We start from the raw sequence: 230,686 nt of genomic DNA on the forward strand, positions 1-230,686 counted from the left end.
TATAGATGAACTTTTTGTAGCAGGAAAGGATACACATGTTCTAGGTACTGGTACCGGAGAGCTGTATTTAGGCAGTGACAACGTAAAAGAATTGATTGCAGGGGATTGGGAATACTGGGGTGATGTAAATATAGATTGGCAAAATGCACATATTTCTGTTGAAGGTAATGTGGCTTGGTTTGCAACTAATGGCTCAGTAAAATATACTTTTGAAGATGCACCGGAAAAGTATGATCGACATGTTAAGTATATAAAAGAGAAGGTCCAAGAGAGTGGACTTACACCAAAGCAAAAGATTTCTTTTATTAATTGGTTTTTGACTCTAGTATATCATCAACGTGAGGACAATATGAGGGAATACTTATGGCCATTGGATTTAAGTGGAGTTATTTTAAAGGATGCTGGCAAGTGGAAAATTGCTCATCTTCAATTTTCTATACCAAAACCTATTTTCCCAGATGAACGTTTTGAAAGCTCAGAAGAATATATAATGAGTTACAATGAGCAAAATGATATGGTTAATAAGTATAAAAATAACCAGATGACTAAAGAACTAAAAACTTTGGTTAAAAGTTTAGAAAAAGAATTCTTTGGGCAAAAATATATTTCAAAGGAAATTGTGAACAAGTATTTTGCAGTAGATAATCTCCCATATGTAATTGGTCCAGAAAATCAGTGGTATTGTGGTGCTGAAGAAATAAGGAAATTTTTTAATGATAATGATGATTCCACACTCTCTCTAGATTTAGAACATGCAATTGCATCAAAATCTGGTGAGATTTCTTGGATAACAGTTACAGGAGTATTAAAGCAAAGATTGACAGAAGATGAGCTGGCTCAACGTACTCTTGAAGAATTGGATAATTTAGTTAATGCTGATCTTACTTCAAAAGAAAAGATATTTGGTATTCAAAGAAATATCTCATATGTATTAAAGGAAAGTGCTATAGGGCCAAACTATACTTGTCCAATCAGGCTAACTGCAGTAATTTTAAATCAGAACGAAGACCCTGTATTTGAGCACATACATTTTTCATTTCCATTCTATTGGATAATGGAAGGAAAATTAGATGATGTTGTATAGAATTTATGTGTTCATTTTGAAAATTTGTAAAAGCGAAATATAACTTAAACTGCCTATAACTAAAGAAGGAGATAAGGTAAATATTAGATATGTAGATACAAAACAAGACATCATTAATGTAGCTAGTTTTGATAATATGCAATTTAATCAACAAGTACTAAATAAAAAAATAAGTAAATAGATAATATAATAAAGAATACACTAAATACCGCTAATTAAGAAGTTTTTCTTAGTTAGCGGTATTTTATATTTTAAAAGTTATATTTAACTGATAAAGAAAAATTTGAATAATAGTATAATGATTAAACCCAAAAAATGTACAATGTGGAGAAGTTCGATAATTAAGGTAATTTAGTATTTTTTGTCACACAGGCCCTGTAATAAAAAATATTAAAAGATATTAACACATAACAATAATTTTGTATGGTACGGTTTGAGCTGGGATACTTTTTGTGGTAGCTCCATATACAACAATAAGGTATCGGTTTGAAGGATTTTGGGTAAAGGTTTGATCATTTTCAAGTATTATTTCAGTAGAAGGAGCAATATTTAATTTTAATGTATTATCACTGCTTACTAATTCATTATTAAAATAGTCTACCTTTACATTTTCATATGGTATATCTTCTGCCACTACAATGGCATTATATTGTGGTGGAAAAATCAATGGAACAGGCACATTGTCATAATGGAAAACATTTACAATATCACCTGGTATCACTGTTATATGATCTACAAAGTAAGTAGTTGGTGCTATAACGAAATTTACTAAATTGCCATATTCATTTTCTAAAGACATTAATTTATAACATCCAGTATTCTCAGCATTTCCTCCTGTAAAAAAATCTCTAATCATGGTAATCGTACCTTTAAAAGATATAAACTTTTTCATTTTTTATCAATTCCTATAGATTTATATTCTATATAGCTTATGTATTTCTAATACTTTCTGTTACATTCACTTGCTTTAATCAATTGCTATGGTTTTAGGTCTCAATACTAAGTTGGAATCTACTAAGCTATTTATTCATCATGTTTCATTTCCTTTTAAAATATCTTGGGTAATTTAATAAAAATATTTTTTAAAAATCAAATGGATTTAAAATGGGGATTATGTTAATTACAGGAACTTCATAAGGATGAACTTTTCTTATGGTATTAATTGCAGTTTTCAATATACTTTTGATGCAACAGAATTCTACTTTACATTCTTCGGATTCACAAATTTCCCCTATGTTACCTTTAAAGGGTTTAGAGCCATCTAATGCTCTCCATGAGCCTTTGACTTTTGAAATGGCCATGCAGTTGTCATAGTTTCCTCCTATGGAAAGAGCATTTACTTGGTTTAAAGCTTCTCTTAAAAGTTCTACATATTCTTCTGGGATAAAGGTCTCTATTTTAAAAATTTCAAAATTCATTTCATAATCATCCTTTCTAAACATAGCGTTTACTATATTTAATTGTACCCTAAAGTTTAAGTATTTAATTCATATCATGAGATTTTTTATTAAGGCACATTCAAATAAATAACAAGTCAGTATGCTAGTCTATTTTGCGTCATACTGCGTCAGCAGAACCCACCGATAGTTCTACTAGCGGCGGAACCTGCTTCCTTGTCTGACACAAAATATACCATCATCTTTGACTTGTTATTTATTTTCATGTACCTAATTATAGTTAGAGAGCCATTAAATAAATTTAAAATGAAAAATAAATATAGAAAGTCAATTGGGAATAGGAACGAAAATGCAAATAATTATTTAATACATAATATTAAACAATTTGGCTAAAAATATCCTAGGAGGTGAATTATTATGCAAATACAACTTAGTCAAAAAGAAAGAATGTTTTTAGAGGATGGAAAAATTCAAGAGGAAATTTGCGTCCAAAAATACGAAAATTATGCTCAGCAGGCTCAAGATGCAGAATTAAAGCAACTTTTCAATAAACTTGCGGGAGAAGAACAGCATCACTATGATATTATCAATCAATTGCTTCAAGGGCAGCAGCCAAATTTAAGCCATGGTCAGCAGGCTCAGCAAGCTACAATTCCAAATAATTTTCAAGGTACTATGAATAATAAAAGTGATAAAATACTTTGTAATGATTTATTATCTACAGAAAAATATGTTGCAGGTACATATGGTATTGATGTTTTTGAATCTGCTAATCCTATAGTTAGGCAAGCAATACAGCATATACAGCAAGATGAACAAAGACATGGTGAAGAGCTTTTTAATTATATGAATAGCCATCAAATGTATAATGTGAAATAGAATTTTATTATAAATGAAAAATTATAGATAAGTTCAAATAGTGGACTTATCTTTTTCTAAATTTTATATAAAAGGTGGTATTATGGAGATAAAAAATATTTTTTTAGATGCAGAGAAATTAAATATACTAGAATTGTTTATTAGAACATCAATATTATATTTTATTTTGTTTATTTCTACTAAAGTAATGAAATTTCGTCAGCCTGGCATAATAACTCCATATAATTTCTTAATGGCAGCTGGAATCAGTCATATTGCTGCTTCTCGTATGGTGAGTCCTAAATCAAGACCAATTGATGCAGTTACAATAATAACAGTATACACTTTAATATATTTAGTAATTTCCTATTTGTATTTTAAGGCTCCGTCAATAGTTACGCAAAAGCCTAGGATATTGATTAAAAAGGGTAAAATAATCAGAGAAAATCTTTCAAAATCAAAATTAACTATTGATAATTTATTTTCTATATTGAGACAAAAAAATGCCCATAACCTTCAAAATGTCGAATATTTAATAGCAGAAGCAACAGGAGACTTTAGTGTAGCTGTCAATGGGAATAGCCTTCCTGTGACTAAGTTTGATATGTCAATAAGTACTTCCCAGGATATTTTATCAGAAAATCTTATTTATAAAGGAATAATTGATGAGCATATTCTTGAAAAAAACGGCTTAAATTGCGATTGGGTACAAGAGCAGCTTAAGGCAAATAATGTAGATGATATAAATAGTATTTATTTGGGGATTTTAACTCCAGATAAAAAATTATTTTTAAATTAATGGGAGGAGTTTTATTTGAAAGTTTTTGGTGTTGTAAAAGATATTTCCTTATTAGGATATTTTATAAGAACTTTTGTAGTAGGTATAATATCTTTTATAGTAGGAAGATATATGATGAAAAGAACTATAAATCAACTCACCGCATATGATTTTGCAGTAGTTTGGATATTAGGAGCTCTTACAGTTGCACCGCTATTGGATGGTGAGATTTCCTTTACATATACAATTATCCCACTAATAACTTTATTTATTTGGCATTATATAATAAGTATTATATCTTTAAGAAATAGAAAATTATCATTTTTTTTTAATGGTAAACCTATAATTCTTATAGATAATGGAAAAATTATTAGAAAAAATTTAAAAAAACAATTTATAAATATTGATTTACTATTAAGTGAATTAAGACTTAAGAATATCTTTGATATTTCAGAGGTGAAATATGTGATTTTGGAACCTAATGGTCATTTCAGTATTATAAAAAAAGAGAGCAATAGACCAGTTACACCAACAGATTTTAAGATATATGCTAAACCTGTGAATTTACCCTTGGTAATAATTAATGATGGAAAATTATTCGAAGAAAATTTAAAAAAGTTAGGTGTAGATAAAGAGTGGCTCATGAATAAGCTAAGTATGTATAATGTACATGATATTAGAAAAATTTATCTAGCTACTATGGATAAAACTAAAAAGTTGTATGTTTCTAAAAAAGATATATGATATACCTTTTTATCTATTTGATAAAAGTGTATTGATGAAAATTTCATATGATAATTTCGGTGAAATTTTGCTTTAAATATATTATAAATATATTATAATAAAAAAATTCAGAAGAAAAGACAGAAAAAGTGCTAAAATGAAATAAATCTTGCAAAATATGTTGCATTTAGTAATTGAAAGTAATATAATGAAAAATGAAAGAAAAAATTCATAAAATATTTATTTGTAATTACATAAAGAAATTTTACATTCATTTAGGGGGTCATTGTATGGAACAATTAGTTAGTGAAGAAAAGTGTTTTAGAATAGAAGGTGATTCTATAGGAACTAGAGAGTTACCAAAAAATGCGTATTATGGTGTTCAAACTTTAAGAGCTGTGGAAAATTTCAAGATAACAGGATTAAAAACTCATAAGGAATTTGTAAGAAGTCTTGCACAAATAAAAAAAGCAACTGCAATAACTAATGCAGAGGTTGGACTTATGGATAAAAGCATTCAGAATTCTATAAAAAAAGCTTGTGATGAAATAATAGATGGAAAATTGTATGATCAATTTATAACAGATCCTATTCAAGGCGGTGCAGGGACTTCAATGAATATGAATGCAAATGAAGTTATTGCCAATAGAGCTATTGAGATTTTAGGTGGAGAAAAGGGAGACTACAGTATAGTTCATCCTAATGATCATGTAAATATGGGACAATCTACTAATGATGTTATTCCTACTGCAGGTAAAATTACTGCTTTGAAACTTATTCCAAAAGCAATAAAACAGCTTATAAAGCTTCATGAAGTGTTAGTAAAAAAGAGTGAAGAATTTGATGAAGTAATAAAAATGGGAAGAACTCAGATGCAGGATGCAGTGCCTATAAGATTGGGACAAGAGTTTGCAGCTTATAGTGCAGTGGTAGCTAGAGATATTAAAAGACTTGAAAATGCAATGGAAAGTTTAAAGACTGTAAATATGGGAGCTACAGCTATAGGTACAGGTATAAATGCAGATAAACAGTATGAAAATAAAATAGTACCTAATCTTGCAAAAGTTACTGGCATGTCATTAAAGCAAGCAGAGAATTTAGTAGATGGAACTCAAAATGTGGACTGCTTCGTAGAGGTATCTTCAATTATTAAAACTTGTGCTGTGAGTTTATCAAAAATGGCAAATGATTTAAGACTTATGTCTTCAGGACCAAGAACAGGATTTGGTGAAATAAATCTTCCACCAAAGCAAAATGGTTCTTCCATAATGCCAGGAAAAGTGAATCCTGTAATACCAGAAGTAGTGAGTCAAATAGCATTTAATATTGTAGGTAATGATATGACAATTACTATGGCTGCAGAAGCTGGCCAATTAGAATTAAATGCTTTTGAACCAGTTATATTCTATAATTTGTTTGAATCTATAGAAACTTTAGCTAATGGGGTGGACACTTTTATTAATAATTGTATAATAGGAATAACAGCTAACAAAAAAAGATGTCAAAACTTGGTCGAAAATAGTATAGGTATAGTTACAGTTCTTTGTCCATACATAGGTTATAAGGAAGCTGCTAAAATTGCAAAAACTGCTATGAAAACAGAAGAGCCCATAAGAGAAATAATATTAAAGTCAGGACTTTTAAATGAAGAAAAGATAGATGAAGTGCTTGATGCTATGGCTATGACAGAACCAGGTATAACTACAAAATGTCTTATAGCAAACTAGAGTATAGTATAGGAGGGTTTTATAATGGCAAATTTAAAAGAAAGAGCACTAAAATTCCATAAAGATTATAGAGGTAAAATTGAACTTAAATGTAAGGTACCTGTTAAATGTAATGAAGATTTAACTATGGCATATACACCAGGAGTAGCTGAACCTTGTTTGGAAATCAATAAAAATCCAGAAGACATTTATGAATACACAGCTAAAGGAAATATGGTAGCTGTAGTAACTAATGGTACAGCAGTATTAGGACTTGGAGATATAGGAGCAGGAGCAGGACTTCCAGTCATGGAAGGAAAAGCAGTTTTATTTAAGGCTTTCGGAGGAGTAGATGCTTTCCCAATATGTTTAGATACAAAAGATGTAAATAAAATTGTTGAAACTGTAAAACTTATGGAACCTGGTTTTGGAGGAGTAAATCTAGAAGATATTAAAGCTCCAGAATGCTTTGAAATAGAGAAAAGACTTAAGAAAATATCAAATATTCCTATATTTCATGATGATCAGCACGGTACTGCAGTGGTTTCAACTGCATGCATTATAAATGCCTTAAAGGTTGTAAATAAGAAATTTGAGGATATAACTGTAGTAGTAAATGGAGCAGGTGCTGCGGGAACAGCTATCACAAAATTAATTTTAAAAATGGGAGCAAAAGATGTTATATTATGCGATTCAAAGGGCGCAATATATAAGGGAAGACCAGAAGGAATGAATAAATATAAAGAAGAAATGGCTAATATAACAAATAAGAATTCAATAAAGGGAAATTTAGCTGAAGTGTTAAAGGGAGCAGATGTGTTCTTAGGAGTATCTGTTGCAAATTGCGTAACTAAAGAAATGGTTAAGTCTATGAATAGAGATGCTATCATCATGGCTATGGCAAATCCTAACCCAGAGATACTACCAAAAGATGCTATAGAAGCAGGAGCTAAAGTAGTGTGTACAGGAAGATCAGATTTCCCTAATCAGGTTAATAATGTAGTAGCATTTCCAGGAATATTTAGAGGAGCTCTTGATGTACGAGCTTCTGAGATAAATGATGAAATGAAAATGGCAGCAGCTTATGCTATAGCAGGACTAGTAGAAGAAGATAAGTTAAATTCAGAGTATGTTATTCCAGAAGCTTTTGATTTAAGAATAGCACCAAAGGTGGCAGCTGGTGTTGCAAAGGCAGCCATAGATACAGGTGTTGCAAGAAGAAAAGATGTTACTCCTGAAATGGTAGAAGAACATACAAAAAAGATACTAGGTATTTAACACTGTTAGAATATAGAAATAAATAAAAAGACGTTTGTTTAAACATCTAACCTTTTAAAATATAAAAAAATAAAAATACGTCTGTATAAAATTTAATAAGAGTACTTGTAATTAATAGCTAGTACAAAGAAAAACTCTGTCAAAACAATAAAGTTTGATAGGGTTTTTTTTGTAAACTTTAATACAGAATTATCTTAGATATTTAATGTGAATAGAGCAGATAGTATAATTTTTATAAAAAATACTTGTTCAAGAATGCAAAAATGAAATTATCAGAAAATATTGTGATTTACAAAGGTATATGATAAAATTAATTTCATAAAGAAGTCGAAAAATGTATAAAAATGACATTCGGTTAAGGGGGAACAATAATGGGAAAGAATGATATTCACTTATCCAAAATTCAGTTAAAGGATGTTTTGGATATAGAACTGCTTCAAAAATTTCAAGATAATTTTGCTGAAAGTATGGATTTGGCAAGTGTTACGGTAGATATGGAAGGAAACCCCGTTACAAGGCCAAGCTCCTATACTAGTTTCTGTATGGATTATACTCATTCAACAAAAGCAGGAGATGATAGATGTGCTCAATCTCATAGAAAGGGAGGGGAAGAAGCTGCAAGGACTGGAAGACCATATGTATATACATGTCATGCGGGACTTATAGATTTTGCAGCCCCTATTATTGTAGACGGAACACAAATTGGAACAATACTTGGAGGACAAATACTTACATCAAAACCCCAAGAGGATGGTTTTAGAAAAACCGCAAGGGAAATTGGCGTAGATGAAGATGGTTACATACAAGCTGTTAATAAAGTAAAAATATCAACAGAAAGAAATATTAGAGCTGCTGCCGAAGTGCTTTTTATAGTAGCAAATGCTCTGTCCAAAGTTGGATATCAACAGCTTAAATTAAAGACTACAAGTAACGATTTAGTAGAAAGCTTTTCTCAAATTTCAGCCACAATGGAAGAACTTGCTTCTTCTTCAGTAACTATTACCAATAATCAAGAAACACTTAATAAGGAAATTGTAAATGTTAAAAATATATCAGAAAAAATTAATGAAATATTAGATTCAATTAAGAGTATTGCCGATGCCACTAAAATGCTTGGATTAAATGCAGCTATAGAAGCCGCAAGGGCTGGAGAAGCTGGAAGAGGCTTTGGGGTTGTTGCTACAGAAATCAGAACGCTTTCAGAAAGTTCAAAGGAAACAGCCATGCAAATAGTAAAGTTGACAGATGATATTGAAAGTTCGGTTCAAAAAACTTTAGAAGCTTCAGAATCCACAATGATTAATACTGAACAACAGTCAGCTGCAATACAGCAAACAACTGCAAGTATTGAAGAGCTTCTAGCATTAACTAATGAACTTAATGATATGGCGAAACAAAAATAATGATATGCTTAAAAATTAAGTTTTTCAGTGGGGATTGATAAAAGGCTATAGAAGAAGTCACAACTAAATTTATAAAAGACAATAATTTAGTAAAATGACAATTTAAGATAACTTCCTAAATAAGTAGATATGACAATAATCTCTTTATTTAGGAAGTATTTTTTTGATAATCTATTTTCACATTGTTATGTTCAAGCGAAGATAAATGATTCTTAAAAAAGTTTACTAGATAATTACAGGCAAGTGGAAGTACAAACAATTATATGTCATTGATTGTAATGTACATATAGTATATAATTATGAAAGCAAAAATATTAATTTTGTTTAAAGGGATGATAATATGATATCAAATGAAATAGATATGCTAGTAAAGCAGCGTCAGTCACAAGTAAAAAAGGAAAAGAATCAGATTCCTTATGGGATTATGCTCATTTTAATTGCATTTATTCTTTGCATTATATTTTGGCAAAAGCAGCCTAGGTATGTGACATTTTTAAGTGTTGGAATTATAATCGGTATAATTTTAAGGTATTCACGATTTTGTTTCACTGCAGCATTTAGAGATCCTTTTATTACGGGTAGCACTAGGGTGTTAAGAGGTATGATATTGTCTATGATGGTAAGTACAGTAGGTTTTGCTGTAATACAATCTAGATATATTCATATCAAAGGTGCTAATTATGAAATGATTCCAGGGGCTGTTAGTTCTGTAGGAATTCATGTAATGATTGGTGCATTTATATTTGGTATAGGAATGGTTTTAGCAGGAGGATGTGCTTCAGGTGTGCTTATGAGAATTGGTGAAGGACATGCCCTTCATTGGGTTGTTCTTGTAGGCTTTATAATTGGAACCTTACTGGGAGCAAAAGATTATTCTTTCTGGTATGAGCATTTTATTAAAAATGCAAAGACAATTTATTTTTCTGAATACTTAGATTTAAAAATTGTTGTTTTATTGCAGATGATAGTATTGATAACTTTATATAAATTAGCAGTATGGTATGAAAATAGACGCTTTAAAGAATTATAATGGAGGAATTTCATATGACCGTAAGAAAACTAGATTGTTTAAGTGAATTATGTCCAATTCCTTTGCTTCGAGCTATGAAGGAACTTAAGACAATGGAACCAGGAGATATCTTGATTCTTAATTCTGATCATAGTTGTGTGGCCATTGATGTAGAAAAGTGGGCATCGGAAAAAAAATATCCTGTAAAGCTTCTTGAGCTGGGTGCAGGAGAATGGGAAGTGTATATTCAAAAGCCAAAAGAAAAATAGGAGCGATATATGATGAAATCTATAAATAAATATCTTAAAAAACCTTGGCCTCATTGGGTAGGAGGAATATTATTAGGAATAATGAATGTGATTTTACTAGCGTTAACTGGAGTAAGCTGGCAAATAACCAGCGGTTTTTTACTATGGGGAGTTGGTATATTGCAATGGTTTGGACTAAATCCATTGAGTTGGGAGTATTTTAGTCATTTTAAGTCCTATTATTCTCCTGTGATTTCACATGAAAATGTATTTATTAACCAATATACAATTTTAAATATTGGTGTAGTTATAGGATCTTTAGTTGCAACATTATTAGCTTCGCAATTCAAATGGAAGAAAATAAAGAGTAAAAAGCAGTTTATATTTGCACTTCTGGGAGGAATTATGATGGGATATGGGACTAGGCTTGCTGTTGGTTGCAACATTGGAGCTTTTTTTAGTGGAATACCATCATTTTCACTACATGCTTGGGTTTTTGGAAATTTTGTCATATTAGGGACATGGGTAGGGGTTAAAATATTAGTTAGATTTTTTATTAATTCCTAATTTCCAGAGGCTAATCTATAAGAATATATTATTTTATAGTGAGATTTATTTAGTAATTTTATCTAGATACTAGGTGCTAGTGTAAATACGGACTTGTAAGTTTTTTTATAGTACCCAGCACCTAGAACTATTATATATAACTTAGAACTTGAATATATTCTTCACCTAAATTATTAAGTACGTAAACATTAAAGTAAGAAATAGATTTTAACAAAAACCTCGCTTATTAGAAATAATAAAATCAACAAACATTTGTTCATATTCAGTAAAGGTATATTTTTTTCTTGAAGCTATATAGTAGCTAAAAGAAATTTTAAAATCATCTACCTGAACTGTTTCAATGGTATGTTTTTTCAACTCTTGAGCAACTGCTAATTTTGGTAAAAAAGAAAAACCTTTTCCCGAAAGTATAGAAGATTTAATGGCTTCTGGAGAATTTAAATCGTAAATTACATTTAACTCTTCTACATTTATTCCCTTTTCTTTTAATGATTTTTCAATCACATATCTAGTGCCAGAAGTATTTTCACGTAGAATTAAAGGAATCTCTTTCAAATCTTCTTTAGAAATTTTTTTAGGTGAATTATTACTATTTCCAACCAAAAGAAGTTCATCTGAAATAATAGGCTCAGTAACGATACCATCTATTTTGGGATCATGTTGGATGATTCCAATGTTAATTGTATGTTCTTGCAGCTTTTGAATAACTTCAGTTGAATTGATTACTTCCATACGGATATCTACCTCTTCGTGTAGGTGTTTAAAAGTAAAAATGCTACAAGGAAGAGCATACTCACCTACACTTTTACAAGCGCCAATCATTAATTTTGGTCGGTCTTGATGCAAATTTATCAAATCTCTCTTAATATTTCCCTGAATAGAAAGTAGAGTGTCTGCATAGTTAAATACCACTTTCCCTTCCTCTGTTAATTCAACACCTTTATTACTACGGTTTAGAAGACTTACTCCTAGTTCATTTTCTAAGCTTTTAAGCTGCCCACTGAGTCCAGGTTGCGTAAGGTGAAGAATTTGAGCTGCTTTTGAAATACTATTATGTTTTACTGTCATGTAAAATGATTGAAGGTATTCAAGATTCACAAAATCACATCCTAAAAATAGTTATACATCTACCCTATTATTGTACAAAAATAAATATATTTATTCAAGTTAGTATATTTTGTAGTTTGTGTCAAGTTCTAGTGGGCAATTTTATTTTCTAAAATTTTATCCATTATAATATAGTTTTTGAATTTACTTTTACACTTTTTTAAATTTAATATTTCTAGCCTATATAAGGGGCTACGCCCCAGCCCGAAAGGGCGCACTTCACCTACATAATTTTATACTTTTATTAAATAAATCCTAAGTCATTAAACCCTTTATTTTCAACTAAGGCTCTTATTGCCTTGCGACCATTTGTATTGGCGCAGCCTGTAAATGGCATCTTCCCTTGGTGTATTGGGTATACTTTGCCTTTACCAACTTTCTTATTTACATCAGCTGCTGTTAATGTAATCATTTCTGTTATTTTTTCTAGCTCATCATCTGAAATAACACTAGAACACATTTCATTTACTACATTGTATATTCTTTTACTTGCCTTTTCAGCTAGTATTTTAGCTAAATTATTAGCACCTCTAATTGACCAACTCATTTTTCTTCCTTTCATTCTTTGAGCTAATACATCACAGATATTATGCTCCATTGTGCCTAAATTTCTGTATTCTAATCCTTCCGGCGCCTTCGGCATTTTAATTTCTTTCCTTAGCTTATATGGCTTTAATCCTATCTTGTTATCAAAAAANGTGTACATGGGAGATACTTTTTGTATCTCCTTTATTTTTTTTAAACAGTAATTACTACTACCTTCGCCTACTAAAATTATACTCTAAGTATTTTGTACTCAGCTCAAAGAAAGTGTTATGGTATATAACATTTACTTTCTATGAAAAAAGAATAATGTGTAATATAATTTTGATAGATAATTAACAAACGAAATTGGGCAATTTAAAATTATAAAAGTATACAGGAACTCATTTATTATTCAAATATTATGAGAAGTGATTAACTGAATTAGTAAATATATTTGTAACATCTTTTAGGATAAGTGAACCAAGCAAATGATGTTATATCAATATCAGTTAAAAAAATCACACAGCATAAACAATTTAAAGGATGAGGAGGAAAAAAATGAAGAAGACTGAACAAGCTTTAGGATTTATAGGAATTTTATTAGTACTAATTCTAGGTAAGACACTGTTAAAAACAGATATGTTATTTTTTAGACTTTTAATGGGTGCAGGACTTGGTTATGCTTTATCAAGAGCTTACACAGGATTTGCAGGTAGTGTGAATCGTGCATTTAACACTGGGTCAACGAAATTAATGAGAACACTTATGTTTCTTTTCTTTATCACATCTTTATTAACTACTGCATTTTTGTTTAAAGCCGACCCTACTAAATATGACCTTTGGGTAAATCCAATTAATTTTGGTTTGATTTTAGGTGGAGTGCTATTTGGATTTGGTATGTCATTTTCATCTTGTTGTGCTTCAGGTGTGCTTACAGACCTTGTAACTGGTTTACCTAGAGCACTTATTACATTAATATTCTTTGGATTAGGTGTATTTTTAGGATTTCCTGTACAGAATACTGCAGGATGGGTTAAGAATTCTTGGTTTTCAACAACAGTAGGTAAAAAATTATATGGTGGTGTATTCTTACCAGACTTATTCAAATGGGATGGTCTTGAAGGTTATCTAGGTGCATTGATATTAACAGCTATATTCTGTGGAATTGTTGTATTTATTGCTTATGCTTATGAAAAAAGTCGTAAGGAGAAAAATACTTATACTGGTCACTCTATGGAAAAAGTACAAGATAAGAATGAAACTTTTGACACTAAAGAATATAAGCTCTTAAGTGAGGAAAACTATAATAGAATATTTGCTAAACCTTGGACTTTAGTACAAGGAGCCGTTGTTATTAGTATATTATTTGCGTTACTTATGGGTGTTACTAAAGCTGGATGGGGCGCATCTACTCCTTATGGATTGTGGTTTGGTAAATTCTTAATGATATTTGGAGTTTCACCAGAGACATTAGCAGATTTCACAAAAATGCCAGCAAAAGCATATGCCCTACCATTCTTTGAACACGGTGTTTCAGTTCAGAACTTTGGTATATTACTTGGAACAGCTATTTACTTGTTGACAGCTGGTAAGTTTGTGAAGACATTTATGTCAGAGATGCATATTACAGTAAGAGAATTATTACTGTTTGCTCTAGGTGGAATTACCATGGGAGTAGGTACTAGATTTGCAAACGGATGTAATGTAGGTGCATTATATACACCTATTGCAAACTTCTCACTTTCCGGTTGGATCTTCTTAATTTTCATGGTTCTAGGCGGTATTGTAGGAAATAAATGTGCAAGAAAGTGGGCAAAGTAATATTAATATTTAAATAGTTTGTAAAAATATAAAACTTAGCAGTCTGTGACTGCTAGGTTTCTATACATATAAATGAAAATTTATAATTAAAGGTCAAGGAAAAAATATTTATGACTTTTATAGGTATACATTTACATTGGCTAGATTAATTAGAATTATAGGAGGCGTTATATTATGAGTAACAGAATTTTAATTGTTGGGGGAGTAGCTGGAGGTGCTTCAGTTGCAGCAAGAGCAAGAAGAATTGATGAAATGGCAGAAATAATAATGTTTGAAAGAGGTCCTCACGTATCTTTTTCTAACTGTGCTTTACCATTTCATTTAAGTGGTATGGTAGAAAATGGCGATGACTTGGTTTTAATGTGTCCGAAACAGTTTAAAAAGCAATATAACATTGAAGCTAGAGTTAACAGTGAAGTTGTAAAAATAAAAAGAGAAGAAAAGAAAATAGTAGTTAAAAATCTTATTACTGGAGAAGAATATGAAGAGTCTTATGACAAATTGGTTTTGTCTCCAGGAGCTAATCCAATTCTTCCAAGAAGCATTGAAGGAATAACTGGACCAAATGTGTTCACTGTAAGAAATGTAGTTGATATAAAGAAACTTAATGAAAGTATTATTGAAAACAATATTCAGGATATAGCTGTTGTTGGTGGAGGATTTATAGGGGTAGAAGTAGCAGAAAATCTACGTCTAGCTGGTAAAAATGTAAGCCTTATAGAAGCACTTGATCAGATAATGAATCCTTTTGATTATGATATGGCTCAAATACTTCATAAAGAGATGATAGATAAGGGAGTTAATCTTATATTAAGTGATGGAGTAAAGAAAATAAATGAAAACTCTGTAGAGTTACAATCAGGTAAAATGGTTCCTGCAAAGGCTGTAGTAATGGCAATTGGTGTTTCACCTGAAACTAGTTTAGCTAGAGAAGCTGGCCTTGAAATCGGTGTAACTGGAGGTATAAAGGTTGATCATAACTATGTAACTAACGATAAGGATATTTATGCGGTAGGTGATGCTATAGAGGTTTACAATCGTATGAGCCATAAACCTTCAAGATTAGCACTAGCAGGACCTGCTCAAAGACAAGCCAGAGCAGCTGCTGATCATATATATAATATTCCTCACAATAACAAAGGTGTAATAGGATCCTCTGTAGTTCAAATTTTTGATTTAGGAGCTGCATGTACAGGATTTAATGAGAAAACTGCAAAGATGGCTGGAATTTCCTATGATTTTGCATATGTAATTCCAGGAGATAAAGTTGGTTTGATGCCAAACAGCAATCCAATGCACTTCAAACTTATATATGAGTATCCAAATGGAAGAATACTTGGGGCTCAAGCTATAGGAAAGGGAAATGTAGATAAGAGAATAGATGTAATTGCTACAATGATAACAATGGGCGGGACCCTAGAAGATTTAAAAGAATTAGAGTTATGTTATGCTCCTTTATTTGGAACTGCCAAGGATGTAGTGAATTATGCAGCATTAGTAGGACTAAACCTATTATATGGTAGATTTAAGCAAGTTCCAGTAACAAAAGTGAGAGAGCTAGTAGAAAATAATGCATTTATCGTAGATGTAAGAGAAAAACATGAATATGCAGAAGGTCACCTTAAAAATGCAGTGAATATTCCATTAAGTGAAATCAGAGAAAGATTAGATGAAATTCCAAAAGATAAAATGGTATATTTACATTGTCGTTCAAGTCAAAGAAGCTATAATGCAGTAATGGCACTACAAAATATTGGATATGATAATGTGATTAATATATCTGGTTCTTATTTAGGAATTTGTTGCTATGAGTATTATCAGGATAAAGTAACAGGAAGAGAAAAGATAGTTACAGAATATAACTTCAAGTAAAGGTTGATTATATGAGAAAAAAATTGAACAGAATAGATATATTAGCCTTAGCATTAGGATCTATTATTGGATGGGGCTCATTTACCCTCCCTGGTTCAAAGTTTCTTCATGAAAGTGGTATTGTTAGTACGGCCATCGGGTTTATACTGGGTGGCCTTGCTATTCTTTTTATACAAAAGGGTTATCACATCATGATGGAGAATCATCATGAAGATGGAGGAGAATTCTCTTATACCTATAAAAATATGGGTAAAGTTAATGGTTTTGTAGTAGGTTGGTCTTTGACTTTGTGCTATATAAGCATGGTTCCATTGAATGCTACAGCATTCGTACTAGTAATCAAGAAGTTGTTTGGTGCAGCAATGGAGTTTGGATATTTATATAAGATAGCTGGTTATCCTGTATATTTGTCAGAGATTATTATTGCGAGTTTAATAATTTTAGTATTTGCTTATGTGAATATTAAGGGTCTAAAGTTCAGTTCTAGGGTACAGAACATCATGATCTTATTAATGGTGATAAATGTAATTGTAGTATTTATTTTCATGTTCATGAAGACAGAGCATAGCTTAATTATGAATAACTATATTGTTAACTATAAATTTAACATTACTGAGGTTGCGAAGATTTTTGCTATAGTTCCTTTCTTATTTGTGGGTTTTGATGTAATACCACAAGTGTCTACAGAGTTGAGTTTTGAAGCTACAAAAGCTACAAGAATGGCAATATTAGCTATATTAGCTGGAGTGCTTTTTTATAATCTTTTAAATATTACAACTGGTTTGGTATATACTCCGGAGCAAGCGCTTTTGGAACAATGGGCTCTGGGAACTGCTGTACTTAATAATATGGGATATACAGGGTTTATATTACTTATAATATCATTGGTCGGTGCAGTAGCAGGCGGAATAAATGGATTTATGCTAGGTAGCAGCAAGCTCATAGGGTCTTTAGCTAGGTATAGGCTTATTCCATCAAAATACAAAAAAGAAAATCGTAATGGAGTATTTGAAAGTGGGGTTAAATTTGTAGCTTTAGCCAGTTTAATAGCACCTTGGTTGGGCAGAGAGGTTATTATCTATATTGTAGATATGTCTTCTTTATTAGCGGCGGTAGCATATTTTTACGTATGTTACATTGGATTCAAACATTCAAAAGGAATAGACAGAGGTTTTTCAGCAATAGGGACATTCATAAGCCTTTTATTCATAGGATTACTTATCATACCAGGTTCACCTGCAAGATTGAGCAGTCCATCTATAATACTGATGATTTTATGGGCAATATTAGGGTATTTTTATTATAAAAGGTATTCAGGAAGCATGAAATAATTTGCAAAATAGTGTGTCTAAAGACGTATTATAAAATTAACATATGAAGTATAAAAAGACCATGAAGAAGAAAGCTAGTTTAGCTTAAAACTTCATGGTCTTTTTGTGTCTTTTATAATATGTTTATTTTTTACATAGAACTTTTATGGTAAATATTTCATAAATGTTTTATATTGACTTTCTTCGACAAATGAAATAAAATATCATAAGGAAATGATAATTATTTTCAATAGTTAATTAATATCATTTAAATTAAGGAGGTTCATATATGAACAAAAAATCAATATTAGCATTATTAGGAACTGTATTAATAACATCATCAGCACTTATAGGCTGCGGTAAAGGTGCAAATAAGGAAGGGACAACTACAGAAAAAAAGCAAGTCGTAAATGTTTATTCTGATAGACATTATGATACGGATAAGCAGATCTTTGAGGATTTTACTAATAAAACAGGTATAAAGGTTAATATAGTAGAGGGAAAATCTGATGAGCTTATTGAAGGATTGGTAAGAGAAGGGAAAGATACAAAGGCAGATTTGCTTATAACTGCAGATGCAGGCAGACTACATAGAGCAAAAGAACAGGGACTTTTGCAACCAGTTACATCAAATATTTTATCTAAAAATATTCCTGAGAATTTCAGAGACAAGGACAACCAGTGGTACGGATTAACAAAGAGAGGTAGAGTTATAGTTTATTCTAAAGATAGAGTAAATCCTTCGGAATTGTCCACTTATGAGGCATTAACAGAATCTAAGTGGAAAGGTAAAGTATTAGTAAGATCTTCATCAGCTGTATATAATCAGTCTTTACTAGCATCTTTTATTGACATAAATGGTGAAGAAAAGGCTATGAATTGGGCTAAAGGTATAGTTAGCAATTTAGCGAGAGAACCAAAGGGAAATGATAGAGATCAAGCGAAGGCTATTGTAGCTGGAGTGGGAGATGTAGCTATAATGAATACTTATTATGTAGGTAAAATGCTAAATTCTTCAGATCCAGAAGAAGTTAAAGTAGCAAAAAAAGTAGGCGTATTTTTCCCAAACGGTGAAACTACAGGTACTCATATTAATGTAAGTGGTGCAGGTGTTACCAAAAATGCTAATAATAAAGAGAATGCTTTAAAATTAGTACAACATTTATCTAGCCAAGAGGCACAAAGAGAGTTTGCTGACGGAAACTTTGAATATCCAGTTAATTCAAGAGTAGAACCATCTGAATTATTAAAGTCTTGGGGAAACTTTAAAGCACAAGATATTAATCTATCAAAGCTAGGTGAGAACAATAAAAAAGCTGTAGAGATATTTAATAAAGTAGGCTGGAAATAAGAATATTTATATAGTTCAAATATTAAAAAGTAGCCTTAAACTTAAAGGCTGCTTTTTAAATTAAACGTAGGGAAGTGAGATTAAAGAATGAGACTAGGAAAAAAGGAATCTTATATAAACATTTGGAGCGTTTTAAGTACTATTTTTGCATTAATGATAATTGTGACCAATGTAGATATCATTATGAAGTTATTTAGTAAGGGAAATGAAAATTGGATTCATATTAAAACGTATTTATTAAAAGATTATTTTATAAATACGTTAAATATAATGGTATTTACAGGTATCTTAACCATGGTAATTGGTACTTTATTAGCATGGTTAATTTCTGCATATGAGTTTCCTTTAAGAAAATTTTTTAAATGGTCACTTATATTACCATTGACTATTCCACCATATATAGGAGCTTATACATATAACGGAATATTAAGCTATACAGGAGTTGTACAAAGGTTTTTAAGAGAAATCTTTAGAATTAATGTATCTCCTGGCACTTTGGATATAATGTCTATAAGGGGATCAATATTCATATTTACAGTTTTCTTATTTCCCTATGTTTATATGATTACTAGAGCTTTTTTAGAAAAACAATCTGCAGAAATTATAGAAAGTGGAAGAGTTCTAGGAAAAAATTCTTTAGAAATATTTATAAAAATAATCATTCCAATATCAAGAGGAGCTATTATTGGAGGGGTTTCTTTAGTACTAATGGAAGTTCTAAATGACTATGGTGTAGTATCTTATTTTGGAGTGTCTACAATAAGTAAAGCTATATTTACTTCATGGTTTTCCATGGGAGATTTACATTCAGCTACTAAGCTTTCCTCAATACTGATGTTTATGGTATTTATTCTAATTATTTTAGAAAGACAACTTAGAGGAAGAAAAAAATATAGTTTTGTTAATAGTAAGATAAGACCTATTAGAAGGAAAAAGTTAGAAGGGGCTTGGGCGTTTATAGCTTTTATTTTATGTTCAGTTGTACTAGCTATAAGTTTTATTATTCCGGTACTTCAATTGATAAGTTGGAGCATACTTACTTATAAAAAGGTACTTAGTGTTAAATTTTTAATTCTTATATTTAATTCCACTTGGACAGCAGTAATTACTTCTTTAATTATAGTATTTATGACTATTATAATAGGCAATTTTTCTAGAATAAAAGATGATAATTTATCAAAATTAGTATCAAAAATAACACTTCTAGGGTATTCCATACCAGCATCAGTTATTTCTATAGGTGTGATACTGTTCTTTGTAAAGCTTGATAAACTATTTTATCCTTTATATAAGGTAATAAATTCAAATTCCCCCAAATTAGTTTTAAGTACAAGTATTATTATGCTTATATTTGCATATGTTATTCGTTTTCTAGCTATAGGATATCAATCTATAGAAGCAGGTTTTGAGAAAATAGGGAAGAGATTTTTTGAAGCTTCAAGAAGTTTGGGATACAGTGATATAAAAACTTTTTTTAAAGTGGATTTACCTATGATAAAACCTGCAGTTATAAGTGCATTTGCATTGGTTTTCCTAGAGATTATAAAAGAGCTTACATTGACTCTTATTTTGAGACCTTTTAATTTTAATACATTAGCTACAAAAACCTTTGAATATGCCAATGATGAAATGATACAGGAAGCTTCAGTAGCTTCTATAATAATAATTTTTGTAAGTATATATTCAATATATTTGATGTACAAAAGGGATAGGGAGGAAAATAATGTTTGTAGAAATAAGTAATGTGAGTTTTAAGTATAAAAACTCTAAAAAAGAAACTATTAAAAATTTAAATGTAAAAATAGAAAAAGGTGAAATAGTTAGTATTTTAGGTGAAAGCGGTAGTGGAAAAAGTACAATTTTAAGAATATTAGCAGGGTTAGAGGAAAATGTTACTGGAAAAATTATTGTAAATAGAAAAATTATTGTAGGTAAAAATGTCTTTTTACCGCCAGAAAAAAGAGGAATGGGAATGGTGTTTCAAGATTATGCATTGTTTCCTCATATGAGTGTAGAACAAAATATAGGATTTGGACTTAAAAAAATGAATAAGGAAGAAAAAAGGGAAAGAGTACAAGAAATGCTTGAACTTATAGATTTAAAAGGATTTGAAAAAAGATATCCTCATGAACTAAGTGGTGGGCAACAACAGAGAGTAGCTATAGGTAGAGCAGTAGCACCTAATCCATCAATTCTTCTTTTAGACGAGCCATTTAGTAATTTGGACGCTAATCTTCAAAGTAGAATAAGGAGAGAACTTAAAAACATAATAAATAAAATAGGAATAACATCCATATTTGTAACTCACGATAAAGAAGATGCATTAGCTATAGCAGATAAAGTAATTATACTAAGAGATGGAGAAATTACAGCATCAGGTAATTCCAAAGAGGTCTTAGAGAACGGTAATATTTAATGTAATTGAATATAATGTTTTAATAGTATGTGAGGCTAAATGCATAAATATGAAAATACCATAAAATGCAAATAAGTTATAAATTATATTACAGTTCATATAAGGGGATAGTAGAAAAAGAATTGTGGATCTTGAAATGAAAGGGATATAGATAAGGAAAGAGCTATTGAGTTTTTATTAAATAAGAATTAGGAAATGTACTAAGTGTGGTAAATTGAGCAATCTATGGGTTTATGTTATTAGATTGCTCAATTTATTATGGAAAAATATTTGATTTTTTTATAGTGAAGATGAGTTTTTAAAAATGGTAATGAAAGAAAAGTATTTGTAAAAGTATAATGTAATACTAGTATTCTATATAAAATTATTATAAATTTAAGTATAAGTATAATTAAATTATATAAATTTTACTTGAAAGTATAATTTAATTATACTATACTAAATAGTATAGTATATATACTTAAAAGGAGAGAGAAAATTGAATTTAAGTATTGGAAAAAAAATAAAAAGATTAAGGAAAGCTCTCAGTATGACTCAAGCAGAACTTGCAGAGCCAGAAATGACAAAAGGTATGTTAAGTCATATAGAAAATGGGCATGCCAATCCTTCTATGAAAAATTTGCAATATATTGCTAAAAAGCTAAATAAGCCAATAGCTTATTTTCTGCAAAATGAAGAAGGAGAAGGACAATATATAGACAACAATTGTCTACCAATTAATGAAATTTTAAAGGAACTGGAAGAGATAGATGATTTCATAAGAATCAATAAAATTGAAGTTGCTAAGGAAAAAGCAAGTAATCTATTAGATATATATAAATTTCAAGAAAAAAGTAAATTATATGCAGACATACTATATAGATTGGGGTCATGTCATGTGGCTTTAAGTGAATTTAAAGAAGGAACAAAGATTATTAATTTATGTTGTGAAATATATAAATATAATAGATTGTACATTGATGCATCAAGGGCATATATGAAGTTATGTAGAGAAACTTTAGAAAAGTATGATTATGATAAATGTACAGATATTTTAGAAGAAGCACAGAGTTTATATGATAAATCTAGCAGTAGGGATGCTTTTTTAGAAATTAAGTTATTAATTACACAGCCAGCTATTTTATTTGCAAAAGGTGAATTTCAAAAGGCAATTGAGATGTGTGAGAAATCTATTATTTTGTCTAATGAAAATAACATTTATTACTATATAGATGATGCTTATAGAATTGAAGCAATAATATATCTTATGAGGGGAGAATACGAAAAATTTCTTGTAAATGCCAATAAGGCAAAGCAATATGGAGAGTTTACTGATAATAAATTAAATTTAGCAAAGATATATCATAATTATGCTAAATATGAAAATAAGATAAATGAGCCAGCTGAAGCTTTGAAGTATTTAGAGTTACTAGAAATTAACTCAAGAGAAAAATCCTTTTATTATTATGTGGAACATGGTAAGGCAAATTATTTATTGGGAAACTATAATGATGCTATTGAAGATTTTGAAAAAATAGATTATAAACATAAAATTTCGCATATAATTGATTGTGTTTATATATTAACAGGAAAGATATATGAAGGATTAGCTTATGGAAAACTAAAGGAATATGATAAAGCCATTAAGAAAATAGAAAGTTTTATAAGAGAAGTAGAAATCTATATAACTGTAGAATATAAAGGTATTGTTCAATATGCATATATGAATTTAGGGTTTGCCTACGAGAGTTTAAGTGAAATATATTCACAAAAAGGAGAGTATGAAACAGCATATACATTATTAAAAAAGGCAAATGGATTAAAAATTTTATCAATAAAATAAAAAACTTATTGAAAGGAGATGAAAAAACAATTTAGTAAAACGTTAATAATATGAAAAATAATAATTATTGGGGGGAAAATTATGTTAAAGAGAGAGGAAATATTAAACTGCATAGTTGATTCCATAGAACCACTAGATTATGTTTATGCAGCATGGCAATGTGGTTCAGCAGCCTTTGGAAGAGTGGATGAATGGTCAGATATTGATATTGCAGTTGATGTGGAAGATGACAAAGTAAGAGAAATATTTAAAGTAACGGATAAGGCATTAGAAACTTTATCACCAATTGAAAATACATATGAATGTCCTCAGCCTATGAGTGAAGGAGCATATCAAAAGGTGTATAAGTTAAAAGATGCAAGTAAATTCCTTATAGTAGAAATTTGTGCTGTAAGGCATAGTGCACCAGATAAATTCTTGCAAAAGGAAATACATGGAGAGGTCTTTGTTCACTTTGATAAACAAAATGTAGCTAAATACAAGAGCATTGACAAAAAAGAATTTGCAAAAAAACTAGAGCAGAGATTAGAGAAAATTAAAAACTTATTTAATATATATCAGATTTTGATATATAAAGAACTTAATAGAAAGAATTATATTGAAGCAGTGGCATTTTATAATAATTTTTCTTTAAGCCTTTTATTAGAAGCTATAAGAATAAGGTATAGTCCATATAGATTTGATTTTAGGACACGATATGTATATTATGATTTACCTGATGAAGTAGTAAAAAGACTTAATGATTTTTACTTTATTAAAGATGGAGAAGATTTAAAACATAAACATGAAGAAACAATTAAATGGTTTAATGAATTAGTTGAGGAATTAGAAGGTATGCATTTAGAAAAGCTATTGTAGTAAATTCAGCACAATAATAGTAGTATTTATTCTTAGTGCAGCAGCCCCTCTATTAAAGGTAGGGGATTTTAAAAAAGTTTAAATGTATTTTTATGATTATTCCACAAAAAGTATTACATTACTAGAATTATGAAATTTCTCTGGAATGACTTTCATAAGAAGCGAAGGAACTGTTTAAATTTAATTTTAGAAATTCTTCTTTTAAACAGATAAAATTATCGTAAGCCTGGCAAGGACGCCAGGCTAGCGAACCTGGGCAGGACGCTGAATGTGAGCGTTAGATAATTTTATATGGATAAAAGATTAGAATTTCTTAAATTAAATTTATTGTTGAGCCCCCCATATAGCTACATTTTGATTGTCCAAAATAAATCTATTGTATTTCCATTTTAACGTATTCAAAAAATAGCCTAGAGAATCTGCGTTATATCTTCCAGCTATTTTTTGATAAGCTAATAATTCATACATTCCATCAGAATTAAAATCAACAGGATATAATCCACTTAGGGGATTTACAAATCCGCTAATTGGATTTTTTAGTTTCCCATTCTCATAGTATATTTCATCTAAGTAATCATTTCCCTTAAGAGATATATCTATAATGTATTTTTCATTATTTTTATTGCTTGTTACTTCAACTTTATAGTTGTCTTTAAAAATAACATCATATTTATATTCTTCGTTATATACATTAAAATCAAAAATTAGTTGAGGTGTATTATAAATAAAAGAATAAATATAATGATACATTATTGCACCGCTTCCGCCAGAATCTATACTAATTAATATATCTTTTGTACCATTTCCAGTAAAGTCTCCCAAAAATAATCTGGGATTATATCCAGCATTTTCTTTTAGAGGTATTTTCATAATGTTCCCTGTTCTCCCATCTTGAATTATAAGATTGATATTCTTAATAAAATTACTTGATGGGGTTCTTGTTCCAATTAGATATAAGTTATCAGGTATCTTATCACCGTTTACATCTCCTCTTGCAATAAATATAATACTTGGATTTATCATATCAGGTTTAAAACAATGATTATACATAAAAACTCCTTCGGATTATAGCATTATAAAATATCTTATGAAGCAATAAAAAAACTTGTTACAGTAGTTTATATGGGGAATACATTTCAATAGAAAAAATCTTTCTAATAATGTATAATTTTAATATAAGAGCTTTTACTAGCTCTAATTTTTTATTATGTCATGGGGGATGCTATTTAATATGTTAAAATTAAAGATTGAGTCTATGAAGCAGCCGGACAAAATTATTAATTACTGGAAAAAAGAAAAATTTGTAGTGAGTTGTATTATTATATTCGGATTGCTATGCAATACTACGGTTATTTTAGGACCTATATATCAAGGAAAACTCATAGACTCTATTGTTCATGGAGCTACCTTATCTTCTGTAACAATACTTGTAGTTACCTACGTTACTCTTATTGGAACTATTCAACTTTTTCGATATTTTAAGCGTTTTTATATAAGACGTTTTGCCAACAGTACTAGCGCTACTATGAGGTTTATGATATACAATAATATAATGCATAAAAGCACTTCTGAACTGAATAATGAAAATACTGGGAACCTAATGACAAGAGTTATTTCTGATGTGGATTTATGTGTGGAGGGTATGCGAAAGTTTACCACTGAGGTATTTGATACAGGTGTTCTCATGGTATCCTACTTAGTATCAATGGTTGTTTATGATGTAAAAATAACTATGTTATCTATTCTTTTTATTCCTATTGCAATGGTACTTGCTGAAAAATTGAAAATTGTTATTTATAAGTATTCCACTGCCTTTCGCGAGAAAAGCAGTGAAGTAGCCCAGATTACCTACGATGCTATTGAAAATTCTATGCTATATCGTGTAACTGGCATGGAGCCACAAAATACAGCAAAGTATAATGAGAACTTGGAAGATTTGCAAAACAAAGCTATTAAAGCCAGTATACTAGAAAATTCCATGCAGCCTATATACCATGTGATAGCAATGCTTGGAATAATTATAGTAATCTACCTAGGAGGTAAAAAGGTGATTGATGGCAGATGGAGTGTGGGGACTTTTTCCACTTACATAACTATGTTTACTGCCATGGCAATTAAGGCAAGTAAAGCAGCTAAATTATTTAATTCTGTACAAAAATCACAAGTGTCATGGAAGCGTATAAAATCATATCTTACGGAATATGAAAGTAAAGACATCACTGTTAAAATAAATAAGGATAACACAGTATTATCAGTAGAAAATCTTAGCTTTTCCTATGAAGAGGGAAAAGAAGATATCATTAAAAATATCAGTTTTGCAGGAAAGCAAGGGGAAATTATAGGTGTCACAGGTCCTATTGCTTCTGGTAAATCTACCCTTGCACTATCTTTACTTGGATTATATCCCTATGTAGGCAGCATAAAAATAGATGGTAAGGAATTAAGGAATTACTCGGAGTATGAGCGAAGCCAGATGATTTCTTATTTGGGTCATAACCCACAGCTATTTTCAGATACTATTTATAACAACATAACATTAGGTAGTAAAAAGGATATTACTGCTGTTTTAAAGGATGTTTGCTTTGATACAGATTTGGCAACAATGCCTCAGGGACAAAACACTTTAGTTGGAAATAGTGGAATTAAATTAAGTGGTGGTCAACAGGCAAGGATAGCACTGGCAAGGGCTCTTATTAATAAAAACAAAATTATAATATTAGATGATCCCTTTTCAGCAGTGGATATGAAGACAGAAGAAAAAATTATTAAAAATATAAAAAATAATTATAAGGATAGTTTAATTATTTTAGTTTCTCACCGTTTATCTATTTTCACTAGAATTAATAGGATTGTATTACTAAATAACCATAAGACAGTAGAGTATGGTACTCATAATGAACTTATGAAAAAATCTCAAGTTTATAGTAAAATATTCAATTTGCAGTATACGGAGGTGAGAAACAATGATGGAGAATAGTTTAATAAAAAAGTCTACTATTAAAGTAATTAAAAACAATATAGGTATAAGTTTATTATTGATATTTTCCGTTTGTGGAGTTGTTTTTACAAGTTTAATTCCTCCTCAAATATTGAAGCATATAATTGATTATAATATAGTGCCCAAAAACTCTGAGAGATTACTGTTTTTAGCGGTTATATATATTGCTGTATTATTGTTTATTGCAATATTTGATTTTGTTAAAGAGGTTTTGCTTACGGTTTTGGGACAAAAAATTACAAAGGAAATAAGAATTAAAATGATGGAAAAGCTTGAAAAAATAAATGCAAGGTTTTTCTCCTCTAATGGTTCGGGAACAGTTGTTTCACTGTTTACTAATGATGTGGACGCAATCAACTCTCTGTTTACAAGTGGCATCATCGGAATGATAGTTGATTGTTTTAAGATTATAGGTATTTTAATTTCTATTTGGATGTTTAGTGCAAAGCTTGGAGTGTTAACTTTAATATTGCTACCTATTATTTACGGTATTACACGAATTTTTCAAAAAAGAATGCTTAAGGCACACATTGAAAATCGAATATTGGTAGGCAAGGTAAACAATCATATTTCCGAAAGCTTAAAAAATATACAGATGATTAAATCCTATAGCAAAGAAAATTACATGGAAAAGAACTATACTAAACATTTACTTGATAATTACAAAACAGTTGAGAAGGTAAATTTTTATGATTCTGTATTCTCTCCAATTATTCAGATTATTCGTGCTACAGTTATTGGACTTATTGTAATATTGTCATCGAAACAATTAAATTATCTAGGTATATCTTTAGGTATGGTTGCAGCATCCATTGAATTAATATCTAACTTATTTACACCTATTGAGAACTTGGGTGTGGAACTACAAAGTATTCAAAAGGCTTTATCTGGCATCCACAGAGTGGATAATTTTTACGATGAAAACGAGGATGACTCTAAGAAAAATGAATTAAAGATAGAGGATATCATTAATATAGGTGGAGACGATAGATTATCATTTAATGATGTCACTTTTCAATATGAAGGGGGCAATGATGTTCTTAAGAATATTAATCTTAATTTAAAATCAAATGAGAAGGTTACTTTTGTAGGCAGAACAGGGGTTGGAAAATCTACATTATTCAAGTTGATTATGGGGATTCTTAAACCATCAAAGGGGAGCATCACAATAAACGGCATTGATGTTTACCAAATCCCCAATTCGCAAAAACGTAAAATATTTGGATATGTGGATCAAGACTTTCATATTATAAAGGGAACAGTAGCAGATCAAATTAGTCTTAAGGACGAGAATATTACAAGGAGACAAATTGAAGATGCCTTGTATTTTGTAGGTATGACAGATTATATAGTAACTTTGGAAAATGGTATAGACACTCAAATAACGAGTCATACACTTTTTTCACAGGGACAAAAGCAGCTTTTGGCAATAGCAAGAGCCATTGTGACAGAACCTCCTATACTTCTTTTGGACGAGATTACAGCTAATCTTGATTCTATTACAGAAGAGAAAATAGTATCTGTACTGCAAAAGGCAAGTGAAGCCCATACAATATTGTCCATATCGCACCGTTTATCATCTATAATTGCCAGTGATATAGTGGTAATTTTAGAGGATGGGAGAGTTAAAAGTTCAGGTTCTCCTGAAGAACTTTTACAAAATGATGATTGGTATCGCAGCCATATTGAACTAGAGAAAATGACTTGGAGCTAAAATTATAAATCTTGCATTTTATAGAACCAATTGCTATAATTACAATTGCGTTAAAAATTTAATATGTTGTTTTAGGTATCAGATGATGATTTAATAGGGAAAGTGGTTAAAATCCACTGCAGCCCCCGCTACTGTATACGGAGACGAAACCAAATCCACTGGAGTAATCTGGGAAGGATGGTAGAGAGTGACCCGTAAGCCAGGAGACCTGCCTAAATCAGTATATGAAGCTTCGGAGGGAAGTAAAACATATTTAACAACGACTTTAAGTATTTTTGTAAAATATTTAAGGTACTATTCATTATAGATATATAAACCTTCGCTTTGCGGAGGTTTTGTTTTTTACATAATAAAAATACTTTATTCACAAAAAACATTATGAAATTTTTAAAATCAACAAGCTTTAGATGTTCCTATTATGATAGTATTTTCGAACTTTGATATTTGCGGTTTGAATATAGGGACAAGTTATAACTTATAAGTTAGAAGAATGAGAGGAGTTTTTCAAATGAAAAATATAATGAGTGTTTATCCATTTACAGCAATTGTTGGACAGGAAAATATGAAGAAGGCGTTGATACTTAATGTTATAAATCCATCTCTTGGAGGAGTTTTAATTAGAGGAGAGAAGGGAACGGCTAAATCTACAGCAGTTCGCGCTTTAGCAGAGCTTTTACCAGAAAAAACACAGGTTGAAGGATGTATTTTTGGATGTAATCCTCAGGATAAAAGTACTATGTGTGCGAAATGTTGTGAAAAAGCATCGGCAGGTAAAAAATTAAGTGAAGTTAAGGAAAAAATGAAAGTGGTAGATTTACCTGTTAGTGCTACAGAGGATAGGGTAGTAGGTACTTTAGATATTGAATATGCAATTAAAAAGGGGGAAAAGAAATTTGAGCCAGGAATTTTAGCTGAGGCAAACAGAAATATTCTTTATGTTGACGAAGTAAATCTTCTGGATGATCATGTAGTGGATGTTTTATTAGATTCTGCAGCTATGGGTGTAAATACCATAGAAAGAGAAGGGGTATCTTTTTCTCATCCAGCAAAATTTATTCTTGTAGGTACTATGAATCCAGAGGAAGGAGATTTAAGACCTCAACTTTTAGATAGATTTGGCATGGTGGTTGATGTAATAGGAGAAAGGGATAATGACAAAAGAGTTCAAGTAATAAAAAGAAGACTTGAATATGAAAAGGATAAAGAAGCTTTTATATCAAGCTATAATGAAGAACAGCAGAAGTTAAGAGATAAAATTTTAAAAGCGAAAGAAGTTCTTAAAGAAGTAATTTTTGATGATAAAATACTGGAAATGGCTGCATCCATAAGTATAGAAATGGATGTAGATGGTCACAGAGCAGATATAAGTATGATTAAAACTGCAATAACAATAGCTGCCTTTAATGGTAGATATAAAGTTAATAGCAAAGATATGATAGAAGCAGCAGAACTTACACTTCCACATAGAATGAGAAGAAAACCATTTGAAGAAGGTGTTATAAACTTTTCCAGAGTGGAAGAAATAATAAATGAAATAGCAATGGCTTAATAGAAACATACAATTGATAGAATACAGATTATAATTGAAGGATTATGAAGGAGAAAGGAGTGGTTTTAGGGTGATGAAAAGAAATTGTGTATATCCTTTTTCGGCAATTATAGGACAGGAAAAAGTTAAAAAAGCTCTTATGCTCAATGTAATTAATCCATCTATAGGAGGGGTTTTAATAAGTGGAGAAAAAGGCACAGCAAAATCTACACTAGTAAGAGGGCTGGCTCAGTTGATGAAAGATATGCAAGTTATTGAATTACCTTTAAATGTAACAGAGGATAGACTACTTGGAACAATTGATATTGAAAAGGCAATTGCTAAAGGAGAAAAAAGTTTTGAATCAGGAATACTAAAAAAAGCTCATGGAAATATGTTGTATGTAGATGAAGTTAATCTTTTAAGTGAACATATTGTAAATTGTCTCCTTGAAGTATCTGCCTCAGGAATAAATCACGTGGAGAGGGAAGGTATATCCTTTCAGCATCATTCACGTTTTGTTTTAGTTGGAACTATGAATCCGGAAGAAGGAAATTTAAGATCTCAGTTTTTAGATAGATTTGGATTATATGTAGATGTTAAAGGAAGTAAAGATATAGTAGAAAGAAAAGAGATAATAAAGAGAAGGCTAAAATACGAAGAAAATCCATTGGATTACATAAATATATGGAAAGTTCAGTCAGAGCCTCTTTTAAATAAAATTTTAGAAGCAAAAGATTATCTTATAAAAGTTGAAGTTTCAGATAGCATAATGAATCTTGCAGCAGGAATTTCTAAAGAAGCAAATTGCTGTGGACATAGGGCAGAACTTGTAATAATTGAAACTGCAAAAGCCATAGCAGCTTTTGAAAATAGAAAGAATATAACTGTTAATGATATTAAGGAGGCAGCGGAGTTAGCACTTCCTCATAGAATGAGAGAAATTCCTTCCAAAATCAATGAAACACAGGAAAATCAAGATAAGAATGAAGAAAAAGATGAAAATAAAAATAATCTAGAAGATAGTATGGAGCATAATTCTAAGCAAAATAACAATGCAATGGAAAGTAATTATGAGACTAATGAAAAAGCTAATGAAAAATCTCAAGAGCAATATGATAAAAAGGAAGGAAACGAAAAAAAAGAAGAAAATATAAATAGTAATTTACATGACAAAGAAGAGCATGAAAACGAAAACAATAAAGATGAGAGTAATGAAGTTATAGATGAAATAGGTAGAACATTTACAGTTAAGTCTTTAAATATCCAAGCCATAGATAGAAAAGAACGTAAAGGTAGTGGAAAAAGAAGTAGAACTAAAACAGATTTAATTCAAGGAAGATATATAAGATATTCATTTCCTAAAGAAAAGGTAAAGGATATAGCTTTTGATGCCACTTTTAGGGCAGCAGCTCCCTATCAGAAATTAAGAAAAAAGAATGGACTTGCTATAGCCATAGAAAAAAAAGATTTTAGAGAAAAAGTAAGAGAAAAGAGAACAGGAAGTACTATATTATTTATTGTAGATGCCAGTGGATCTATGGGAGCTAAAAAGAGAATGGCTGCAGTTAAGGGCGCTGTAGTTTCACTTCTTACAGATGCATATCAGAAAAGAGATAAGGTAGGTATGGTAGCTTTTAGAAAAAAAGAAGCAGAAGTTTTGCTTGGTATTACTCGAAGTGTGGAGCTTGCTCAAAAGAGCCTTACAACTATGACGACAGGAGGGAGAACTCCACTGGCAGCAGGGCTTTTCAAAGGATGTGAAATTTTGAAAGCCGCTAAAAAGAAAGATCCGGATATGGTGCCAGTTATAGTTCTTGTATCAGATGGAAGATCTAATTCATCACTAAATGGAGGAGATGCCCTTCAGGAGGCTATAAATATGGCAAATATAATTTCGGAGGAAGGAATACAAACAATAGTCATAGATACAGAGCAGGACTTTATAAAACTTGGACTTGCCAAAAAAATGGCACAGGTTATGAAGGCTCAATACTATAAGTTAGAAGAACTTGAAGCCGGAGAAATTGCTGGGGTCGTAAGAAGTTGTGTTTAGATTTTTTTGTTCTCATATTTAATTCTGTAATAAAAAATAAATAGATGTTCTAAACACCAGTAATTAAGTACTCAACTTTCGCAGGACAAAAAGACTAACTTCTCCTTGATATAACAAGGTAAAGCAGCAATAAAACTATCTATTATTGAGTCAATAATGTCTTTTGAAAGAAGAAGTTTTTCAGTTAATACATTTTTTAAAATATCTATAATAAGATTCATTACTTCACAAAACTTAACATCTTGAAGTTCATCACAACATTGATAAAAAAATCCACCGATAGTTCTGACATCATTATTCTTACGACTTTCTAAAGTAAGCATAATATACCTAGTAAAAACTATAGAAGTATGTGAAACCATGGAATCATAAGAACGCCCTTGAAACTCTTTAGCGAGTTTTAGAAAGGACTTGTTCATTTTAAAGAAAACCTCTATATCCCAACGTTTTCCATAAATTCTTACTATCTCGTTATCATCTAAGGATATATTGGTTGAAATTAAAGCAAGCCATTTTCTACTTCTGTTTCTGTCCCTTACAAATACAATTTTTGCTTTTACTTCATTACCATTTTTGTCAGAGCCAATACCTACAATAGCAGAAGAGAGAATTTTGGCCTTACCACGCCTTTTTCTTAAAGCAGCGTAAAGATCTTTAAGGTTCAATAATTTACCATTGTAATTGTAGTAAACCCTTGGCATTGCTTTAACCATGGCAATAGTATTAAGTTTGAGTTCTAAAATCTGTATAAGAGTTTTTGGGTACGTAAACCAGCTGTCAAAAAGAACATATGAAGCAGGAATAGCATATTTTGAAACTTGTTTAAGTAAACTAATCATAACTTCGGGTGACTTTAAAATAGCCTCCTTACGGAGTTTAGATCCATTAGTTCTTTTATCAATATTGTGATTTTCTGAGCAAAGTCTGTTTTTCTCCTTTTCGGAAGAAAGTAGAGTGAACGCAAGTGGTAAAAAAGTGTTGCCATCTGACCAGCCAAGAGTAAGAAGGCGAAAGCCCTTGATATATTTATGATCAACATGATCACGAACTCTTGCAAGAAGTTCAACAGATTTACTTCTAGATCTACTGTATAAAGAATCATCAACTACAAGTACATTAACTCTATCTTCAGAAGTAAGAGGCACAATAATGTTTTTTATGATTGATGAAGAAAGTAAAAACAGAAATTTTCTCCAATTGAAGTTTGGTGAGTTAAGGAATCTATATATAGTATCCTTTGAAAATTGATTATTTTTTCCAAATTCCAAGTTTCTAAATAAGTTTTTTCCAGTAAAAACAAGCATAAAGATATATTTAAATATTTTTATACAGGAAAATCCTTTTTCTTTAGAAAAATTACATTGTTTAAGTATGTATCCAATTTTGTTATCCTTAAAAAATCTATTTATAGTAAAATTAAGTTGTTTATCAGTAGTATCATTTGATATAATAGTATTCATAAGAAACATTCCTTTCCTTGGTGTGATGTTTGTCATGATTCTATTATACCAAAAGGAATGTTTCTTTGCTTTATATGTTTATTTTAAAGGCTTCCGCCTTAAATTTTATGTGCGAAAGTTGAGTTAAGTATATTTAATGATTAAGGAGCTGTCGCAATAAGAATAAATCCTACGATATATTGTGTTAACTTTAAATTTGCAAAACAATATATTGTATGTGAATTCTTTAATTCCACAGCTTCTTTTTTAGTTATTGGCATTTGACAACAAATCCAAAAAGAAGTAATATATAATTGGCAAATGCCAATATACATTTTAATAAACTTGGTTAATAAATTTGGATTTAATATTTAATTTTTCAGTAAAAAAATATAATAAGAAGATTTGGAGGAATAATAATGAAAATAGCAATTTCAGCAACAGGGAAAACTGTTGAAAATTTACTTGATATGAGATTTGGCAGATGTGAATATTTTCAAATTCACGATATTGAAAATGGTGAAGTTAAAGTTTTGGAAAATGAAGGACAAAATGCAAGCGGAGGAGCAGGTATTGCTGCATCTAATCAGCTTATAGAAGAAAAAATAGATGTTATTATCACAGGAAACCTTGGACCTAATGCATTTGAAATTATTGAAAAAGAGGGAGTTAAGGCATATAAGTGTAGTAATATAGCTATAAGTTCAGTACTTAAAAAATATAAAAATGGAGAACTTGAAGAAATAAAAATATCCGGTCCTGCACATCATGGAGGAAGCAATTAGATTGGAGATGATTATGTAGTGAATATAGCAGTTTTAAGTGGTAAAGGAGGAACAGGTAAAACCACAGTTTCAACTAATCTTGCTCTTGCTCTAAATGCAAATTATATAGATTGCGATGTAGAAGAACCAAATGGTTTCTTATTTTTAAAGCCTAAGGTAGAACGAATGGAAAAAGTTATGGTGGAATATCCTATAATAGATGACAATAAGTGTATAAATTGCGGAGTATGTGTAAATGTATGTCAATTCAATGCACTTGCAAAAGTAAAGGATGACATTATGCTTTTTCAAAAGTTATGTCACGGTTGTGGTGCTTGTGAAATTGCATGTAAAAATAACGCTATAACTTATAGTAAAAGAGAAATAGGTAAAATAGAAAAAGGTACTATTAGAAATTTAAATTGTAGTAGAGGCGTTTTAAATATAAGTGAGCCTATGGCGGTACCAGTTATTAGAGAATTACTTAAAGATTTATCAGAATCAGATGGGATTAATTTAATTGATTGTCCTCCAGGTACTTCTTGTAATGTAGTAAATGCTTTGAAATTTGCTCAGGGGGCAATACTTGTTACAGAACCTTCTGAATTCGGACTTCATGATTTAAAAATGGCTGTAAAGCTTGTGAAAATGTATAATATACCTTTTGGAATAGTTATAAATAAGGATGATGGAAAAGATAACACAGTAAAAAAATATTGTAGAGAAGAAAAAATATCATTAATAGGTACTATTCCCTATAACAAAGATACAGCGGTGCTTTATTCTAGGGGAGAAGTATTGTATGATTATTTAATTCATAAAAAGGTATTTGATAAGCTTTCAGAAGAAGTAAGGGAGGTGCTATCTTGGAATTAGCAGTTTTAAGTGGAAAAGGTGGCACAGGAAAAACTACTATTGCAACAGCTTTATCTGAACTTGCAAATGAAGTTGTGAGAATAGATTGTGATGTAGATGCACCAAATCTTTATCTTTTTTACAGAGGTAAGGATATTGAAAAAAATAAATTTATAGGAGGTAAAAAGGCAAGTATAGATGAATCACTTTGCATTAAATGTGGCAAATGTGGGAGTGTATGTAGATTTCATGCTATAGAGAAATTTCATATAAATCCATTTGTTTGTGAAGGCTGTGGAGCATGTACATTAATATGCCCCCAGAATGCTATAAAATTAATTGATGAAAAGACTGCAGATACATTTATTACTGAGCTAGATAAAGGAATAATTTCAAGGGCAGAAATGGAAGTAGGCAGTGATGGCTCAGGAAAGTTAATAACTAATTTAAGGAAAAATGCAAAACGATTTAGCCGAAATGAAAAATTGACCATAATTGACGGTTCACCAGGTATTGGTTGTGCTGTTATAGCTTCAATAACAGGAGTGGATGCGGTTTTAGTTGTTACGGAACCTACAAAATCAGGGCTTGAAGACTTAATGAGGGTAGTAGATTTATGTAAGCATTTTGGAGTTTTTACTATGGTTTGTATAAATAAATATGATATTAATGAAGATATGAGCAAGGAAATAGAAAAATTCATTGTTGAAAATCAGTTAGCTTTAGTAGGTAAAATTCCTTATGATGATACTGTCATGAAATCAATAAATCAATTAAAGCCTATAACCTTTTACAAAGATAGTATAGCAGAAAAAGCTATTGAAAGCATGTGGAATAATATGAAAAAATGCTTAATAAATTTTGACGTTTAGACTTAAAGAAAAGGTGTATTCTGTAAAAAATAATAAATATGTCTATGATATTTTTGAAATATGTATAAGTATTAAAAAAATAGTGTAAAGAATTTTACACTAACATTAAAATATAAGGAGGAGTTTTGAATGAAAATAGCAGTTGCAAGTGATGGAAAATATGTAAGTGGGCATTTTGGACATTGTGAAGGATTTACAATATATGAAATAGGAGAGGATAAATCACTAAACAAAAATTTTACTCCAAATCCAGGACATAGACCTGGATATCTTCCAGTATTTTTAAAGGAATTAGATGTAAATGTTATTATTGCAGGTGGTATGGGAGAAACAGCACAGCAGCTATTTAATGAAAATAATATTCAAGTAGTAGTTGGTGCACAAGGCTTAAGCGATGATACAGTAGAAAAATATATAAATGGTCAATTAAAATCTACAGGCAGTGTTTGTAGAGAACATGAACATGAAGGACATTGTAATGAATAATTAAACGGATGATTTTATAATATATAATTCAAACATTGTGTTTATAGGATTATGCAGTAAATACTGAAAAAATTAAAATCCCTTAATTGTGGAAACTTATATAAAATAGACTACGAACAGGACAAATACAATTGTCCTGTTTGTGGTTCCAATAAAGTTACTTACAGTGAAGAGACAAATTTTTGTACTAAACGGTATAACAATGATAAAAATCATCGAAGTACTGTATAATTTTATAGGCACATTAAGTGCTTTGGATAGATATTATTTAATAAAATATATAAAAAATGGGGGATTATTATGGAAAAAGTACAAGGAAATATGAAATCATGTCTTCAACCAACACCTAAAATATTAGTTTCTTGTAGAGGTGTTGATGGAAAAAATAATGCATTAGCTGTGGCATATTGCTGTAATTGTAGTTATGATCCACCAATGGTTATGGTGGGTATTGTTCCTTCACGTTACTCTTATAATATTGTAAAGGAAACGGGAGTTTTTGTGGTGAATATTGTTACAAAAGAGCAAAAGGAAATGTTTGATTATTTAGGTAGTCATAGTGGTAGAGATGAAGATAAATTTTCAAAACTTAATATTAAAGTTGAAGAAGGTGTAAAGGTCAATGCACCTTTATTGGCTGAGTGTCCAGTAAATATAGAATGTAAGGTAGTGGATTCTATATCTACTGGTTCACATGAAATGTTTGTAGGTAAAATTGAATATGTGCATTGTGATACAAAAATAGTAGATGATAAAGGTAATATTGATTTTTCTAAAATTGATATTTTATAATATTACCATAAAAAGTTATTGACATATACCCAAAACAAAGGTATTATAATGGTAACGGGTAAATACCCAAAATAAAAATAAAAGGAGATGGGTTTATGCCAAGAAGAGATGGTACGGGTCCAACAGGAATGGGATCCATGACAGGAAGAGGACTAGGACTTTGCAATGTAGCTAAAGTAGCAGGTGCAATTGGTGGATTAGGTCTTGGATTAGGTTTAGGCTGTAGAAGAGGTTTTAGAAGGAATAGCTTTAACAATTCAATCAATATTGAGAATCAAAGAGATTTACTTATGGAAGAAAAAGCTATTCTTGAAAACAAACTTAAGCTACTTAATGAGCAATTAAATACATTTCAAGATGAAAAGTAGGTAAGAGGTGGTTTTCCACCTTTTATTTACTATATATTAAAATATGTAGTTTAAATTAAAGAGAAAAAGATATTTGGTAGTGTAAATTAAGCTATGAAAAAAAGTATTAGAAAGATATATGCCAATTAATGCATAGTAATAGTTAAACATTTATATAATTTACTGTAATAGTATTTATATAAGAAAGGATAATGTTATGTCAGAAGTAAAATGCCCCATGACAGGAAGAATAAGCAAAGCAGTAGCAGGAGAAGGAACCACTAATGAGTATTGGTGGCCAAATCAGCTTAAGCTTAATGTTCTTCGCCAAAACTGTGAGAAAAGCAATCCTATGTCTAATGATTTTAACTATGCTGAAGAATTTAAGAAATTAGATTATTATGAACTAAAGAATGATTTATATAAGTTGATGACAGACTCACAAGAATGGTGGCCAGCTGACTATGGTCACTATGGACCATTCTTTGTTCGTATGGCTTGGCATAGTGCAGGGACTTATAGGATTGGTGATGGTAGAGGCGGTGGAGGACAAGGGCTTCAACGTTTCCCACCACTTAATAGCTGGCCAGATAATATAAACCTAGATAAAGCACGTCGTTTACTTTGGCCAATTAAAAAGAAGTATGGAAACAAGATATCATGGGCTGACCTTATGATATTAACAGGTAATTGTGCATTTGAATCTATGGGACTAAAGACAATTGGCTTTGGTGGTGGAAGAGAGGATGTTTGGGAACCACAGGAGGATATTTACTGGGGTAGTGAAAAAGAATGGCTTGGAGATGAGCGTAATAAAGAGGATGAAGAGCTTGAAAATCCTCTAGCAGCTGTACAAATGGGCTTAATTTATGTAAACCCAGAGGGGCCAAATGGAAATCCAGACCCTAAGGCATCAGTGAAAGAAGTAAGGGAAACATTCACTCGTATGGCAATGAATGATCAAGAAACTGTTGCGCTTATAGCAGGTGGACATACTTTTGGTAAATGTCATGGTGCTGCATCACCTAACTATGTTGGACCAGAGCCAGAAGCTGCACCTATAGAACAGCAAGGTTTGGGGTGGAAAAATAGCTATAAAACTGGTAAAGGTCCAGATACAATAAGTAGTGGGCTTGAAGGTGCATGGAAGGCAGAGCCAACAAAGTGGACAATGGGTTACTTAAAAACATTATTTAAGTATCAGTGGGAATTAGTTAAAAGTCCAGCAGGAGCATACCAGTGGTTAGCTAAGGACGTGGATGAAGAGGATATGGTAGTTGATGCCTATGATCCATTAAAAAAGCATAGACCTATGATGACCACAGCAGATTTAGCCCTTATTTATGATCCTATTTATAGAGCAATAGCAAAACATTATCTAGAAAATCCGAAAATGTTTGAGGAGGATTTTGCTAGGGCTTGGTTCAAATTAACCCATAGAGACATGGGACCAATATCAAGATATCTTGGACCAGAAGTTCCAAAAGAAAGCTTTATTTGGCAAGACCCAGTGCCAAAAGCTAATTATAAATTGATTAACAAAAAGAATATTTCAGAGCTTAAGAAAAAGATTTTAGATTCAGGCTTATCAATATCAGACATTGTAACAACAGCTTGGGAATCTGCATCAACATTTCGTGGATCAGATAAGCGTGGAGGAGCAAATGGGGCAAGAATACGCCTAAAGCCACAAAGAGAATGGAAAGTTAATGAGCCGGAAAGACTTAACAAGGTGTTAAAAGTACTAGAAAAAATTCAAAGTAGTTTTAATAGTTCACACTCAAAGGATAAGAAGGTTTCTTTAGCGGATATTATTGTATTAGGTGGATGTGCTGGCATAGAGCAAGCTGCAAAAAATGCAGGGTACAACATAACTGTTCCTTTTACTCCAGGACGTACAGATGCAACTCAAGAGGAAACGGATATAAAGTCATTTAATGCACTTGAACATAAGGGGGATGGATTTAGAAATTATATGAAAGACAACTATGAAGTAACATCAGATGAAATGTTAATAGATAGAGCACAACTATTATCACTAACTATTCCAGAAATGACAGTATTAATTGGTGGTATGCGTGTGTTAAATACTAATTATAAGCAGTCACAAGAGGGGGTATTTACCGATAGAGAAGAATGTCTCACAAATGATTTCTTTGTAAATCTTCTTGATATTAATACTGTGTGGAAGGCTTTACCTGATATTAAGGAAATGTTTGTAGGTTATGATAGGCAAACAGGAAGTGTGAAGTGGACAGCAACAAGAGTTGACCTTATATTCGGTTCAAATTCACAACTTCGTGCAGTTGCAGAGGTTTATGCATCTAAGGGCAATGAAGAAAAGTTTATACAAGATTTTGTAGCAGCATGGAATAAGGTAATGAATGCAGATCGCTTTGATATTAAAGAATAAGTATTGATTAAATTTTAGCTAGTAAATTGATGAAAATTTTACTAGCTATTTTTGACTAATATTTGAGAAAAAAATTATTAGAAAAAAATAATTGAAAATAAATAATATTAGATTTTGAAAGAGCAACTGAATTTATTTCAAGTGTTTTTATTATATATAGAAAAAATATGTTTTCAACTTTCAATATAATAGTAACTATTCAGTTGTAGTAATATAAATAATTTTTCATATAATTTTAGGTAGCACAAATAGGAGGATTACAAAGGGTATATCAAAATCATATATAAAAGCAAGTATTTGATTTTGATATCCAAAACAGATATTTCATGGAGAGTATGTTATGAAAGAATTAAGTGAGGCTGATATTGTTTTATAGTCATTAGATTATGATGAAGATACTTTTAAAAAAATAAATAGACCTTATGGTAGATTAAACTTTAAAGAATGTTATAATGGATTTGTTGAGTTTTCAAATAAATATAAAGGGCAATTGTGGCTTGAAATAATGTTAGTAGTGACAGTATGAATAAAGCAATTGAAATACTTTGAGGTATATTTATAGATAGTTTAGTTTCAATTGGATTTAAAAGTGAAATTAAAGATTATTACAAGGTATCCAATGAATCAATTGGAAATTATAAGTTTTTTAGATTCGAGAAAATGCACAGATGTTAACGGTATTATTACTTAATGAAGATAGCGTTGTAGAACATATAAATTATAAGGGATTCATTACCTATAGATTAAAATAAAATTAATTGAGGAAAGGAGTTAATCAATGGTAAGACCAAGAAAATGGAGGAGGGTTTGTAATTTACCACAAGTGGATAAATTTGGACCTGTAGATAAATTGCAGGATGTAAGTGAATTAATAATAATGACAGTAGAAGAATATGAAACTATAAGGCTTATGGATTTAGTAGGATTAAATCAAGAACAATGTGCAGGTACCATGGGGGTTGCACGTTCTACGGTGCAAAGAATATATGATGATGCTCGCAAAAAAATAGCTGATAGTTTAGTAAATGGTAAGATGCTAAAAATTGAAGGAGGAGATTACAAGCTTTGTAGTGATTTTGGAGATAAAGAAAATTGTGATGTATGTATTTGTGGTAGACATAGACATGGAAGGAATAATTAAAGTAATTTCTTATTATTAATGGCTAAGCCAACAATGGCTTAGTCATTTTTACATGTATCAAAAAAATGTGTTACTTTCTTTGAAAATAGCATTTCAGCAGTTATGAAAGAAGTTATAGGAATTACTAAAATTACACCTATTCCGCTGCAGAGGGAATGGAATATTTCTGTACAGAATACTTTTGCATTTAATATTGTTAATGGTGAATAGTGTAATTCTTTAAAAAAAATTATTAGGGTCATAAATCCAGCTATATAGGCAAAAAATAGAGTATTTACCATGGAGCCTAGAACATCTCTACCTATATTCATTCCTGAAAGAAATAAATTTTGTTTTTGTGTATTAGGATTATTTTTATATATCTCATATAGAGAAGATGATATAGAGATGGACACATCAATTATAGCTCCTAATAACCCTATTAAAATTTCACAAAAAACTATTTTGTTAAAATTAATTTGGATGTACAGTGAAAGGGAAGCTAAAGTTTCTGCATGTTCATTCCCAAAACCTTGTATTTTTGCATTATTGCCTATTTTATAAGTTATAAGTAAAGTTAATATTACTACAACTATTACAGAAATTAGAGATGCAGTGGTTTTTAAATTCATACCATTTATATAAAATAAGGTTATGATGCTAATCAATGTACAGAAAATTAGAGTAGTTTTTATAGGGTCAAAACCAATGCTTATTGATATAATCATCATAAATAAAGCTAAGAAATTAAAGATTAAAGTAAAAAAAGATTTTAGTCCCCTAAGACCACCTACAACACACATTAAAATAAAAAGAATAATTAATAGTACTAAAATTGTATTCATTTTCTAAGCTTCTCCAATCTAAAATTTTTTATAAAAAATACAGATATATAAATAGAAATGGGAATACATAAAACAACTCCTATGCTTCCAGTAATTGCTCTTATAAATTCTAAAGATAGATTAATGTTAACAATATACGAAATAGAATATCTATTTCTTAGTAACAATAGAATAATAGGAATACTACCACTAATATAAGCAAATAATAGAGTGTTAGTCATGGTACCCATCATATCTTTTCCAATTTCTATTCCAGATTGAATAAGTTTTTTAGTTTCTATATCTGGATATGTGTCATATATTTCTTTTATAGATGCTGATACAGATATGGAAATGTCCATTATAGCTCCTAAAGTGCCTATTAAAATTTCTACAAGAAATATTTTTACTGGTGGGTGAGTTAAAAATTCCATGCTTTCAAAGTGAATACCATTCCAATCATTTAATGTAATTACTAATAAAGATATTAGTATAGTGATTAAAGTAGATATCAAAGTACTAATAATGGAAGCTAGAGTTTTTTTATTTACTCCACATACTATGGTAATAGATAAAATAACAAATAAAATGCTTATAATAATAGAAAGTATTGTTAAATTATAACCATGTAAAAACATTTCAATTAATAAAGAAAAAATTAATATGTTAATTGATAAACTAATTAAAGAGCGCAATCCTTTATATCTACCAATCAAGAGAATAAAAAAAATAAAAAGTATAGTTATATAACCCATATACTTATCTCTTTTAAAACCAATTATTTTAGCAGATATTAAGTTTTTATTAGAATCCTCTTTAGTAGTGATAAAAACTTCATCGTTTATTTTAAGGTCTAAATCGTTAACTTGAGAAAATGAAGTTTTATTTAAAAGTTGTATTTTTTTGCCCTTATGTTTACCATTCTTAATGATTGCCTGTATATTTTGTTCCTTTATATTTTCTTTTTTCCCATTTATAGCTTCAATTTTAGAAAGTTTTTCATCTACAGAGGTTATTTTGGCTATGGTCTTACTATAAAAACGTTGATTATTTTCCATAAAAAAGTGGATTGATACAAAAATAATTGTAATTGATAATAATGTAATTAGAAATTTTTTACTAATTTTTAATTTTGAATTTTGCATATATAATATCTCCCTAATATTTTAATGAAAACTTCATGTTAACAATAACATATTAAGATAATGTTGTAAACGCAATGGAAAGTGTACACATTGTATACAAATATTGACAATTATAAAATGATGATATAGTATATATACAGTACATATAAGAAGGGTGTGATTTTATGAAAAAAATATCTTATTTTAGAATAGTATTTACTATACTTATGTTTTTTCTGATTTTTTGGTTATCACCATTTCATAATAAAAATAAAACTAATTCTCAGCATAATGAGGAATTTAGTAAGGCTACAGTGTTAGAAGTTTTAGAATCACATTCTTTAAATATCCAGAAGGTTAAAGTAATGGTAAAAGAAGGCGTTTATAAGGGGAAAGAGTTTACTGTTGAAAATACTCTACAATTAGGTGAGGATTTATTGCGTTTAAAAGAACATGACGATGTTGTATTGTTGATTACAGGAGAGGATAAAGAAAAATTAGATGTTACAATATATGAATATGTTAGAGAAAAAAATCTACTATATTTAATTATATTTTTTATATTATTAGTAATAATTGTAGGTGGAATAAAGGGTGTACATGCTATTTCATCTGTAGCTTTTACTATATGTGTAATTTCAATAGTACTCTTACCTGGACTTGTTAAAGGATATAATCCTATAAAATTAACCATTATATGTAGTTTGATTATAGCTTTTTTTTCACTTATTATTCAACAAGGGTTTAGTAAAAAAACTTTTTCTTCTCTTATTGGAACATTAGGTGGAGTAACTACGGCAGGAATAGTCACTGCTATAATGAGTAATACTTTACGAATAACTATTAATTCTGAGGAAATAATTAAGTTATTAAAAATATCACAAAACACAAAATTTGATTTTCAAGCTATTTTATTTTCAAGCATTGTAATTGGGGCTTTGGGAGCAAATATAGATATGAGTATGTCCGTTGCTACGGCTATGAATGAGGTAAAGGAGAGCAATAAAAATATATCTCGAGGTGAACTGATAAGTTGTGGAATGAATGTAGGAAGAGATGTAATAGGAACTATGACAAATACACTTGTATTAGCATATGTAGGTAGTTCTTTGGTTATTTTTATGATTTTTATGGCTTATAATGTTGATTTAGGGTATATAACTAATTTAGAAGATATATCAATAGAAATTTTGCGTTCACTTGCTGGTAGCATAGGAATTATATTATCAGTACCATTAACAGTTTTTGCTAGAGCTTTTATGGAATAAGTAAATAGGAAGTTTAAAAGAGTTTTACTTTCCTTAAAGTTATTTAGGGCAAGTTGTCTTGTATTATGAGATTTATTGCCATGAATAGCTTGAGACTCTATGCCTGCTTCTGTATAGAAGTAGGCATAGAGTCTTTTAAGTTTTTAAATAACATTTTTTATCTCCTTTAAAAGTGACTATCGTAAAATTCTTTTAGGGATTTTTAATTGAATTTCCTTTTCTATTGCATTTAAAGTAGTTTCATCTTTGGGTGCTGCAAACAAGAAAGCATAGCCCTCTTCACCAGCTCTTCCAGTTCTGCCTATACGGTGTATATAACTCTCAACGTTTTCAGGAATATCATAGTTAAAAACATGGGTAACCCCAGTTATATCAAGTCCTCTAGCTGCTACATCAGTAGTTATTAAATATTGAATCTCTAAATTTTTAAAGGCTTTCATTACTTTTTCACGCTTTGCTTGAGATATACCACCATGGAGTTTTTTACAGTTATAGCCCTTTTGATAAAGATCTTCCTCAAGATTATCAACTCTTCTTTTGGTTCTACAAAAGATAATAGCCATAAATGGATTTTCCTCATCTAAAATTTTACACAAGTCTTCTTGTTTCCTTCTATCAGTGGTCTCTATTAGAAATTGTTTGATATTTTCAAGAGTTACTTCCTTTTTTTCTACCATAACTAGTTTTGGATCATGCATATTTTTATAGGCAAGTTTTTTAACTTCAGAGTTCATTGTGGCTGAAAAACATAGGGTCTGACGGTTATTTGGTGTATGACTTATAATGGAGCGGACTTCATTTTTAAATCCCATAAGGAGCATTTGGTCAGCCTCATCCAATACTAATGTTTTCAAATGGTCAAGATTAATTGTGTTTCTGTTAAGGTGATCTAAAAGTCTACCAGGAGTTGCGATTACCAAGTGAATATTACCTTTAAGCTTTTTTAGTTGAGAGCCTATATCTTTACCACCATATACAGCTAATATATTTAAATCCTTAGCTTCTTTTAATTTCATAGCTTCTTGAGTTATTTGTATGGCAAGTTCCCTTGTTGGTGTTACTATTAAACCTTGAATTGTGTCTATGTTAGGAGACATATTTTCAAACATTGGCAGTAGAAATGCAAGGGTTTTTCCAGTTCCAGTTTGAGCTTCCGCTATAACATCATGACCATTATTTATTAGCAAGATACTTTGTTCTTGAATTGGTGTTGGTTCACTAATTCTTTGAGCTTTAAGTATGCTTAGTACATCATCACTAAGACCTAGTTTTTTAAAATTTATCATAATAATCTACCTTTCAACTTTCAAGTGTATTTTGTATTTATATAAATATTTATCCAATGAATAATAGCTGTAATATTATTTTTAGTTGATATGTGACGTGAGATTCATATTTCAGCAGAATAAAAATTCTATTTTAGCTGAGCTTTGTTTTATATAAACTAGCTAAGTATATCATACTTTTAGTATAATAAAAAGTGAGATAAAGTATACTTGATTGATATCTGTATACTTATTATGAAGTATACACTGGGATGATTTCTTGGGAAAAATTATCAAGCGATAACTTATATATGTAAAGTTATCAATTAAAAAATAAAAAAAGTATATTGACAGAATATTAAGTATAGTATATATTATATATAATTTAATAATTAGTCTTTTATCAAGAATGGTGGAGGGACTGGCCCTATGAAACCTGGCAACAGCTGGCCTAAATGGCTGGAATTGTGCTAAATCCTGCAGGAAATCCTGATAGATAAGAGATAGCTGAAAATATTGTTATTGTGCTATTTTCTATCTTTTATGGAAAATAGCTTTTTTATTTCCATAAAAGGTTTTAAATCATTAATGTTGCTACTTGTTAGAAGACTTCCTTAATTATTTTAAAGGGGGTTTTTTTATGTCAAAAAAATTGTCATTTGAAACATTATGTATTCAGGAAGGCTATAAGCCTAAAGTAGGAGAGCCAAGGATATTACCTATTGTTCAAAATACCACCTATTACTACAATAATCCAGATTATGTAGGTGAGTTATTTGACTTAAGTAAAGAAGGTCATATGTACTCTAGGATAAGCAATCCGACAGTAGCAGCCTTGGAAGAAAAGTTTTCATTACTTGAAGGAGGTGTTGGTGCAGTTGCCACATCTTCGGGCCAATCAGCTACGTTACTAGCTGTATTAAATATATGTAAAGCAGGAGATCATATATTAGCAGCATCTACTTTATATGGTGGAACCTTCAATCTTTTAAATGTTACCTTAAGGGAATTAGGAATCCATACTACTTTTGTAAATCCAGAGGCTTCAGGGGAAGAAATTTTATGTTCTATAAAGAACAATACTAAATTAATTTTTGGAGAAACCATTGGAAATCCAGGTCTTAATATTCTTGATTTTGAGAAGTTTTCATCTATAGCTAGAAAATCAAATATACCTTTTATAGTAGACAATACTATTGCAACACCGTATCATTGCAATCCTTTGAAGCTTGGAGCAAATATAGTAATACATTCCACCACTAAATATGCTGATGGGCACGCTACATCAGTTGGAGGAATAATTATTGATGGAGGAAATTTTAATTGGGATAATGGCAAATTTCTATCAATGGTAGAAAAAGATTTAAGTTATCATGGGTTAAAGTACGTAGAAGCTTTTAAAGAAAAGGCGTATATAACAAAGCTTAGAGTTAAATTATTAAGAGATATAGGAAATATTATGTCTCCTTTTAACGCTTTTTTAACCAATTTGGGTTTAGAGACTCTTCATTTAAGGATGAAGGCCCATAGCGAAAATGCATTGAAATTAGCAAAATGGCTTCAAAAGCATCCTAAAATTTCATGGGTAAACTATCCTAGGTTGGAGGATAATATAAACTTTCAAAGGAGCAACAAATACTTGAGAAATGGAGCTTCAGGTATGTTGACTTTTGGAATTAAAGGGTCTAAAGAAGATATAAAGGAGTTTATTAAAAAATTAAAATTAGTAGCTTTAGTAATTCATATAGGTGATGTTAGATCTTCTGTGCTTCACCCTGCAAGTACAACTCATAGGCAATTATCTGTAGAGGAACAGATTAATGCAGGAGTATCCCCTGAAATGATAAGAGTTTCTGTGGGCATTGAAAATATAGAGGATATAATTAAGGACTTTAGACAAGCTCTTAATTATATAAGTTAATATGACAATATACTTAAATAAGCCTTTTGAAGGATTAAAGCTTTTAGAAAAGGGCAGTATAGACTACTCACTAGGGTTGAAGAGAACTGAGAATTTAAAAAGCATAGGAATTTTAAATTTAATGCCAAATAAACAGGAAACGGAAGCACAGTTTTTAAAATTATTTAATTCTATAAATAAATCAGTACATTTGAGGTTTTTAAGAATTATAAATCATAGTTGTAAGAATAGTTCAATGTCATATTTAAAAAATAATTATGAAACGCTTGAGGATATTAAGAATAAAAAGTTAGATGGAACAATTATAACTGGAGCACCTCTAGAAAAATTGCCTTTTGAACATGTAAGTTACTGGAGGGAGCTTCAAGATATATTTAATTTTATTGAGGAAAATGTAAAAACCTCTTTCTTTATATGCTGGGCAGCTCAAGCTGCAATGTATCATTATTATGGTATTAGAAATTATGTTATGAATAAAAAGACTTTTGGCATATACAAACATTATAAGCTTAGGGAAGAGAGAATTTTAGAAAATCTAAATTTTCCTGTAAACTGCCCTCATTCCAGATATAGTAGGATTTTAAAGGAGGATTTAAAAAATAATCATAATCTTAAAATACTTTTGTACTCTCAAGAAGTAGGTGAGCTTTTATTATTTAATGAGAAGAAGTTTTTTATGTTAGGACATATTGAGTATGACAGAGATGTTTTAAAAAAAGAGTATCTTAGAGATTTATCAAAAGGAATAGATGTTTCAATGCCTAAAAATTATTTTCCAATAGACAATGTTAAAAAAGAACCGTTTTATAGTTGGAAAAATGAGGGTAATGTTTTATTTAGTAATTGGGTTAAATATTATGTTTAATTAAATGGAGGTAAAAATTTATGAATTATGGATTATTGGGTTATGGGGTAGTTGGGACAGGAGTTGTGGAATTGATTGAAAAAGCAAAAAGGAATGTAGAGTTATATAATCAAATTACTTTAAAAGGTATTTTGGTAAGGGATAAAAATAAGCATGTAAATAAAAGATATTTTTCATTAGTAACAGAAAGTATAGAAGATATTTTTAAAGAAGATATTGATGTTATTATTGAGGTAATAGGTGGCATTAATCCTGCCTATGAATATATAAAAATGGCACTAAAAAAAGGTATACATGTAATAACCGCCAATAAAGATTTGATTGCAGAATACGGAAACGAACTTTCTCAAATAGCTAAAGAGAATAATGTAACAATAAAATTAGAGGCAGCTGTAGCTGGGGGAATTCCTATAATAAAGCCATTAGTAGAATCACTAAATGGCAATAATATACTATCAATTAAAGGTATACTTAATGGTACAACAAACTTTATATTAACAAAAATGTATCATGAAGGAGTAAATTATCAAGATGCATTAAAGGAAGCTCAAAGATTGGGATTTGCTGAAGCAAATCCAGAATCCGATGTTATGGGTTATGATACTGCAAGAAAGTTAGCAATATTAGCTTCTATAGCATTTAATGGGAAAGTATATTGGAAAGATATAGTAATTGAAGGAATATCAGATTTAGATAAAGAGGATTTTTTATATGCTAAAAAGCAAAATTGCTGTATAAAGCTAATAGGTTACAGTAGTAAAAAAGGTGATAAGGTATATGGAGTAGTTAAACCTATGTTAGTGGACTCTAGGCTTGAGTTTTTCCATATAAACAATGAAGTTAATTCTGTTATTTTAGAAGGGGATGCTGTGGGGCAACTTACCTTTACAGGTAAGGGAGCAGGAATGTTTCCAACAGCGTCTGCAGTTTGTAGTGACTTATCAGATATAATCAATAAAAATTTTATTCGAAGCATAAATTATTCATATAATAACTATTCAATTGAGAAATATTTTTCTAATGAATGTGAAGTTTTATTAAGAATATTTACTAGTGATATTGATAGAACAAGAGAGTTATTAAAATCAAACTTTCATGAAATACTAGATGTGTATTCAAAAAAGGATGAAGAAATAGCAGCTGTAGTTAGAGTATCTTCAGAAGCGGATATGGAGAAGAGCGTAGAAAATATTAAGAGGTATCCATATATTTATAACGTGAAAAGACTAATGAAATTTAATGCTATGGCTAGTTAATAATATTTTATGGGAAGCAGTGAAAGAACTTTATTCTTTCACTGTTTTATCATAAGTATCAGTTACTTTATGGCTACAAAAATAAATTTAATTAATATAGTTTCATACATATACAAACAATTATTAATTTGCGTAATTAGTATAGTTATATGATATAATTTATTAAATAAGCAATATGTATCTAATTAGGAGCATAGGAATAAATCTCAATAGACTAAATCACTAAAGAGGCTAATATTAAGGGGATTTTATGTGAGAAAACTATAAAATTTATACCTATGGGTGTTTGTAAAGAAAGTGAGGGGTAATATGTATACTTGCGCTATGTGCAGTGAACATCATTGTAAAATAGGAGAACTTCAGAAACTACCTATTAATTGTCCATGTAATGAAAAAGAAGAACAAGAACAGATAAGAAAATTATATCTTGAAGATGAAAATAATAAATTAGCATATAATTCTGCATTAGTTGAAGCAGAAGGATATTGTAAAAAAACAAGACTTGAAGAAATAATGGATTTTGCAAATAAGTGTAATTTTAAAAAACTGGGAGTTGCCTTTTGTGTAGGTTTAAGTAATGAAGCAAAAATGCTGTGCAAGATCTTAAAGCATAATGGATTTGAGGTTATTTCCGTAGTGTGTAAAAATGGAAGTATACCTAAGGAATTTTTAAATATTAAGGATAATGAAAAGGTAAGACCGGGTACTTATGAGCCAATGTGTAATCCTATTGGACAGGCTATTTTACTAAATAAAGCTCAAACAGATTTAAATATTATTATGGGATTATGTGTAGGCCATGATTCGCTGTTTATAAAACATTCTAATGCACCTATAACTGTTTTTGCAGTTAAGGATAGAGTGCTTGCTCATAACCCTCTAGGAGCATTGTATCTATCAGATGGTTATTACAAAAATAAATTGTATAAATAATGGTAAGGTATTGGTTATTTAAAATAAAGAGGAAATAAAAAACTTATGTATAATATAATATATAGGAATTTTATTATATGATAGTTCAACTTAAGGGAGTGATTTTTTATGAAAATTATGAGAAGTTATAATTTATTTTACTCGGTAGTAAACAAAATGCTTCAAGCAAAGACCGTAATGACTCAGTCAGCTATGCTTTGCTTGGAGCCTAATGTAGTTTATTAGCTGAAATAAAACTAGGTTCCTATGTAATACATAGGTTTACTTTTTCATAGGTCTTTGCCTTAATTTTAATTTAAAAAAATTAAGGAGGAGCAAAGGCATGAAATATGTTAAAGCACATAATGTGTTACCAGAGGAGATAATAGAGTTAGTTCAAGAATATATAGATGGGGAATATTTATATATACCTAGAAAAAGTGAAAATCAAAAATCATGGGGTGAAAAAAACGGAACTAGAAATAGCCTCAAAAGAAGAAATAATGAAATTTTTAAGAAATATGCTAGAGGATATAAAGTTTCAAAGTTATCTGAAGAATATTTCCTATCAGAACAAAGTATCAGAAAAATTATAAGTAAAGAGAGAAAATTATGTTCCTGATAAAGGAATGTTTAATAAAGATATAAAATATTTTTTTGAATATCATAAGAAAGAATGTATTATTATTAGACTATATCTGATAATAATGCGTTCTTTTTTTGTTCTACTTTAATACAGAACTGTTTTGTACATATAAGGTTAATTTCATGGATGATATAATTTTCGTAAATAGTAAGAGGCCTTCTCATTCTGGTTTATCATGATTTAGGAATTTCGAAAGGGGTTGAATTAACTGATATGAAATTGTGATTACTATGTAAAATGAGAAAACACTCATAGTCATAGAGTTGGTAGCAATATTGGACTAATGTAATATGAAGTTTCATATGTTTATTGATAAGTAAACTATAGAAATAGCATTGTGTAAATTTAATACAAAAGTAATAGAATTTATTAGAAAGTAGGGGATATATTGAAATTTAAATTTGTTCCAATGAACTTGGAATATGCAAAGGAAATGATTGATAATTGGAAATATAATGGGGAATATCATATATATGACTATATAAATGAAGAGGAATTTTTGTTGTGTAAAGAAACTTGGGGAGTAGGAAGATTTGCAGTTTTAAATGAGCAAGACAAGCTTTTAGGAGAGTTAACAATAGAATTTTTTACAGAAGAAGATGAATCATCTGAAGATGACAGATACGTTGAATATAGCATAGTTAGAAATAATTGTGAAAATATATATGAAATGTGGATTGGATGGGGATTGAAACCAGAATTGTGCGGCAAAGGATTAGGAGTAGAATTTGTCTCAGAATGTATTAATTTTGCGGTAAGGGAGTATGACTACAAAGGAGAATATGTTAGATGTGGTGTTGCTGCATTTAATAAAAGAGCAATAAAGGTGTATGAAAAATTAAACTTTAAAACGTTTCATATATGTGAAGGAGAAATAGCAAATAAAAAATATAAAATTTTACAAATGCAAAAAAGCATTAAATAGAATTATTATGTTTATAAAAAGGAGTGCATGAATTATAATTGTTTTTAAGGTTTGATTTAAACGCAGTGTCTTTGAACATAAAGAGTAGAGAGTTGATGAAAAATAGTCTAACTTCAATTATTAAAATGAAGTTAGACTATATAAAAGAATTTAGATTTTACGGGTAATTTTATAAGCCCAGTTTCTATTAACTATTAGAGATTCAAGTTGTAATAGTGAAGATAAACCATTGGATAATTTGTCTATAACAGCATTTGCAGCAGGGTGATAGTACATTCCTTTTTTCTCTGCTTCTTTACCTGCCTTAATAGCTGAATTAATTATTTCTAAATTTTTTAATCGTTTATTAACTGGTATTTGTCTAAGAAGAAGAGTTTTGCCACGAAGAAAATCTCCATTATAAACTCCATTATAAACTCCAGAAAGTTTAACTTTTTCTCCATTAAACATAAATCCATTGCATGAGTCACTTTTGTATCCAAGCACTGTAACATTCCTTGACATCAACCATTCAATAGTAGCTTTTATATTCAGCATATCCTTAGGAGATGTGGCAATTAAAGCAACAGGCAAGTTATAGATAGCTGGCAAATCAGGACATAATTCTTCACCCTTAATATCTCCAATTCCGCCCATGCCACAGGTTACGGCTAAGGATATATTATATTTTTCGCAAATTGCCATAGTACCAGAGGCAGTTAGAGCACCTGAAAGTTTTTCCTTTAAGGCATTTTCCAGTAAAAAACAATCTATACGTATTAACGAATCTGCTCTAGTTCTAAAGTTTAAAAATTCATTAATATTCCCTATAATTATATTCCCAGATTCTATCCATACAAGGTTAGAATCTGTATTATCCCAGGATTTTACTAGCTGCTCATTACTTATAGAAGAAAGACCATGAGTAAGTAATGCTGTTTCAACTAAAAAATTAGGTTTATTTCCAGTTTTCATAGTCTTTTATGTTATCTTGTGTAACAAGAGTTAATGGAGAATATACCGCTTTAGAAAGTTTATGACCTTGGGCAGCTTTCATGGCCATTAAAAGAGCAGCTTTTGTATATACTTGGCTAGAGTAAGTGACACTTGCCATCATAGTACCTTCTTTTATAGAAGCTTTAGCATCTTTTGTAAAATCTACACCATAAACAAGGACATCGTTTCTACCTATAGACTTTAATGCTTCAGTAGCTGCAAGAGCCATAACATCATTACAAGCAAATATTCCTTTTAATTTAGGATTAGCTTGTATAATAGCTTTTGTTGCATCAAAAGCAAGATTAGCATCCCAATTACATGGTTGAGTAGCTACTAATTTTACATCCTTTTTGCTTTGAAAGTATTCTTTAGCTCCTAGTGTTCTGCCTTCACTTTGGCCAGCACCTGCTAAACCTTGAAGAATAGCAACTTCGCCACTACCACCCATGCGAGAAACCATATCTTTTGCGACCATTTCTCCTTGTTCTTTAAAATCAACTGTTATTTTACCATCAAGTTTACCGCCAAGCTTTTTTAAGGCTTCTGTGTCAACACCGGGGCCTAAATTAATAACTGGAATACCATTTTGATTGCATTTTACAATTCCAGGATTAAGATTTGTTCCTTCAATAGGGGATACAATAATAGCATCATAGTCCTTGGTTGCCATAGTCATTAAGGTTTCAAGTTGAGAAGCTTTATCACCTTCTGTAGTTCCAGTTAAAACTTCTACAGTAATACCAAGGTTTTTACCAGCATTTTCATAACACTCTTTCATATTAACCCAAAATGGATTTGTTAAAGAAATTATAAGCACTCCAATTTTTTCATTTTTACCTTTGGTAGGTAGAGAACCTAACTGTTTAGTAAGATCTTCTTCCATTTGTTTGAGAATTGCATTGTCTTTTGTTGAAGAGTTCTTATTGCTTGAATTATTGTTTTGAACAGTACTTTTTTTCTCTGAACTAGTATTTTTTTTAGATTCATTATTATTGCCACAGCCAACTACGCTTAATGACATAAAAATAGCTAAAAATAATGTAATAAGTTTTTTCATTTTTTAATTCTCCTTTGTTATTATATTTGAATCTTTTTTCTTTTACGAAATTCTGCAAAAACAACAGAAAAAAATAAAAGAATACCTATGAAAAATTGTTGATAGTAAGATGAAACACTAAGAATTGTTAAACCATTTCGAATAATGCCTAATAATAAAACGGAAATAGCTGTGCCAAAAAGTTTTGCATTTCCACCACTCATTAAAGTTCCGCCCATAATAACAGCAGTTATAGAATCTAGTTCCATTCCTAGACCCGCATTTGCTTCAGCACAATTAAGCCTAGCTGTTATAATTAATCCAACTAATGAGGCAAGTATGCCTAAAGCCATATGACATGTAATTCTATAAATCCCACACTTAACACCAACACGCTGAAGAGCAGATTTATTTCCACCCAATGCTTTTATGTATTGACCCCATTTAACCTTATGCATTAATATCATTGAAACTATAAATACAATAATTGCAATTATAATAGAAGGGTTGATTTTATCAACCTCACTTTTGCCGAAAAATAAAAAGTTATTAGGAAATTTTGTTATAGGAATTCCTTTTGTAAGAATTAAAGCTAACCCCCTATAAATAGAAGCTGTGGCTAAGGTAATAACAAAAGCATTAATAGATGTAAAGTGTATGGCAGCACCATTAAAAAATCCCATAGCAGCACCACAAAGTATACCAATAATAATTGATAATCCTACAGAAATACCCATATGCATGGAAAGTGCCATAGCTACTCCGCATAATGAAACCATAGAACCAGCAGATAAATCGATTGCACCAGAGGCAATAACAAAGTTCATGCCAATTGCTAAGATTAAGTAAATAGATACGGATTCTAGAATATTATAAATATTCTTAAAAGTAAGGAAGAATTCAGAACTAACATTTAAAAAAATACATAATATAAAAAGCACACATAAAAGTAATATCTGAGAAGAGTGTTTTCCTAAAAATTTAAAAAACCTATTCATCACAACCTCCAATAATTAGCTTATTAATGTGTTCAGGGGTACTTTCCTTAGTTAAAATAGGATTTCCACATTCCCCAGACTTCATAACACAAACATAATCTGCTATATCAAAAACTTGAAAAAGATTATGACTGATAATTATGATAGTTTTACCCATAGCTTTTAAAGAGTGTATAATATTCATCACCGCATGAGTTTCCTTAAGTCCCATAGCGGAAGTGGGTTCATCTAAAACTATAATATCCGTATTTTGATGAATAGCACGAGCTATGGCAAGAGCTTGGCGTTGTCCACCAGAAAGATATCCCACAGGTAATGTTATATCCTGAATATTTATATTAAGATCATCAAGCAAAAGTTTAGTCTCTTTTTCCATGCATTTTTTATCTAGCCAAAATCCAAACTTTGTTTTTTCTCTGCCAAGAAAAATATTACCGGAACAATCTCTTTCATTATCAAGAGCTAAGTCCTGATATACAGAAGATATACCATTTTCTATGGCTTTATTAGGTGTAAGATACTTAAAACTTTTATTATTAATGTTTATAGTACCTTTGTCAGGGTATAAAATACCGCAAAGAATTTTAATAAGTGTGCTTTTACCGGAGCCATTGTCTCCAACTAAAGCAGTAACTTTGCCTTTATGAACATAGAAATTGGCACCTCTCAATGCTTGAACATGTCCAAAATTCTTAACTACATTTTCCATAGAAATCATTAAATTTCCATACATTGCCTCACCTCCTACAAATAGTAACATTTTTCGACTTATAAATCAAAGAGATATTTTCAATAAATCAAGGGTAATCTACTTGTTATATTAATAGTTGTTTTTTACTTAAACAAAGGTTATTAATGAAAAGGTGACAAATGTCATGCTATATTTGTTATTCTTATCACTATAAAGAAATCGATAATTTTAGTACTATAATATTATAGAAACAGTAGTGCAGACTTCATTTATGGGTTATGTACCATTTGAGCTATTAGATGGCAGTTAAAGATTATAGAAAGAGGGGGATATTATGATATTAGAAATAAAAAATTTAGTAAAGAGATATGGAGAATTTCTAGCAGTGGATAATGCCAGTTTAGCTATAAGGAAAGGACAAATATTTGGGCTTTTAGGACCTAATGGTGCTGGGAAAACTACAACTATAAATACTATAATAGGTCTTTCAAAAATAGACTCAGGTGAAATAAAAGTTTTTGGTAAAGAATTATGGGCAAATGAAATGGATATAAAAGCTCAGATAGGCATTGTACCTCAAGATATTGCTTTATTTGAGGATTTAAAGGCTTATGAGAATGTCACTTTTTTTGGTAGATTGTATGGACTTAAGGGTGAAAAATTAAAGAATGGTGTAAAAGAAGCTTTAGAGTTTACTGGGCTTTGGGACAGAAGAAAAGATTATCCCAATGAGTATTCTGGTGGAATGAGGAGGCGACTTAACATTGCTTGTGCTATAGTGCATAAGCCTAAATTAATAATTATGGATGAACCTACAGTAGGAATAGATCCGCAATCCAGAAAGCATATATTAAATTCTGTAAAAAAATTAAACCAAATGGGGTCAACGGTAATATATACTTCTCATTACATGGAAGAAATAGAAGAGATATGTGATGAAATAGTAATAATGGATAAAGGGAAGATAATTGCAAGAGGTACAAATGAAGAATTGAAGGCACTTATTTCTACAGAAGATAAAATAACTATGGAACTTTCTGGAATGAATTACACTATAGTGGACAATGTAAAAAATATACCCGGTGTAAAGGAGTGCATTGTAAATGAAAGTTCTATGGAAGTAATATCAAAGAAGGATAGTAGAAATCTAGGTTCAATAATAGATGTTATTGTAAATAATGGCGCAGATATAAATAAAATAAATGTGGATAAGCCAACTTTAGAAGGTGTGTTTCTAACTCTTACAGGTAGAAAGTTAAGAAATTAGGGGGTAGCTATGAAGATTTTATATATAATATTTTATAATTTGAAAAGAAATTTTAGAGATAGAAAAAGTTTAGCTAATATGCTGCTTCTTCCTGTAATCCTTATACTAATCCTTGGTACTGCTTTAAAAAGTGAATATGCGCCTGGGGATATAGGAAAAGCAAGGGTATACTATTATAGTGAAGATACAAGTGTTGCTTCTGAAAATTTTGAAAAATATATCACATCCCATGAATTAAAGGATATGGTAGAAGCGAAAAAGGTGAAAAGTAAAAAAGAGGGAATAGAAAGTATAAAAGCTGATGATAAAAGTTCTTTTATATATATAGATAAAGATTCTACGGAAAATATAAAAAGTGGTAAAAAGGTGGGTATACATTTATATAATGAAAGAACTAATATACAAACGGAAGTTGTAAAAAATGTTTTAAAAGGATTTGTAAATGGAGCAAATTCAGTTTATGCTTCTTACACTATAGGGGGAAAGGGAAACTATGTAGTGGATAAAAGCACCATAGTTGATTCATCTATTGATATTAGTGGTAAAATCCCAGAAGCTATAGACTATTATGCTGTAACCATGCTGGTTATGACACTTATGTATGGTTCGCTTTATGGAAGGTATGCTACAGGAGAAATATATAATGAAGAGGGAAAAAGAGTTAAGAATACTCCAACAAAAAAAATAGAAATTTTACTTGGATATATTTGTGCATCGGTATTAACAATATTTCTTGAAGGATTAATATTAATGCTCATTGCAAAATATGCTTTTAAAGCTAACTATGGCAGTAATATAGGATTGATAGTATTTATTATATTTAGCATGGCAGTACTATCTAATTTTATAGGAATGACAGTAGGCACATTGGTTAGAAAAGATGAAAAAGCCAATGGAATTTTAAATATGCTCATTGTAATTTTTACATTTGTATCTGGAGGGTATACAAAAATTGCTAGTAATAGTGAGGTTTACCATAAGATAGTACAGTTTGTACCAAATGGCATGGCTCATAATGCAATGTTCAATTTAATATACGGTTCAAATATAAAATCAGTCAATTTTAGTATTTTAACCATGTGGATTGGAATAGCATTATGTATGGTTATATCTATAGCAGCAGAAAGAAGGAGGCCTTTGCAATGACTATATTTAGAAATAATTTAAAGAGGATATTTAAATCAAAAACTAACCTTTTATTTATGGTTATTTTTCCAATAATTCTTATACTTTTTATTATGAAGTTTAATAATGGTGGAGGTAAATTTTATATTGGAGTTATTGATCAGGATAGGACTAAACTTACAAAAATTCTTATAGAACAATTAAGTAAGGAAAATAAAATAAATTATTTAAAGGAATCTGAAGCAAAGGAAGCTTTAATTAATTTTAAAAGTGACTATGTAATCCAAATTCCTAAGGGGTTTACCAAAAACTTAATAGAGGGAAAAGATGTAAATATAAAAGGATTTACAATAAATGGTAAAAACTGGTCTATGGCGCCCAAATTAAGTATAGAAAGTTTTATTGGGACGGCAAAAACTATAGGAAGATCCTCTAAAGGAAATGAAAAACTTTTCTATAAAGCTATGGATAAATATGAAGAAGGATTGTTTGAATTAAAATATCATATGGGTAATGATTCAGTAGGCAAAAAGAATACTTTATTTTCTTTAGGATTTTTAGCGTTTAATATGTTAATGTTAGGAGCTAATATTACTCCAATTATATTAAAGGATAAACAAACAAAAGTATATTATAGAATATTTACAGGTCCAATTAAGCCCCAAAACTATACTTTGCAAAATCTCTTGAGTTTTTTAGTGGTGCTTATAATACAAGTAACAGCAATATTCATATTTATGATGTGGGTAATGAATATGAAATTTCCATCTGTAATAAATATGTTTTCCTTGTTTATAATTTTTTCAATATTAGTTGTAGCTTTTGCGTTATTTATTTCTAGTAATGCTAAGGATATGAGAACAGCTTCAACTATTTCAAATCTCACAGTCACGCCAATGGCTATGCTTGGAGGATGTTTTTGGCCTAGAGATATTATGCCACAGATATTGCAAAATATATCTAAATTTATACCTATAACATGGGTGCTAGAGGCAGCAGAAAAACTTATGTACGGAGATAGTTTATATGATATATTGCCAGAGATATCAATATTAATGCTTTTTACTGTTGTATTTTTGCTTTTAGCTTCCTGGCGAAAGAAGGATGTGGTTATTTAAAATAGTTGTAAAATAAATTGGCAGGAAACTAGATTTCCTGCCTTATTAGTTAAAAATCTTAAAAAATTATACTAATATTTAAAACTTATATAAAGTATTTAATTCAACTTTCGCAGTTATAAAATAAAAATATAAAATTTGCAAATAAGTAGTGGGTAATAGCTAAGAAGTAAGAGTTAAGGATAAAACTCAAAGAGTTTTTTATAATTAATTTGTGAATAAATAAGACCATCTAGTAATAGTTGTGCTGAAAATTCAGCCTTGCTGAATTTTTTCAAGAACTCTTACTTTTTACTTCTTACCTATTCTAAAAATTCCTATTTTACATTCTAAATTTTAAATTAAAAACCCTTATTAATCTAATGTAGAGCTTGAACTTTAATGTGTGAAAGTTCAGTATTTAACTAAAGCAGACATAATAAGTTAAAGTGTATAATACTTAAGCTACTGGATAACTTTTCAAATATCCTGTAATATAGATATTATGATATAGCTTTTCATAAAAATAATTAGAACCTATTATTAAAGGTGGGTATATTATGAAATATATATTTAAGTTAAGCTTTTATAGTTTTATAATCATTACTAGCATAATAAAAATGAATGTATCCTATTTTTTTATTACATCTATTTTAATAGTGACTATTATGGATATTTTAATAGATAGATATCTTAAGTCCAAAATGTTTATATTTTTAGAAGCAATAATAATTATTATTATAAGCTTTTATATAAAAGATTTTATTATTTTCCTAGCTCCTTGTTCTTATGAATTAATAAAAAGGGAAAACTACTTTGGATTACTATTTATTGTACTTATAGCCATAGATTCTAATCCTCATCAAATACCTATAAATATCTTGTTGTTTTTTATGGTTAATCTTTATGGGTATATTTATACTAAATATATAAAAGAGCAGAAAAAACATAGGGAATTATATGATTCTGAAAGAAGGATAAGATATGAACTGGAGGGTACCAAAAATAGGCTTATTACATCTTATATAGAAATAGAGCATTTAGCGGAAATTAGAGAGAGAAATAGAATAGCAAGAGAGATACATGATACAGTGGGACACAATATTGCAGGCATTTATATGCAATTACAAGCAGCAGCTAAAATAAAAAATAGAGACAGAGAAAAATCTGACAAGCTACTGGATAAATCTATTAATGAACTTTCTGAAGCTTTATCACTTTTAAGAGAAACGGTACACAATATAAAACCAGTAGAATCTATAGGTATAAATTATATAAATAAAATAATACAAAGCTTCAATTATTGTAAAATTAACTTTAACTATAGAGGAAATTTTAATAACATACCATCTAATGTAATGGAGATTATAGCCACAAATATAAGAGAGGCATTAACTAATGCTTCTAAACATTCCAAGGCAGATACTATTAATATAAATTTAGAAACTAATGAAAAGTATATAAGGCTTTATATAAAAGATAATGGTATAGGATGCGAGCGTATAAAAGAAGGTTTAGGCATAAGTGGTATGAGAGAAAGAATAAAAAATTTAGGGGGAAGTATATCTATAGATACTAATGATGGATTTTTAATAGTTTGTGTTATTCCTATGGAAAGTTTGGGGGTGAATATTTTTGAAGATTATAATAGCCGATGACGATGGATTAATAAGGGATAGCCTTAAATTAATTCTAGATATAGAAGATGATATTCAAGTTATAAGCACTGCTTCAAATGGCAGAGAGGCAATAGAACTTTGTAGAAAGAGAAATCCTGATATAGTGCTTATGGATGTTAGAATGCCTATTTTAGATGGGGTTCTAGCTACAAAAGAAATTAAGAGTGAAAATCCTAATGTTAAAGTTATTATTTTAACTACTTTTAAAGATGATGAGTATATAGCAGAGGCTATAAAAAATGGAGCAGAAGGTTATATATTAAAAAATCAGTCAGCAGATAGTATTATAGAAAGTATTAGAACAGTTTATAATGGTAATGGTGTATTTCAAAGTGAAATTTTAAATTCCATAATGTTTATGATTGAGAGTAATAAAAAATGTGAAAATAAAATTCCCTTAAGCGAAAGAGAATTTCAAATTCTAAAACTTATAGGAGAGGGATTATCAAATAAAGAAATTTCAAAAAAAATTTATTTAAGTGAAGGTACTGTAAGAAATTATGTGACCAATTTGCTTGAAAAATTACAATTAAGAGATAGAACTCAACTTGCCATATACTATTTGAAAAATTACTAAATAGAAAGCAAAAATTTTTAAGGCTAGAGGTTTTTATATGGAATAGAATATATTCCAATTAAAAGAATCCCCAAAAATAGGAAATGATTCTATCTTTGGGGATTCCTAATATATTAGCAGTTTATATTATATTTTATCTTGGGTAGTTTACATTTAATGAATAAGCTCCAGTTTGGCTATATGCACCACCGTAACCTACAATTTTCACATAGAACTTACCTGTTGTTCGAGCATTGTAGTATATAGTCTCATTGGAAGTGCCTGATTTTGTTGATCTAGCAACTATTTTTCCAGATGAATTTAATAGATATACATCATAATCCTTTGGAAGGTTCGTTAAACTAACAGTTATAGTTCCAGTTCTTGAAGTATTGAAGTAGAAATAATCAATATCTGTTGGTGAATATATATATGAGTTATAGGAAGTTCCACTAGTTAATGGACCATAAGCTGTAGAAAGTGTGTTGTTTGATTCATATGTGTCATCGGATGAGGTACCTTGTCCTATACCAACTTGTGCAAAAGCATCAGATATTTTTTGTGATATTGTTGTTCCAGGATATAAATCATTGGCAGCTTGTACTAATGCGTTTTTAGCATCGATGAATTGTGAATACTGTGTTAAATATAAAGTTAAAGCTCTGTAGTAAATTTGTTGAAGTTTAGTATTATCGTTAATTGATGTTGCTGCAATGTAGAAAGCTTTGTTTGGAATACCACTGTTAATATGAACACCGCCCCAATCACCTTGTTGAGTGTTTGGAAGATTTCTATAATTATCCATGTGGGCAGGTTGTCCATATAAAGTAGGATCTGCTAAACTTCTTAAAGCATCTCCAGGTGTATTTGGAGTATAACAATCTTCTCCCATTAACCAGTCGTTATTTTCTCCCTCAATAAAATATCCGAATACGTCTGAAAAAGATTCATTTAAAGCACCAGATTGATACTCATACTCTAAATTAGCAGTTCTATCTGTAATTGCATGGGTAAATTCATGGCCAACTACATCAAGAGCTGAACCTATGTGTGAGAAGTATGTGCCGCTGCAATCTCCATATACCATTTGACTTCCATTCCAAAATGCATTATCAAAAGGTTCGTTAGGATATCTTGGGTCTCTATATAAAACTGTAGATTTAATAGTAGTACCTCTATCATCAAAGCTGTTCCTGTTAAAGTTATTTTTGTAGAAGTCATAAACAGCACCTGAATTATAGTGAACATCTACTGCATCAAATTGTGACGATGAATCAAAATTATTGTCCGTATCGTTTACTACTGTTCCTGGTAAATATGAACCATAATTAGCCGTGTAAGTTTCTATTTTTGTATCTTTTGTTAAATCTCTCATATAGTATTGATTATTTATTAAGTCAAGATTAAGATTTCTTGTTCCATATAGTCCTACGCCTGTACCAGCAGTAGCGGATGTTTTTATTAAATTTTTTGATTCTACTATATTACCATTTGAAGCATTTACGAAAACTTTCATATTCGCAGGGAATGGACTTAAGAATTGCATTGTAACATAGTATACTGGAACCCAGTTACCATTTTTGTTATATATATAAGCTTCTGCTTTTGGATTAGCAGTATATTCTATAGTTTTTCCTTTAAGGTCTAAGGAATTTTCAGCTGTTTTAATAGCTTTTTTAGCATCTAGTTTAAATTCTTTACTCCAATTTTTATCGGTAACGTCACTTTTTACATTACTATTTATCGCATATACGTTACCATTATCATCTGTATGAATTATAACTTCAGAACCATATACAGGAATTCCATCTACAACTAGTTTGTTTTTATAGTGTTTCATACCAAGTTTATCTGATTCTGTACTTTGATTTATAAAATTACCAGCTTCTAGCTCAAAAACATCTTTATTTTTTGTTATAAAATTCTCAGCTTCTTTAGAATTTTTTACTGAATATTCTGACAAATCTCCAAAAATAAAGTTGGGAGTTCCATTAATTTCATTTAAATAGATTTTAAATTCTTTTCCTGATTTTTTAGATTTTTTATTGAACTTTTCAATTATTTTTACTTTTTTTGCTTCCTTGTCTGATGACTTAATTAAGTCGGTTTTAGCTGGAACAGCACTAACTATTACAGAGTTTAGCAAAAATACAGAAGTAAGTGAAAAAATAAACAATTTTTTCATTAAAATAACCTCCTAAAAATAATTTTTTGTTTTTTCGTTTATATAAGCTATGTGGTACATGGGTAAACACCACCTTTCCATTTAAATTTAATGTTATGTTAAAAAATTAAAGTACCAGCATATGATTTTTAAGAGACTAGTAAATTAAAAATACAGAAAAAGCATTTATATAAGTGAGAAAGTTATGACTTATAAGACTAGTTATTAATATTTAAAGGTAATTGAGGGAATTTATTACATTAATTATTCTACGTATCTTTTAATATTCCTTCTAAAAAAATAAAAACTTTAAATTTTTATTTAATTACATTAAAAAAATAATGGAATATATTAAGAAAGAAAAAATATCAAAAATCATCGTTAACTATTTCTTCTAAATTTTAATTTTTCACTTACTTATTAATAGCACTAGTACTATGGAAAGAAGTTCAATAGTATGAATGATTACACTAGAAGCATAATTTCCTAAAATTTTAGATAAAGTTCACTTCCTTTCATGTCCTAGTAATATTTATTTTACTTTACCATAAAATAATTTTAAGTAGTTACGACAAATGTTCCACTATGTATTAATTTAAATTTTCTTATGTATTTTTATAGAATTTATGATATAATCAATTAGTCTATAAAAATATAAAAATATAAAAATATATAAATCCATAAATCCACTTAAATTAATTTAAAGTGGGACTGGTTCGGGAACTCCCAGTATAAAAAACTAAGGATTTATCATACTGCGGTATAGCTGTATCCTTAGGTGCGGCTTTTTTTGTTTTACAATGAAAATGAATAAAGTCGTATATTCCGTTCTCAAAAATCACTTGAAAAACATATGTGTAAAGGAGAAGGAAGATGGATAAAAAAAGAAAGGTAATAATTGATTGTGATCCAGGAATAGATGATTCCTTGGCATTAGTTTTGGCTTTAAAATCACAAAAACTGGATGTGGTTGGCATTACCATTGTTTGTGGAAATGTTCCAGCTAAACAAGGAGTAGAAAATGCTTTAAAGGCCTTAGAAATTTGTAATGCACTTCATTTGCCAGTTTATTTGGGAGAAGAAAATCCCCTAAAGAGAAATCTAGTAACGGCTCAAGATACTCATGGAGAAGATGGGGTAGGGGAATGTTTCTTTAAAAAAGTAAAAGGTGGAATAGTTAAGTTTGGTGCGGTGGATTTTATAATTGATACCTTGAAAAATAATAAGGATGTATCAATTATAACATTGGGACCGCTAACTAATATTGCAAAGGCTTTAATTAAGGATAAAAGAGCATTTGCAAACTTAGATGAATTTATATCCATGGGAGGGTCATTTAAAAGTCATGGAAACTGTTCTCCAGTAGCTGAGTTTAATTATTGGGTTGACCCTCATGGTGCGGATTATGTGTATAAGAATTTAGAAAAGTCTATACAAATGGTAGGGTTGGATGTGACTAGGAAAATAGTACTTACACCAAATATACTCCAGTTAATTAAGAGATTAGGTGGAGAAATAGCTGAATACATTGTAGATATTACAAAATTTTACGTGGATTTTCATTGGAAACAAGAGGGCATAATAGGATGTGTAATTAATGATCCTTTAGCAGTTGCTTATTTTATGGATAGATCCATATGTAGTGGTTTTTCTTCTTATGTTCAAGTAGTTGAAGAGGGAATCGCCATGGGACAATCTATAGTAGATGTGGAGGATTTTTGGAATAAACCGCATAATGCAGTAGTTTTAAATCAAGTGGATTCTACTAAATTTATGCAGATGTTTTTGGAAACATTATTTCCACAAAGTAAAAAAATTATAAGCAAAGTGAAAGGAGTAATATAGATGAAAAAGGTATCAGCTTTAAATTTAAGCATAGTGGGATTTGGAATTGCATTGAATATCATAGGAGCTTTCATAGCTTTAAATTTAAGATTGCCAATTTATTTAGATTCAATAGGAACTATTCTAGTGGCATTTGTTTTAGGGCCTGCATATGGAGTTGCCACTGGATTATGTGGAAGTATAGTTAGTGGAATAACTTTTGATATTTATTCTTTATACTTTGCTCCGGTGCAAATATTAGTAGGACTTTTAAGTGGATTAATGTTTAAGAAAGGTTTTATGAAGGGAATTAAGATGCCTTTAGGAGTATTGGCGGTTTCTATATTTTCATCACTAATGGGTGCTGTAATAGCTGCTTTTGTCTTTGACGGTATAACTTCTTCTGGCTCAACTTATATAGTTCAATTATTATCAGCACTAGGAGTAAACAAGGTTATTAGTGTATTTATAGTACAATTTTTAACAGATTATTGCGATAAATTTGTAGCAGTATCTTTAGTAATGCCAGTAGCCTTAGGATTACCAATAAGTATTAAACAAAAATGTATAAGGAGATAACAGTGGATAGATATAGTATTATTGAAAATAAAAATAAAAGAGAAATTGTATTATTAAAAGGATTTCCTTGTATATGGGGTAAGTGTACCTTTTGTGATTATATACTAGATAATTCAGAATCAGAAGGGGAAATAAATAAATTAAATTTAGAAGTACTTGAAAAAGTTACAGGAAAGTACAAGGTTTTAGAGATAATAAATTCAGGAAGCTGTTTTGAGATACCAAAGGAAACTTTACAGAGAATATTACAAATTATTAAAGAAAAAAATATAGAAAAATTATTTTTGGAAAGTCATTGGTGTTATAGAAATAGATTAGATGAAATGAGAGAATTTTTTAAAATACCAATAGTTTTTAAAATAGGAGTGGAAACTTTTGATTATAATTTTAGAAATATAGTGTTAAATAAAAATGCTAAGTTTGTATCTCCAGAAGAGGTTAAAAAATATTTTCAATCACCTTGTTTAATGGTAGGAATAAAAGGTCAGACTAAGGAAATGATTGAAAAAGATATAGAAATTGCTTTAAAGTATTTTTCTCATGCTACAATAAATATTTTTACTCCTAATTCATCTAGAATAGAAAGAGATGAACAACTTGTTAAGTGGTTTAAAGATAAGTATTCATTTTTAGAGGAAAATCCTAATATAGAGGTTCTATATAATAATACTGATTTTGGAGTGGGAGAATAAAGGTTTTACATATCTTTTATATATTGAAACTAACTATCTTCGTATATGTGCAAAGTCAACATATTTTCTCATTTTTTGATACTAAAGGTTTTATTATCATGGCATTTATGATAACTGCTGGTATTTCTTTAAAAAGAGCTAATATTATACCATCACTGTACTTAGGAACTTTTTATATTACATTGGGAATTTCTCTTTTTTCAGCAGCGATAAGTTTTGCATCTGCTGGAATTAAATATGAAAATACAAAGATTAAATATTTTAATTAATAGGATTTACTATAAAAGTATCATTAATAATAAAAATTTTATAAATAATTATATAACTCTAGAATGCATTAAGTTAATTTTTGTGTGCTAGAGTTATTTGCTTTAAATATTTATGGATAAAAAAATAATAATATATTGATGTATAAGTAATCTTTAAATACATAGAATAAAATTGAAAATATATTGTAGATATATTGTAGATATAATTAATAAAGTTTTGTTTTATGAGGGAGGTGACAACGCACCATTGGCTGATGGTATAGCATTGTATATGCTATTATGTACACTAATCATAGTTAAATGTAATCTTTGTTTAAGGGATTATGTGTATGAATAAAATCTATAGTTTTAATATGTATATGTTATTTATATTTTTATAGATTTTATAAAGCTATAATAAATTATGAATAAAGATATATTAGAAAAAACAGAAGGTCGTGTAAGTTATCATGATTCAGTTGAAGAAATGTTAAAACGTATAAGAGAAGATGGGATGTCCAATGTATTTGATAGATGGACACTACAGGAAAAGATTCGTTGTAAATTTTGTCTACAGGGATTAAGTTGTCAGTTATGTTCTCAAGGACCATGTAGAATAAGTGAAAAAAGCGGACAGGATAAAGGTGTATGTGGCATTGGGCCAGATGCTATGGCTATGAGAAATTTCTTATTAAAAAACATAATGGGTGCAGGTACATATAGTCATCATGCTTATGAAGCTTTTCGTACATTGAAGGCTACAGGAGAAGGAAAGACACCATTTACAATTAAAGATACGGATAAATTAAAATGGATGTGTGAAAAACTAGGAATTGAAGTAAGTGGAGACATAAACAAAATGGCTATACAATTAGCAGAATTACTAGAAGACCAGCAGAAAGTAGATACAGAGCAAAAAAACCTTATGGTAGAAGCATTTGCTCCAAAAAAAAGAAAAGAGGTTTGGAGAAAATTAAATATATATCCTGCTGGGACAGTTCACGAGGAGCAAAACTGTGTGGCTAGTTGTTTAACCAATGTAGATGGAAGTTACAAATCCTTAGCAGCGAAAGCTTTGCGTTTAGGAATAGCTACTATATATAATTCACAAATTGGGCTTGAAATGGTGCAAGATATTTTATTCGGAACACCTATGCCACATGAGGTAAATGTAGACTTAGGTATTATGGAGCCAGAGTATGTAAATATAGTATTTAATGGACACCAACCTTGGGGTGGAGCGGCTACAATACAAAAAGCTAAAATGACTGAAGTTCAAGAAAAGGCTCGAGCAGCGGGGGCAAAAGGGCTTAGAGTAGTAGGTTCTATTGAAACAGGGCAAGAATTACTACAGAGATTTGAAGTAGACGATGTTTTTGTAGGGTTGATGGGTAACTGGTTAACTATAGAGCCACTTTTAGCTACAGGCACAGTGGATGTTCTTGCTATGGAAGAAAACTGTTCACCACCAGCTATAGACCACTATGCTGAAAAATACCAGGCAACGCTAGTGAGCATAAGCACTATTATAGATTTACCAGGTTTACAGCATAAGATTCCATATGATCCTGAAAAAGTGGATGCTATGGCAGATAAACTTATTGATTTAGCAATAGAAAATTTTAAAAAGCGTAAAGATAAAGTTAAACCAATGGTTCCTAAAATTACTCAAAAGGCTATTGCAGGATTCTCTACTGAAGCGGTCTTAAAAGCCCTTGGAAATAAACTTGATCCATTAGTAGACGTAATTGCTGCTGGTAAAATTAAAGGGGTAGTAGCGTTAGCGAATTGTTCAACATTGAGAAATGGGCCTCAGGATTGGAATACAGTGAATCTTACAAAGGAATTAATTAAAAAAGATATATTAGTAGTTGCTGGAGGCTGCGGAAATCACGCATTAGAGGTGGCTGGGCTTTGCACTTTAGAAGCAGCTAATAATATAGCTGGAGAAGGATTAAAAGAAGTTTGCAACCTTTTGAAAATTCCTCCAGTATTAAGCTTTGGAACTTGTACAGATACTGGAAGAATATCAATGCTTGTAACTGCGCTTGCAGACCATATGGATTTAGATATATCAGAGCTTCCAATAGCAGTGACTGCTCCAGAATGGATGGAGCAAAAGGCTACTATAGATGGAATATTTGCAGTGGCTTATGGTGCATATACTCATTTATCACCAGTGCCATTTATGACAGGAGCTCCTAAACTTGTGAAACTATTGACTGAAGATGTGGAGGAAATAACTGGAGGTAAGGTTGCTCTTGGAGATAATCCTATAGAAGTAGCAAATAATATAGAGGAACATATTGTGAATAAGAGAAGAAAATTAGGATTAAGCTAAATATCTGTATAAGCAATTTCTAAGTAAACACTTAAAAATTTAAACACTATTATGAAGAATATGTAAAAATCTCAAAATTACAGAATAAATTTATGCTAATTTTGGATATCTATTAATAAAAAGAGAGACTATATGGTGAATTGAGTTTAATTCAAAATTATAGTCTCTTTTTTAAGAGTTTAACAAGTTAACATACTAGTAATTAATGTATGAAGAGATTTAGTATGTTAAAAAATTTAATACATTAATAAGTATTATTTGATATGACATATAGATCAAATGATTAGATTTTATTGCAGATAGTATCACAGATGCTACAATTAAATGATGAACTTTGTTATTTTGTGTAGAAAATTTATATAAAATATTATAGAATTGAGAAAAGAAAGGATGTGAAATTATGAATCCAGTTGCATTTTCAATTTTAGGTTTTGATATAAGGTGGTATGGAATACTAATATCCATTGGAATTATAATAGGGCTGTTAGTGGCAAAGGTTAATTGTAAATGGAGAAATATAGATTATGATAACTTGCTAGATATGGTTCTTATTACTTTTCCATTAGCTATTATAGGGGCCAGGCTATATTATGTATTATTTGAATTTGAAAGCTACAAAAATAATCTTATGGATGCATTTAATATAAGGCAAGGTGGACTTGCTATCCATGGAGGAATTATTTTTTCAGTAGTTGCTGCATTAATATACACAAAAAGAAAAAAAATTAGTTTTATTAAATTTGCGGATGTAGCGTTTCCATCTGTTATATTGGCTCAATCTATAGGTAGATGGGGAAATTTTTTTAATGGAGAAGCACATGGCGGACCTGTTAGCTATGATTTTATAAAGCAATTTCCTGAGTTTATCCAAAAAGGTATGAATATAGAGAGGATATATTATCATCCTACATTTTTGTATGAATCTATATGGGATTTACTAATATTTTTAATATTGATGATTTTATTAAGAAAAAGCAAAAAAAATGGAGTAGTATTTTTCACATACATTGGTTTATATTCTATAGGAAGATTTTTAATTGAAGGGTTAAGGACGGACAGTCTTATGATAGGAAATATAAGAGTTGCTCAATTTATTAGTTTAATTGGTATTATGATTTGGATAATTTTTATTATTTCACAGAGGTCTTTATCAAATACGAAAAAATAAAAAGAAAAAATATAATAGTACATTATTATAAGACTTTTATAATGTAAAACTTTTAATAATTGAAAAAAGCGTATCCATACATTTTCCTTTGCCAATTATTTATTATATTATGTAAGTATATAGAAAGCTTATAGTTAAAATATAGTATTGGGGGGAACTGTAATGAAACAAAATATTGTAAGAAATGAAACCAGTAGTTCAAAGGCAATTGAACTTACACAAATGGCTCTTATGACTGCAATAATATGTGTAGCAACTATGTCTATAAAAATTCCAACAGTAATGGGTATTGGATATGACCATTTAGGAGATAGTATGATATTCTTTGCAGCTATTTTATTCGGAAGAAAAAAAGGAGCTATAACATCTGCTATAGGAATGAGTTTGGCGGATTTATTATCTGGCTATGCATATTATGTACCTTTTACGTTTGTAATAAAAGGCATAATGGCATTGATTGCTACAACAATTGCATATAGGGGAAATTACGAAGGTAAAAATATGATCAATAATATATTTGCCTTTGTAGTAGCAGGTGCATGGATGGTATTTGGATATTTTGTAGCAAAGATAATTTTAGTTAAATTTGTATTGTTTAAGGTTGATACTTATAGTGAAGCTTTAGCTTTAGGACTTGCAAGTATTCCAAATAATATAGGACAGGTTACTGTAGGGATATTAATTGCAGTACCATTGATTAAATTACTACAAGGAAAGTTAAATATCAAAAGAAAATAGTTCTAACGTTAATTTGTAAATTTGATTTTGAGCATATTTGTATTATGACTATAGATGGTGTATAATTAAATCGAAATTTGAATAGAGTGCTAGGGGTGCTTAAAAGCTGAGATGGATTTTGCTAATCCTATCCCTTATACCTGATCTGGATAATGCCAGCGTAGGAAAGCAGCATATGATATTGTTAGTAAATACTGTTTTTCAGCAGTATTTATTTTTTTATGTTATATATGAAGTTATTAGTATTTAATCTAAAATTATAATAATAAATGAATTTTATTTAAATAATACTTATTAGGTTAAAATAAAATATAGAAGGAGGAATTATTAATGAATTGGTTTAATTTTAAATTTAAATCTCCAAAGTTTGGGGAAGCTTTGAGTACAGTTTCTTCAGATCCAGTTATATACATAAGCATAATAGCCATAATAATTTTAATTGCAGTAATTATACATATGAATAAAGCTAAATTAACTACAAAAATTATGCTTCATGTATCTATGGCTGTGGCTATAGCCACTGTACTAAAAATGTTTAGGATAATGAAAATGCCTATGGGAGGTTCTGTAACTTTAGGTTCCATGATTCCTATTATATTCATAGCTTATATTTATGGTACTAAAGTGGGATGTTTAGCAGGAGTGATATTTGGCGTAATTGATTTAATTTTAGGACCATATGTGGTACATCCAGTACAGCTTATACTAGACTATGTTTTAGCTTTTGGAGTTTTAGGCTTTGCAGGATATTTTAAAAATAATATTTTTATTGGTGGATTAGTGGGCATAGGGTTAAGATTCATATGTCACGTGTTATCAGGAGTTGTTTTCTTTTCTTCGGCTGCAGAAGGTCAAAATGTATGGGTTTACTCCATATTATATAATGGAACGTATTTACTTCCAGAGGCTATAATAGCTGTTGTAATTTTAGCTATAATTCCTGTGAAAAGAATAAAAACACAAATTGCAAGTTCGTTGTATTAATAGAAAGCTTTTAATGAGTTTCTTTTATCAAATAGGTTAATAAGAGTAGATAAGTCTATTTATAACAAGTTCTAAGTTTCAGATGAAGTTAAAATTTCATTTGAACTTAGAACTTTGTTTATGTTTTGGAACTATAATTTTATAAGTTTACTATTAAAGCATAATTAACTATATGCTATAATTTTTATACGAAGTAATGTTCTTTATGAAAACTATCAATAGAAAATTGGTGAATAAAGTATATTTTTTAGTTGTTTTCATAATTCAAGTAATTTAATATTTTTTGTAGGATAATCACAAAATAAATAAAAAATAATAGGTAGGTGAGTGTTCAGTGAAAAAGATATTATTAACTGGAGGACATGGATTTTTTTGTACAAGATTTTATGAAAGATATAAAAATGAATATAAAATATTGTCTACAGGAAGAGAGGATTTAGATATAACAGATGATATAAAAGTAATGCAGGTTTTTAAAGAGTTTAAACCAGATTATGTTATACATGCTGCAGCTATAGCAGTTACGGACTTTTGTAATGAGCATCCAGAAATAGCTCAAAAAATAAATGTAGATGGAGCTGTTAATGTGGCTAAGGCGTGTAAAGAGGTAGGAGCAAAACTTGTATTTATAAGTTCTGAACAAGTATTTAATGGAAATATAGAAAATGGGCCTTATGATGAAGGACATAGACCAGTGCCAAATACTGTGTATGGTAAAAATAAATTAGAAGCAGAAAGGTTGTTAAAGGATATAATAGATGAATTGTGGATAGTAAGATTTACATGGTTGTTTGGTATGCCAGAAAAAAATTTAAGCATTTCATCAAACATACTTTGGGAAACAGTGGTTTCTTTACTAAAAGGAGAAAAAATATATGCATCTGCAAATGAATTCAGAGGTATGACTTATGTTTTTGAAATGGTAGAAAATTTTAAAAGAGTATTCCAATTACCGTATGATACCTACCATATGGGAAGCTATAATTCTATGAGCAGATATGAAGTAGTAAAATATATATTAACGGAAATGGGATTGAGTAATAGAGTGAATGAGATACTTATAAAAGATGAAGAAAAATATAAAGATTTTCCTAGAGATATACGATTAAATACAAAAAAAATAGAGAAATATGGTATAAAATTTACTTCTACTAGAGATGGGCTAACTAAATGTCTAAAAGACTATAGATTAAGTCTCTTGTAATTAAAATAAATTCTATTGATTTATAGATATATGGCTTAAACTGTAAATAAGAGGACATATAATTATGACTAAAAATAAAACAATATAAGAGAATTTTATAGATGAATGAATATAAACATAAATATGCAGAGATACACAAATATATATTTTAATAGACTTAAAATAGTATTATATTCATAACTGTTTTTTAAAACAGTTTATTAATAATAAGAAATATAAGTACGAAAAAGATGTATTGAAAGGAGTTTTTTTTAATGTTAAATAAGAAATTTGGGAAATATATAGTAGCTACATTAATCTGTGCTATTGCTATTTTGGCTGCAGGTTGTTCTAAAGCTAATAAAAACATAGAGAAACAAGGGGAGAAAAAAGAAGAGAGTAAACAAATCAATACAGAAAAGAAGCCAGGGGATAAAAATCCATTGGTAACTATAGAAATGGACAATGGAAATAAAATAAAAATAGAATTATATCCAGAAATAGCACCTAATACTGTAAGAAACTTTATTTCTTTAGTTAATAAGGGATTTTATGATGGGGTGATTTTCCACAGAGTAATTCCAGAATTTATGATATAAGGAGGAGATCCAGAAGGTGTTGGAACCGGTGGCCCAGGTTATGCAATAAAGGGTGAATTTAGTTCCAATGGCTATAAAAATGATTTAAAGCATGAAAGAGGAATAATATCTATGGCTAGATCCAGCAGACCAGATTCAGCAGGTTCACAATTCTTTATAATGGTAAAAGAAGCTCCTCATTTAGATGGAGAGTATGCAGCTTTTGGCAAAGTAATAGAAGGTATGGAAGAAGTAGATAGAATAGTTTCAGTTGAGAGAGATGGCAAAGATAAGCCTATTAAAGAGGAAAAAATGAAAAAAGTAACTGTCGATACTTTTGGAGTTGAATATAATGAACCAGAAAAACAATAACATTGTCTAAAATGGTGCCTGGCACCACCCGAATTATGTAGAATACATATGTTTTTTAATTAATATAAAAGGAAGATATAGCTAAATTTTTTTATAAGCCTACTAAATTTGTGCTATAGGTGCTATAATATCATTGTGATAGTAAAATTACGTACATTTAATAATATTATACTGTGAATGTTTGTATACTACTTTGAGAAAGTAGTTATTCCACAGGTGATATGTGGTTTCAGATGTACGATATTTTAAAAAAGGGAGATGTTTATATGACAAGAGCAGTAGGCACTACAGTGAGAGGGGTAAGAGCTCCTATAGTAAAACAAGGTGATGATTTAGTTAATATTGTAGTAGAATCAATTATAAGAGCTATGGAGACTGAAAAATTTAGCATTAATGATAGAGATATAATAGGAGTTACAGAATCCTTAGTTGCAAGGGCACAAGGAAACTATGCTTCTGTTGAAGATATTGCTGAGGATATAAATAAAAAATTTAAAGGGGATTTTGCAGTTGTTTTCCCAATACTTAGTAGAAATAGATTTTCTTTGATATTAAAAGGTCTAGCAGCTAGCGGCAAGAAAATATATTTATTTTTAAACTATCCATCTGATGAAGTTGGAAATCATTTAATGGATGTAGATAAAATGGACGAGTTGGGAGTTAATCCATATACTGATGTTTTAACAGAAGAGAAGTATAGAAAATTATTTGGGGACAAGGTTACTCATCCATTTACAGGAATTGATTATGTGGAAATGTATAAAAATATTGCTGTAAATAATAATATAGAAATAATCCTTGCTAATGACCCGAGGGTAGCATTAAAATACACTAAAGAAGTTTTAGTTGCTAATATACACGAGAGAAATAGGACTAAAAGATTATTAAAGCAGGCTGGAGCTAAAAATGTATATGGAATAGATGAAATATTAAATAGTTCTATCAATGGAAGTGGATTTAATCCAGATTATGGCTTATTAGGTTCTAATTTAGCTACTGATACTACAGTAAAGTTATTTCCTAAGGATTGCAGAAAAACTGTAGAAGATATTCAAAGAGGAATAAAAGAAAAAACAGGTAAAAATGTAGAGGTAATGGTCTATGGTGATGGAGCTTTTAAAGATCCAGTAGGCAAAATATGGGAGTTGGCAGACCCAGTGGTATCTCCTGGATATACAAATGGGCTTAAAGGTACACCAAATGAGATAAAGTTAAAGTATATTGCAGACAATGAGCTTAAAAATTTAAATTCTAAAGACATGGCGGAAGCAATGAAAAAGAAAATTATGGAGAAGACAAAAAATGAAAGTTCTGAAGGAGAAAAATTAGGAACAACTCCAAGACAGCTTACAGACCTTTTGGGAAGTTTATGTGACTTAACCAGTGGTAGTGGAGATAAGGGAACTCCAATAGTATTAATTCAAGGATATTTTGATAGTTATGCAGTAGAGTAGCGGATAGCTACTCTTTTTGTTTAAATATTAAAATATTGATAATTTAAATAGGTATTGTTGAATACAAATAATATATAGGATATTATATAAATGAAATATAATGTGCTGTATATATATGGCAAGCAGTGGCACTTTTTCATGTATAGTAATAAATTTAAAGATTATAGAGGGAGGTGAACTTTAGAGGAGAGGGATATTTATAATAGACTTTCTCCCTAAAGATGAAAATGAAAGTTAAGAGAATTATAAGTAGATTATTAGTAGCATTAATGATTATGTCTGTAGCAACAGCTTTCCCAGCAAAAAATGCTTATGCAGATTCTTTTAAAGTTGTTACGTTGGGAGCTGATTTAAGCGCAAAACAAAAAGAAGACATGCTTAAATATTTTGGCGTTAATAAAGGAGATGCAAATGTAATAGAAGTTACCAATGAAGAAGAGGTTAAATATTTAGGACAGGTAGCTTCTAAGGAGCAAATAGGTACAAAGGCCATATCATGTTCTTATGTAGAGCCCACAAGCAAAGATGGCTTGAATATTTCAGTAAATAATATATCTTGGGTTACAGAAAGTATGATAAAAAATGCATTAATAACAGCAGGTATAAAAAATGCCAATGTTAAAGTAGGAGCCCCATTTAAGGTGTCAGGTACAGCGGCACTTACAGGTATATTAAAAGGATTTGAAAATAGTAGTGGCGGTAAAAAAATTGATGAAAATAAAAAGAAAGTGGCTAATGAAGAATTAGTTGAAACTGGTAAACTAGGTGACAAAATTGGAAAAGATGAAGCTGCTAAATTAATGAATGAAGTTAAGAAAGATGTTATTAAGAAAAAACCTAAAACAGAAGAAGAAATAAAAAAAATAGTAGTAAACATAACTAATAACTATGGTCAAAAATTAAGCGATGAGGATATAGAGAGTATAACTGCTTTGATGAAGAAGATAAATGGCTTAAATTTAGATTTTAGTCAATTGAAAGATCAATTAAATGGAGTAAGCAAATCATTAAAGGATAAATTGAACAGTGAAGAAGCTCAAGGTTTTTTTAGCAAAATAGGATCGGCTATTAAAGGATTTTTTACAGCTATTAAAGATTTCTTTGTGGATCTTTTTTCTTACAATGTAGGAGAAGAAATATATGCTGAAAAAATTTCAATGTATTATGTATCTTAAAATGTGGTTTAAGCTAATTATATAAATATGATTAAATCAAAAAAGGTACAATGTGGTGGAATTATGAAATTTATCCTTCAAAGAGCTCGGAACAATAAATTTAATATAAGAAATTCTAATGTTTTAGCCATATAAAATTATCTAACGCTCATATTGGGCGTACTGCTTCAGGTTCGCTAGCCTGGCGTTGACAGGCTTACGATAATTTTATCTGTCTAAAAGAAGAATTTCTAAAATTAAATTTTAATAGTTCCTTTGCTTCTTATGCAAGTCATTCCGAAGAAATTTTATAATTCAAGTAATGTAATACTTTTGTGGGATAATCATAAATATAATTTAAATGAAAAGTATCTGCAATGATGTGAATTGCAGATACTTTTTATTTTAAAATATTAACTTAGGATGTAAGAGTGATTAAGAAATAATATTGCTAATAATATTTCTTAAATGTATTAACAATGTTAAAATATATTAAAAATAGGCAAAGATATAGTATAAAATTAAAGATAATACACTAAAAAGCAAATATAAAAGATTGATATTGTTAATAATTTAACCAGACGTGTTTTTGTTTAGCTTTTACAACGAAGAGTTGAATAAAATGTTATTTTAAAATAAATTTTTTTTCTTGATGTTAAATAAATACTAGGCTTTGCAGTATGTTAGAAGATTTATATAAGTAAAGGTTTTCAATATCAATGTGATTGAATTTAAAAATATTTACTTATGAAAATATTAAAAAAAGCATAAAAAATACAAAAAAATTATCAAACTATGATTGACATTTAACAAACAATGTTGGATAATTAGATTGTAAAAAATAATATGTCTAGAGAAAATATTTTAAATTAATATAATTTAAAGAATGTTTTGAAAGAGGTGTTTTTAATGAAGGTAACTAATGTTGAAGAATTAATGCAAAGAATGTTAGAAGTGAAAAAGGCTCAAAAGGAATTTGCAAAATTAAGTCAGGAACAAGTAGATGAAATATTTAGAAGTGCAGCTATGGCGGCAAATATCAATAGAATTAAGCTTGCTAAAATGGCAGTAGAAGAAACAGGTATGGGTATTGTTGAAGATAAGGTAATTAAAAATCATTTTGCTTCAGAATATATATATAACAAATATAAAGATGAAAAAACTTGTGGAGTTATAGAAAAGGATAATGCTTTTGGAATAACTAAAATTGCAGAACCTATAGGTGTGATTGCAGCAGTAGTTCCAACAACTAATCCTACATCTACTGCAATATTCAAGGCATTAATAGCTTTAAAAACAAGAAATGGAATAATCTTCTCACCACACCCAAGAGCGAAAAAATCAACTATAGCAGCTGCTAAAATTGTATTAGATGCAGCAGTTAAAGCGGGAGCACCAGAAGGAATAATTGGATGGATAGATGAACCTTCAATTGAACTTTCACAGGTTATAATGAGGGAAGCGGATATAACACTAGCTACAGGTGGCCCAGGAATGGTTAAAGCTGCTTATTCTTCTGGAAAACCAGCAATAGGAGTTGGAGCAGGTAATACTCCAGCGATAATAGATGAAACTGCAGATATAAAAATGGCAGTAAATTCAATACTTCTTTCAAAAACATTCGATAATGGAGTAATATGTGCTTCTGAGCAATCAGTAATAGTACTTAGTTCAATATATGATAAGGTAAGAAAAGAGTTTTTGGATAGAGGAGCGTACATACTTAAAGGTGATGAAGTAGAAAAGGTAAGAAAAGTAATATTAATAAACGGAAATTTAAATGCTAATATAGTTGGTCAGCCAGCATATAAAATAGCTGAGATGGCTGGAGTTAATGTGCCAGAAACTGCTAAGGTACTTATAGGGGAAGTAAAATCTGTAGAACTTGAAGAAGCATTTTCACATGAAAAACTATCACCGGTACTTGGAATGTATAAAGCTAAAAACTTTGATGATGCTTTGGTAAAGGCTGAAAGACTAGTAGAATTAGGTGGATTTGGACATACTTCATCATTATATGTAGACGCCATGAAAGGAAAAGAAAAGATTGAAAAATTTAGTACAGTAATGAAAACTGGTAGAACTATAGTTAATATGCCTTCATCACAAGGTGCTATAGGAGATATATATAACTTTAAATTAGCACCATCTTTAACTTTAGGCTGCGGATCTTGGGGTGGAAACTCTGTATCAGAAAATGTAGGTCCTAAACATTTATTGAATATAAAGAACGTAGCTGAAAGGAGAGAAAATATGCTTTGGTTTAGAGTTCCAGAAAAAGTTTATTTTAAATATGGTAGTCTTGGAGTTGCACTAAAAGAATTAAAAGATTTAAATAAAAAGAAGGCATTTATAGTAACAGATAAAGTGCTTTACCAATTAGGATATGTAGATAAAATAACGTCAGTACTTGATGAAGTAGGTGTTGATTATAAAATATTTACGGATGTAGAACCAGATCCAACGCTTGCAGTAGCTAAAAAGGGTGCACAGGAAATGTTAAGCTATAATCCAGATACTATAATAGCTCTTGGTGGTGGTTCAGCAATGGATGCTGCTAAGATTATGTGGGTATTATATGAGCATCCAGAAGTAAAATTCGAAGATTTAGCTATGAGATTTATGGATATAAGAAAGAGAATTTACAAATTCCCTACTATGGGTGAAAAAGCAACTCTTATATGTGCTGCTACATCTGCAGGAACTGGTTCAGAGGTTACTCCATTTGCAGTTATAACTGATGAAAAAACAGGAATTAAATATCCTCTTGCGGATTACGAATTAACTCCAGATATGGCAATAGTTGATGCGGAACTTATGATGGGCATGCCAAAAGGATTGACAGCAGCATCAGGTATAGATGCATTAACTCACGCTTTAGAAGGTTATGTATCAGTGCTTGCTTCAGATTATACTAATGGAATGGCATTAGAAGCTATAAGATTAATATTTGAATACTTACCACTTGCTTATAATGAAGGAACAACTAATGTAGAAGCTAGAGAAAAAATGGCTCATGCTTCAACAATTGCGGGCATGGCATTTGCAAATGCATTCTTAGGTGTATGTCACTCTATGGCACATAAATTAGGAGCAGCACACCATGTGCCACACGGAATTGCCAATGCATTACTTATAAATGAAGTTATAAAATTCAATGCTGTAGATGATCCAAGAAAACAAGCTGCATTTCCACAATATAAATATCCAAATGCCAAGGATAGATATGCAAGAATTGCTGATTATTTAGGATTAGGTGGAAAAACAGCAGATGAAAAAGTTATATTATTAATAAAAGCTATAGATGAATTAAAAGCAAAGATTAATATACCAATGTCTATAAAAGAAGCGGGAGTTTCAGAAGAAAAGTTCTATTTTACATTAGATGATATGTCAGAGCAGGCTTTTGATGATCAATGTACAGGAGCTAACCCTAGGTATCCATTAATAAGTGAAATAAAACAAATGTATATAAATGCTTTTGGAGCATTAGAAAAATAGATTTTGTATGTAATTAAATATCAATAAAAAGCACTATTCATACTTTGAATAAATTGTCCCAAATTAAGGGCACATTCAAATGTGAAAGTGCTTTTTATAATTTTATTGATTTTAAAGATTTAGGATAAAATTAGTAATTTAAACTATAACTTGTGAAAAAAATTATAATGTAACCAAATTTTAACCAAATTATAGACTTTTGTAACAAATTCAAGCATAAAGTATTATAATATATATATCAAGAGGACAAGTTGTAGGAGGCATATACAATGGTAAATAGAAGAATACGAAAAAATAATAGTAAAAAATTTAAGAGAAGAAGGATACTATTAGCAGTAGGTGTACTTATGATAGTTACTACGGGAGTTTATTTAACTAAATCCGTTTTAAATAAAAAATCCAAGAAATCAAATGTACAGGTTTTATCTGAAAAAAGCAATAATAAAAAAAGTTCTAAGGATAAAAATGCAAATAAACAATATCCAACAGAAGAAGAGATTAAAAATAAAGAAATTAAAAAAAATAATCCAGAAGATATATTAAAAGGAGCAAATGTCACAGTAGAGGGAAATGAATATGCATATGATGCAAAAAAAGTAGAGTATGCTCTCAAAGAGGGTAAACCACATATAGACGGAAAGAAAATAGCATTTTTAACTTTTGATGATGGACCATCTACAACAGTGACACCTAAAATATTGGATATATTAAAAGAAAATAATTTAAAAGCAACATTTTTTATAGTAGGAAGTTCGTTAGAAACTTCTGATAGAGCTAAAGAAATACTAAAAAGGACTGTACAGGAAGGACATGCTATTGGAAATCACACATATTCCCATAATTATAAATATTTGTACCCAAGAAGAATTGTAAATACTAATAATTTTATGAATGAAGTAGATAAAAATGAAAGGATGATGAAATCAATTTTAGGAGAGGACTTTCATACTAGAATAATAAGATTTCCAGGTGGACACATGTCATGGAAGGGTACAGAAGGTATAGACAAAATAATGAATGATAAGAATTATGCCTATATAGACTGGAATACCTTGTCAGGTGATGCAGAAGGGAGAAGAAGAACTCCAGAACAATTGGCAGCACGTGTAAGAGGTGAAATTACAGAAAATTATAAGCCAGACAGAGTGGTTGTATTAATGCACGATACCTACGGAAAAGAAACTACTGCTAGTTCACTGCAACAAATAATTAATCATTTAAAATCATTAGGATATGATTTTAAAACATTAAAATAGGGTGCCAGGCACCTACCGAAGTAACGCGAAAAAAGTCAGACACTAATATAAGGGGTGTTTGGCTTTTTTTATCCGTATGATATAATACATTTATAAATTTTGTATGTAAAATATATTTTATAAATTAAGTATTGAAGGAAGAGTTTGTTTGGGGGAAAAATCATGGATTTTTTTAAAAAATATACAAAAAAATATTGGAAATCATTTTTTACAGCAGTAGTATTTTTAACCTTTGAAGCAGTATGTGATCTACTACAGCCAACAATTATGTCAAAAATAGTTGATATAGGGGTAGCGGAAAGAAGAATGGATTATGTTATAAAGGGAGGGCTAATAATGTTGGCAGTGACATTATTAGGAGCTGTAGCAGCGGTAAGCAGAAATATAATATCTAGTAATGTATCTCAAAAATTTGGAGCTGAACTAAGAGGTGATCTTTTTAAAAAAATACATAGTTTTTCCTTTAGTAGCATTGATAAATTTGAAACAGCCTCTCTTGTGACTAGATTGACCAATGATGTAACTCAAGTACAAAATTTTGTACATGGTATGATGAGAATTTTTGTTAAGGCACCATTACTTTGTATAGGGAGCATTATAATGGCTGTAATTATTAATCCTAGGATGTCAGTGGTATTATTCTTAATAGTGCCTTTTATAGTGGTAATCATATTTGCAAATATGAAAATAGGATATCCTTTTTTTAGAAAGGTTCAAAAGGCTTTAGATAAGTTAAATAGTGTTATAAGAGAATATTTATCAGGAGTAAGAGTTGTTAAGGCTTTTAATAGATTTCAATATGAAAGAAAAAGGTTTGAAATAACCAATGAGGAATTTACAGATGTATCTACTAGTGCTATGAGGGTTATGGCTATATTTATGCCTATGATTACATTTATTGTAAATGTGGGCATAGTAGCAGTACTTTGGTTTGGAGGGATTAAAGTCAATAGGGGAAATATGTATGTAGGACAGATAATAGCTTTTACTAATTATATGACACAAATACTATTTTCTCTGATGATGATATCCTTTGTTTTTGTAATGTTTGTCAGGGCTAAAGCTTCTGCAGAACGTATAGAGGAAATATTTAAAGAAAAAAATTTGAATGAAGAGTTACATGATGTGGAATTAAAAAATTTTCAAGGTAACATTGAATTTAAACATGTGTGTTTCTCTTATAATGATAAATTAAAAGAGCCTGTACTAGATAATATTACATTTAAATGCATGTCAGGAGAAACAGTTGGAATAATAGGATCTACAGGAGCAGGTAAGAGCACACTTATAAACTTACTGGATGCTTTCTATGAAGCTACATCTGGAGAAATTACTATAGATGAAGTGGATATAAGAAAATTAAATATTAAAAAACTAAGAGAAAGAATAGGAATAGTACCTCAAAGTACGATGTTATTTTCGGGTACTATTATAGATAATATAAGTTGGGGAAAAGAAGATGCTAGTATACAAGAGGTAGAAAAGGCAGCTGTAGTAGCTCAGGCTCACGAGTTTATTTCATCTTTCCCTAAAAAATATAACACTGTATTAGGACAAGGTGGAGTTAATCTTTCTGGGGGACAAAAGCAGCGTATTGCAATTGCAAGGGCATTAATAAAAAAGCCTAGAATACTGATATTAGATGATTGTACTAGTGCGGTAGACATGAATACGGAGAAAAAAATAAAAGAAGCTTTAAGGGAGTATTCAAAAGAATTGACATGCATAATAATCGCTCAAAGAATTACATCTGTAATGGGTGCTGATAAAATAATTGTTATGGATAATGGAAAAATAGTAGGTATAGGTAAACATAAGGAACTTATGGAGAATTGTAATGTATATAAAGAGATATTAAGGTGCCAGGCACCACCCGAAAAATGTAGAAATAATGGAGAAGAATAATGTTATAATTTTGTAATGTAGTGAGTGTTAACGAAATAGGGGGTACTTTGAATGGCGGAAGAAAAAGGTGAAAATAGCTATAAGGAGTCAAATGAAAATTTAGCAGGGCTTGGTAGTACTAGAGGAGGTATTGGGAGGCCAAGGTTTAGGGGGGCTAATAGAGGTGTACCTGTGAAAAAGCCTAAGAATTTTAAGGGGACCTTGAGGAGACTGTGGCAATATTTTGGAAAAGAAAAAAAATTACTTATAATAATATTTATTTTTATATTAATTAGCTCAGCGTTAACATTGGCAGTACCATATCTTATAGGAAAATCAATAGATTCTATGTCTAAAGGAAAAGGTGCAGTAGAGTTTGGAATGCTTAAAATAATTATAGGTACGCTTTTATTAGCATATATTATAGATGGATTTATGAATTTTTTTCAGAGATGGCTTATGGCAGGAGTATCACAGAGAATAGTATTTAGTTTACGAAAAGGTCTTTTTAATAAGCTACAAAAGTTACCAGTAACATTTTTTGATGTCCATACTCATGGAGAAATTATGAGTAGATTATCTAATGATATTGATAATGTAAGTACAACTATATCCCAAGCTACTACTCAACTTATGGCAAGTGGAATAGCTATTTTAGGATCTTTTATAATGATGATTTATCTAAGTCCAATATTGACATTAGCCAGTATTATAACTATACCACTGGTATTTTTAGTTACCAAAAGCATAGCTAAAAGGACTAAAGTGCTATTTAAAGAGCAACAGAATATACTGGGAAAACTTAACGGTGAAATAGAAGAAACTATATCAGGAATTCAAGTAGTTAAAGGGTTTAATAGAGAAGATAAGATAATAGAAGAATTTGATGAAATAAATAGTAATTTATGCCAAGTTGGGATAAAGGCTCAAGTTTGGTCTGGATTTATTATGCCTATGATGAATGTTATAAACAATTTAGGTTTTGCAGTAGTAGCTAGCGTGGGAGGAATGTTAGCAGTAAAAAATATAATAACAGTGGGTATTATAGCGAGTTTTTTAAGTTATTCAAGACAGTTTGCAAGACCTTTAAATGAAGTCGCTAACATATTTAATACACTTCAATCTTCTGTTGCCAGTGCAGAGAGAGTTTTTGAAATTTTAGATGAAAAAGAGGAAATAGAAGACATAAAAGGAGCCGAAGAATTAAGAGAATCTAAAGGCAATGTAGTATTTGAAAATGTAACTTTTGGATACAAAACTAATGAAAATATACTTAAAAATGTGAGTTTTAAAGCTGAAAAAGGAACTACAGTAGCATTAGTAGGGCCTACAGGTGCTGGAAAAACTACTATTATAAATTTACTCACAAGATTTTATGATGTAAATAGGGGAAGGATTTTAATTGATGGTAAGGATATAAGAAATTATACTAGGGATAGTTTAAGGAAAATATTTGGTATAGTACTTCAAGACACATATTTATTTTCAGGTACTATAAAAGAAAATATAAGATATGGAAGGCTAGATGCTACAGATGAGGAAATAGAAGCTGCTGCCAAGATGGCTAATGCCCATGTATTTATAAACAAGCTTCCAGAAGGGTATGAAACCATATTATCAGAAAGTGGAGGAAATTTAAGTGTAGGGCAAAGGCAACTACTAGCAATAGCTAGAGCTATTTTAGCTAAACCTTCTATACTCATATTGGATGAAGCTACTAGTAATGTAGACACACGAACAGAGCTGCATATACAAGAAGCTATGTTAAAACTTATGAATGGAAGAACCAGTTTTATAATTGCACATAGACTCAGCACTATTCGTGATGCTGATATTATAATGGTAGTTAAGGACGGACAAATAGTTGAAAAGGGAAATCATCAAAGTCTTATTGAAAAACAAGGATATTACTATAATTTATATGTAAGCCAATTTGAAAATTCACAAGAGATTTAGAAAAATTTTTAATAATAAAGAAATTTTATACCATGTCTAGCTACTGTTATATACGTTCTCGTATTTTATAAGATTTGATATAATGTAGCTAGACCTATGGATAATAATTTTTAGGTTCCTGTATATAGCGAAGTTTTACAAATAAATATTACAATTCTATAGTTATTGGGCAGTGATCTGATCCTATAACTTCATTTAATATTTCTGCATTTTTTATATTGTTTATAAAATTATTTGAAACAAAGTGATAGTCAATTCTCCAACCAGTGTTTCTTTCTCTTGCTTTGAATCTATAGCTCCACCAGGAGTATTTCACTTCTTTAGGATTTAAATATCTAAAGGTATCTGTGTAGCCATTGGATATAAATTTATCTATCCAAGCTCTTTCTATAGGTAAGAATCCCGAAGTTTTTTCATTAGCTTTGGCATTTTTTATATCCATAGGGGTATGAGCTGTATTGTAGTCCCCACATACAATAAGCTTTTTGCCACTGGATACTTCTTCATTACAATAATCCAAAATAGCATCATAAAATCTCATTTTGTAATCTAATCTTTCTTCATTCATTTGACCATTAGGAAAATATATGTTTAGAAGAGTGAATTCTTGAAATTCAGTAATTAAAATTCTTCCTTCACTGTCGAATTCCTCTATACCTATGCCATGTTTAACGGAAATAGGTTTAACTTTAGTGTAAGTAGCTACTCCGCTATAACCTTTTTTTTCTGCAAAAGAAAAATATGAGTGGTATCCTTCTATATTTTTAAGGTTTTCGTTTAAATCTTTTTCTTGAAGTTTAGTTTCTTGAATGCATAGTATATCAGGATTATATCCTTGTATAAATTCTAAGAAATTTTTTTTCATAATAGCCCTTAAGCCATTTACATTCCATGAATATATTTTCATAAGTATCACTCCTTGTATAATTAAGTTTATAGTCAGTTAAATAACTGTTATAGACTTATTTATTTTTTATATTTAAATTTATAATTAACTCAACTTTAGCACATAAAATTCAATCTATACATTATATGAATAAAGGAAATTCAAATATAGTTTTTAATTTAAAATTTAGAATGTAAAATAGGAATTTGTAGAGCTATTACCTATTACTTACCTGTAAATTTCAAATTATAGTTAGTTTCTAAAAGAGCGTTATTCTTCACTTTAAATTTTATATTTTTATTTTTTAACTGGGAAAGTTGAATATATTAAAAAAACACTTATATTTTTCTAGTTAGGATTTTCTCAATTCAATATTACTGATTTTTTTGATTTTTAATCTATACAGTTTCTATTTGCTATTTGTAAAAAGATTTCCTAAGGTTTAACGTTTATAATTATATATTGTATTACTTCTTAATTAATAGACTAATAGATTAATAAAAAAAATTCAATAACAAATTAAATTATTCTTACAAACAGATATCTGTAGTGAATAGTTAATAAATTATAGTAAACAATCAACAAATTAGTATATTACTTTTAATATAAATATATTTTTATAAAAATAGTCGTTTTATAATATGCTAGAGTTGATAATAGCTATTTAATGTGATAGAATTTCAATATGGAGAATATGTAAGCGAAACTTAGGGTTCCCTACTGGAGCAAACTAGGTTTTATTTTTTTGTAAATGAAATTTTGAAATTTATGTAGGAGAAGGTGATAGTTATGGATACAGATCCTGGACAGGGACGGATTGTAAAAAATAAAATAAGAAGAGCCATAACTATTAAAGGCATGGCTCTAAAAAGGAGCTGATACCTGTGAATAATAATGTAGAAAAAATATTAGAACTTATGAAAGAAAAGAAATATGCTGATGTAAGAGAGAAGATGGTAAATCTTAACTCAGTTCACATTGGAGAAATAATGGAACAACTGGATATAGCAGAAGCTATAATTTTATTTAGGACTCTTCCAAAAAATTTAGCAATAGATGTATTTAATTATACTAGCAGTGATTTTCAAGAAAAGTTAATATCTTCTATTACAGATAAGGAATTAGAGTATATAATGCATGAAATTTATTTTGACGACATGATTGACCTTTTAGAAGAGATGCCAGCAAAAGTGGTAAAAAAGATTTTAAAATATTCTAATGTGGAAGAAAGAAAGCTTATAAATGAATTTTTAAATTACCCAGATAATTCAGCAGGAAGCTTAATGACTATAGAATATGTAGATTTAAAAAAAGATATGACAGTTAGAAAGGCTATAGAGCATATAAAAGCTACAGGGGTAAATAAGGAAACTATATATACCTGTTATGTAATAGGAGAGGAGAGAAAACTAGAAGGTATAATATCTTTAAGAAATTTAATTTTAAGTGATGATAGTTTAGAAATTAAAGATATTATGAAAAAAGATATAGTATATGTGCATACTAATGACGACCAAGAGGAAGTAGCACATGTATTTAAAAAATACGATTTAATAGCAGTGCCAGTAGTTGATTCTGAAGGTAGGCTTACGGGTATTATTACAGTAGATGACATAGTGGATGTCATTGAACAGGAAAATACGGAAGACTTTCAGAAAATGGCAGCTATGGCTCCTTCAGAAGAGGAATACTTAAACACTGGAGTTTGGAAACTTGCTAAAAATAGGCTTATGTGGCTTATTATACTTATGGTATCCGCTACTTTTACTGGGGGAATAATAAAACGATTTGAGGATGTACTTCAATCTGTTGTTATTTTAACTGCATTTATACCTATGCTTATGGATACTGGTGGAAATGCAGGTTCTCAATCTGCAACTTTAGTTATAAGAAGTATTGCATTAGGAGAAATAAAAGGTAAGGATACATTAAAGGTAATTTGGAAGGAATTTAGAGTAAGTTTGATAGTTGGGGTAATTTTATCATTTATAAATTTCCTAAGACTATATTTTATAGAAAAAGTGTCCTTAAATATATCTGTTACTGTTTGTTTAACACTTGTGTTTACAGTAGTTTTAGCTAAAATAGTAGGAGCTGTTTTACCAATATTAGCTAAAAAACTTAAATTAGATCCTGCTATTATGGCAAGTCCTTTGATAACAACTATAGTGGATGCAGCATCACTTATAGTATATTTTTCTGTTGCAAAAGTAATGCTTGGTATATAGTTTTTTATTATAAGTAATAGATGATTTTATAGAAGAACTTAAAATATCTTATGGTTATCTTAGTGGATTAAAAGGATTAATTTATAGCCTTAACATGAACCTAATTAAAGATAGTTAATTTGGAAATAATAAAAGTAATAATTGATGTGGAATATACCAAAAATAGATAGTATAATGTTAAAATGAACGGTATTTATAAAGCTTAGTTATACAAAGGAGAATAAGATGAAAAATAAAGTGGAAAATAAAAATATTGAAATGATGAAAAAATTAATAGAGGAGAAAAAGAAAAAAGGATCTCAAGGCATAAATGGCTTAAGACCACAAAAAAATATAGGTGGAGCTAGAAAAGCCATAAGAAACAAGAAAACAGGAGGCTTATTTGATAAGTAGAGAGGGAGAATTTAATATGGAAGCGAATAAAATACTTTATCCCATACAAATAGGACGTAAATATGGATTTATGGATAATAAAGGACAAATATGTATAGAAACCAAATTTGATTATGCAGAAGATTTTCAGGAAAATTTGGCTATAGTAGCTATGGGAGATTATTACGGTTTTATAAATAGAGAAGGAAAATATGTGGTTAAACCTGAATATGATGAAGTTTATGAGTTTAGCGAAGGCTTAGCTACAGTGGAATCACAAGGTAAAAAAGGATACGTAGATATTAAAGGTAATGTGGTTATAGAGCCTAAATATAAAGAAGCTATGGATTTTTCTGAAGGATTAGCAGCGGTACAATTAGGATATAAATGGGGATATATAAATAAAAATGGTGAAATGGTAGTAGAACCAGAGTTTTTAGATGCTTTTGATTTTAGTGAGGGATTAGCCCTAGTTCAATCTGGTGGTAAACTAGGATATATAAATAATGAAGGAAATATGATAATACAAGCTGAATATAATTGTGCTCATGGATTTAGCGAAGGTTTAGCTTTAGCTCAAATAGGAAATGATTTTGGTTACATTGATAAAACAGGAAAAGTAATAATCCAGCCTAAGTATTATACAGCAAATGACTTCAGTGAAGGCTTGGCTGCGGTTGAATATAATAATAAATATGGATTTGTTAACAAAAGTGGAGAAATGGTAATATCTTCAAAGTATCATTGGTCAGATGACTTCTATGAGGGCTTTGCTGCAGTAGCTATTGGAGATAAATATGGTTTTATAAATAAAGAAGGAGAAGAAGTAGTTGAAGTAAAATATGACAATGTAGGAGCTGTTGGTGAAGGACTAATATCCGTAGAGGTACAAGGAAAATGGGGATATATAGACATGAAAGGAAATTTTGCAATAGAACCTAAATTTCAAGAAGCGGGAGTATTTGAACAAGGTGTTGCCAAAGTTCAATTTGGCAAGAGAATAAATTATATAGATAAAAATGGAGAACTAATTCTAAAATAAAATACAATTAGTATAATTATTATTTATATTATAAAAGATACATCTTGAAATGTGAGTATTTTCTATTTCAAGATGTATCTTTTTAATGCATTAAATTATAGAATTTGATTATTTAAATTAGAGATTAACTGATACATAAATTTTTGTTCATGAGTTATGTGTTCTAATAAAGTTTGCCATACTTTATCTTCTTTTCCATAAGAACGTATCCTTGAAAGTAATTCTATAAAATGCATGTCGTGTAAAAGGAATTCATTTAAAAGTTCCTTAAGTTTAAAATATGTGTTGTAATTAAATGGGGTTTTCATAAGCATAGCAGCTTTTTGCTTTAGCATAGAAAATACCTTATTTACATGCATTAAATCATCTATTATTTCTTTAGGTAAATTCTTTTTTGTGAGTTCTCCTACAGTTTTTATGAATATTGGATGTTCACTAGAGATGTTGCTCCATAGTAAAATTTCGTTAAAGATGCAGTTTAAATTATTAGCATAGGTATAACAGTACATAGAAGATTGTTGCTAAAACCTCATAAAATTCTATAATATATGTTTAATTGTTTTAATATATTCAGTTTTATATAAGACTACTACAGTTTGCTTTAATATTCCTAATACATAAATTTGCATACAACGCGTCATGTATATGAGTTTTTTTAATTATTGATATTTTTAAACATATTTTTATAGAATTTATTAATGTTTATGCAACAGTCCACCTCCCTATTAAATATTTTACAATAATATTCTATGAGTATTGAGTAGATTTTGATATTAATAATCTAGGTGAAATCATAAATATATAAGTTATATAGAAAAATATATAAAAATAGGTTAAACTATAAAAGTACATAAATTTATATACAGAAAGATAAGGAGCACTTATTATGATTAAAATACTTTGGTATACGTATTTTGTAATATATCTTTTATTTATTAGTATAATTGGAAAACTAAAATTATTTGTTTTGAGAAGAAAATCGCAGAAGTTAGCAGATGAATATGCTTATTTAGCGATTAAAAAGGCATCCAAGCATATTTTAAAAATGTCTAAGACAGAAACACAGGTAATGGGATTGGATAATATACCATCGGAAACTTGTGTGTTTATGTGCAATCATCAAGCAATTTTTGATGGATTTCTTTTAATGGCAAATATAAATAGAGTCACAGGTTTTATAGCTAAAAAGGAAATAACTAAGTTGCCGCTTATAAGAAGTTGGTTAAGGTCAATTCATTCAGTTTTTATTGATAGAAGTAATGCTCGAGAAGGATTAAAAGCTTTAAACGAAGGAGTAGAAAATTTAAAAAAAGGATATTCATTAATTATTTTTCCAGAAGGCACTAGGAGCTTAAGCTCTAAAATGGGAGAATTTAAAAAAGGAAGCATGAAACTGCCTATTAAGGCAGGTGTACCTATTGTACCTATTACTATTGATGGTACATATAATGTTTTAGAAGTGGGAAATAAGGTGAGAGGCAATAAAGTGAAAATGATTATTCATGAACCTATATATTTAGAAAATTTATCTTCACAAGATAAAAAGGATTTATCACAAAGAATTCACGATATAATAGAAAAAGCACTTTAGGTACATGAAAATAAATAACAAGTCAAAGATGCTGGTATATTTTGTGTCAGACAAGGAAGCAGGTTCCGCCGCTAGTAAACCTATCGGTGGGTTCTGCTGACGCAGTATGACGCAAAATAGACTAGCATACTGACTTGTTATTTATTTGAATGTGCCTTAGGATATAAATATCATTAAAGGCTGTTGGTAAATACCAACAGCCTTTAAATTATTCGTTAGTTTTTTCTTCTTCAAAATTTTCAGTTTCAGTACTTTCTTCCTCATTTTTATTTTCTTCTTCTGTAGATTCTAGGGTATCTTCACATTCTTCGCATCCCGGACATTCTTCACAAGATTCTGATTGAGAATTATTATTTTTATTAACTAATTTAGCAATAGCGAATGCACCAGCTGAAAGAATAGCTAGAGCACCTAATGTTTTGGCGATACCACTTCTTTTTTTAGCCATATAAAGACCTCCTTTTAAAACAAACTATGTATTAAATTTAATTATACTATATTTTGAAAATGTTTTGAATATATATTACAAATTAAATGATAATATTTATTAATTGTACATATATTTTTTTAATAAAGTAATATTTAAACATAGATATTTTTAAATATTACGTTTACACTGATGAAAAATAGTTTACTTAAGCAGACTTTATTTTTCAGCTATTGCTAAAGAACTTTTTTAAGATTTTCATCAAATGGAGGATAGATAATGCCTTTTTCAGTAACTATGGCGGTAATGTTTTGATGAGGTGTTACATCAAAAGAAGGATTATATATTTTAACATCTTTTGGGGCTGTCCACACACCAAATCTACAGGTTACCTCTTCAGGGTCTCTTTCTTCAATTGGAATATCTTCTCCACAAGGAGTGTTTAAATCTATACTAGGGGTAGGTGCGGCTATATACATAGGAATATCAAAATATTTAGCTAAAATAGATACTCCGAAGGTACCTATTTTGTTGGCGGTATCTCCGTTTGCAGCTATTCTGTCGCAGCCAACGATAACTGCATCTATTTTTCCTTGACTCATAACCACAGCAGCCATATTGTCTGTTATGGTTGTCACATCTATACCAGCCATTTGAAGCTCTAAAGCAGTTAAAGTGGAGCCTTGAAGTCGTGGTCTAGTTTCATCTGAATATACTTTGAAATTCCACCCCTTTTCTTTTGCTAAATACATAGGAGCTGTTGCAGTACCATATTTAGACGTGGCAAGTTGACCAGCATTGCAGTGAGTTAAAATACCATCTCCATTTTTTAAAAGAGTCAATAGATTTTCACCTATTTTTCTGCAAATTTCTATATCTTCTTTGTGTATATTTTTTGCTTCATCTTTTAGGATGGATTTTATTTTACTAACAGGTTTATCTTTAGATTCCATAGCTTTATCTAACATCCTATTTAAAGCCCAGGATAAGTTTACAGCAGTAGGTCTACTAGAATTTATATATTTGCACTTTTCTTTCATAATATTAAAAAAAACTTTAAAATTGTTTTCAGGTATATCTTTTATAGAGAGATATATACCATAAGCTGCCGTAACACCTATAGCAGGAGCACCTCTAACTACCATATCTTTTATGGCATCATATATACCATCTCCACTTTTATATACTATGTAGTTAATGGTGTTTGGAAGAGTTCTTTGGTCTAAAAGACAAAGTTCATCCTTTTCGTCGTCCCATGTTAGGGAAATTAGTTCTGACATATAAAAATACCCCTTTCCTTATATAAATACTATATATAGAAATTCAACAAAGGAAGGTTTAATCCTTTAATCATAAAAATGTATTTAAATTATATTGATATAATGGATATTATCTATAAGTTAAATTGCAAAGAAATACATAGAGGTGAGAATTACGATACGTTAATTGTATTAGGCACATTCAAATAAATAATAAGTTAGTATATATTTAATTATATTATCATAAAATAGCATAAGGACCAATTAAAAGAGAGGAATATATGAGGAAATTAATAGATTACTACATAGATATGGATGAGAAGGCAGAAGCGATTTTAAAAAAAGGGCAGTACTTAGGAAAGGGGCATAATGGCATAGTTTATTTGCTACCTGATAATAAAATTATGAAGATTTTTATGGAAAATAAGGTGTGTTTAGAGGAGTACGATATATTTAAGAATGTAGCTACTAGTAAATACTTTCCAAAGACATATAAGCATGGGGACTACTATATAATAAGAGATTATATAGGTGGAGAGAGGCTAGATTATTATATAATAAGAGAAGGTATTGATAAAAAAATATCTATTAATTTAGTAAAATTAATAAAAGAATTTAAGAGACTTAATTTTAAAAGACTTGATATAAGGTGTAAGGATATTTATGTTCAAGAGAATAAGTCTTTAATGGTGATAGACCCTAAAAATAGTTATAGCAAAGAGGTTATTTACCCCAGACATTTAATGAAAGGATTAAATAAAATAGGTGCTTTAGAGGAATTCTTAAAAGTGGTAAAGGAAGAGGAAAGAGAATATTATAACTTATGGAATTTTAGAATTAAAAGATATTTAGATAAGAATATTAAGTAATTATTTAATTAAATAACAGGCTCCCAGTGTCCAATGTAATATTAGCTCTGGGAGCCTTAGGATTTAAATTAGTTATTTTTATAAATCATGTTTTGGCAATAATTTATTATATCACTTCTCTTTATAATGCCAATGAATATTCCTTGATCATCTACCACTGGAACAAAATTTTGATCTTTAGCTAGACTTATTAAACTACTTATGTCTGAGTTTATTGATACTGCTTTGTTCTTTACACGTCTTGAAATGTCTTTTACAAAAATATCATTTGTTTTGTTAAAATCCAAGGTGTTTAAGCTTTTTATTTTCCATAGGAGATCACCTTCAGTTAAAGTTCCTACATACCTTCCATTATCATCTATAAGAGGAACTGCAGTGTAACGGTGAAACTCCATTTTTTCTAAAGCTTGCCTCATGGTAGAATTTATATTTAAAAAAACAACATCCGTCTTTGGTGTAAGAAAAAAAGCTACATTCATATGAATAACCGTCCTTTGATATATATTTTATAAATAACTTATAACTCTATTATAATATTAACTTACTTTTTTATCATTAATATTTTGTTAATAAAATATAAAACTTGCGGAAAAAAACATAAATTAATAAAATAGTGTTATTTCTTTGACAGCTTTTAATTTAAAGTTTATACTATAGTATATGAAAATAAATGTAAATTATAGGGAAAAACTAGACATATGTGCCTAGAAGGTGAGCTTGTGTGGGATGTGATATATAAAATACTTGCATTTATGGTGTAAACTAAGTTAATATAAATATATAGTTCGATTAAGAACGCATGTTTGTGAAACGCTTTTAGATTGGAGGCAGCATAGTGTGATTAGTAATAAAATAGATAATAAAATAAATTATGATGTTACAGATTTAACCTCATTAGAAAAACTAGAACCTGTTAGGATTAGACCAGGTATGTATATAGGTTCTACGGGATCTAGAGGACTTCATCATTGTCTTTGGGAGATATTAGATAATGCTATAGATGAAATAACTAATGGCTTTGGAGATACGGCAGAAGTAATTTTAAATAAAGATGGTAGTATTACTGTAAGAGATAACGGTAGAGGAATTCCTACAGGTATTCATCCAATTAAGAAAAAATCTGGTGTGGAAATGGTTTTTACAGAACTACATACTGGTGGAAAATTTAATAATAAGAATTATAAAACATCAGGAGGACTTCATGGAGTTGGTTCATCTGTGGTGAATGCACTTTCAAAATGGATGGAGGTAGAGGTTTTTCAGGGTGGAAAAATACATAGACAAAGGTTCGAATATGCTTATGATAAAGAATTAAAAAAGGATATGCCAGGAACAGCAGTAACTCCACTTATGGAGGTAGGAGAAACTAAGGAAACTGGAACGAAAGTTACTTTTTTACCGGATAAAAAGGTGTTTTCTACCACTGAATTTAAGTCAGAAATAATAGATGAAAGACTTCAAGAACTAGCTTTTCAAAATAAGGGAATAAGGCTTGTTTTAAAAGATAGAAGAGGAGAAAATGAGACTTCAAAAGAATATCATTCTGAAAGAGGTCTTTTAGATTTTATGGATTATTTAAATGAAAGCAAAACTATAATCCATAAAGAACCTATATTGTTTGAAGATGAAAAAAAAATAGGGGAAAATAATGTGTATGCAGAGGTATGTATACAATTTACAGACTCTACTACAGAATATATAGCAAGCTATGTAAATAATATACCTACTACGGAGGCAGGTACTCATGAAACTGGATTTAAGACAGGCATGACTCGTGCTTTTAAAGATATGGCTAAAAAATTAAATCTTATGAAGGAAAAAGATGATTTTGAGGGAAATGATTTAAGAGAAGGGCTTACAGCCATATTAAAGGTAAAAATAACCAATCCTATATTTGAAGGACAGACTAAAACTAAACTGGGCAATAATGAAGCTTATACTGCGCTAAATGATTTAAGCTATAATTGTTTATGTACTTGGATAGAAGATAATAAAGAAATGGCAGCAAGTATAATAAATAATGCTGTGGCTGCTGCAACTAGAAGGGAAAAAATCAAGAAGATAAATGAAGCAGAAAAGAAAAAGGTAGGAAAGGGCACAGCTCCTTTAGCTGGAAAGGTAGCTGTTTGTACTATGAGAAACATTGACTCTAGAGAATTCATAATTGTGGAGGGAGATTCAGCTGGTGGCAGTGCCAAGATGGCTAGAGACAGAAGATTTCAAACCATAATGCCTTCTAAAGGTAAGATTATGAACACAGAAAAGCAAAAATTAGAAAATGTACTTGCCAGTGAGGAACTTAAAATTTTTAATACAGCTATAGGAACTGGTGTTTTAGATAATTATCAAGAGAAAGATCTTAAATACGATAAAATTATAATATTAAGTGATGCAGATGTGGATGGATATCATATAAGAACTCTTTGGATGACTTATATTTATAGATATATGAGGCCTCTTATAGCCAATGGACATTTATATATAGCTCTTCCACCTCTTTACAAGGTATATAAAAATGGCAAAGGTGGCGGCTTGGAAAAATATGCTTACAGCGATGAAAATTTAGAAGAGGCAAAGAAAATTATAGGTAGAGGAGCAAATATTCAAAGATATAAGGGACTTGGAGAAATGAATCCTGATCAGCTTTGGGACACTACATTAAATCCTGAAACTAGAATTCTTCAAAGGGTCACTATTGATGATGCAGCAAAGGCAGAAAGAATGGTTTCTCTTTTAATGGGTGAAGTGGTAGAACCACGAAGAAATTATATGTATAAGCACGGAAAATTTTAAAATTTTAATAAGATATTGTTATGGAATTTAGAAAGGAATGAGAAAATGGCTAAAAAAGTTGACATACCTAAGGATAATAATATTATAGAAATACCTCTAGAAGATGCCATGCCTGAAAACTATTTGCCCTACGCAGTAGAAGTAGCTAAAGACAGGGCTCTTCCTGATGTAAGAGATGGATTTAAGCCAGTTCACAGAAGAATACTTTATGGTGCATATATGCTTAAGGCTTTTCCAGATAAGCCCTACTTTAAATCTGCAAGAATTGTAGGAGATATTCTCGGAAAATTTCATCCCCATGGAGATACTTCTGTATATGATGCTTTAGTTATATTAGCTCAAAGCTTTTCCACTAGATATCCTTTAATAGATGGACACGGTAACTGGGGAAGTATAGATGGTGATAGTGCCGCAGCTATGCGTTATACAGAGGCAAGGCTTACACCTATTGCTCTAGAAGCTTTAAGAGATATAGATAAAGATGTAGTAGATATGACTTACAACTATTCAGAAACAGAAAAGGAACCAAGGGTACTGCCAAGTAGATATCCAAACTTACTGGTAAATGGAACCTTTGGCATAGCAGTAGGACTATCTACAAATATACCACCTCATAATTTAAGTGAAGTAATAGATGGAACCATAGCATACATAGAAAATAATGATATATCAGTAAAGGAACTTTTAAATTATATAAAGGGACCAGATTTGCCTACAGGTGGGGTTTTGATAGGTAAAAATTCCATATTGTCTAGCTATGAAACTGGTGAGGGAAAAGTTACTTTACGTGCTAAAACATCTATAGAAAAATTGGAAAATGGAAGATGGGGCATAGTGATAAAAGAGTTCCCTTACAGGAAAAATAAAGCCAAAATACTTCAAACTATTTCAGAGATGACAGCAGACAAAAAACACTCTAAGACATTAGAATCCATAACTGATATAAGAGATGAATCTGATAGAAATGGTATAAGAGCGGTTATTGAATTTAGAAAGTCTGTGGAAAAAGATATTGTAGAGAAAGTTTTAAAGTATTTATTTAAAAAGACAGATCTTCAATGTAATATAAACTTCAATATGGTAGCTTTAGCTAATGGTAAGCCTGAAACCATGGGACTTAAAACTATCCTTAAATATTATGTAGACCACCAAAAGGAAGTTGTTACAAGAAGGACACTTAAAGAGTTAGAAGTAACAAAGAAGAGATTCCATATAGTAGAGGGATTTATAAAAGCTATAGATATAATGGATGAAATATTAAAGGTGATAAGAGCATCTAAGTCTAAAAAAGACTCTGAAAATAACCTTGTAAGCAAGCTTGGATTTACTCCAGAACAAGCGCAGGCTATAGTGGAACTTATGCTTTATAAACTCACAGGTCTAGAAATAAAGGTATTTCAAAAGGAGTACAGAGAATTAGAAAAGAAAATTAAAGCTTTGGAAAAAATACTATCCAGTGAAAAAGAGCTTTATAAAGTAATAAAAAAAGAACTTTTAGATGTAAAAAATATGTATGGTGATGAAAGAAGAACGGAAATAGTAAAAGATGATGATGAAGCTAAAATAGAAATTGAAGAAATAATAATAGAAGAAGATAATATGATAACTATGTCTAATGAAGGATTTATAAAGAGAATTTCATCTAAATCCTATGTTAGAACTAATTTGGGTGTAGAGGATATTGAGTATAGAGAAGGAGATTTTAATAAGTATTTTATAGAGTCTAATACGAAACATAGTTTGGTTGTGTTTACGGATAAAGGAAACATGTATCAAACAAAAGTTATAGAGCTTCCTGAGCTTAAATGGAAAGAAAAAGGTGAAAGATTAGATTCCATAATTAAAGGTTTAAATTTAGAAGAAGAAAGAATAGTAAATGTATACTCTATAGATGATTTTAATAGTGAAAAAGTTTTTATATTTTTAACAGACGAAGGAACTATGAAAAAGTCTTCTTTGGAAAGATTTAATACTAATTATTCAAAAATTTCAGCTCTTAAACTTAAGAATAGTGAAAAATTAGTAGATGTAAATTTAATGAATAGTGGAAGAAAAGAAGCATATATTGAAATTTTAACGGAAAATGATTTGAAGTTTACATTAAAGGAGCCTAAACTAGAGGAAGGCGACAGAAATATAAAAGGAATCACTTTAGTAAATTTAGGTTCAAAGAATAGAATTAAATCTGTGAAATTTATAGAAGAGTATTCTCCTAAGAAATTATTTATTAAAATAAGTAAAACAGGAAATATTAAAGTTAGTGATAAAGAAGTATCAGGAAGTGTTAGCTATAAATGGGATGATACTATTCTTGTGTTTGATAGTAAGGGATTTGTTCATCAGATACCTGGATATTTGCTAGAAAATATAAGCAGTGACAAATTTAATTTAAGTAATATATTAGATGAATTCAATAAAGAAAACATAGTGTTAAGTACATTGTCTATAAGAGATTTTAATGAAGAATTGGATTTGTATTTCTTTAGTAAAAATGGATATGTTAAGAAAACAGCTTTAAGTGAATTTAAAGGTAATTATATATCCACTGTATGTTATAAATTTAGAAATGAGGATGATTTACTCATAGATGTAGAAGCTTATAATTCATCAGATAAAAAAGATATAATTATAATAACAAAAAAGGCCATGAGTATAAGATTTTCAGCAGATTCTGTAAATTATATGGGTAAAATAGCCTCAGGGGTTACAGGTATAAGTTTAAGAGAAGATGATGAAGTAATATTTGGAGCACTTGTAGCCACAGATGTATCTAAGGAAAGTAGCAAATTTAATGAAATTGCTGTTTCATATACAAGCAATACGGAAAAAATTATATTAACTACTAATAAGAAAAATGTAGAGGAAGTATCTTTAGATGAAATAAAGCTTCAAAATAGAGCTGGCAGAGGAAAGAGTATTATGATGGTAGTTATGGATGAAATTTTAAGTGGTATTAAGATGAAGTAATTAAGGCACATTCAAATAAATAACAAGTCAGTATGCTAGTGTATTTTGCGTCATACTGCGTCAGCAGAACCCACCGATAGTTCTACTAGCGGCGGAACCTGCTTCCTTGTCTGACACAAAATATACCAGCATCTTTGACTTGTTATTTCTTTTCATGTACCTTATATAAAATTAAAAGCTTTGTAGAAAAACTTGTTTTTTTACAAGGCTTCTTATTTTAATAAAGTAAAGTTAATTACTCAACTTTGGCACATAAAGTTCAAGCTCTGCATTAGATTAATAAGGGTTTTTAATTTGAAATTTAGAATGTAAAATAGGAATTTGTAGAGTAGCTCTTACCTATTACCTACTACTTACCTGCAAATTTCAATTATATAAATTATTATTAATTGCATTTATTATAATGTTTTAGTTTTAAAAACAAAAAATTTATTAACTAAAAAAGTTATAACGCCTACAGTCATGGAGGCAATTATTTTTGACATATTAAGCCAAAGCGAATTTGATAAATTAAACATATTGTTTGAATTTAAAATTATAAATAAAAGTGTATTAAATATGGCTGAAGTACCAAGAACACTGGCGTATTTAAAATAAGAACTTTTCTTAGCTTTAAAAGTAAATTTTTTATTTAGAAAGTAACCATTTATGGAATAAGCTATAAAAGATATTAATTCAAATATAAGAAGTATGAACTTATTAGAGTATATACCTGTTATGTAGGTTAGAAAATTTAATATTGCCAAATTAATAAGTTCGTTGCTTCCTCCTATTAGTGCATAAGTTATGAATTGTAATAAATTATTAAACGTTTTTTTAGTGTCCATATAAAAGGCTCCTTTAATATATCAAACTAAAAACTACAAAAATTTATTATCTAGATCCCATTAGTTATTTAAATATATATGATTTAGATATTAGTCATTACCAAGATAATATCTGAATGATAATGGTAATTTGAAAATAAATAATATAGTTAGTATTTAATGATAAAAATAAGTATATTATATCTATAACTTTAATTATACTACGTTTTGTAAAAAAAGGATAAAATTAACCAAATATTAAAAGATATATAATAATATATCCATAAGTTTTACTAAATTTGTTATTATATATATATATCACTATGGAAGTAGTATTAGCAAATGTTATATAATAATACTATTGGATATTTATAATTATAAGTAGGTGATTTGATGGAAGAGTTAATTATGAAAAATGGAATAAAAATTGTTTATGAAAAGGCAGCAAGTGATATAACATCTTTTTCTATGGCATTTAATGCAGGTGCTATAGTTGAAGAAAAAAATCAATTGGGACTTGCTCATGTGGTTGAACATATGGTATTCAAAGGTACAAAAACTAGAGATGAAGAAGAAATAAATGAATTATGTGATGAATATTTTGGATTCAATAATGCTATGACCAATTATCCATATGTAGTGTACTATGCTACATGCTTATCTGAAGATTTTCATAAAGCCTTTCAATTATACACTGATATAGTGCTAAATCCAATCTTTCCAGAGGAGGGCTTTAAAGAAGAAATAGATGTTATATGTCAAGAACTTAGAGAGTGGAAAGATGATTTGGCCCAGTATTGTGAAGATGAGCTTTTCTATAATTCTTTTAGTAGCAGAAGAATTAAAAATTTAATAATAGGTACTGAGGAGAGTGTGAGAAGTTTTAAAAGAGAGGATGTAGTTGAGTTTTATAATGAACACTATATTCCAGAGAACTGTGTAATAAGTGTGGTATCCTCACTAGGTTTCAAAGATATAGTGAATGAAATAGAAAATATATTTGAAAAATGGAAACAGGAAAATTTAGAAAGTAAAGAATTTATTCCATTGTATGAGAATAATAATCTAGGTACTTTTGTAAAGTTAAAAAAGGATATGGAAACAGCTAAAATACAATATATATTTCCAATACATAATTTAAATGATAAGGAAGTAAAAGCATTAAGGGTGTTTAATGCTTATTTTGGAGAAGGAACTAGCAGTCTTTTATATCAAAAGATAAGAACAGAGAATGGACTTGCCTATGATATAACTAGTAGTATAAAAAATGAAACAGGAATAAAACTTTTTACAATTTACGTAGGTACTTCAAAAGATAAAATAAACCAAACTATAAATTTAATAAATCAGCAAATACAAGAGGTAAAAAGCTGTAAAGAAATTTTTACACAAGATAGAGTCAATAAATTATGTAAAAGTATAAAGTTAAAGCGTTCTTTAGGACTTGAACAGTCTATAAGATTAAGCTTGAATTTAGCGGTTTATGGAATTATGTATGGTGAGCCTTTAAGTTTATATGAGCAAATAAAAGACTTAGATAAGGTAGATGAAAATCTTATACTTAGCACAATTAATAAAGTTTTAAATTCTCCTTCTATTCAGGTGATAGAACCAATTAAGTAGACTACAACCGAAATCAATTATATATTTTTTACAAAAATGATATAAAATTTAAAATAATCGTTAATTAGCAGTACTAAATTTTAAACCTTTAGTGTATAATGGACAAGTTTTACTCTACAGGTTCCAATGTTTAATTATTAGTTTAGAATTAGTGCTAAGGATAGAGATAGGGGTATTGGGGTGCTAGGTTTTAGGGGTACTTAAGATTTTATTAAATGGCTAGTGGTTCAGAACCACTAGCCATTTAATAAATTTGACTAAATTTTAGCGAGATTTTTGTTTACTTGAATTAGAGCTTTTTTTATCTGAAATAAATTTACTAAATGAAGATGGTTTTGAGTATTTATTATTACGTGGTTTCACTATAGAACCTTTTAATATTTCTTTTTCTTGAATTTTTATATTGAAGTTTTTTGAAATTTTTTTAATTATAGAAACTTCTCCTTTTGTAACTATGGAAAGGGCGGTGCCGGATTTACCTGCTCTTCCAGTTCTACCTACTCTATGAAGATATTCCTTAGGGTCTCTAGGTAAATCTAAATTAAATATATGAGTTATATCATTTACATCTAATCCTCTGGCAGCTAAATCAGAGGCTACTAAAATATTAAACTTTCCACTTCTGAAGCCTTCTAAGGCTTTTTTACGTTCTTCCTTTGAAGCAGTTCCATATATGCCATAGGCTTTCATGTGATGATATTGAAGTTTTAAGGTGGTTAATTTAATTTCTTCACTTCTATTTATAAATACAATAGCTTTTTCTGGCTTAGTAGAAGCTATTAATTTTCTTAGAGTTTCTATTTTATCTCTATGCTCTGTTACAAAATACATATGAGTTATATTTGGATTAGCTATATTTTTCCCCTCTACTTTTATAACTTCAGGGTCTTTCATTAAGGCTTTGGCTGTGTTTAAGGTTTTTTCATTTATAGTAGCTGAAAAAACCATTAATTGTCTGTCTCTCATAGTTGTCTTTATAACTTCTTTCACTGAATTTAAGTTATTTTCATCTAAAAGTTTATCTCCCTCGTCTATAACTATAGTTTTAATAGTATGGGCAGAAATTTTTCTCTTTTTTATAAGCTCAAGTATTCTTCCAGAAGAACCTACTATTATGTGAGGTTTTTCCTTTAGTTTTTCTATTTGTCTTTTTATATTAACTTCACCTATTATAGTAGTAGAGGTTACGCCCATCATGGAGTTTTCTGATAAAAGTTTTATTTGTTTATCTATTTGCATAGCTAGCTCATGAGTTGGAGCTAATATTATTGCTTGCATTTCTTTTCTATCACTATGTATCTTTTGAAATATAGGAAGTAAATAAGCAAGTGTCTTTCCGCTGCCGGTTTGAGATTCACCTATTATATCTTTATTTTCTAGGGAAACGGGTATTGCTTTCATTTGAATATCCGTTGGATCTTTTATACCTTGTTTTTTTAACGCTTCTATTAAATTTTGGTTTAAATTTAATGTATTGAATGAATTTGTCATAAGTTATCCTTGACTCCTTTATAATTTATTTAGTCATAATGTATTTTATCACAATAATGTATTTTATATAAGCCAGTGTACATAGAAAAAGGTATTATTAAATATATTTTCACTTGCTACTAGAACTCAAGTACATCTTATCACCTAAACAGATATTTTAAATACAATTGAATTTATAACGAAATAAAGGTAATATAGAATATATATTTATAAAATTCACAATAAAAACAATTTTCTATTAGTGATTAAACACAAAAGGATACAATGTGCTGAATTATGAAATTTCTCCTCCATGACTTACATAAGAGCTCTGAACAATAAATTTAAACAGTTCCTTCGCTTCTTATGAAAGTCATTCCAGAGAAATTTCATAATTAAAATAATGTAATGATTTTTGTGGGATAATCATCTTAGTGTTATTTCATTAAAATATATTAGAAATAATAAAATGGAGGGAAGAACATGAAAATTTACATATCAGCAGATATAGAGGGGATAAGTGGTGTAGTTAAAGGAAGTCAAACTACAGAAACAGGTCATGATTACGAAAGAGCAAGAAGACTCATGACTGAAGAAGTTAACGCAGTAATAAGGGGAGCAAAGGCTGCAGGAGCTTGTGATATATTAGTAAATGATTCTCACGGTCCTATGACAAACATAATTATTGAGGATTTAGATGAAGATGCAAGACTTATATCTGGAAATAAGAAACTTTATGGAATGATGGAAGGATTAGATGAAAGCTTTGATGCTGTAATGCTTATAGGATATCATGCTAGGCATAATACACCTGGTGTGCTTTCACACACATACTATGGAATTGTAATTTCAGAAGTAAAAATAAATGGAAAAGTATTTGGAGAATCTGAGTTTAATTCTCTTTTAGCGGGACATTTTGGAGTGCCTGTGGTTATGGTATCTGGTGATAATGTGCTTTCAGACCAGGTGAATGCATTTAATGAAAAAATAGAAACAGTAGTAGTTAAAAAAGCACACAGCAGATATACTGCAGAATGTGTACAACCTAAAAAGGTACACAAAATGCTAGAGGAGGCTACTAAAAAAGTACTTTCTTCAAATTATAAAGATATAATAGAGCCTTGCAAAATTAAAGGGCCAGTGGAACTAGAAATGACATTCCTAAATAGCGGCATGGCTGAAGCTACCTTATTTATTCCAGGAGTAGAACTTATTGAGGCAAATAAGATTAGATATAAAGCAAAAGATATAGTTGAAGCTTATAAGATGAGAGCTGGACTTACTACTCTTGCAGCTAGCACGTTGAAATAAAAATAAGTAATGGAATTTTAGTAATAAAGATTAAGAACAACATCAATTGTGTTGTCTTTGATAGCACAGCTTTTTATTTTCAATAGTATATGTTTAATGATTTTATTTTTGATTAAAATCGTACATATATGATGTTGAATAGGAAAAGGATGTAAATGAATGTATGTTCATGTACATCCTTAATTTTTTTAAGAGATGGTTATCAAATATTTAAAATACACATAAAGGGAAAAAAATAATTTTATTATGGGATTAAAATAGGGGGTTACTATGATAAAAGATGTAAGGGAGATTAAGGAAATAATAAGCAGAGGATATAATGATGAAAGAAATTTATATAAATAGAGATGGGATTAAAGCAAGAATTAATGAGTGGGGAAATGACCAAAATCCAGTAATTATATGTTTTCATGGTTTGGGTAGTACAAGCCTCAGCTTTATTGAATTAGGTTATTTATTGAAGAATAAATATCATATTATATCTATAGATTTACCAGGACACGGAAAAACACCTGGATTTTTAAAAGAAGAAGACTATGAAATGCCTAACATGATTAAATGGATTGATAAAATTGTTTCGAGCATAACAAAAAATAGTTTTTTTATATTGGCACATTCATGGGGTGCGGATATTGCACTTCATTATATAGCTGCATCTCCATCAAAAGTTAAGAAGGTTATGTTGTTAGATGGGGGATATTATATAAAGAATGAGATCTATGCCTATGAGGCTTCAAGGTCAGGAATGATTGATTCTTTACAAAAAGAGATAGATTATTATATTAAAGATTTTGATGAATACTGTTTTCATACCTTAGAAGAACATATTAAATTGGAAAAGAGTAACTATAATAGATGGTCTCTTCTGTTAGAGGAAGCTGCAACGGATTTAATAAGAGTGGAACAAGGTAAATATAAATATCATGCAAATGGTTTTACTGCAGCAGGTGCTATAAAGTCAATGTATTATTACCCTATAGATTCCATTTATGATAGGCTTATTACTCCAATTTGTTTGCTTCAAAGTACACTGCCTGAGTCTATGAATGAGATTAGAGAAATTTTAGCTTGGAAATTTAAAATTAAAACAGGTTCCAAGGTGAAAAAAATTGAGGAAGCAGGACATATGATCCATTGGGATAAACCCCATGAAGTAGCTAATGAAGTATTTACTTGGTTTAAGTAAAAATAATGATTATAGTAATTAAAAGTTTAAAGTCATATTTACTTAAGAATTAATGAAGAACTAACAAGATATGGGGGTTACGTTTATGTTAAAAATAAGAAATATTAAAATTGGAGAATTAGAAAAAGTATCAGAGTTTATAGCATATATGAATTCTGATAAAAAACACCATATAGGATATTGCGGTGTTTTAAAGGAGGAAATTTTAAAATCTCTTCAAGAGGAATACACAAAAGAAGCATTAGAAAAGTGCTTTGTTGCTGCTTATGAATATGATAAGATTGTTGGAATATTGGGAGTAGATATAGATGAAGAAAGTAAATTTGGAGAATTGTGGGGACCATTTGTAAGAGATGGTTTTAATAAATCAGAGGTCTTTTCAATGCTTTGGGATAAACTTACGAAATCTATTTCAAATATGTGTGAAGAATTTGGTGTATTTTGTAATGCAAAAAACATTAAATGTATTAAATTTGCTGAAAGGTATAATTTCCAAAGAAACGGTGAATTTATAATTATGGAATTAAACAGCAAAGAATTACAGAGGGCTTTAGAATTTAAACTTTTCGAAATAACGTCAGAGTATTATAACCAATTTGAAATGCTTCATAATAGAATTTTCCCAAAAGCATATTATAATGGAAAAACTATATTAAGCAGGATTAACGAACATAGAAAGGTATTTATTATTAAAGAAAATAATGAATTGCTGGGTCAAATTTATGTTGAAGTGGAGCCAGAGTTTGTAGAAAGCAATATTGAATTTATTGCAGTAAGAGAAGACAAGCAGGGTAAGGGCTTAGGTAGTAAGCTCATTAATATAGCAATTAATTGGATTTTTTCTTTTGAGAAAATAGAAAGTATTACGCTTTGTGTTAATAAAGAAAATAAAAAAGCACTAAAACTATATAGAAAATGTGGATTTAAAGAAAAAAATAATATGATATTCTTAAAGAAAGGATGTTTTAAAAGGGAAGGTAAATTGGTTTATATAAAAAAGCCCCAGTTTTATGAATTAACTTATGTGAAAAAACTTTGGGCCGATGAGGAAACTATGAAAGATGTAGGCGGAGCTTTAGATTTTCCTAAAGAAAAATGGGATAGTTGGTATAAGAAAATGATAGAACCGGGAGATGGAAGAAACTTTTATTGTCTTATTTACAATAATGAACACCAAAGTGTTGGGGAAGTTAGTTTTCATAGATATGATGAAATAAATAAAACTGCCGAGTTTAACATAAAAATAGAAAGTAAATATAGGGGCAGAGGCTATGCCAATGAGGCCATGAAACTTATGTTAAAATACTACTTTTATGAATTTGGTGGAGAAGTTATGTTGGACGAAGTGATAAATGTAAATGGGCAGCAGGCTTTAAAGAAATTTGGATTTGAAGTGATTTCTAGTGCAGAAGAAAGCATTAGTTTTAGAATGACTAAAGAAAGATTTGAAGAAATTTTATAAAAGAAGTGAAGATTTATCAAAAAAATGTAGGTATTGTGAGGGATAAACAAAATGGACTTTTATAGAGCAACAGAAAGTGATACTAAATATATAAAGCATGAAAAAAGTTTAATTCACAACACTGCATTAATTGCCAGTGAAGATGCAGAGGTAATTGGAGTATTGGAATATGAAATAAAGAATTTAGAAGAAGCAGAAATTATAAATTTTAATATATTTAAGTTCCATGATGAAAGAGTGGTTTTTAAGGGATTTATAGATGAAATAAAATATTGGAACTCATATTTAAAAAGAATTCTATGTAAAGATGGAAGCATTATTAAAGAAGATATTTTAAAAGATGCGGGGTTTAAGAAAGAATCTACATGGATACTACATATAAGAGATTATGTTGAAGTATTCAAAATTGATATAAATAAAATAACACCTGAGCAGTTAACTGCTGATAAAGTAAAAATTAATAAGGTGAGTTCTTGGATAGAAAGCTCAGAAGATATTGTAATTACTTGTGTAAAAATAAAAGACAAAATAGTTTGCATAGATGGTTATTCTAGATTACTTGTGGCTTATAATAAAGGATTTAAATATGTTTATGCTTATTTTGAAGAGGAGAATGTAGATATAAAATTTTTTGAAACATGTTTAAAATGGTGTGAAAAGGAAAAGATTTTTACAATTAAGGATTTAACTAATAGAATAGTAACACCAGAGGAACATGAAAGACTTTGGGTTAGTAGATGTCAAGCATATTTTAGAGAACAAAAATAAGAGCAGATGGCAAGCATGAAAGGATTGGAAAAGCAGATTATGTGCAATTTTAATGAATATAAAATTATAAAAGCAGATATAAGACAATGGGCAACATATCATGCTATATATAGATTAAGTCAATTAAATGAGTGGATGCCTTTAACGTTTAAGGGAGAAATAGAACGATATATTAAATCAGACTTTGCATACTGGGTAGTTAAAAATAATAGAAAAATAGGTGGTGCGCTTATAAAGCCGAATATGCTTAAATGTGTTTTTACCATAGAACCTTTTGAAGACAAAGAAGAGTTAAGTAGAGCTTTAATATATCATACACAAAAAATATCGGATATGAATAAGGAAATTGTAGTACCTAATGTAGATTTATCATTAGTTAATCTTTATAAAAGTCATGGATTTTTAAAGGAAAGAGGAGAAAAATTAATGATATGTCCTACAGGAAAATATAATGTAGATTTTGGTGATGAGTTTAGCTATAGTATACCGGAAACTAAACATAAAAAAGAAATGACTCAGTTATATTATGATACCTATAGTAAAAGTAATGTGCCACTTATAGCAGCTCAAAGCTACCAGTTTCAGATGAATAGTGTGGATATATTCTTTAATCATGTTAAAGCTATGAATGTTCCCAAAAGGTGGTCGTCACTTATATATCATAAGGCTGATAATAAGCTTGTTTCTGCATGTACAGTGGGGCTTATTAATGGATTCCCATATATACTTGATTTAGTAGTACATCCCCATTTTCAAAGAAATGGACTAGCTAGGAAAATGATTATGAGATTATTAAATCTAGCTAATTATGAGTATGAAGCTGTAAGATTATGTGTAGACACAAGTAATGATGCACAACTTTTCTATAAGGAAATGGGATTTATAGGTTTAGGAGAAACTGCATATATGGTAAAAAGAGCATCTGATAATATCTAGCAAGAGAAATTGTTAATAAGTTAGGGAAGTGGAGGTAAAAATAATTGTTTAAGGAACATGATTATGTAATTTGGGGAGACTATTGTAGCTGCGGCAGTGAGTGCTATATATTGCAAAATAAGTTTCATCCTTGGGATGAAGTGGATTTTAGCATAAAGATTCAGTGTAAGAATTGTGGTAAAACAATAGAGGTAGATAAAAATAAAGCTGAAAAATTTTATAATAAAAAAATCTTTTCATATTTTGAAGACGTTAAAGGAACAGTTATAGATTTAGGATGTGGTGGGGGACTATTAAGTAAGCTTCTACTTAATAATAAAAAGGTTACAAAAATATATGCTATTGACAATGATATGGTATGTAAGAAATATATAGATGAATTAAATGGTGAAGATAAGATAACATTTTTACATATGGATATTAGTGATTTAGGCGAATATTTTAAAGAAGGACAAGTAGATTATATAGTAAGCAGAGATGTTTTCATGTTTATCCGTGATACAGAAAAGTACTTTAATGATGTAAATAAAATTGTATCAAAAGGAATTAAACAAATGGGATGGTATATTTCTGATAATAAAAGAATGAAAAATAAGTTGTTTCCTGAACAGATAGTAAAAGAGCTTACAGCGAAAAATTGGCAGGTAGATTTAGAATGCTTAGAATGGTATAAAAGCGGATATTTTATAAGAGGGTTTAAAAAATTATAAGGTATGCGAGAAGCAATGCTTACTGTCAATGCAGAAAATGAGAATTTAAAAAAAGTACTGTGACAACCTGTTATGAATACTATTTAAAAAAGCTGCCTTACACAATAAAGAATATAAATTATAATAGGTGTTTTAAAATTGGAGGAAAAATAAATGAATAAGAAAATAAATTTATATTTTTTTGGAGATCCAGGGATATATGATGAATACAATCCCGCATATGTATGTAATAGAAATTTCGCTGCTGAAATTCTGTATTTAATCGCGTACAATGAGCCTTTTTCAATATCTAAGAGCGAAATAATTAAAGAATTAAAAATTCATAGCGATGAATTTAATGAAATAATTGGGAGTCTAGATAAAATAAATGCTATAGATATAAAAGATGATAAGTATAAAATAAATTTTCCAGTATTTTTAGAAAATGACATGCCTTTATTAGATAAGTATTTTATGAATATAGGTGAAGTTATTGGAAATAAAATTATTGAAAGTAGTGGATTAATTTATAAAAAAATATCTAAATTAACAAGTTATCATAATTTTAGCAAAGAAAGATTACTATATCATATAATTTGCGATGATATCTTTGATGGAACTGCCTTTGAATTTTTTACAGAAAAAGATATTTTTCGCCCATCTAAAATGCAACCTGGAAATAGGGATTATATTATTGTTGGTTATGAAAATTCTATGGATACAGAGGAACATAGTAATGGTATATTATGTAGTAGTAATAATTATAGAAGTAAAAGTTTTGTTTTTAATAGTTTTGGAGATTCAGAAGGTACAAGAAAGGATATGTTTAGATTTTTTAGGAGAGTACAGAAGATACTTGAAAGTGCCACACCCTTTAAAGATTTGAATCTAGCTTATATAAGAATTATTGATGATAACAATAAAGAAATTGCAGAGAAATGCGGTGAGTTAGTATGGAAAAGTTTTAAAGGCGAAATAAATTATAGTGAATTATCTCATATAGAAATAAATTTGATAAATTTTCTCAGTGAACTTGGTTATTTGATTGTTAATGAGAAAAACAGTTCAATATCTTGTAATGTTCCTATATTTGAAAGTGAGGATAGAAAAGTTATCAATGATGTATCAGATATTATTCTTAAAAAAATATGTGGTTTAGTTAAAGAAACATTTGAGAGGTTTGAAGAAGATGCCAAAGGTTTAACCCCAATAAAACATAAAGTCAGTATAAAGGAAATAGCCATTGAATTATGGCATCAAGTCTTTGGATTTACCAATGAATATTTAGTTAAAAAAGGATTTGTAGAGTCACCAGAGTACAGAGATGGACAAGGGAGATACTTAAGAAGTTTTTCTACTAAGATTTAAGATTTTGCATATAGTTAAATATTATAGGCTTATTTAATATCCATATAAAAGATAATGTATTTAATAATTACTATTCTTCTTCATTTAGTAGAAAATATTAGAAAAATAAGTTTGCTAAGTAATTTTATTTAATTACTTAAAATATTGGAGCAAAGTAATAAATGTTATGAAATAAAAATTAATATTAATATTAATATATAGGAGGGAGATAAATATGTATAAGGACTTAACAAGTATACTTATGTGTCCAGAATGCGGGGAAAAATTAAATTTATTTATTGGTAAAGAGGAAAATGACGAAATAGTAGAAGGAAAATTAAGCTGTCACAATAATCATAATTGGATAATTAAAGATGGAGTTATCTATTTTGGTTCAAAAGAACAAGAAATGGGTAATAATTGGGAAGAAGTTTATAAGTATAATGATTATGAAGAAGTAGATAAAAAAATATTAGAAGGAACTCCTGAAAATACAAAAAAGATAAATAATAAAACAATAGATTTCATTATAGATAAAATTAATAGTGATAAAGAAAATAAAGTAATATTAGATATAGCTACGGGAAGAGGCATGTTGTTAACTGAATTAGCAAAGAAGCTATCTATAGATGCACAGATAATATGCGTAGATTTAAGTTTTAATGTATTAAAATATGATAGACTGAAACTTAAGAAAATTAATCCAAATTTAAAAATTAATTATATAGCTTGTGATGCTACAAAGCTTCCTTTAAAGGAAAATGTTATTGATATTGCGATGTCGTTTTATGGAATTCATAATATGCTTAATAAGATACCAGAAGGAGTAATGGAAGCGAAGAGAGTTTTAAAAGAAAGTAAAAATTTATTAAATACTGCAATATGTGTTAAAGAAGATTCGGATGGGTATAAAGAAGCAAAAGAATGGTTAGACTCTCAAGAAATTTACGGTGCAGAGAAATTTTTTACTGAAAAGGGTTTTGAAAATGCACATAAATATGCTCAGTTTAAAAGGACTAATATGATAACAATTGCTGAAGACATTGGACAGAAATGTAAAAATGATATTTTACCTTTTGAGGGAGAATGGTTTTCTGTTGTTATTGCAGAATGTGAAAAATAAACCGAATTTTAATCTTTAGCTTATGAGTTGACTCTAACCTAACAGATGAGTTTAAAATTATTATTAGGAGGTGGTAAATCTTGAAAATCAGTGAGTTTGCTAGTAAAGCAGGAGTAACTGTAAAAACATTGCTTCATTATGATAAAATTGGATTGTTAAAACCGTCGCAAAAATTAGATTCAGGATATAGAATTTATAATGAAGAAGATTTCTTAAGACTTCAACAGATAATTACTTTAAAATTCATAGGTTTATCGTTAAATGAAATAAAAGAAATTTTAAGCGAAAAAGAAGAAAATTTAGAAAAGATAATTAGCATTCAAAAAAAGGCCTTGGAAGAAAAGAAAAGGCACATAGAAGAGGTTATAACTGTTTTTAATAAGGCCGAAAATCAAATAAGGAAAGAAGGATTTTTGGGGACGCAAGAACTTATTGATATTATCAAGATAACTAATATGGAAGTAAAAGTAAAAGAACAGTATATAACAGATGAAAAACTTAATTTAAGATTCAATCTTCACAGTTACAATACAAATAAGACGGGTTGGGATAGATGGTTCTTTAATGAGATACGTCTTCCAAGTAGGGGAAAGGTATTAGAATTAGGCTGTGGAACAGGCAACTTGTGGTATAAGAATAGACATAATATAAATTCTAATTTAGATATTACTCTATCTGATTTTTCAAAAGGAATGCTTCAAAATACAAAAGAAAAACTACATGAAGTAAATCATAATTTTATATATAGGCAGATTGATGCACAAGATATTCCTTATGAAGATGAAAGCTTTGATGTGATAATAGCAAGACATATGTTATATCTGGTTCCAGATATAGAAAAGGCATTATCAGAAATAAAAAGGGTTCTGAAAAAGGATGGTACTTGCTATATAAGTACTAATTCTTGTGAAGCTATGAAAGAGTTAAATGAACTTGTAGAAAAATTTGATCCTAAACTAGGACTTCATGATAATGGCATGTGTTATAGATTTGATTTGGAAAATGGGAAGCCTTTATTAAAGAAATATTTTAGACGAATTAATATGAACATTTTACAAGGAAAAATTATAGTAGATAGAGCTGAACCAGTTGTTCAGTATAAAGCTTCTACTATAAAGGGTAGCTCTTTACTTGTAGGTAATAAAAAGGGAGAATTTAAAAAATATATAGAAGATTATATTAAAGGTAATGGAAGTATTTCAATAACTACAAAAGCTGGAATATTTAAAGTAAAGAAATAATTAATAACAAGTATTAAAGAAGCTTATATAGATTTTATTTAAACAAATTTATATAAGCTTCTTTAATATTAAAAAATATAAAGTTCAAATTCCGATATAATAACAAATGTTAATGACTATTTAGTGAGTTTATAATTATTGTTGTTATATTATACTATAAATGTTAAAATATACGAGAAATGTTTAGACACAGGGGGATAAAAAGTTGAGAATTTTAGGAATTATATTTAGTTCTAGAAAAAACGGAAATTGCTCAAGATGTGCACAATATTGTTTAGATAAATTTAAAATAGCTGGAAATACTGTTGAGCTTATAAATATATTTGATTTTAATATTCAAGGCTGTGGATTGTGCAATTATGATTGTTTTCATGGTAATGGTTGCTCCATAAAGGATGATACCTTGAAAGTATATGAAAAATGTTTTAATGCAGATAAAATAATTTTTGCTATACCTACCTATTGTGGTCATTTGTCTTCAGCGTATTTTAAATTTTGGGAAAGATCCCAAGGAGTTTTTAATGATAATCATAAGTATGAAAAGGACTTTCTTAGTAAAATTAATTTTATTGTAATAGGTAATCTTACATCTGGAGGAGATATGGCAGCTCATGAAGCACTATATAGTTTTGTAAACCGTAATTTTTACCCGGAGATAATAATACTATCTTCAAGGGAATATAATAAGAAATCTATAAATGGAGATTTATTGGATTCATTGGAAGTAGTGTATAAATTAGATAATTTTACTCAAAGGCTATTAAAAAATTAAAAAATCAATAAAAACATAATATAAATTCATAAATACAAATTAATAATTACCAATTAGAATCATATCTTAATGAATCTCTATGTTATGATCTTAATAGTTAAGGGTAAAATATAAGTTAAATGAAGGTAAAGAATAGAAGGAAAAAATGTAAATTTATAGAATGATTACGATATAGTGTATTTTCAAATTAAATGAACATTTTTATGATTTTATAATAATATAATATTGAATGGGAGTTATAATTATGAAAGAAAGGACTAGGGTAATTATTCAAGTAATTGGTTTTTCATTAATTCCTTCTATATTACAATTTTTGGCGACATCCGATAGCTGCTTAGATGATTTACAGAAAAGTAACATTATAGGTTCAAGTGTTAATATAGTATTAATGAAAAATGTTCTTCTTATATTGAGTATAATTCTATCTGCTATATTGCTTAGCATTAATTTAGCTTATGAAAAAATAGAAAATATAAAAGTTAGAAAACAAAGAGACTTGCTTATTAAATCAAATAAAGACATCTTTATAAAAGCTTTGTGTTCTCAGTTAGAGCTAGATTATTTAGATATGAATATAAGGATTTTTGTACCTTATAATGATAGATGTTATATTATAAAATCATTTTTTGCAAAATTGTTTAAAACAGATATTAAAAAGATATTTGTTATAAAGAATATTGAATATTTGTCAGAATCAAATGATATGAATGACTTGAAGTTTGAAGTATACCCTAATGCTCAAGGGTTGGTAGGTCAATGCTATAAAAATAAATCTATTATCTATGATGAGAATTTAAAGCATAAAAGTAAAACTAATTATAATTTGACACAGTATCAAAAAAATAAAATTTGTGATTTAGAATTTTCCCTATGTTCACCTATATTTAACTCTAATGATGATATTATTGCTATTGTGGAATTTGATAGCAATGAAAGAATTCCTATAACAAAAGCAAATAAAGACATATGGAAAATTTTTGTAACAAATTATTGTCAATTTATATATGATTATATTCCTGACTTGTTTAAATAAAGGAGTAGTTGAAATGAAAGTATTGGTAAAAAGAGCAAATAAAAGGATTAGTTCACAATCCAGAAAGAATTATATGGCGTGTTTAGGGAATATAGCTTTTCGTTTAGCACCTGTCCATAAAAATACCCAAATGTATAAAGTTGATGAGAAACTTATTGATGAAAAGGTTGCTTGTTCAAAATAGTATATTTTAGTAGTTAAATAATTAGTTTTAAAAAGCTAGTTTAGGTGTAAATAACCTTTACTAGCTTTTTTAGATTAATAAGTATTCTTCCTTGTTTGACACAAAATATACCAGCATCTTTGACTTGTTATTTATTTTCATGTACCTTAGTAAAGGAAAGAATAAAAAGATTTTTTGTATGTGGCAAAATTATGTAAGGGACTTGAAAATACTCAATTTTTCATTATATATTTTATTTAGAGGTTACAATATATAAATTAAATAAAGGAGTAACTTTTAATTGGTTAATTATGTTAAAATATCATAAAATAAGATATGAATATAGTACTTTGCAATTTTATAAAAAGGAATAGTAAAGTTTTAAAATAAGTACCTTTATATCATATAGAGTTTTTTTAGAAGAAATTATTACGATAACATAGCCAGTGAGGGGGTATAAAATGAGAAAGGCAGTTTTTTTAGATTTACAAGGGACTCTTGGGGGAGACGGTCTAGGTGATGTTGTGGATTTTTCTTTTTTCCCATTCTCAGTAAAAGCAATTAAAATGCTAAATGACTTTAATATGTTAGCTATTGTAGTAACTAATCAAAGTCATATTTCAAAAGGATATTTTACTTATGAAGAATTTAATAGGAAAATTAATGAATTAAAAGACGAATTGAAGCAAAAGGATGCTTATTTGGATGCTGTTTATTGTTGTCCTCATACAAAAGAAGATAAATGTAAATGTAAGAAGCCTTTACCAGGTATGATTTTAAAGGCACAAGAGGATTTTAATATAAATATTAAGGAGAGTTATGTTATAGGTGATATGGGCGCAGACGATATGCTATTAGCAGATTCTGTAGGAGCTAAGGGAATATTAGTTAGAACTGGAGTTGGAGAAGGTAGTTTAACTAATTTTAGAAATACATGGAAAGATGTTAAAGCAGAGTATATTGCAGATGATGTATTTGAAGCTGTTAAGTGGATTTTAGAAAAGGAAATTAAATAAAATAACTAAATAGGACACTGTCATTGTATTTAATGGCAGTGTTTTATTTTGTCATGGATAAATTTATTTAGAAACATTTGGACAAATAATTTTAAAATGTTTCAAAAAATGATATAGTAGATATAAATAATAATTTTTAAAGCATATAAAAGCATTCAAATTTAGCATTTAAATTTGTAATAAAAAATTTTCATATATTCGGAGGGTTAAATAGATATGGATATAAGATATAATTCTCCATCAGTAGAGGAATATATTTCTTTGAGGCTAAGAACTGGAATGGGAATTAAGGATTTATCAAAAACAGATATTGCTTTAAAAAACTCATTGTTTATTGTTTCTTTATGGGATGAGTGTAAATTAATTGGTTTTGGAAGAATTGTTGGTGATAAAGGCATAACTTATATTATTTCAGATGTTATGGTAGATCCAGATTACCAACGCAATGGTTTGGGAAAAGTAATTATGGGAGAAATCGATTCTTACTTAGATAAACATACAGATGAACATGCATATGTATGTTTAATTGCTAATAAACCTGCAGATAAACTATATTATCAATTTGGTTTTGATTACGTATCTCCAAATTCGTGTGGCATGAAAAGAAGGCAAAATGGAAAGTAGTATAAATAGAAAGGAAGTGAATATTTAGTGGATTGTGTATTTAAAATACACTGTTTCACTAAAAGTATATGAGAGATTTTGTTATTGTTACTGATTCCTGTTGTGATTTACCAGAAGAATATATAAAGAATAATAATATACCATATGTGCCATTAACCTATAGATTTAAAGGAAGAGAATACCTAGATGATTTTGGTGCAAGTCTAAATTACAAAGAATTTTATCAGGGAATGAAAAGTGGTGAAATTCCTCAAACTTCACAGGCAAATCCAGATGCTTTTTATAAAGTTTTTGAAGAGATATTAAGGGAAGGTAAGGATATAATATATGTGGGTGTATCTTCAGGACTTAGTGGCACCCACAATAGTTCTAATATAGCAAAGGAAATGTTAGAGGATGAATATAAGGATGCTAAAATTGCTATTATAGATGTGTTAACCGCATCTTTAGGGCAAGGTCTTATGGTTATAAAAGCTATGGAGATGAGGAAAAAAGGAGATAGCTTTGAACAAATTGTTAACTATTTAGAAGAGAATAAAATGAATTTAAATACTTACATAACTGTTAATGATTTAAACCATTTAAAAAGAGGGGGTAGAATTTCTTCAGCAGCAGCACTCTTTGGCACTGTGCTTCATATTAAACCTGTGCTTACATTAAATAATGAAGGAAGGGTTATTCCGGTTATAAAGGTAAAGGGAAGAAAAAATGCTATTGGGAAGCTAGCGGAGTTTGTTCACAATAAGCTGGAAAATTCAGAAGAACAGATTATAACTATTTGTCATGGTGATGCTCAGTCTGAAGCTGAAAGGCTAAAGGAACTTATTTTAAAAGAATTTAAAGTTAAAGAAGTTATTATAAATCACATAGGACCAGTAGTTGGTACTTTTGGAGGTCCGGGAGCTCTCGCGGTATTTTTCATAGGAAAGCATAGACAAAATCATGTTATTGATATAGATATATAGTATAAAAAATTATGTATAAATAAGATTTAATTTAAAGCTAGATGAATCTTCTAATTTTTATTGGTAATAAGTTATCTTCTTAATAAAGTTCTTCAGAAGATAAAAAATATTTGATCCTTATTAAATGAGAAAGCAAATGGAGTATAGTTAATATAAATCCACTTGCTTTTTATGCTATAAGTTCTATTTATTTTCTAAAGACTTTTTAAGTTCAAAAATTCTTTTGTTAAGTAGTGGATGAAGTGCATAAGGAGCTATTTCATTTAGGGGTTCTAATACAAACATCCTATCCTGCATTAAAGGATGAGGAATTATAATTTCTTCTCTTGAACAAATTAAGTTGTCATATAATAAAATGTCTAAATCAATAGTTCTAGGTCCCCATTTTATTACACGCTCTCTTTTTAATTCCCTTTCAATGCTTAGTAGGACTTTCATAAGCTTTTCTGGTGTAAGAAGGGTTTCAACAGAAATAGCACAGTTTAAAAAGTCATCCTGTTCTAGATATCCAAAAGGCTTGGTAGTGTAAAAATTTGAAGTTTTAATTACTTTTGTAAAAGGAGAATTATTTATCATATTTATAGCATCATTTAAATTCTTATTTTTATCTCCCATATTTGAACCAAGACCAATATAGGATATATGCTTACATCTATCCACTTCTACTGCAACATATTTAATAGGCTTTCCTATAGGAGCCCAGGGTTTTTTTATTTTTAATTTGATTCTATGAATAGTAGAATATTTTAAAAGAATATGCCCAGTCACTTCTTCGGCGGCCTTTTCTATTAAATTGAAAGTATTCTTTTTTAATATATCCTCAATTTCATTGCACAAAAGTCCATAATTTATAGTTTGGTTTAAATCATCATTTAAACCAGCTTCTTGTAAATTTAAAGATATTTCCGCTGAAATTAGAAATTTTTGACCTAGTTTTTTTTCTTCTGGATATACGCCATGATTAGAGAATACTTCTAAATCTTCAATATAAATTTTGTCCATATTATCACCACTTCTAAAATATTATTTACTGCATTTAATAATTGCATCTGTCATAATAGCTGCTCTTGAGTTTTCTTTAACATCATGAACTCTTATAAAACTACAACCCCTCATTATACCTATAACTGTTGTTGCAATGGTTCCTTCAACTCTTTCATTTACGGGTAAATCTAACACTAAACCTATAGTGGATTTTCTTGAGGTTCCTAAAAGTATAGGGTAGCCGAGAGTCTGCAGTTTTTCAAGTTCATTCATGATTTGTAGATTGTGTTCTGGAGTTTTGGCAAAACCGAAACCAGGGTCTAATATTATATTTTCTTTCTTAACACCTGCATTTAAAGCTATATTTACACTTTCTCTTAGATCATTTAAGACATCTTCAATAAAGTTATTGTAGTTTTTGTTATTTCTATTATGCATTAAGCAACAAGCTACATTGTATTTGGCAGCTACCTTAGCCATATTTTTATCTTCTTTAAATCCCCAAACGTCATTTATAAGAGAAGCACCTGCTTTAATAGCAAGTTCAGCTACTTTGCTTTTATATGTATCTATAGATATAGGTATATCTATTTCCTTAGATAGTGCCTCAATTATAGGAATTACTCTATGAATTTCTTTTTCTTCGCTTACAGGAGTGTGGTTTGGCCTTGTAGACTCTCCACCTATGTCTATAATGTGAGCGCCATCTTTTATCATTTCTTTAGCGTGTTTAATAGCTTTTTCCACATTATTAAAATTGCCACCATCAGAGAAAGAATCAGGAGTTACATTTAATATACCCATTATATAAGTTTGTTTTCCTAATTCAAAAATTTTATTTCCTATTTCCATAAATTCTACCCCCAGTAATTAAGCTATTTTTCAATATTAGCTTAATAGATTTTTAAAATTATATAAATTAATTTTAATATTTTATATTTAAATTTTTCTTTTCATCTGACCAATTACATTGTTTTTGTGCAGAACACTTGAAGCATGCTCTAGATAATTTATCACTTCTATAAAGAAGTTCACTTAAGGAATTCTTTTCATTTTCTTTATTTCTATGATTTTTAATAGCTTCTAAAATTTCTTCTATCTCTTTTTCATTAAAATAACAGTGTTTTAAAATTTCTTGTGATAAATTTGCAGAAGCAATTTCATGTGGTATATTAGATTCGTATTGTTGCCATCTTCCGATATCATGGAGCAAACCACAGGCATAAATTATTTCTTTATCAAAAGAAAATTTATTTTCAAGGTTAATTATGTACATAATGCGAGAGACATCCATAAAATGCTGCATATCATGATGACACAACTCTCTATTTATTTCTAATTCATTAATCTTGTCTATATATTCTATGTATTTTCCATTATTTATAATTCTATTTATTCTATTCATAATTCATATACCTTCTACAGACTAATCATATTTAAAACTTGTTGTTGCAGAAAAGAGTCATCTTTAAAAATTCCTCTAGTAACCAAGGTAGTTGTTTTAGAACCCCATTTTTTAACGCCTCTCATGCTCATGCATAAATGTTCAGCTTCTATTACTACCATAGAACCCTTACAATTCAAATGTTCCATTAAAGAATCTGCTATTTGGGATGTCAATCTTTCTTGAAGCTGAGGTCTTTTAGCGAAAACTTCAACTGTTCTAGCAAGCTTGCTAAGTCCTACTACTTTGCCATCTGGAATATAGGCTATATGAGCCTTACCAAAGAAAGGAAGAAAATGGTGTTCACACATGGAATAGAATTGGATATCTTTTTCTATAACAATATCGTCATTTTTTACTTTAAATACTTTGCTTAAATGTTTTTCAGGTGTCTCTATAAGGCCAGAGAATATTTCACTGTACATTCTAGCTATTCTATCAGGTGTTTCTATAAGTCCTTCTCTATTAGGATCTTCACCTATAGCTTCAATTATCATACTGATTGCATTTCTTATTTTCTCTTGATCTATCATTTTGAAGCTCCTTCCATAAATGGTATATATTAAATCAAAATTTAAGAAATAAATGCAAAATTCAAATTATTTCAATTTATTCTATCATATTATACAACGTTTCACATTTTAATACTAGGGTTATTATCTCTATTAAATGTATATTAGCTAGAAAACTTAATTCTAAATGTATTATTTTTATTGAATTCATTTAAAAACAATGATATACTTAATTATATAATTTTGGAAAGGAGTGGCTTGAATGTTTAATATATATAGTATTTTTAATTATAAAAATTATATATATGCTACTCCAAATAGGCATTATAATAGTTGATAAAAAGTAATATTATACAGTATTAGTAATGCGCCATGATTATAAAATTGTATTTTGATGGGAATTCCATGCCTTGAAGTAGCAAAATTTTGTTACCTCAAGGCATTTTAATTTTATTCTGTAATTAGTTAATGTAATATGCTCATAATTTTAGGCACATTGAAATAAATAACAAGTCAGTATGCTAGTCTATTTTGCGTCATACTGCGTCAGCAGAACCCACCGATAGTTCTTTCTACTAGCGGCGGAACTTGCTTCCTTGTCTGACACAAAATATACCAGCATCTTTGACTTGTTATTTATTTTCATGTACCTTATGAAATTTGTACATAAAGGTAGCTATGAGGAGAGATAATGATGAATTTTACTGTTTAATAATATGGAGGGGATAATATGGAAAAGAATTGGATTACAAGAGAAACAGAAAATTATATTTTTCACTACAATAAGGAGTCGGTTGCAGAGAGGAATATAGAAAATATAATTAATACCCAAGAAAGCTGTAATAAATATATTACTAAAGTTTTAGGTACAAAATTGGATAAAAAAATAAAGTATTATTTATGTGCTTCAAGAGAAGAGATAGGGGAATTATATGGAGATAATGACCCTTGTAATGGTTTCGCTAGAATGCCTAATGAAATTTATGCTGTTTATAATGAAAATATTAAGTGCATAGGGTGTCATGAGGATGCACATATAATATCATATACAATAGCAAGACCAAAGCAAGCTTTTATCAGAGAGGGATTAGCCATGTATTTTGATAAAATGTGGTGGGGTATATGGAATGAAGCTTGGGTAAAGTACTATATAGATAATAATAAACTTCCAGATATTTGCCATATGATGGATGATAATAATTTTTTTCAGTATTCCTGTGAATTTACATATCCTCTGGCAGGGGCATTTATTCAGTATTTAATAGACACTTATGGAATAGAAAGATTTAAAAAACTTTATAAGAACTTAGAAGAAGATGCTTTTGGACCTTTTAATAAATTTTACGGTATAAATTTAGGGGATATTGAAAAAGAATTTATAGATTATATAAGTCATATGAAAATTAATGAAAAAGTCATAGAGGCAATAGAAAAAGAGCTTATGTAGTGAGATACGCTGCATACAAAAAGGAGAAGATAAGGTATGAGTAATAATATTAAATTGAGTAAAGAGAAAAGGGAGAAAATGATTTCTTCAATTAAAGAATATTTCTTTAATGAAAGAGATGAACAGCTAGGGGATCTAGCAGCAGGATTAATTTTAGATTTTTTTATAGAAGAACTATCAACGGAGTTTTATAATCAAGGGGTTTACGATTCGTATAAATATATGAATGATAGAATTGATGATTTACTGGAGATTCAAAAATATTAAAATATAGTAATAATAGGAAGGGCAAAAAAGCAATTGAATGAATAGGGGAAAGATATAAGTAAAGTATGAAATAAAACTGGGTGTTAAGTATTCTATACCCAGTTTTATAATGTATATATAGAAGAGATTTTATTACATTGTATATATTGTAATTTCCATTTATAATAGTATGTAATAAGCATTTAATTTTTACAGATATGAAATTATAATTTTAAATTATATGATTAACCCACAATAAGCATTACATTACCTCAATTATGAAATTTCTCTGGAGTGACTTGCATAAGAAGCGAAGGAACTGTTTAAATTTATTGTTCCAAGCTCTTATGCAAGGTATGGAGGAGAAATTTCATAATTCCATCGCATTGTACCTTTTTGTGGTTTAATCATTATATATCTTTATTCATATAATATAGAGTTTAAAAATTATGTGCAAAGTTGAATTAAATATAAATTCATATTAGTGATTATATTGAAACATAATGATACTATGGGGGTAAGAAAAATGAATAAAAAAGTTTTAGCGCATATTTTAGCTATTGTACTTATGATAATATGGGGCCTTTCATACTTAAGTATAAAGGTAATAGTAGGAGAGATTGAACCTACACTATCTGCTTTTTACAGATTTTTTATTGCATTTATATTTTTAGCTATAGTTTATAAAAGTAAATATTCCCATGAAAAAGTTTTGAAAGAAGATAAAATTAGATTAGCTATGGGTGGATTATTTGGAATAACTCTTTATTTTTTCTTTGAGAATTATTCCGTTTATTTTACATCAGCATCTAATGTAGCTATACTCATATCTACTATACCTGTATTTACTCTTTTAGTACAAGCAGTAATTTATAAGGAAAACATGACAATTTCAAAGGTTTTGGGAGTGATTTTAAGTCTAGTTGGAATTATAATTGTGGTGGCAACTAAGGATAGGGTAAATTTGTTTTCTAAAGGTAGTTTAGGTGATATTATGGTATTGGGAGCGGTTATATCTTGGGTTATATATAATGTGTTTTCTAGTAAGTTTAAAGGAAACTATAGTAGTGCCACTATATCTACTTACCAGACCTTTTGGGGATGTTTGTTTTTAAGTCCTTCCTTGTTTTTTTCTAAAGTTGCAATACCGTCCTCTACAGTTATATTAAATATAATATTTTTATCTTTAATATGCTCCTGTATAGGAAGTATTTTATACATATATTGTCTGAAAAATTTAGGTGCTACGGTTATAAGTACATATATTAATTTGCAGCCTATAGTTAGTTTAATATCTGCAAGCATTTTATTAAAAGAAGCAGTTACAAAATGGCAAGTTATTGGATGTATAGTTATAATTTTAGGAGTATTCTTGGTAAGTTTTGGGGATAAAATAGTTGCTGAAAAAATAAAAAATTTATAATATTGTATTGTAATTTGGCAACATATTTGATAAAATGTATACGAACGAAAAACAAATACGTAATTTGTGATACTTTAGCATTTTTATATAAAAGCCACTGGAGAGTTTTAACCAGTGGCTTCTTTTTAACCAATTTTATAGTGATATATTTTTGATATTTTTATATAAATAGATTTACATTTGAATCTTCAGCTTCCCCTAAATAGTAGCCAACGCCACCTATTTTAACTCCGTCTATAAGTTCTTCTTTTTTCAAACCTAAAAGATCCATAGACATTTGACATGCTACTATTTCTACACCATTCTTTATGGCAGATTGTATAAGTTCTTCTAGAGAAGAAACATTATGTTTTTTCATTATACCTCTTATCATCCTAGGTCCCATACCTGCCATATTCATGTTAGAAAGTTTTAGTCTTTTACTTCCTCTAGGCATCATATTTCCAAACATTTTTTCAATAAAGTTTTTGTTAACATTTATTTTTTCATCTTTTCTTAAAATATTTATCCCCCAGAAAGTAAAGAACATAGTGACTTTTTTACCCATGGAAGCGGCACCATTAGCTATTATAAATGAGGCTATAGCTTTATCCAAATCACCGCTGAAAACCACCATAGTTTTATTATCTTTAACAGTTACATTTTCACATTTATCATTAGTAGGTTCAGTACTAGTTGAAGCTTTATTGCCACCATTTTTTTTAATTGTAGCAGTTATCATTCCTTTTGATTTTTCAAGATTTAGAAGCTGGTTATTTGTCTTTTTGCACCATGCTTTTATGTCCTCATAAAAACCAGGGTCTGAAGCAGTTATTTTTAATGTAGAACCTTCTCTTATGGCATCAATAGATTCTTTAACTTTCATTAAAGGACCTGGACAGCAAAGGCCACAGGCATCAACGTTTGTTACAATATCAGAAGAGATTTCTTCCTTAGAGGAATTTTTTTCTTCTCTATTTATTTTAGAAGGCTTAAATTTACCTAAAGAGTAAACTTTATATCCTCCAGTTATATTTTTAGCTTTAAATCCATTGGACTTTAGTATTCTTTCACCAATATATCCTCTTAATCCTATTTGACAACAAACCCAAATTTCTTTATCTTTAGGGAGTTCATTTAATCTACCTCTAAGCTCATCTACCGGAATGTGTATAGAATTCTTAATTGACCCATTTTCTCTTTCTATATCAGTTCTTACATCTAATACTATGGTAGTTTCTTCGTTTATATTATCCACATTCCTTGGAAGAACCACTTCTGATTTTTTAGTTAGCACATTTTCCGCTATATATGCGGCTATATTAACGGGGTCTTTTGCAGAAGAATAAGGTGGTGCATAGGATAATTCTAACTGTGTCAAATCTTTTACAGTTCCATTCAATCTTATAAGGGTAGCTATATCATCGATTCTTTTATCTACTCCCTCATATCCTATAGCTTGAGCACCTAATATTTTTCCTTCATTGTTGAATATTAATTTGATAGTTATAGGACTAGCTCCAGGATAGTATGAAGCGTGAGATTGAGGAAGAGCGTATATAATCTTGTATTCTATATTTTTAGAGTCTAATATTCTTTCGTTATTTCCAGTGCCAGCACAGGTTAGATCAAATACTTTTATAATTGAAGTACCTTGTGTACCTTTGTAGGTACTTTTAATACCTGATATATTATCAGCTACAATTCTTCCTTGTTTATTTGCAGGACCAGCTAGAGGAATAGCTGATTTACTTCCATTTATAAAGTCTATAATTTCTACCGCATCGCCAAGGGCATATACATTTTCCATATTAGTTTGAAGATTTTCATTTACTACAATATGTCTTTTAGGTCCCAATTCTATAGGAGTTTCTTTTAAGAATTCTGTGTCAGGAGTAACTCCTATGGCTGATATTACTATATCTGCTTTAATTTCAGCACCGCTATTTAAAGATACGGTTATACTGTTTGCATCTTCAGTGAAGGCCTTTACTCCATCACCAAGTATTAAAGCTATTCCGTTATCTTCTAATTCTTTTTCAGCTATAGTTACCATATCTGAGTCAAAGGGTGCTAATATATGAGGGGCAGCTTCTACTAGAGTTACATTTATATTTCTATGTCTTAAGTTCTCGGCCATTTCTACACCTATATATCCGCCACCTACAACTACTGCATTTGTGCATCCAGAATTATCTACAAAAGATTTTATTTTATCTGTATCATTTACATTTCTTAAAGTGAATATTTTATTGCTTTCTATTCCAGGTATAGGTGGTTTCATTGGTTTAGCGCCAGGAGCTAATACTAAGTAATCAAATGACTCTTCATATTTGCCCTTATCCTTACTATTGACTTTTACTGTTTTATTGTCAAAGTCTATATTGTAAACTTCACTATTTATTCGTACATCTATATTGAATCTATTATGCATAGCCTCTGGAGTTTGAACTAAAAGATTATTTCTATCTTTTATAACTTCACCTATATAGTAAGGCAGTCCACAGTTAGCAAAAGATATATGTTCTCCTTTTTCAAACATTATTATTTGTGCTTCTTCATCTAGTCTTCTAAGTCTTGCAGCGGTAGAAGCTCCACCAGCTACTCCACCTACAATTAAAACTTTTTTACTCATAGGAATACCTCCATAATAATTAAATTTTTAATATATTTTAGTCTTAAACATCTTCTGGGAAAAGAACTTTAATTAATTCTAAAGCTTTTTTATTACAGACTCTATATTTTACTTCCAATCCATTGCGCGTACCTTCTATTATGGCAGCTGATTTTAACTTGTTAAGATGCTGTGATACGGTAGATTGGGGTAATTGAAGACAATCTTGCATACAAGTTACATTGGCACAACCTTTTTTACATAAATTTTTAACTATGCATAATCTAACAGGATGTGCTAAGGCTTTTAAAAATTCAGCGTTTTCATTTAATATTTTTTCAGTTTCTTTTGACACACTCATGAGTTTTCTCCTTTTATAAATTTTAAATTAAATCCTCAATATTCTTACATTAGTAAGTTTAATTAGGGTGATTCACTAAAATATTATTATATTTTAGTTTCTGTAAATAAAGCATAAATTATTTAATATCATTATATCCATATATTACGATAATACGATATAGTTGTCAATAAATTAACCAACATTTTTAAAAATTAAAATAACATAAAAAAAAGAGGCCAAATTTGCCTCTTTTTTAATATTAACTCCAGTATCTAGGTCTTCTTTTTTTGTTTATTAAGTTTTTTATAAAAAATATTAAGCTAATTATTAGCACTAGTACAGCTATTACTACAGCAGCTGCAATTAAATATAAAAATAGATTACTTTTAATTATCTCTGTTTTGGATATATTTGTGTACAAATTAAATGACTTAGTAGCTTCCCTTTGAGATATAACAAGTTTTGCTACAGGTTTATCTCCAGTTAAAGTTTTTAGAGATAAATTTTTTGCATCAATTTTTTTAGATATTTCTTTTGAATTTACTTCATTGTCGTAATAATTAACATCTTCTTTTAATATAAGAGGTACCTTTACAGACTTTTCAGGACCAAAAAATTTTAATGGTTTATATTTAAGAGTTTCTGTGCCTATTACTGAATCTTTTTTTAAATAGTTAACTCTTTTTGCATTGTAACTCCAATTAATTATTTTTTTCATGTCTTCGAATACAAAAGTATCTTTTGCATCGTATATAGAGTTCATAACAACACCTAGAATTTTTCTTCCGTCTTTTTCGAAGATAGCTAGTAAGCATCTTCCAGCGTTAGAAGTGTAGCCTGTCTTACCTCCGATACAAATAGCTCCATTAACGGTTTCACCTACTAATTTATTTCTATTCTCTAAGGGTATAGTAACACCGTTTATAGACATGCTAGATTTTTTAGATTTCATTGTTTCAGCAATCCAATTGTTTTTTAAGGCAGCTCTACCAAGAAGAGATAAATCGTAAGGAGTAGTATAATGTTCAGCATCATGAAGTCCGTTAGCTGTAACAAAGTGAGTATTTTTCATATGAAGTTTACTAGCTTCTTTGTTCATCATATTTATGAAATTATCTACTGCTTTCTTAGAGTTCTCATCATTGTTTGTGGTTTTTCCTACATTCCCAGCAATGACATATGCCATATCATTGGCAGAGAATAAAAGAAGGGAATTCATAACATCTTTAGCAGGTATAGAATCTCCTTTTTTTAATTTTGATGTAGGAAAGTTAATTCTTAATGAATATTCAGGTTGTTCCTCTGCCGACTTATTGTATTTTAAAGTGTTAAGTCCTAATTTATCTTTATTTTCTGCAAAGATTAGTGCAGTCATAAGTTTTGTAACACTAGCAGGATACATTCCCTTAGTATTCTTTGATTTTGAGTATTTAGTTCCATCAACATCCTTAGCGTAGATTATTTCTCCTGTTTCCATATCCAAAGTTACTGCTGCAGAACCGTGTATGGTTGGAGGAACTTCAGTATTTGTTTTTGCAAATACACTACTGCATGAAGAGATTAAAATAGTTAATACTAAAACTAGAGAAAATCTTTTAAGTTTCAATTTCCATCGCTCCCATTAGTCTAATTTATCCTATAGCTACCTACCGTAATACTCCTATTTTTTAGTAAAGCAGATATACAGTAGCTACGTCTTCGGATAACAATTTCTAAATTTAATTTAAAATAAAAAATTCCATTTCAAATTTAGAAGTTTGTTTATTTAAGATTTACATCCTATAATATATCATTTTATAGTGTATAGTACAAGTTAATTATGGTAACATAAGTGTATAGTTTTACTATAATCATAGATAGATATGAATAAATAATTAATTATATAGAAAATATTTACAAAATGTTAATTAAATAATTATATTTGTTAGTGTTTAATGCTGGGAAAGGATGAAAAGATATGATAAAAAGGATTTATGATATATTTCAAAAAAGAGAAGCTAAATTATTAGGTAATTATAGAAAAACTGCTGTTACTATATTAATAGATGATAAAGGGAAAGAGGAAAATATTATTTTCGAGGTTAGATCGTACACATTAAAACATCAACCTGGAGATGTAGCTTTACCAGGTGGAAAAGTGGAAAAGGGAGAGTCACCAAAGGAAGCAGCCATAAGGGAAACTGAAGAGGAATTGAACTTAAAAAGTGAAGATTTTAAAATTATAGGAAATATGGATTATTTTATAACACCCTACGGCACTATAATATATCCATTTATAGGAAGATTAACTGGAGAATTAAAAGAACCAAATAGGGCTGAAGTTGAAAAAATATTTAAGGTACCTGTAGAATTTTTCTTGAATGCAGAGCCTTTATTATATAGGATGGAAATAGGACCGACTAATAGAGAAGGATTTCCATATCACTTAATAGAAGGTGGGGAGAAATATAAATTTTCTAAAGGTAATATAGATGAATATTTTTATAAATATAAAGAATATGTAATATGGGGATTTACAGCTATGATTATAAAGGGGTTTGCAGATATAATTAAAAAGAATAAACATTAGTAAAAATAAAGAACAATGCAGTAGAATTAATATATAAAGAACTGTGTCCTATATAGAGTACCTCTAGCATTTAATATTTGTATAAGATTTATATGAGGGATATTGCAGTTTTGAATAAGTTCTTTATGTATTTTACTACTGCATTTTAGAAAAAATCTATTTTACTTTTTCTTTTACTGTTAAAACCATGAATAAAGTAAGTGCTATAAAAGCTATATAAACAAACAAGTATACTATAGATAATAAAGATGCAGTATAATAAAATTTTAAATATATAAATATGGTTATAGAAAGTATAGCCCAAAAAAGACATATATAGCTTAAAATATTATTTTTAGTTTCCCAGTTTTTTTGATTTTTCATATTACCAATAATTTTTTTACTGTTATCACTATTTTTATGTGAGTTTACAAGTATGAATTTAAAGTAAGAAAAAAATAAGAGAGAAATTATTCCCATTGCTAAAAAAACATAAGATAATGATATTGTTGTTATATACATATAAACATTCTCCTTTAATAAAAATTTTCAAATTAGTATTATTTTAACCAAAACTTATAATTATATAACTACTAATATGAATATAAATTTTTAACCAAATGGAATTATGAAATAAATTTAAATATTCTTAAAATTATGTAAAAATACTTTAAAAGTTATTAGATTTACTATATAATGGTACTATAATTTACTTGAAGGGAGCGGGGTGGATGTGATGCTTTGTCCTTTTTTAACCACGGACAAGGAAAAAGTTGAGTGTTTTAGCGAGTGTGTTTTTTATGAACATGATATGAAACAAGGTAAATGTCCATTTAGAAATAGTACCGAATTAAAAAAATATAAAATTTTTTATTATAAAAATTTTGTAGATGATGAGTTTAACGAGCATGAAAAATATATTAAGGAAATGTATTCTGAAAATTATTAATTAGTTAAGAGCTATATTAAAATATAAAAAGTCGCTATTATTATATAAAATAGCGACTTTTTACTAATTAAAACTATTCTTCAAATGAAGCATTGTACTGATTTAGAAGATTATGTTTTAGCTGCCAAAGGTTCTTAGAAAGATCCACATAATAGTGATGAGGATTTTCCAATCTTAAAACCTCTGGCCATAAAGTGTCTAATTGCTCTTCAGCAAATTTTTTAATGTCCATTACATTAGGACTATGGTAAACTGGCTTACCTTCATGGAATATCTTAATTAATAATTCTTTTACATAAAAGTTTTTAATTTTACGCCTTTTCCAAGTATAAACTGGGTGAAATATTTCCAAAGGTTTAGTCTCGTCTATAGTTTCATGATTTAAAGTTATTAAATCAGCAATTGCCTTATTAGACTTCTTATCGAATATTCTATATATTTTTTTAAAGCCTGGATTAGTTATTTTTTCAGCATTTTCGCTTATCTTAATTTTAGGTGCTATTTCACCGCTACTTTCTTCTACTGCTACTAATTTATAAACTCCACCGAATACTGGCTCAGATTTTGCAGTTATAAGCCTTTCACCAACCCCAAAACTGTCAATTTGAGCTCCCTGACGTAAAACGTCTTTTATTATGTATTCATCTAAAGAATTAGAGGCAACTATTTTAACATCTGCATAACCAGATTCGTCTAATATTCGTCTAACTTCCTTGGAGAGATAAGTTATATCACCACTGTCAATTCTAACCCCTTTAGGTCTATATCCCATAGGAGTTAATACTTCATCAAAAACTTTTATAGCATTAGGAAGTCCAGATTTAAGTACATTGTAAGTGTCAATTAAAAGTACGCAGTTGTCAGGAAAAGTTCTTGCCCAAGCCTCGAAGGATTCATATTCACTTTGGAAAAGTTGAATCCAACTGTGAGCCATAGTTCCTACAGCAGGTATGCCAAACATTTCTTCAGCTATTGTACAAGCAGTTGCACTACAACCACCGATTACTGCTGCTCTAGCACCATATATAGCACCATCATAACCTTGAGCTCTTCTAGAGCCAAACTCCATTACTGGTCTATTTTCAGCGCTTCTACAAATTCTGTTAGACTTAGTAGCTATAAGCGTTTGATGATTTACAGTAAGTAAAATCATAGTTTCTACAAATTGAGCTTGTATAATAGGTCCTTTAACTATAACTAAAGGTTCTCCAGGGAATACAGGGTTTCCTTCTGGAATAGCCCATACATCACAAGAAAATTTGAAATCTTTTAGGTAATTTATAAAATCTTTAGAAAAGCAATTTTTACTTTCTAAATATCTAATATCTTCTTCAGTAAACTTTATGCAAGATAAATAATCAATTAATTGTTGTACTCCAGCCATTATACAGTAGCCGCCTTTATCAGGGACTCTTCTGAAAAACATATCAAAGTATGCTATTTTATCACCTACACCATTATTCAAATAACCATTAGCCATAGTTAGTTCATAGAAATCCACAAGCATAGTAAGATTTCTATCATTTTTAATATCAAATTTATTTTCTTTTATCATAATACTCCCCTTCTTATAAATAGTAAGTATATTAAATATATAACTGGACATATAGATTAAAAGTATACTATTATTTATTTTGTCATAGAATGACATATTTATTTTAATACTAATATAAGTTTATTACAACTCTTTATTCAAATTTTGAATAAGTGCTAATTTTAAATCTATAAAGGAGAGACATAATATATGAAAGTAAAATTAGATAAATATCAAAAGCAAGCTGTATATTCAGAAGATAATAATGTTCTTGTAGTAGCAGCACCAGGTAGTGGTAAAACTACAGTTATACTAAATAGAGTATTTTATTTAGTAAATATTAAAAAGATTAATCCTAATAATATTATAGTAATAACCTTTACTAAAGCAGCAGCTAAAAGTATGAAGAATAGATATTTGAAATTATTAGAAAATATGCATGAAGTAAATAAAAAAGTTCCGTTTTTTGGGACGCTTCATGGTCTTTTTTATAAAATATTAAAAAATCATTATGGGAAAATAAATATTGTAGAGGAAAATATAGCTTATAGGATTATAGGAAATACATTAAAAAATTATTTGGATTCGGTTTCTGATGAGAAAATTAAGGAAGTTATAAATCTTATATCTAAGTTTAAAACTAGTGGTGAAGATTTAGAGGAGTGTCACATTAATATAGATAAAAAGATATTTATGAATTGTTATAATGTGTACGAAGAATACAAGAAGGAAAATGGAGTAATAGATTTTGATGATTTGGAAATAAAGTGTAAGGAACTATTAATGGAACATAGGAATATATTAAATATGTATAGACAATTGTTTAAATACATGTTAGTGGATGAGTTTCAAGATTGTGACAATATTCAAATATACATATTGAAATTATTAGGTAGGGGTAATCATATATTTGCAGTGGGAGATGAAGATCAATGTATTTACGGTTTTAGAGGGGCTAGACCTGAGTATATGGTTAACTTTCAAAAACATTTTTTCAATGGAAATAAAAAATATCTAAAAACTAATTATCGAAGCCCAGTAAATGTGGTGGAGATGGCAAATAAATTAATTTCTAATAATAAAATAAGAAATGGCAAAAGTGTAGTGGGAGTTAAAAGTAAACACAATAACATAAATTTAATAAATACTTTTGATGAAAATGAGCAAGCATCTGAAATAAACAATATAATGCAAAAGCTTGTAAACATACATAAATATAAATATGAAGATATAGCTATACTTTATAGAACTAATATGGAGAGTAGAAGTTTAATTGATGAATTTATAAGAAAAGGTGTGCCTTTTAAACTTTTAGATAAAAGCTATAATTTTTTCCAACATTTCATATGTAAAGATATACTAGCTTATCTAAAATTGAGTATTAATAATAAAGACAAAAGCAGTTTTATAAAAATTATAAATAAACCTTTTAGATATATAAGTAAGGTAAATATAAATAAAGTTAAGGATAACAGCAAAAAAGTGGATTTATTTGAATGTTTGAAGTCCATAGCTGAAATACCTATATTTCAGCTTAAAGTAATAGATAGATTAAAGCGTGATGTAAACTATTTAAATAAGATATCATTAGAAAGTGCTATTAATTATATAATGGTAGCTATAGGATATAATGAATATTTAAGAGAATATAGCAGTAAATTTAAAATACCTATGGAAGAATTAGAGGAAATAGTAGAGGAGTTTAAACTAGCGTGTAAAGATTATAAAAACATAAATGAATTCTTATGTCACGTGGAAAGTGTTGAGGAAAATATTAAGAATTCTAATGAAAAGGAGAAGAAAGGTGTAATATTAAGTACCATACATGGAGTTAAAGGAATGGAATTTAAGAATATTTTTTTAATTAACTGTAATGAAGGAATAATGCCGCATAATAATAGCAATAGTGATGCTTTAAGCTTGGAAGAGGAAAGAAGGCTTTTTTATGTAGCCATAACCAGGACAATAGATAATATATGGCTGTGTATAACAGAAAATATAAAAGGAAATAGGAGGGGGGTTTCTAGATTTATAGATGAATGTAGTTTACAGGATAAAAAAAATAAAAAATATATTAGAGAAGGAACGGAAGTAATGCATAAAGTTTTTGGAAAAGGTAAAGTTATAGAGGTAGGGGATAATCATCTGTCTATAATGTTCAATGATGAAACCAAAAGAAAATTTGATACTATATTAACCTTAAATAGTGGATTATTGAAGGTTCAATAAATACAAATCATTCCATACATGCAAACAGCTAAAATATGTATGGAGGTATGGAACGAAAATGGCTAAATTAAGATTGAAAAACTTGAATAAAACAACACAAAAAACTATAGGAGAAATTTACGATGACTATTTAAATTACTCTACAAGCATAGGACAGAGGGAGAATACAATTAAATCTAAAGAGAATTTTGGGAGATATGTATTAATTAAAGTTGTTAATATGGAAGACAATATACAAACACTTACAAAAAACAAGATACAAAACTATATAAATTTTATGAGAAAAGAAGGTTACAAAGGAAATACGTATAAAACTTTTGTTATTAAATTAAGAGCTTTTTTAACTTATTGTTTTGATAATAATTATTTAACAAAATTTAATATAAAAATACCAAATACTTTATTAGAAAAGAAAAAAATATATACAGAAGAAGAAGTATTGAAATTGTTAAAGAAACCTAATACAAATACTTGTTTAGTGGGAGATTTTAGAAGTTGGGCAATTTGTTCATTTCTTTTAGGGACAGGCTGTAGAGCAGAAACTCTTTTAAATGTACATGTGGAAGATATAGATTTTAACATAGATAGCATTCTATTTAGACACATGAAAACTAAAAAACAGGTAACAGTACCTTTATCACACACACTTAAAACTACATTATTAGAATATATACAAAGAATGGGATTAAAGCAAGAGGACTACTTATTTCCTTTGTTAAATGGGGAAAAAATGAATTATGATACTTGTCACCAAAATTTAAAAAATTATTTTAAACATAGAAAAGTTAGATTTCATGGGATTAACACCTTTAGAAATACATTCGCAACCATGTTTGTTAAAAATGGCGGTGATATATACCGTTTAAAAGCTATTTTAGCCCATTCTAACATCAAGACGACAGAAAGGTATGTTAACCTATTACCACTGGATTTAAGCGAAGATATACAACAATTTAACCCTTTAGACGTATTATCTAAGAAGAGCAGAAAGATGAGAATGCAAAGAGGAGGTAGAAAATAATGACCAACTATACAATTACCTCCAACTTAGATATAACAAATTTATCTCTTTCAGACGGTGGTTACCGTTGCTACATGTTATTACAAAGTCTAGCCTATGCTAATAAAACTAAGGTTTTTCCAAGTCAGAAATACCTCGCTCATGCACTAGGACGATGCGTTAGAACTATACAGAGATACCTAGATGAATTAGTGGGTTTAGGGCTTATTATAAAGCGTAGACGTGGAAGTATTAGCAATCTATACACACTTGTGCAAAAGACCGTAAATAACGCTGTAGACCGCCTAAAAAGGGCGGTACAAAATAAACGTGAAGCTGATAGCAACACGAAGGATGCCCCAAAACAGGGCGATAGAAATTCGGATGTAGTAAATCACGACTTCACGAAAAACAAGAAATCTAAAAACTACTACAAAAAGAAAACTAGCACTTTTAACGACTACACCCAAAGACAATATGATTTTGATAAGTTGGAAAATGCTTTACTGAAAACTGGGTCTTCTAAAATGACCGAGTTTAATGACTTACTAATGGAGTAGTCGACTAGCTTGTCGAATCGAGGGAAAACAAAATAACTTAAGTCCCGCTAGAACCTAAGTTATTACAATTTAATATCTCAACAAGATATATAACATCTATATATTATTATATCACATTTTCAAAAAAATAATAGCAAATAGGTGTATTTGTCATGTTCAAAATTAATTTAATTTCGCTATCCCTCAAATGGATAACGACTTTAAATAGTATTATAGACTATATAATATAATTATTTGTATAGTGTATAATATTATTTATTATTATGTGCGGAAGTTATCCACAGAGTTCCTATAAGAAACTTAGTTGTTTTAGCTTGTTCCAAACTGGAACTTGCTAGGTTCTTAGTAGACTTTACAAAAATGTCGTATTAGATTGGACAAAGATTTTACAAGATATGCGACATGGCTGCTATACAAATAAATAAAAGCTAAAGAAATAAAAATTAACAATATATTATATATACTTATAGTCTTTAAAATCCATATGTCTAGGAAAATAAAAAACGCCTTGGTAAACACCGTAAGCAACCACGTAAACGGCATAGACCAAAGCATTAACAACCTTTTCTAAGGACTTTTTTAAGTCCTTAGTTTCTAATACTATTATACATTTGTTATTGTAAGAATTCAACACTAGCAAGGAAAAGTTTACGCTGAATATGAAAAATTGTGTGGGGTTTATCATGGTAATCATCAAAAAGTGAACCCACAAAATGTGGATTCACTTACGCAAGAGCAAATTGCTCAAGAATTAGGAGTATCAACAGAAACTATAAGACGTCTTAAAAAACTTCAAACCCTTTCACCTGACCTTCAGCAACTTATAGAGAATGGTTCAGTTAAATTAGTTAAGCACCTTGATGAAGGACAAAGAGGTGTTGGTAACGTTAATCCTATGAAAATGGCTAAATGTATTAAAGAGTTAGAAAGAATTTATGGAATTTATAATGGAAATCATAAAATTAAGGAGTTGAATAATTCTACACCTAAAAATCAAACAGATTTAGCAAATCAATTCGATATTGATAGAACACAATATTTAAACTATAAAAAGCTAAATGAACTTATTCCAGAACTTCAGGAATTAGTTGAAAATAATCAATTAAAAGCCACTACCGCATATAAAATATGGGCTAAAATGCCACAGGAAGAACAAGAAAAAAACCTTAATAATACCTATTATATTTTAGGATTATTAAGGTTTTTCACATTATAGTCCATACATTAAATCCATGCCTAAATAAAAAGACACTACTGCTAAAGTAACACCAAAAGTAACTGTCATTCAAAATCACCCTTTCTCAATCAATTATTTTTAGTATATGCTTTTTAGAATAAAATTATTTAATTGTATAATTGGAATTAGTTATAGTAATAATAAAAATATGGAAGATATGAAGTATGTAAATAAAAATAAGTATAATGATTATCTTAAACTATAATTTTAATAGGATGTGAGTACATGGATTATATATATATAAGTTTAGAAGAAACTCCTAGTTATGCTAAAATAAATGAAATATTTGAAAAGGTTAAATATATAAATGTTTTGAAGTATAAATATGATTCAATAATATTAGAGGAGTTTGATAAATCTGTTTTAGAACATATAAAGTATTTAGAAGAAAAAATATTTAGATGCTATAAAGATGAATCAAGAGAGATTATAGAATTATTACCAATACTGAATTTAAAAAAAATAAAAGAAATAGAACCTGTTTTTTACCAGATTAGTGAGGAATCTAAAAAAGAAATTTTTAGTTATATATATTGGAAATATAAACACGAGTCTAGCAAGGACAAGGCAAATATGCAAAATTTAAAAAAGGTAATGGGATTGAAAGGTTCAAAAGAAGAACATATTATACCTGTAGAAGTGAAAATAAAATGCCCTAAATGTACTGAAAAAGCAATTATATATTTTTATAATTATGAACACAACTATGAAAGATATGAATGTTTTAATTGTGGACATAGAGAAGATAATAGAGGTGGTACGAGGGGTGGAAATTTTTATACGTTGTTAAAATGTAACTGTAATAATTGCTTGAACATAAAAAAAGAACTTCAATATACTATAAAAAATAATCTAAAAACATTGATTAGTGATGTTAATTCTAAATTATTAAGCGATTATTTGGAGATAGAAGATATTTTGCCACCAACGGAATACACAATGAAAAAAGATTTTAAATTATACTTAAGTAATTTAAGTAAAGATGAGAGAGAAATTTTGTCTTTTAAGCCTAAAAATAAAGAAGAATTATTAAAGATTATTCATGATATTGAATCTAGAGACTCTATATATTCAAAAAAACATAATAATATTATAGAAAAACTTCAAGAGCACAAGGTAATATATTATACAAAAAATAAAATTAATAATGATATAATTAAAAATAAATTGTATGAATCAGTTATAAAACATATTGTAAATATAAAAGCAGATAATTGTGAAGTTAAAGATATTACTAAAAAAGCGGAGTACTTAAATAAATTGTATAATTATTTAGATAGAGCAACATTACATGAATTTCTTGAAATATATAGAGGACATTTACAATTTAAGAGTGAACATTCATATATATACTATAATACATACTATAATACAAGTTTTAACATAGAATTTGATGAAATAGATTTTTTTACAGAAGATTTTGTAATAAATAACAATTATATAGATAATGGAAATAGTATTATGAGTTCTAATGAAAAATTAGTAGAGAAAGGATTAATACGAAAGTTATTTAAATCGAATGCTGAAATTAATTATTATGAAATTTTAAAAAATAAATATCATGATTGTATAATAGTTCCAAATTATGATTTTTCAAAAATATGTAATTTAAATCCTTTAGTACCATTTTTTATGGATGATGAAATAAAATACTTGAAAACATGTATTGTAGATATTTTATTATGCGATAATGAAGGAATTCCATTAAAAATAATTGAGATACAAAAGGGTGAACATCATAATAATTCTGAATGGATAAAAAAAGATGGAATAAAAAAGAGGGCTTGTAATATAATGGGAATTGAATTTGAGGAGATGTTTTAAAAGGTAGTGGAGTAAGCTTCCACTACCTTTTATTTATTTTCTTTAACTATCTCTAATACGTCACATATATTACACTCAAGCACAGTACAAACAGATTCTAACACGTTATAGCTTACAGCAGTTGTTTTGCCCATACAGAAGTTGTATATTGTATTATATCCTATATTTGTTTTTTTACTTAACCATCTTATATTACGTTCCTTTTTATTTAATATATCCATAACTTTTACTTTTATCATTAATTTACCCTCCGATTAATATTACATTATAACTATTATAACACATAGATGATAAAAAAATGATTTTAAAGAATATCTTATTATCATGTTGACATGATAATATTACTATGATATATTAGTATCATAAGGTAAAACAAAACAAGGGAGGGACGATATAACATATAAGTAAAATTTATTAGAATAGAGGGGTGAGGGTGAAAAAAGATTTTATTGGGTTTAAAGAAATTACAGACCAAAGTGACATAGAGGAAATTAAAAAAATAAAAGATTTAAAACCGAAAGATTTTAAAAGATTAGATATAATTGAAACTAACTATGATGAATTAGACTCAATTATAATTTGGTGTAGAAAAAATGAAAAATTAATATTAAAAAACGAAAATTTTTTTAAACCTTTTTTTAATGAAATAACATTAAAAATTTCAAGAAAACATACTTTTGGATATTACGTGCATTTCTATATTGATAACCAATATTTTTATATGTCCTTTTATAAAGATGATAAAGAGTGTACTGACATTAATAACATGTATAGTGAAATAAATCCCTTAAAGTTATATAAAAATATATTATTTAAAGATTATGAAAATAGTGGTTCATATATATATTGGTTGGGTACTTATAATAAAGATTTTTTAGAATCTGAATTTACTGATGAAGATTTTAATAGGACACAAATTACAAACTATATATCTTTAATTGTTTATATAAATTTATTTAAAGAATCCATAATTAAACAAACTAGAACCCACACACATAAAACACAATCTAAAAAGGACAAGCGTAAAGGCAAGAAACCTAAAGTTAAACTTATTAAACAAAATATTATTAGACTTAATACAGACCACCTTCCTACACCTACAGAGGAAGAAATAAAGCACTATGAACGTCATACTTTTGGTTGGACAGTTAGAGGTCACTGGAGGACATACCAGAGTGGTAAGAAAGTATGGATTAAGCCACAGATAAGAGGGGACAAGAATAAGGTAGAAGGCAAAATTTATGAAATATAAAGGGAGGATTTTAAAATGATAAATAATTTAAAATTAGAAAAAATAAAAACGGAATTAGAAAAGTATTCAAAGCTTAAATTGAATATAAAAGAAGAAAAAAGAGGGAATATAGACTTTTTAACAGAAAATAAAGAACTTTTTACAACTGTAAATGTAGATAACTTAGAAGAAAATCAAAAATTCATTATTGAATTTAAATTAAATAAAGTTTCAAAATTTTTTAAATTAAATTCTTATAAAATAAATACAAATTATCCATGTGATGTGGATATAAGACATAAAATATTAAATAAATCTTTAGACGAAATTTTTAAAGAATATAAATTTGATATAATTGAAGATGAATATTTCAGCTCTTATTATACAAAAGTGAAATTAAAATTTGATAAGAATTTAAATATTATAGATGAATTACATGAAATAAAACATTTTTACATTTCTAATGAGGGAGGAGAAGATATTTACTTCTATGAAAAAGAGGGTAAAATATTTGAAAAAGAAACTAGAAAAGAAATAAAGGGATTGTTAGATGTTGGAGGACAATTTTGCTGTAGATTAATACCAATTTTATTATAAATCAGTTAAAAAAACAACTATGAAGATAAATAAAAAGTACCCAACATACTCACATTTCACAATTTAGTGAAACGCAAAAAGGATAAATGTTAGGCACTCTAACTCGCAAATAGATTATAGCATTTATCCTTTATAAACTCAATACCATCCTAAGTTAAACTTAGGATGAGTGAAACCTTTATTTTCAACCACTCGAGTGCAACAACTGCAATAGGAGGATAAAAAAATGGACTATGAACACGTAGGAATCCTACACCATAACCTACAAGGCAGATATTCATTTGCAGACGGTTATTACTTTACCAGTGGAGAAGCTATAGAAATTTATTATGACGACATGTGGCTTAAAGGGAGAATAGAATATAGCCAGCATTATCAAGATTACTACTTTATTAATGACGATGAAGGTATTTATATTTACAATTTAGAAGAACTAAAAGCTAGAATTTAGGATTAGAAAACAATAAAATAAGGGATAAAGAGTTAAATGTTAAATGTCTGTATATTGGAAGGTGGGGAAATCGCCACCTACAACGGAACAAATATATTAACGATTAGAAAACAATAATATAATGGAGGGTATAACAATGAAAAATTTATTAAAACATTTACAAAAATTCAACAGCAAGGAAGTGCAAATACAATTTAGTGGTACTGTAACCACGATGATTCAAGTTGATTATTTAGACGTAGAGGAATTTCTAGGTAAAGAGAAAATTATGGACAAGAAGTTTGATGTTAACTACATAAAATTAATGGACTTAGACAATGAAGAAATTTGTGATGTATATATTAGAGAGGATAAAATACAAGATTGGAGTTCAGATGGAAACGAAATCATATTGTTTTTAGGTGATGGAAATATGATAAGTATAGAGGATATGACTATTTATTAGAATTGGGGTGGCTGCTTAAATGAGTATTAAAGAATTGAAAGAGTTACTAGCACTTACTAAAGAAGAACTACAAGACAGGATAGGAACTACAGGGGCTGATATAAGCGATATTCAATACGCTATGTCGCAGGAAAATTGGTACAGACATATTTACCCTACAGAGGAAATAGACAAGGACATGGAAGCCTATAAGCAGGAATTAAAGAACCTTAAACACCAACTTCAAAAGCTGATGTTTGTGGCAAAATTGAAATTAATATTCTAAAACAAAAAACACAAAAAAGCCAATAAAAATATATTGACAAGCCTTACCAAAAGTGGTAACATTAAAACTATTAGGGGTATTTACGCCAAAATATCCCTACCTTTGTTCTTTGAAAATTTAATATAAACCTTAATTCCTTGGGGAATGTAAAGTCTAATTTAAAATTTTTGTACTCCACAAGTAAAAATAAATCTAAAACATTACTAATAATATATCATGTATATTTATTATTGTCAACAAAAATGTAATATTTTATACCTCACAAATGGCTTAAAATGGTGGTCAAAAATGCGTTTAAATGAAAATAAACCATTTTGTGAGTAATTATATGAAAAGTGCATTTATTTTCATTTAAAATGCGTCCTATTTTAATGTGCTTAAAAATCATTAAAAATATATTTAAAAATGGAGGTGATAGAAAGTAAAAACATTAGAACAATATAAAAATTTAATATTAACCAATAATTACAAGAAAGGGTAAAGGTGATAAACATGGATAAAAACAAAGAATTAAATACTAGAGTAACATTAATGAATAATAAGGAGTGGGTACATGCCATTAGCACACTTAAAACATTAAAATTGGACAATAAAAACAAGGATTACACAATAATTTATAAGAAGGAAAATCAAAGGAAAAACCGTGAATTTACATTTCATGAAGTTCAATATATAGAAAAAACTAATAGTTTTATATTTACAAGATTTAATGAAAGTTGCAAAGATGCAACATTAACTGATGAAGTAAATTCTAAGGAAGTATTGATGGACATAGAGATTATAGATTTGGAAATACAAGATAAACAAAATTCTAAAAAGTTTCTTTTTATTAACTAAAAGTAAGGGGATACTATTCCCCTTATATTTGTTTAGTATCGCCACGTATTCACGCGGCTTTAAGTGAGTCAATACTCAAATTCAAAAGGAAGGAAGTGATTCTAATATGGAAATTAAGAAAATATTTAAAAAATCTATGGCAATAAATTTAATCCGTATGGGTAATGAATTAATAAATACTGAACCTAATTTAAAAAATCCAAAATTTACAGTGTTTATATTTAATAAAACTCGAAAATTATTAAAAGATATTACACAATTAAATTTAGAATTAAAAAGTAACAGATAACAATATTCACAAAATAAAATTATTCAAAAAAGGAGATGTTAATTTGAAAAAAAGACAAGTTGTAGTAATACAATTAAAAGAGGAGGATTTAGAAATAAATGAAAAAGGAGAAGTTGTTGGAAAAATAAAAACAAGCAATTTAATGCAGACAAATTTAATGCAAACAAGTGGAACACATATATTGAGACAATTGGAAAAGATAGAAATAGAAAAGGGAGTACATACAAGCATTGATAAATTAAACAAACGGTTAAAGAAGAAAAATGCTAGATTATTTAAAGCTGATTCTTTTGTAAAATTTGTATCGCTAGAATTTGGGAAGAAAAATAGTGAAAATGAAGAATTAATTGAAAAATGTATTAAAAATGGATTTAAATTAAGTAATCTAAATATGAAATTTCTAGGAGCAGTAGGTGGAAGTGGTGTTAAAAAATTAAAACAATTTTATATACAAAAGGAGGTATATGAAGAGGCTACTAAAAGAATTAATTTGAAAGAGCTGAAACATTGTATAATTCCTAAAAGATTAACTTCAAACGCTCTCATGACCACTGCAATTTGGGAAATTCCTTATGATTTATCTAAATTAAATGTATGCATTTTACCCGATAATGAAATTGAAAAAGTATTTAAAGATAAACTTGAAACTTTAATTCCATATGAATATGAAAATTTTACAGATGAAGAGAAACAAAAATATGATGATTTTATATATTATAACTCTATGATGGAAAGATATAAAGAAATCAAAAAAGAATATAAAAAAGGAGAATTACAAAATTTAGAAACTAAAATAAATTACAATGAAAATAAAACTCCTAGTCGATGGCTTAATGAAGATAATAGACTTGTAAAAGAGGGGGAATTAGAGAAACCCTATAAAAGTGCAAAAGGTAGATTAGTTTATAATCGGGAACAAACTGTTGAACTAGAACATAATATTTTTGAAGTAGCTGAATGGTCTTTAGGATATAAAGTAATAGATTATAATGGTAAATTACCAATCAATAATTTTGATGGATTTGGACTTTTATCTTTAGAATTAGGTGATTATATAAGAAATTATATGAAAGATAATACTATAAACGGCTGCCAATTAAGAATACCACAAATGAAAGGATTTTATATAATTATAGATTTTAAACAATATTTTAAGGAACATAAAATCAAATTTATCTATGATAGATTTGGACACAAGTGGAGTATTGATGATATTGATATATTAGCCACAGAATCCACATTTAAATCGAAAATTGAAACTGATGAAACGGGAGAAAATAAAAAATGGATGTGGAAATCTTATCAAGAATATAGAAATTCAATAGTTGAAAATGGATATGATTGTATCGGGGTTGCTAATTATACACATAGAAGGAATATAAATGAATATAGAACACTTACATATCAATTTTTAGAAGCTTTAAATGCTACGGAGTATGATTTATTAGCACTTGCCAGTGAACATGGTAAGATGCTTTATAACGTGCTTAAAATCTATAGAGAGAATAGAGAAAAAGGACAGGAAATTAATTGGGAAGATATTAAATATATCAAATGTTATCTACAGAATTTGCTAGAAGAAAAAAATATTGAAGATGATGAAGCTGAATATGTTGCAACCGCACTAAAATGCATTAATTTAAATAAATATATGATTTTTGATAAAAAGTTTACTGATTTTCTTTCTAAAGAGATTGAAAGAGAATTAAATCAGCTATCCCTGGGACAAATAAAAGTAAAAAGTAATTATTTATATGTAACTACGGATATTATAGGATTTTTAAGATATGCTAGTCAATTTTCAGATGATAAATGTGAAGATGAAGAATATAGAAAAGAATTATCTAGTAAAGAGATTAAAGGAGTTCTAGGTGAGAATCAGTGGTTTTGTGAAGGGATTATAGGGAATAAAGTAATGTATAGAAATCCCATGATGGCACAAGCAGAAATATTTAAACCAGTATTTGTAGATTTATCTACAAATGAGGACTACAAGTATATTAAACACTTAGATAATATAATACAAGCACCGATGAATACCTATTGTTTTCAGAAAGCAACCTTCGATGTAGATGGAGATAAAATGCAATTAATTCATTTAGACCACAACTTAAAAGACTATAATCTTGACTGGCTGATAAATTATAATTTTATAAATGAAGTAGTTCAAGAATCAGAAAATGATGAAGAAATTAAAATTGAATTAAACAATTTAGATAGAATAAAGGAGCAAATGTCATTATATTTTGATATAAGATTTGAAGGTAAGGAAGTTGTAACATTGGCTGATTTAATATTTGATAATAACAAAATAATTGTAAATCCAAGTGATGGAGAAACAGTTAAAGGAGAAGAATGGAATATTGATAATATATATAATTTTTTAGTTAACAGTGAAGATAAAACAGGTATAATTACGGATTTTAACACAACAGCACTTAATCAATTGAATTCATTAGCTTGTCAAGATTTTTTTACTGAATGGTTCAAAGATATTTATGAAAAATATCAAGTGGAAGATAAATTTAGAGATTATAAATTTACTGGATTAAATGAAGGGGAATTTGAAATTAAAAAACAACAATTAAAGTTAACAAATAAATATTGTAAGTTTTTCCAAGGAATTATCATTGATATGTCCAAGCGTGGGGGAACTGTAGAGATAGCTGAAATGTTAAATTTAATATATAAGAAAAAACCACAATTTTATACAATGAAAGGGAAGGAAAAAAATAGTGTTGATAGAGATTTTAATTCGCACATTGATAGATTTTATAAGAAAATGCAAGGATTAAATAAAACTATTAAGAAATTATTTGGAAACAAAATAAGGGAAAATATATCCAACCACAGTATATATTTCACCCCCAAATTAATTCAAAACTCTAAAATTAATAATAATGTAAAACTTAAAGAAATACAAGAGCAATTTAAAAAACTAATTGAAATTTATAGTGAAGAAAATATTAAACTTATAAATGAAAAGAAAAATATTAACAAATTTTCTAAGGATGATGTACATAAAGAAGCCAGAATGGAAAATAGATTAAAATTTAGAGAATTAGCATTAAAAACTAAAGAAGAAGCTAAAAAAGTATGTGAAAATGATTTAGTTTTAGCACAAGCATTATATCAGCACGTTTATAATTCTGATGATTCTAAAGCTTTTTCATACGCTTGGACAGTTGCGGAAAAAGGATTTATTTACAATTTACAAAATAATCAAAGTGAAAAATATAATGTTAGTATAGCAAAAAAAGAAGATGAAAATACATTTGAATATTTTGGTAAGAAATATAAACTAACAATTTCAAATGAAGAAATTGAATATTACAAGGAGGATGATATGAATTTAGATAATTTAGAAGATTTTATGATTGATGCAGATGAAGAAAAAATAGAAGATGTAAAACTTTTATTTGTAGCTAATAAGGAACACTATAAAGAAGATAAAGAGAATTATGTTGAGAGTTTATTAGAAAATATAACAGATAAAGAGTTTATATTAAAGGAGAAGAATGGATTTGTACAATTAGCTGATGATAAAAATATATTAATTGGGATTAATTCTAAAGGATTAGATTATAGTGATGTAGATATTCCCAATAGAGCTAATTATAAAGTTGAATTTAAGGAAGTTGAAAGGTTACATTCTGGAAAAGGTGACAATAAGAAATTAAACAGGACAAGCTTTAATGCAGTAGTAGATTTATATAAATAAATTTGAGGGGACGGAATTCCGTCCTCCTGAACGGGAAACGCAAAGTTGCGAAAGGGGAAATTATGATGAAAAGATATATATATAACTGGCAACAAGCTTATTTTTACATGAAAAATGGCATAATGCCGATAGAAAGACCGCAAGTACATTTTAAAACAGGAAATATATTCTTCGTGTTTGATAATGATGAAACCAAAGAAATTTATGATAAATGGTGTGAGAATCAAAACTAAATAGAAAGGAATAGGTGATAGAATATGAATAAAAAATACATAAAAGATATTATAAAAGAAGATTATAAAAACTGGAATACAGGAGATTTAGTATTTATATTAGCAGGTACAGGTCGAGGGAAAACATATTTTATGAAACATGAGTTTAATACATATTGTAAGGAAAATAATAAACAAGTATTATACCTTACAAATAGAATAAATTTACAGGAACAAATAAAAAATGACCTTGGACAAGATAATACTAATATAACAGTTAAAAATTATCAGAAGGTAGAAAAATTTATATTAAACGGGACTTTGGATTTAAACAATTATGATTACATTGTGTGTGATGAATGTCATTATTTCTTTAGTGATGCACGATTCAATATCAAAACTGATTTATCATTTAAAAAAATATTAGAAAATAAAAATGTTTGTAAAATAATGATGACAGCTACAGCAAAAACAATTTTATACTACTTTGAACATAATAATATAGAAATTAATTATAAATATAAATTAAAGACAGATTATAGTTATTTAGACAAAATAACTTGTTTTAATGATTATGAGAGCGTTGACAGTATTATAGAAGATATTCCACAAAATGAACAAATAATATTCTTTAGTTCTGCAAAACGTGCTTTAGAAGTAGCACAAAAATATAAAGGTACTTTTATCTGTTCTCAAGGAAATAAAGATGGATTATGGAATAAACATATAGCTCCAAAGAAAGTTAAAAACGAAAATGGTGAAGAAGAAGAAATTCCTACAGAAAATTATTTAGAATTAAGAAGAATTATAGAAACAGGTACATTTAATAATCATTTACTATGTTGTACTACAGTTTTAGACAATGGTATTAATATAAAAGAAGGCACTCCAGTTAAACACATAATACTAGATATATTGGATAGAGATGAATTTATTCAATGTTTGGGTAGAAAAAGAGTTTTGGAAGGTGAAAAAATTAATTTATATTTTTATTCTTATAATGATAAAAGAAGAATAAATGGATTTAGAACAAAAGTAGTAAATTCATTAGAAAGGGCAGATTATTTAAAAGAAAACGGTGAAAATGAATATGTAAAAATGAAATTTAAGACAGATATATATGATAGTAAAATTATCGATGATATCAATGGAGTAGATGGGCAGATACATAAAATAGTTAATGAATGTATGTATATGAAATCTCACGTAGATAAAATTACATATGATTGTCTATTGGATAAAAAATATTCTATAACATTAAAAGATATAATCGCATTAAGTTTAGGAATAAAAAAGGATGTAATAATTGATATGAAAACAACAATAATTAAATATTCTTTAGAAGAAGCTTTTGAAAAAACAATTGGGAAAAAATTATATAAAAATGATAGAAAAGAACTGATTGAATTTGTAGGACTTAAGGATTCAAGAGGAAGATTACAGAAAAGTATAGGACAATTAAATGAATACTTAAAAGCGAATAATTTTCCTTATATTATTATTTCAAAAAGAATTAAAGAAAATAATAAATTAAAAACTGTTTGGATTATTGAAAATCTAATAATAAAAAAATAAAGTATCAAAAATGTGGATACTCCTATATATTAGGATACTCCATAAAAGTGATACTTATAATTAGAAATCTATATAAATAAAATAATTAGTGGAAAAGGAAAATAAAAAAGTTATTAAAGCCCTTGGTTGCCCCCGCGGCTACCTTGTGGCTAGGTTTTAACATAATTTAGGGATTGTAGGAGCGATAGCGACGTACAAACCCTTTATGTTAAAAGTTGGTGGACAAGGTAAAGAGCGGATTATATTATAAAGTTATAAAATATAGTATATAAACGTGAACAGAGTAATTGAAGAATATGTATTTACATATATGTATTTGAATAGTAATATTGTAATTAAAAAGGGGAGGGGATGTATAATGAGTTTAAATCTACAATTATCCGATTTTATATCACTACAGAAACTCATTGAAATGGAACAGAATATAAAAATACAAAAACTTAAATTAGAATCAAATAGCAGTAGTATTACAATTAAGCCAGATGAAAGATTGTATAAAGAAGATATAAATGATAATAAATTTTTAAGAGTGATATTTAGAATTAATAATGATGAAATTATTATATCATGGTTTTATTTGTTAGAAGAGAGCAAAGGTACTGGTACGAAAATAGTGAAGTGGTTTATTGATTACTGCATATCTAATAATTACAAAGCGTTAAAAATTGTAAATGTTAAATATGATAAAATTAAAATGATTTCATTGTGCGAAAAATTTAATTTTATAAAACAAGAGACATTAGATGAGGAATATAGTAATTATTATTTACAAATAAAGGATGTATAAAAATGAATAAGATAAAAGAAATTATCGATAAATATATATATGATAAGTCAATAAAAAAATATTCAAGAAAATATTTTAATAAAGCTGAAGAAGATGAAATATTTACAAACTTAAACAGTGAAAAAGATATAGATGATAAAATAAGAATTCTAGAATATAATATTGATTATTATAAAAAAAATCGTCCAATTTATAAAGATGATATTATTAATATGGAAAAATTATTAGGAGAATATGAAATTGCAGTACATAGAGTTCTTCAGTGTTATGATATAGTTAAATTTAAGTATAATGCCAATGAAATACAACAATTAATTGACAATATAGAAATTTATGAAAAAGAAATTCAAGAATTAAATCTTATAAGAATGTGTCAAGATTAAAATTTAAATATTCGGGGGTAGTCACCCCCCTCATGAGTGAGCAAGTAGGAGTTATATCTTATTTGCTCTTTTATTATGTCAAAAACTTAGTAAATCTAAGTTAAATATAAAAATTTTAAAAAGGAGAGTGTTGTTAAATGAAAAATTTAAGAATGACAAAATGGGAGATTTTAGACAATGAGCAAAAGGAAATAGGAATGGAGTTAAAAGAACTATTACAGAAAAAATATGAAAGGGTTGAAATTCTACAAGCTAACTTAGGATTTGAAACTTTTAGTAGAGGAATTGGGGTTAATATTTACACAAATAAATATGACTATAAGGAAATTAATTTAAAATATCCCTGTGACGATGCTACAGCAAAAGATTACTATGAAACTGTAATGTATTGTCTGGAAAATAAGGACTGGAATAGAGAACATAATTCCAGTCCTGAAGAAAGATTTATTATTGATTTATTAGAAAAATATGAATGCGAAGATATGACAGTTGTATTTGATGAATTAAGAAGTTTTAATAACGAGGACACTATTGCAGTTGACTATATTAGTAAAATTTCTTTTGATTCTGAAACTAAACAACTTGAAATTGAAGAAGAAAATGAAGGAGTATTTATAGTGGATTTTAATGAGGAAACTATAGAAATGATAAAATGCTTTGATGATGAAGAGGAAAGCATAGAACAAGTTAAAAAACAATGTAAATTAGATGAAATTGAACAGAAGGAAAAGGATTATAGAATGGAACATATTAGAATCTGTCCTAGATGTGGAAAAGAAATATGCGATATGAAACCTAATGGTGCTGGGATAGAAGAAGAAGGTAGTTTTTATTGTTATTCATGTGGATATGATGGAACTATTATAGATAATAAACTAATAAAAGATATAGTTAAGGAATTTAATAAATTGAATTATTGGTGTGAATTAGCTTTTTTAGAAGATACGGAAATTATATGCATCCGTGATAGGGAATTAGATGATATTAATAATTTTAGTGAACTGATTGCTAAAGATGATATAGAAGAAATTTCATTAAAAAATGGTATTTTGAGTATATCGTTTGATGAAGATGAAAATGGATTTAATTATCTTGAAATTAGTAAATATGGAATAGAGTATTAATTTACTCTATTCTTTTAAATTTAAAATTAGGAGGAATATATAAATGGAAAAGTTACAAAAATGGGAAGTAGTAAGAGAATGGGATAGGGAAGATATTACTAAACTTGTATATGATAGATTAAAAGAATTATGTTCATTTACAGATGAAACAATAATGATAAGTGCTTTGGAAGATAGATTAAGTCAAGAGTTAAATCTGGATAAGGAACATTTTTTATTTGTTAAATTTATGTTCTATTTAGCGGAAGATCTAACTGAATTACATTTTATAAAGGACGATTGGTATATGTGTAAAGAAGTACTACATTATGAATTTAATAGATTGAAAAATGATTATACAGTATTGGCTTCAAGAGCGGGAAGGAGATAAATTTAATGATTAAAATAGAATTAGATTTTCAGATGATACAAGTTTTACAGGAAGAAATTTTGAGCTTAATAACAGAGGATTTGCCTAAAAAAATTAAGAAAAAGGATTATTTAAATAGAATATTAAATGATGTGGAAATAATCTATACAGAAGATAAAGAATATGATATAGAAAGTTATTTTGGAAATTTTATTTATAAATTAGATATTTCAAATGAAGATTTTATAATTTTATATGATTATATTTTGTGGTCTAAATATGAATGTTACAGCAGCATAAAATATAATTATTATAAGAAAAATTTTAAGAAGTTATATAGTTATTTAAAGAAAATTAAGGAAGAAAATAATTTAAAATCTAAATATGATAACGATGAATATAATCGGGCATAGTCATGCCCTCTTTAGTGAATAAAACGTAAATAAAATAAATTGAATATATATAATCTTAGGGGAATTGGAGAGGGTGAATACTTAATTAATTCCCCAAGCACTATAATTTTAAAAAGGAGGAATTTATAATGAATGAAGAAAGAGTAGTAACAAGTCCAGTATTGGCTAAGAGTTTATTAAAAAAGGATTATAAAATTATAGACATTAGACCCAATAGGCACGATAAAAGGTTATCTGTATTTGTATTTAATTATAAGGAAGGAATAGATGAACTTATACAAGAGTACAGGCAAAAGATGATAGAAAAAAAGGAAAGTAAAATTGAAGTAGAATTATAAAGAGTGTTTGCAGATGCAGATACTCTTTTAATTTAGAGTTTTAATAGAAGTATATTTAATATATTTCATTTTAACATTCTCCCTAAGGTAGCTTATTATAGCTACCTTTTTTAAATAGGATAAAAAAATATATTTCTATTAGAGCTTTAATGTTCTAAGACTTCTACAATAAAAAAATCTAAAACGAAAGGAAGTGAAGTTTTTTATGATGATTTTAAAAAAAGATGTACTAGTTTACATAAGTCGTAAAAATAAAAATGTATGTGGAATAGAGAGTATTATTACAATAATCAAGACAAATTTAAGGGATATAGGAAAAAATATTATGAGAAAAATAAGAAAAATATTATTTACTTTATTTTTGACGATAAAGGAAAAATTAAATATATCGGAAGTACAGTTAATATATTCAGGTTAAATTATCACATAAATCATTTTAGCCATGTGAATGTATCTAAAAGTGATACAATTAAACACTCTATATTAGATAAAGATATTACAAGAGAAGAATTATATTACATAGAATATTATCTAATTAATAAATGTAGACCCTTGAAAAATTATGCGTATAGAGATATAAACACATATAATTTTACAGAGGAAAAGAAAGAACAATTAATAAATTTAGCAGAAAATTTAAAATTACAAGATTGGTAAAAGAGTTGGAAACAACTTTTTTATAGATGCAGTTTCTAGTGTTTAAATTCAAATTCTAAACATTTAGAAAATTTTTGTTTCACAATTGTATTATATGGTAAGTTTTGTTAGTTTTGTAGTAGGTTCGAACCCACCGCCTCCAAGCAAATGTATAAACTAACTGTGGCATTCCTAAAAGGTACAAGGGGAACGAGGATATTCCCCTGCAAGTACATTACGCATTAAAAGTGTAATGCACTTGTTGCTATAGAATTTAAAAAACGATTAATAAAATTAGTATTTTAAATATATTAAAAAAGAAAGGAGATTAAAATGGATGAATTAATAAAACAAAAATATGAATTGTTAAATAAAATTGAAGAAATAAATGACGGTATAAGGTGCAGAGAAAAATTAAAAGATATAAAGTTTGATGAATTATTAAAAAATACAAATGAAGTAAAAGATTTATTGGAATATGTAGTTAAATGGGATTTTAAAAACAGGAGCTATATGATAGAAGCTAAAGTAATATTATTAAATAAATTGGCAAGTTTGTACTGTGAATTGATAGTCATATTCGATTTACTAAAAGAAAATAATAAGGAGGAGTTTTAAAAATGGATAAAATAGATATAAAATTATTTAAAAATCAATCAAAGTTTAAGGTGGTACTAAACAAGTTAGTTAAACAAAAAGATATATTAGAGGATAAAGAAATTTATTTTAATAATTTATCCGTAGAAGATGCTGAAAATTTAAATTCTAGTACTGATAACATTGCAGAAAGCATTTACAATCTTATTCCTGTTTTAACTAATATAGATATGACAATTAATGTAAAAGAGTTTGAGGAAATGTATAACAATCCAACAACGGTATTTGAAGATTTTCTAATGAATTTTATAGAGCATATACAATCTTTATTAGAAATTAAATCTAAGATATTTAAGACAGCAAACAAAATGGATGAATTGTTTAAAAACAATGGTATAGATTTAAAGAAATTAAAAGAATTACAGATGCAAGAAAAAGAGAATAAAAAGGCAGAAATCAAAAATGAAATCGAAGAATTGTATGAAAAAATGAAAGATGATAAAGAGCATAGAGCGGAGATATTAGAACAAATAAATAAACTAGAAGAAAAGTTAAACAATAAAGATAAAGGAGATATAAATGAATGATGAATTAAGAGAATTTGAAAAATATATGAAAGAAGAAGAACAAAAGATTGTTAAAAAAGTTTCTAAGAATATAGAAGAAACATTAAAAGAAAAAATACAATTAAGTATTTATGATAATTATTCTCCAAAATTTTATAATCGAACTAAACAGTTAAAAAATAAAGTAACTATAGAAGATACGGACATAAATGAGAAATTAATTACTTGGGAAAATATGAAGTATATAAATAATAATGATGAAGAAGTAGGAGAGTATATATCTAAATGGACTAACGAAGGGTATAAGCATAAGAATTGGAATGGCGGGGTAGATTATTACCACCAACGTCTTAATTCAAATTTTGTAGAAGATACTATTAAAGAAATTAATAATAAATATAATGATAATGTATGTCAAAAGGTAGATGAATAATTGTCTACCTTTTTATTATTATTTTTTAAAATATTTAATAGAATTGGTTTTTGAATGTTTTAAAAAATAATAATTATAAAAATAAATTAAAAGGAAGTGAAAAATAAATGGCTTACGGTATAAAAACGAAAATAGATGAACAGAGTTCTAGAAAAACTTTAAGTGATTTTGACAGATTAATAAAGCAGATAAAACAAGCAAGTGAAAATAATACTATAGATATAAAATTTAAAGGTCTTAGCAATGAAGCTGAAAACATAAATAGACATGTAAAAGGGATGAATGACAATTTTAAGGGAATGGAAAGTAGTATGGGTACTATATCAGAATTTTTTGTTAAGTGGAGTATAGCATCCAAAACGATTACTTTTTCAGTGAGTCAATTAAAAAATGGAATACAAGAAATTATTAATATAAATAAAAGTAATGTAAATACAGCTATGATAACTGGACAATCTGTTAAAGATGTAGAAAAAATGAATATGAGTTATTTAAACATAGCAAAAGATTTAGGTGTATTAAACAAAGAGGTTATAAACGGAGCAGAAAGTTGGAGAAGGTCAGGAGCTTCATTAAAAGATGTAAATGATAATTTAATTACAACTTCTAAACTTAGTAAAATAGCAGGAATGGACACTGCAATGATGGCAGACCAATTAATAACTATTAACAAACAATACAATTTAGGTTCTAAGGGGTTAAAGAATTATGCTTCAAATGTGGCTTTATTGGATAATGTTTCCACAACCTCGAGTGAAAAAATAAATACTGCTATGCAATATAGTTCACAGACATTTAAACAATATGGATTTAATATACAGGAAGCTTTAGCACTGATAACGAATGCAAGTGAGCAATCAGCCCGAAGCGGAAGCTCATTAGGACGAGGTTTTGTATCTATGCTGACTAACTTTACTAAGGTTCAAGATGCGGTAAAAAATGGAGATAAGGAAACCACAGATGCAATTAATAAATCTGAACTTTTATTGTCTAAAAAGGGAATAGCATTAAGAAAGAATGCAGATGAATTTAGAAATATTGGAGATGTAATACAAGATATTTCTAAAAACATTAATAAGTTTTCCCAAAAGGAAAGAGAAATGTTAGCATTTAATTTAGGTGGAAAAGAAAATAAAGAATTGTTTTTATCCACTATAAATAATATGGAAAGAGTAAATGAATTACAAAATAAAATAAAAAAGGATTCTGGTGGAAAAGCACTAGACGATTCTTATAATAAGAGTGTAGAAGAAATAGAATTTAAAATAAATAATCTTAAAAATTCAATTACTGAATTTTGGATGAAAGCTTTAAGTTCTAATGCTATAAAAAGAGGAGTAGATGGTATAAAAACGGTAATAGATGTAGTAAGCTACCTTACTATAGAAAATAAAAAACTAGGAGCTAGTTATGTGACTTTATCTATAGGAAGTTTATTAATGGTAAAGAATTTTGGAAAAATAAAGTTTGCCATTGGTGAAGTTATTGCATTTATGCAACTCCTTAAAACAGAGGGTTTAGCCACTTTTGCACTATTGAATTTAAATCCTACTGTGTTAGCTATAACCGCAGTGGCTGCAGTTCTTGCTACGGCTACATATGCTATAACTAAACACGTCAAACATCAAAAAGAATTAGAAGAACAAATTAAAACAACAAAAAATAGCTATAAAGATTTAACACAAGCAATAAAAGAAAATAATAACGAGATGTTAAAACAAAAAGTTCCAGAATTTAAGAAGATGGAAGATGAATTAAAGAAAGCTATAAAAGCTAAAAAAGAAGCAGACAAAGTTCTGAATTTTTATAAATCAGATTCCATGAATATGATGGATAGTGGCGGATATGGACAAGCAAGAGCAAATGCGGATATGGCAAATAAGAAATTAGAGGAGCAAATACAAGTATTAAAAAAAGCAGGACTTGCGTTCAATGAAACAACAGGAGAAATTTATGAATTAAGTAAAGCAGAAAGCCAATTGAAAAACAACAATTTAGCTGAAAAAATTAAAAATGATGCAAATGCTAAATTAAAGGAATTAGATAAAACTTTAGAGTTAATAAATTCTTATAATAATTTAAATGAAGTAGAAAAGAAATCCGCTACACAAAAGGCAGAGTTAAGTACATTGGCGTTAGAATTAAAGGATAGAATAAAAGGATTAGTTACTGCCACGGATGAGCATGGAAATACAGTAATTGTAAACACAGATTTATTAAAAAGACAAGTTGAAATGCTAGATACAGAAAAAGCTGGTGTAATTAATTCTACAAATGTAAGATTAGCAAGTGCTAAAAATGATGCAGTTATTGAAGTAGGAAAAACTAAAGTTGTTTATAGCGAAGTAAGTAAAAGAATAGATTTGTATAGAGCGGAAGCAGAAGCGTTGCGAGGAATGGCTAATAAATATAAATCGGCAGGGGATTTGATAAATGCAGGATTAAGTAAAGATAATCCGTTGAAAAAATCCGACCCACTTGCAGATATGTTAAACAAAAAAGCAAAGTCTTTGGAAGGTGAAGCAAATGAATTATTAAACGCTAAAAAAATGGTAGACAGTGTTTATAGTCGAGAAACTCCAAGTATTCCTAATGTAAATACAAATGTTGGTAGAGGATATACGCCTGTAAGTTCTCCGAAAAGTAATAAAAAATCTAAATCTTCTGCGGACAAAGCAAAACGAGATGCTGAAAAGGCACAACGTGAAGCAGAACAAGCACGTAAAAAAGCTCTTGATAATGCTATATCACAATATGATATAGCAATAAAAACAATCGAAGGTAAGATTCAAAATGCTAGAAATCGCATGGAGTTGTATACGGAAGATGGCGACAAATGGGGTAATAGAGTTTCATTAATGAAAGATATAGAGAAGTTTACCAAAGAACAAATGGCTCAATTGGAAGCTAAAAAGAAGTTTATTCAAAAGTCACTAAATGGAAATTATGATAGTGATACGAAGAATGGATTAAAAGATAAATTATTAGATATTAATAATACTTTGTCTAATGTTTATACTTCATTGAAGAAAATTAAAGTAGAACTTATAGAAGAAACATATAAATCTAGAACTTTTGGACTAGTAAAAGAGATAAAAGAAATAAAAGACAACATAGAAGATATAGATTCATCGGATACATTTAATAAAAAGAAGTTGGATTTTATGGATTCTATGATAGACAGATTGAAACAACAGAGAGATATAACAAGAAATTACATAAACGAACTAGAAAGACAGATGAGAGCAAATAAGGACATAGCAAACAGAAGTGCATTAGAGGACAGTATAAAGAATTATAGAGAACAACTTCATGAGTTGAATAATGAAGTAATAAGAAATATGGTAAATAGAAAAAACTTAATTAAAGACCTAACATTTGAAATAGAAAAACTAGACGAATTTAATCGTGTAATTGAGCAAACTAATGAAAATCTTAGAAAGCATAATTATTTATTAGCTGACCTTGATTTACAAATTGAATTACTAAAAGAAAAAATGGATTTTGAAGGAGTAGATAAACTTTATGGTGATTATATATCAGCTATGAATGGTAAAATAGTCGAATTAAGAAATCAATCCAAAGAATTATCATCCGCTATGGATGGTTTACAAAAGGAATTTAAACTTAAATTCGGTGTAGATATTTCTTCTATGTCAAAGAAAGATTTGAATAATCTGTATCAATCAATGTTTGCGACTAGAGTAACTGGCAGTAAAGAAGAAAAGGAAGCGTTAGAAAAACAAGCAGAATTATTTAAACGATTAATGGATGACTATTATCAATTAACTGAAGCTATTCAAGAAAACGGTGAAGCACTAGGTGGAATGACTAATGAAATCTTGAAAAAGCAAAAGGAACAAGCTGATTATATCCTGAACCTACAAAAGGAATTACAGGATAAGGCTAAAGACATGATGTTAAAACACAAGGACGATGAAAAAAAAGTATTAGATGAAAGATTAAAGAATTTCAAGGAATTTATTGATAAAAGACAAAAGGAATTAGATAAGACATGGAAACAAGAAGATTACGACAGAGATTTACAAAAAAAGAAAGAGGAAGAAGCTAAACTTATAGCCGAAATTGAATCTAAGAGTAGAGTTACTGATTTACAAGGAAGGGCAGAAGTTAAACGACTTGAAGAAGAACTAGCCAAAATACAAGAAGATATTTCTAACTTTGAAAGAGACCACAATAGAGATATGATTAAAGAAAACTTAAATGACCAACTTGAAAAAGCTGATAAGGAAAACGAAGAAGCTAATAAAAAGCTAGACGAATTCTACAGTGACAAAAACTTAAATCAAATGTCATATGAAGCTATTGCAAATGGTTATTTCAAAGACATTCATGGTAATACTATTATGCTTAAAGACGCTATGATTGATTATATTAAAACAACCAGTGACGGATTAAGTGTCATAGGTCAAAAAATACAAGATGAAATTATAGCAAAATTAATAGGTTTACAACAATTCTTCAAAGATGGGTTAAATTTCGGTGGAATAAGTAATATAGGTACTCCTATAAGCAATCCTATCGTAATGAATCCTATAGGCGGTGGAATAGGTGGTAATGGAAGTATTGACATCGGTAAATTAATAGGTGGTAATATTGGTAACATACAACCTATAATTAATAATCCTATTATGCCTGTACCTATAATTAATACACCTATGGGTAGTGATAAGATGAATAAAGAAATTAAAATATATGTAGATAGTATAAATAGAGTTGATGGTAATATATATGACAGAGATGACATAATGAAGATGATGGAAGAAGGAGGTATAAAATCTACAGAGAAGTTTGAAAACTATTTAATAAGTGATGGTAAGATGTAACAATTCTTTAATAAAAAATAGAAAGGAAGATAAAATGAAAAAATATAATGGACACAGTAATACAGAGGTATGGGAAGCAACCCCATACCCTTTTTATTTAACATTCGAGGAAAAACTAGAATTATTTATAAAGGAAAGTAAAGAAAAAATTAAAGAAATTGAAATGAAACAACATACAAAAAGTGAAACTAGAAAAAATAAAGAATATAACGCAGAAAGAAAAAAAATAGCAAGTCAAAAAAGATTTTTAAAAAGAGATTAATAAAATTATTTTAAAAGGAGTGGAGAATAATTGGGAGCTACTTTAAAAAAGAAAGAATTCGACCCAAGTATAACATTAGTAGACATAGAATTTTTAATGAAAGGTTTTAGGCAGAGCATATTGATTAACACAACAATAAATGAAGCATGTGACTTTGTTGATTGGATAAATCATAATCCCGCAGTTAAATCGTATAAACAAGAAATAAAAGATAAATTTGATAATAAGTTTTTTACATTCAATGATTATAAAAAGAAAAAATCTGTAACTATTAATATGAGTGAAGTTAAATGGATGGAAGTGCCTTTTTACATAGACAAGGGTGAAGAAGTTGAATTTAAATATTTAAGATTTAAATAACAATTAATAAAAAAGGGAGTGAAAAATATGATTATAAAAACTTCCAAGGAAAATGACATAAATTTGAATGAAGAAGAACAGTTGGAAAACATTATTGAAGACATATTAAAAAATTATTTGTATGAGGAAAAATTAAAAAGAGAAAGGTTAGATATTTGTGAATGATATAGAAAGGAAACAATATAAAAATTTAAGAGAATGTTTTAATAATATATTAATAGAGCCAATACTTGGTCAAAAATATTATAATATGGCTATGGATGTATATGAAAGCGATAAAGAATGTTGTAGGGATATTGAATATAAATATGAAGATTTAAAATTTGAATTAAATTGTTATAAAATATTATGTTATTCTATGTTAATAATGTTAATAACATTAAATATTATTTAAATAACAATTAATAAAATTATTAAAAATATGAAGGAGGAAAATATATAATGGAAGATAATAAAGAAAAAAAAGATAAAACAACTAATACAGAGGAAGAAACTAAAGAGGAAACAAAGGAAACACAAGAAAACAAAGAAGAAACTAAAAAAGATGAAAAAACAGAAATTAAAAAAGAGGAAACTAAAATAGAGGATAAAAAAGAAGAAGTAAAAGATGAAACAAAAGAGGAAGAAAAAACAGAGTTGAATGAATTTGAAGAGTTAAAAAGAAGGTTAGAAGCTTTAGAAAAAGATAATAAAAGAAAAGAACAGGAATTAAAAGAACAAACTATTAAAAATACCATAATGGAAAAAATAGATAACAAAGATTTACAAAAGGCAGTTTTAGAAACTGGACTTGTAAAAGATGTAGAAGATATAGAAAAGGTAGTACAAATTGTAGAGTTATCTAAAACACTTAATAAAGGTAAATTTATAGATGGATACAAGCCAAGTGATGAAGCTAAAGCAGATGCATATGAACAAGCAGAAAAGAAAGGCGATATATTCTCTATGATAAAACAAAAAATGAATAGGCAATAATCTAACTACTAATTTTTATTAGTGGTTTTTTTATACATATAAACAAACAAAAATTTAAAAATATAAAGGAGGAATGTATATTATGTATACAACAGAAAATTTTGCAAAATATCAATCATTAGATTTAGGCAAGGAGATAGCGATAATAAAACCACAGAGGACACCATTTTTGTCCTATTTATTACAAAATAACAAATCCACAAAAGCTATAAGCAACGTAGTAAGTTGGTATGAAGAAACTTTAAACACAAATGCTATTAAAACAGTTATGGAAGGAGCAGATGCTCCCGCTGAAGTAGAGGATGCTACTGCGTTACTAGATAACTATACTCAACTTTTCTTAGGTACTGCAAAGGTATCTTGTACTGCTCAATCAAGCGAAGCAGTTGGAATAGGTGATTTAATGGCTAGGGAAGTTTCTAAAAAATTAATTTTATTAAAGTATGCTATGGAAAATGCTTTAGTCAAGGGTACAAAAGCTCAAAAAACAGAGTCTGTAGGACAAAAAATGAATGGAGTAGTTAACTTAATCAACTCTTCTAACGTTGTAAACGCTACTGGAGCAACCCCAACAGAGGAAGAATTTAAGAAGGCTATGAAAATAATGTATGATTGTGGAACAAACGATAACATGATTTGTTTCATAGATGATACAAGCAAACAAGCTATAAATGCTTTTGCTAACCCACAATTTATGGGAAAAGATAATTTCTTAGGTTTTACTTGCGATAGATATCATACCGACTTTGGAGATATTACATTTGTTTTAACTCCTGCACTAAGCGGTGCTAAAACCGTACTTTTAGTTAACCCTGATTACCTAGAGTTAAAAGAATTACAAAAGGCACAAGCAGTTGATTTAGCAGTAACAGGAGACTCCATAAAGAAAATGGTTAAATGGGAAGGTACTTTAAAACTTGCTAACTCTAAAGCGGGTGCAAAAATAGTTTTAGTATAGGAGTGATTATTAATGAAATTTAAAACAGATAATCTATTTCTTTATGTTGAGGGAATACAATTCAGAAATGGAGAGTATTCCACTACTAAAAAAAATGAAATAGAGATATTAAAAAAATATTCTGATACTGTAAAAGTAATAAAAGAAGAGAATAAAACAAAATAGTTTTTTAGGATAGGGATTTTATTCTCTATCCTTTTTTTTTAATTCATATTTAAGTATTTAAAAATTGAATGTTTAAATATAAGTTAAACATTAAGGTGCGTTTAAATAAGCGTACCTTATACAAGTTAATAAAAATAGAAGGAGTGAAAATATATGGGAAGTAAAGTAAGCAATAGTTTTAACAGACAAATATCTCAAAAATATCGAGGTTCACAACGAAAGTATTACTATTATTTTATGTGGAGAAATAAGTTAAGTGATGGAAATATAGATTTTTCAGAAATGACGGAGGATGAATTTAGAGAAAAATATTTACAAAAAAAAGATTATAAAACTGGAAAAATATTTAAAGGTGATAAAAGTTTTAGACATTTGCAAATGTGGGAAGGTACAGACGAATATCAAACGCTATTAAAAGAATTGTATTCAAAAAAAATGAATCAAGATTTCTATGATTTATATGAGGTATATTTGGAAAAAGCAAAAGATGGAGATGAAAAAGCTATAAATGCATTAAAAACTATAAAAAAAGAAATTGAATCATTGAATAAAAGTACCAACGTAGGTAATTTAAATTCACAAAATTCAACAGGATTTGATTTAAGTTAGAAAAGGGGTGATTATTTGTGGCTAATAAGCTAACAGAACAAGAACAATTAAAAATAGTTATGAATGATAGTAGAATATTTGCTAAAAATATGACTAAAATATTAAATGTTGAAAATAAAAAAGTAGAATTTGTTTTGAATAATGAACAAAATACAATGAGTGAAGTGTTAAAAGATAATAAATATGTATGTTGTTTGAAGGCACGGCAGTTGGGTATATCAGAATTTTGTATTAATTATATTATTAGAAATATGATGATTACACCAGATATAACTTGTTTAATTGCAAGTTATGATGATAGAAGTGTTAGAGCGGTGGTAAATAAATTTAAAAGACAGTATAAATCAATACCTAGAAAGTATAAATTAGGAGTTGAAAGAGATAATGACAATGAATTTAAACTTTCTAACGGTGCTAGATGTGTATTTTCAGTGGCGGGTAATAATGATTTATTAAGGGGAGATACTGCACAAATAATAATGTTAACAGAGTTTGGGGTATGGAAAGCAGATAAACAAGAAGATACTTTAACTTCATTAGAACCATTATTATCTAAAAATGACAAGAGTAGAATAATTATAGAAAGTACCGCAAAACAAGGTACAGGAGATTATTTTTACAAAATATGCATGGGAGCAAATAAAGGTGATAGTAAATATAAACTTGTATTTTTCCCATGGTATGAGAATAAAACACTATATGCAAGTGAATATGATATGGCGGAACAATGGTATAAAAATGATAATCATGGACATAGATTACAAGAAAAAGATTTAACACCTTATGAATTAGATTTATACAAGAAAGGGGCAACACTAAAACAATTGATGTGGAGAAGATGGAAATTATTAGATATGAAATTAAATAAGTTTTACAATGAACACCCAAGTACACCACAAGAAGCATTTGCAGGAAACTCAACCGATAATGTGTTTGACCAAGAAATAATACTAGAAAGAGTTAATTACATTGATAGTAATGATATTAAACCTCTTACATTTAAAGAAGTAAATGAAAATAAACCTTTACCAAGTATTTTAAGTAGATATTATGGTAAAGGTTTTAATATTTATAAAACTATTAAATCCAATGGAATATATTGGGGTGGTATAGATACAAGTATGGGTATTGGAGGAAATAGGGACGGACAAACAGTACAAATATTAGATAGTAATGGAGAACAAGTGGCAGCATTTAATCGTAATGATGTACCCATTTATAAGTTTGCAGATATTGTATATGAAATAGGAATGTATTTTAATTATATGATGTTAAATATAGAAGTTAACGTTAACGGTGGTACAGGTGCAGATTTACTTGTTAGATTAAAAGAAAAGGGATATATTCAGATACTTAAAAGTAAAAGATTTAACAAAGTTACTGGTAAGGTTAAATTATCTCATGGATGGGTGAGTATGGAAGGTACTAAGAGTAAATTAATATCCGACTTAAAGGAGTATTTTGAAACAGGAATGATATGTATTAGTGATAAAGATACATTAAATCAAATGAATACATATATAGAGAAGAATGGTAAAATGGGAAACCAAAGAGGAAATGACATGCATGACGATTTAGTTATCGCTTTAGGATTAGCGGTTATGAATTTAATTTTAAGTAAAAGTTATTTATAGAAAGGAGAAATGATTAAATGAATTTACAGGAATATATAAAAGAATATTACTCTAATGCTGATTGGTGGTTTGTAAGTGAATGTTGCCAACAAAGACATTTAGACAGAGTGAACAAAGTTGTAGAAATAAAAGAATATTTAGATGGACATAGAAAGAATGATGGACAGTTAATTTCCGTTGGAGGGAGATTAGTTGAGCCTACTAAAATAAAACTAAATTTTGCTAATGTATTACTAGACCATAATGTTAGTTTTCTATTAAAGAATCCTATAACACTAATAGCAGACGATGAAGAAACATTAAAAGAATATCAAAAGGTATATAAAAAAAGTAAAATGAAAAGAGCCGATACAAAGATATATGAAAATATGAAAGCATATGGACAAGTATTTGAGTATTTATATTTTGATGAATATGATAATATTAAAAGTAAAGTATTGTTACCAGAGTGTAGTTTTCCTGTATATACAGATACTGGAAACTATGTAGCTTTTATATATCATTTCATGACACCACATTATACAGAATATTATACAGTATATTATCCCGATAGAGTTGAAGAATATAATAGCTTAGATGGTAAAGTTAAGTTAATAAATACATATGTAAATTATAGTGGACTTCCAATCCCATATAGATTACCTAGTAAAATAGATGAATTAGAAGGTAAAAGTGATGTAGAATGTTGGAAATCTGTTATAGATAATATAGAGAAATTAACAAGTAAATATCAAGACGCTTTATATAAATTTATAACTGGAATACCAGTAACAACAGGGACAAAATTATCTATAACTAAAGACGGTAAGGGAGCAATAGATAATAGTCTAGTAGGCTATATATTACAAATGGAAGAAGGAGGCACATTTGATTTTAAACAAAATAAAACAGATTATCAAAGTATGAAATTACTTCATGATATATTATTTAACTATTTATTAATTGCTAGTTGTGTTCCTGCAGTAAGTATGAATGCACAAGACGTATCTAATTTATCTGAAACAAGTATAAGAATGATGTATCAATTAGCAATATTAAAGGCGGGAATTGATAGTCAAAATATAATGGATGGTTTTTACATTAGATGGGAACAAATAAGAAGAATGTTAGAGTGTAAAGGAATTTATGTTGATGGTGATGTAGAAGCTGAATTCCAAATGGAAATACCACAAAACGCTAAAGAGGTTATAGAAAACTTAAAGACATTAAGAGATATTAGTGGAATAAGTTTTGAAACTATGTTGGCTAAAAATCCTTATGTTGCAGATGTAAGTGGAGAATTAGAAAAGTTAATGAAAGAATTAAATGAGGATAATATTAATTTAGATGATGTTGAGGGTGAAGTAAATGAAAAGGAAACAGAATAATAAAGAAAAGCAATTGAGTAATAACTTGATTGCTTTATTCTTATTAATGTTAAAGTATAAAGATAATAAAGAATTTAATAAACTATTAATAAAATATAAACAGAATAGAGATATATTAAAAAGATATGTAGGTGAAATATATTTAAAGTATATAAAGGATAATAAATTACAAATGAATTATGGTGACATACATAGAGAAATTAAAAGATTAGAAAGTAAATTGAAAGATATAGGAAATGATTTAAAAAGCCAAGAGGATATATTATTAAGCTATTTATTATATAAGGTTGCTAGTGATAGTTATATTATGGGTAATAGTATTGTTAATGATAAGATGAATATTAATCAAATAAAGAATAGTATGATTAATAGTATTGTTAATAATAAAATAGATGGTAAGGATAATATAAAAAGGAATAAAGATAATAAAGAAAAGTTAATAAATAGAGTTAAGAATAATGTTAAGAAAGATTTTAAGAATGGAGAAAGTATTGAAAAGATTTATGAAGATATTGATAAAGGATTTAATATTGGAGTAAATGAAAGTGATAGGCTAATAGACAATGAAATAGCAAGAGTATTCATGGGAAGTTTGATGGCAGTATATAAAGATAATAATATAGATAATGTTATGTGGATTAGTGTGTTAGAGGAAAACACTTGTAGTGAATGTGAGGATTTAAATGAACAAGTATTCAAATTGAATGATGCACCTATACCAATAATTGATACACATGTACATTGTCAATGCATTTTAGTACCTTGTGTTACCGAGTAATGGAAATAAGAGAATATAGGGGCATGGGGTATACTGTGAAGTGTTGATAAATAAGGGGATATTATAGAATGTATTAAGGCGAAATATTTGTGTATACAGTCAGAAAAAACACGAACATTCATTGGATTTTAATATTAAATATTCGTATCCTATATATCATACACCCTAAGAGTTATTCAATACTGTATAATGCATATCCTTTATTATATTATACAGTATATATCATTCAATAACAACTATTACATAATGCCAACTAATATAATAAGTTAGCATTATTATAAATGCATGTAACCATTGATACTACTAGGTTTACAGTGATTTAGTAAATAATATTTAATATTCCTATTGCATATAATGCCAACTAATGATATAATCAAGATATAAGTTAGCATTATATGAAAGGGGATATTAAAATGTTAGAAAGAGAAAAAACAAGTAGAGGAATTAATAAGGCACAGGAAGTTGAACCTATAAAGAATACAAAGGACATTAAAAAGATAATGCAATATCTTGATGGTAAGAAGAATAAGCGTGATTTAATGTTGTTTGCAGTAGGCATAAGTGCAGGACTAAGAGCGGGTGACTTATTAAGCTTGAAATGGAATGACATACTAGATAACAAAGGCAATATAGTTAATACAGTTACTATAGTAGAGGAAAAGACAGATAAGAAAAGGGAATTTACATTAAATAACACCGCTAAAAAGGGAATACAGACCTATTTAGATAGTATAAGCAAAGATATTAACTATAATGACTATGTATTTAGTAGTCAAAAAGGTGGAGCATTAACCGTTTCTTCGGCTCACAAAATAGTCAAAACAACATTGAGAGAGTTAAATATCAAAGGGAACTATGGTACACACAGTTTAAGAAAGACATGGGCATATCATCAATACATCAATAACAGTAATAATCCAATGGTTTTACCTTATTTACAACAGATGTTAAACCATTCTAGTCAAGCGGTAACATTAAGATATATAGGTATTACAAAGGAAGTTATAAAAGATTTCTATAATAGTGTAAATCTATGGTAACACTCAATCAAATGGGTGTTATTTTTTTATTTAAAAACCCGTTACCCCGAACGATGATTTTTTACTCCGAGTAAACCTAATTTTTTACGCAGGTCAAAAAATCGCACTTTAAGAAAATAAAATTTTAAAATAAGGAGGAATTATTAATACATGGATAATATGAATATTAAAATAGGTACTTTTGATTATAAAGTATCAGAAACAAACCAACCATTATTATTGAATCATACAGAATGTGCAGGAATTATAGATTATGAAAATTTAACAATTCAAATAAGAAATGAAGGTAATTTGCAAAGAAAAAAACAAACTATATTACATGAATTATTTCATGGGATTATAAATGAATATAATATAGATATTTCAGACGTAAATGAAGAATATTTGGTAGAATCTTTAGGTACTGCAATGTATCAAATTATTAAAGATAATGAACAGTTAATAAAATATATAAGAGAATAATAGGAGGTTTTACATATGACTAATTTAGAAAGATTAAGAATGTCAATAGAAGGAATTAACATAGAAGATAATAAACTATTAATATATTTGGAGGAAAACAATCTAACTTCTACAGATAATTATAATCCTCAATCAAATACCAATAAAAAACAAATACTTAAAACTTCATTATCAATTTTGGAAGATGTGGCAAATAATCCTCAAACCATGAAAAGCTATAAAACGGATGATATAACTATTTCTAATTTTGCAGAAAATCTACAAAATAGAATAGACCAATTAGAAAAGAAAATAAGACAAATTCCAGATGATAATATGTTAAATGACAATGGTTCAAGTTTTATTTATATGTTTACTAATTAGGTGGTGATATGATGATGAATGTATTTGATACTGGATTTAAAGAAGATTTTGATTATATATTATCTACAATAGGCGAATCCATAACAATAAATGATAAGGATATAAAAACTGCATTAATAACAAAAGGAGATAATAAGGACAAACTAATAAACTATAAGAAAATAGTAACTAATTATACTATTAATACTGGTGATATAGTTAAATATAGGGATAAATTATGGATTATATTATCAGAAGTAAATGAAAGCAGAAATACATATAAATCTTTAATAAGAGAACTTCCACATACAATAAAAATATATATTGATAACACGCTCCAAGAAATTCCTTGTGTAATTGAATCTAGCAATAATGGAATTGTCGAGGGAAAATTCATAATTACTGGTGATGGTAATTTAAAATTAACTCTACAGGATAATACCATTACACAAAAAATCCATGAAGGTATGCGTATAATAAAATGGGGTTACGCTTGGAAGGTTATCGCCAAAAGTGGCGAAAACAAGGGTTTAACTTATATATTTTTTGAGAAAGATGCTACAAACTCCGCAACAGATGATATAGAAAATGAAATAGCCGACCGTTGGAAATATGAAGTAAAACATAATTATTCAATAGAAACACCTATAGAATTGAATATAAATAAAGGCAATACAAAACAATTAAGTGTAATTGTAAAAGATAGAATAGATAGTGGTACTGTAGTTGTAGAAAATCCTACTATTATGTATGTTAGTGGAGATGATAATATAGTTACAGTTAGCAATAGGGGATTAATTACTGGAGTTAATGAAGGTAATACGACTATTACTATAAAATTTGAAAACATAGAAAAGATTATTAATATTAGCGTTTCTAATGTTGTAGAGTTGGTTATTATTGGAAGAGATACAATGACATTAGATAGAACTAGAGAATATACTTCTAATATTCCAGTAAATTGGACAATAGAAGATATTGATAATAGAAGTGAAAAACCTTGGGCTACTATTACAAGTCAGACAGATACAAGTGTTACTGTTAAAACTACATCAGATTGGATTTTCAACGACGATAGTTGTAAATATTTCAATATAATCGCAACTGACAAAAATAATAGTAGTAATGTAATTAAAAAGAAGATAGAAATAACTGCATATTAAAGCATAAATAGAAAGGGGATAATAAAATGTACTTTGAGGAATTAAATAAGTATATTTTCATGGCACAGACGGAGATATTAAAAAATGATAAGATATGTAAATTATTATATAATACAGAAAAAAATTATATGAATAAGGAAATAACAGAAAGCGATAAGGAGTATATATTAGAAAATAATATATACCCCTTTAATTTTGTACCTACCGAAACAGAAAAGAAATGTATAATAAATATAGTTATAGATGACATACGTTCTGCCCCATGCAAAGATGGCAGTAAACATAGTTATATTAAGATTGGAAATGTTAATTTTATAGTCCTTTGTCACAAGGACTTATGGTTGACCAACAACGGTTTAAGACCTATATTAATTTTATCAGAATTAGATAAAACCTTTAATAAAAATTATCATAAATTCGAAAGCAATCAGATAGGATTTAATGGATTATACCACGAAGGAACACATTCAATTTGGAATAGTAGCGATTGGAGTGGGTATATAGTTACATATAGCACATTTACAATGTAGTAATATAATTAAAGAGACACTTATAAGGCACATAGGATTTAATTACTGTGTGCCTTATTTTTTTCTTTTTTTCAGGATTGTCAAATTTAAAAACTGCAAATGTATAATATGCCTTTAATATTATAATGTGTTATAATTGTTATATATTTGAATTAAGGGGGATTAATTATGGAGAAACCGAAAAATAATTCAACACCATTAATAGTAATAGGAATTATTATTATTTTACTTTTAGGAACGATTTTGTACACTTCTTATGCAAAAAATAAATCGAGTGATAGCTATTATAGGAAATGCATTCAAGAAGCGAGTGAATACGCAGAAAAGAAAGATTGGGATATGGTATTGGATGAAATAGAAAAATTAGACGGAATTGTTCCTAAAGATGAAAAATTAATGGAGCAAAGAGATTTAATGAAGTCAAGTGCAGAACTTAATAAATGCTTAAATAACGATTAAGTGAAAGTTCACTTAAATTTGTAAAAAAAGAGGGGATGAACGCATATTGAAAAAGATATTTAAGAATAAAAAAGTTATCATATCTTTATTAATTGTTATATGTTTGATAAGTGGCGGGGTGTTTGGATATAGCAACTTCATATCCGAAAAAGGACAAGTAAAAAGAGTAACCATCAAATTATTGAAATCAATAAAAAACGGACAAACTGATACATCATGTGTAAAAGATATAGAAAAATTTGATAGGGATTTTAACCAATTGTTTAACTATAAAATTTTAAAGATAAACAAAATGTATGACAAAAATGATAAAATTAAGTTATACGTAGTTACTTGTCAAATAGAAACCAATAATGAACAAGGACAAAAATGTACTAAACGTGCTTATGTGGATTTAGATAATTCCACAGGTAAATTTAAATCAGTAGGCTATATAAATAGCGATTATTAAAAGTCAGTTTTGTATTTACTGGCTTTTTATTTTGCAAAAAATGAGTAAGGATTATACACATATACCCTTTTCTTATATATTTATGATATTATGTAATTGGGGAGGTGAGAATGATGAAAATGAAAGAAAAATATACATATAAAGGTTATGAAATACAATTTGAATATTATCAAAATAGGAAACTAAAATATATTGCTATTTGTCAATGTGAACAAGAAAAAGTAAAAAAAGATGATGAAACATTTGAAGGTGCTAAAAATCAGATAATTAGATATATTGATAATATACCTAATTATAGAGAGTTATATAAATAATAATTAAAAAATAAAGGTGATGTTTTTATGGATATTAATATGTTTAAAAATAAAAATGAGTTAGATGGAGTTAATATGGAAACAGTAAAAGAAAAAATTAAAGAACAATTAATAATAGATTCTAATATTAAAAAAGATTTAGAAATGAAAAAAACCAGTTATAAAGATAGTATGGTAAATGATTTGAAAAATTTCCTAACAAAAGAATTAAATTTTATAGTTACTGAAAATAATGATGTTTTAACTTTTGAATTTGAAAGTAATGAAAAAGTATATAGAATTGAGTATTTAGAGAATAATCGAAGTGTATTTATTACACATAATTTTATTGGTAAATCAGAAACTAGCATAAATCTTTATATTGATTTTAATAATTTCCAATTAAATAAACTTGATTGGAGTTTAGAAGAAAATAATTCATTCTATAATGATAATGCTGAACAAACTATAAAATGTAGATATGTAGAACAGGACTCCATTGCATGGTATAAAAAAGAGTATAATAGTGTTAAAAGTTTAGTAGAGGAAAATATTCAAACAATGGATAATTTAAAAAATAAAGAGATAAAAGATTTGTTTATAGTGGTTGCAGATGAAAAAGAATATTCTAATATAATTGATTTAATAAAAAGTATAATAGAAAATAATTAAGGGGGTGCGTTGATATGGGAAATATTTATAAAGGACAAGATGCAATAAAATTATTAAAAAATAATATAGATAAAGAAAAATTTTACGAAATTATTTTTAAATCAGAAACAGTTCATGCACTTGTAAAAGGTGATTGTATTAATTATAAAGATAATAAATTTATAATACAAAGACAAAATATTAAAGGTGAAACAATTCAAAAGTATTATGAAGAAAATGATATATTAGAAGTAAATATAATTCCTTCAGCGGTTACTACAATAAACTTTGATTAATTTAGATGTGATTTTTTCACATCTTTTTTATATATAAAAATAAAATTAAGGAGGTCTTACAAAATGAAACTTTAGAGAAAGTTAATCATATAATTAATATAAGAAGTGTTAATTTTAAAAAAAATAACGTATACCATATATATTCAATGTGTTATAATATATAATAATGTTAATGTATGGAATGATTTGTAAGAAATAATCTATAAACCTAGATATATCAATACCTCATAGTTGCTACATTCTGAACTACATGGAGTTAAAGGAATGGAATTTAAGAATATTTTTTTAATTAACTGTAATGAAGGAATAATGCCGCATAATAATAGCAATAGTGATGCTTTAAGCTTGGAAGAGGAAAGAAGGCTTTTTTATGTAGCCATAACCAGGACAATAGATAATATATGGCTGTGTATAACAGAAAATATAAAAGGAAATAGGAGGGGGGTTTCTAGATTTATAGATGAATGTAGTTTACAGGATAAAAAAAATAAAAAATATATTAGAGAAGGAACGGAAGTAATGCATAAAGTTTTTGGAAAAGGTAAAGTTATAGAGGTAGGGGATAATCATCTGTCTATAATGTTCAATGATGAAACCAAAAGAAAATTTGATACTATATTAACCTTAAATAGTGGATTATTGAAGGTTCAATAAAGTATTAGAGTATATTATTAAAAAATACATGTATTTAATATTGATTTTTGAAGGAAATGTGATATACTAAAACGTGTAATAGAATAGGGATTATATAATAGCTAAGGAGGTTAATTTTATATGGTTGAATTCAAGAAGATGTGGGAAGATGTTTCTAGTATGGTGGCAGAACATAAAATTGACAGTTGTAATTTGAATATAGTGGAGACTTATGATGATGGCTTTATAATCCAATACGATAATAAAAATTTTTTTGTAAATAAAAAGAATTTTATAGATTTTTGGTGTAAAATGCTTTATTATAAAGAGGTTTCTAAAGAGGAACTTGCTAACTGTGAGGATGAAACACAAAAGTGTGTGTATGAAATAGTCCAATCGCTTCCTTATGTAAGTGAAGAAAGTAATACTTTAAGGTTAATGAAATAGTATTATTGAATGTTCAAAACTATTATTATATAATGTTTTTATAAGAAAATATATGAAAGCTCATATTCTAAGAATATGAGCTTTAAAACTATTTAAAAAGAGGAGAAATTATGGGGGAATATAGTATTAATGAAAAAAATGTTATTTTTTCTTTAGATATTGGAACAAGAACAGTTATTGGAACAGTTGGAGTAGTAAATGACAGCAAATTTAATATTATAGCAGAAAAATGTTTAGAGCATTCTGAAAGAGCAATGATAGATGGGCAAATACATAATATTAATATAGTATCAGAAGAAGTTATAAGTTTAAAAAGAGAATTAGAAGAAGAAATAGGTATGGAACTTCAAAATGTAGCTATAGCTGCGGCAGGAAGATTTTTGAAGACTACTACTTCAAAAATAGAAATTGATTTGGGTTCGCTTAAAGATATAGACAAAGAAATTGTAAGAGGACTAGAGTTAACAGCCGTTAAGGAAGCAGAAAAAAGTATATCACAAAATATAAATAGTAAATTGTACTGTGTGGGATATAGCGTTAAAAATTACTATTTAAATGGATATGTGATTTCTAATCTTCTATCTCATAAAGGAGATAATATAGGGGTAGAGGTAATATGCACATTCTTACCTAGGTCCGTAGTGGATAGTTTGTACTCTGTTATGGAAAGGGCAAATCTAAAGGTAAAGAGTTTAACGTTAGAACCTATAGCTGCTATGGAGGCTGTTGTACCAAAAAGTTTTAGGCTTTTAAATATAGCTCTTATAGATATAGGAGCAGGTACATCAGATATAGCTATAAGCAATAATGATTCTATAGTTGCCTATGGAATGGTTCCACAAGCAGGGGATGAAATTACAGAGGTTATAGCTAAAAATTATTTAGTAGATTTTAATACAGCAGAACTAATTAAGAAAAATTGTACATTAGGAGAAAAGGTAAAGTATAAAGATGTATTAGGTATGGAAAATGAAGTGGAAAGTAAGGGGATAATTAAAAGCATAAAACCGGTAGTGGATAAAATAACTGAGGAAATAGCAAATAAGGTTATGGAGTTAAATGGAGGTAAGTCTCCCAGTGCCGTATTTCTTGTAGGTGGAGGAGCGTATACTTGTAATTTGCCAGAAATATTAGCAGAAAAACTTCAATTGCAACCTAATAGAATTGCTATTAAGAATAGAAAAGATGTGGTTAATTGTCTATGTAAGGATAATAAATTAGATTCTATCGGAGTTACAGTTTTAGGCATAGCTTTAGAGGCCATAGATAAAGCAGGAAAAGACTTTATTGATGTAATTTTAAATAATAAGGTAGTTAGTTTATTTAATTCTCATAGTCATAGCGTAAAAGAAGTAATGCTTCAGGCAGGTATAAATCCTAAGGTTCTTATAGGTAGAAATGGTGAAAATGTAAGATTTATTTTAAATAACATTCCAAGAATAGCCTTTGGTGAACTGGGTACAAAATCAGAAATAACAGTAAATGCAGTGCTAGCAAATATGGATACTGAAGTACATGAAGGAGATAACATAAAAGTTGAATTTGCAAAACATGGTAAGAATGCTGCTCCAAAAGTATATGAATATTTAAAAACTGTAGACACTGTAAGTTTTTATATAAATGAAAAATTAACTAATATGGAACCAGTGGCTTTAAAAGATGGCGAAAGAGTTGCAATAGACTACATAATTAGAGAGAATGATGAAATAACCATTATATATCCTTCTACCTTAGGGGAATATAAAAAGTATATTGGAGAAGAAGAATTGAATTTTTTTATGAAGGGTAACGCATTAGAGGATACATATGATATTAAAGAGGGTGACCAAATTTATACTGAACAAATACAGGATATATCTATAAATAAAGTCAACAATAGTATAGAGAAAGAGAAGGAATATATACAAAACCATAATAGTTATATACAAAAGCAAAATATATATAAGCCCAAAGAGGAAATACAGGAAAATTTTACGCAAATAAAAACAGTAGAAGTTATAGTAAATGGAGAAAAAGTAATAATGAATAATAAAGAAAAATATGTATTTATAGATGTATTCCAATTCATAAATTTCGATTTATCAGTAGTAAGAGGAAAACTTGTGTTACTACTAAATGGAAACAATGCAGGTTATTATGATGAAATTTCTGATGGAGATATAATTACAGTAGCATGGGAATAATAATATACAGAATGGAGAGTTATTATGGATTTTTTTACAAAAGCTTTAGAGATAAAAGATGAAGTTATAGGATATAGAAGAGATTTTCATCAGCACCCTGAGTTAGATTACGAATTGCCTAGAACTTCTAGTATAATTAAAGAGTTTCTAAAAAAAGAAAATATAGAGTATAGAGAGACAGCTCAAAGTGGTATATGTGCTCTAATAAAGGGAAATGGCAATAAAACCATAGCTATAAGGGCAGATATGGACGCACTTCCTATTCAGGATAAAAAAAATTGCCCATATTCATCTTTAGAAAAAAATAAAATGCATGCCTGTGGTCATGATGCCCATATGGCTATTTTAATGGGAACCGCTAAGATACTTAACTCTATTAAAAATACATTAAGAGGCAATGTAAAATTGCTATTTGAACCTGCAGAAGAAACTACTGGGGGAGCAAAGGTTATGGTAAAAGAAGGAGTTCTAGATGATCCTAATGTAGATGCGGTTATAGGTCTTCATGTAGAAGAATGGCTTAATGTTGGTGAAATAGGATTAAAAAGAGGAGTTGTAAATGCTGCATCTAATCCATTTACCATAAAAATAATTGGGAAAGGTGGTCATGGGGCAAGTCCTAATGATACAGTAGACCCAATTGTAATAAGTGCTAATGTAATAAATGCTCTTCAAACTATAATAAGTAGAGAAATTTCGCCTACGGATCCAGGGGTTATAACCATAGGAAGTATACATGGTGGTACAGCACAAAATATTATACCAGATGAAGTTGAAATAAAAGGAATAATGCGTACCATGAAAAAAGAACAAAGAGAGTATGTAAACAAAAGATTTGTGGAGCTTGTAGAAGGAATAGTATCTTCAATGAGGGGTAAGTGTGAAATAAATATTGAAGAAAGTTATCCCAATCTTTATAATGAGGATATGCTTCTAGAAAAATTTAAAAAGGTGTCTACAAAAATATTTAGAGAAAATAATGTTAAAATGTTAGAAGAACCAAGGATGGGAGTTGAAAGTTTTGCGTATTTTTCAATGGAAAGACCATCGGTATTTTATTATTTAGGTTGTAGAAATGAAGAAAGGGGAATAATAAGTCCTGCACACAGCAGTCTTTTCGATATAGATGAAGAATGTATACCGTATGGAATAGCTATGCATTGTGCTTTTGTAGAGGAGTTTTTAAATAGCTAGAACCGGGCAACAAATGAAAAATAGGAGTGATACAATATGAAAATAGAAATAGGATCAAATGAAGCTGGACAGAGAATGGATAAGTTTTTAAGAAAACTGCTTAAAGATGTACCTTTAAGCAGGATATTTAAATCCATAAGAACTGGCCAAGTACGAGTGAATGGAAAAAAAGTAAAGCAAAATTATTCTCTTAATGAAGGGGATATTTTAGTTTTTGAAGATATACAAACAAACTCTTCTAAAAAGGAAGTAAAGAAATTAGATACTGGATTTTTAAAGATAACTTATGAAGATGAAAATATTTTAATTGTAGAAAAGTGGCCAGGAGTTTTGGTTCACTCAGATAAAAAAAATGGAGAAGATACATTAACAGACTATGTATTATCTTATCTTTTTGAAAAAGGGGATTATACACCAGAAAAAGAAATAACCTTCACTCCAGCACCTTGTAATAGATTAGACAGAAATACATCTGGAGTAGTAATATACGGTAAAAATTTCGAGAGTTTAAAACTTTTAAATGAGCTTATTAGAGAAAGAAGAATTAAAAAATATTATACAGCTTTAGTAATAGGTAAGATTAATGATGGAACTTATGAGGCCTATATAGCTAAAGATGAAGATAGTAATATATCTAAAATTTATAAAGAACCCAAAGATAACACTAAAAAAATAGCTATGGATGTTAAAGTAGTTCAAACCATAGGAGCATACACATTAATAGATATAGATTTGATAACAGGAAGAAGCCATCAACTTAGAGCACATTTAAGCTTTTTAGGAAATCCAATAGTGGGTGATCTTAAATATGGTGATAAAAAGATAAATAACTTCTTTCAAAACAAATATGCATTAGATTTTCAATTTTTATATGCATATAAGTTAATATTTAAGAACTGTGATGGAAAGTTAGCTTATATGCAGAATAAAACTATAGCAGAGAGTTTACCACCTATTTTAAAGAAAATTAAGAAAGATGTATTTAAATTTTAGGAAGGTGCTTTTATGAAAAAACAATCTATAACTAAAAGTTTTGCGGTGCTGTCAGCTGCACAAATTATATCAAAAGTGTTATCTGTAGTTTACTTACCTTTTTTAATAAATATATTAGGAGATAAAGGATATGGTATGTATGCTGCTGCATATATAGTTTATGCATTTATATATGTGGTAACTAACTCAGGAATACCAGTGGCTATTTCAAAAATAATGTCTGAGTTATTTGCTTTAGAGAACTATAAAGATGCTGTTAAAAGCTTTAAAATCGCTAGGACAATGCTCCTAGCTTTAGGTATAATTATGTCGGTTTTAATGTTCTTCTTAGCAGCACCACTGGCTGAAGTTACAAAGTCTAAATCATCAGCTTTAGCAATCAAAGCTTTAGCTCCTACGGTGTTGTTTACTTCTATACTTACAGCTTATAGGGGATATTTTCAAGGAAGAAGTAATATGACACCAACGGCAATATCACAGGTTATTGAGCAAATAATAAATATAGTGTTTAGTCTTGTTTTTGCTGCTATATTAGTGAAAAAGGGACCTGAGATGGGAGCAGCAGGAGGAACTATAGGTACTTCATTAGGAGCTTTTGTAGCTTCCGTATATTTGGTCATGGTCTATCATAAGAATAGATATATAAAAGTTCCTAAAGGGTATAGTACCAAGAAAATAAAAAGATATAGTAATAAAAGATTAATGAAAAAAATATTGAATTATTCAATACCTATGACAGTATGTATAGGACTACAAAATGCAGGAGCACTGGTAGATCTTTGGAATGTAAAATCTAGATTAATTTCTGCGGGATTTGCTAGCGTTACTGAAGAACTATTTGGATGGCTAAGCAAGTACAATAGTTTAATAAATGTACCTATAGCCATAATATCTTGTTTAGCAGCAGCACTTTTACCTGCTATATCTGGTGCCGCAGCTTTAAACGATAAAAAAGAAGTAGGAAAAAAGATAAATTATGCATTTAGATTATGTTTTTTAATATCAATACCTTCAGCTTTTGGACTTGCTGTCTTAAGTAAACCTATATATCAGCTTCTTCATGTTAGAGGTGGATATATGCTGATGCTTTTAGGATCTTCAGTGGTGGTTCTTATGTCTGTAGTTCAAATTCAAACAACTATTTTACAAGGTATAGGAAAGTTGTACTTAGTTACCTTATATGCTATTTTGGGATTATTAGGAAAAATAATTACAAATTATCTACTTGTGGGCATAGCTAAAATAAATATATTAGGTGCTGTAGCAGGAAATATAGTATGTTTCTTAATACCATTATTTTTAAATTATATTACTATAAATAAAGTTTTAAAGGTAAAAGTTAATTTATATAAAAATATGAAAAAACCATTAATAGCATCTGTAATTATGAGCATAGCAGTGTTAGCAGTATACTTAACTATTAATGGAGTTATATCACTAGCATTTAAAGGATATATAAGTAATGCAGTAGGTACGTTAGTAGCTATTGCAGTTGGAGCTCTAGTGTATTTATATAGTTTAATAGTGTTTAAGGGAATAACAAAAAAGGATTTGGAAACTATTCCAAATAAATTAATTAGATTATTGCCAAAAAAAATGATTAGTCTTATAAAGTAGAAAAAAGTCCTTCAAATTTTAATATTTGAAGGATTTTTTCTGTTCATATGCAGGAGTAAGACAGTTGTTTACGAGTGATTATGGCTTAAAATAGGATATAAAATAGAAGAAGAAAAAATATATATTCCAAATCCCAGTATCACCAAGAAAATATTTTTTACAATTAAATTATTAATATTTATTATATTATTTAATATAGTTAAAGTTAAGAATACTATTATTCCTAAAAATAAATTAGTTAGTACATTAATAAAGGAGAAACTTATAAAATATTCTTTTTTAATCTCATACATATTTGCAACTAATGTAAACAATGAGGTTATTATTAAACTAATTCCATAACCATAAATGTTTATTTCTGGGATAGATACTAGGATATATATTAAAATTAATTCTATTAAGGCAGATAAAACTGAATTTCTTAAAACTATTTTTTGTTTTCCAAGACCATTTAATATACCAAAGGTTGTACTAGATACATATATAAAAGGAGCTGATAAAGCTGCAAATTTAATAAAAGGTGCTAAATCGTTTCTTTTGAAAAATAACTGCCCTAAGTTATCCGGTATGCTAAGGCAAATAAAAAGTGTGGACATACCTAGAACAAAAGATATATTTATAACTTGTGAAAAACGTCTTTGAAGCGATGAGAAATTTCCCTTACTTAAATTTTCTGATATATCTGGAACTAGTATAGTGGAAAGAGAACTCACTGCTATAAAGGGAAAGAAAATTATAGTAAATGCCATTCCAGAAAATTTACCTATTAAAGCTAATGCCTCTTCATGTAACAATCCACCATATATTAGTCGCTTAGGCAGCATTAAGGTAGACACTGTATATAAACCTGTGGTTAACATACCATTTATACAAAGAGGTAAAGAGATTGTTAATACTCCCCAAACAAGTTCTAGAGATTTTTTAGTGTTTTTATGATATACAGAATAATCACATTTACTTTTTTTATAAAATATGAATAAAAATATAAAACTAAAAAATTCTCCTATAGTTAAAGCCATATATGTTATAGTAACAGTTCTGGTTACATCAGTAAGTTTAAAATAAGATATAAGAGATACTATAACAATCATTCTAACAGCTTTTTCTAAAATATCTATAAGGGATGGAGTAAAAACTTTAGATATACCGTAAAAATATCCCTTTAAAATTGCAGATAAAGCTACAAAAATAATAGCAGGACATATAATCCAAAGGGAATATAGGGCTCTAGTATCTTTTATTATATTGTTACTTATTAGTGGTGAAAATAGAAATAGAATTAATGCTATAATTAAAGCCCAGAAAAAATCAAAGAATAATGAAACTTTTACAGATTTATGTAGATTTCCAAATTCTCTTTTTCCATTAAAATAGGCACATTGTTTTGACATAGCAGTAATCATTCCACCACAAACAACTACAGCGAAGAAATCATACACAGGCATTATTAGAGAATAAAGTCCAAGGCCCATGGCGCCTAAACTCTGGGATAAAATTATAGAAAACATAAATTTAAGTATTCCAGTTATAAAATTAGAACAAGTAAGTATAATTGAATTTTTAAAAAAAGCATCTTTATTCATAAAAATATCCTCACATATATTAATGTCATTAATATTTATGTGAGGAAGTAAAATTATATTCTTTATTTTAACGTCCGCTGGCTTTTAATATGTTATTTTGATGAGTTGTATCTATAGAATTGTTTACATGGCTTGTACTATTATAAAAATACATATCAAAATGTCCGGATACTCCGTTATTATATATATTAGTGGTAGAATGAGGCATACCAGTGACACTAACAGCTAATTGGTAGTAGCTATTACCTTGCTTAAAATATAACACCATAGGTCTTTTTTTACTCCAAGACCAAGAACCAAATATTCTTTTCATTGTATAAGTATCACTTTGAGTTAAAGGAATTATGTCTGCATGATTGGAACCACCATAATATTTCACATCGAAAGACATACCGGTGCTAATATCTTTTAAAGTTCCGATAGTATCCACAGTGAAAAGTCTTCTAGCATTTTCCCAGGTATAAATATCACCATAATAATTACTTTTCCTGGTAGCATAAATATTTATCCCTACAGGTTTAACTACAGTGGTTGAATTAATAGGAATAGTTAAAATTTGACCAGGCATTATGGTGTAGCTAGATAGTAAATTACTTTTATATATGGTTTCCATAGTAGTGTTAAATTTCTGAGAAATGCTCCATAAATTATCACCAAATTTAACTGTATAGTTTGTGGTTTGAATATTAGAATTTGCCACTGAAGAATCATTTACGATAAGTTTTTGACCAACATATATGTAGTTTGGATTAGATAAATTATTTAGATTAATAATTGAAGAAATTGTAGTGTTAAATGCTTTAGATATCTTCCAAAGAGTGTCGCCACTTTTTACACTATAACTTATGGTTTGGGCATGTACACTTATTGGAAAACTTAAAAGAAATGTTGTTAATAATATGCAAATTTTTTTGTTTTTCATAATTGCCTCCTTAATGCTTATAAGATTTGTAGAGTTATATAAAAAGTATAATATAAATTAAGAAAATTTTTTATAGTAGATAGAAGGCTGAATTGGCATATAAATGTAAAAAGCAATTTATATAATTGAAAAATTTAGCATTATGTTGTTTTGATTATATGTTCAGTATTGATGTATAATAATAAGTAATAACTAAATTATTTTAACTAAATAAAAATGAGAAAAATTATATTAGTTCATTAAAATTAGAAGCAGAGTAAATGTTTATCTAGGATTAAGGGCTAGAAGTTAACACATTTATGTTCTAAAGTTTATAGGCAGGAAAATATTTATAATTTGAAGTAAGTTTTTCTCATTTACAATATGGATGAAATAAGGAGATGTGATAGAAATGTTAAAATGTAGCGTATGTGGAATGATTATAAATGAAAAGAATTATAATATAAATAATAGCGGTATACCTGAAAAAAATAGCTTAAAAGAAATAAAATATTGTCCATTTTGTGGAGTACCTAATGAATACCTAGTTTCTTTAGATGAAAAAATTATAGAGGTTAATGATGGTAATTTGGATGAAAAGACTGAAAAAATATTAGATCATGCTATGAAATTGGAAGTATTTAATAGTGAATTTTATGAGGAAGCTGCACTTTTGGTAGAAAATGAAGAGGTTAAAAAAATGTTTCTTCACTTAGCTAAAATAGAATTTGTACATGCAAAAATTCATCAAAAGATGGCTGGATTTCAAGAACTTCCTAAATTGACTAAGTTAGATTACAGCAAGTATAAAGGGGATGGAGGAGATAGAGATTTATTGGAAATGGCAAGAAAGCGAGAAATGCATGCAGTAGAGTATTATAATAAGTATAGAAGAGATGTAAATGATGAGAATGTAGCGAAAATATTCAAGGCATTGTCAGAAGTCGAAAAAGATCATGTGGAGATGGAAGAAGAAGCACTTTAAACATATATTTTAATCTATATACATATTAATCTTTCCAATAAAATATATATAATTTAGGAATAATTATTTTGGAGAGGAATATGAAAAAGATAGTTAAGTGGGTTATTGTAATAATAGTATTGGCGATTTTAAGTTTCAATATGAATAGATATATTAATAATAAAATAGATATTAAATTTCTAGAGGAAAATTTTAATTGTCAATTACGTTTTAAAGGTTTAAAAGGTGCTAGAGACTTCTGTATTTCGGATAAAGGTGAATACTATATAGCTTACAAGGATAAAATTCAAGTTGTTAAAAGCAATGGCAATAGTTACTATTTATTTAAAGATAGAGATTTGAACATAAATAGTATAGCCTTATATAATAATAAATTGTATTATTCTTCGAAAAAGGCAATATATGAATATGATTTAGAAAAGAATAAGCGTAAAATTTTAATAGAAAAATTACCTAATTTTGGCGACTATTCTAATAGTAAAATAAAAATAGAAGGAAATAACTTATATGTGTCTATAGGAACGGCCACCAATTCTGGAATAGTTGGTGAGGATAATGATTGGCTGAGGGAACAACCATATAATTGCGATATTTCTCCCAAAACATGTATATTAAAAGGCAAGAATTTTGGTGATAAAAAAACAGGAGCTTTTGTACCTTATGGTACTTCTAATGTAAAGGGACAAATAATACCTGGACATTTTCCTGGTAACGGTAGCGTTTTAATATATAATTTAGATACAGGAACCCTTGAGAACTTTGCTTGGGGTATAAGAAATATAGAAGGAATGGAATTTAATAGTGAACACAAATTAATTGCCATTATAGGAGGTATGGAAGATAGAGGACTTAGACCCGTTAAAGGTGATGTAGATTATATATACCAAATAAAAAAAGGAATGTGGTATGGCTGGCCTGATTATTCAGGTGGCGACCCAATAAATTCTCCTAGATTTAAAGGTAAGAATGGTGAAAGAATAGGATTCTTGCTAGATAAGCATCCTTCTACTAACCCACCTGCACCTTTATATCAACATGAAACACTTAATACTTTATGCGATTTGACAGTAGACAAAAATGGATTACTGGGATATAAAGATGCTATTTATTTTTTTGATGCCAAGGAGATGAAACTTTATAGCTTAACTAAAAATTTAGTATTAAAAGAAAAGGCACTTATAGAGGGAAGTGAAAAGATTTCTTTGGAATTTAGTGAAGAGGGATTAAATATACTAGATAGAAAAAGGGGCGTTCTTTGGATTGGAAGCATTGGTCCAGAAAAAGTAACGGAAAATAACAAATTTCTTTATTTTTATTTAGTAATATTATCTTTGTGCATTATAGGAGTAATAATTTACACTAAAGTGAAGAAAATAATGTGTAAGAATAAATAGTATAAAGTGACTGGGGGAAATTTTTAATGAGTGCAAAAAAAATCGAAAGAACTTATGGAAGTACATTAAAGGGTTTAATGTTTGCGGTGAATCCAATTAAAAAAAAGGTTTTAAAAACTCACTGTACGGTTCATAAATTTATAAATTTAAAAGCTGTAAATATATTAAAAATAAATGGTTATGAACAGGAATATAATTTTTTCAGAGAAAATATAAGAAATATGAATGAAGGAGTAGTTTGGGCGGATCAAGACTTTAAGAGCTCCAATCATTTTTATCATGTAGTAAAGGGAAAAGGCCTTTATGGATTTTCAGATGCGCTTACAGAATGCAAAAAATATTATGGAAGTTCCATTGTATATTTAAAAAAAAGAGAAATTAAAAAATCTCTATTTTATTTTGGTGCGGCTTGCCATTTGATTCAAGATGCTACAGTGCCTCAGCATGTTAATAATAAATTATTAAAAAGCCATAGAAAATTTGAAATATGGATAATAAGTAGGCTCATGAATGATTATTCCTTTGAAGAAGAAAAAGGTATTAAAAGATTTTCTCATATAGAAGAATATATAAAAAATAATGCTGTGTATGCAGATGATACTTATAGGAAATTTAAGGATATCGATGACTTAGAAGAAAGATATGATAAAATATCAAAAAACATAATAAGTGAGGCTCAAAAGACAACTGCAGGATTTTTATTAGATTATTATGATGAATATAAAGACACTTATTCCAAATGATGGAATAAGTGTCTTTTTTATATTATAATTAGTAATAAGATTAAATTAAATAATTTAAATTATACAATAAATAAAAACTTATGAATAAATAAAATCCATAGACTTTGGAGGGGATAAATTTGAAAGAAAAAATATTAGATTTGCATGAGATAAAATTACAGGGAAGCGTTTTAGATATTGGATATAAGGATTACGGCATAGTGTATAATCTTTGTAAACGAAATGATAAGTTACTGGATATAGATTATGTATGTAATGAAGGAAAAGAAGCTTTGAATAGGAATAAGTATGACAAATGTGTTATGTTTTTTTCTTTAAAAAATATTTGGACAAACAGTGAAAAAGAAAAGGCTTTTCAGTTTGCATGGGAAACATTAAAAGATCAAGGAGAAATTTATATATGGGATGTAGATAAAGGAATAAAAAAAGTATTTAACTATAAAATAAAAGTTATAATCTCCGAAAATAATATAAGATTAATAAATTTGATAGATATTAACCCCTTTAATGACAATTCAAAAGAGAATATAATAAAACTATTAACTTCGAAATTTGATATAATGGATTTTGACTACAATGATGAATTGTTCTTTATAAGAGCTAAAAAGAAAGGATGTTAATATGAAAGTTTTATTAGTAGGTATTAATTCAAAATTTATTCACAGTAATTTAGCAATAAGATATTTAAAAGCATATACAAAGGATTTAAAGTATGAATGTAATACATTAGAATTTTCAATAAATGATTTAAAAGAAAGAGTAGTAAAAGAAATAATAAAAGAAAAACCTGATGTGATAGGTTTTTCTTGTTATATATGGAATATTCAATTTGTTAGAGAGGTTGCAACCATAATAAAGTTAATAGATAGTAACATAGCTATTTTTGCAGGAGGACCAGAGGTATCCTTTGAACCTAGGAAATTTTTAATGCAAAATAGCATGGATTATATTATAGAAGGAGAAGGAGAAGAAACATATAGGGAATTTATTAAGGTGGCTTTAGAAAATATAAAAAATAATGAACTACTTAAGGAAAACATGAAAAAAGTAAGGGGGCTTTACTCTAAAATTGATGAAGAAGTTTATTATGGTGGAATTAGAGAAATACTAGATATAAATAAAGTAGTTTTTCCCTATACTGAAGATGAAAACTTAGAAAATAAAATAGTATACTACGAAGCTTCTAGAGGATGTCCATTTAGGTGTAAGTACTGTCTTTCTTCTGTAGATAGAAAAGTGAGATTTCTAGATATAGACAGAGTAAAAAGTGAATTGAAATTTTTCTTGGATAAAAGGGTTAGACTTGTAAAATTCGTTGATAGAACATTTAACTGTAAAGATGATTTTGCTAAAGAAATATGGAGTTTTATAGTAGAGCAGGATGAAAGTATAGACACTACTTTTCATTTTGAGATTTCAGCAGATTTGCTTAAAGAGGAACAAATAGAGATACTTCGAAGGTCTCCAAAAGGAAGAATCCAATTTGAAGTAGGTGTTCAAACTACCAATAATAAAATTCTAAAAAATATAAATAGAACTGTTAATTTTGAAGATATAGAATATAAGGTTTTAGAGGTGGAGAAACTTAAGAATATAAAACAACATTTAGATTTAATAGCAGGATTGCCTGGAGAAGATTTTCAATCCTTTAAAAAGTCTTTTGATCAGGTATATTCAATTAAACCAGAAGAAATACAGCTAGGATTTTTAAAATTACTTAAGGGAACTCCTATGATTAAAGAAAAGGATAAATGGGGCATGGTATATTCACCATATCCACCTTATGAAATATTAAAAACTAAGGATATTAGCTATGAAGAAATATGTATATTAAAAGGGATAGAGAAAATGGTTGATAAGTACTATAACTCTAATAAATTTAATAATATACTAAAATATTTTGAAAAGTACTATTCCAGTGCTTTTGAATTTTATAGAAGTCTTGCAAGCTTTTTTCAGCAAAGTGGATATTTTGACAGAAATATATCTTCCGTTCAGTACTATGAAGTATTTCTTCTTTTTAATGAAAAAGTGCTAAAGGAGAGTAATTATGCATTAAATGAAATTATTAAATACGATTATTTATTGCATAATAAGAAAAAGTGGGTTCCCCCATTTATAAATAGAAAAGTTGACAAAAATGTTAACAAGCTAATTCGTGATTGGATGAAGTCTAATGCAAATTATGAAAAATTAGATTTTCATGTAGAAAAATTCTTCATTGACATATATAAATTCTTGCAGGAGGGAATCACAGAAAACAGGGAATCATATATAATTTTTCAAGAAAATGGACCTTGTAAAACTAAGGAAATAAGCGAAGTTGTAGAAAAATTAATTTATAATGAAAAAATTTAAAAAATTGTGTATAAATAAAGAAAAGCTACTTAAAAAGCAATAATCTAATTTAATTCCTTCAAAGTTTGTTGAAATTAATTGTTAAAGTAAGTATAATGAAGTTGTAATGATTACTATATAAAGTATTATAGATGCATAGGATATTAGGCATTTGTTATTACTTTAAATATTAATATATACAAATAAAGGTGGTGATACTTTGGCATTAGAAGCTATTTTAGAAGTTAAAAAGGCAGAAAGTGAAGCTGATGCACTGGTTAAAAAAGCTGAAATTCAAAAGAAAGAAATAATTAAAAATGCTTCCTTAGAAGCAGAAAATCAATACAATAAAATAATAAATAGTGCAAAGGCAACAGCAAAGGAAATGTATGATAAAGCTGTAGAGGGAGGAAATAGTGAATCTAAACCTATTTTTGACCAAGGCAAGAAAGAGGTTGAAGAAATACTAAATACCTCTAGTGAAAAGAGAGAAGATGGGATTAAATTAGTGATTGAGAGGATCGTGAATATTCATGGCAATAGTTAAAATGAATAAGTTTACTTTGCTAACCTTTGAATCACAAAAAGAAAAGCTTCTAGAGGCTCTTCAAAATTTTGAAGGAGTTCAATTTATAAATCTTCAAGAGGAACAAACAATAGAAGAAGTTGAAGAATTCAAAGAGCTAAGAAGAGATGAAGTAGATTCAAAGTGTGCAGAGTACGAAGAAAATTTATCTAAGTTGAAGTTTGCTTTGGACTTTCTTCAAGGTTATATTCCTCAGAAATCCGGATTGAAAGCTTTTTTACAGGATAAGAAAGAATTATCTTACAGTGGATTAAATAGCATTATGGAAAAAAACTCTTGGAAAGAGACTTATTCAAATTTAAAAGAAAGAGAAGTTAAATTAAACACATTGAATAATGAAAGGACAAAATACGAAACAGAAATAAGTAGTTTAGAACTTTGGAGAAATTTTGATGCTCCTTTCAAATATTTAAAAGAGTTTAAGAAAACTTCATATTTTTTAGGAAGTTTAGCTAAACAATACGAGCAGGAACTGACTTCAAAATTTCAAGATGAAATCAAGTATGGTCATTTAGAAATATTAAATAGTCAAAGTCAGGATATATATGTATTTGCCATAGTTCATGAAAGTGAAACGCATAAAGCTGAAGAACTTCTTAAAAATTATGGATTTAGCTATCTTGCTTTAAATTATGAAGAAGAGCCAAAGGTTTTAATAGAAAACTATAGTGCTAAAATTATGGAAATAAACCATGAGGAAGAAATAATAACTGAAGAAATTAAAAAATTTGGTAACAAAATAGAAGATTTACAACTAGCTTATGAATACTATAACAATTTGGTTATAAGAAATTATGCTTCAAATAATTTTCTAAAGACAAAGAAGATAGTTACAATTTGTGGATGGAATACTTTGGATAATAATTCAGAGTTAGAGAACACAATTAAAAAGGTGGTTGGACAAGATTACTATTTAGAGTTTAGCCAAATTAGTGAAGAAGAAACAGAAAAAGTACCTATTAAACTTAAAAATGGCGGCTTTTCTTCAGCTTTTGAAAGCTTAGTTGAAATGTATAGTTTGCCTCTTTATTCTGAAGTAGACCCTACACCAATATTGTCAGTATTTTATTTTATATTCTTTGGCATGATGCTTTCTGATGCAGGTTATGGACTTATCATGGTCTTGGCATCTTTATTTGCTATTAGTAAGGTTAAAGACCCTGAAAGAAGAAAAAGTTTTAAATTGTTTTTCTTTGCTGGAATATCTACTATGATATGGGGGGCCATTTATGGAGGATGGTTTGGAGATTTATTAAATTATTTTGGAATAAAACCGCCTATGCTAATTGACCCAACCAAGGATATATCACAAATTTTTATACTTTCACTTGCTTTTGGTGTTATCCATGTGTTTGTAGGTTTAGGTATAAAAGCTTATATATTAATAAGAGCCGGAAAACTAAAAGATGCAATATGTGATGTATTAACATGGTATTTAACACTAATAGGTGCAATTCTTATGTTGGTAGGAATTGGTGGAAGCTTGGGAAAATGGATGTTAATAGCTGGTTTAGTAGGATTGTTATTAACACAAGGTAGAACAGCTCCGACTCTAGGAGGAAAGATAGGTGGAGGGCTATATGGAGTTTATGGTGTTACAGGATATCTAGGAGATATAGTGTCCTATTCAAGACTTCTTGCATTAGGTCTAGCTACTGGATTTATAGCCAATGCCTTAAACTTAATAGTAAGTCTTTTCCCTGTACCAATAAAATATGTGTTATCTCCTATACTATTTGTGGGATTACATTTATTTAACCTTGTAATTAATGCTCTTGGAGCTTATGTTCATGCAGCTAGATTGCAGTACTTAGAATTTTTCGGGAAATTTTATGAAGGCGGAGGAAGAAAATTCACTCCATTTAAGCTTTCAGAAGAATATATAAAAATAACTAAATAACAAGGAGGATATTAGATATGGAAAATATGTCATGGATTAATTTCTTTATAAAAAACAATGGTGGTATGATTTTTGCACTATTAGGAGCAGCACTAGCAGTTGGATTAGCAGGTATAGGTTCAGCTAAAGGTATAGGAACAGTTGGAGAAGCAGCTTCAGGACTTATGACTGAAGAACCAGAGAAATTTGGTAAAACATTTATATTGGTTGCTCTTCCAGGTACTCAAGGTCTTTATGGATTTGTTATAGCACTATTACTATTCACTAAGATAGGAATATTTGGTGGCCAAATGCCAGCTTTTGATTTAGGTTTAAAATATTTTATGGCTTGTTTACCAGTTGCTTTAGCAGGATGGAAATCAGCTATAGCACAAGGTAGAGTTGCAGCATCAGGTGTTCAAATATTAGCTAAGAGACCAAATGACGTAATGAAAGGCGTTATATACGCTGTTATGGTTGAAACCTACGCAGTATTAGGTTTTGTTGCATCATTATTTATGGTTTTATTTGTAAAATAGTTTGGAGTGAAGCGTAATGGCTAATGTGAATAATTTAATAAGTAAAATTTTAGAAGAAGCCAAAATTAAAGAAAAAGAAATCTTAGCTAATGCACAAGAAGAAAAAAACAAGATAGTGGATAAGAGAATTTCAGAAGCTAAAATTTTAGAAAAAGAAATAATAGAAAAAGCTAAAATAGAAGCAACTACAAAAAAAGAAAGAATAATCTCTAGTTCACAACTTAAAGTGAGAAATGATAAGCTAGAAGCTAAACAACAAATCATCCAAAAGACTTTTGATGAAGCTGTAGAGAGTTTAGCTAATCTTTCAAAAGAACAATTTATGCAATATGTTGAAAATAAAATACTTTCTTTAGATATTTATGGAGACGAAAGTTTAATACTAAATGCTAAAGGTAAGGAAATGATTACGTCAGAATTTATTAATGATTTAAATAAAAAATTAACATTTAAAGGTAAAAAAGGAAAAATTACAGTGAAAAATGAAACTGGAGATTTTAAGGGTGGATTTATTCTAGAAAAAGATGGCATAGAAATAAATAATACTTTTGAAGCTTTAGTTAATTCTATAAAAGAAGAATTAGAGTATGAAGTAGCCAAGGTATTATTTAACTAAGGAGGTTAACTAATGGATGTAATGCAATTTACTCAAGCTATACCTAGGCTTAGGGTATTAGAAACCAGACTCCTTGATAAAGCCAAAATTGAGAGAATGATAGATTCTGCATCTGCTCAAAGTGCTTTAAAAGTGCTTCAGGAAACTGAGTATGCCAATGTAATGAACGATGTTAAAAGAGCTGAGGACTATGAAATAATGTTAAGTGCCGAACTTAAGAGAGTTTATAACTTAATTTATGAAATATGTCCAATTAAGTCAGTGGTAGATATAATGAGCATTAAATACGATTATCATAATTTAAAGGTTATGATTAAAGGTAAAATTCTTAACAAGGATTTTTCTCATATGTTAGTTCCTGTAGGAAAGCTTGAAATTTCTAAATTAAAATACGCAGTGGATAATGAATACTATAGGGATTTAAACGAAACTATGAGAAGCAGCATAGAAGAAGTAATAGAAGACTTTAAAAATTTAAAAGACCCTCAAAGAATCGATATAATACTTGATAAATATATGTTTGAGGAAATGATAGCCATAAGTAAAGAAATAAATGATAAATTCTTAAATAAGTATGTAGGAACTATGGCAGATTTAACAAACATAAAGACTTTACTAAGGGTTAAAAAACAAAATAAAGGAAGAGACTTTTTCTTATCAGTAATGCTGCCAGGAGGTTCAATTTCAAAGGATAAATTGTTAGCTTTACTTAATGAATCAGTAGAAAATATGCCAGGTAGACTTTCATATACAGATTATAATGAGATCTTAAAGCTAGGTGTAGAGGAATATTCCAAAACTGGTTCAGTAAGTCTTCTTGAAAAGTTAAGCGATAATTATATAATGAAACTAATGAGAGAAGCTAAGTATGTAAGTTTTGGACTTGAGCCAGTGATTGCTTATATCTATGCAAAGGAAAATGAAATAAAATTAATAAGAATAATAATGGTTGGCAAACTCAATAATATTGCTGCGGAAGTAATAAGAGAAAGGCTGCGTGATGCTTATGTATAAGAAGATAGGAGTAGTTGGAGACAAAGACTCTGTACTAGCTTTTAAATCTATTGGATTAGACGTGTTTCCAGTAGTTGAACCAGAAGAAGCAAGAAAAACCATTGATAAGCTAGCTATGAGTGATTACGCAGTTATATTTGTAACTGAACAAGTTGCAAAGGACATAGAAGAAACTATAGAAAGATATAATAAGAAAACACTTCCTGCTGTAATATTAATTCCAAGCAATCAGGGAACATTGAACATAGGAATACAAAAAATCAGCGATAACGTAGAAAAAGCTGTTGGTGTTAATATTTTATAGGAAGGTAGGTTGGTAACTTGAAAACTGGAAGAATTATAAAAGTTTCAGGTCCATTGGTAGTTGCAGAAAATATGGATGAAGCTAATATATATGACGTTGTAAGAGTTGGAGAAAAAGGCCTTATTGGTGAAATAATAGAGATGAGAGAGGATAGGGCTTCAATTCAGGTATATGAGGAGACTTCAGGTATAGGACCTGGAGACCCTGTAGTTACAACAGGAGAACCTCTAAGTGTAGAACTTGGACCTGGACTTATAGAATCAATGTTTGATGGAATACAAAGACCACTAGATGCTTTTATGGAAAAATCACAAAGTTCGTTCTTAACAAAAGGTGTTTCCGTTTTAGCATTAGATAGAGATAAGAAATGGAACTTCAAACCAACGGTGAAAGTTGGAGATAAAGTTTTAACCGGTGATGTAATAGGTACAATACAGGAAACACCTGTAGTAGTCCATAAAATAATGGTGCCTTATGGAATTGAAGGAACAGTTAAAGAAATAAAAGAAGGCGAATTTACTATAGAGCAAATGGTATGTGTTTTAGACACTGAAAAGGGTGAAAAACAAATAACTCTTTTACAAAAATGGCCTGTTAGAAAAGGTAGACCATATGCAAGAAAGGTAAACCCAGTGGAGCCAATGACTACAGGACAAAGAGTTATAGATACTTTCTTCCCGGTGGCAAAGGGTGGAGCAGCTGCAGTACCAGGACCATTTGGTGCAGGTAAAACAGTAGTTCAGCACCAAATAGCTAAATGGGGAGATGCAGAAATAGTTGTTTATGTTGGATGTGGAGAACGTGGAAATGAGATGACAGACGTTCTTAATGAGTTTCCAGAGCTTAAAGACCCAAGAACTGGTGAAAGTTTGATGAAGAGAACTGTTTTAATAGCTAATACATCAAATATGCCCGTGGCAGCCAGAGAAGCTTCCATATATACAGGAATTACTATAGCAGAATACTTTAGAGATATGGGATATTCTGTATCAATAATGGCTGACTCTACATCTCGTTGGGCAGAAGCTTTAAGAGAAATGTCAGGAAGACTTGAAGAAATGCCTGGTGACGAAGGTTATCCAGCATATTTAGGATCAAGACTTGCTGATTACTATGAAAGAGCTGGTAAGGTAATTTGTTTAGGAGAAGATGGAAGAGAAGGGGCGGTTACAGCTATAGGAGCAGTATCTCCTCCAGGTGGAGACCTTTCAGAGCCAGTAACACAAGCTACACTACGAATAGTTAAAGTTTTCTGGGGACTAGATGCACAGTTGGCATATAGAAGACACTTCCCTTCAATAAACTGGTTAAATTCTTATTCTCTATATTTAGAAAAAATGGGAATTTGGATGGATGAAAAAGTTGCGCCAGATTGGTCTGCTTTAAGAACGGATGCAATGGTTTTACTTCAAGAAGAAGCAAACTTAGAAGAAATAGTTAGACTTGTAGGTATAGATGCGCTATCAGAAAGAGATAGATTAAAGCTTGAAGTTTCTAAGTCTATAAGAGAAGACTATTTGCAACAAAATGCTTTCCATGAAATAGATACTTATGCTTCTTTAGATAAACAATATAAAATGCTAAAATTAATAATTTTATTTAAGGAAGAAGCAGAAAGAGCCCTTGAAGCAGGAGTGTATTTAGATAAAATATTAACATTACCTGTTAGAGATAGAATAGCTAGAAGTAAATATACTCCAGAGAGTGAATTGAGTAAAATTGACGAAATATATAGTGAGCTAAAGAGCCAAATGGATAATCTCATCAGCGAAGGAGGGGTTCTAGATGCTTAAGGAATACAGAACAGTTAAAGAAATAGTTGGACCACTTATGGTTGTAGAAGGCGTAGAAGGCGTTAAGTATGATGAACTTGTTGAAATAGAGATACAAACTGGTGAAATGAGAAGAGGAAAGGTTCTTGAAGTTAATGGAGATAGAGCCATGGTTCAGTTATTTGAAGGTTCTTCAGGAATTAACTTAAAGGGTACTAAAGCTAAATTTTTAGGAAGACCTTTGGAAATTGGCGTATCAGAAGATATGTTAGGAAGAGTTTTTGATGGAATGGGAAATCCAAAGGATAATGGTCCAAAGATAATTCCAGAGAAAAGACTTGATATAAATGGTGAAGCTATAAATCCTGTGGCAAGAGATTTTCCATCAGAATTTATACAAACTGGTATATCTGCTATTGATGGACTTAATACATTAGTTAGAGGACAAAAATTACCTGTTTTCTCAGGATCAGGCCTTCCACATTCACAACTAGCTGCCCAAATAGCAAGACAGGCTAAAGTTTTAAATTCTAGTTCGAAGTTTGCGGTGGTTTTTGCAGCTATAGGTATAACTTTTGAAGAAGCTGAATTCTTCGTAGAAGAGTTTACAAAAACAGGTGCTATAGATAGATCAGTTCTATTTATGAACCTAGCTTCAGACCCAGCTATTGAAAGAATAGCTACTCCAAGAATGGCGTTAACTACAGCTGAGTATTTAGCTTATGAAAAAGGAATGCACGTTCTTGTAATTTTAACAGATATAACAAACTACTGTGAAGCTCTTCGTGAAGTTTCAGCAGCTAGAAAGGAAGTACCAGGTAGAAGAGGATATCCAGGATATCTATATACTGACCTTTCTACTATATATGAAAGAGCAGGAAGAATTAGAGGCAAAGAGGGTTCTATAACACAAATCCCAATATTAACAATGCCTGAGGATGATAAAACTCACCCAATTCCAGACTTAACTGGATATATTACTGAAGGACAGATAATACTTTCAAGAGAGCTTTACAAGAAAGGTATTATGCCTCCAATAGATGTTTTACCATCTCTATCAAGACTTAAAGATAAAGGTATAGGAAAAGGAAAAACAAGAGAAGATCATGCTGATACTATGAACCAGTTGTTCTCTGCCTATGCACAAGGTAAGCAGGCTAAAGAATTAGCAGCTATATTAGGCGAATCTGCTTTATCTGATACAGATAAAAAGTATGCGGAGTTTGCAGAAAGCTTTGAAAAAGAATATGTAGCTCAAGGATTTGAAGCTAATAGAACCATAGAGGAAACTTTGAATCTTGGTTGGAAACTATTAAAGATACTTCCAAAAACAGAACTTAAGAGAATTAGAGATGAATATTTAGAGAAGTATCTTGAAGAAAGAAAGGATGATTAGCCATGGCAAGGCTAAATGTTAATCCTACTAGAATGGAGCTTACCAAGCTTAAAAAGAGGCTTGTAACAGCAACTAGAGGTCATAAGCTACTGAAAGATAAGCAAGATGAGCTTATGAGAAGATTCATAGATTTAATAAAGTATAACAATCAGCTAAGAAAAAGTGTAGAAAAAGAATTAGAAGCATCGTTAAAAGACTTTGTAATGGCAAGGGCACTTATGTCTTCAGAATTTTTGGAAGAGGCTATAGCTTATCCAAAAGAAAACATATCTGTAGAAGTAAGTAAAAAGAACATAATGAGCGTAAATGTACCTGTTATGAACTTCAAAAGAGAGTTAGAGGGAGATGAAGGAAGTATATACCCTTATGGTTTTGCTAATACATCTGCAGAATTAGATGGTGCATTAGAAAAACTTTATACCATAATTCCTAAGCTTCTGGAACTTGCTGAAGTAGAGAAATCTTGTCAATTAATGTCTGATGAAATAGAGAAAACAAGAAGAAGAGTTAATGCTCTTGAATATATGACTATACCTCAACTTCAAGAAACTATAAAATACATTCAAATGAAATTGGATGAAAATGAAAGAGGTAACTTAACTAGACTTATGAAGGTTAAGAGTATGATTGAAGAAGCCAAAGAAATAGCAAATAGTTAAAAAAAGACGGACTTTGTCCGTCTTTTTTAGTTTTAAAGGTAAACAAAGTGTTAATTTTAAATGAAGTAGTAGGGTAAAATGTAATAATATAGAATTTATATATTATATTTTAAAATAAGTAGTTGGAAATAAAGGTATGGTTTCACAGAAAGTTTTTATTTCGACTGAAACTTAGGCACATTCAAATAAATAATAAGTCAGTATGCTAGTCTATTTTGCGTCATACTGCGTCAGCAGAACCCGCCGATAGTCTTACCAAAGGCGGAACCTGTTTCCTTGTCCGATACAAAATATACTAGCATCTTTGGCTTGTTAATTCTTTTTATGTACCTTAGCAATTATAAAAATATTGGGGATGGTGCTAATATGGAAATTTCTAAAAAAATAAACGAGATGAAGTGGAAATTAGAAATGAGTAAGTACAAATATTGGTGGCATTATTTTCTAGCTGTAAATGAAAATACTAGAGAGGAGAGACCTTTTTTTATTCAGTATTATGTGGTAAATCCAGAAGGGTCAACTTTTGAACCTAAATTTAGTGAACCTTCTTATGCTATGGTAAGAGCAGGAACTTGGGAAAACGGCGGTGTTCAAGTAAGTAATTTTTATGGAGGCAATTATTTTAATATTAAAAATTATGTAAAGGAATATCAAATACTAATAGGTCACTGTATAGTTAGTGAAAATTACCTAAAGGGAAAGGTATATTTAGGAGAAAATTGTGCTGAAAAACACAATGAGTTTATGTCTAATTGTGGAGAATTTTCATGGGAGCTAGAGAAGAAAAACAGAATACCTTATAATGTGGAAAATAATATTATAAGTATAGCGTCTAATTTAGAGAGATTTAACACAGAATTTATAGGACATATAGAATACAATGGACAAGAATATAAAGTTATAGAAGGCAAAAGTAATGGATATGAAATGAAGGTTTTTATGAATGCAGATTTTGGATTTTGGATAAATATAAATTGTAATTCCTTTGAAAGTCAATCAAAAGAAAAAGTAAATGCAAATTTAAATTTAATAGGATTGGCTCCTATAATACTTAAGCGAGAGTTAAATAAAGAGTTTTCTTTGGTATTAAATTTGGAAGGAAAAGAATATAAATATTCAAATAGAGTATTAGGCAGTGGGAAAATTTGTGATTTTTCTTGTGATGAAGATGATGAAAAAGTAACTATGTACCTAGAGGCAGTTAATGATAATTCTAAGATACAAATATTTTTTCAGGACAAAAAAGAAAATATGATGAAACTTATATATAAAGGTTTGTATCGAGAGCAGAATATATTAAATTTTTGGAATTCTGGTTGTGCTAAAGGGTTTGTGAAGTTATATGAAAAAAGTCACAATTCTTATGTTCTTAGATATAATTTAAAAGGAAGTAGAGCTAATTTTATATCGTACATTTAATAAATTATAAAAGCATAACGGTATTATAAATATATAATTTTTATTTTATAAAGCATATAAATGTTTTGTGTAAATTATGTTTCAATTAATTATAAATAGAGCAGCTCTAACATTATTATGATATAGGAGCTGCTCTATTATTTATAAAATATTATTAAACGGAGACGCCTTTAACACCGAATATACATCCTATTAGAGGAAGTTTTGCTTTTTGATATATATATACTTTTCCATGTATATTTAAGGCTTTACTTATATAAACGGATATTCCTTGATAATTAACAACATGATAATTTATTAAATTGCTTACATCATTTTTAACCTCAATCCAGAGGTATTTTGTAGGTACTCCTCCTCATCCACAGGATTTAGTAATATATGAAATAACAAAGTTTCCACCTTTGCTTTTTGCTGTATTTAAAGCCTTATCTTGAATTTCTAGATTCATAATAATACCTCCAATATACCCAGTGCGGGTATGTGTTTTTATTATATTTTATATCTATTTTTTTAAAATGTCAATTATATTTGCAAAAACATTGTAAAAGACCTGAATAATTAAAAACATAAAATTTTTATAGAGTAGAGAATGGTGATTAGAATTTATGATTTAAGTATGACAAAACATTACATAAATCATAATTGAAATAATAATACATTATATGATATAATTAATATGTTTTGATACTTTATGCATATATTTTGTGTAAAGATTTGTTTAAAATACAATTTACCATAGATGAAGTTAGGGGGAGATTATAAATGTCAGGTCATTCAAAATGGCATAACATACAAGCTAAAAAAGGTAAAGCAGATGCTAAAAGAGCAAAGGTATTTACAAAAATAGGTAAGGAAATAATGGTTGCAGTAAAAGAGGGAGGAGCAAACTCTGATGCAAACCCAAGATTAAGGGATGTTATAGCTAAAGCAAAGGCAAATAACATGCCAAACGATAACATAACTAGATCTATTAAAAAGGCTTCAGGGGAACTAGGAGATGTTACTTTTGAAGAAATAACATATGAAGGATATGGTCCAGCAGGAATAGCTGTTATAGTAAACGTGCTTACAGATAACAAAAATAGAAGTGCTGGTAACGTAAGACACGCATTTACTAAACATGGTGGTAACTTAGGTTCAACTGGATGTGTATCATTTATGTTCCAGAAAAAAGGCCAAATGGTTATTGAAAAGAAAGATGGTCTTGATGAGGACGAAATTATGATGATGGCATTAGATGCAGGTGCAGAAGATTTTGAAGCAGAAGACGAAGTATATGTTATAACTACGGCTCCAGAAGAATTTGGAACTGTAAGAGAAGCATTAGAATCTCAAGGACTAGAGTTCTTAGAAACAGAAGTAAAAATGATTCCGGACACATATACAGAAATTGATGAAGAGACATCAACTAAATTCCAAAAATTACTTGATCAATTAGAAGATGACGATGACGTTCAAGATGTTTATCACAATGCAGAGTTCCCAGAAGGATGGGAACAATAATAGGCAAATTAAGGTTTTTAGAGGGTTTAATTTAAACTGAAATTTAGTTCACTATGATATACATTTAAAATATCAAATGGATTAAGATAAATGTTAAAAATTAAATTCAATGAGTAAGTGTATACGTGAAATCACTCTAAAGGTTGTATAAAAACAACTAAAGGAGTGATTTTTTTTATATATACATTGATATTAATCAGGAAATAAATGCACAATTTTAGTATGATGCTAGTATTGATTAATAATTTATTCAACTTTCGCAGTCATAAAATAAAAATATAAAATTTAAAATGAAGAATAAAGCTCTTTTAGAAATTAACTATAATTTGAAATTTGCAGGTAAGTAGTAGGTAATAGCTCTACAAATTCCTATTTTACATTCTAAATTTTAAATTAAAAACTATATTCGCATTTCCTTTATTCATGTAATGTAGAGATTGAACTTTGTGTGCGAAAGTTGAGTAGTTTATTATATATTGTATAAAAATTTACAAATTGGACATAATACCCCATGAGGAGGGATAATATGTCTAAAAAGAGTAAGTTTATAATTTGGTTTTCAGCAGTAGCCTTAATTCTCTTTGTAGGAGGATATTTAGGATATTATAAATATAGTAAAGCTTATAGATATAAAGAGGAATTATATAAAAATAGTAATGCGGTCATGAGTAAAAGTAAACTTAAAAATACTGTTAAATATAGTACAAAATTAATATTTAAGGTAAAATATTTAAAAAGCAATGATACTATAGAAGAAGAACAAAGAGCAGAAAAGTATGATAAGGCTATAGTGGGATATGACAGAGAAAAGCTCCAATCATATTTTTTGAAAAAAGGTTTCAAAATAAATAAAATGGATGAGAATGAAGTCATTTTAACTAAAGACTTAGATAGATATTCTCCAAATAAATATATTATCGGTATAGAAAAAACAGATAAAGGAGAGTATATGGCTATTTTTAGAACAGATGATGAGGGAAATATGTATATAGAAAAAAAGGAAGATGTGACAGAAATAAGGACTAATCTTTTAAGAAAAGAGGAAGTAGAGATACTTAAAAGTGGATGTTCAGAATTTCAGTTTGATACAAAGGAAAAGGCTAAGGAAGCCATTACGGAATATCAATCTTAAAATATAATGAATATAAGCAATATAAATGTACAAAGAGTGTATAGGCTATGTAAAGACATGAACTATATACTCTTTTTTCTTGAATAAAATTAATTATGGTGGTAAAGTATTATATAGTTGCTTATTTAAATTATTCATTGAAGGGAATGTATAAATGTGTATGAATATATAAAAGGAACTTATATGGGTATTAATGAAGACTATATTATAATTGAAAACAATGGTATAGGCTATAAGATATACACATCAGGAAACACTATAGCTAATATACCTAAAGCCAGTGAAAGAATTACTATTTATACAATTCAAATTGTAAGAGATGATTTTATTGGACTTTATGGGTTTTTAACTAGAGAGGAATTAGATTTATTTAATTTGCTTTTAAAAGTTAATGGAGTAGGTCCTAAAGCTGCACTTTCCCTTTTATCCATAAGCAGTGTAGCCAATCTTAAAAAGGCTATAGTTTTAGGGGATGAGGGGTTAATTACAAGGGCTCCAGGTGTAGGTAAAAAAACTGCTCAGAGAATAATACTTGAACTTAAAGATAAAATAGATATAGATGAAGTATTAGAAGAATCGGATAGTGTGGTACATAAGACTATAGATGATAAGATTAGAAGAGAGGCATTGCAGGCTCTTATATCTTTAGGATATTCAGAAAAAGAGGGAAATAAAGCATTAAAGGCTGTTGAGGGTGACAATGTTGAAGATTTAATTAAAAATTGTTTAAAATATTTAATGAATTGAGGTGTATAAAATGGGGGATAGAATTGTTACAACTTCTAACATAGAGGGAGATTTTGAAAATGATTATTCTCTAAGACCTCAAAGTTTTAATGAGTATATAGGTCAAAAAAAGGTAAAAGAAAAGCTAGATATATTTGTAAAAGCAGCCAAGAAGCGAAGAGAAAATTTGGATCACGTACTTTTGTATGGTCCACCAGGCCTTGGTAAAACTACACTGGCTAATATAATTGCTAGTGAGATGGGTGGAAATTTAAAAGTGACTTCTGGTCCTGCTATAGAAAGAGCTGGTGATTTGGCAGCGATACTTACTGGTCTTGGAAATTTTGATGTGCTATTTATAGATGAAATACATAGATTAAACAGAGCTGTGGAAGAGATACTATATCCAGCAATGGAGGATTATGCTTTAGATATAGTTATAGGTAAAGGGGCAGCAGCTAAATCAATAAGATTAGATTTGCCAAAGTTTACGCTTATAGGTGCAACTACAAGAGTTGGACTTTTAACTTCACCTCTTAGGGATAGATTTGGAGTAATGTGCCCTATGGAGTTTTATGAAGAAGATGAACTTACATATATAATAGTCAGATCTTCAAAGATATTAAATGTAGAAATACAAGAGGATGCAGCGGGAGAAATAGCTAGACGGTCTAGAGGAACTCCAAGAATAGCAAATAGAATTTTAAAAAGAGTTAGGGACTATTCTATTGTTAAGGGAAATGGAATAATAGATTTAGATACTGCAAGAAAGGCTTTAGAACTTTTAGATGTTGATTCAGAGGGCCTAGATGGTATAGATAATAGGATATTAACAGCTATAGTTGACAATTTTAAGGGGGGACCAGTAGGATTAGAAACTTTAGCTTATTTTATAGGAGAAGAATTAGACACTATACAGGATGTATATGAACCATACTTACTTCAGAAGGGATTTGTAATAAGAACACCTAGAGGAAGAATGGCAACGGAAAGAGCATTTATACATTTAAATAGGGATATTCCTAAAAACTATATAGAGAATAACCAAATTTCTATTTTTTAATTAACATTAACAGAAGAGGACGTGTTTATATGGATGTAAAAGATTTTTATTTTGATTTGCCAGAAGAACTTATAGCTCAGCATCCTGCTGAGAAACGAGATGAATCAAGACTTATGGTTTTAAATAAAAATTCGGGGGAAATAGAACATAAGCATTTTAAAGATATACTTATGTATTTAAACCCAGGAGATTGTTTAGTGCTAAATAATACTAGGGTACTTCCAGCTAGGCTCATAGGTAGTAAGGAAGGAACTGGTGGGAAAATAGAGTTTTTATTACTTAAAAGAATAGATAGAGATAAATGGGAAACACTGGTAAAGCCTGGGAAAAAAGCCAAGGTGGGTAGTGAATTTATTTTTGGAAATGGAGAATTAAAAGCTAAAGTAGTAGATATAGGTGAAGAAGGAAGTAGAATAGTACAATTTAAATATGATGGTATATTTGAAGAAGTTTTGGATAGATTAGGACAAATGCCCCTTCCTCCATATATAAAAGAAAAACTTACTGACAAGGAAAGATATCAAACTGTTTATTCAAAGGAAGTTGGTTCAGCAGCAGCACCTACAGCAGGATTGCATTTTACAGAAGAACTTTTAGAAAAGATAAAAGCTAAAGGAGTGAAGGTAGCATTTTTAACATTGCATGTGGGACTTGGAACTTTTAGACCTGTAAAAGTGGATAAAATTGAAGAGCATCATATGCATTCTGAGTATTATAGTATGTCAAAAGAAACGGCAGATATAATAAATGAAACTAAAAAGGCTGGAGGCAGAATTATAGCAGTAGGTACTACATCTTCTAGAACTTTAGAAACTATAGGAGAAGAAAATGGTATTGTTTCTGAAAAATCAGGTTGGACAGATATATTTATTTATCCTGGATATAAATTTAAAGTAGTAGATGCTTTGATAACTAATTTTCATCTTCCAGAATCAACTCTTATAATGCTAGTAAGTGCTTTGGCTGGAAGAGAAAATATAATGAATGCATATAATACAGCAGTTAAAGAAAAATATAGATTTTTCAGTTTTGGAGATGCTATGTTTATAGGATAGTAAGAGAAAGGAAGTAGGCTAATGGGAAAATACACTTTACTTAAGAAAAGCCATAAGGTAAGAAGGGGAAGATTTGAAACTGTACATGGAACCATAGAAACTCCTGTATTTATGAATGTAGGAACCCTTGCAGCTATAAAGGGAGCTGTATCATCTATGGATTTAAAAGAAATAGGATGCCAAGTAGAACTTTCAAATACATATCATCTGCATTTAAGACCAGGAGATAAAGTGGTTAAACAGTTGGGTGGATTACATAAATTTATGAATTGGGATAGACCGATACTTACAGATTCAGGTGGATTTCAGGTGTTTTCACTATCACATATTAGAAAGATAAAAGAAGAAGGAGTTTATTTTAATTCCCACATAGATGGAAGAAAGATATTTATGGGACCAGAGGAGAGTATGCAGATACAAAGTAATTTAGGTTCTACCATAGCTATGGCTTTTGATGAATGTATACCTAATCCATCTCCAAAAGACTATGTAGTTAAATCAGTAGATAGAACTACAAGATGGCTTCAAAGATGTAAAATTGAAATGGATAGATTAAATTCATTAGACAATACAGTAAATAAAAATCAAATGCTATTTGGAATAAATCAAGGTGGAGTATATGAAGATATAAGAATTGAACATGCAAAAACTATAAGCAAAATGGATTTAGATGGTTACGCTATAGGAGGTTTAGCTGTAGGAGAAACTCATGAAGAAATGTATAGGATAATAGATGAGGTGGTGCCACATCTTCCACAGGAGAAACCTATATACTTGATGGGCGTTGGTCTTCCAAGCAATATTTTAGAAGCGGTAGATAGAGGAGTGGACTTTTTTGATTGTGTGCTTCCAGCTAGAAATGGAAGACATGGACATGTGTTCACTAAATATGGTAAAATAAATTTGATGAATGCAAAATATGAATTAGATGATGCTCCTATGGATGAAGGATGTCAATGTCCTACTTGTAAACACTATAGCAGAGCTTATATAAGGCATTTATTTAAAGCAAAAGAAATGCTAGCTATGAGATTATGCGTTCTACATAATTTATATTTCTATAATAAGTTGATGGAGGACATAAGAAATTCTATAGATGGAGATTACTTTAAAGAATTTAAAGAAGAGAAATTGGCTAGTTGGAATGGAAGAGCTTAATTTAAATAATTAAATTTATGTAAGGCACATTCAAATAAATAACAAGTCAGTATGCTAGTCTATTTTGCGTCATACTGCGTCAGCAGAACCCACCGATAGTTCTTAGCGGTGGAACCTGCTTCATTGTCTCACACAAAATATACCAGCATCTTTGACTTGTTATTTATTTTCATGTACCCAAATTATAAATTATAAAAATAAGGGAGGAATAGTAGTATGTCAAATGGTTTAATGACAATTGTTACTTTTGTGATTATGATTGCATTTTTTTATTTAATAATAATAATTCCTGAAAATAAGAGAAAAAAGAAATACAATGCAATGCTAGAATCATTAAAAGTAAACGATGAAATAATGACTAGAGGAGGAATTATTGGAAGTATAGTTGTGATAAAAGATGACTATGTAATAATTCAATCAGGTCCAGATAAAGCAAGGTTAAAAATGTCTAAAGCTTCTATTGGAAGTATTTTAAATGCAACTGATGATGTAGCTAACGAAGCAAAAGAAGTAAAAGAATCAAAATAATAATAAAATAGTTATTAAACACCTCCTGTATTCATATATTTTTAATAAGGAGGTGTTGTTGTTTGAACAGAAAGAATATGGATTGTATGCTTAAAGGACTAATACGAGCATGTATAGTTACTTTGTTAGGCATGATAATTTTTTCTATAATTAATTTTTTATTCCCAGCTTCAGAAGGATTTAGAGGTATTTTTATTTTAGTAATTACTTTGATAAGCATAATGTATGGAGCTATATATGCTTCTAGAAAATCTAGAAAAAAGGGATGGCTTATAGGAATAGTTTTGGCTTTTATTTATATGATAATTTTTTATTTGATTTCAGTGATAGCTGGAAGGGAAACGGCTTTGAAAGGAAATGATTATATAAGAATTGTGCTAGCTTTATTGGTGGGAACTCTGTCTGGAATGTTAGGAATAAATATGTAGAAGTCCTTTATTTAATTAAAATATTGTGATATAATCTATGGGTAGATATGCTATATTGAAGCGATAAATATGATTGGAGGAATTGACGTGAAACATATAAAAACTATAAACAAGTCAAATATAAAAGAAAGCTTAAAAAAACCAGGTTGTAAAGAGTGTGCAAATTCATGCCAATCTGCATGTAAAACTTCTTGCACAGTTGCCAATTTAGCTTGTGAAAACTAATTTATACTGGTATAATTTTAGGGGCAGTAACTTATGTTACTGTCTTAAATTTTAATGAGGAGGAAATAAAGGTGGCAAATATTCATAAATTTATACAGAACGGGGAATACTACGTTCTTGATGTGAATACAGGATCAGTTCATATTGTGGACGAGCTTGTATATGACCTATTAAACGAAGAAAAATTGGAAGCTTTAGATGAGTTGAAATGTAGATATAAAAATAAGTACAAAGATGAAGATATTCATGAGGCTTATAACGAGATAAAGGAATTAATAAAAGAAGGTCTAATATATACAGAAGATATGTATGAAGATATTGCTCAAAAGAGTGGCAATTCAACCTCCTTTATAAAAGCTTTATGTTTAAATATAACTCATGCCTGCAACTTAAGATGTAAGTATTGTTTTGCCGATGAGGGTAAATATCATGGAGAAAGCAAAATAATGTCTGTTGAAGTAGGAAAAAAAGCTTTGGATTTTGTAATTAAACATTCTGGTCCTAGAAAGAATATAGAAGTGGACTTATTTGGTGGAGAGCCACTAATGGCTTTTGAAAATATAAAACAAATAGTTAACTATGGAAAAGAATTAGAGAAGAAACATAATAAAAATATAAGATTTACTATGACTACAAACTGTACTTTGTTAAATGATGAAATAATGGAGTACTTAAATAAAAACATGGTAAATATAGTTTTGAGTATAGATGGAAGAAAAGAAGTGAATGATAGAGTTAGGATAGGAGCTAATGGAGAAGGATCTTATGATAGTATATTACCTAAAATAAGAGAAATGGTTGCAAGAAGAGATCCTTCAAAACAACATTACGTTAGAGGAACCTTTACTAGAGAAAATACAGATTTTTTTAATGATGTTATGCATTTAGTTAACTTAGGATTTAAAGAAATATCTGTAGAGCCGGTAGTACTTCCAGATGAACATCCATTATCTTTAAGAGAAGAGGATCTTCCTACTATATTTAATGAATATGATAAGTTATATAATGAAATGTTAAGAAGATATAAAGAAGGTAATGAGTTTAAATTCTATCATTTTAATATAAATCTAAATGGTGGACCATGTGTATATAAAAGAATTTCTGGATGTGGTGCAGGGCATGAATATGTTGCAGTAACACCTACTGGAGATGTATATCCATGTCATCAGTTTGTAGGAAATGAAGAATTCAAATTAGGTACAATATATGAAGATAAAATGAATAATGATATAGCCCAAAAATTTCATGAAGCGCATATATATAATAAACCAAAATGCAGAGAATGTTGGGCAAGATTCTATTGTAGTGGTGGATGCCAAGCTAATAATTATAACTTTAATGGCGATATTCATAAGCCTTATGAAATAGGTTGTGCTATGCAAAAGAAAAGAATAGAGTGTGCTATAGCCTTAAAAACTCAAATGATGATGGAAGAATAATGCATATATTACATAATATTGACTAAAATAATATGTAATATTATAATTAGTTTATTAATGCTATACGGAGGGGGATAAAAAAATGAAGAAAAAAAAGAGCGCCATTCTCTTTATCTTAAGTGTTATTGTTATTTTTTCATTAGCCTTTATTAGTGCAGAAGGTCTGAAGTTATTTGGGTATGAAATAAAGCCGTTAAGTAAATCTATAAATAAAGGCTTAGACCTTCAAGGTGGAGTTTCTGTAGTAGAAGAAATTCAAGGAAAAGTTGATCAAAAAACCTTTGATAAGGCTATTGAACTTATTTCAATGAGAGTAAATAAAATGGGTGTAAGTGAAACAGTAGTTACAAAGGAAGGAAAAAACAGAATAAGAATAGAAATACCAGGAAAGTTTGATGCTAAAGCAGTTATAGATAGTGTAGTTAAAACTGGTGAATTGAAATTTGTAGGTCCTGATAAGAAAACAATTCTTACAGGTAAGGATGTAGATAAAGCATCGGCTTATCTAGATGAAACAAATAATCCTACTATTAGTTTGGAATTAAATAAGTCTGGTACTAAAAAATTTGCTGAGGGTACAAAAAAATTCCTAGGGCAACCCATAGCCATATATATGGATGATGAAATGCTTACTAATCCTAAGGTAAATGATGTTATAACTGGTGGAAAAGCGGTAATAACAGGAAGTAAAACATTAGAAGAGGCAACTAGACAGGCTAACATAATAAATTCTGGAGCATTACCTGTTACATTAAAAACAGTTTCTGCTAAAACTGTAGGAGCTACTTTGGGAGCTACTGCTTTGCCTAAAAGTATAAATGCTGGTCTTGTGGGAATTGCATTGGTATTTATATTTATGATTATTTATTATAGATTGCCAGGAATAATAGCAGATATAGCACTAGTACTATATATAGTACTTGTATTACTTGTTTTTTCAGGAATAGAGGCAACACTAACTCTTTCAGGTATTGCAGGATTCCTTTTAACTGTTGGTATGGCAGTAGATGCTAATGTGCTTATATTTGAAAGAATAAAAGAAGAACTTAGGACGGGGAAATCTGTAAAATCTTCTGTTGATGCAGGATTTGATAGAGCTTTATCTTCCATATTAGATTCTAATATAACTACAATTATTGCAGGAACAGTACTTTATATGGTAGGATCAGGTACTGTAAAAGGATTTGCTTTAACTCTAATAATTGGTATAGTCATAAGTATACTTACAGCATTAACTGTAACTAAGTTTTTACTTAAAACTGCTGTAAATATGGGGCTTATTAATAAATCTTCACATTTTGGAGTTAAAAATAGTACTGAAGCTAAAGTTAAACATAAATTTAAATTTGTTGAAAGATTTAAAATATGGATAAGTATATCTTTATTGGTTATGGTTGTTGGATTCACAACAATGGGATTTAAAGGATTAAATTTTGGTATAGACTTTAAAGGTGGTACTCTTGTTCAAATAGAAATGAAAGAAGACTTTGATAAAGCTAAAATAGATAAGATAATAAAGAAATACTCTAACGAATATCAAACTACCAAAGCTAATAATAATGGAAAAGTTGAACTAGAAATTAAAAGTAACTCACTTGATAGCAATAAAATAGATGGTTTATTTAAAGACATAAAAGCTGAATATAAAAAGGCTGAATTAACATCTCAAGAAACTATTGGTGCTTCTGTGGGTAATGAGTTAAAAAGAAAAGCTTGGATAGCTGGTGTGTTGGCTACGTTAGCAATGCTTTTGTATATAGGTGTTAGATTCGAGTTTAAATTTGGTTTAGCTGCAATAGCGGCGTTGGTTCATGATATACTAATTACAATAAGTATCTATGCTATACTTCAGATTCCAGTAAACTCACCTTTTATAGCAGCAATACTAACTATACTGGGATATTCAATTAATGATACCATAGTTATCTTTGATAGAATAAGAGAAAATAATAAAAAAATGCGTGGAAAAGATGTGGCTGAGGTAGGAAATGTAAGTATAAGTCAAACTATGACTAGGTCTATAAATACTGTTTTAACTACATTGTTTACTATAGTAGCTGTGAATGTATTTGTTCCTTCCGTAAGAGAATTTTCTATGCCACTAATAATAGGTATAGTTTCTGGATGCTATTCATCAATATTTATTGCCAGCCCTGTTTGGGTTATTCTAAAGAAAAAAGTTAAAAAGGCAAAAGCTTAAGGAAACTAGTGATTGCAATGGATTCCAGATTTTATCTGGAATCTTTGTTTTGCCAAATAGCGTATATATAAAATAAATATAGAATTAAGTAGTACAAATAGTTTATTTCTACTAGTATACTTATTAGTTCCACATAATCATATAAAAATATATTTGTCAAAAGTAGTAATATAATTTATAATATACTTGTTTTCTATAGAGTTGGAGGAACTAGTATGAATAAAGTCAGTGATAATGTTAAAATTCATAATACACATATTAATAAAGAAATTAAATGTGCGTTAAGCAGAATTGTAAATGCTGTAAACAACAGGGAAAAGATAATAATTTATGGACACTATGATCTAGATTGCGTTACAGGAGTATCTTTATTAATTTTGATTCTTAGATATTTAAATGCAGATGTAGAATATTATATACCCAGTGAAATAGATGATGACTATGAAGTAAATAGAAGCATAGTAGATAGTCATATAAAGCTTCTTGGAGCTACTCTCATGATAACTGTAGGTTGTGGAATTAATAGTTATGATGAGGTAGAGTACTGTAAAAAATTAGGTATAGATGTGATAATAACAGATTTTAAGAAAGCTAGTGATAAAATTCCCAATACTTATGTTTTGAATTACACACAATGTGCGGAATATAACGGTACAGCTGTAGGGATTGCTTTTAAGCTAGCTAAAGAAATAGCTAATTATTATAAAATAAATTGTGTACATAAATATATGGATTTAGTGATGTTAGGTACAGTTTCTAGAGATGTAGCAATAATAGGTGAAAATAGGGATTTTATTATAGAAGGAGTAAAAAGGCTAAAAGTTACAAATAATTATGGATTAAAAGCTCTTATGAAAGTACATAAAATATTTAAAATAGATATAAATACAATATATAAATTAGTTACTACTGCCATACCTACAGTAAATCCTGTAGGGAAAATGGATAATGCAAGAATAGTAGTAGAACTTTTCACCACCTCCAATAGTTATAGAGCTGAACAAATAGCTAAATACTTAAAAAGACAGGTAGAAAATGTAGATGAATCTTGTATTGAGTATAAAAATGAAATACATAAACTCAGAACTTTTAGTAAAGACTTGCAATTATTTTAATCTTTAATATATAATAGTATGTGCATGAAAATATAATAATTTTAAATTTGTTCATGCGAAGTTCCAAGGGCGTATTAGGAGGAATTATAATGGAGTTAAAAGAAAAAATAAGAGTAATAGAAGACTTTCCTAAAGAAGGAATTAGTTTTAAGGATATCACAACGCTACTACAAGATGGCGAAGGGTTAAAATATACTATAGATAAATTTGTAGATTATCTTAAGGATAAAAACATAGATATTATTGTGGGACCAGAAGCTAGAGGATTTTTATTTGGAGTACCGGTTGCCTATGAACTTGAAATTGGATTTGTGCCTGTAAGAAAAAAGGGCAAGCTTCCATTCAAGACTCTAAGTTCAAAGTATGATTTAGAATATGGAAGTGATGAATTAGAAATACATCTTGATTCCATAAAACCAGGACAAAGAGTTGCAATAATAGATGATTTACTAGCTACAGGGGGTACAATAAATTCTGTTGCTAAATTGGTAGAAAAAGCAGGTGGAACTGTGGCAGCAGCAGGATTTGTTATTGAACTTACAGATTTAAGAGGTAGAGAAAAGCTTCAGAACTATCCTGTAATGTCCTTAGTAAAGTACGATATATAGATAGAATTTTAAATTGAAAAATTCTTTATAATATTATATAATATTAATAAATAATTAACTGGCTGGCTTCGACCAGCCTTTGATTTTAGGAGAGTAATCCAAATGCTTGAGAAATTAATGAGAAAAATAGACGAAAATTGCACTCATGTAAATAAAGAATGTATAGTTAAAGCGTATAATTTTGCATATAATGCCCATAGTGAGCAGAGAAGGGAATCAGGGGAACCTTATATAATTCATCCTGTGGAAGTTGCATGTATTTTAGCTGATATGGGATTAGATACGAGTACAATAGCGGCTGGATTGCTTCATGATGTAATAGAAGATACTGAGTATGACTACGAATTTGTTACAAAGGAATTTAGTGAAGAAATAGCTAGATTGGTAGAAGGTGTAACTAAACTTGGTAAGATTACATATAAGACAAAAGAGGAACAACAAGCCGACAATGTTCGTAAGATGCTTTTAGCTATGGCAAAAGATATAAGGGTTATTTTAATAAAGCTTGCAGACAGGCTACATAATTTAAGAACATTAAAATATATGCCCATTGAAAAGCAAAAACAAAAAGCAAAGGAAACCTTAGATATTTATGCGCCATTGGCTCATAGATTAGGAATGTCTAAAATAAAATGGGAATTAGAAGATTTATCTTTCAGATATATAAATCCTAATGAATATTATAGTTTGGTAAGAAAAATATCAGAAAAAAGAGCTGAAAGAGAAGAATATATAGAGAAAATAACAAAAGAACTATATGGTAAACTTGAAGATTCTGGGATACAATCTGAAATAGAAGGAAGACCAAAACATTTTTATAGTATATATAGAAAAATGATAAAGAAAAATAAAACTATAGATCAAATTTTTGATTTGACGGCTATAAGAGTTCTTGTAAATAATGTTAGAGATTGTTATGCTACTTTAGGTATTGTTCATACTATGTATAAGCCTATGCCAGGTAGATTTAAAGATTATGTAGCTATGCCTAAACCTAATATGTATCAATCATTGCATACTACTGTCATTGGACCTCAAGGTAAACCTTTTGAAATACAAATACGTACATATGAAATGCATAGGACTGCTGAATACGGTATTGCTGCGCACTGGAAATATAAAGAAGGAGATCTTTCAGCACATCAAGAAGACTTAGATTCTAAATTATCTTGGCTTAGAGAAATTCTTGAATGGCAAGATGAAACTTCTGATGCAGAAGAGTTTATGGAAAGATTTAAAATAGATTTATTTTCAGATGAGGTATTTGTTTTTACTCCTAAAGGAGCAGTTATAAGTTTACCCTATGAATCTACCCCAATAGACTTTGCTTATAAAATTCATACGGATATAGGACATAGATGTATAGGGGCAAAAGTAAATGGCAAAATGGTGCCTTTAGATTATCATTTGAGTACTGGTGAGATAATTGAAGTTTTAACATCTCCCACACCAAAGGGCCCAAATATACAATGGATTAATATGACAAAGAGTAACCAAGCTAAGAGTAAAATAAGAGCTTGGTTTAGAAAAGCTAAAAGAGAAGAAAATATAGTAAAAGGCAAAGAATTATTAGAAAAAGAAGCAAAGAGACAAGGATTTAATTTTAAAGAATACGCTAAAGGCAAGGTTATAGAAAAATTACTATCAAAGTATCACATGAAGGGAGAAGAAGACTTATACGCTTCAGTGGGAGCGGGAGCAACTATACCTTCAGTGGTAGTATCTAAACTAGTTGAGTACTACAATAGTGAAGAAAAAAGTAATATTGTTACATTAGAAGAAGAGGAGAAAGAAATAAGTAAATACACCAATAGTAAGGAAAGTAACAAGCAAAGACAAAATAATTATCCTGGAGTAGTGGTAAAAGGGATGAAGAATTTACTAGTGCGATTTGCAAAATGTTGCAATCCTGTGCCTGGTGATGAAATAATAGGATATATTACTAAAGGTAGAGGAGTATCTGTACATAGGAAAGATTGTAAAAATCTAGTTGAACTTGTTCAAAATGAACCTGAAAAAATTGTTGCTGTAAGTTGGGGTACTTCAGAGGGCGCTTATTATATAGCAGAAATACAGATTAAAGGTGATGATAAACCAGGACTTCTTTCAGAGGTAATGGAAGGAGTTGTGAAGAGTGGTTTGAATTTGTATGCTGTAAATGCTAAAACTTCAAAAATAGGAACAGCAGTTATTAATGTAAAATTAAAGATAACAAGCAGAGAACAATTAGACAATTTAATGAAAAATATAAGAAAATTTAAAGGTGTAACGGAAGTATACAGGGTTAAAAAATAGTAAAGTTTATACTTTAAGGAGTGATTTTAGTGAGAGCGGTGGTTCAAAGAGTAAAGTCTTCTTCGGTACAAGTGGAAGGTAAATTGGTAGGGTCTATAGGATATGGTTTAAACGTACTACTAGGAATTAAAAAAGGTGATGCTTTAGAAGACTTAATATATCTAAAAGATAAAATATTAAATTTAAGAATATTTGAAGATGAAAATGGAAAAATGAATAAGTCACTTCTTGATGTCAATGGGGAACTTATTATAGTTTCCCAATTTACTTTGTTAGGCGATTGCAGGAAGGGAAGGAGACCAAATTTTATGGAGGCCCTTTCTGGAGAAGAAGCAGAAGCTTTTTATAAAGAATTTATAAAGTTATGTAAAGCAGAAGTTAAAAATGTTCAATGTGGAGTTTTTGGGGCAGATATGAAAGTAAGTATAGAAAATGATGGACCTGTAACACTACTTATAGATAGCAAAAAGAACTTTTAAAAGGAGTGAAATACATGGAAATAAAGAGAATAGTAGCAGGAATCTATGCTGCAAATTGTTATGTTATATGGGATGAGACTAATGAAGCTGTGGTTTTAGATCCAGGAGGAGATGTGGACGATATATATCCATTTATACAGTCGAAGGGATTAGATGTTAAATATATATTATTAACTCATGGACATAGAGATCATACTGATGGAGTAGATGAATTAAAGGATTTAGTAAAAGCTCCTGTATGTATTAATGAACGAGACGATATATTGATGCGAAATAATGAATATATGTTTGGAATGCTTAGAAGTGGTAAAGCCGATATAAATATAAGTGATAGTGATGTTTTGCAATTTGGAAATTGCAAAATTAAATGTCTGGAAACTCCAGGACATACACCAGGAGGTATGAGTTTCTTAATAGGAGATTCAGTATTTACAGGAGATTCATTATTTGCTATGTCTATAGGAAGAACAGATCTTCCATGGGGAGATTATAATGCGCTTATAAACAGCATAAAAGATAAGTTATTTCAGCTTCCAGATAGTACAAATGTATATCCTGGACATAGTATGGGAACATCTATAGGATACGAAAAAAATAATAACCCATTTTTTAAATAAAGGGAGTTTTGAAAATTGAAAGTAAAATTGAATAATATTAATTATAGATATCATATATACGGAATAATTAATATATTTTATCAGTGTGAAAATATAGAATTTGTAGAAGAAAATTGGGATATATGTATAAATATTTTTGAAAATGAAGTAGAATGTTATTATGGAGAAGTTAGTGAAAATTTTATTTTTACAATGGATTTAAATTACAAAGATTTTGTTAAAAAATCTCTATTTAATTTTTTAACAAAGTATACAGGAAAAATTATGCCTTGGGGTACTTTAACAGGTATACGACCATCTAAAATAGCAATAGGACTTTTAAATAAAGGTAAGAATGAAAAGGAAATAGTAAAATTTTTTAAGCATACTTATTGTGCTAGGGAAGATAAGGCAAAATTGTGTATAGATATAGGTAAAAAAGAAGAAGCCTTTATTAATAAGCATAAGGACAATATAAGTATTTACATAGGAATGCCATTTTGTCCTACTAGATGTCTTTATTGCTCTTTTGCGTCTAATTCTGTAAAGGGTTGTGGTCAGCTAGTAGAAAATTATATAAAAGCACTAATTATAGAAATGAAAAGAATGAGTGAGTTTATAAGAAAAAAGGGACTAAACATACAGTGTCTTTATTTTGGGGGAGGAACACCTACAGCAGTAAGTGATGAACAATTTGCAATTGTTATGGAACAAATATACAAATACTTTATGAACCATTTTAATGTGTGCGAATTTACTGTAGAGTGTGGAAGACCAGATAGTATAACCATTAGTAAATTAAAAACTATGAAGAAATATGGTGTAAGCAGAATAAGTATAAACCCACAAACTATGAGTGATAATACTTTAAAACTTATAGGAAGAAATCATTCAGCAATGGATGTGGTTGAAAAATTTAATATGGCTAGGGAAATGGGATTCAATAATATTAATATGGATATTATTGTGGGTCTTCCTGGTGAAAAGCTAGAAGATGTAATAAACACTTGTAGTGAAATAAAAAAACTAAAACCTGATAGTTTTACAGTGCACGGATTGTCTGTAAAAAGAGGGTCAAGACTTCATGAAAATATAGTAAATAAAGAAAGTTATGAAATAGCTAACCAAGAAGAACTAAATAAAATGTTTCAAGAAACTGTTAAATTGTCTAATAGCTTATCCATGAGTCCATACTATATGTATAGACAAAAAAATATGGTAGGCAACATGGAAAATATAGGATATGTATTAGATGGAAAAGAGTGTATTTATAACATACAAATGATAGAGGAAAAACAAACCATAATAGCATTAGGAGCAGATGCTGTATCAAAAATTGTATTTCTAGAAGAGAATCGATTGGAGAGGTTTGCTAATATAAAAGATGTAAAAGAGTATATAGAAAGACTAGATGAAAAGATTTCTAGTAAGGAAAAATTATTGGACACATTATATTAAGGAGGAAAAATATGATTATTCAAGCACCTAAAGGTACTAAGGATTTACTACCTTCAGAATCATATAAATGGCAATATATTGAGGAGAAATTTAGAAACATAGCTTCAACTTTTGGATGCCGAGAAATAAGAACGCCAATATTTGAATACACTGAATTGTTTCAAAGAGGAGTAGGGGAAACTACTGATGTAGTTCAAAAGGAAATGTACACTTTTAATGATAAAGGTGGAAGAAGTATAACATTAAAAGCAGAAGGAACAGCTCCATCTGTTAGGGCTTTCATTGAAAGTGGGTTACATGCAGAAGCGCAGCCTACTAAATTGTTTTACTTTACACCGGTATTTAGATATGAGAATGTTCAAAAAGGAAGATTAAGACAGCACCATCAATTAGGTATAGAAATTTTTGGTTCTGATCTAGCTTCTATGGATGCTGAGGTAATAAGCTTAGCTATGAGAGTTTATGAGGAATTTGGAGTTAAAAATTTAACTTTGAATATAAATAATATTGGATGTCCAGAGTGCAGAAAGAAATATAATGAAGCTTTAAAGGAATATTTGGATACCAATCTAGATAGTTTATGTGAAACTTGTAAGACAAGATTTAATAAAAATCCTATGAGAATATTAGATTGTAAAGAAAAGAAGTGCAAGGAAATAGTAAAAAATGCACCAGTTATAATAGATTATGTTTGTGATGATTGTAAAAATCATTTTGAACAATTGAAAATGTATTTGGATGCATTGGGAATAGGATATAATGTAGATCCTTTAATAGTAAGAGGATTAGATTATTATAGTAAAACTGTATTTGAAATAATAAATAATGATATAACCGTTTGCGGTGGTGGAAGATATGATTATTTAATTAAAGAGATTGGCGGTCCAGAAATGCCCGCAGTGGGATTTGGCATGGGAATAGAAAGGCTTATAATGACCTTAGAGGAGAATGGTATAGAGATACCAAAGCCTAATTACATGGATTTATACATAGGTTCTATGGGTGAAAAAGGGAAAATAGAAGCTTTTAAATTAGCTAATGTATTAAGAAAAAGAGGATTGAAATGTGATTGTGATCACATGAATAAGAAAGTAAAAGCTCAAATGAGATATGCAAACAAGGTAGAGGCAGCTTATACTGTTGTATTAGGAGATAGTGAATTAGAAAATAGACAGGCAAAATTAAAGAGAATGAGTGATGGAGAGCAAATAGATATAAATATAGATAATATTGATGAAATGATAAAAATAATAAGAGCATAAAACTTCAAAAGATTAAAAGGGAGGATCAAAAATGGGAGAATCACTTAAAGGATTAAAGAGAACACATATGTGTGGAGAATTGCGAGAAAGTAATATTGGAGAAAATATTACTGTAATGGGATGGGTTCAAAGAAAAAGAAACTTAGGTGGCTTAGTATTTGTAGATTTAAGAGATAGGACTGGAATACTACAAGTGGTTTTTGGAGAAGAAATAAATAAAGAGGCTTTCCAAAAGGCTGATCTAGTTAAACCTGAATACTGTATTTCTATTACAGGAAAACTTGTTAAGAGAGAAGCTCCAAATAATAATATTCCAACGGGAAATGTAGAATTAAAGGGATTGAATATAAAGATATTGTCGGAGTCAGAGACGCCTCCTATATATATAAAAGAAAATTTGGATGCTGCGGAAAATATAAGATTAAAGTATAGATATTTAGATTTAAGAAGACCGGATATGCAAAGAATATTTACTATAAGAAATAAGGCTGGAAAAATTGTTAGAGACTTTTTAAATGAAAATGGATTTTGGGATGTGGATACGCCAATACTTACTAAGAGTACTCCAGAAGGTGCTAGAGATTACTTAGTTCCAAGTAGAAATTATCCAGGAATGTTTTATGCACTTCCACAGTCACCACAAATATTTAAGCAACTTTTAATGGTTTCAGGATTCGATAGATATTACCAAATAGCAAAATGTTTTAGAGATGAGGATTTAAGGGCTAATAGACAGCCAGAATTTACACAAATAGATTTAGAAATGTCCTTTGTTGAAGAAGATGATGTAATGGAAGTTAATGAAAGATTAATACAAAGGGTATTTAAAGAAGTTTTGGATGTGGATGTAGCACTCCCAATAGCTAGAATGCCATATAAAGAAGCTATGGAGAAATACGGTAGTGATAAACCAGATTTGAGATTTGGAATGGAAATACATGACTTAACACCTGTAGTTTCACAATCTGAATTTGTAGTTTTTAAAAGTGCTATTGCTGAAGGTGGTAGTGTAAGAGCCATTAAAGTAGCGAATTCTGCAAATATGGGAAGAAAGAAAATAGATAAATTAGGTGAATTCGTTAAAACATATAAGGCTAAGGGATTAGCATGGATAGCTTACAGAGAAGATGAAATAAAATCTCCAATAGCTAAGTTTTTAACTGAGGAAGAAATGAATGGAATATTAAACACTATGGAGGCAAAGCCAGGGGATTTAATATTGATAGTTGGAGATGCTAAAAATAATGTTGTATTCCAAGCTTTAGGAGCTCTTAGACTTGAAGTTGCAAAAACATTAGAAATTTTAAAAGATAACAAAGAGTTTAAATTTACTTGGATTACAGAATTTCCATTACTATCATATAATGAAGAGGAACAAAGATATCAAGCTGAACATCATCCATTTACTATGCCAATGGATGAAGATATTGTTTATTTAGATACAGAGCCAAGTAGAGTTAGAGCAAAGGCTTATGACTTAGTTTTAAATGGAGAAGAATTAGGTGGAGGAAGCATAAGAATTCATAATACTGATCTTCAGCAAAAAATGTTTGAGGTATTAGGCTTTACACAGGAAGCAGCTTGGGAGAGATTTGGATTCTTATTAGAAGCGTTTAAATTTGGACCACCACCACATGGTGGATTAGCCTTTGGATTCGATAGACTTATTATGTTCTTAGCAGGAACAGATAACATAAAAGATGTAATAGCTTTCCCAAAAAACCAAAATGCTTTTTGTCCATTAACAGAGGCACCTAATGTAGTAGATGAAAAACAATTACAAGAATTAGGATTGAATATAAAAAAATAAGATAAAATAATTAAACCATAATATATAATTTATTTTTTACTAAATACTTTAAGGATTAAAAATAAGTTAATATGAAGTACCTGTTGTGATTGTTTGAATATTTTATATACATCACAACGGGTATTATTGTATAATTAGGGGTGAATGAAGTGAGTGATAAAAAAGATCCAAAGAGGGATATTCAGATTAGAATGAGGAGAATTGAAGGGCAAGTAAAGGGTATACAAAAAATGATAGATAATGATGCTTGCTGTAAAGACCTTTTAGTACAGGTGGCAGCAGTCAGAGCGGCTATAAATAAAGTTGGAAGCTTGATATTACAAAACTATGCTGAAAGATGCTTCTTTTGTGATGAGGAAACTGATATAAATAAGGAAAAAATGAATGAATTAGTAGATACAATAAATATGTTTTTAAAATAAAAAAAAATAGGCTATTTGCCTATTTTTTTATTAAGATTTTTGAATTTATATAGCATTAAAAATTTACTAAGAGAAGAAATTAAAACTATTGCTACAGCTATAGAACCTGCATCTATTAGTGTTTTAAAGCCAAGGTTTAATGAAGTATTTACATTACCTTTTACAGATTCCAACATTGTATAGTACATTCCACCTCCGGGAACTAAGGGAAGCATAGCACTTATTATATATGTGGTTACAGGAGTTTTCATTAATCTAGCAAAAATTTCCGAGTATATGCTTATAGCTAAAGAAGCTATAAATAGAGCTAAAGTAGATGAATAACCAAAATTAGAAAATATCAAATACACAAACCAACCAATGCCACCACCTAAGGAAGCAAAAAATAAATTTTTACCTCTAATATTAAAAAGAATACAAAAACCTAAAGAACCCATAAAAGCATAAAAGCAATTTAATAAAACTTTAAAAATCATTTTATATTCCTCCAAAATTAAGTATAATTTTAACCATAATACCACTACCAATAGCTATACCGATTGCTACTAAAAAAGCTTCTATAGCTCTAGATATTCCAGAAACTAAATCACCAGCTATGGTATCTCTTACAGCATTTGTTATAGCTAAACCTGGAACTAACATCATAATAGAACCTATGGTAATTTTATCTATGTTTGAGCCTATATTAAAAAATACAGTTATATAAGCTGTTAATGCTGCAATAAATCCACCTAATATATTTACGAAAAAAGAATTTACATTGTATTTACTAAGGATATTAGAAGTTTTATAAATTAAAGCTCCTACTAAAAAAGCAGCTATAGAATCTCTTACATTTCCTCCAAGTAATAATGTGAAAAAAGAGGACGATAAAGAAACAAACAACAGTGAAGTTTTTATACTATATCTAGGAGTATTATTTATTTTTTTTAATTCATGTTTAAATTCATCAAGGGACATCCAATCTTTAGAGACTTTTCTAGATAGCTCATTTACCCTTTGTATTTTTTCTAAATTTACAGTTCTACTTTTAATACGTTTAACTACAGATAAATTTTTATTATTTGTGCTTATAGATATAACAATTCCCGTAGGGGTAACAAAGCTTTCGGTGGATTTTTCTCCATAAGCAGAGCATATTCTAAAAATAGTTTCTTCAACTCTATAGGTTTCTCCACCATTTTCTAATATTATTTTTCCTGCTTCAGCAGCAACCTGTATTAATTCATTAGCGTTCATAATAGACTCCTTTCGGTTTTCTTTGCTTTAACATAGTATAATGAGAAATTTAATAATCCATTCTATATGTTTGAAATATTTTAAAGTTAAATATACACTTATATTATAGACATTTAATATGTGGGGGGCAATAATGTGAGAAAAATAGAGAATATATTGAATTGTTTAATTAATAACTTAAATGTGGGAATACACATTGTAGATAATCATGGAAAGACCGTATATTATAATGATGTAATGGCTTCTATAGAAGGGCTTAATAAAGAAGAGGTGCTGGGAAAGAAAGTAGATGAGTATTTGAAGGATGTAAATGAAGAAAGTTCTACTATAATGAAGTGTATTAAAAGTGGTAAAAAAGTTAAAGACATAATTCAAAGATATAGTAGTAATGGGGGTAAAAAAATAACTACTATAAACACTACAATTCCGGTTACTGAAAATAATCAATTAATAGGAGCAATAGAAATAGCACAAGATATGACACAATTTAAAGAAGTAAATGAAAAGTTATGTAAATTACAATCGGTGCTTAAAAATAATCAAGACCACTATGTTTTTAGTGATATAATTGGCAATAGTACTGCTATGGATGAAGCTGTAAATAAGGCTATGAAAGCTAGTTTATCAAATTCCTCTGTACTTATATATGGAGAAACTGGATGTGGTAAGGAGGTTTTTGCTCAAAGCATACATTATAATGGTATAAGAAGCAATGAGCCTTTTATACCTATAAATTGCGCAGCTATTCCAAGTACTCTTTTAGAGGGAATGCTTTTTGGTACTACTAAGGGTAGCTTTACGGGAGCAGAAAATAAAAAGGGTTTGTTTCAATTAGCTCATAGAGGGACTATACTTTTAGATGAAGTAAATTCTATGGATACTTATCTTCAATCTAAGCTTCTAAGAGTGCTTCAAGATGGGTATATAAGGCCAATAGGAAGCAGTAAATCTATTGAAGTAGATGTTAGGGTAATAGCAACATTAAATAAGGAACCTAAGGATTTAATTAGAAAAGGTAAGTTAAGAGAAGATTTCTACTATAGGTTAAGTGTTATAAGAATAGATATACCACCTTTAAGAGTACGAAAAGAGGATATAAAAACTCTTACAGAATATTTCATTCATTATTATAGTAAGTTATTAGGTAAGGAAGTGACGGCAGTTGATGAAACAGTAATGAAAAAATTCATGGATTATCATTGGCCGGGGAATGTAAGAGAACTTAAAAATGTTATAGAATCTGCTATGAATATGAGTGATGGGGAAATGGAACTTCATAAAGAGTTTTTTGAAAGCAAAATAATTAAACAGGAAAATGACCATATATTGAGTTCTTATAGTAGTTCAAATTTAAGTTTGAATAAATATATGGAACAAATTGAGAAAGAGATAATTAAGCGGGAATTAGAAAATCAAAAGGACAATATCACTAAAACAGCAAATATATTGGGGATTTCTAGGCAAAATTTACAGTACAAGATTAAAAAATATAATATATTATGATTAACCTACAAAAAGGTACAATGTAGTGGAATTATGAAATTTCTCTTCCCTGACTTGCATAAGAGCTTGGAACAATAAATTTAATTTAAGAAATTCTAATCTTTTAGCCATATAAAATTATCTAGCGCTCACATTCATCGTCCTGCCTCAGGTTCGCTAGCCTGGCGTCCTTGGCAGGCTTACGATAATTTTATCTGTCTAAAAGAAGAATTTCTAAAATTAAATTTAAATAGTTCCTTTGTTTCTTATACAAGTCATTTCAGAGAAATTTCATAATTAAAGTAATGTAATACTTTTGTGGGATAATCATATTATAGCAATAAATTTTCTATAAATTAAATAAATCTAAGATTATTAGCTACAAATAATCTTAGATTTATTTTTTATTTTATTTAAAAGGTAAATGTAAATTTAAAATGCCATAAATTCGGCAGTATACTGCAAAATAATTTGCAGTACATTTAAAAAGCGATATTTACAGTAAATTCAGACAAATGAAAAAATGTGTTAACGCAATATTTTTTGCGGCTGGCTATTCCACCAAAAAATAAATATATAAAAGGAATTTATTGGATGAAAATGCAAGCAAAAAAGCAAAAAACATAGGAGTATTTAAGAAAAATAGCATATATTGAAGAAATAATCATCTAATATTTTAAAATTAATAGGAATATAGCATAAATGTATGGCATGAAAGTTGCGTATAAAATAAAGGAATAGATTTAATTTTCGGAAAAAGGAATAAGTTATGAAAGTTAAAATTAAAAGGGGGAGTAAAAATGGAAAAAGTTAAAGTTATTTCTTGGGGACTTGGAGCTATGGGAAGTGGAATGGCCAAAATGCTTTTAGAAAAAAAAGATGTGGAAATTGTAGCAGCTGTGGATATGGCACCATTTAAAATTGGAAAAGATTTGGGAGAGGTATTGGGGTTAGACAAAAAATTAAATGTGCAGATAAGTGACGATTTTTCTAAGGTTAAGCATGTGGAGGCAGATGTAGTTATTCTTGCTATTGATTCTTTTGTAAAGAATGTATTTCCGTGCATAAAAAAAATAGTTGAAAATAAGATGAACTGCATAACTATTGCAGAAGAAATGGCTTATCCATATGAAGCACATAAAGAACTAGCAGAGGAAATGGATAGATTGGCAAAAGAAAATGGAGTTACTATATTGGGAACGGGAGTTAATCCGGGCTTTGTACTAGATACAATGATAATTACCTTGTCAGCTGCTTGTAGGAAAGTGCAATCTATAAGCGCTTCTAGAGTAAACGATTTATCTCCATTTGGACTTACAGTTATGAAAACACAAGGTGTAGGCACAACATTGGAAGAATTTGAAGAAGGAATTAAAAATGGGTCTATAGTAGGACATATAGGATTTAGACAATCTATACCTATGATTGCTAAGGCATTAGGACTAGAAATAGATGAAATAGTGGAAACTAGAGAACCTATTATATCCAATACTTATAGAGAAACTGATTGTGTAAAGGTAGAACCAGGAATGGTTGCTGGATGTTGTCATATTGCTTATGGTAAAAGGAATGGAAAGAATATTATAACTCTTGAGCATCCACAGCAAATAAATCCTCAAAGTGAGGGAGTGGACACTGGTGATTATATTCACATTAAAGGAGATGCTGATTTAGATCTTTGTATAAAACCAGAAACTCCTGGTGGAATAGGTACTATGGCTATGGCAGTTAATACTATACCATTAGTTATTTCTAGTAAGCCAGGTCTTAGAACTATGATAGATCTACCTTTGCCACATGCTATAGAAAATAGTTTTGTAGAGCAAATAAAGTATTATAGAGGTGAGTAATAATATGATTGAAAAGGGAACATGGGTTGAGATAACAAGAGTGGTTTTAGAACCAGAAGAAAGAGCAGATAATATACCAGAAGATACTAAGAAAACTCCATTAAAAATGTGGGTAAAGGGTTTTTGTAAAAGAGAATGTGATATAGGAGAAGAAGTAGAAATAGAGACGTTGACAGGAAGATGTGAAAAGGGAATAGTTACAGATGTGGAGCCAAGATATGTACATGATTTTGGAGAGTATGTAAGGGAGATTTCTCTTATAGGAATTCAAGCAAGAAAAATATTAAGTGATGAAAAGTAAGAAGGTGAAATTTTGAGTAAATATTATGATTTAATGGAAAGAAAAAATGAAATAATGCTTAAATCTGTAAAAATAAATTATTCTAAATATGAAAAATCTAATATTGCTTTTGATTATGAAGAGATGATGAGGGATACAGGATATGAACTTAATGAAGTAATGAGGATACAAAAGGAAACTGGTGTTGGAAATACGCCATTATTAGAATTAAGAAATTTAACAGCTTTAGCAAGAAAGGTATCCAAAACTGGCCAAGCAGCTAGGATATTTTTGAAAGATGAAAGTGCTAATCCTTCAGGAAGTTTTAAGGATAGAAGAGCAGCTTTATCTGTATATGATGCTAAGAGAAAAGGTTATAAGGGAGTGGTATCTGCTACATCAGGAAACTATGGTGCTGCAGTGGCTTCTCAAGCAGCTATGCGGGGACTTAAATGCATAATAGTTCAAGAATGTTATGATTCTACAAAAGTAGGTCAACCTGAAATTCTTGAAAAGGGAAGAAAATGTGAATGCCTAGGAGCAGAGGTAATACAACTGACAGTAGGACCGGAATTATTTTACACATTTTTAAAGGTTTTAGAAAACACTGGATATTATAATGCTTCTCTATATTCCCCTAGTGGTATAGCGGGAGTTGAAAGCTTGGGATATGAAATATATAACCAGTGCAAAGAGAGATTTGGAAAGGAACCAGAAGGTGTGGTCATAACTCATGCTGGTGGAGGAAATTTAACTGGTACTGCTAGAGGACTTAAGAAGGCGGGAGCTATAAATACTAAAGTTATAGGGGCTTCTGTAGATTTAACAGGATTGCACATGGCATCAGATATAGATTTTAATAGAAAATCATTTACCACTGGACATACAGGCTTTGGAATTCCTTTTATGACTTGGCCTGATAGGTCGGATGTACCAAGAAGTGCAGCTAGACCATTAAGATACATGGATAGATATGTAACTGTAAACCAAGGTGAGGTATTTTATATGACAGAGTTGCTTTCTCAAATAGAAGGCATGGAAAGGGGTCCGGCAGGTAATACATCTTTAGCCGCAGCTTTTGTCATAGCTCAAGAAATGAAGAATGATGAGATTCTAGTTGTACAAGAAACAGAATATACAGGGGCAGGAAAACATATACTTCCACAGCTTACTTTTGCTAAAAATAATGGGGTAATAGTAAAATTAGGCGATCCTAAAGAAGAAGTGCCAGGGAAAAATATTGTAATACCAGATCATCCATCAAAGTTATTTATAGAAGAAAAAGATTTAAATTCTTATAGAAAATCTTTAATTAAAAATAATTTAAAAACTTCAAGAGCTGCTGTTTTTAGTGAAGAGGATATGGAGTTTTTATGTGAAGAGACAAGGCTTAATAAAAAAGAAGTTTTAGACATTATAGGAAGTCTTGGAAAAGAAATATAGTACTTATAAGGGGGGCTATTTGTGAAAAGAGCGGATGACTTTGAAAAAAGAAGAGAGCATATTAAGAATTTAACAGATGAAGAGCTTTATAATAGATTTTGGAGTTTAACAGAAGAAATAGTTAGACCAATGGTAGATTTAGCATACAATAACACATCACCTTCTATAGAACGTTCTGTGCTTTTGAGAATGGGTTTTACAAGTATTGAATGTTCAGAAATAGTTAAGCAGGGTTGTAAATGGAACCTTTTAGGAAAAGGTATGGGGCATGTAGTTTTAGAATATGCAAATATTAAAGGAATAGATTACATGGAAGCAGGAAAGCAATTGGCAGAAGGAAAAGGATGGGAAGAAATTGGAGAAGTTATGGGTGGTGAGTTAAATGGGTAATGAAAAGAAAAAGCTTATGGAAAACGAAAAAATAAATGTAGAAGAGATATTAAAAGATTTAGATAATTATAAGCCAAAGAGAAGGGGATGGCATTGGAGAGAGGCATACAATGAGCCTGTAGGTGATTTTAACTATAGTGAAATATCAAAGCCTTTAAAAAAGAGCAGACCTCTTCCAGCAGCAAGAGGATTTAATAATATAGATCCTCAACCTATTCAGGTTATTACTTCTGAAATTGCATCAGGTAGATTTGAAGACGATATAAGAAGGATGAGAATGGCGGCTTGGCATGGGGCAGATCATATAATGGTTATAAGAACCGCGGGGCAAAGCCATTATGATGGACTTATTGAGGGTACTCCAGAAGGTATAGGCGGAGTTCCTATTACAAGAAAGGAAGTAAGAGCTACTAGAAAAGCTTTAGATATGATAGAGGAGGAAGTGGGAAGAGAGATAAATTTCCATTCCTATGTTTCAGGAGTAGCAGGTCCAGATATTGCAGTAATGTTTGCAGAAGAAGGAGTAAATGGAGCACATCAAGATCCTCAGTATAACGTTTTATATAGAAATATCAATATGGTTAGATCCTTTGTAGATGCTGCTGTGGCAAAGAGAATAATGGCCTTTGCAGATATTCTTCAAATAGATGGAGCACATAATGCAAATGCAACAGCTATGAAAGGCTACAATGTATTGCCAGAGTTAATGGTTCAGCATGCTATAAATGCTAAATATTCAGAAATGGTGGGAATGAAAAAAGAAAATATATCATTATCTACAGTCCCTCCTACAGCACCACCAGCTCCTTGTTTAAAGTTAGATTTGCCTTATGCTGTGGCTTTAAGAAAGATGTTTAAAGATTATAAAATGAGAGCTCAAATGAATACTAAATATATGGAGTCCTGTACTAGAGAAGCTACAGTAACTCACGTTTTAAATATGCTCATTTCAAAATTAACCTCGGCAGATATACAAAGTACTATAACACCGGATGAAGGAAGAAATGTCCCATGGCATTACAATAGTATACATGCAGTTAATACAGCAAAACAAGCTTTATTAGGTATGGATGGACTTAAGGAAATGGTAGAGCTTAAGGATGAAGGATATTTACCAAACAAAGTTAGGGAAATTACTGAAAGAGCTATATTATTCTTAGAAGAAATAATAGAAGTAGGGGGATATTTTAAAGCAGTAGAAGAAGGATTCTTTGTGGATTCAGGCATGTATCCAGAAAGAAATGGGGATGGTATAGCTAGAAAAATTCAAAAGGGAGTAGCAGCAGATACGGTAGTTCTTAGAGATAAGGATTATTTCGCTCCAGTTTGTGCTCATTTTGGATATAATCATATACCTGAAAAATATAATATAGAAAAGCCTTGTGAGGCCATAAATGGATGTACTTTATGTAAGCATGAAAAAATACAGTATATAGATGAGTTAGACCCAAATGATAATGTATATAAAAGAATGGAAAAAGTTAAAGAGGATGGAACCATAAAGCCAGAAGTGGAGTGGAGTAAAGATGGTATTGTAACCATTAATATGTTTATACCAGAGGATGAACGAACCAGCGAAGCGGCTGCTCTTGAAATAGCTAAAAATATGAATTTATTAGATCCAGAGGTTATACACAAACAAATTTTGCAGGATAGTGAAGGAACTTATGTAGAGGTTAAAGGTAAAGTTAATTTCTCAATTAATAAGAGCGAATTAAAGGTTCCAGAAAAGAAACAAATTTTGAGTGATGAAACTATGAGAGAGTTTGTTAAGAAGCATCCAATAAGAGTTGTAGCAGCCACTGTTGGAGAAGATGAACATTCTGTTGGACTTAGAGAAATAATAGATATAAAACACGGGGGAATAGAAAAATACGGTATTGACTGTGTATATCTTGGAACTTCTTGTCCAGTTGAGAAACTTATAGATGCAGCTATAGAAACTAAGGCTCAGGCTATACTTGCCAGTACCATAATAACTCATAATGACGTACATGTAAAAAATATGCAGAAGTTAAATAATCTCTGCATAGAAAAAGGAGTTAGAGATAGTATTATATTGGTTTCTGGAGGAACTCAGGTAACAGATGAAATTGCTAAAGCCAATGGAATGGATGTAGGATTTGGCAGAGGTTCTCATGGTAATGATGTAGCATCTTTCATAGTAGAAACTCTTCAAAAAAGATTAGAAGAATAAAAAAGGATGATTTTTATGAAGGTTGACTATTTAATAGCAGAAATAGGAAGTACTACTACTTTAGTAAGTGCACTAGATTTTAATAGCAAAGAAATACTTGTAGCGCAGGGTAAAGCCAATACCACAGTGCTTCAAGGAGATGTAACAGTAGGACTTAAAAAAGCTATAGGTGAAATAGAGGAAAGTTTAGGAGAAAAGATCGTATGGAATAAAATGCTCGCCACTAGTAGTGCTGCAGGTGGTCTTAAAATAACAGTTCATGGTTTGGTTCAGGATATGACAGTTAAGGCTGCTAGGGAAGCAGCCCTTGGTGCTGGGGGTATAATTAAAAATGTCACAGCAGGAAAGCTCTATAAAAGTGATTTAAGAAAAATTAAAGAATTAAAGCCTAATTTGATAATGATAGCTGGGGGAACAGATTATGGAGAACGCGATACAGCTATTTATAATGCAGAGGTTATAAATAGAGAAAACTTTGGGATACCTGTAATTTACTGTGGAAACATAGCAAATAGAGAAGATATAAAGGAAATCCTTCAAGGACAGGAATTTTATATTGTAGATAATGTGTATCCAAGAATTGATGAATTAAATGTAGAGCCTGCCAGAGAGGTGATTCAAAGAGCCTTTGAAAATAATATAGTAAAGGCTCCTGGTATGGACAGAATAAAAGAAATGGTAGATGGAACCATAATGCCTACGCCGGGAGCTGTAATGGAAAGTGCGAAGTTATTATATGATAGCATTGGAGATGTTTTAGTCATAGACGTAGGTGGAGCTACTACTGATGTTCACTCAGTTACTGAAGGCTCATCAGAGATACAGGACATACTTTTAAGTCCAGAACCTAAAGCTAAAAGAACTGTAGAGGGGGATTTGGGAGTATATATAAACAGCTCTAACGTAATAGAAATATTGGAAGATATAGAAATGGAAGGATTAAATAGAGAGTATATAAAAAATAATATAGAACCTATACCAATGACAAAAGAACAAAAGAAATGCAGCTGTATTTTAACTAAGAAAGCAGTTAATACTGCAGTTGATAGGCATGTGGGATATATTAAAAGAGTTTATGGGTCAGGTAAAAAATTTATAGCTTATGGTAAGGATTTATCCAAAGTTAGGTATATAGTGGGTACTGGAGGTGCACTTACAAAACTTCCAGAAGGAGAAAATATGCTTAAAGGTATAAAGTATCTTAAGGAAGATTTAACTATGTATCCAAGAGAAGAAGCAAAAGTTTTAATTGATCATATGTATATAATGGCTTGTGCAGGAGTGCTTGCTAGAGAAAATAAAGAGTATGCTTTAAAGCTTATAGAGAAGAGTTTAAATTTATAAATATAAAAGAGGGGATTTTTATGGGAAAAAGTTATCCTTGTATAGAAGTTTATTTGAAAAAAATAACCCATAATGCCAAAATAATAGTGGAAATGTGTAACAAATCAGGTATACATGTAGTGGGGGTCACTAAAGTATTTTGTGCTGAAAGACCAATTGTAGAAAGTGAAATAAAAGGTGGAATAGAGCTGGTAGGAGATTCTAGATTAGAAAACTTAATAAAGATAAAAGATTTAAAGTGTAGAAAAATGCTTTTACGAATACCCATGGAGAGAAACAGTGCTAAGGTGGTTAAATACTCAGATATCAGTTTAAATTCAGAATTTTGTACTATAAAAGCTTTGTCAAAAGCAGCCCAAAAAATAAATAGGATACACGCAGTAATTCTAATGATAGATGTGGGAGATTTAAGAGAAGGGATTCTGGAGAAAGATGTACTGGATACAGTAAAACAAATAATTAAACTACCAAATATAAAATTATGCGGAATTGGCACTAATTTAACTTGTTATGGAGGTATAATTCCCGATGAAAATAATTTAGGAAAGCTTTTAAAAATAAAAAAAATGTTAAAAGAACAATTAAATTTAGAATTGCCTATTATATCAGGAGGAAATTCTAGTAGTATACATTTAGTTATAAATGAAAAAATGCCTAAGGGAATAAATCAACTTAGAATAGGTGAAGGTATTGCACTAGGCAGAGAAACTGCTTTTGGGGAGAGTATAGAGGGTTGCTATAGAGATTGTTTTGTATTAAAAGGAGAAATAATAGAAATAAAAGAAAAACCATCAATTCCTGTAGGCAACATAGGTATGGATGCTTTCGGAGAAATCCCTCATTTTGAGGATAAGGGAATAAGAAAAAGAGCCATTGTTGCTATGGGGAGACAGGATATAAAGATTGATGGAACTTTTCCTAGAGATAAATACATTACAGTTTTAGGAGGTAGTAGTGATCATTTAATATTAGATGTGACAGATAGTAAAGAGGAATATGATGTGGG

The 230,686-nt window shown here is 29.1% G+C and carries 216 protein-coding genes, 3 pseudogenes and 4 riboswitches (2 of these 223 cut by a window edge); of the genes and pseudogenes, 185 read left to right on the forward strand and 34 right to left on the reverse strand.

Going from position 1 to position 230,686, the window contains the following annotated elements; genetic code table 11:
* Positions 1–1,084 carry the 3' portion of a nuclear transport factor 2 family protein gene (locus tag C1715_RS10080; RefSeq protein WP_102400365.1) on the forward strand. The gene continues 152 nt to the left of window position 1, outside the view, so 1,084 of the gene's 1,236 nt are visible here — the last part of the coding sequence; its start codon lies beyond the left edge, outside the window; its stop codon occupies positions 1,082–1,084.
* 400 nt (positions 1,085–1,484) lie between these two features.
* Here C1715_RS10080 and C1715_RS10085 read toward each other — a convergent pair whose 3' ends face one another.
* Entirely contained in the window at positions 1,485–1,976 is a 492-nt protein-coding gene (locus C1715_RS10085) for a hypothetical protein (RefSeq protein ID WP_102400366.1), read from the reverse strand.
* Positions 1,977–2,166: 190 nt separating this feature from the next.
* Positions 2,167–2,502 (reverse strand): divalent cation tolerance protein CutA, encoded by a 336-nt coding sequence (gene cutA / locus C1715_RS10090; protein ID WP_102400367.1) that lies wholly within the window; start codon positions 2,500–2,502, stop codon positions 2,167–2,169.
* A gap of 396 nt (positions 2,503–2,898) precedes the next feature.
* On the opposite strand from cutA, the gene C1715_RS10095 reads away from it, so the two are divergent.
* From C1715_RS10095 to C1715_RS10135, 9 genes are all read left to right on the forward strand, one after another.
* Positions 2,899–3,360 carry a spore coat protein gene (locus C1715_RS10095; RefSeq protein WP_102400368.1) on the forward strand — a complete coding sequence of 154 codons (462 nt, stop codon included), beginning with the start codon at positions 2,899–2,901 and terminating at the stop codon, positions 3,358–3,360.
* A gap of 82 nt (positions 3,361–3,442) precedes the next feature.
* On the forward strand, positions 3,443–4,138 hold the full coding sequence (locus tag C1715_RS10100; RefSeq protein WP_102400369.1) for a YetF domain-containing protein: 696 nt from the start codon (positions 3,443–3,445) through the stop codon (positions 4,136–4,138).
* A 15-nt stretch (positions 4,139–4,153) separates the two neighbouring features.
* Entirely contained in the window at positions 4,154–4,861 is a 708-nt protein-coding gene (locus C1715_RS10105) for a YetF domain-containing protein (RefSeq protein ID WP_102400370.1), read from the forward strand.
* 269 nt (positions 4,862–5,130) lie between these two features.
* Positions 5,131–6,567, forward strand: a complete 1,437-nt coding sequence (locus C1715_RS10110) for an aspartate ammonia-lyase (RefSeq protein WP_102400371.1) — start codon at positions 5,131–5,133, stop codon at positions 6,565–6,567.
* A gap of 24 nt (positions 6,568–6,591) precedes the next feature.
* Entirely contained in the window at positions 6,592–7,824 is a 1,233-nt protein-coding gene (locus C1715_RS10115; protein WP_102400372.1) for an NAD(P)-dependent malic enzyme, read from the forward strand.
* Between the two features lie 371 nt (positions 7,825–8,195).
* Positions 8,196–9,227, forward strand: coding sequence for a PocR ligand-binding domain-containing protein (locus tag C1715_RS10120; protein ID WP_102400373.1), 1,032 nt, complete (start codon positions 8,196–8,198; stop codon positions 9,225–9,227).
* Between the two features lie 340 nt (positions 9,228–9,567).
* Entirely contained in the window at positions 9,568–10,257 is a 690-nt protein-coding gene (locus C1715_RS10125) for a YeeE/YedE thiosulfate transporter family protein (protein WP_423240826.1), read from the forward strand.
* A 14-nt stretch (positions 10,258–10,271) separates the two neighbouring features.
* Complete coding sequence (locus C1715_RS10130) at positions 10,272–10,505, forward strand: sulfurtransferase TusA family protein (protein WP_102400374.1); 234 nt, start codon at positions 10,272–10,274, stop codon at positions 10,503–10,505.
* 9 nt (positions 10,506–10,514) lie between these two features.
* Positions 10,515–11,051 (forward strand): YeeE/YedE thiosulfate transporter family protein, encoded by a 537-nt coding sequence (locus C1715_RS10135; protein WP_423240827.1) that lies wholly within the window; start codon positions 10,515–10,517, stop codon positions 11,049–11,051.
* 207 nt (positions 11,052–11,258) lie between these two features.
* Here the strand turns inward: C1715_RS10135 and C1715_RS10140 are convergent, their stop codons facing one another.
* Positions 11,259–12,149 carry a LysR family transcriptional regulator gene (locus tag C1715_RS10140; protein WP_102400376.1) on the reverse strand — a complete coding sequence of 297 codons (891 nt, stop codon included), beginning with the start codon at positions 12,147–12,149 and terminating at the stop codon, positions 11,259–11,261.
* Positions 12,150–13,241: 1,092 nt separating this feature from the next.
* Between C1715_RS10140 and C1715_RS10150 the strand changes: the two genes are divergently transcribed.
* The 8 genes from C1715_RS10150 to C1715_RS10185 all read left to right on the forward strand — a co-directional run bounded on the left by C1715_RS10150 (position 13,242) and on the right by C1715_RS10185 (position 24,133).
* Positions 13,242–14,504 carry a YeeE/YedE family protein gene (locus C1715_RS10150; protein WP_102400378.1) on the forward strand — a complete coding sequence of 421 codons (1,263 nt, stop codon included), beginning with the start codon at positions 13,242–13,244 and terminating at the stop codon, positions 14,502–14,504.
* A gap of 174 nt (positions 14,505–14,678) precedes the next feature.
* Positions 14,679–16,376 carry an FAD-dependent oxidoreductase gene (locus C1715_RS10155; RefSeq protein WP_102400379.1) on the forward strand — a complete coding sequence of 566 codons (1,698 nt, stop codon included), beginning with the start codon at positions 14,679–14,681 and terminating at the stop codon, positions 16,374–16,376.
* An 11-nt stretch (positions 16,377–16,387) separates the two neighbouring features.
* Entirely contained in the window at positions 16,388–17,707 is a 1,320-nt protein-coding gene (locus C1715_RS10160) for an APC family permease (protein WP_102400380.1), read from the forward strand.
* Positions 17,708–17,975: 268 nt separating this feature from the next.
* Complete coding sequence (locus C1715_RS10165) at positions 17,976–19,037, forward strand: Fe(3+) ABC transporter substrate-binding protein (RefSeq protein ID WP_102400381.1); 1,062 nt, start codon at positions 17,976–17,978, stop codon at positions 19,035–19,037.
* A gap of 87 nt (positions 19,038–19,124) precedes the next feature.
* On the forward strand, positions 19,125–20,780 hold the full coding sequence (locus C1715_RS10170; protein WP_102400382.1) for an ABC transporter permease: 1,656 nt from the start codon (positions 19,125–19,127) through the stop codon (positions 20,778–20,780).
* Entirely contained in the window at positions 20,761–21,453 is a 693-nt protein-coding gene (locus C1715_RS10175) for an ABC transporter ATP-binding protein (protein ID WP_102400383.1), read from the forward strand. Before C1715_RS10170 ends, C1715_RS10175 begins: the two co-directional genes overlap by 20 nt.
* Positions 21,454–21,931: 478 nt before the next feature.
* The gene (locus C1715_RS10180; protein WP_102400384.1) at positions 21,932–23,275 is read left to right on the forward strand and encodes a helix-turn-helix domain-containing protein; all 1,344 of its coding nucleotides are present in this window, start codon (positions 21,932–21,934) and stop codon (positions 23,273–23,275) included.
* 81 nt (positions 23,276–23,356) lie between these two features.
* Positions 23,357–24,133, forward strand: coding sequence for a hypothetical protein (locus C1715_RS10185; protein WP_102400385.1), 777 nt, complete (start codon positions 23,357–23,359; stop codon positions 24,131–24,133).
* Positions 24,134–24,457: 324 nt separating this feature from the next.
* Here the strand turns inward: C1715_RS10185 and C1715_RS10190 are convergent, their stop codons facing one another.
* On the reverse strand, positions 24,458–25,183 hold the full coding sequence (locus tag C1715_RS10190; protein ID WP_102400386.1) for a spore coat protein: 726 nt from the start codon (positions 25,181–25,183) through the stop codon (positions 24,458–24,460).
* A gap of 181 nt (positions 25,184–25,364) precedes the next feature.
* On the opposite strand from C1715_RS10190, the gene C1715_RS10195 reads away from it, so the two are divergent.
* The 4 genes from C1715_RS10195 to C1715_RS10210 all read left to right on the forward strand — a co-directional run bounded on the left by C1715_RS10195 (position 25,365) and on the right by C1715_RS10210 (position 32,429).
* A complete protein-coding gene (locus tag C1715_RS10195) occupies positions 25,365–27,110 on the forward strand; it encodes an ABC transporter ATP-binding protein (RefSeq protein WP_102400387.1) in 1,746 nt (581 codons plus the stop codon).
* Entirely contained in the window at positions 27,097–28,845 is a 1,749-nt protein-coding gene (locus C1715_RS10200; RefSeq protein WP_102400388.1) for an ABC transporter ATP-binding protein, read from the forward strand. The genes C1715_RS10195 and C1715_RS10200 overlap by 14 nt, the downstream gene beginning before the upstream one ends.
* Positions 28,846–28,901: 56 nt before the next feature.
* A riboswitch (cobalamin riboswitch) is annotated at positions 28,902–29,075 on the forward strand.
* Positions 29,076–29,353: 278 nt separating this feature from the next.
* On the forward strand, positions 29,354–30,394 hold the full coding sequence (locus C1715_RS10205) for a magnesium chelatase ATPase subunit I (RefSeq protein WP_102400389.1): 1,041 nt from the start codon (positions 29,354–29,356) through the stop codon (positions 30,392–30,394).
* A 73-nt stretch (positions 30,395–30,467) separates the two neighbouring features.
* Entirely contained in the window at positions 30,468–32,429 is a 1,962-nt protein-coding gene (locus C1715_RS10210) for a magnesium chelatase subunit D family protein (protein WP_102401926.1), read from the forward strand.
* Between the two features lie 71 nt (positions 32,430–32,500).
* Here the strand turns inward: C1715_RS10210 and C1715_RS10215 are convergent, their stop codons facing one another.
* Positions 32,501–33,889 carry an IS4 family transposase gene (locus C1715_RS10215; protein WP_102398663.1) on the reverse strand — a complete coding sequence of 463 codons (1,389 nt, stop codon included), beginning with the start codon at positions 33,887–33,889 and terminating at the stop codon, positions 32,501–32,503.
* Between the two features lie 398 nt (positions 33,890–34,287).
* Between C1715_RS10215 and C1715_RS10220 the strand changes: the two genes are divergently transcribed.
* From C1715_RS10220 to C1715_RS10255, 9 genes are all read left to right on the forward strand, one after another.
* Positions 34,288–34,653, forward strand: a complete 366-nt coding sequence (locus C1715_RS10220) for a NifB/NifX family molybdenum-iron cluster-binding protein (RefSeq protein ID WP_102400390.1) — start codon at positions 34,288–34,290, stop codon at positions 34,651–34,653.
* A gap of 18 nt (positions 34,654–34,671) precedes the next feature.
* On the forward strand, positions 34,672–35,508 hold the full coding sequence (locus tag C1715_RS10225; protein ID WP_102400391.1) for an ATP-binding protein: 837 nt from the start codon (positions 34,672–34,674) through the stop codon (positions 35,506–35,508).
* Positions 35,499–36,359 (forward strand): ATP-binding protein, encoded by an 861-nt coding sequence (locus C1715_RS10230; protein WP_102400392.1) that lies wholly within the window; start codon positions 35,499–35,501, stop codon positions 36,357–36,359. Before C1715_RS10225 ends, C1715_RS10230 begins: the two co-directional genes overlap by 10 nt.
* Positions 36,360–36,488: 129 nt before the next feature.
* Positions 36,489–36,845, forward strand: coding sequence for a NifB/NifX family molybdenum-iron cluster-binding protein (locus tag C1715_RS10235; RefSeq protein ID WP_102400393.1), 357 nt, complete (start codon positions 36,489–36,491; stop codon positions 36,843–36,845).
* Positions 36,846–36,950: 105 nt separating this feature from the next.
* On the forward strand, positions 36,951–37,076 hold the full coding sequence (locus C1715_RS20305) for a Kazal-type serine protease inhibitor domain-containing protein (protein ID WP_423240836.1): 126 nt from the start codon (positions 36,951–36,953) through the stop codon (positions 37,074–37,076).
* A 69-nt stretch (positions 37,077–37,145) separates the two neighbouring features.
* Positions 37,146–37,637 carry a flavin reductase family protein gene (locus C1715_RS10240; RefSeq protein WP_102400394.1) on the forward strand — a complete coding sequence of 164 codons (492 nt, stop codon included), beginning with the start codon at positions 37,146–37,148 and terminating at the stop codon, positions 37,635–37,637.
* Positions 37,638–37,732: 95 nt separating this feature from the next.
* Complete coding sequence (locus C1715_RS10245) at positions 37,733–38,005, forward strand: DUF5320 domain-containing protein (RefSeq protein ID WP_102400395.1); 273 nt, start codon at positions 37,733–37,735, stop codon at positions 38,003–38,005.
* A 196-nt stretch (positions 38,006–38,201) separates the two neighbouring features.
* Positions 38,202–40,397 (forward strand): catalase/peroxidase HPI, encoded by a 2,196-nt coding sequence (katG, locus tag C1715_RS10250; RefSeq protein WP_102400396.1) that lies wholly within the window; start codon positions 38,202–38,204, stop codon positions 40,395–40,397.
* Positions 40,398–41,175: 778 nt separating this feature from the next.
* On the forward strand, positions 41,176–41,538 hold the full coding sequence (locus tag C1715_RS10255) for a DUF134 domain-containing protein (protein WP_102400397.1): 363 nt from the start codon (positions 41,176–41,178) through the stop codon (positions 41,536–41,538).
* Positions 41,539–41,576: 38 nt separating this feature from the next.
* Here the strand turns inward: C1715_RS10255 and C1715_RS10260 are convergent, their stop codons facing one another.
* Both C1715_RS10260 and C1715_RS10265 read right to left on the reverse strand, forming a co-directional pair.
* Positions 41,577–42,362 (reverse strand): YibE/F family protein, encoded by a 786-nt coding sequence (locus tag C1715_RS10260; RefSeq protein ID WP_102400398.1) that lies wholly within the window; start codon positions 42,360–42,362, stop codon positions 41,577–41,579.
* Entirely contained in the window at positions 42,359–43,486 is a 1,128-nt protein-coding gene (locus C1715_RS10265) for a YibE/F family protein (RefSeq protein WP_102400399.1), read from the reverse strand. Before C1715_RS10265 ends, C1715_RS10260 begins: the two co-directional genes overlap by 4 nt.
* A gap of 164 nt (positions 43,487–43,650) precedes the next feature.
* On the opposite strand from C1715_RS10265, the gene C1715_RS10270 reads away from it, so the two are divergent.
* A complete protein-coding gene (locus tag C1715_RS10270) occupies positions 43,651–44,733 on the forward strand; it encodes a YibE/F family protein (protein ID WP_102400400.1) in 1,083 nt (360 codons plus the stop codon).
* A gap of 176 nt (positions 44,734–44,909) precedes the next feature.
* Here C1715_RS10270 and C1715_RS10275 read toward each other — a convergent pair whose 3' ends face one another.
* Positions 44,910–46,019, reverse strand: a complete 1,110-nt coding sequence (locus C1715_RS10275; protein ID WP_102400401.1) for a DEAD/DEAH box helicase — start codon at positions 46,017–46,019, stop codon at positions 44,910–44,912.
* A gap of 376 nt (positions 46,020–46,395) precedes the next feature.
* A riboswitch (SAM riboswitch) is annotated at positions 46,396–46,501 on the forward strand.
* A gap of 137 nt (positions 46,502–46,638) precedes the next feature.
* Here C1715_RS10275 and C1715_RS10280 point away from each other — a divergent pair.
* The 6 genes from C1715_RS10280 (at position 46,639) to C1715_RS10305 (ending at position 52,523) form a co-directional block, all read left to right on the forward strand.
* Positions 46,639–47,919: an O-acetylhomoserine aminocarboxypropyltransferase/cysteine synthase family protein gene (locus C1715_RS10280; protein ID WP_102400402.1), complete on the forward strand. Its 1,281-nt coding sequence runs from the start codon at positions 46,639–46,641 to the stop codon at positions 47,917–47,919.
* 1 nt (position 47,920) lies between these two features.
* Positions 47,921–48,784, forward strand: a complete 864-nt coding sequence (locus C1715_RS10285; protein ID WP_102400403.1) for a homoserine O-acetyltransferase/O-succinyltransferase family protein — start codon at positions 47,921–47,923, stop codon at positions 48,782–48,784.
* A gap of 20 nt (positions 48,785–48,804) precedes the next feature.
* The gene (locus tag C1715_RS10290; protein ID WP_102400404.1) at positions 48,805–50,040 is read left to right on the forward strand and encodes a homoserine dehydrogenase; all 1,236 of its coding nucleotides are present in this window, start codon (positions 48,805–48,807) and stop codon (positions 50,038–50,040) included.
* A gap of 309 nt (positions 50,041–50,349) precedes the next feature.
* Positions 50,350–50,973, forward strand: a complete 624-nt coding sequence (locus C1715_RS10295; RefSeq protein ID WP_102400405.1) for a DUF1847 domain-containing protein — start codon at positions 50,350–50,352, stop codon at positions 50,971–50,973.
* A gap of 322 nt (positions 50,974–51,295) precedes the next feature.
* The gene (locus C1715_RS10300) at positions 51,296–51,574 is read left to right on the forward strand and encodes a CD3324 family protein (RefSeq protein ID WP_035291030.1); all 279 of its coding nucleotides are present in this window, start codon (positions 51,296–51,298) and stop codon (positions 51,572–51,574) included.
* A gap of 412 nt (positions 51,575–51,986) precedes the next feature.
* Positions 51,987–52,523 (forward strand): GNAT family N-acetyltransferase, encoded by a 537-nt coding sequence (locus tag C1715_RS10305; RefSeq protein WP_102400406.1) that lies wholly within the window; start codon positions 51,987–51,989, stop codon positions 52,521–52,523.
* Between the two features lie 150 nt (positions 52,524–52,673).
* Here the strand turns inward: C1715_RS10305 and C1715_RS10310 are convergent, their stop codons facing one another.
* Genes C1715_RS10310 through C1715_RS10325 form a run of 4 tightly spaced genes read right to left on the reverse strand, consistent with a single transcriptional unit; the run spans position 52,674 to position 56,268 of the window.
* Positions 52,674–53,477 carry a pseudouridine-5'-phosphate glycosidase gene (locus C1715_RS10310; protein ID WP_102400407.1) on the reverse strand — a complete coding sequence of 268 codons (804 nt, stop codon included), beginning with the start codon at positions 53,475–53,477 and terminating at the stop codon, positions 52,674–52,676.
* Complete coding sequence (locus C1715_RS10315; protein WP_102400408.1) at positions 53,461–54,558, reverse strand: sugar ABC transporter substrate-binding protein; 1,098 nt, start codon at positions 54,556–54,558, stop codon at positions 53,461–53,463. The genes C1715_RS10310 and C1715_RS10315 overlap by 17 nt, the downstream gene beginning before the upstream one ends.
* A gap of 20 nt (positions 54,559–54,578) precedes the next feature.
* On the reverse strand, positions 54,579–55,535 hold the full coding sequence (locus tag C1715_RS10320) for an ABC transporter permease (RefSeq protein WP_102400409.1): 957 nt from the start codon (positions 55,533–55,535) through the stop codon (positions 54,579–54,581).
* Positions 55,528–56,268 (reverse strand): ATP-binding cassette domain-containing protein, encoded by a 741-nt coding sequence (locus C1715_RS10325; RefSeq protein ID WP_102400410.1) that lies wholly within the window; start codon positions 56,266–56,268, stop codon positions 55,528–55,530. The genes C1715_RS10320 and C1715_RS10325 overlap by 8 nt, the downstream gene beginning before the upstream one ends.
* Positions 56,269–56,560: 292 nt before the next feature.
* Here C1715_RS10325 and C1715_RS10330 point away from each other — a divergent pair, with 292 nt between their 5' ends.
* The 5 genes from C1715_RS10330 to C1715_RS10350 all read left to right on the forward strand — a co-directional run bounded on the left by C1715_RS10330 (position 56,561) and on the right by C1715_RS10350 (position 61,971).
* Positions 56,561–57,493: an ABC transporter ATP-binding protein gene (locus tag C1715_RS10330; RefSeq protein ID WP_102400411.1), complete on the forward strand. Its 933-nt coding sequence runs from the start codon at positions 56,561–56,563 to the stop codon at positions 57,491–57,493.
* Between the two features lie 9 nt (positions 57,494–57,502).
* A complete protein-coding gene (locus tag C1715_RS10335; protein ID WP_102400412.1) occupies positions 57,503–58,639 on the forward strand; it encodes an ABC transporter permease in 1,137 nt (378 codons plus the stop codon).
* Positions 58,636–59,736, forward strand: a complete 1,101-nt coding sequence (locus C1715_RS10340) for an ABC transporter permease (protein WP_102400413.1) — start codon at positions 58,636–58,638, stop codon at positions 59,734–59,736. Before C1715_RS10335 ends, C1715_RS10340 begins: the two co-directional genes overlap by 4 nt.
* A gap of 539 nt (positions 59,737–60,275) precedes the next feature.
* The gene (locus C1715_RS10345) at positions 60,276–61,373 is read left to right on the forward strand and encodes a sensor histidine kinase (RefSeq protein WP_102400414.1); all 1,098 of its coding nucleotides are present in this window, start codon (positions 60,276–60,278) and stop codon (positions 61,371–61,373) included.
* Positions 61,351–61,971 (forward strand): response regulator transcription factor, encoded by a 621-nt coding sequence (locus C1715_RS10350; RefSeq protein WP_102400415.1) that lies wholly within the window; start codon positions 61,351–61,353, stop codon positions 61,969–61,971. The genes C1715_RS10345 and C1715_RS10350 overlap by 23 nt, the downstream gene beginning before the upstream one ends.
* A 133-nt stretch (positions 61,972–62,104) precedes the next feature.
* Here the strand turns inward: C1715_RS10350 and C1715_RS10355 are convergent, their stop codons facing one another.
* Positions 62,105–64,135, reverse strand: coding sequence for a M4 family metallopeptidase (locus C1715_RS10355; protein ID WP_102400416.1), 2,031 nt, complete (start codon positions 64,133–64,135; stop codon positions 62,105–62,107).
* 684 nt (positions 64,136–64,819) lie between these two features.
* Positions 64,820–64,863: riboswitch (PreQ1 riboswitch) on the forward strand.
* 124 nt (positions 64,864–64,987) lie between these two features.
* On the opposite strand from C1715_RS10355, the gene C1715_RS10360 reads away from it, so the two are divergent.
* From C1715_RS10360 to C1715_RS10430, 16 genes and pseudogenes are all read left to right on the forward strand, one after another.
* Positions 64,988–65,959 (forward strand): nucleoside hydrolase, encoded by a 972-nt coding sequence (locus C1715_RS10360; RefSeq protein WP_102400417.1) that lies wholly within the window; start codon positions 64,988–64,990, stop codon positions 65,957–65,959.
* A complete protein-coding gene (locus C1715_RS10365) occupies positions 65,960–66,517 on the forward strand; it encodes an ECF transporter S component (protein ID WP_102400418.1) in 558 nt (185 codons plus the stop codon).
* 2 nt (positions 66,518–66,519) lie between these two features.
* A complete protein-coding gene (locus C1715_RS10370) occupies positions 66,520–67,209 on the forward strand; it encodes a radical SAM protein (protein WP_102400419.1) in 690 nt (229 codons plus the stop codon).
* 98 nt (positions 67,210–67,307) lie between these two features.
* Positions 67,308–67,478, forward strand: coding sequence for a hypothetical protein (locus tag C1715_RS19405; protein WP_207654972.1), 171 nt, complete (start codon positions 67,308–67,310; stop codon positions 67,476–67,478).
* 403 nt (positions 67,479–67,881) lie between these two features.
* Positions 67,882–69,798 (forward strand): anaerobic carbon-monoxide dehydrogenase catalytic subunit, encoded by a 1,917-nt coding sequence (gene cooS / locus C1715_RS10375; RefSeq protein ID WP_035291018.1) that lies wholly within the window; start codon positions 67,882–67,884, stop codon positions 69,796–69,798.
* 400 nt (positions 69,799–70,198) lie between these two features.
* Positions 70,199–70,966, forward strand: a complete 768-nt coding sequence (gene lgt, locus C1715_RS10380) for a prolipoprotein diacylglyceryl transferase (RefSeq protein ID WP_102400420.1) — start codon at positions 70,199–70,201, stop codon at positions 70,964–70,966.
* Positions 70,967–71,128: 162 nt separating this feature from the next.
* Positions 71,129–71,704: an ECF transporter S component gene (locus tag C1715_RS10385; protein WP_035291016.1), complete on the forward strand. Its 576-nt coding sequence runs from the start codon at positions 71,129–71,131 to the stop codon at positions 71,702–71,704.
* Between the two features lie 81 nt (positions 71,705–71,785).
* Positions 71,786–71,888, forward strand: a riboswitch (TPP riboswitch).
* A 146-nt stretch (positions 71,889–72,034) separates the two neighbouring features.
* Complete coding sequence (gene thiT / locus C1715_RS10390) at positions 72,035–72,688, forward strand: energy-coupled thiamine transporter ThiT (protein WP_051931604.1); 654 nt, start codon at positions 72,035–72,037, stop codon at positions 72,686–72,688.
* Positions 72,689–73,022: 334 nt separating this feature from the next.
* Positions 73,023–73,892 carry an SDR family oxidoreductase gene (locus C1715_RS10395; protein WP_102400421.1) on the forward strand — a complete coding sequence of 290 codons (870 nt, stop codon included), beginning with the start codon at positions 73,023–73,025 and terminating at the stop codon, positions 73,890–73,892.
* Between the two features lie 437 nt (positions 73,893–74,329).
* Positions 74,330–74,821 (forward strand): annotated as a pseudogene (locus tag C1715_RS10400) (peptidylprolyl isomerase).
* 266 nt (positions 74,822–75,087) lie between these two features.
* Positions 75,088–76,275, forward strand: coding sequence for a coenzyme F420-0:L-glutamate ligase (locus tag C1715_RS10405; RefSeq protein ID WP_102400422.1), 1,188 nt, complete (start codon positions 75,088–75,090; stop codon positions 76,273–76,275).
* A 227-nt stretch (positions 76,276–76,502) separates the two neighbouring features.
* Entirely contained in the window at positions 76,503–77,450 is a 948-nt protein-coding gene (locus tag C1715_RS10410) for a DUF1002 domain-containing protein (protein ID WP_102401927.1), read from the forward strand.
* A gap of 888 nt (positions 77,451–78,338) precedes the next feature.
* The gene (adhE, locus tag C1715_RS10415; protein ID WP_102400423.1) at positions 78,339–80,930 is read left to right on the forward strand and encodes a bifunctional acetaldehyde-CoA/alcohol dehydrogenase; all 2,592 of its coding nucleotides are present in this window, start codon (positions 78,339–78,341) and stop codon (positions 80,928–80,930) included.
* Between the two features lie 269 nt (positions 80,931–81,199).
* Positions 81,200–82,186 (forward strand): polysaccharide deacetylase family protein, encoded by a 987-nt coding sequence (locus C1715_RS10420; RefSeq protein WP_102400424.1) that lies wholly within the window; start codon positions 81,200–81,202, stop codon positions 82,184–82,186.
* A gap of 162 nt (positions 82,187–82,348) precedes the next feature.
* Positions 82,349–84,091 carry an ABC transporter ATP-binding protein gene (locus tag C1715_RS10425; protein ID WP_102400425.1) on the forward strand — a complete coding sequence of 581 codons (1,743 nt, stop codon included), beginning with the start codon at positions 82,349–82,351 and terminating at the stop codon, positions 84,089–84,091.
* A gap of 51 nt (positions 84,092–84,142) precedes the next feature.
* A complete protein-coding gene (locus C1715_RS10430) occupies positions 84,143–86,026 on the forward strand; it encodes an ABC transporter ATP-binding protein (protein ID WP_102400426.1) in 1,884 nt (627 codons plus the stop codon).
* Positions 86,027–86,174: 148 nt separating this feature from the next.
* Here the strand turns inward: C1715_RS10430 and C1715_RS10435 are convergent, their stop codons facing one another.
* Positions 86,175–86,933 (reverse strand): exodeoxyribonuclease III, encoded by a 759-nt coding sequence (locus C1715_RS10435; protein WP_102400427.1) that lies wholly within the window; start codon positions 86,931–86,933, stop codon positions 86,175–86,177.
* Between the two features lie 863 nt (positions 86,934–87,796).
* Here C1715_RS10435 and mgtE point away from each other — a divergent pair.
* From mgtE to C1715_RS10445, 3 genes are all read left to right on the forward strand, one after another.
* On the forward strand, positions 87,797–89,140 hold the full coding sequence (gene mgtE / locus C1715_RS10440; RefSeq protein ID WP_278320103.1) for a magnesium transporter: 1,344 nt from the start codon (positions 87,797–87,799) through the stop codon (positions 89,138–89,140).
* Positions 89,141–89,365: 225 nt separating this feature from the next.
* Positions 89,366–89,533, forward strand: coding sequence for a hypothetical protein (locus C1715_RS19410; RefSeq protein ID WP_180964173.1), 168 nt, complete (start codon positions 89,366–89,368; stop codon positions 89,531–89,533).
* On the forward strand, positions 89,523–90,554 hold the full coding sequence (locus tag C1715_RS10445) for a WG repeat-containing protein (protein WP_479724086.1): 1,032 nt from the start codon (positions 89,523–89,525) through the stop codon (positions 90,552–90,554). Before C1715_RS19410 ends, C1715_RS10445 begins: the two co-directional genes overlap by 11 nt.
* 95 nt (positions 90,555–90,649) lie before the next feature.
* Here the strand turns inward: C1715_RS10445 and C1715_RS10450 are convergent, their stop codons facing one another.
* Positions 90,650–91,063, reverse strand: coding sequence for a DUF2935 domain-containing protein (locus C1715_RS10450; protein ID WP_102400428.1), 414 nt, complete (start codon positions 91,061–91,063; stop codon positions 90,650–90,652).
* Between the two features lie 377 nt (positions 91,064–91,440).
* Between C1715_RS10450 and C1715_RS10455 the strand changes: the two genes are divergently transcribed.
* Positions 91,441–92,145: a lysophospholipid acyltransferase family protein gene (locus C1715_RS10455; RefSeq protein WP_102400429.1), complete on the forward strand. Its 705-nt coding sequence runs from the start codon at positions 91,441–91,443 to the stop codon at positions 92,143–92,145.
* 208 nt (positions 92,146–92,353) lie between these two features.
* Here C1715_RS10455 and C1715_RS10460 read toward each other — a convergent pair whose 3' ends face one another.
* Together C1715_RS10460 and mtnA are read right to left on the reverse strand one after the other, a co-directional pair.
* Positions 92,354–92,593, reverse strand: coding sequence for a hypothetical protein (locus tag C1715_RS10460; RefSeq protein WP_102400430.1), 240 nt, complete (start codon positions 92,591–92,593; stop codon positions 92,354–92,356).
* A gap of 215 nt (positions 92,594–92,808) precedes the next feature.
* A complete protein-coding gene (gene mtnA / locus C1715_RS10465; RefSeq protein ID WP_102400431.1) occupies positions 92,809–93,852 on the reverse strand; it encodes an S-methyl-5-thioribose-1-phosphate isomerase in 1,044 nt (347 codons plus the stop codon).
* A gap of 260 nt (positions 93,853–94,112) precedes the next feature.
* Here mtnA and C1715_RS10470 point away from each other — a divergent pair, with 260 nt between their 5' ends.
* Complete coding sequence (locus tag C1715_RS10470) at positions 94,113–94,700, forward strand: protein kinase (protein ID WP_102400432.1); 588 nt, start codon at positions 94,113–94,115, stop codon at positions 94,698–94,700.
* A 68-nt stretch (positions 94,701–94,768) separates the two neighbouring features.
* Here C1715_RS10470 and C1715_RS10475 read toward each other — a convergent pair whose 3' ends face one another.
* Complete coding sequence (locus tag C1715_RS10475; protein WP_102400433.1) at positions 94,769–95,179, reverse strand: CBS domain-containing protein; 411 nt, start codon at positions 95,177–95,179, stop codon at positions 94,769–94,771.
* 358 nt (positions 95,180–95,537) lie between these two features.
* On the opposite strand from C1715_RS10475, the gene C1715_RS10480 reads away from it, so the two are divergent.
* Together C1715_RS10480 and C1715_RS10485 are read left to right on the forward strand one after the other, a co-directional pair.
* Positions 95,538–97,493 (forward strand): DNA gyrase/topoisomerase IV subunit B, encoded by a 1,956-nt coding sequence (locus C1715_RS10480; RefSeq protein ID WP_423240828.1) that lies wholly within the window; start codon positions 95,538–95,540, stop codon positions 97,491–97,493.
* A 45-nt stretch (positions 97,494–97,538) separates the two neighbouring features.
* Positions 97,539–100,460 carry a DNA topoisomerase IV subunit A gene (locus C1715_RS10485; protein WP_102400434.1) on the forward strand — a complete coding sequence of 974 codons (2,922 nt, stop codon included), beginning with the start codon at positions 97,539–97,541 and terminating at the stop codon, positions 100,458–100,460.
* 398 nt (positions 100,461–100,858) lie between these two features.
* Here the strand turns inward: C1715_RS10485 and C1715_RS10490 are convergent, their stop codons facing one another.
* On the reverse strand, positions 100,859–101,287 hold the full coding sequence (locus tag C1715_RS10490) for a GtrA family protein (protein ID WP_102400435.1): 429 nt from the start codon (positions 101,285–101,287) through the stop codon (positions 100,859–100,861).
* 372 nt (positions 101,288–101,659) lie between these two features.
* On the opposite strand from C1715_RS10490, the gene C1715_RS10495 reads away from it, so the two are divergent.
* Positions 101,660–102,889: a M16 family metallopeptidase gene (locus C1715_RS10495; RefSeq protein WP_102400436.1), complete on the forward strand. Its 1,230-nt coding sequence runs from the start codon at positions 101,660–101,662 to the stop codon at positions 102,887–102,889.
* Positions 102,890–103,153: 264 nt separating this feature from the next.
* Here C1715_RS10495 and C1715_RS10500 read toward each other — a convergent pair whose 3' ends face one another.
* Positions 103,154–104,380: a DEAD/DEAH box helicase gene (locus C1715_RS10500; protein WP_102400437.1), complete on the reverse strand. Its 1,227-nt coding sequence runs from the start codon at positions 104,378–104,380 to the stop codon at positions 103,154–103,156.
* Between the two features lie 462 nt (positions 104,381–104,842).
* Here C1715_RS10500 and C1715_RS10505 point away from each other — a divergent pair, with 462 nt between their 5' ends.
* The 15 genes from C1715_RS10505 to C1715_RS10570 all read left to right on the forward strand — a co-directional run bounded on the left by C1715_RS10505 (position 104,843) and on the right by C1715_RS10570 (position 118,995).
* Positions 104,843–105,670, forward strand: coding sequence for a M55 family metallopeptidase (locus C1715_RS10505; RefSeq protein ID WP_102400438.1), 828 nt, complete (start codon positions 104,843–104,845; stop codon positions 105,668–105,670).
* 319 nt (positions 105,671–105,989) lie between these two features.
* Positions 105,990–106,856 carry an alpha/beta hydrolase gene (locus tag C1715_RS10510; RefSeq protein ID WP_207654973.1) on the forward strand — a complete coding sequence of 289 codons (867 nt, stop codon included), beginning with the start codon at positions 105,990–105,992 and terminating at the stop codon, positions 106,854–106,856.
* 85 nt (positions 106,857–106,941) lie between these two features.
* Complete coding sequence (locus C1715_RS10515; RefSeq protein WP_180964052.1) at positions 106,942–108,318, forward strand: GNAT family N-acetyltransferase; 1,377 nt, start codon at positions 106,942–106,944, stop codon at positions 108,316–108,318.
* 51 nt (positions 108,319–108,369) lie between these two features.
* Positions 108,370–109,086 carry a hypothetical protein gene (locus C1715_RS10520; RefSeq protein WP_102400441.1) on the forward strand — a complete coding sequence of 239 codons (717 nt, stop codon included), beginning with the start codon at positions 108,370–108,372 and terminating at the stop codon, positions 109,084–109,086.
* Between the two features lie 15 nt (positions 109,087–109,101).
* Positions 109,102–110,022 carry a GNAT family N-acetyltransferase gene (locus tag C1715_RS10525; protein WP_180964053.1) on the forward strand — a complete coding sequence of 307 codons (921 nt, stop codon included), beginning with the start codon at positions 109,102–109,104 and terminating at the stop codon, positions 110,020–110,022.
* Between the two features lie 44 nt (positions 110,023–110,066).
* Complete coding sequence (locus tag C1715_RS10530; protein WP_102400443.1) at positions 110,067–110,732, forward strand: methyltransferase domain-containing protein; 666 nt, start codon at positions 110,067–110,069, stop codon at positions 110,730–110,732.
* Between the two features lie 153 nt (positions 110,733–110,885).
* Positions 110,886–112,079, forward strand: a complete 1,194-nt coding sequence (locus tag C1715_RS10535; RefSeq protein ID WP_102400444.1) for a hypothetical protein — start codon at positions 110,886–110,888, stop codon at positions 112,077–112,079.
* Between the two features lie 214 nt (positions 112,080–112,293).
* A complete protein-coding gene (locus tag C1715_RS10540) occupies positions 112,294–113,181 on the forward strand; it encodes a class I SAM-dependent methyltransferase (protein WP_102400445.1) in 888 nt (295 codons plus the stop codon).
* A gap of 80 nt (positions 113,182–113,261) precedes the next feature.
* On the forward strand, positions 113,262–114,422 hold the full coding sequence (locus tag C1715_RS10545; protein WP_102400446.1) for a MerR family transcriptional regulator: 1,161 nt from the start codon (positions 113,262–113,264) through the stop codon (positions 114,420–114,422).
* A 205-nt stretch (positions 114,423–114,627) separates the two neighbouring features.
* Positions 114,628–115,194 carry a flavodoxin family protein gene (locus C1715_RS10550; RefSeq protein WP_102400447.1) on the forward strand — a complete coding sequence of 189 codons (567 nt, stop codon included), beginning with the start codon at positions 114,628–114,630 and terminating at the stop codon, positions 115,192–115,194.
* A 244-nt stretch (positions 115,195–115,438) separates the two neighbouring features.
* Positions 115,439–116,227 carry a hypothetical protein gene (locus C1715_RS10555; protein ID WP_102400448.1) on the forward strand — a complete coding sequence of 263 codons (789 nt, stop codon included), beginning with the start codon at positions 115,439–115,441 and terminating at the stop codon, positions 116,225–116,227.
* Positions 116,228–116,240: 13 nt separating this feature from the next.
* Positions 116,241–116,411 carry a hypothetical protein gene (locus tag C1715_RS19415; protein WP_180964054.1) on the forward strand — a complete coding sequence of 57 codons (171 nt, stop codon included), beginning with the start codon at positions 116,241–116,243 and terminating at the stop codon, positions 116,409–116,411.
* A 440-nt stretch (positions 116,412–116,851) separates the two neighbouring features.
* Complete coding sequence (locus tag C1715_RS10560; RefSeq protein WP_102400449.1) at positions 116,852–117,406, forward strand: D-glycero-alpha-D-manno-heptose-1,7-bisphosphate 7-phosphatase; 555 nt, start codon at positions 116,852–116,854, stop codon at positions 117,404–117,406.
* Positions 117,407–117,622: 216 nt separating this feature from the next.
* A complete protein-coding gene (locus tag C1715_RS10565; protein ID WP_180964055.1) occupies positions 117,623–118,030 on the forward strand; it encodes a GNAT family N-acetyltransferase in 408 nt (135 codons plus the stop codon).
* Between the two features lie 68 nt (positions 118,031–118,098).
* A complete protein-coding gene (locus C1715_RS10570) occupies positions 118,099–118,995 on the forward strand; it encodes a DegV family protein (RefSeq protein ID WP_102400450.1) in 897 nt (298 codons plus the stop codon).
* 183 nt (positions 118,996–119,178) lie between these two features.
* On the opposite strand, the gene folK is transcribed toward C1715_RS10570, so the two are convergent.
* The 4 genes from folK to folE form a co-directional block, all read right to left on the reverse strand.
* Positions 119,179–119,997: a 2-amino-4-hydroxy-6-hydroxymethyldihydropteridine diphosphokinase gene (folK, locus tag C1715_RS10575; RefSeq protein ID WP_102400451.1), complete on the reverse strand. Its 819-nt coding sequence runs from the start codon at positions 119,995–119,997 to the stop codon at positions 119,179–119,181.
* A 21-nt stretch (positions 119,998–120,018) separates the two neighbouring features.
* Entirely contained in the window at positions 120,019–120,831 is an 813-nt protein-coding gene (gene folP, locus C1715_RS10580) for a dihydropteroate synthase (protein ID WP_102400452.1), read from the reverse strand.
* 73 nt (positions 120,832–120,904) lie between these two features.
* Positions 120,905–121,384: an HD domain-containing protein gene (locus C1715_RS10585; RefSeq protein ID WP_102400453.1), complete on the reverse strand. Its 480-nt coding sequence runs from the start codon at positions 121,382–121,384 to the stop codon at positions 120,905–120,907.
* A 14-nt stretch (positions 121,385–121,398) separates the two neighbouring features.
* A complete protein-coding gene (gene folE, locus C1715_RS10590; RefSeq protein WP_035291314.1) occupies positions 121,399–121,953 on the reverse strand; it encodes a GTP cyclohydrolase I FolE in 555 nt (184 codons plus the stop codon).
* 712 nt (positions 121,954–122,665) lie between these two features.
* On the opposite strand from folE, the gene C1715_RS10595 reads away from it, so the two are divergent.
* The 3 genes from C1715_RS10595 (at position 122,666) to C1715_RS10605 (ending at position 125,051) form a co-directional block, all read left to right on the forward strand.
* Positions 122,666–123,382, forward strand: a complete 717-nt coding sequence (locus C1715_RS10595; protein WP_102400455.1) for a gluzincin family metallopeptidase — start codon at positions 122,666–122,668, stop codon at positions 123,380–123,382.
* 36 nt (positions 123,383–123,418) lie between these two features.
* Entirely contained in the window at positions 123,419–123,649 is a 231-nt protein-coding gene (locus tag C1715_RS10600; protein WP_102400456.1) for a DUF2164 domain-containing protein, read from the forward strand.
* Between the two features lie 505 nt (positions 123,650–124,154).
* Positions 124,155–125,051 carry a DMT family transporter gene (locus C1715_RS10605; RefSeq protein ID WP_180964056.1) on the forward strand — a complete coding sequence of 299 codons (897 nt, stop codon included), beginning with the start codon at positions 124,155–124,157 and terminating at the stop codon, positions 125,049–125,051.
* Between the two features lie 160 nt (positions 125,052–125,211).
* Here the strand turns inward: C1715_RS10605 and C1715_RS10610 are convergent, their stop codons facing one another.
* From C1715_RS10610 to C1715_RS10620, 3 genes are all read right to left on the reverse strand, one after another.
* Positions 125,212–127,665: a DsrE/DsrF/DrsH-like family protein gene (locus C1715_RS10610; protein ID WP_102400458.1), complete on the reverse strand. Its 2,454-nt coding sequence runs from the start codon at positions 127,663–127,665 to the stop codon at positions 125,212–125,214.
* 43 nt (positions 127,666–127,708) lie between these two features.
* The gene (locus C1715_RS10615) at positions 127,709–128,005 is read right to left on the reverse strand and encodes an ArsR/SmtB family transcription factor (protein WP_102400459.1); all 297 of its coding nucleotides are present in this window, start codon (positions 128,003–128,005) and stop codon (positions 127,709–127,711) included.
* 241 nt (positions 128,006–128,246) lie between these two features.
* Entirely contained in the window at positions 128,247–129,593 is a 1,347-nt protein-coding gene (locus C1715_RS10620; RefSeq protein ID WP_102400460.1) for a D-alanyl-D-alanine carboxypeptidase family protein, read from the reverse strand.
* 351 nt (positions 129,594–129,944) lie between these two features.
* On the opposite strand from C1715_RS10620, the gene C1715_RS10625 reads away from it, so the two are divergent.
* Positions 129,945–130,556 (forward strand): NUDIX hydrolase, encoded by a 612-nt coding sequence (locus C1715_RS10625; protein WP_102400461.1) that lies wholly within the window; start codon positions 129,945–129,947, stop codon positions 130,554–130,556.
* Between the two features lie 156 nt (positions 130,557–130,712).
* Here C1715_RS10625 and C1715_RS19420 read toward each other — a convergent pair whose 3' ends face one another.
* Positions 130,713–131,057, reverse strand: a complete 345-nt coding sequence (locus tag C1715_RS19420; RefSeq protein WP_102400462.1) for a hypothetical protein — start codon at positions 131,055–131,057, stop codon at positions 130,713–130,715.
* A gap of 211 nt (positions 131,058–131,268) precedes the next feature.
* Between C1715_RS19420 and C1715_RS10635 the strand changes: the two genes are divergently transcribed.
* A complete protein-coding gene (locus C1715_RS10635; RefSeq protein ID WP_146005390.1) occupies positions 131,269–131,484 on the forward strand; it encodes a hypothetical protein in 216 nt (71 codons plus the stop codon).
* Between the two features lie 73 nt (positions 131,485–131,557).
* Here C1715_RS10635 and C1715_RS10640 read toward each other — a convergent pair whose 3' ends face one another.
* Positions 131,558–133,039 carry a nicotinate phosphoribosyltransferase gene (locus tag C1715_RS10640; RefSeq protein WP_102400464.1) on the reverse strand — a complete coding sequence of 494 codons (1,482 nt, stop codon included), beginning with the start codon at positions 133,037–133,039 and terminating at the stop codon, positions 131,558–131,560.
* A 189-nt stretch (positions 133,040–133,228) separates the two neighbouring features.
* On the opposite strand from C1715_RS10640, the gene C1715_RS10645 reads away from it, so the two are divergent.
* The 5 genes from C1715_RS10645 to C1715_RS10665 all read left to right on the forward strand — a co-directional run bounded on the left by C1715_RS10645 (position 133,229) and on the right by C1715_RS10665 (position 139,868).
* Entirely contained in the window at positions 133,229–135,247 is a 2,019-nt protein-coding gene (locus C1715_RS10645; protein WP_102400465.1) for an ATP-dependent helicase, read from the forward strand.
* A gap of 58 nt (positions 135,248–135,305) precedes the next feature.
* Positions 135,306–136,268 (forward strand): tyrosine-type recombinase/integrase, encoded by a 963-nt coding sequence (locus tag C1715_RS10650; protein WP_102400466.1) that lies wholly within the window; start codon positions 135,306–135,308, stop codon positions 136,266–136,268.
* On the forward strand, positions 136,268–136,807 hold the full coding sequence (locus C1715_RS10655) for a helix-turn-helix domain-containing protein (RefSeq protein WP_102400467.1): 540 nt from the start codon (positions 136,268–136,270) through the stop codon (positions 136,805–136,807). Before C1715_RS10650 ends, C1715_RS10655 begins: the two co-directional genes overlap by 1 nt.
* A gap of 700 nt (positions 136,808–137,507) precedes the next feature.
* The gene (locus C1715_RS19425; protein WP_102400468.1) at positions 137,508–138,023 is read left to right on the forward strand and encodes a sigma factor-like helix-turn-helix DNA-binding protein; all 516 of its coding nucleotides are present in this window, start codon (positions 137,508–137,510) and stop codon (positions 138,021–138,023) included.
* Positions 138,024–138,269: 246 nt separating this feature from the next.
* Positions 138,270–139,868 (forward strand): hypothetical protein, encoded by a 1,599-nt coding sequence (locus C1715_RS10665; protein WP_102400469.1) that lies wholly within the window; start codon positions 138,270–138,272, stop codon positions 139,866–139,868.
* 29 nt (positions 139,869–139,897) lie between these two features.
* Here the strand turns inward: C1715_RS10665 and C1715_RS10670 are convergent, their stop codons facing one another.
* Positions 139,898–140,107 (reverse strand): helix-turn-helix domain-containing protein, encoded by a 210-nt coding sequence (locus tag C1715_RS10670; protein WP_102400470.1) that lies wholly within the window; start codon positions 140,105–140,107, stop codon positions 139,898–139,900.
* Between the two features lie 194 nt (positions 140,108–140,301).
* On the opposite strand from C1715_RS10670, the gene C1715_RS10675 reads away from it, so the two are divergent.
* The 49 genes from C1715_RS10675 to C1715_RS10895 all read left to right on the forward strand — a co-directional run bounded on the left by C1715_RS10675 (position 140,302) and on the right by C1715_RS10895 (position 179,826).
* The gene (locus C1715_RS10675; protein WP_102400471.1) at positions 140,302–141,120 is read left to right on the forward strand and encodes a hypothetical protein; all 819 of its coding nucleotides are present in this window, start codon (positions 140,302–140,304) and stop codon (positions 141,118–141,120) included.
* Between the two features lie 15 nt (positions 141,121–141,135).
* Positions 141,136–141,696, forward strand: a complete 561-nt coding sequence (locus C1715_RS10680; RefSeq protein WP_102400472.1) for a hypothetical protein — start codon at positions 141,136–141,138, stop codon at positions 141,694–141,696.
* A gap of 226 nt (positions 141,697–141,922) precedes the next feature.
* Positions 141,923–142,147, forward strand: a complete 225-nt coding sequence (locus C1715_RS10685) for a DUF5348 domain-containing protein (protein ID WP_102400473.1) — start codon at positions 141,923–141,925, stop codon at positions 142,145–142,147.
* A gap of 136 nt (positions 142,148–142,283) precedes the next feature.
* A complete protein-coding gene (locus C1715_RS10690; RefSeq protein WP_102400474.1) occupies positions 142,284–142,592 on the forward strand; it encodes a hypothetical protein in 309 nt (102 codons plus the stop codon).
* Between the two features lie 19 nt (positions 142,593–142,611).
* Positions 142,612–142,857, forward strand: a complete 246-nt coding sequence (locus C1715_RS10695) for a hypothetical protein (protein ID WP_102400475.1) — start codon at positions 142,612–142,614, stop codon at positions 142,855–142,857.
* Positions 142,858–143,349: 492 nt separating this feature from the next.
* Positions 143,350–143,694, forward strand: a complete 345-nt coding sequence (locus tag C1715_RS10700) for a hypothetical protein (protein WP_102400476.1) — start codon at positions 143,350–143,352, stop codon at positions 143,692–143,694.
* Positions 143,695–143,800: 106 nt separating this feature from the next.
* On the forward strand, positions 143,801–143,983 hold the full coding sequence (locus C1715_RS10705; protein WP_102400477.1) for a DUF5659 domain-containing protein: 183 nt from the start codon (positions 143,801–143,803) through the stop codon (positions 143,981–143,983).
* Positions 143,984–144,026: 43 nt separating this feature from the next.
* Complete coding sequence (locus C1715_RS10710) at positions 144,027–147,704, forward strand: hypothetical protein (protein WP_102400478.1); 3,678 nt, start codon at positions 144,027–144,029, stop codon at positions 147,702–147,704.
* A gap of 65 nt (positions 147,705–147,769) precedes the next feature.
* Positions 147,770–147,937: a hypothetical protein gene (locus C1715_RS19430; RefSeq protein WP_180964057.1), complete on the forward strand. Its 168-nt coding sequence runs from the start codon at positions 147,770–147,772 to the stop codon at positions 147,935–147,937.
* Positions 147,938–147,961: 24 nt separating this feature from the next.
* Positions 147,962–149,491, forward strand: coding sequence for a DEAD/DEAH box helicase family protein (locus tag C1715_RS10715; protein WP_102400479.1), 1,530 nt, complete (start codon positions 147,962–147,964; stop codon positions 149,489–149,491).
* Positions 149,492–149,849: 358 nt separating this feature from the next.
* Positions 149,850–150,278, forward strand: a complete 429-nt coding sequence (locus tag C1715_RS10720) for a hypothetical protein (protein ID WP_102400480.1) — start codon at positions 149,850–149,852, stop codon at positions 150,276–150,278.
* 2 nt (positions 150,279–150,280) lie between these two features.
* Positions 150,281–150,661, forward strand: coding sequence for a hypothetical protein (locus C1715_RS10725; RefSeq protein WP_102400481.1), 381 nt, complete (start codon positions 150,281–150,283; stop codon positions 150,659–150,661).
* A gap of 137 nt (positions 150,662–150,798) precedes the next feature.
* Positions 150,799–151,785 carry a hypothetical protein gene (locus C1715_RS10730; protein WP_102400482.1) on the forward strand — a complete coding sequence of 329 codons (987 nt, stop codon included), beginning with the start codon at positions 150,799–150,801 and terminating at the stop codon, positions 151,783–151,785.
* A gap of 43 nt (positions 151,786–151,828) precedes the next feature.
* A complete protein-coding gene (locus C1715_RS10735; protein WP_102400483.1) occupies positions 151,829–152,155 on the forward strand; it encodes a hypothetical protein in 327 nt (108 codons plus the stop codon).
* Between the two features lie 5 nt (positions 152,156–152,160).
* The gene (locus C1715_RS10740) at positions 152,161–152,547 is read left to right on the forward strand and encodes a hypothetical protein (protein WP_102400484.1); all 387 of its coding nucleotides are present in this window, start codon (positions 152,161–152,163) and stop codon (positions 152,545–152,547) included.
* Between the two features lie 128 nt (positions 152,548–152,675).
* Complete coding sequence (locus C1715_RS10745) at positions 152,676–152,885, forward strand: DUF5659 domain-containing protein (protein WP_102400485.1); 210 nt, start codon at positions 152,676–152,678, stop codon at positions 152,883–152,885.
* A 205-nt stretch (positions 152,886–153,090) separates the two neighbouring features.
* Positions 153,091–153,303, forward strand: coding sequence for a hypothetical protein (locus C1715_RS19800; RefSeq protein WP_242972020.1), 213 nt, complete (start codon positions 153,091–153,093; stop codon positions 153,301–153,303).
* A complete protein-coding gene (locus tag C1715_RS10750) occupies positions 153,273–153,542 on the forward strand; it encodes a hypothetical protein (protein ID WP_242972006.1) in 270 nt (89 codons plus the stop codon). Before C1715_RS19800 ends, C1715_RS10750 begins: the two co-directional genes overlap by 31 nt.
* Positions 153,543–153,854: 312 nt before the next feature.
* Complete coding sequence (locus C1715_RS10755) at positions 153,855–154,139, forward strand: hypothetical protein (RefSeq protein WP_102400487.1); 285 nt, start codon at positions 153,855–153,857, stop codon at positions 154,137–154,139.
* Positions 154,140–154,141: 2 nt separating this feature from the next.
* Positions 154,142–154,705, forward strand: a complete 564-nt coding sequence (locus C1715_RS10760; protein ID WP_102400488.1) for a hypothetical protein — start codon at positions 154,142–154,144, stop codon at positions 154,703–154,705.
* Positions 154,698–155,117 carry a hypothetical protein gene (locus tag C1715_RS10765; protein ID WP_102400489.1) on the forward strand — a complete coding sequence of 140 codons (420 nt, stop codon included), beginning with the start codon at positions 154,698–154,700 and terminating at the stop codon, positions 155,115–155,117. Before C1715_RS10760 ends, C1715_RS10765 begins: the two co-directional genes overlap by 8 nt.
* A 107-nt stretch (positions 155,118–155,224) precedes the next feature.
* On the forward strand, positions 155,225–159,964 hold the full coding sequence (locus C1715_RS10770; protein WP_102400490.1) for a phage tail tape measure protein: 4,740 nt from the start codon (positions 155,225–155,227) through the stop codon (positions 159,962–159,964).
* A 34-nt stretch (positions 159,965–159,998) separates the two neighbouring features.
* On the forward strand, positions 159,999–160,226 hold the full coding sequence (locus tag C1715_RS19435) for a hypothetical protein (protein WP_180964058.1): 228 nt from the start codon (positions 159,999–160,001) through the stop codon (positions 160,224–160,226).
* Between the two features lie 30 nt (positions 160,227–160,256).
* On the forward strand, positions 160,257–160,586 hold the full coding sequence (locus tag C1715_RS10775; RefSeq protein WP_102400491.1) for a hypothetical protein: 330 nt from the start codon (positions 160,257–160,259) through the stop codon (positions 160,584–160,586).
* 27 nt (positions 160,587–160,613) lie between these two features.
* On the forward strand, positions 160,614–160,751 hold the full coding sequence (locus C1715_RS19440; protein WP_180964059.1) for a hypothetical protein: 138 nt from the start codon (positions 160,614–160,616) through the stop codon (positions 160,749–160,751).
* Positions 160,744–160,980 (forward strand): hypothetical protein, encoded by a 237-nt coding sequence (locus C1715_RS10780; RefSeq protein WP_102400492.1) that lies wholly within the window; start codon positions 160,744–160,746, stop codon positions 160,978–160,980. The genes C1715_RS19440 and C1715_RS10780 overlap by 8 nt, the downstream gene beginning before the upstream one ends.
* Positions 160,981–161,027: 47 nt before the next feature.
* On the forward strand, positions 161,028–161,561 hold the full coding sequence (locus C1715_RS19160) for a hypothetical protein (RefSeq protein WP_146005391.1): 534 nt from the start codon (positions 161,028–161,030) through the stop codon (positions 161,559–161,561).
* 82 nt (positions 161,562–161,643) lie between these two features.
* Entirely contained in the window at positions 161,644–162,519 is an 876-nt protein-coding gene (locus tag C1715_RS10795) for an SU10 major capsid protein (protein WP_102400495.1), read from the forward strand.
* Positions 162,520–162,531: 12 nt separating this feature from the next.
* Positions 162,532–162,684 (forward strand): hypothetical protein, encoded by a 153-nt coding sequence (locus C1715_RS19445; protein ID WP_180964060.1) that lies wholly within the window; start codon positions 162,532–162,534, stop codon positions 162,682–162,684.
* Positions 162,685–162,837: 153 nt separating this feature from the next.
* Positions 162,838–163,293: a hypothetical protein gene (locus C1715_RS10800; RefSeq protein ID WP_102400496.1), complete on the forward strand. Its 456-nt coding sequence runs from the start codon at positions 162,838–162,840 to the stop codon at positions 163,291–163,293.
* A 17-nt stretch (positions 163,294–163,310) separates the two neighbouring features.
* Positions 163,311–164,927 carry a terminase large subunit gene (locus C1715_RS10805; RefSeq protein WP_102400497.1) on the forward strand — a complete coding sequence of 539 codons (1,617 nt, stop codon included), beginning with the start codon at positions 163,311–163,313 and terminating at the stop codon, positions 164,925–164,927.
* 17 nt (positions 164,928–164,944) lie between these two features.
* On the forward strand, positions 164,945–166,294 hold the full coding sequence (locus C1715_RS10810; RefSeq protein WP_102400498.1) for a phage portal protein: 1,350 nt from the start codon (positions 164,945–164,947) through the stop codon (positions 166,292–166,294).
* Positions 166,275–167,072 (forward strand): minor capsid protein, encoded by a 798-nt coding sequence (locus C1715_RS10815; RefSeq protein ID WP_102400499.1) that lies wholly within the window; start codon positions 166,275–166,277, stop codon positions 167,070–167,072. Before C1715_RS10810 ends, C1715_RS10815 begins: the two co-directional genes overlap by 20 nt.
* 413 nt (positions 167,073–167,485) lie before the next feature.
* Positions 167,486–168,112 (forward strand): tyrosine-type recombinase/integrase, encoded by a 627-nt coding sequence (locus tag C1715_RS10820; protein ID WP_180964061.1) that lies wholly within the window; start codon positions 167,486–167,488, stop codon positions 168,110–168,112.
* 150 nt (positions 168,113–168,262) lie between these two features.
* Positions 168,263–168,574, forward strand: a complete 312-nt coding sequence (locus C1715_RS10825) for an ImmA/IrrE family metallo-endopeptidase (protein WP_102400501.1) — start codon at positions 168,263–168,265, stop codon at positions 168,572–168,574.
* Positions 168,575–168,589: 15 nt separating this feature from the next.
* Positions 168,590–168,937, forward strand: a complete 348-nt coding sequence (locus C1715_RS10830; RefSeq protein WP_102400502.1) for a hypothetical protein — start codon at positions 168,590–168,592, stop codon at positions 168,935–168,937.
* Positions 168,938–168,948: 11 nt separating this feature from the next.
* On the forward strand, positions 168,949–170,079 hold the full coding sequence (locus tag C1715_RS10835) for an Ig-like domain-containing protein (protein ID WP_180964062.1): 1,131 nt from the start codon (positions 168,949–168,951) through the stop codon (positions 170,077–170,079).
* Between the two features lie 26 nt (positions 170,080–170,105).
* Positions 170,106–170,609, forward strand: coding sequence for a hypothetical protein (locus tag C1715_RS10840; RefSeq protein WP_102400504.1), 504 nt, complete (start codon positions 170,106–170,108; stop codon positions 170,607–170,609).
* 168 nt (positions 170,610–170,777) lie between these two features.
* Positions 170,778–171,068 (forward strand): hypothetical protein, encoded by a 291-nt coding sequence (locus C1715_RS10845; protein ID WP_102400505.1) that lies wholly within the window; start codon positions 170,778–170,780, stop codon positions 171,066–171,068.
* Between the two features lie 46 nt (positions 171,069–171,114).
* Entirely contained in the window at positions 171,115–171,519 is a 405-nt protein-coding gene (locus tag C1715_RS10850) for a hypothetical protein (protein ID WP_102400506.1), read from the forward strand.
* A 110-nt stretch (positions 171,520–171,629) separates the two neighbouring features.
* Entirely contained in the window at positions 171,630–171,833 is a 204-nt protein-coding gene (locus C1715_RS10855; RefSeq protein WP_146005392.1) for a hypothetical protein, read from the forward strand.
* Positions 171,834–171,860: 27 nt separating this feature from the next.
* Positions 171,861–172,484 (forward strand): hypothetical protein, encoded by a 624-nt coding sequence (locus tag C1715_RS10860; RefSeq protein ID WP_102400508.1) that lies wholly within the window; start codon positions 171,861–171,863, stop codon positions 172,482–172,484.
* Positions 172,485–172,498: 14 nt separating this feature from the next.
* Positions 172,499–172,759 carry a hypothetical protein gene (locus tag C1715_RS10865; RefSeq protein WP_102400509.1) on the forward strand — a complete coding sequence of 87 codons (261 nt, stop codon included), beginning with the start codon at positions 172,499–172,501 and terminating at the stop codon, positions 172,757–172,759.
* Positions 172,760–172,990: 231 nt separating this feature from the next.
* Positions 172,991–173,413 carry a 3'-5' exonuclease gene (locus C1715_RS10870; protein WP_278320104.1) on the forward strand — a complete coding sequence of 141 codons (423 nt, stop codon included), beginning with the start codon at positions 172,991–172,993 and terminating at the stop codon, positions 173,411–173,413.
* 120 nt (positions 173,414–173,533) lie between these two features.
* Positions 173,534–173,839, forward strand: a complete 306-nt coding sequence (locus C1715_RS10875; RefSeq protein ID WP_102400511.1) for a hypothetical protein — start codon at positions 173,534–173,536, stop codon at positions 173,837–173,839.
* Between the two features lie 110 nt (positions 173,840–173,949).
* On the forward strand, positions 173,950–176,022 hold the full coding sequence (locus tag C1715_RS10880) for a cell division protein FtsA (protein ID WP_102400512.1): 2,073 nt from the start codon (positions 173,950–173,952) through the stop codon (positions 176,020–176,022).
* A gap of 24 nt (positions 176,023–176,046) precedes the next feature.
* Complete coding sequence (locus tag C1715_RS10885; protein WP_102400513.1) at positions 176,047–177,216, forward strand: M20 metallopeptidase family protein; 1,170 nt, start codon at positions 176,047–176,049, stop codon at positions 177,214–177,216.
* 36 nt (positions 177,217–177,252) lie between these two features.
* Entirely contained in the window at positions 177,253–178,209 is a 957-nt protein-coding gene (locus C1715_RS10890) for an RluA family pseudouridine synthase (RefSeq protein WP_102400514.1), read from the forward strand.
* Between the two features lie 12 nt (positions 178,210–178,221).
* Positions 178,222–179,826, forward strand: a complete 1,605-nt coding sequence (locus tag C1715_RS10895; RefSeq protein WP_102400515.1) for a putative polysaccharide biosynthesis protein — start codon at positions 178,222–178,224, stop codon at positions 179,824–179,826.
* 68 nt (positions 179,827–179,894) lie between these two features.
* On the opposite strand, the gene spoVB is transcribed toward C1715_RS10895, so the two are convergent.
* Together spoVB and C1715_RS10905 are read right to left on the reverse strand one after the other, a co-directional pair.
* Positions 179,895–181,409 (reverse strand): stage V sporulation protein B, encoded by a 1,515-nt coding sequence (spoVB, locus tag C1715_RS10900; RefSeq protein ID WP_102400516.1) that lies wholly within the window; start codon positions 181,407–181,409, stop codon positions 179,895–179,897.
* Between the two features lie 67 nt (positions 181,410–181,476).
* Positions 181,477–182,331 carry a LysM peptidoglycan-binding domain-containing protein gene (locus tag C1715_RS10905; protein WP_102400517.1) on the reverse strand — a complete coding sequence of 285 codons (855 nt, stop codon included), beginning with the start codon at positions 182,329–182,331 and terminating at the stop codon, positions 181,477–181,479.
* A gap of 391 nt (positions 182,332–182,722) precedes the next feature.
* Here C1715_RS10905 and C1715_RS10910 point away from each other — a divergent pair, with 391 nt between their 5' ends.
* From C1715_RS10910 to C1715_RS11080, 36 genes and pseudogenes are all read left to right on the forward strand, one after another.
* Entirely contained in the window at positions 182,723–183,295 is a 573-nt protein-coding gene (locus C1715_RS10910) for a ferritin-like domain-containing protein (RefSeq protein ID WP_102400518.1), read from the forward strand.
* 80 nt (positions 183,296–183,375) lie between these two features.
* Entirely contained in the window at positions 183,376–184,689 is a 1,314-nt protein-coding gene (locus tag C1715_RS10915; RefSeq protein ID WP_102400519.1) for a PQQ-dependent sugar dehydrogenase family protein, read from the forward strand.
* Positions 184,690–184,715: 26 nt separating this feature from the next.
* On the forward strand, positions 184,716–185,432 hold the full coding sequence (locus C1715_RS10920) for a zinc dependent phospholipase C family protein (protein WP_102400520.1): 717 nt from the start codon (positions 184,716–184,718) through the stop codon (positions 185,430–185,432).
* A gap of 119 nt (positions 185,433–185,551) precedes the next feature.
* Entirely contained in the window at positions 185,552–186,052 is a 501-nt protein-coding gene (locus C1715_RS10925) for a hypothetical protein (RefSeq protein ID WP_102400521.1), read from the forward strand.
* 1 nt (position 186,053) lies between these two features.
* Entirely contained in the window at positions 186,054–187,790 is a 1,737-nt protein-coding gene (locus C1715_RS10930) for a B12-binding domain-containing radical SAM protein (RefSeq protein ID WP_102400522.1), read from the forward strand.
* A 199-nt stretch (positions 187,791–187,989) separates the two neighbouring features.
* Entirely contained in the window at positions 187,990–188,316 is a 327-nt protein-coding gene (locus C1715_RS10935) for an ATPase (RefSeq protein WP_102400523.1), read from the forward strand.
* A complete protein-coding gene (locus C1715_RS10940) occupies positions 188,303–190,255 on the forward strand; it encodes a V-type ATP synthase subunit I (protein ID WP_102400524.1) in 1,953 nt (650 codons plus the stop codon). The genes C1715_RS10935 and C1715_RS10940 overlap by 14 nt, the downstream gene beginning before the upstream one ends.
* Before the next feature lie 17 nt (positions 190,256–190,272).
* Entirely contained in the window at positions 190,273–190,773 is a 501-nt protein-coding gene (locus C1715_RS10945) for a V-type ATP synthase subunit K (RefSeq protein WP_423240829.1), read from the forward strand.
* 16 nt (positions 190,774–190,789) lie between these two features.
* The gene (locus C1715_RS10950; RefSeq protein WP_102400525.1) at positions 190,790–191,389 is read left to right on the forward strand and encodes a V-type ATP synthase subunit E; all 600 of its coding nucleotides are present in this window, start codon (positions 190,790–190,792) and stop codon (positions 191,387–191,389) included.
* 12 nt (positions 191,390–191,401) lie between these two features.
* Positions 191,402–192,403 carry a V-type ATP synthase subunit C gene (locus tag C1715_RS10955; protein WP_102400526.1) on the forward strand — a complete coding sequence of 334 codons (1,002 nt, stop codon included), beginning with the start codon at positions 191,402–191,404 and terminating at the stop codon, positions 192,401–192,403.
* A complete protein-coding gene (locus C1715_RS10960; RefSeq protein ID WP_180964155.1) occupies positions 192,390–192,707 on the forward strand; it encodes a V-type ATP synthase subunit F in 318 nt (105 codons plus the stop codon). The genes C1715_RS10955 and C1715_RS10960 overlap by 14 nt, the downstream gene beginning before the upstream one ends.
* A gap of 17 nt (positions 192,708–192,724) precedes the next feature.
* Positions 192,725–194,500: a V-type ATP synthase subunit A gene (locus C1715_RS10965; RefSeq protein WP_102400527.1), complete on the forward strand. Its 1,776-nt coding sequence runs from the start codon at positions 192,725–192,727 to the stop codon at positions 194,498–194,500.
* Positions 194,493–195,875, forward strand: coding sequence for a V-type ATP synthase subunit B (locus tag C1715_RS10970; RefSeq protein ID WP_102400528.1), 1,383 nt, complete (start codon positions 194,493–194,495; stop codon positions 195,873–195,875). The genes C1715_RS10965 and C1715_RS10970 overlap by 8 nt, the downstream gene beginning before the upstream one ends.
* A gap of 2 nt (positions 195,876–195,877) precedes the next feature.
* Entirely contained in the window at positions 195,878–196,534 is a 657-nt protein-coding gene (locus tag C1715_RS10975) for a V-type ATP synthase subunit D (protein ID WP_102400529.1), read from the forward strand.
* 366 nt (positions 196,535–196,900) lie between these two features.
* The gene (locus tag C1715_RS10980; protein WP_102400530.1) at positions 196,901–197,953 is read left to right on the forward strand and encodes a hypothetical protein; all 1,053 of its coding nucleotides are present in this window, start codon (positions 196,901–196,903) and stop codon (positions 197,951–197,953) included.
* 762 nt (positions 197,954–198,715) lie between these two features.
* Positions 198,716–199,456: a YebC/PmpR family DNA-binding transcriptional regulator gene (locus tag C1715_RS10985; protein WP_102400531.1), complete on the forward strand. Its 741-nt coding sequence runs from the start codon at positions 198,716–198,718 to the stop codon at positions 199,454–199,456.
* A 526-nt stretch (positions 199,457–199,982) separates the two neighbouring features.
* Positions 199,983–200,588, forward strand: a complete 606-nt coding sequence (locus C1715_RS10990) for a hypothetical protein (protein WP_102400532.1) — start codon at positions 199,983–199,985, stop codon at positions 200,586–200,588.
* Between the two features lie 156 nt (positions 200,589–200,744).
* Positions 200,745–201,335 (forward strand): Holliday junction branch migration protein RuvA, encoded by a 591-nt coding sequence (gene ruvA / locus C1715_RS10995; protein WP_102400533.1) that lies wholly within the window; start codon positions 200,745–200,747, stop codon positions 201,333–201,335.
* Between the two features lie 10 nt (positions 201,336–201,345).
* Positions 201,346–202,377, forward strand: a complete 1,032-nt coding sequence (gene ruvB, locus C1715_RS11000) for a Holliday junction branch migration DNA helicase RuvB (protein WP_102400534.1) — start codon at positions 201,346–201,348, stop codon at positions 202,375–202,377.
* Between the two features lie 29 nt (positions 202,378–202,406).
* Entirely contained in the window at positions 202,407–203,432 is a 1,026-nt protein-coding gene (gene queA, locus C1715_RS11005; RefSeq protein WP_102400535.1) for a tRNA preQ1(34) S-adenosylmethionine ribosyltransferase-isomerase QueA, read from the forward strand.
* Between the two features lie 21 nt (positions 203,433–203,453).
* On the forward strand, positions 203,454–204,590 hold the full coding sequence (tgt, locus tag C1715_RS11010; protein ID WP_102400536.1) for a tRNA guanosine(34) transglycosylase Tgt: 1,137 nt from the start codon (positions 203,454–203,456) through the stop codon (positions 204,588–204,590).
* A gap of 231 nt (positions 204,591–204,821) precedes the next feature.
* Positions 204,822–205,118, forward strand: a complete 297-nt coding sequence (gene yajC / locus C1715_RS11015) for a preprotein translocase subunit YajC (RefSeq protein WP_423240837.1) — start codon at positions 204,822–204,824, stop codon at positions 205,116–205,118.
* Between the two features lie 62 nt (positions 205,119–205,180).
* Positions 205,181–205,546, forward strand: a complete 366-nt coding sequence (locus tag C1715_RS11020) for a TIGR04086 family membrane protein (RefSeq protein WP_102400538.1) — start codon at positions 205,181–205,183, stop codon at positions 205,544–205,546.
* Between the two features lie 87 nt (positions 205,547–205,633).
* Positions 205,634–205,771, forward strand: a complete 138-nt coding sequence (scfA, locus tag C1715_RS11025) for a six-cysteine ranthipeptide SCIFF (protein ID WP_017414649.1) — start codon at positions 205,634–205,636, stop codon at positions 205,769–205,771.
* A 71-nt stretch (positions 205,772–205,842) separates the two neighbouring features.
* Positions 205,843–207,210, forward strand: a complete 1,368-nt coding sequence (gene scfB / locus C1715_RS11030; RefSeq protein WP_102400539.1) for a thioether cross-link-forming SCIFF peptide maturase — start codon at positions 205,843–205,845, stop codon at positions 207,208–207,210.
* Between the two features lie 82 nt (positions 207,211–207,292).
* Positions 207,293–208,531: pseudogene (secD, locus tag C1715_RS20205) on the forward strand (protein translocase subunit SecD); the annotation flags it as partial.
* 30 nt (positions 208,532–208,561) lie between these two features.
* A pseudogene (secF, locus tag C1715_RS20210) lies at positions 208,562–209,410 on the forward strand (protein translocase subunit SecF); the annotation flags it as partial.
* 215 nt (positions 209,411–209,625) lie between these two features.
* Positions 209,626–210,525 (forward strand): DHH family phosphoesterase, encoded by a 900-nt coding sequence (locus tag C1715_RS11040; RefSeq protein WP_102400541.1) that lies wholly within the window; start codon positions 209,626–209,628, stop codon positions 210,523–210,525.
* 89 nt (positions 210,526–210,614) lie between these two features.
* Positions 210,615–211,133 carry an adenine phosphoribosyltransferase gene (locus tag C1715_RS11045; protein WP_102400542.1) on the forward strand — a complete coding sequence of 173 codons (519 nt, stop codon included), beginning with the start codon at positions 210,615–210,617 and terminating at the stop codon, positions 211,131–211,133.
* A 102-nt stretch (positions 211,134–211,235) separates the two neighbouring features.
* Entirely contained in the window at positions 211,236–213,428 is a 2,193-nt protein-coding gene (locus C1715_RS11050; protein WP_102400543.1) for a RelA/SpoT family protein, read from the forward strand.
* Between the two features lie 29 nt (positions 213,429–213,457).
* Entirely contained in the window at positions 213,458–213,907 is a 450-nt protein-coding gene (dtd, locus tag C1715_RS11055; RefSeq protein ID WP_102400544.1) for a D-aminoacyl-tRNA deacylase, read from the forward strand.
* Positions 213,908–213,921: 14 nt separating this feature from the next.
* A complete protein-coding gene (locus tag C1715_RS11060; RefSeq protein ID WP_102400545.1) occupies positions 213,922–214,524 on the forward strand; it encodes an MBL fold metallo-hydrolase in 603 nt (200 codons plus the stop codon).
* Positions 214,525–214,539: 15 nt separating this feature from the next.
* Positions 214,540–215,961, forward strand: a complete 1,422-nt coding sequence (locus tag C1715_RS11065) for a coproporphyrinogen III oxidase (RefSeq protein WP_102400546.1) — start codon at positions 214,540–214,542, stop codon at positions 215,959–215,961.
* Positions 215,962–215,972: 11 nt separating this feature from the next.
* Complete coding sequence (gene hisS, locus C1715_RS11070; RefSeq protein ID WP_102400547.1) at positions 215,973–217,223, forward strand: histidine--tRNA ligase; 1,251 nt, start codon at positions 215,973–215,975, stop codon at positions 217,221–217,223.
* Between the two features lie 31 nt (positions 217,224–217,254).
* On the forward strand, positions 217,255–219,033 hold the full coding sequence (gene aspS, locus C1715_RS11075) for an aspartate--tRNA ligase (RefSeq protein WP_102400548.1): 1,779 nt from the start codon (positions 217,255–217,257) through the stop codon (positions 219,031–219,033).
* A gap of 149 nt (positions 219,034–219,182) precedes the next feature.
* Positions 219,183–219,455: a metal-sensitive transcriptional regulator gene (locus C1715_RS11080; protein ID WP_102400549.1), complete on the forward strand. Its 273-nt coding sequence runs from the start codon at positions 219,183–219,185 to the stop codon at positions 219,453–219,455.
* 11 nt (positions 219,456–219,466) lie between these two features.
* Here the strand turns inward: C1715_RS11080 and C1715_RS11085 are convergent, their stop codons facing one another.
* Positions 219,467–219,931 (reverse strand): threonine/serine exporter family protein, encoded by a 465-nt coding sequence (locus C1715_RS11085; RefSeq protein ID WP_102400550.1) that lies wholly within the window; start codon positions 219,929–219,931, stop codon positions 219,467–219,469.
* A gap of 1 nt (position 219,932) precedes the next feature.
* Complete coding sequence (locus C1715_RS11090; RefSeq protein WP_102400551.1) at positions 219,933–220,694, reverse strand: threonine/serine exporter family protein; 762 nt, start codon at positions 220,692–220,694, stop codon at positions 219,933–219,935.
* Positions 220,695–220,829: 135 nt separating this feature from the next.
* Between C1715_RS11090 and C1715_RS11095 the strand changes: the two genes are divergently transcribed.
* From C1715_RS11095 to orr, 8 genes are all read left to right on the forward strand, one after another.
* Positions 220,830–222,197 carry a sigma-54 interaction domain-containing protein gene (locus tag C1715_RS11095; protein WP_102400552.1) on the forward strand — a complete coding sequence of 456 codons (1,368 nt, stop codon included), beginning with the start codon at positions 220,830–220,832 and terminating at the stop codon, positions 222,195–222,197.
* 779 nt (positions 222,198–222,976) lie between these two features.
* Positions 222,977–224,026 (forward strand): 2,4-diaminopentanoate dehydrogenase, encoded by a 1,050-nt coding sequence (gene ord / locus C1715_RS11100; protein WP_102400553.1) that lies wholly within the window; start codon positions 222,977–222,979, stop codon positions 224,024–224,026.
* 4 nt (positions 224,027–224,030) lie between these two features.
* The gene (gene ortA / locus C1715_RS11105; protein WP_102400554.1) at positions 224,031–224,327 is read left to right on the forward strand and encodes a 2-amino-4-oxopentanoate thiolase subunit OrtA; all 297 of its coding nucleotides are present in this window, start codon (positions 224,031–224,033) and stop codon (positions 224,325–224,327) included.
* A 12-nt stretch (positions 224,328–224,339) separates the two neighbouring features.
* Entirely contained in the window at positions 224,340–225,749 is a 1,410-nt protein-coding gene (gene ortB, locus C1715_RS11110) for a 2-amino-4-oxopentanoate thiolase subunit OrtB (RefSeq protein WP_102400555.1), read from the forward strand.
* Positions 225,750–225,770: 21 nt separating this feature from the next.
* The gene (locus C1715_RS11115; protein WP_102400556.1) at positions 225,771–226,139 is read left to right on the forward strand and encodes an ornithine aminomutase subunit alpha; all 369 of its coding nucleotides are present in this window, start codon (positions 225,771–225,773) and stop codon (positions 226,137–226,139) included.
* Complete coding sequence (gene oraE / locus C1715_RS11120) at positions 226,132–228,336, forward strand: D-ornithine 4,5-aminomutase subunit OraE (RefSeq protein WP_102400557.1); 2,205 nt, start codon at positions 226,132–226,134, stop codon at positions 228,334–228,336. The genes C1715_RS11115 and oraE overlap by 8 nt, the downstream gene beginning before the upstream one ends.
* Positions 228,337–228,351: 15 nt before the next feature.
* Positions 228,352–229,680 carry a GlmL-related ornithine degradation protein gene (locus tag C1715_RS11125; RefSeq protein WP_102400558.1) on the forward strand — a complete coding sequence of 443 codons (1,329 nt, stop codon included), beginning with the start codon at positions 228,352–228,354 and terminating at the stop codon, positions 229,678–229,680.
* A 20-nt stretch (positions 229,681–229,700) separates the two neighbouring features.
* On the forward strand, positions 229,701–230,686 hold the 5' portion of the coding sequence (gene orr / locus C1715_RS11130) for an ornithine racemase Orr (RefSeq protein WP_102400559.1). 85 nt of this gene lie beyond the right edge of the window; only the first 986 of its 1,071 coding nucleotides appear in the window; its start codon is at positions 229,701–229,703; its stop codon lies beyond the right edge, outside the window.

The sequence above is a fragment of the Haloimpatiens massiliensis genome, assembly GCF_900184255.1.
Classification (GTDB): domain Bacteria; phylum Bacillota; class Clostridia; order Clostridiales; family Clostridiaceae; genus Haloimpatiens; species Haloimpatiens massiliensis.

Bases quoted from the DNA above. Each gene is read 5' to 3' on its own strand.
- ortA (WP_102400554.1), top strand. From the start codon at position 224,031: ATGATTGAAAAGGGAACATGGGTTGAGATAACAAGAGTGGTTTTAGAA.
- C1715_RS19440 (WP_180964059.1), top strand. From the start codon at position 160,614: ATGATTATAAAAACTTCCAAGGAAAATGACATAAATTTGAATGAAGAA.
- C1715_RS10100 (WP_102400369.1), top strand. From the start codon at position 3,443: ATGGAGATAAAAAATATTTTTTTAGATGCAGAGAAATTAAATATACTA.
- C1715_RS10430 (WP_102400426.1), top strand. From the start codon at position 84,143: ATGGCGGAAGAAAAAGGTGAAAATAGCTATAAGGAGTCAAATGAAAAT.
- C1715_RS10705 (WP_102400477.1), top strand. From the start codon at position 143,801: ATGGAAATTAAGAAAATATTTAAAAAATCTATGGCAATAAATTTAATC.
- C1715_RS10735 (WP_102400483.1), top strand. From the start codon at position 151,829: ATGGAAAAGTTACAAAAATGGGAAGTAGTAAGAGAATGGGATAGGGAA.
- oraE (WP_102400557.1), top strand. From the start codon at position 226,132: ATGGGTAATGAAAAGAAAAAGCTTATGGAAAACGAAAAAATAAATGTA.
- C1715_RS10740 (WP_102400484.1), top strand. From the start codon at position 152,161: ATGATTAAAATAGAATTAGATTTTCAGATGATACAAGTTTTACAGGAA.
- C1715_RS10385 (WP_035291016.1), top strand. From the start codon at position 71,129: ATGAAACAAAATATTGTAAGAAATGAAACCAGTAGTTCAAAGGCAATT.
- C1715_RS10770 (WP_102400490.1), top strand. From the start codon at position 155,225: ATGGCTTACGGTATAAAAACGAAAATAGATGAACAGAGTTCTAGAAAA.
- C1715_RS10285 (WP_102400403.1), top strand. From the start codon at position 47,921: ATGACAATATACTTAAATAAGCCTTTTGAAGGATTAAAGCTTTTAGAA.
- C1715_RS10960 (WP_180964155.1), top strand. From the start codon at position 192,390: ATGCTTATGTATAAGAAGATAGGAGTAGTTGGAGACAAAGACTCTGTA.
- C1715_RS10110 (WP_102400371.1), top strand. From the start codon at position 5,131: ATGGAACAATTAGTTAGTGAAGAAAAGTGTTTTAGAATAGAAGGTGAT.
- lgt (WP_102400420.1), top strand. From the start codon at position 70,199: ATGAATCCAGTTGCATTTTCAATTTTAGGTTTTGATATAAGGTGGTAT.
- C1715_RS10115 (WP_102400372.1), top strand. From the start codon at position 6,592: ATGGCAAATTTAAAAGAAAGAGCACTAAAATTCCATAAAGATTATAGA.
- C1715_RS10505 (WP_102400438.1), top strand. From the start codon at position 104,843: ATGAAAATTTACATATCAGCAGATATAGAGGGGATAAGTGGTGTAGTT.
- C1715_RS11060 (WP_102400545.1), top strand. From the start codon at position 213,922: ATGGAAATAAAGAGAATAGTAGCAGGAATCTATGCTGCAAATTGTTAT.
- C1715_RS10680 (WP_102400472.1), top strand. From the start codon at position 141,136: ATGATAAATAATTTAAAATTAGAAAAAATAAAAACGGAATTAGAAAAG.
- C1715_RS10195 (WP_102400387.1), top strand. From the start codon at position 25,365: ATGTTAAAATTAAAGATTGAGTCTATGAAGCAGCCGGACAAAATTATT.
- C1715_RS10640 (WP_102400464.1), bottom strand. From the start codon at position 133,039: ATGATAAAAGAAAATAAATTTGATATTAAAAATGATAGAAATCTTACT.
- C1715_RS10435 (WP_102400427.1), bottom strand. From the start codon at position 86,933: ATGAAAATATATTCATGGAATGTAAATGGCTTAAGGGCTATTATGAAA.
- C1715_RS10420 (WP_102400424.1), top strand. From the start codon at position 81,200: ATGGTAAATAGAAGAATACGAAAAAATAATAGTAAAAAATTTAAGAGA.
- C1715_RS10205 (WP_102400389.1), top strand. From the start codon at position 29,354: ATGAAAAATATAATGAGTGTTTATCCATTTACAGCAATTGTTGGACAG.
- C1715_RS10890 (WP_102400514.1), top strand. From the start codon at position 177,253: ATGAAAATAGAAATAGGATCAAATGAAGCTGGACAGAGAATGGATAAG.
- C1715_RS19415 (WP_180964054.1), top strand. From the start codon at position 116,241: ATGAAAGTATTGGTAAAAAGAGCAAATAAAAGGATTAGTTCACAATCC.
- C1715_RS10125 (WP_423240826.1), top strand. From the start codon at position 9,568: ATGATATCAAATGAAATAGATATGCTAGTAAAGCAGCGTCAGTCACAA.
- cutA (WP_102400367.1), bottom strand. From the start codon at position 2,502: ATGAATTTTGAAATTTTTAAAATAGAGACCTTTATCCCAGAAGAATAT.
- C1715_RS10860 (WP_102400508.1), top strand. From the start codon at position 171,861: ATGGATATTAATATGTTTAAAAATAAAAATGAGTTAGATGGAGTTAAT.
- C1715_RS10720 (WP_102400480.1), top strand. From the start codon at position 149,850: ATGAGTTTAAATCTACAATTATCCGATTTTATATCACTACAGAAACTC.
- C1715_RS10520 (WP_102400441.1), top strand. From the start codon at position 108,370: ATGGACTTTTATAGAGCAACAGAAAGTGATACTAAATATATAAAGCAT.
- C1715_RS10990 (WP_102400532.1), top strand. From the start codon at position 199,983: ATGTCTAAAAAGAGTAAGTTTATAATTTGGTTTTCAGCAGTAGCCTTA.
- C1715_RS10365 (WP_102400418.1), top strand. From the start codon at position 65,960: ATGAAAAAGGTATCAGCTTTAAATTTAAGCATAGTGGGATTTGGAATT.
- C1715_RS10755 (WP_102400487.1), top strand. From the start codon at position 153,855: ATGGATGAATTAATAAAACAAAAATATGAATTGTTAAATAAAATTGAA.
- C1715_RS19160 (WP_146005391.1), top strand. From the start codon at position 161,028: ATGGAAGATAATAAAGAAAAAAAAGATAAAACAACTAATACAGAGGAA.
- C1715_RS10685 (WP_102400473.1), top strand. From the start codon at position 141,923: ATGGACTATGAACACGTAGGAATCCTACACCATAACCTACAAGGCAGA.
- C1715_RS10335 (WP_102400412.1), top strand. From the start codon at position 57,503: ATGAAGATTTTATATATAATATTTTATAATTTGAAAAGAAATTTTAGA.
- C1715_RS10765 (WP_102400489.1), top strand. From the start codon at position 154,698: ATGAATGATGAATTAAGAGAATTTGAAAAATATATGAAAGAAGAAGAA.
- C1715_RS10570 (WP_102400450.1), top strand. From the start codon at position 118,099: ATGAGAGATTTTGTTATTGTTACTGATTCCTGTTGTGATTTACCAGAA.
- C1715_RS10325 (WP_102400410.1), bottom strand. From the start codon at position 56,268: ATGTATGGAAATTTAATGATTTCTATGGAAAATGTAGTTAAGAATTTT.
- C1715_RS10540 (WP_102400445.1), top strand. From the start codon at position 112,294: ATGTATAAGGACTTAACAAGTATACTTATGTGTCCAGAATGCGGGGAA.
- C1715_RS10725 (WP_102400481.1), top strand. From the start codon at position 150,281: ATGAATAAGATAAAAGAAATTATCGATAAATATATATATGATAAGTCA.
- C1715_RS10845 (WP_102400505.1), top strand. From the start codon at position 170,778: ATGGAGAAACCGAAAAATAATTCAACACCATTAATAGTAATAGGAATT.
- C1715_RS10915 (WP_102400519.1), top strand. From the start codon at position 183,376: ATGAAAAAGATAGTTAAGTGGGTTATTGTAATAATAGTATTGGCGATT.
- C1715_RS10525 (WP_180964053.1), top strand. From the start codon at position 109,102: ATGAAAGGATTGGAAAAGCAGATTATGTGCAATTTTAATGAATATAAA.
- C1715_RS10330 (WP_102400411.1), top strand. From the start codon at position 56,561: ATGATATTAGAAATAAAAAATTTAGTAAAGAGATATGGAGAATTTCTA.
- C1715_RS10185 (WP_102400385.1), top strand. From the start codon at position 23,357: ATGTTAAAGAGAGAGGAAATATTAAACTGCATAGTTGATTCCATAGAA.
- C1715_RS10355 (WP_102400416.1), bottom strand. From the start codon at position 64,135: ATGAAAAAATTGTTTATTTTTTCACTTACTTCTGTATTTTTGCTAAAC.
- C1715_RS10655 (WP_102400467.1), top strand. From the start codon at position 136,268: ATGACCAACTATACAATTACCTCCAACTTAGATATAACAAATTTATCT.
- C1715_RS10120 (WP_102400373.1), top strand. From the start codon at position 8,196: ATGGGAAAGAATGATATTCACTTATCCAAAATTCAGTTAAAGGATGTT.
- thiT (WP_051931604.1), top strand. From the start codon at position 72,035: ATGAATTGGTTTAATTTTAAATTTAAATCTCCAAAGTTTGGGGAAGCT.
- C1715_RS10170 (WP_102400382.1), top strand. From the start codon at position 19,125: ATGAGACTAGGAAAAAAGGAATCTTATATAAACATTTGGAGCGTTTTA.
- folP (WP_102400452.1), bottom strand. From the start codon at position 120,831: ATGGAAATAGGAAATAAAATTTTTGAATTAGGAAAACAAACTTATATA.
- adhE (WP_102400423.1), top strand. From the start codon at position 78,339: ATGAAGGTAACTAATGTTGAAGAATTAATGCAAAGAATGTTAGAAGTG.
- C1715_RS10130 (WP_102400374.1), top strand. From the start codon at position 10,272: ATGACCGTAAGAAAACTAGATTGTTTAAGTGAATTATGTCCAATTCCT.
- C1715_RS10815 (WP_102400499.1), top strand. From the start codon at position 166,275: ATGAAAAGGAAACAGAATAATAAAGAAAAGCAATTGAGTAATAACTTG.
- C1715_RS10650 (WP_102400466.1), top strand. From the start codon at position 135,306: ATGGCTAAATTAAGATTGAAAAACTTGAATAAAACAACACAAAAAACT.
- katG (WP_102400396.1), top strand. From the start codon at position 38,202: ATGTCAGAAGTAAAATGCCCCATGACAGGAAGAATAAGCAAAGCAGTA.
- C1715_RS10535 (WP_102400444.1), top strand. From the start codon at position 110,886: ATGAATAAGAAAATAAATTTATATTTTTTTGGAGATCCAGGGATATAT.
- C1715_RS10840 (WP_102400504.1), top strand. From the start codon at position 170,106: ATGTACTTTGAGGAATTAAATAAGTATATTTTCATGGCACAGACGGAG.
- C1715_RS10300 (WP_035291030.1), top strand. From the start codon at position 51,296: ATGAAATATGTTAAAGCACATAATGTGTTACCAGAGGAGATAATAGAG.
- C1715_RS10200 (WP_102400388.1), top strand. From the start codon at position 27,097: ATGATGGAGAATAGTTTAATAAAAAAGTCTACTATTAAAGTAATTAAA.
- C1715_RS10745 (WP_102400485.1), top strand. From the start codon at position 152,676: ATGAATGAAGAAAGAGTAGTAACAAGTCCAGTATTGGCTAAGAGTTTA.
- C1715_RS10970 (WP_102400528.1), top strand. From the start codon at position 194,493: ATGCTTAAGGAATACAGAACAGTTAAAGAAATAGTTGGACCACTTATG.
- C1715_RS10600 (WP_102400456.1), top strand. From the start codon at position 123,419: ATGAGTAATAATATTAAATTGAGTAAAGAGAAAAGGGAGAAAATGATT.
- C1715_RS10470 (WP_102400432.1), top strand. From the start codon at position 94,113: ATGAGGAAATTAATAGATTACTACATAGATATGGATGAGAAGGCAGAA.
- C1715_RS10730 (WP_102400482.1), top strand. From the start codon at position 150,799: ATGAAAAATTTAAGAATGACAAAATGGGAGATTTTAGACAATGAGCAA.
- C1715_RS10855 (WP_146005392.1), top strand. From the start codon at position 171,630: ATGATGAAAATGAAAGAAAAATATACATATAAAGGTTATGAAATACAA.
- C1715_RS10215 (WP_102398663.1), bottom strand. From the start codon at position 33,889: ATGAATACTATTATATCAAATGATACTACTGATAAACAACTTAATTTT.
- C1715_RS10820 (WP_180964061.1), top strand. From the start codon at position 167,486: ATGTTAGAAAGAGAAAAAACAAGTAGAGGAATTAATAAGGCACAGGAA.
- C1715_RS10150 (WP_102400378.1), top strand. From the start codon at position 13,242: ATGAAGAAGACTGAACAAGCTTTAGGATTTATAGGAATTTTATTAGTA.
- C1715_RS10345 (WP_102400414.1), top strand. From the start codon at position 60,276: ATGAAATATATATTTAAGTTAAGCTTTTATAGTTTTATAATCATTACT.
- C1715_RS10310 (WP_102400407.1), bottom strand. From the start codon at position 53,477: ATGAAAACTGGAAATAAACCTAATTTTTTAGTTGAAACAGCATTACTT.
- C1715_RS10410 (WP_102401927.1), top strand. From the start codon at position 76,503: ATGAAAGTTAAGAGAATTATAAGTAGATTATTAGTAGCATTAATGATT.
- C1715_RS10270 (WP_102400400.1), top strand. From the start codon at position 43,651: ATGAAAAAAATATCTTATTTTAGAATAGTATTTACTATACTTATGTTT.
- mtnA (WP_102400431.1), bottom strand. From the start codon at position 93,852: ATGTCAGAACTAATTTCCCTAACATGGGACGACGAAAAGGATGAACTT.
- C1715_RS10565 (WP_180964055.1), top strand. From the start codon at position 117,623: ATGGATATAAGATATAATTCTCCATCAGTAGAGGAATATATTTCTTTG.
- queA (WP_102400535.1), top strand. From the start codon at position 202,407: ATGGATGTAAAAGATTTTTATTTTGATTTGCCAGAAGAACTTATAGCT.
- cooS (WP_035291018.1), top strand. From the start codon at position 67,882: ATGAATAAAGATATATTAGAAAAAACAGAAGGTCGTGTAAGTTATCAT.
- C1715_RS10460 (WP_102400430.1), bottom strand. From the start codon at position 92,593: ATGGCTAAAAAAAGAAGTGGTATCGCCAAAACATTAGGTGCTCTAGCT.
- C1715_RS10495 (WP_102400436.1), top strand. From the start codon at position 101,660: ATGGAAGAGTTAATTATGAAAAATGGAATAAAAATTGTTTATGAAAAG.
- C1715_RS10085 (WP_102400366.1), bottom strand. From the start codon at position 1,976: ATGAAAAAGTTTATATCTTTTAAAGGTACGATTACCATGATTAGAGAT.
- C1715_RS10865 (WP_102400509.1), top strand. From the start codon at position 172,499: ATGGGAAATATTTATAAAGGACAAGATGCAATAAAATTATTAAAAAAT.
- C1715_RS10455 (WP_102400429.1), top strand. From the start codon at position 91,441: ATGATTAAAATACTTTGGTATACGTATTTTGTAATATATCTTTTATTT.
- C1715_RS10175 (WP_102400383.1), top strand. From the start codon at position 20,761: ATGTTTGTAGAAATAAGTAATGTGAGTTTTAAGTATAAAAACTCTAAA.
- C1715_RS10880 (WP_102400512.1), top strand. From the start codon at position 173,950: ATGGGGGAATATAGTATTAATGAAAAAAATGTTATTTTTTCTTTAGAT.
- C1715_RS11085 (WP_102400550.1), bottom strand. From the start codon at position 219,931: ATGATTTTTAAAGTTTTATTAAATTGCTTTTATGCTTTTATGGGTTCT.
- C1715_RS10450 (WP_102400428.1), bottom strand. From the start codon at position 91,063: ATGTACTGTTATACCTATGCTAATAATTTAAACTGCATCTTTAACGAA.
- C1715_RS10320 (WP_102400409.1), bottom strand. From the start codon at position 55,535: ATGAATAGGTTTTTTAAATTTTTAGGAAAACACTCTTCTCAGATATTA.
- C1715_RS10695 (WP_102400475.1), top strand. From the start codon at position 142,612: ATGAGTATTAAAGAATTGAAAGAGTTACTAGCACTTACTAAAGAAGAA.
- C1715_RS10940 (WP_102400524.1), top strand. From the start codon at position 188,303: ATGGCAATAGTTAAAATGAATAAGTTTACTTTGCTAACCTTTGAATCA.
- C1715_RS10555 (WP_102400448.1), top strand. From the start codon at position 115,439: ATGAAAGAAAGGACTAGGGTAATTATTCAAGTAATTGGTTTTTCATTA.
- C1715_RS10800 (WP_102400496.1), top strand. From the start codon at position 162,838: ATGGGAAGTAAAGTAAGCAATAGTTTTAACAGACAAATATCTCAAAAA.
- C1715_RS10615 (WP_102400459.1), bottom strand. From the start codon at position 128,005: ATGAGTGTGTCAAAAGAAACTGAAAAAATATTAAATGAAAACGCTGAA.
- C1715_RS10605 (WP_180964056.1), top strand. From the start codon at position 124,155: ATGAATAAAAAAGTTTTAGCGCATATTTTAGCTATTGTACTTATGATA.
- C1715_RS10135 (WP_423240827.1), top strand. From the start codon at position 10,515: ATGATGAAATCTATAAATAAATATCTTAAAAAACCTTGGCCTCATTGG.
- C1715_RS10975 (WP_102400529.1), top strand. From the start codon at position 195,878: ATGGCAAGGCTAAATGTTAATCCTACTAGAATGGAGCTTACCAAGCTT.
- C1715_RS11125 (WP_102400558.1), top strand. From the start codon at position 228,352: ATGAAGGTTGACTATTTAATAGCAGAAATAGGAAGTACTACTACTTTA.
- C1715_RS10245 (WP_102400395.1), top strand. From the start codon at position 37,733: ATGCCAAGAAGAGATGGTACGGGTCCAACAGGAATGGGATCCATGACA.
- C1715_RS10955 (WP_102400526.1), top strand. From the start codon at position 191,402: ATGGATGTAATGCAATTTACTCAAGCTATACCTAGGCTTAGGGTATTA.
- C1715_RS10360 (WP_102400417.1), top strand. From the start codon at position 64,988: ATGGATAAAAAAAGAAAGGTAATAATTGATTGTGATCCAGGAATAGAT.
- C1715_RS10895 (WP_102400515.1), top strand. From the start codon at position 178,222: ATGAAAAAACAATCTATAACTAAAAGTTTTGCGGTGCTGTCAGCTGCA.
- C1715_RS10165 (WP_102400381.1), top strand. From the start codon at position 17,976: ATGAACAAAAAATCAATATTAGCATTATTAGGAACTGTATTAATAACA.
- C1715_RS10210 (WP_102401926.1), top strand. From the start codon at position 30,468: ATGAAAAGAAATTGTGTATATCCTTTTTCGGCAATTATAGGACAGGAA.
- C1715_RS10825 (WP_102400501.1), top strand. From the start codon at position 168,263: ATGGATAATATGAATATTAAAATAGGTACTTTTGATTATAAAGTATCA.
- C1715_RS10885 (WP_102400513.1), top strand. From the start codon at position 176,047: ATGGATTTTTTTACAAAAGCTTTAGAGATAAAAGATGAAGTTATAGGA.
- C1715_RS10920 (WP_102400520.1), top strand. From the start codon at position 184,716: ATGAGTGCAAAAAAAATCGAAAGAACTTATGGAAGTACATTAAAGGGT.
- C1715_RS19430 (WP_180964057.1), top strand. From the start codon at position 147,770: ATGAAAAGATATATATATAACTGGCAACAAGCTTATTTTTACATGAAA.
- C1715_RS10645 (WP_102400465.1), top strand. From the start codon at position 133,229: ATGAAAGTAAAATTAGATAAATATCAAAAGCAAGCTGTATATTCAGAA.
- C1715_RS10700 (WP_102400476.1), top strand. From the start codon at position 143,350: ATGGATAAAAACAAAGAATTAAATACTAGAGTAACATTAATGAATAAT.
- C1715_RS11050 (WP_102400543.1), top strand. From the start codon at position 211,236: ATGCTTGAGAAATTAATGAGAAAAATAGACGAAAATTGCACTCATGTA.
- folK (WP_102400451.1), bottom strand. From the start codon at position 119,997: ATGGACAAAATTTATATTGAAGATTTAGAAGTATTCTCTAATCATGGC.
- C1715_RS10945 (WP_423240829.1), top strand. From the start codon at position 190,273: ATGGAAAATATGTCATGGATTAATTTCTTTATAAAAAACAATGGTGGT.
- spoVB (WP_102400516.1), bottom strand. From the start codon at position 181,409: ATGAATAAAGATGCTTTTTTTAAAAATTCAATTATACTTACTTGTTCT.
- C1715_RS19435 (WP_180964058.1), top strand. From the start codon at position 159,999: ATGAAAAAATATAATGGACACAGTAATACAGAGGTATGGGAAGCAACC.
- C1715_RS10625 (WP_102400461.1), top strand. From the start codon at position 129,945: ATGATAAAAAGGATTTATGATATATTTCAAAAAAGAGAAGCTAAATTA.
- C1715_RS19405 (WP_207654972.1), top strand. From the start codon at position 67,308: ATGGCATTTATGATAACTGCTGGTATTTCTTTAAAAAGAGCTAATATT.
- C1715_RS10830 (WP_102400502.1), top strand. From the start codon at position 168,590: ATGACTAATTTAGAAAGATTAAGAATGTCAATAGAAGGAATTAACATA.
- C1715_RS10690 (WP_102400474.1), top strand. From the start codon at position 142,284: ATGAAAAATTTATTAAAACATTTACAAAAATTCAACAGCAAGGAAGTG.
- ruvB (WP_102400534.1), top strand. From the start codon at position 201,346: ATGGGGGATAGAATTGTTACAACTTCTAACATAGAGGGAGATTTTGAA.
- C1715_RS10190 (WP_102400386.1), bottom strand. From the start codon at position 25,183: ATGTATAATCATTGTTTTAAACCTGATATGATAAATCCAAGTATTATA.
- C1715_RS10405 (WP_102400422.1), top strand. From the start codon at position 75,088: ATGACAAGAGCAGTAGGCACTACAGTGAGAGGGGTAAGAGCTCCTATA.
- C1715_RS10665 (WP_102400469.1), top strand. From the start codon at position 138,270: ATGGATTATATATATATAAGTTTAGAAGAAACTCCTAGTTATGCTAAA.
- C1715_RS10930 (WP_102400522.1), top strand. From the start codon at position 186,054: ATGAAAGTTTTATTAGTAGGTATTAATTCAAAATTTATTCACAGTAAT.
- C1715_RS10255 (WP_102400397.1), top strand. From the start codon at position 41,176: ATGGTAAGACCAAGAAAATGGAGGAGGGTTTGTAATTTACCACAAGTG.
- C1715_RS10475 (WP_102400433.1), bottom strand. From the start codon at position 95,179: ATGAATGTAGCTTTTTTTCTTACACCAAAGACGGATGTTGTTTTTTTA.
- C1715_RS10510 (WP_207654973.1), top strand. From the start codon at position 105,990: ATGATGAAAGAAATTTATATAAATAGAGATGGGATTAAAGCAAGAATT.
- tgt (WP_102400536.1), top strand. From the start codon at position 203,454: ATGGGAAAATACACTTTACTTAAGAAAAGCCATAAGGTAAGAAGGGGA.
- C1715_RS10290 (WP_102400404.1), top strand. From the start codon at position 48,805: ATGAATTATGGATTATTGGGTTATGGGGTAGTTGGGACAGGAGTTGTG.
- C1715_RS10490 (WP_102400435.1), bottom strand. From the start codon at position 101,287: ATGGACACTAAAAAAACGTTTAATAATTTATTACAATTCATAACTTAT.
- C1715_RS10275 (WP_102400401.1), bottom strand. From the start codon at position 46,019: ATGATAAATTTTAAAAAACTAGGTCTTAGTGATGATGTACTAAGCATA.
- C1715_RS10760 (WP_102400488.1), top strand. From the start codon at position 154,142: ATGGATAAAATAGATATAAAATTATTTAAAAATCAATCAAAGTTTAAG.
- C1715_RS19420 (WP_102400462.1), bottom strand. From the start codon at position 131,057: ATGTATATAACAACAATATCATTATCTTATGTTTTTTTAGCAATGGGA.
- C1715_RS10835 (WP_180964062.1), top strand. From the start codon at position 168,949: ATGATGAATGTATTTGATACTGGATTTAAAGAAGATTTTGATTATATA.
- C1715_RS10295 (WP_102400405.1), top strand. From the start codon at position 50,350: ATGTATACTTGCGCTATGTGCAGTGAACATCATTGTAAAATAGGAGAA.
- C1715_RS10585 (WP_102400453.1), bottom strand. From the start codon at position 121,384: ATGAATAGAATAAATAGAATTATAAATAATGGAAAATACATAGAATAT.
- C1715_RS19445 (WP_180964060.1), top strand. From the start codon at position 162,532: ATGAAATTTAAAACAGATAATCTATTTCTTTATGTTGAGGGAATACAA.
- hisS (WP_102400547.1), top strand. From the start codon at position 215,973: ATGATTATTCAAGCACCTAAAGGTACTAAGGATTTACTACCTTCAGAA.
- C1715_RS10910 (WP_102400518.1), top strand. From the start codon at position 182,723: ATGTTAAAATGTAGCGTATGTGGAATGATTATAAATGAAAAGAATTAT.
- C1715_RS10795 (WP_102400495.1), top strand. From the start codon at position 161,644: ATGTATACAACAGAAAATTTTGCAAAATATCAATCATTAGATTTAGGC.
- C1715_RS10500 (WP_102400437.1), bottom strand. From the start codon at position 104,380: ATGACAAATTCATTCAATACATTAAATTTAAACCAAAATTTAATAGAA.
- C1715_RS10095 (WP_102400368.1), top strand. From the start codon at position 2,899: ATGCAAATACAACTTAGTCAAAAAGAAAGAATGTTTTTAGAGGATGGA.
- C1715_RS10985 (WP_102400531.1), top strand. From the start codon at position 198,716: ATGTCAGGTCATTCAAAATGGCATAACATACAAGCTAAAAAAGGTAAA.
- C1715_RS10280 (WP_102400402.1), top strand. From the start codon at position 46,639: ATGTCAAAAAAATTGTCATTTGAAACATTATGTATTCAGGAAGGCTAT.
- C1715_RS19410 (WP_180964173.1), top strand. From the start codon at position 89,366: ATGAAAAATAAAGTGGAAAATAAAAATATTGAAATGATGAAAAAATTA.
- C1715_RS10220 (WP_102400390.1), top strand. From the start codon at position 34,288: ATGAAAATAGCAATTTCAGCAACAGGGAAAACTGTTGAAAATTTACTT.
- C1715_RS10875 (WP_102400511.1), top strand. From the start codon at position 173,534: ATGGTTGAATTCAAGAAGATGTGGGAAGATGTTTCTAGTATGGTGGCA.
- C1715_RS10560 (WP_102400449.1), top strand. From the start codon at position 116,852: ATGAGAAAGGCAGTTTTTTTAGATTTACAAGGGACTCTTGGGGGAGAC.
- C1715_RS10610 (WP_102400458.1), bottom strand. From the start codon at position 127,665: ATGAGTAAAAAAGTTTTAATTGTAGGTGGAGTAGCTGGTGGAGCTTCT.
- C1715_RS11090 (WP_102400551.1), bottom strand. From the start codon at position 220,694: ATGAACGCTAATGAATTAATACAGGTTGCTGCTGAAGCAGGAAAAATA.
- C1715_RS10950 (WP_102400525.1), top strand. From the start codon at position 190,790: ATGGCTAATGTGAATAATTTAATAAGTAAAATTTTAGAAGAAGCCAAA.
- C1715_RS10160 (WP_102400380.1), top strand. From the start codon at position 16,388: ATGAGAAAAAAATTGAACAGAATAGATATATTAGCCTTAGCATTAGGA.
- C1715_RS10905 (WP_102400517.1), bottom strand. From the start codon at position 182,331: ATGAAAAACAAAAAAATTTGCATATTATTAACAACATTTCTTTTAAGT.
- C1715_RS10485 (WP_102400434.1), top strand. From the start codon at position 97,539: ATGGCTAAAAAAGTTGACATACCTAAGGATAATAATATTATAGAAATA.
- C1715_RS10715 (WP_102400479.1), top strand. From the start codon at position 147,962: ATGAATAAAAAATACATAAAAGATATTATAAAAGAAGATTATAAAAAC.
- C1715_RS19800 (WP_242972020.1), top strand. From the start codon at position 153,091: ATGATGATTTTAAAAAAAGATGTACTAGTTTACATAAGTCGTAAAAAT.
- C1715_RS10260 (WP_102400398.1), bottom strand. From the start codon at position 42,362: ATGAATACAATTTTAGTACTATTAATTATTCTTTTTATTTTAATGTGT.
- ord (WP_102400553.1), top strand. From the start codon at position 222,977: ATGGAAAAAGTTAAAGTTATTTCTTGGGGACTTGGAGCTATGGGAAGT.
- C1715_RS10340 (WP_102400413.1), top strand. From the start codon at position 58,636: ATGACTATATTTAGAAATAATTTAAAGAGGATATTTAAATCAAAAACT.
- C1715_RS10240 (WP_102400394.1), top strand. From the start codon at position 37,146: ATGGAAAAAGTACAAGGAAATATGAAATCATGTCTTCAACCAACACCT.
- C1715_RS10810 (WP_102400498.1), top strand. From the start codon at position 164,945: ATGAATTTACAGGAATATATAAAAGAATATTACTCTAATGCTGATTGG.
- C1715_RS10980 (WP_102400530.1), top strand. From the start codon at position 196,901: ATGGAAATTTCTAAAAAAATAAACGAGATGAAGTGGAAATTAGAAATG.
- C1715_RS10425 (WP_102400425.1), top strand. From the start codon at position 82,349: ATGGATTTTTTTAAAAAATATACAAAAAAATATTGGAAATCATTTTTT.
- C1715_RS10265 (WP_102400399.1), bottom strand. From the start codon at position 43,486: ATGCAAAATTCAAAATTAAAAATTAGTAAAAAATTTCTAATTACATTA.
- C1715_RS10315 (WP_102400408.1), bottom strand. From the start codon at position 54,558: ATGAAAAAACTTATTACATTATTTTTAGCTATTTTTATGTCATTAAGC.
- C1715_RS11040 (WP_102400541.1), top strand. From the start codon at position 209,626: ATGAATAAAGTCAGTGATAATGTTAAAATTCATAATACACATATTAAT.
- yajC (WP_423240837.1), top strand. From the start codon at position 204,822: ATGACAATTGTTACTTTTGTGATTATGATTGCATTTTTTTATTTAATA.
- aspS (WP_102400548.1), top strand. From the start codon at position 217,255: ATGGGAGAATCACTTAAAGGATTAAAGAGAACACATATGTGTGGAGAA.
- C1715_RS10595 (WP_102400455.1), top strand. From the start codon at position 122,666: ATGGAAAAGAATTGGATTACAAGAGAAACAGAAAATTATATTTTTCAC.
- C1715_RS10235 (WP_102400393.1), top strand. From the start codon at position 36,489: ATGAAAATAGCAGTTGCAAGTGATGGAAAATATGTAAGTGGGCATTTT.
- C1715_RS10155 (WP_102400379.1), top strand. From the start codon at position 14,679: ATGAGTAACAGAATTTTAATTGTTGGGGGAGTAGCTGGAGGTGCTTCA.
- C1715_RS10515 (WP_180964052.1), top strand. From the start codon at position 106,942: ATGTTAAAAATAAGAAATATTAAAATTGGAGAATTAGAAAAAGTATCA.
- C1715_RS11045 (WP_102400542.1), top strand. From the start codon at position 210,615: ATGGAGTTAAAAGAAAAAATAAGAGTAATAGAAGACTTTCCTAAAGAA.
- C1715_RS10670 (WP_102400470.1), bottom strand. From the start codon at position 140,107: ATGATAAAAGTAAAAGTTATGGATATATTAAATAAAAAGGAACGTAAT.